The sequence below is a fragment of the Geodermatophilaceae bacterium NBWT11 genome (assembly GCA_014218215.1).
In the GTDB taxonomy this organism is placed as follows: Bacteria; Actinomycetota; Actinomycetes; order Mycobacteriales; family Geodermatophilaceae; genus Klenkia.
On record CP043652.1, the window covers coordinates 170,806 to 401,491 of the forward strand.

Below are 230,686 nucleotides of genomic sequence, written 5' to 3' on the forward strand. Positions count from 1 at the left end.
GCACGCCGACCCCGGTTGGTCCGAGCATCTTGTGCCCGGAGAACACCAGGAAGTCCGCACCCAGCGCGGCCACGTCGACCGGCTGGTGCGGCACGGACTGCGCGCCGTCGACCATCACCAGCGCACCGACCTCGTGGGCGCGGGCGATGATCGGGGCCAGCGGCGGCATCGTGCCCAGGATGTTCGACTGCTGGGTGACCGTGACGAGCTTGGTGCGCTCGTTGACCACGGTGTCCAGGTCCGACAGGTCCAGCCGGCCCTCGTCCGTGATCCCCAGCCAACGCAGGGTCGCCCCGGTGCGCTCGCAGAGCTGCTGCCACGGGATGAGGTTGGCGTGGTGCTCCATCTCGGTCACCACGATCTCGTCGCCCTGACCGACCGCGTACCGGTGGAACTCCGGCTCCTTGGCGGTGACCGCGTTGCTCATCGCGTACGCCACCAGGTTGATCGCCTCGGTGGAGTTGCGGGTGAACACGACCTCGTCGGTCTGCGCGCCGATGAAGGAGGCGATCGTCGCCCGGGCCTGCTCGTAGGCCTCGGTGGCCTCCTCGGCCAGGGCGTGCGCACCCCGGTGCGGGGCGGCGTTGACGTTCTCGTAGAACCAGCGCTCGGCGTCCAGCACCTGGCGTGGCTTCTGCGAGGTGGCACCGGAGTCCAGGTAGACCAGCCGCTTCCCGTCCCGGACCGTGCGGCCCAGGATCGGGAAGTCGGCGCGGACCGCCTCGACGTCCAGCGGGAGCGGTGCGCGCTCCGTCTCGGAGCGCGAGGCGGTCACGGTCATGCCGTGGCCGACCCGCTCAGCGAGGCAGCGGCGTCGGAGGCGACCAGCGCGTCGGCGTCGGCCTTGAGGTAGGAGGCGTAGCCCTCGGCCTCCAGCTTGTCGGCCAGCTCCTTGCCGCCCTCCTCGACGACCCGGCCGGCCACGAAGACGTGCACGAAGTCGGGCTCGATGTAGCGCAGGATCCGGGTGTAGTGCGTGATCAGCAGGACGCCGACGGCGCTGCTGGCCTTGGCCCGGTTGACGCCCTCGGAGACCACGCGCAGGGCGTCGACGTCCAGGCCCGAGTCGGTCTCGTCGAGGATCGCCATCTTCGGCTTGAGCAGGCCCATCTGGAGGATCTCGTGGCGCTTCTTCTCACCACCGGAGAAGCCCTCGTTGACGTTGCGCTCGGCGAAGGCGGCGTCCATCTCGAGCGCCTCCATCTCGGTGCGCACGTCCTTGACCCAGGTGCGCAGCTTGGGCGCCTGGCCGGTGACGGCGGTGGCCGCGGTGCGCAGGAAGTTCGACACCGAGACGCCGGGCACCTCGACCGGGTACTGCATGGCCAGGAACAGGCCGGCCCGGGCGCGCTCGTCGACGGTCATCGCGAGGACGTCCTCGCCGTCGAGGGTGACCGTGCCGCCGGTGATCGTGTACTTCGGGTGCCCGGCGATGGAGTAGGCCAGGGTGGACTTGCCGGAGCCGTTGGGGCCCATGATCGCGTGGGTCTCGCCGCTGCGGATGGTGAGGTCGACGCCGCGGAGGATCTCCTTGGTCTCGTCGCCCTCCCCGACCGTGACGTGCAGGTCGCGGATCTCCAGCACGCTGCCGGTGGTCTCGCTCATGTGATGCCTCTCAGTTCTCGGCCGCGGAGGTGTCGACGAGGACGTCGTCGCCCTCGACGCGGACCGGGTGGGTGGTGACCGGCTGGTTCGCCGGCAGGTTGGTGGGTGCGCCGGTGCGCAGGTCGAAGCACGACCCGTGCCAGGTGCACTCGATGGTGGGGACGCCGTCGATCACCTCGACGTCGCCGTCGCTGAGCGGGTAGTCCTGGTGCGAGCACAGGTCGGTGAGTGCGTAGACCTGTCCGTCGTACCGGGCGAGGACCAGCTCGAGGTCCCCGAGGACGACAGGCGTGGCGCCGTCCTCGGGGACCTCGGAGAGGGCACAGGCCCGCTGGAAGCTCATGCCGGCTGGAGCTCCGTGGCGTGCTCGTCCACGTCCTGGGCCTCGAGGCCCGGCAGGGCACCCAGGCGCTGCTCGATGGTGCCCATCAGCCGGTCGGCCAGCGCGGGGACGGCGATCTTCTGCACGACGTCGGCGAAGAAGCCGCGGACGACGAGCCGGCGGGCGGTCTCGGCGTCGATGCCACGCGAGCAGAGGTAGAACAGCTGCTCGTCGTCGAACCGGCCGGTGGCGCTGGCGTGGCCGGCGCTGACGATCTCACCGGTCTCGATCTCGAGGTTGGGCACCGAGTCGGCGCGGGCGCCGTCGGTGAGCACCAGGTTGCGGTTGAGCTCGTAGGTCTCGGTGCCGGTCGCCGCGGGGCGGATCCGGACGTCCCCGACCCACACGGTGTGCGCGGCCTCGCCCTGCAGCGCGCCCTTGTAGACGACGTTGCTGACGCAGTTGGGCGTGGCGTGGTCGACCCAGAGGCGGTGCTCCTGGTGCTGGGTCTCGTCGGCGAAGTAGACGCCCGACAGCTCGGCGGTGCCGCCGGGGCCGGCGTACTCCACGTTGCTGACCAGCCGGACCATGTCCCCGCCGAGGGTCACCACGACCTGGCGGAAGGTGGCGTCCCGGCCGACGACGGCGTCGTACTGGCCGCCGTGCGCGGTCCCGGGGGCCCACTCCTGCACGCTGATCAGCTCGACGTGCGCGCCGTCGCCGACGAGCACGGTGACCGAGCCGGCGTACTTGGCCGAGCCGGAGTGGTCCAGCACGACGGTCGCCTTGGCGAACCGGCCGACCTCGATCACGGTCTGGCCCCACACGACCTCGTCGGAGCCGGTGCCGCGCAGCGACAGCGTCACCGGGCGGTCCAGCTGTGCCTCGGCGGGCACGCGGACGACGGTCGCGCCACCGGCGTTGACCCGGGTCAGGGCCGCGAGCCGGTCGACCGGCTTGGGCAGGCCCTGCAGGATCGCGTCGTCGGCACCGACGGTGGTCAGCTCGACCCCGTCGGGCAGGTCGGTCTGCAGCTCCAGGCGGGCGTCGGACGCCGCACCCTCGAGCAGCGGGCGGACCCGCTTCATCGGGGTGAAGCGCCAGGACTCCTCGCGACCGGTGACGACGGGAAAGTCCTCGGGGTCGTCGGAGGAGAACCGCTCGGCCGGCGAGCCGGTCGGCGCGGGACCGCCGTGGCTGTGCGCACCCGCCCCGGCACCGGCGGTGCCGGTGTCGGAGGCCGGGGTGGTCGGCGGGCCGGCCTGCGCACCCACGCCGGGGGCGAAGAGCTCGCCGGCGAGGGCCGCGGAGTCGGTCGTGAGGGTCGTCTGTGGGTCGGTCATCAGCCGACGGCACCTTCCATCTGCAGCTCGATCAGGCGGTTCAGCTCGAGGGCGTACTCCATCGGCAGCTCCCGGGCGATCGGCTCGACGAAGCCGCGTACGACCATCGCCATCGCCTCGTCCTCGGAGAGACCACGGCTCATCAGGTAGAAGAGCTGGTCCTCGCTGACCCGGGAGACGGTCGCCTCGTGGCCCATGGACACGTCGTCCTCGCGGACGTCGACGTAGGGGTAGGTGTCCGAGCGGCTGATCGTGTCGACCAGCAGCGCGTCGCACTTCACCGTGGAGCGGGAGCCGTGGGCGCCCTCGTCGATCTGCACCAGGCCCCGGTAGGAGGTCCGGCCGCCACCGCGGGCGACGGACTTGCTGATGATGTTCGAGGAGGTGTGCGGGGCGGCGTGCACCATCTTGGCGCCGGCGTCCTGGTGCTGACCCTCGCCGGCGAAGGCGATCGAGAGCACCTCGCCCTTGGCATGCTCACCGGTCATCCACACGGCCGGGTACTTCATCGTCACCTTGGAGCCGATGTTGCCGTCGACCCACTCCATGGTCGCGCCCTCGTGGGCCACGGCCCGCTTGGTGACCAGGTTGTAGACGTTGTTCGACCAGTTCTGGATGGTCGTGTACCGGCAGCGCGCGTTCTTCTTCACGACGATCTCGACGACCGCGGAGTGCAGCGAGTCCGACTTGTAGATCGGCGCGGTGCAGCCCTCGACGTAGTGCACGTAGGCGCCCTCGTCGATGATCATCAGGGTCCGCTCGAACTGGCCCATGTTCTCGGTGTTGATCCGGAAGTAGGCCTGCAGCGGGATCTCCACGTTGACGCCCGGGGGCACGTAGATGAAGGAGCCACCGGACCACACGGCGGTGTTCAGCGCGGAGAACTTGTTGTCCCCGGACGGGATCACCGAGCCGAAGTACTCGCGGAACAGGTCCTCGTGCTCGCGCAGCGCGGTGTCGGTGTCCAGGAACAGGACGCCCTGCTCCTCGAGGTCCTCGCGGATCGAGTGGTAGACGACCTCGGACTCGTACTGGGCGGCGACCACCGGAGACCAGGCGCTGCTTCTCGGCCTCGGGGATGCCCAGCTTGTCGTAGGTGTTCTTGATGTCGGCCGGGAGGTCGTCCCAGGTCGCGGCCTGCTTCTCCGTCGACCGCACGAAGTACTTGATGTTGTCGAAGTCGATGCCGGAGAGGTCGGAACCCCAGTCGGGCATGGGCTTCTTGCCGAAGATCTTGAGGGCCTTGAGGCGGCGCTCGAGCATCCACTCCGGCTCGTTCTTGCGGCGGGAGATGTCCCGCACGACGTCCTCGTCGATGCCACGACGGGACGAGGCGCCGGCGACGTCGGCGTCCGCCCAGCCGTACTTGTAGCGGCCGAGCTGGTCGATCTGCTCGTCCTGGGTCAGGGGGGTGACCGGCTGCTCTGTGGTGGTCATGCGGGTGTCCTCTCCCGGGCGGTCTGTCGGGTGTGGCTCGGTGCGGGGCGGCGCTGGTCCGCCCGCTCGTTCTGTACAGGGCCGAGCGGGCGGGTTGTGTTCCCGCCCGGACGGCTCCCGGGTATGTGGGTGGTGCAGACCCCGTCGCCGTGGGCGATGGTGGCCAGCCGCTGCACGTGGGTGCCGACCAGCCGGCCGATGACCGCGGTCTCGGCCTCGCACAGCTGGGGGAACTCGGCGGCCACGTGGGCGACCGGACAGTGGTGCTGGCACAGCTGCCCACCACTGGAGATCGCCGAGGCCGAGGCAGCGTAGCCCTCGGCGGTGAGCGCCTCGGCGAGCACCTGGGCGCGGTCGGCGGGCTCCGGGCCGGTGGTCGACGCGGCCCGCTCGACGGCGGTGGAGCAGCGCTCCTCCAGCCCGGCGAGCTGCTGCTCGGCGACGTCGCGGACGGCGTCGGGGCCACCGTGCCGGGCGACGAACCGCAGCGCGGTGAGCGCCAGGTCGTCGTAGGCGTGCGGGAAGCCCGAGCGGCCGGCGTCGGTGAGCGTGAAGTGCCTCGCCGGACGGCCGCGGCCGCGAACCGACCCGGGCAGCGCACGCTCGGCGACCCGGCCCTCGGCCACGAGGGAGTCCAGGTGCCGGCGGACGGCGGCCGGGGAGACCCCCAGCCGGGTGGCCAGCTCGGTCGCGGTCTGGGCGCCGTGCTCGAGCAGGAGCCCGGTCACGCGGTCGCGGGTGCGCCCGTCGTCGGCCGGTGCCGACGTGCGGGCGGACTGCGCCGCGGTGGATTCCACAACACGAGTGTGCGCTATATCCGGAGGCTCGCAAGCAAGGTCGCCCTAACCCGAACGCCCTGCTCCGGGCACGGAACGGGGCCCGGACGACGGGCGTCCGGGCCCCGTGACGGGTCGGGTGGCACTGCGTGCCAGGTCAGACGGCGACCGGCTCCTCGAGCGGCTGCTCGACGACCAGGTCGAGCTCGCCGTCGACGACCCCGACGACCAGGTGTCCACCGGCGGCCAGAGCGCCGGAGAGCACCAGCCGGGAGACGGGGTTGTCCACCGAGCGCTGGATCGTCCGCCGCAGCGGGCGGGCGCCGAACTCGGGCTCGTGGCCCCGTTCGGCCAACCAGCGCACCGCCTCGGGGGCGAACTCGACGCTGATCCCCTGGGCGGTCAGCCGGGCCCGGGTCTCCCCCAGCAGCAGGTCGGTGATCTCGGCCAGCTGGTCGGTCTCGAGCTGGCGGAAGACCACGATCTCGTCGATCCGGTTGAGGAACTCCGGTCGGAAGGAGTCCTTGAGCCGGCGCATCATCGCCGTCCGCAGCCCGTCGTCGGCCGAGCGGGTGCTGCTGCCGAAGCCCAGCGGCTCCCGGTTGCCCACCACCAGCTCCGACCCCAGGTTGCTGGTCATCACCACGACGGTGTTGCGGAAGTCGACGGTGCGGCCCTGCGCGTCGGTCAGCCGTCCGTCGTCCAGCACCTGGAGCAGCGTGTGGAAGACGTCCGGGTGGGCCTTCTCGACCTCGTCGAGCAGCACCACCGAGTACGGACGACGACGCACGGCCTCGGTGAGCTGGCCGGCGTCCTCGTACCCCACGTATCCGGGGGGCGAACCGATCAACCGGGAGACGGTGTGCCGCTCCTGGTACTCGCTCATGTCGATCCGGACCATCGTGTCCTCGTCGCCGAAGAGCGCCTCGGCCAGGGCCTTGGCCAGCTCGGTCTTGCCGACGCCGGTGGGGCCGAGGAACAGGAAGCTGCCGATCGGCCGGTCCGGGTCGCCCAGGCCGACCCTCGAGCGGCGGACCGCCTCGGCGACCACCTCGACCGCGTCGCCCTGACCGACCACCCGCTGGTGCAGGTGGTCCTCCAGGCGGAGCAGCCGCTCGCGGTCGGCCTCGGTGAGCCGGGCGGCGGGGATGCCGGTGGCCCGGCTGAGCACCTCGGCGACGTCGTCCACCCCGACCACCGGCACGTCGTCCCCGGCGCGGTCGAGCCGGGCCTGCGCCTCGGTCACCCGGTCGCGCAGCTCGGAGGCGCGCTCGTACTGCTCGGCGGCAACGGCGGCGTCCTTCTCCACCCCGAGGCGGACGAGCTCCTGCTCGAGCTGGTCACGGTCGGCGGTCGGGGCACCGGCCGTGCGGCGCCGGCGGGCACCGGCCTGGTCGACCAGGTCGATCGCCTTGTCCGGCAGCTGCCGGTCGGTGACGTACCGGTCGGACAGCTCGACGGCCGCGACGAGCGCGTCGTCGGTGAACCGCACGTGGTGGTGGTCCTCGTAGCGCTGCCGCAGCCCGCGCAGGACGAGGACGGCGTCGGCCACCGTGGGCTCGGCGACCCGCACCGGCTGGAACCGGCGCTCCAGGGCCGGGTCGGCCTCGATGCTGCGCCGGTACTCGGTCAGCGTGGTGGCGCCGATGACGTGCAGCTCGCCACGGGCCAGTGCCGGCTTGAGCATGTCGGCGGCCCCCGCGGAGCCCTGGACGGCGCCGGCCCCGACGACGGTGTGCAGCTCGTCGATGAAGAGCACCACCTCGTCGGCGTGCGCCTGCACCTCGGCGATGACGGCAGTCATCCGCTCCTCGAAGTCACCGCGGTGCTTGGTGCCGGCGACCATGCCGGTGAGGTCCAGCTCCACGAGCCGCTTGCCGCGCAGGGAGTCCGGGACGTCCTCGCCCACCATCAGCTGGGCGATGCCCTCGACGACGGCGGTCTTGCCGACACCCGCCTCGCCCAGCAGCACCGGGTTGTTCTTGGTGCGCCGGGCCAGGACGTCGACGGTCTGCTCGATCTCGGACTCCCGCCCGATCACCGGGTCCAGCCGGCCCTCGCGGGCAGCGTCGGTGAGGTCGCGACCGAACCGGTCCAGCGTCGGGGTGCTGCTGGCGGGCTCGGCCGGCTCCTGCGCGGCCTCCTGCAGCGTCTGCGGGGTGACCCCGCGGTCGGCCAGCCGCCGGCCGGCGGCGGACTCGGGGTGCGCGGACAACGCCAGGAGCAGGTGCTCCGGGCCGATCGCCGGGGAGCCGAAGGCACGGGAGAGCTGGTGGGCCTCGCGCAGGGCGCGCTCGGTGCCCGGGCTCACCGGGGGCGCGCTGTCCCGGGCGGTGCCGGTGTCGAGCCGGGCGGCCAGGTCGGCGCGCAGCAGGTCGGGGTCGGCGCCGCTGCGGGTCAGCAGGGTGCGGGTGGGCTCGACCGCGGCCAGCGCCCACAGCAGGTGGTCGGTGTCCAGGGCGGGCGCGCCCCAGCCGGCGGCCTGCCGGGTGGCCTCGGTGACGGCCTCGCGGGCCGGGTCGGTCAGCAGGGCGGTGACGTCGAAGCGACGACGGCGGGCGGCGGAGTCGGTGTCGAACGGAGTGGTCACGCGTGCACCTCTCGGGTGTCTGGGTGGCGCCGTCCCCGGCGCCCACGGACCGGTGTGTCCGCTGCCCTGTCCAGCACCGCGGTCGCCGTCGCGCTTCCTGCCGGCGCTACGCCGTCGGCGAACGACCCGTGACGGGCACCTACGCTGGGCGGGTGCCGGTCTCCTCAGCCGTCGTCAGTCGCGTCGCGCTCGCCAACCTCGTCGCCAACGGCCTCATCGTCGTCACCGGGGGTGCGGTCCGGCTCACCGGATCCGGCCTCGGCTGCCCCACGTGGCCCGAGTGCACCGACGGGTCCATCCGCCCCACCGCCGAGCTCGCCGGCCACGGGCTCATCGAGTTCGGCAACCGGCTGCTGACCTTCGTCGTCGCCGCGGTCGCCATCGCCACCGTCGTCGTGGTCTGGCGCTCGGCCCGCCGCGAGCTGCGCAAGTGGGCCGTCGGCAGCTTCCTGGGCATCCCGGCGCAGGCGCTCCTGGGCGGCGTCACCGTGCTGACCGGACTCAACCCGTGGACGGTCGCCGCGCACTTCCTCGTGTCGATGGTGCTGGTCGCGGTGGCCACGACCCTCTGGCTCCGCTCCCGGGAACCAGGCGTCGGGCAGCTGCTCGTCCGCCGTCCCTTCGCCCTGCTGGTCGCCGGCATCGCGGTCGCCGTCGCCGCCGTCCAGGTGCTGGGCACCGTGGTCACCGGCTCGGGCCCGCACTCCGGTGACCCTGAGGCCGGTCGCACAGGCCTGGACCCCGAGCTGATGAGCCAGCTGCACGCCGACGTCGTCTTCCTGCTCATCGGGCTCACCGTCGCGTTGCTGGTCGCCCTCTACGCCACCGACTCCCCCGGCCGGGTCCGCCGGGCCGCCCGGGACCTCCTCGTCGTCCAGCTCGCCCAGGGCGTCATCGGCTACGTGCAGTACTTCACCGGCCTGCCCGTCGTCCTGGTCCTGCTGCACATGGCCGGCGCGGTGCTCATCACCGCCTACACCGCCCGCCTGGTCTGGTCCGTCCGCGGCCCGGCCTCCGAGGTCCCCGTCGACGCCCCCGCCGACGCCTTCGCCTCCGCCCGCTGACCCCCGCCCCCGACGACAAGCGCCTCTGGATCCCAGAAACCGCGGTTTTTGGGATCCAGTGATGGCCGGGCCTGTGGACAACTCCGGTTCCGGGGCCGCGGCTCGACCATCCTCCCCGGGTGTCCACCCCACTCCGCCTGACCGAGGGCGTCTTCCTGGGCAGCGCCGCTGTCGCCGAGGGACTCGTCCGACCGGATGACCTTCGGCGTCGTCACCAGCGTCTCCTGCAGGGGGTGTATGCCACCCGCGGACTGCCGTTCGACCACGACACGAAGGCCCGCGGTGCGGCGCTCGTCCTGCCTCCCGGCTCCGCGATCGGCGGTCTGTCGGCCCTGGGCTGGTTCGGGGACGCGATGCTCGGCCCGGTCGACCGGGTCACGGTCATCGTCCCCTCCGGCTTGAAGTGGAGGGGCCCCCGCGAGCTGAGGGTGCACGCCAGTGACCTCGACTCCGACGACGTTCTCGTCGACCTGCGTGACGTCCCCGTCACCGATCCCTGGCGCACCGCGTGGGACATCGCCACATTGGAGCCCTTGCCCACCGCCGTCGCCGCCCTGGACATGCTCGCCCGCAGGGGGGCGCTCGACCTGGGGCGGTTCGGCACCTGGGTCGCCGACCGGGCCGGGGTCTGGGGCGTTACGCGGGTGCGTCTGGCCTTGGGGTTCACCGACGCGCGCGCCGAGTCGTTCCCCGAGTCCCGGGTGCGCGTCGCCTGTGTGCGGGACGGGCTGTCACCCGAGGTCCAGTACGTGGTTCGGGACGACGCGGGCGGGGAGATCGCCCGGGTGGACCTTGCCTTCCCGGGGCTCAAGATCGCCGTTGAGTACGACGGCGTCCACCACTTCCAGGACCAGCAGATCCCACTCGACGACGGACGGCTGGCCAGACTGCGCGCCGCCGGGTGGTCGGTGCTCCGGCTGGCCAATGCGGACCTCTACGACATGGCCGGGATCGTCCGGCGGATCCGCCAGCTGCTCGCCGAGCGTGCCCGCTGATCCCGGAAAGCGCGGATCCTGGGGGACCGCACGACCCGCCCGACCCCAGAAACCGCGGTTTTTGGAATCGGGTCAGAGGAGGACGTCGAGGACCAGGGCGACGGACAGCAGGGTCATGTAGGTGATCGACACCGAGAACAGGCGCATGGGGCGGTCGGGGCCCTCGCCCTTGATCCGGGTCAGCCAGGCGTGCGACTCGTAGACGTACCAGGCGCCCAGGGCGACGATCGGGACGGCGGAGAGGGCGCCCAGGCCGGGGGTGACCGGGACCATCAGCAAGGAGACGGCGAGGGTGCCCCAGGCCCACGCGACCGACTGCCGGCCCACGCTGACCGGTCCGGCGACGACGGAGAGCATCGGGACGCCGGCGCGGAAGTAGTCGTGCCGGTAACGGCTGGCCAGCGCCCAGAAGTGCGGCATCTGCCAGCAGAAGACGATCGCGAAGAAGACGACGGCCGGCCAGTCCAGCGAGCCGGTGACCGCAGCCCAGCCGATGAGCACCGGGGCGGCGCCGGGCAGGCCACCGAAGACGGTGTTGTGCCGGGTGCGGCGCTTGAGGACCATCGTGTAGGTGATCGAGTAGGCCAGCATCGCCACGGCGGTGAGGGCGGTGGCCAGCGGCGTGGTGAAGACCCCGAGGACGACGAGGGACACCCAGGCCAGGATCACGCCGAACAGCAGCGCCGACCGCGGGGCGATGACCCCGCTGGGGATGGGCCGGTTGCGGGTGCGGGACATCAGCCGGTCGATGTCGCGGTCGTACCAGCAGTTGATCGTGTTGGCGGCCCCCGCGGCGAGCATGCCGCCGACCAGGGTGGCGATCACCAGGCCGGTGCCGGGCCAGCCGCCGTCGGCCAGCATCATCGCCGGGAGCGTGGTGACCAGCAGCAGCTCGACGAGCTTGGGCTTGGTCAGCGAGACGTAGGCACCGACCAGGGCCAGCGGGGACGTGCGGGCCCGGGTGGTGCGGCGCTCGGCGACGGCGGTCACCGGCAGCTCGGACGGCAGGGCAGCACGGGGTATCCACACCACTTCGTCGAGGGGGCTGACGTTCACCCCATGGTATCCCTGCGGCACGTGGGGAATCCCCCGGTACCACTAGGGTTGATCACGTTGATGCTGCGCACGCAGTGGGTAGGCCCTCCGTCGACGACGACGGCGCGCCGGGCTCCCCGACGAGGGGCTCCCCGGCAGGCGGGAACACCGCTGCCACACGCACCGTCGTCCGTCCGGGTGAGCGGGGCAACCGCCACCGGGACGGGCTCGACGAACGACCGACCCGAGGAGCACCAGCCTGATGGCAGACAACAGCACCGAGTCCGAGGCACCGGCCGAGGCCGCCTCCGACAGCCCCACCGGCTCGCCTGCGCAGCCGAACCCCACGCTGCCCGAGGGCTTCACCGACCTCGACCGACGGGCCATCGACACCGCCCGCGTCCTGGCGATGGACGCGGTGCAGAAGACCGGCAACGGCCACCCCGGCACGGCGATGAGCCTGGCCCCGCTGGCCTACCTGCTGTTCCAGAAGTGGATCCAGCACGACCCGTCGGACCCCAACTGGGTCGCCCGTGACCGCTTCGTGCTCTCCCCCGGGCACACGGCGCTGACGCTCTACACCCAGCTCTACTTCTCCGGCTACGGCCTGGAGCTCGCCGACCTCGAGGCGCTGCGCACCTGGGGCTCGAAGACCCCGGGCCACCCCGAGGTCGGGCACACCACCGGCGTGGAGACCACCACCGGCCCGCTGGGCCAGGGTGTCGGCAACGCCGTGGGCATGGCGATGGCCGCCCGTCGCGAGCGGGGCCTCTACGAGCCCGACTCCGACCCGTCGGGTGAGAGCCTGTTCGACCACACCGTCTGGGCGATCGCCTCCGACGGTGACATGGAGGAGGGCATCTCCGGCGAGGCGTCCTCGCTGGCCGGCACCCAGCAGCTGGGCAACCTCGTGCTGGTCTACGACGACAACAAGATCTCGATCGAGGACGACACCACGATCGCGTTCACCGAGGACGTCGGCAAGCGCTACGAGGCCTACGGCTGGCACGTGCAGCACGTCGCGGACGGCGAGGACCTCGCGGCCTTGGACGCCGCGCTGGCCGCGGCCAAGGCCGAGACGTCGCGCCCGTCGCTGATCGTGCTGCGCACCGTCATCGCCTGGCCCTCCCCCAACAAGCAGAACACCGGTGCCGCGCACGGCTCGGCCCTCGGGGACGACGAGGTGAAGGCGACCAAGGAGGTCCTGGGCTTCGACCCGGAGCAGACCTTCGCCGTCGCCGACGAGGTGATCGCGCACACCCGCAAGGTGGTCGAGCGTGGACAGGCCGCGCACGCCGCCTGGCAGCCCCGCTTCGACGCCTGGCGCGAGAGCAACCCCGAGCAGGCCGCGCTCTACGACCGGATGCGCACCCGCACCCTGCCCGAGGGCTGGGCCGACACCCTGCCCAGCTGGGACGCCGACCCGAAGGGCCTGGCCACCCGCAAGGCCTCCGGTGAGGTGCTCGCCGCGCTCTACCCGGCGATCCCGGAGCTGTGGGGCGGCTCGGCCGACCTGGCCGAGTCCAACAACACCTCGGTCGAGGGGGCGCCGTCGTTCCTGCCGGCCAGCCGCCAGACCAAGATGTGGAGCGGGGGGCCCTACGGCCGCACGCTGCACTTCGGCATCCGCGAGCACGCCATGGGCTCGATCATGAACGGGATCGCCCTCCACGGCGGCACCCGTGTCTACGGCGGGACGTTCCTGACGTTCTCGGACTACATGCGCCCCGCCGTCCGGCTGGCCGCGCTCATGCAGCTGCCGGTCACCTACGTGTGGACGCACGACTCCATCGGCCTCGGCGAGGACGGCCCGACCCACCAGCCGATCGAGCACCTGGCCGCGCTGCGCGCCATCATCGGCCTGGACGTCGTCCGTCCCGCGGACGCCAACGAGACCGCCGTGGCCTGGCGCACGATCCTCGAGCACAACGACCGGCCGGCCGGGATCATCCTGTCCCGCCAGAACCTGCCGATCGTCGACCGCTCGGTCTTCGGCTCGGCCGAGGGCACCGCGAAGGGCGCCTACGTGCTGGCCGAGGCCAGCACCGGCACCCCTGAGGTCATCCTGATGAGCACCGGGTCCGAGGTGCAGATCGCCGTGGCCGCCCGTGAGCAGCTCGAGGCCGCGGGCACCCCGACGCGGGTCGTCTCGATCCCGTGCCAGGAGTGGTTCGCCGAGCAGGACGCGAGCTACCGCGACGAGGTCTTCCCGCCGTCGGTCAAGGCCCGGGTCAGCATCGAGGCCGCCATCGCCATGGGCTGGCGCGACTTCGTCGGCGACGCCGGCCGGATCATCGCGCTGGACCACTACGGCGCCAGCGCCCCGTACACCAAGCTCTACGAGGAGTTCGGCCTCACCGCCGAGGCGGTCGTCGCAGCCGCCCGCGAGAGCATCCAGGCCGTCGCTGCCGGCACCGGTCTCTCGACCGGTTCCGACGTCATCGGTGGCCTGCACACCCGCACCGCCGATCAGTGAAGGACGACGACATGACCCAGAACGAGAACCTGAAGGCACTGTCCGAGGCCGGCGTCAGCGTCTGGCTGGACGACCTGTCCCGCGACCTGATCCACGGCGGTGACCTGCAGCGGCTGGTCGACGAGCGCTCCGTCGTCGGCGTCACCACCAACCCGTCGATCTTCGCCGCGGCCATCAGCGGCTCGGACTCCTACGACGACCAGCTGCACGCCATGGCCGTCCGTGGGGTCACCGTCGAGGAGGCGCTGCGCACCATCACCGGTGCCGACGTCCGCGACGCCTGCGACCTGCTCGCCCCGGTCGCCGAGCGCACCGGCCGCGACGGCCGCGTCTCCCTCGAGGTCGCCCCCGGGCTGGCCCACGAGACCGACGCGACCGCCGCGGAGGCCGCCCACCTGTGGTGGCTGGTCGACCGGCCGAACCTGTTCATCAAGATCCCCGCCACCGTCGAGGGCCTGCCGGCCATCACCGAGACGATCGCCAACGGGATCAGCGTCAACGTCACGCTGATCTTCAGCCTCGACCGCTACAAGGCCGTGATGGAGGCCTACCTGGCCGGCCTGGAGAAGCGTGCCGAGGACCCCGATGCGAGCTTCGCGGGCCTGGAGAGCGTCGCGTCGTTCTTCGTGTCCCGCGTGGACACCGAGATCGACAAGCGCCTGGACGCCGCCGGTGCCGACGCCTCGCTCAAGGGCAAGGCCGGCGTCGCCAACGCCCAGCTGGCCTACCAGGCCTACGAGGAGGTCTTCTCCTCCGACCGCTGGAAGGCCCTCGAGGCCCGCGGTGCGGCCAAGCAGCGTCCGCTGTGGGCCTCCACCGGGGTCAAGAACCCCGACTACAGCGACACGATGTACCTCTCGGAGCTGGCCGCGCCCGACTCGGTGAACACCATGCCGGGCAAGACCATGGAGGCCTTCGCCGACCACGGTCGGGTGGGCAGCCCGGTCTCCGGGACCTACGCCGAGGCCGCCGCGGTGCTGCAGGCCGTGTCCGACGCGGGCATCGACCTGGACGACGTCTTCCGGGTGCTCGAGGACGAGGGCGTGCAGAAGTTCGCCGAGGCCTGGGACGAGCTCACCAGCTCGGTCCAGGAGCAGCTGCAGGACAAGAAGTGAGACCCGGGGGCCGGTGCACCGCCGCACCGGCCCCCAGCGCACCACCCCACACCCACGGCGACAGAGGGACCCATGCCCGCAAACCCGTTGCGTGACCCGAGGGACCGGCGGTTGCCCCGGGTCCCCGAACCCTGTGCGCTCGTCGTCTTCGGCATCACCGGCGACCTGGCCCGCAAGAAGCTCCTCCCCGCGGTCTACGACCTGGCGAACCGCGGCCTGCTCCCCACCAACTTCGCGCTGCTGGGCTTCGCCCGCCGCGACTGGGACGACGTCGACTTCGCCGAGCTGTCGCGGTCCGCCGCGCGGGAGCACGCCCGCACCCCGTGGCGCGAGGAGGTCTGGGAGCGGCTGGCCAACTCGGTCCGCTTCATCCAGGGCTCCTTCGACGACGACGACGCCTTCGACGAGCTGGCCCGCACGCTGGGCGAGCTCGAGGGCACGCACGGCATCGGCGGCAACGCCGCGTTCTACCTCTCCATCCCGCCCAGCCTGTTCCCGGTCGTGCTCAAGCAGATGGAGCGCACCGGGATGGCCGAGAGCACCGACGACCGCTGGCGCCGCGTCGTGGTGGAGAAGCCCTTCGGCCACGACCTGCCCTCCAGCCGCGAGCTCAACCAGCTGGTGGACTCGGTGTTCACCGCCGACGACGTCTTCCGCATCGACCACTACCTGGGCAAGGAGACCGTCCAGAACCTGCTGGCGCTGCGGTTCGCCAACACCCTGTTCGAGCCGGTCTGGAACAGCGCGCACGTCGACAGCGTCCAGATCACGATGGCCGAGGACGTCGGCATCGGCGGCCGGGCCGACTTCTACGAGCGCACGGGTGCCGCCCGCGACGTGCTGCAGAACCACCTGCTCCAGCTGCTGGCGCTCACCGCCATGGAGGAGCCGGTCGAGTTCTCCGCCGAGGAGATCCGCACCGAGAAGCTCAAGGTGCTGCGGGCCATCTCGTTGCCGGCGGACAAGGAGCGCTTCGCGGTCCGCGGGCAGTACGAGCAGGGCTGGCTGGCAGGCCAGCGGGCGACCGGCTACCGCCAGGAGGACGGCGTGGCCGACGACTCGGCCACGGAGACCTACGCCGCCGTCCGGCTGGGCGTGGAGACCCGCCGCTGGGCCGGGGTGCCGTTCTACCTGCGCACGGGCAAGCGGCTCCCCCGCCGGGTCACCGAGATCGCGCTGTCCTTCCGGCGGGCCCCGCACCTGCCCTTCGCCCCCACCGACACCGAGGAGCTGGGACACAACCAGCTCGTCGTCCGGGTGCAGCCCGACGAGGGCGTGACCCTGAAGTTCGGGTCGAAGGTGCCGGGCAGCGTCATGGAGGTCCGCGACGTGTCGATGGACTTCCTCTACGGCGAGCAGTTCACCGAGTCCTCCCCCGAGGCCTACGAGCGCCTGCTCCTCGACGTCCTGCTGGGCGATGCCACCCTGTTCCCGCGCAACGCCGAGGTCGAGGCCTCCTGGGCGGTCATCGACCCGCTGGAGGAGTACTGGGCGACGACGACGCCGTTCTCCTACCGGGCGGGCGAGTGGGGCCCCCGGGCCGCCGACGAGATGCTCGCCTCCGAGGGCCGCGCGTGGCGCCGACCGTGACCGCCGACCTCTCCCGGGAGAACCCCTCATGAGCACCCTGTGGGACACCAACGGCTCGGCCATCGTCAAGGAGCTCGCCGCCCAGCGACGCACCGGCGGGGCCGTGATGAGCGGGGTCGCCCTGACCCTCGTGGTCGTCGCCGACGAGGACCGCGTGCAGGAGGCCGAGGCCGCGGCCGCGGCGGCCGCGGAGGTCCACCCCTGCCGGCTGCTGATCGTCGTCCGACGACAGGTCGAGGCGCCCTCCCCCCGGTTGGACGCCGAGGTGCTCATCGGTGGGCGCCTCGGGCCCGGGGAGGCCGTGGTCATGCGGATGTACGGCCGCCTGGGGCTGCACGCCGAGTCCGTCGTGCTGCCGCTGCTGGCCGCGGACGCCCCGGTCGTCACCTGGTGGTTCGCCGCCCCGCCCGGCCGCATCGAGACCGACGCACTGGGCGTCATCGCCAACCGCCGCATCACCGACAGCTGGATGGCCGAGGACGGCATGGCCGCCCTGCAGCTGCGGGCCGAGGACTTCGCCCCCGGCGACACCGACCTGTCCTGGACCCGCAGCACGCCCTGGCGGGCCACGCTGGCCTCCACCCTGGACGCCGTCGTCGGCCGTCGCGGTGGGCCGGTGGCGGTGCTCGGCGGCCACGTGGTCGGCGACCCGGGCAACCCGACCGCCCAGCTCGTCGCCGGGTGGATCAGCGCCCGCTGCGGCTGCCCCGTCACCGTGGAGGCCGGCCAGCGCACCACCGGCTCCAAGGGCATCGACACCGTCGTGCTGACCCTGGACCAGGACGAGGAGGTCCGCCTCACCGACGACCGCAAGGGCGGCGCGGTGATCAGCCAGCCCTACCGACCCGACTCCACGGTGGCGCTCCCCAAGCGCTCCCTCGGCGAGCTGATCGGCGAGGAGATGAAGCGGCTGGACTCCGACGAGCCCTACCGCGAGGCGCTGGAGGCCGCCACCGGCGTGACCGGGCTGGCCGCCCGGCAGCCCGTGCGCGAGCACCGGTGGTTCGACCCGATGCGGCCGCTGCCGGCCTCGGCACCGACCGCCCCGGACGTGCCCGCCGACTCCGTCGAGGACGACGAGGTCGCCGCGACCGGCACCGACGGGGACGACGACGGTGGGGACGACTCCCCGCAGGAGGAGACGCCGTGACCGACGCCCGACCCACCCCCGACGTGGTCGTCGAGCCCGACGCCGACCGGCTCGCCCGGTCGGTCGCCTCGGCGCTGGTCGCCCGGCTGGCCGCCGCCCAGGCGGTGCACGGCACCGCCTCGGTGGTGCTCACCGGCGGCGGCATCGGGACGGCCGTGCTGGTCGAGGCCGCCCGGCTGGCCGCCGAGCCCGAGGCCGCCGTCGTCGACTGGACGCAGGTCGACGTCTGGTGGGGTGACGAGCGGTGGGTGCCCGGCGACGACCCCGAGCGGAACGAGAAGGGCGCCCGCGACGCGCTGCTGGACGCCGTGGGCGTGCCGGTCGACCGGGTGCACGCCATCCCGGCCTCCGACGCCGGGCACGCCGAGCCCGAGGACGCCGCCGCGGCCTACGCGGCCGAACTGGCCGCAGCCGGCGACGGCGGGGTGCCGCGGATCGACGTGCTGATGCTCGGGGTCGGCCCCGAGGGGCACGTGGCCTCGATCTTCCCGGACTCCCCCGCGATCAGCGACGACCGGACGGTGTTCGCCGTCCGGGACTGCCCGAAGCCGCCGCCGACCCGGGTCAGCCTCGGGTTCGCCACCATCAACGCCGCCGAGGAGGTCTGGCTGTTGGTGTCGGGCGAGGGCAAGGCCGAGGCGGTGGCCCGTGGGCTGTCGGGTACGGAGTCTCCGGTGGACCTGCCGGCGGCCGGGGTGCACGGCACCCGGGCGACCCGCTGGCTGCTGGACGCCGCCGCCGCCTCGCAGCTGCAGCGCTGACGCGACACCGGCCGGCACCCCCGAGGGGTGCCGGCCGGTGTCGCTCACGCGCCTCGGCGGGCCCGCAGGCGGGTCAGCGCCTCCTCGAGGAGGGCGTCCCCGTCGGCGTCGGTGCGGCGTTCCCGCACGTACGCCAGGTGGGTCTTGTACGGCTCGTTGCGCGGCGCGGGCGGCGGGTTCGCCTCGTCCTGACCGGCCGGCAGACCACAGCGCGGGCAGTCCCACGTCTCCGGCACCTCGACGTCGCTGGCGAAGGCGACGTTCGTGGCGTGCTTGTTGGCGCACCAGAACCCCACCCGGGTCCGCGGTGCGGCCTCGCCGCGTTCCCGCTCACCCATCGGACCTGCACCGACCCGGCTGCCCCGGATCGCGTTGCCACCTGCCACGAGCGCCCCCTGCCATCGAAAGACCGGACGCCGGGAGTCTAAGCGTTCTCAGCCCGTTCCCAGGTCACGATGTCGCGACATCCGTGCAGGTCAGACGCGTGGCGCACGACCGGATGGGGTGCTTCAGACCTTGAGGAGGATGCCGATCGCGACGATGCAGACCGTCCACACGGCGCCGGTGAAGACGGTCAGCCGGTTCAGGTTCTTCTCCACGACCGAGGACCCCGACAGCGACGACGACGCGGCGCCACCGAACATCGAGGACAGGCCGCCGCCCTTGCCGCGGTGCAGCAGGATGAGCACGATCAACAGCAGGCTGGTCAGCACCAGCAGCGAGTTGAGGACGATCTCGATCACGGTTGTCTCCTGTCCCGCGCACGGGGGCTCGGCTCGTCCCCTGGTCGGACGGGGCGTCGGGCCACCCGGCGGGCGGGGGCCACTCGACGCACCAGCCTAGACGACGACCCCGGTCAGTCCGTGCCGACTCCGGCCGTGGCGACGTCGTACCCGCCGTAGCCCTGCATGACCACCCCGTTGCGGAGCCGCTGACCGGCCAGCAGCTGCACCCGGTTCTCCGCCAGCGGCACGTAGGCATGGGTGTCCGCGGCGGCCTGGGCGACCTGGGCCCAGGCCGCGGTCTGCGCGGCCGGGTCGGGGGCGGCGCGGGCCGCGTCGACCAGGCCGTTGACCCCGGGGTCGGCCAGCGACGCGTAGTCGGTGTTGCCCGGTGTCCGGATGCTGCGCCCGTCGACGAGCGGCACCAGGAAGGACGCCGGCGTCGGGAAGTCCGCGGTGTAGGTGGCCAGCACCACCCCGTACCCGTTCGCGGCCACCGTCGCCGGGTCCCCGATCTCGGTGGCGTAGAAGCTGGCGGCGTCCAGCGGGCGGACCTCGGCGGCGATGCCGACCTGGGCCAGCTGGGCGGAGACCTCGGTGGCCACGTCCACCGCCATCGGCACGTCGGCGACCGCGAGCACGGTGCTGAACCCGTCGGGCCTCCCGCAGGCGGCCAGCGAGGCGCGCGCAGCGTCCAGGTCGGGAGCGGGGTCGGTGTCCTCGGGTCCCCCGGTCAGCGCGCGCGGCCAGAGCACCGACGTCCGGACGGCGTTGCCCGCCCCGTCGAGCTGGTCCTGGACGGCGCTGCGGTCCACCACGGCCGACACCGCGGCCCGGCAGTTCGCGTCGTCCATCGGCGCCACCGTGGTGGGCAGCGCCAGCATGCGCACCGCACCGGTGGTCACGTCGTCGATCCGGTCCAGCAGGTCCTCGTCGCCGTCCACCCGGTTCGTGGTCGCCACCTGCACCCCGGTGCCGGACAGGTCGAGGTCGGCCGACCCGGCGAGCAGGGCCTGGTCCCGGTCCAGCCCCGACATCCCGGTGCGCACGACGACCTGGTCGGGCAGAGCCGTGCGGACGTCGTCGGTGGCCGGGTCCCAGGCCTCGTTGCGGTCCAGCACGATCCCGGTCTCGTCGTCGACCGAGGTGATCGCGTAGGGCCCGGAGGAGACCGGGTCCAGACCGTAGTCGCCACGGGTGTCGCTCTCGGCGGGCACCGGGCTGGAGGACGGCAGCGCCAGCACGTACGGGAAGTCCGGCGTCGGGGTGGTCAGCGTGAAGGTGATGGTCCGGTCGTCGGGGGTGCTGACGGAGGCCAGCCCACCGCCCTCCTGCGACTCCGCGTCGTAGGGCCCGGCGTAGGGCAGCGCCGGGTCGTCGAGCAGGTCCAGCACGTAGCGGGGGCCACCGACGATGACCTCCGAGGCGAAGGACCGCTCGATGCCGTACCGGACGTCCTGGCTGGTGATCGGCCGGCCGCCCTCGAAGGCCACCCCCTCGCGGAGGGTGAAGGTCCAGGTGCGGCCGCCGTCGGGCGTGGTGCCCAGGTCGGTGGCCAGGTCGGGCACCAGCTGGTCGGTGCGGCCGGGCTCGCTGGAGTAGGTGACCAGCGTGCGCACGTAGAGCCGCATGAGGTTCCAGACCCCGGTCAGGTAGGACCGCTGGGGGTCCAGGCTGTCGATCTGGGAGGTCACCACGCGCAGCGTGCCGCCGGCCTCGGCCGAGGGCGCCCGCACCTCGCTGAGCCCGGCGTCGACGGTCCCGCCCTGCGTGGGCACCGCGGCGTCGGAGGCGTCCCCGCCGCTGCACCCGGCGAGCAGGGCCACCAGGAGCAGCAGGGTGACGGGCATCAGACGCCGACGGGGCGCCGCACGCCGGGTGGTCCGGGTGCGGCGCCCCGTCGGGGTGCTCGTGGTGCTGGGTGTCACGGGAACAGCGGTCCTCCGGGTGGCTGGCCGGCCTCCCGGTGAGGGGTCAGCGGCTCTCGGCGGCGTGGCGGCAGATCGAGGAGAACTCGTCGGCGTCCAGGCTCGCGCCGCCGACCAGTGCCCCGTCCACGTCCGGTCCGGCGAGGATGCCGACGGTGTTGCCCGCCTTCACCGAACCGCCGTAGAGGATACGGACCACGTCGGCGGTCTCCGGCCCGAAACGCTCGGCGAGCCGGGCCCGGATGGCCCCGCACACCTCCTGCGCGTCGTCGGGGGTGGCGACCTCGCCGGTGCCGATCGCCCACACCGGCTCGTAGGCGATCACGATGCCGGCCACCGTGGCGGCGTCGAGGCCCTCGAGGGCCGCGTCGACCTGGGCGGTGGTGTACGGGACGTGCTCGCCGGCCTTGCGGACGTCGAGCCCCTCCCCCGCGCACAGGATCGGGACCAGGCCGTGCCGCAGCGCCGCCTGGACCTTGCTCGCCACGACCTCGTCGGTCTCGGCGTGCATCGCCCGGCGCTCGGAGTGCCCGACCACCACGTAGGTGCAGCCCAGCGCGGCCAGCTGGGAGCCGCTGACCTCACCGGTGTAGGCGCCGGAGTCCTGCGCCGACACGTCCTGCGCGCCGAAGCCGATCTCGATCTTGTCGCCCTGGACCAGGGTCTGGACGCTGCGGATCGCGGTGAACGGCGGGACGACGACGACCTCGGCCGCCTCCAGCTCGGGCTCCTTGAGGGTGAAGGCGATCTTCTGCACCAGGCCGATGGCCTCCAGGTGCGTCAGGTGCATCTTCCAGTTGCCCGCGATGAGCGGACGACGCCCCTCGTAGACCCGGCCGGCCTTGTTCCGGGCCATCAGGCGGCCCCGCCCGCGAGCACGGCCAGACCCGGCAGCTCACGGCCCTCGAGGAACTCCAGGGACGCACCGCCCCCGGTGGAGATGTGGCCGTAGGCGTCCTCGTCCAGCCCGAGCTGCCGCACGGCGGCGGCGGAGTCGCCACCGCCGACGACCGACAGCCCGTCGACGGCGGCCACCGCGGTGGCCACCCCCCGGGTGCCGGCGGTGAACGGGGCGAGCTCGAACACGCCCATCGGGCCGTTCCAGAACACCGTGTGCGCCTCGGCGAGGTGCCCGGCGAACAGCTCGACGGTGCGCGGGCCCACGTCGAGGCCCTTGAGCCCCTCCGGGATGCCCTCGACCAGGGCGACCTTGACCTGCGCGTCGGCGACCAGCGCCTCGGCGCAGACCACGTCGACCGGCAGGACGATCTTGTCCCCGGCGGTCTCGAGCAGGCGGCGGCAGGTGTCCACCTGGTCCTGCTCGAGCAGCGAGTCGCCCACCCCGTGACCCTGGGCGGCGAGGAACGTGAAGCACATGCCGCCGCCGATCAGCAGCCGGTCGACCTTGGGCAGCATCGACTCGATGACGCCCAGCTTGTCGCTGACCTTGGACCCGCCGAGCACGACCACGTAGGGCCGCTGCGGGTCCTCGGTCAGCCGGGTGAGCACCTCCAGCTCGCGGGCGACCAGTCGGCCGGCCGCGTGCGGGAGCCTCGTGGCCAGGTCGTACACCGAGGCGTGCTTGCGGTGCACCGCCCCGAAGGCGTCGTCGACGTAGACGTCGGCCAGCGCGGCGAACCGGTCGGCGAGCGCACCGCGGGCGTCGTCGTCCTTGCTGGTCTCGGCCGCCTCGAAGCGGACGTTCTCCAGCAGCACCACGTCACCGTCACCGAGTGCGGCGACCGCGGCCTGCGCGCCCTCACCGGCGGTGTCCGGGGCCAGCGGCACCGTCACCCCCAGCAGCTCGGACAACCGGGCCGCGACCGGGGCCAGGGAGTACCGCGGGTCCGGGGCACCCTTCGGCCGACCCAGGTGCGCCGCGACGACGACGCGGGCGCCGGCCTCCCGGAGCGCCTGCAGCGTGGGCAGGCTGGCCTGGATCCGGCCGTCGTCGGTGATGATCGCGTCGCCCGTGCTGTCGTCGAGGGGAACGTTCAGGTCGGCGCGCAGGAACACGCGCTTCCCCTGGACGCCCTCGGCGATGAGCTCGTCGACGGTCCGCATGGGAGCCGCCATCAGAGCTTGGAGCCGACCAGCGCGGTCAGATCCACGAGGCGGTTGGAGTAGCCCCACTCGTTGTCGTACCAGCCGACGACCTTGACCTGGTTGCCGAACACCTTGGTCAGGCCCGAGTCGTAGATGCAGGACGCCGGGTCGGTGACGATGTCCGAGGACACGATCGGGGCGTCGGTGTAGACCAAGTACGGGGCCAGCGGACCGTCGGCCGCGGCCTTGTAGGCGGCGTTGACCTCCTCGACGGTGACCTCGCGGGACAGCGTGACGGTGAGGTCGGTGGCCGAGCCGGTCGGGACCGGGACGCGCAGGGCGTAGCCGTCGAGCTTGCCCTTGAGCTCGGGGAGGACCAGGCCGATGGCCTTGGCCGCACCGGTCGAGGTGGGGACGATGTTCAGCGCGGCGGCGCGGGCCCGACGGAGGTCCTTGTGCGGGCCGTCCTGCAGGTTCTGGTCGGCGGTATAGGCGTGGATCGTGGTCATCAGGCCACGCTCGATGCCGAAGGAGTCGTTGAGCACCTTGGCCAGCGGGGCCAGGCAGTTCGTGGTGCAGGAGGCGTTGCTGATGATCGTCTGCGAGCCGTCGTACAGCTCGTGGTTGGCGCCCATGACGATGGTGATGTCGTCGTCGGTGGCGGGCGCGGAGATGATGACCTTCTTGGCGCCGGCCTCGACGTGCTTGCGGGCGTCGGCGGCCTTGGTGAAGAAGCCGGTGGACTCGATGACCACGTCCACGCCCAGGTCGCCCCAGGGCAGGTTGGCCGGGTCGCGCTCGGCCAGCGCGGTGATCGTCTTGTCGCCGACGACGATGCCGTCGGCGGTCGCGTGGACCTCCTCGGGCAGCTTGCCGAGGACCGAGTCGTACTTGAGCAGGTGGGCGAGCACGTCGTTGCTGGTCAGGTCGTTGACCGCCACGATCTCGACGTCCTGGCCGCTGGCGGCGACCGCCCGGTAGAAGTTGCGGCCGATGCGGCCGAAGCCGTTGATGCCGACGCGAACCGTCACTGTGACCTCCGAGGTTGCTGTGGAGCCACTGCCTGGCTCCACGTGGGGCTCTGGCGGGAGGCCGCAGTGGTGGTCGCGACCTCGCTCGCGGTGAGCCTATCGGCCCCCACCGACAGCGCACCCGGCACCGTCCCGGCCCAGGTCAGCGCCCCGGTGGACGTCCGAGACGTCTCGTGGTCGGCGCACTCGTGGCGAGGCTCAGGGCCCGATCATGTCGTCGGTGACCACGGACTCGGTGTCCGGGATGCCGAGGTCCTTGGCCCGCTTGTCCGCCATCGCCAGCAGGCGGCGGATCCGGCCGGCGACGGCGTCCTTGGTCATCGGCGGGTCGGCGCGCTGGCCGAGCTCCTCCAGGGAGGCCTGGCCGTGCTCCAACCGCAGCCGGCCGGCGACCAGCAGGTGCTCGGGGGCGTCGTCGGCCAGGATCTCCAGGGCGCGCTCCACCCGCGCACTGGCCGCGACCGCGGCCCGGGCCGAGCGGCGCAGGTTGGCGTCGTCGAAGTTGGCCAGCCGGTTGGCGGTGGCCCGGACCTCGCGGCGCATCCGGCGGTCCTCCCAGGCGAGCACGGCCTCGTGGGCGCCCATCCGGGTGAGCAGGGCGCTGATCGCGTCGCCGTCGCGGACGACGACCCGGTCGGCACCGCGCACCTCGCGGGCCTTGGCGGCGATGCCCAGCCGGCGGGCCGCACCGACCAGGGCCATCGCGGCCTCCGGACCGGGGCAGGTGATCTCCAGCGAGGAGGACCGGCCCGGCTCGGTGAGCGAACCGTGCGCGAGGAAGGCCCCACGCCAGGCGGCCTCGGCGTCGTTGAGACCGCCGGAGACGACCGCCGGGGGCAGGCCGCGGACCGGCCGGCCCCGCTGGTCGACCAGCCCGGTCTGCCGGGCCAGGCCCTCGCCGTGCTTGGCGATGCGGACCAGGTAGCGGACCCCGCGCCGGATGTTGCCCCCGGCCAGGACGCTGACGCCGCTGGTGTAGCCGTAGACCTCGCTGATGTCGCGGCGCAGGCGGCGGGCCACCGAGCCGGTGTCCAGCTCGGCCTCGATGACCACCCGTCCGCCCACGATGTGCAGGCCGCCGGAGAACCGCAGCAGCGCGGTGACCTCGGCCTTGCGCTCGGAGGTCTTCGTGCACTCCACCCGGGAGAGCTCGTCCTTGACCATCGCCGTCATCGCCATGTGCGACCCCTCTCCCCCTCGACCCCTGACACCCGGTGCTGGTGGCGCACCCGGTGCGAGGTGCCGCACCGTCCCGTCCGATCCTGCCGCACCCCGTGCCCTGACGGACCGACCGGTCTCACCGGGCGGCCGCCCCGGAGGCGAGCACCGAGGTGAACGCCTCCGTCAGGCGCGCCGGGTCGTGCCGGGGCGCGCCGTCCGACGCAGCGACGGAGGTGAGGACCAGATCGGCCCCGCACTCCCGCGCCGCAGACAGCAGACCACGCCGGTCAACAACCGCTTCGGCATCGGCGATGACCGTGTGCAACGGCACGCCGCGCAGATGGGCCTGCAACACCCGCAGGTGCTCCTCCGGGGAGAACCCGTCCGTCTCCCCCACCTGGGCCTCCAGGTTGAGCACGACGACCACCCGGGCCGGTGTGGCGGCCAGCGCGGCCCGCAGCCGCGGCACCAGCAGGTGCGGCAGCACGGAGGTGTACCAGGAGCCGGGGCCGAGACACACGACGTCCGCCCGGGCGATGGCGGCGAGCACGTCGGCGTGCACCGGGGGGTCGGCCGGGCTGACCCGGATGTCACGGACCCGGCCCGGCGTGGTGGCGATGGCCACCTGCCCGCGGATCCGCCGGGTGCGCGCCGGGTCGTCGGGGTCGACGCTCTCCACGGTCGCCACGAGGTCCAGCGGGACGTCGGCCATCGGCAGCACCCGGCCGTGGGCACCGAGCAGCCCGCAGAGGGTGTCCAGGGCCCGCACGGTGTCCCCGCCGTGGATCTCGACCAGTCCGGTGAGCACCAGGTTGCCCACGGGGTGCCCGGCGAGCACGCCCGTGCCGCCGAGTCGGTGCTGCAGCAGCTCGGTCATCTCCCGGGTGCGCTCGCCGTCGCCGGCGAGCGCGGCCAGCGCCATTCGCAGGTCGCCGGGGGGCAGCACCGGCATCTCCCGCCGGATCCGGCCGGAGGAGCCGCCGTCGTCGGCGACGGTGACCACGGCGGTCAGCTCGCCGGCCAGTGGCCGCCAGGCCTCCAGCGTCACCGCCAGCCCGTGTCCGCCCCCCAGCGCCACCACCGACGGTGCGGTGGCCCCCTCGGGTGCTGCGTGGCCGGCCGGACCGTGCCCCGGCGCGGGCTCGGCCGCCCGACCCGGGGCCTCGTGCCGCCCGCTCACCGGCGGCTCACTCGCGGCCCAGGTCGCGGTGCCGGGCACTGGCGGTGACGCCCTCGGCGGACAGCCGTCGGGCGAACTCCTCGGCGATGGCCACCGAGCGGTGCTTGCCGCCGGTGCAGCCCACGGCGAGGGTCAGGTACCGCTTGCCCTCGCGCCGGTAGCCTGGCACCAGCAGCCGCAGCACCTGCAGGTAGCGCTCCAGGAACTCCCCCGCGTCTGCGGAGCCCAGCACGTGGTCGCGGACGGCGGCGTCCCGGCCGGTCTGCTCGCGCAGCTCGGGGATCCAGTGCGGGTTGGGCAGGAACCGGGCGTCGACGACGAGGTCGGCGTCCAGCGGCAGGCCGTACTTGAAGCCGAAGCTGAGCACGGTCGCGGTGAGCTCGGGGGTGGTGCCCTCGCGGACGAACGCCGACTCCAGCGTGGTGCGCAGCTGGTGCACGTTCAGGTCGGAGGTGTCGACCCACAGGTCGGCGTCCCCGGCGATGCCGGTGAGCAGGGCGCGCTCGGCGGCGATGCCGTCGGACAGCCGCCCGGACCCCTGCAGCGGGTGCTCCCGCCGGTTGGACTCGTAGCGGCGGACCAGCACCTCGTCGCGGGCGTGCACGTAGACCACCCGCGGCCGGTGCCCGGCGTCGGTGAGGCTGCGGATCGCCTCGGCGAGGTCGGAGGAGAACGCCCGGCTGCGGACGTCGACGACGGCGGCGAACCGGCGCAGGTCGCCCCGGGCGCCGAGCTCCACCATGGGGGCCAGCAGGGCCGGCGGGAGGTTGTCCACGACGTAGAAGCCCAGGTCCTCCAGGACCCGGCCGGCGCTGTTCTTGCCCGACCCGGAGAGCCCGGTGACCACGACGACCTCGAGCGGCCCCTGGTCGGGGGCCTCGTCGGCGGCGCTGCCGGTCGGGTCGGCAGGGGTGTCGAGCGGGGTGTCGGTCACGAGGCGGCTCCGGCGGGCTCGGCGGTCGTCGGGGACCCATCATCGCCGGGCAGGGGCTCGGCGTCGGCGGTCGGGTCCGCGGTCGGGTCGGTGATGGCCGCCAGCACCGCCTCCGCCGTCCGCTTGCCGATGCCCGGCACCCGGGTGAGCTCCTCGACCGACGCCGCGCGCAGCCGCTTCAGCGAGCCGAACTCCTTCATCAGCGCCTTGCGCCGGGTGTCCCCCAGGCCGGGGACGTCGTCCAGCATCGAGACGAGCATCCCGGCCGAGCGCTTCTGCCGGTGGTAGGTGATCGCGAAGCGGTGCGCCTCGTCGCGGACCCGCTGCAGCAGGTACAGCGCCTCGGAGGTGCGCGGCAGGATGACCGGGTCCGGGTCGTCGGGCAGCCACACCTCCTCCATCCGCTTGGCCAGCCCGCAGACGGCGACGTCGGTGATGCCCAGCTCGGACATGGAGCGGGCGGCCGCCGCGACCTGGGGCTGCCCGCCGTCGACGACGAGCAGGTTGGGCGGGTAGGCGAACCGGCGGGGCCGGCCCTCCTCGGCGGCCACGCCCTGCTCGTCGGCGCGGTCGGCCTCGTCCTTGAGGTGCCGGGCGAACCGGCGGCGCACCACCTCGGCCATGGCCGCGGTGTCGTCGGTGCCCTGGGCGACCTGGAAGCGCCGGTAGTCGGACTTCTTGGCCAGACCGTCCTCGAAGACCACCATGCTGGCCACCACGTTGGTGCCCTGCACGTGGCTGACGTCCATGCACTCGATGCGCAACGGGGCGTCGGGCAGGTCCAGGGCCTCCTGCAGCTCGGACAACGCCATGGACCGGGCGGTGAGGTCGCCGGCGCGCTTGACCCGGTGCCGGGCGAAGGCCTCCTTGGCGTTGCGCTCGACGGTCTCCATCAGCGCGCGCTTGTCCCCGCGCTGGGGCACCCGCAGCGACACCCGGGAGCCGCGCAGCTCGCTGAGCAGCTCGGCGTAGACGTCGGCCTCCTCGGGGAGCTCGGGCACCAGCACCTCGCGCGGCACCTGCTCGCCGGCCTCGCCGAGCCCGGTCTGGTCGTCCACCCCGCCGTAGACCTGCAGCAGGAACTGCTCGACCAGCTCCCCGGTGGACACCTCCTCGACCTTGTCGACGATCCAGCCGCGCTGGCCGCGCACCCGGCCGCCGCGCACGTGGAAGACCTGCACCGCGGCCTCGAGCTCGTCCTGGGCGAAGGCCACCACGTCGGCGTCGGTGCCGTCGGCGAGCACCACGGCCTGCTTCTCCAGCGCCCGGCGCAATGCGCCGAGGTCGTCGCGCAGCCGGGCGGCGCGCTCGTACTCCATGTCCTGGGCCGCCTGCGCCATCTGCTTCTCCAGGCGGCGGGTGATCTGCTCGGTCCGCCCGCCCATGAAGTCGCAGAAGTCGTCGACGATGTCGCGGTGCTCCTCGGCGGACACCTTGCCCACGCACGGGGCCGCGCACTTGCCGATGTAGCCCAGCAGGCAGGGCCGGCCGATCTGGCCGTGCCGCTTGAAGACGCCGGTGGAGCAGGTGCGCGCCGGGAACACCCGCGTCAGGGTGTCCAGCGTCTCGCGGATGGCCCAGGCGTGCGCGTAGGGCCCGAAGTACCGGACGCCCTTGCGCTTGGGGCCGCGCATGACCTGCAGCCGCGGGAACTCCTCGTTCAGCGTGACCGCGAGCGAGGGGTAGCTCTTGTCGTCCCGGTAGCGGACGTTGAACCGCGGGTCGAACTCCTTGATCCAGTTGTACTCGAGCTGGAGGGCCTCGACCTCGGTGCCCACCACGGTCCACTCGACGCTGGCCGCGGTGGTGACCATCTGGCGGGTGCGCGGGTGCAGGCCGCGGACGTCGGCGAAGTAGCTGTTCAGCCGCTGGCGGAGGCTCTTGGCCTTGCCGACGTAGACCACGCGACCGCTCGGGTCGCGGAACTTGTAGACCCCTGGGGACTCCGGGATGCTGCCGACCGCGGGGCGGTAGGAGGAGGGGTCGGGCATGCCTCCACAGTAGGTCGCGGGTCCGACAGTCCTAGGACCACCGCCGGGCCCTCACCCCGTGGTGCGGGCGTCCAGCCAGGTCAGCAGGTCGGCGGTCACGTCGTCCCGGTTCGTCTCGTTGAACACCTCGTGCCGGGCGTCGGGGTAGACGTGCTGCTCGACCGGGAGACCGCGGTCGGTGAGCATCCCGGCCAGAGCCGTGACCTGGGCGGCGTCCACCCCGCCGACCGGGTCGCGGGAGCCCGAGAGCAGCAGCACCGGCAGGTCTGCGGGCAGCTGCGCGACGGCGTCCGGGGTGGCCGCGGAGACGGCGGCGCCGAAGACACCGGCGGCGTAGGCGTAGGTCAGGGGCATCTCGTCCCCGGCCAGCGGGTCGGCGATGTAGGCGTCCACCTCGGCCTCGTCGCGGGACAGCCAGTCGAAAGGGGTGCGGGCCGGCTCGAAGGGCTGGTTGAAGGCCCCCAGGGCGTCCAGGGCGTGGTCGCCGATGCCTGCGGCCACGGCGCCCTCCAGGGCGGTCACCTGCTCGGCGAGCTGGGGTGCGGCCCCGATCGGGCCGGACAGCGCGAGCCCGGCCAGGCCCTCGCCGTCCCGCTCGGCCGACGCGAGCGCGACGATCGAGCCCATCGAGTGGCCCAGCAGCAGCCGGGGGACGTCGGGCTGCTCGTCGCGGGCCAGGAGGTGCAGGGCGACGACGTCGTCCAGCACCGCGGCGAACGACGGTGCCCCGAACCGGCCCACCCCGGTGGCCTCGGCGGTGTGCCCGTGGCCACGCAGGTCCATCGCGTAGACGGCGTAGCCCCGCTCGGCCAGCGCCCGACCGAGCCGGTCGTAGCGCCCGGAGTGCTCCGAGGCCCCGTGCACGACCTGCAGCACCGCCAGGACGTCACCGGCCGGCAGCCAGCGGCGGTAGCGCACCCGGGTGCCGTCGGCGGACGGCAGGTCGTGCAGCTCGCTGGGGACCGGGCCGTCGGCCGTCGTCGTCATGGTGGAGGGATACCGGCGCGGGGACGGGGGGTCAAGCCGTCCCCGCGCGGCGGGTCAGACCGTCCGGCCGGCGGGCACCGGGTCGGTGACGACGTCGGCGGCCGGCGCGGACGCGGCCACCTTCTTGCGCGGCTTCTTCTTCGCCGCGGCCTCCATCCGGGCCGGGTCGAGGATCTCGGCCAGGAACTTGCCGGTGTGGCTCTCCGGGATGCCGGCGATGAGCTCGGGCGTGCCCTCGCCGACGACCGTGCCGCCGCGGAACCCGCCCTCGGGGCCCATGTCGATCAGCCAGTCGGCGCTCTTGATCACGTCCAGGTTGTGCTCGATCACGATGACCGAGTTGCCCTTGTCGACCAGCCCCTGGATGACCAGCAGCAGCTTGCGGATGTCCTCGAAGTGCAGCCCGGTGGTGGGCTCGTCGAGGACGTAGATCGTCCGGCCGTTGGACCGCTTCTGCAGCTCGCTGGCCAGCTTCACCCGTTGCGCCTCACCACCGGACAGCGTGGTCGCCGGCTGGCCGAGCCGGACGTAGCCCAGGCCGACCTCGGTCAGCGTGGTCAGGTACCGGGCGATGCTGTTGATCGGGGCGAAGAACTCCGCGGCCTCCTCGATCGGCATGTCGAGGACCTCGGCCACCGTCTTGTTCTTGTACCGGACCTCGAGGGTCTCCCGGTTGAACCGGGCGCCCTTGCAGACCTCGCAGGGCACGTAGACGTCGGGCAGGAAGTTCATCTCGATCTTCAGCGTCCCGTCGCCGGAGCACGCCTCGCAGCGCCCGCCCTTGACGTTGAAGCTGAACCGGCCCGGCTGGTACCCGCGGACCTTCGCCTCCTCGGTGGACGCGAAGAGCTTGCGGATCGCGTCCCAGACACCGGTGTAGGTGGCCGGGTTGGACCGCGGCGTGCGGCCGATGGGCGACTGGTCGACGCCGACGACCTTGTCCAACTGGTCCAGGCCGGTGATGGTGCGGTGCCGGCCGGGCACCATCCGGGCACGGTTGAGCTGGTTGGCCAGCACCGTGTAGAGGATGTCGTTGACCAGGCTGGACTTGCCCGAGCCGGAGACGCCGGTGACCGCGACCAGCATGCCGAGCGGGAAGGTCACGTCGACCCCGCGCAGGTTGTGCTCACGGGCGCCCTTGACCACCAGCTCCCGCCCCGGGGTGCGGGGGCGGCGCTCGGCGGGGATGACGATCTCCTTGCGCCCGGACAGGTACTGACCGGTCAACGAGCGCTCGCTGGCCAGCAGGTCCTCGTAGGTGCCCGAGACCACGACCTCGCCACCGTGCTCACCGGCACCCGGGCCGATGTCGACGATCCAGTCGGCCTGCTTGATGGTGTCCTCGTCGTGCTCCACGACGATGAGCGTGTTGCCCATGTCGCGCAGCCGGACCAGGGTCTCGATGAGCCGGACGTTGTCCCGCTGGTGCAGCCCGATGGAGGGCTCGTCGAGGACGTAGAGCACCCCGACCAGCCCGGACCCGATCTGGGTGGCCAGCCGGATCCGCTGCGCCTCGCCACCGGCCAGCGTCGCCGCGGGGCGGTCCAGGGACAGGTAGTCCAGGCCGACGGAGACCAGGAAGGACAGCCGAGCCTGGATCTCCTTGAGGACCCGGTCCGCGATGGCCCGCTCGCGCTCGCCCAGGGTGAGCGCGTCCAGCCACTCCGACGCGTCGCCGATCGAGAGCCCGGTGACCTCGGCGATCGAGCGACCGTCGAGCTTGACGGCCAGGATCTCGGGCTTGAGCCGGGTGCCGTGGCAGACCGGGCAGGGCACGTCGCGCATGTAGCCCTCGTACTTGTCCCGCATGAACTCCGAGTCGGTGTCCTCGTGCCGACGCTCCAGGAACGGCAGCACGCCCTCGAAGGCGGCGTAGTAGCTGCGCTCGCGGCCGTAGCGGTTCTTGTAGCGGACGTGCACCTGGTCGGGCGAGCCGTGTAGCACGGCCTTCTGGATCTTGGCCGGCAGCTGCTCCCAGGGCGTCTTCATCGAGAAGCCGATCTGGTTGCCCAGCCCGGTCAGCAGCCGGGTGAAGTACTCGTTGCTCATCGAGCCGGCCCAGGGCGCGATGGCGCCCTCGCCCAGGCTCTTCTCCGGGTCGGGGACGACCAGCTCGGGGTCGACCTCCTTGCGGGTGCCGATGCCGGTGCACTCGGCGCAGGCGCCGAACGGGGAGTTGAAGGAGAACGACCGCGGCTCGAGGGCCTCGAAGCTCAGCCCGTCGTCGATGCAGGCCAGGTGCTCGGAGAAGGTGCGCTCCCGCTCGGGGTCGCCCTCCTCGAGGTCGACGAAGTCGAGCACCACGAGCCCGCCGGCCAGGCCCAGCGCGGTCTCGACCGAGTCGGTGAGCCGCCGCTTGGCGCTCTCCTTGACCGTCAGGCGGTCGACGATCACCTCGATCGTGTGCTTCTCCTGCTTCTTGAGCTTGGGCGGCTCGGTGAGCGAGTGGATGACGCCGTCGACCCGGACCCGGGAGAAGCCCTGGGTCTGCAGGGAGGAGAACAGGTCGACGTACTCGCCCTTGCGGGCCCGCACGACCGGCGCGAGGACCTGGAAGCGGGTGCCCTCGGTCATCTCCAGCACCTGGTCGACGATCTGCTGCGGGGTCTGCCGGGCGATCGGCTTGCCGCAGTTGGGGCAGTGCGGCTGGCCGGCGCGCGCGTAGAGCAGTCGGAGGTAGTCGTAGACCTCGGTGATCGTGCCGACGGTCGACCGCGGGTTGCGGTTGGTCGACTTCTGGTCGATCGACACAGCCGGGGACAGGCCCTCGATGAAGTCGACGTCGGGCTTGTCCATCTGGCCGAGGAACTGCCGGGCGTAGGCCGAGAGCGACTCGACGTAGCGGCGCTGGCCCTCGGCGAAGATGGTGTCGAAGGCCAGGCTGGACTTGCCCGACCCGGAGAGCCCGGTGAACACGATCATCGCGTCCCGCGGGAGGTCGAGGTGCACGTCCTTCAGGTTGTGCTCACGGGCGCCGCGAACGACGAGCCGATCCATCATGGGAGTCCCTGTCGATGAGTGCTGCACGGGTGCGGGAGGCGGCCGGGGCACGAGCCGGGGCTCGCGCGGCCTCAGCCGGTGGTGCTCGGGGTGGTGCCGGCGACGACCGGGTCGGCGCCGTGGGCAGTGGGGTCGAAGACGGGGGCGTACCTGCGCCAAGGGCGCTGGCGTTCGAGCTCCGCAGCCAGCCAGAGTAGTCGGGTCTCGGCCCCTGGGGGCCCGACGAACTGGACCGCGGTGGGCAGTCCGCCGGCCCGGTGGCCGACGGGGAGGACCAACGCCGGGAGGCCCGCGGTGTTCCACGCCGAGGTCCACGGGGCCCACCGGGCGTTGGCCGTCACGTTGGCGAGGAACCCCCGCTCGTGCCAGGGGCGGGCGGCCAGCGGGGGCCCGGTGGTGACCGGGGTGAGCAGCAGGTCGACGCCCGGGTCGGCGGTGGCCGCGGACCCGGCGAACCAGCCGGTCATCCGGGTGCGGAAACCCTCCGCGGTGCCCGGTCGGACCAGCCGGGCCCTGCGGACCAGCCGCCCCAGCCGGGCGTGCGTGCGGCTGCGCGGCTCCATCGCGTGCCGGTCGAGGCCCAGCGCCTCGGCGTCGGCGTCGGCACCGGCGAGCCAGCGGGCGACCGTGCCCAACGCCACACCCAGCGGCACCGGAGGGTCCTTCCGGACCACGGTGTGCCCGAGCTCGCGCAGCCCGGCGACGGTGGCCTCCACCGCGGCGCGTCCCTCGGCGTCCAGCCGCACCCCCGGGAGCGGCGACCGGGTGGACACCGCGATGGTCAGCGGGGTCGAGTCGCCGTCGCGTGGCTCGGCGGGCACCCCGTCGGCCAGCACGGCGTGCGCGACCGCGAGGTCGGCGACCGTGGTGGCCAGCGCACCGTTCTCCGCCATCCCGGACCAGTCGTCGGCGCCCAGGCCGGCGGGCACCACCCCGCGACCCGGCTTGAGCGAGACCAGCCCGCAGGCGGCGGCCGGCAACCGGAGCGACCCCATGCCGTCGTTGCCGTGCGCCAGCGGCACCCCGCCGGAGGCGACCGCCGCGGCGCTGCCGCCGGAGGAACCGGCCGGGGAGCGCGCGGTGTCCCAGGGGTTGCGGCTGACCGTGCCCGGGCCGTCGGTGGCGGCGTAGAGGCAGAGCTCGGGCACCCGGGAGATGCCGACGACCACGGCGCCGGCCGCCCGCAGCCGGGCGACGACCGGGTGGTCGACGGTCTGCGGGAGCGGGCGGTGGGCCCGGGACCCGTCGGTGAGGGTCTCCCCCGCCACCGCCACGTTGTCCTTGACCGCGACCGGGACGCCGGCCAGCGGCAGCCGAGCACGGTCGGGGTGGGCGTCCACGGCGGCCGCCTCGGCCAGCGCGGCCTCGGTGCGGACCACCCGGAAGGCACCCACCCGGGCCTCCACGGCGCCGATGTGGGCCAGGTGGGCGCGGACGACCTCGACGGCGCTCAGCTCGCCCCGCCGGACCCGCGCCGCGAGCTCCGTGGCGGGCAGGCCGACCAGCTGCGCCGAGCCGCCGACCGGGTCCGTGGCTAGGTTGGCGTCCATGCGGGCGAACCTATCCGGGGGGTCCGACACTTCTCAGATCGGAGCGGCTCGATGAGCGCGGACAGCAGCGGGTACACCGGCGACGTCGAGGTGGGCGGGCCCCCCGCGACCCGGGTCCTGCCGGGGCTGACGATCGCCAAGCTGGCGGTCAGCGAGATGGCCAACAACGCCTACCTGCTCACCGACGAGGCGACCGGCGACTCGGTGCTGGTCGACGCGGCCGCCGACCCCGCGGCGCTCCAGGCGTTCATCGGCGACGCGCGGGTCACCGCCGTCGTCACCACGCACGGGCACTGGGACCACCACCGGGCGCTGCCCGAGGTGGTCGCGGCCAGCGGCGCCGTGACGATGGCGCACCCGGCCGACGCCGCCGACCTGCCGGTCCCGGTGACCCACCCGGTCGAGCACGGCGACACCGTCGCCGTGGGCGACCAGGTGCTGGAGGTCGTGCACCTGCGGGGGCACACCCCCGGGTCGGTCGCCCTGGTCTGGCGGGGCGGCGAGGGTGCCGGCACGCACGTGTTCACCGGCGACAGCCTCTTCCCCGGCGGTGTGGGCAACACCCAGCAGGACCCCGAGCGCTTCGCCCAGCTCGTCGACGACGTCGAGGAGCGGCTGTTCGGCACGCTCCCCGACGACACCTGGGTCTACCCGGGGCACGGCTCGGACACCACCATCGGCGCCGAGCGCCCGCACCTCGCGGAGTGGCGCGCCCGCGGCTGGTGAGCCCGCCGCGGGCGCGCGCCATCCTCAGGCCCGGTGCTGCCGGTACCAGCCGATCAGCGCCTTCGTGGAGGAGTCCTGCGCCTGCAGGGCCTCGTCGTCCCCGGTGAGCGCCGGGGCGATCTGCAGCGCGAGCTGCTTGCCCAGCTCCACGCCCCACTGGTCGAAGCTGTCGATCCCCCAGACCGCGCCCTGGGTGAAGGTGACGTGCTCGTAGAGCGCGATGAGCTGGCCCAGCACCGACGGGGTCAGCGCCGCGGCCATGATCGAGGTCGTCGGCCGGTTGCCGGAGAACACCCGGGCCGCGACGACGTCCTCGGCCGTGCCCTCGGCCCGGACCTCCTCGGCGGTCTTGCCGAAGGCCAGCGCCTTGGTCTGGGCGAAGAAGTTGGCCAGGAAGAGGGCGTGCACGTCGGCGTCGCCGTCGACCAGCGGGTGCTCGGGGGTGGCGAAGGCGATGAAGTCGGCCGGGATCAGCCGGGTGCCCTGGTGGATCAGCTGGTAGAACGCGTGCTGGCCGTTGGTGCCGGGCTCGCCCCAGAACACCTCGCCGGTGTCGGTGGTGACCGCCTCGCCGTCCCAGCGCACGGACTTGCCGTTGGACTCCATCGTCAGCTGCTGCAGGTAGGCCGGGAACCGGTGCAGGTACTGGCTGTAGGGCAGCACGGCGTGGGTCTGGGACCCCAGGAAGTTGACGTACCAGACGTTGAGCAGCCCCATGAGCAGGGGCACGTTGCGCTCCAGCGGCGTCGTCCGGACGTGCTCGTCGACGGCGTGGAAGCCGGCCAGGAACTCGGCGAACCGCTCGGGGCCGATCGCGACGACCACCGAGGTGCCGATGGCGGAGTCCACCGAGTACCGGCCGCCGACCCAGTCCCAGAACCCGAACGCGTTGTCGGTGTCGATCCCGAAGTCGGCCACCTTCTCCAGTGCGGTGGAGACCGCGACGAAGTGCTTCGCGACGGCGGACCGGCGCTCGTCGTCGGAGTCCGGGACCGCGAGGCCGTCCCACAGCCACTGGCGCGCCAGCCGGGCGTTGGTGAGGGTCTCCAGGGTGCCGAAGGTCTTGGACGCGACGACGAACAGCGTCGTGGCGGGGTCGAGGTCCTTGGTCGTCTCGGCCAGGTCGGTGGGGTCGATGTTGGAGACGAACCGGCACTCCAGCCCGTCCTGCACGGACGCCTTGAGCGCCTCGTAGACCATCACCGGGCCGAGGTCCGAGCCCCCGATGCCGATGTTCACCACGGTGGCGATCGGCTGCCCCGTGACCCCGGTCCACTCCCCGGAGCGGACCTTGCGGGCGAACGCGTAGACCTTGGCGAGCTCGGCGTGCACGTCGGTGTCGACGTCCTGGCCGTCGACGACCAACGGGGGCTGCATGCCCTCGGGACGGCGCAGCGCGGTGTGCAGCACCGCGCGGTCCTCGGTCACGTTCACGTGCTCACCGGCGAAGGTCGCCTGCAGCCGGTCCAGCACGCCGGTCTGCTCGGCGAGCTCACGGAGGAGGCCCAGGGTCTCGTCGATGACCAGGTTCTTGGAGAGGTCGACGTGCAGGTCGGCGACGTCCAGGGTGAGCCGCTCGGCGCGGCCCGGGTCGTCGGCGAACCAGCCGCGCAGATCGGGGCTCTGCGCGTCCCGGTGGGCCTGCAGGGCCGACCAGGCGGCGGTCGTGGTCGGGTCGTGCGAGGCGGCAGCCACGTGGAGCTCCAGGGAGGTCGGGGATCGTCGTCCCCGACGCTAGGGCAGCCCCGGGTCAGCCGCGCGAGCGGCTGGAGCCGGTGGCCGTCCCGCGGGCGCCGGTGGCCGTGCGGAGGTCGCGCTGGATCTGCCGCAGCAGCCGGAGCTGCTCGTCGACGTCGGCGGCGAGCTCCTCTTGCTCCTCGTGGGTGAAGTCGTCGTGCGTGCGGATCACGACCGCGGCGATCCGGCCGACGATGACGCCGATCCCGATGATCCCGGCGAACATCGTCACCACGGCGATGACCCGGCCCGGCACCGTGGCCGGGGAGAGGTCGCCGTACCCCACCGTCGTGGTGGTGGTGAAGGCCCACCACACCGAGTCCCCGAAGCCCCAGCCCTCCACCCGGCTCACCCCGAGCGCGGAGGCGAGCACCGAGGTCAGGTAGACCCCGATCGCCAGCGGCGTGCGGTTGGCGCAGGCGATCAGCCCGTTCACGAACCTGCTCATCTCGTCACCCTCATCCCTGGTAGCCCTGCCGCATGTCCTCGACGATCCGGGGTCGGTCCAGCGTGCTGGGCTCCAGTCGCTGCGGCGCCCGGTCGGCGGGGAAGACCCCGGCGGCCTCCAGCACGGCGGCGTCGAGGAAGCGGGTCGGCGGGAGCCGGTCCGACAGCGCCAGCTCCGGCGCGACGTCCCCGGCCTGGGCGAGCACGAAGCCCCAGTCGCCGAAGCTGGGGACGTCGACGTGGAACGGGGTGCCGGTCAGCCCGGCGCTGTCCACGGTGCTCACCGTCCGCCAGTAGGCCGTCGGGGTGGAGTACGGGCTGCCGGCCTGCACGGTCACCAGCGCGCCCGGGGCCAGGACGCTGCCGACCAGGCCGTAGAACTCGGTCGAGTACAGCCGCCCGAGCGCCGGGGTGTCGGGGTCGGGCATGTCGACGACGACGGCGTCGAAGGGCTCCCCCGGAGCCTCGCGCAACCAGCTGAAGGCGTCCTCGACCACGACCTGCACCCGCGGGTCGTCCAGCGCGTGGGCGTTGAGGCCGGCCAGCCGGGTGCGGGCCAGCTCCAGGACGGCGGGGTCCAGCTCGACCTGCACGACCTCCTCGACCGAGGGCGCCCGCAGCACCTCACGGGCGGCCAGTCCGTCCCCACCGCCCAGGACCAGCACCCGCCGCGGGTCGCGGGCCAGCACCGGGTGCACCAGGGACTCGGTGTACCGGTGCTCGTCGACGCTGGAGAACTGCAGGTCGCCGTCCAGGTAGAGCCGGACGTCGTCGCCGCGCTGGGTGACCACGACGTCCTGGTACTGGGAGCGCTCGGCGGCGACCACCGGGTCGTCGTACAACCGCTGTCGTGCGCCGACCTCGATGTCCTCGGCCTGCCAGAGGAGCGCGCCGAGCAGGGTGGCCGCCGCGAGCAGGGCCCCGGTCGCCGTCCGGCGGGCCCGGGGGGTGAGCTGGTGGCGCAGGAGCACGGAGGCGACGACGGCGGCCGCGACGAGGTTGACCAGTCCGGTGAGCGCCGCCCCGCGCACCTGTCCGGCCAGCGGCAGCAGCAGGAACGGCCAGGCCAGGCCGCCGAGCAGCGCCCCGGCGTAGTCGGCGGCGTTGAGGTCGGCCAGCAGGCGTCCGCTGCCCTCGGCGTCCACCCCGTCGGCGTCGCGCTGGAGCAGGGTCATCAGCAGCGGCACCTCGGCGCCGACGAGCACGCCGATGACCGCGGTGCCCAGGACGAGCACCGCACCGCTGGCCCCGTAGAAGCTGAACGTCACGTAGAGGGTGACGGCGGACAGCCCGCCGACCACGCCCAGCAGGATCTCCACGGCCACGAAGGTCGCCGCGGCGTGCCCCAGCAACGGCTTGACCAGCAGCGCACCCACCCCGAGCGCGGCCACGAACCCGGCCACGATCAGCGAGGTCTGGGTGATCCCGCCCCCGGCCAGGCTGGCCGACAGGGTGAGCAGGACGAGCTCGTAGACCAGCCCGCAGGCGGCACAGACGGCGACGGCGGCCAGCAGCAGGGGCCGGTACCAGCGCACCGGCCGGACCGTCTCCCGCTCGAGCACCGCCACGGTCAGCTCAGGAGAGCGCGGCGGCGTTGACGACGCCGATGGCGAACAGGCTGGCCGCGACCGCCCAGGCCGCGCCGCTCATCCGCTCCTCGTCGACGATGGCCCGCAGGTGTCCGGGCACGAACGCGTCGAGCACCCGCAGCGCGACGGCCTGCAGCACCACCCCGAGGACGCCGTACACCGCGGAGTCGACCAGGCCCTGGAGCAGCTCGTCGGAGCTCGTCATGATCGAGGTGGTCACGATGACGGCCAGCGCCAGGTGGTTGGCCCCCAGCAGGATCGCCGCGTTGGGCTTGCGGTCGGTGTAGACCTGCTTGCGCAGGTTGCCCGGCGTCAGCAGGTCCAGGGCCAGGAAGCCCAGGCCGAGGACGGCGATGCCGACGACGAAGTAGAGCAGCGTGGCGACGACGCCGTCGCCGAGCTCGCTGCCGTCCAGGGATCCGAAGGTCACGGGGCGCTCCTGCTGTCGGGGGTGCGGTGGGTGGTCACTTGCCGTCTCCGGGGCCGCCGTCGCCGCCGCCGGAGGCCGGCGACCCCGGCCGGAAGCCCGAGCCCAGGAACGCGTAGTAGCCGCTGCTGTACCGGCCGTCGACGTCCTCGACCCGGACGGTGCTGCCGTCCGTGGCGGTGGAGACGATGACGATGTCGTCGTCGTAGCGCAGGTACTCCGCGCCGCCGTCGCTCTGTCGCGCCGCCGGTGGGGCCGCCTCGGCGATGTCGGCGGTGGTGGTGCCCACCGGGTCCGGGGAGGAGAAGCTCTCGCCGTCGGAGTCGCTGCCGGTGGACGTGTAGGTGTCCCGGATGAAGCTCTCCGGGCTGCCGCCGGACCCGCAGCCGGCCAGCACCAGGGCCGCGGTCAGGAGGGCTGCCGGGAGGACGCGTCGGGTGCTCATGCCGGGCTCCAGTCGCTGTGGGTGGTGACGACGTCGCTGGTCCCGGCGCCGGGGTACAGGTGCCAGGTCCGCCAGGTCCAGCCGGTCGCCGTCGCGGCACCGGTGAGGGCGGTGAGCGCGGCCGCGTGGCCGGGGAAGGCCGCGACCAGCCAGTCGGACCGGCCGGCCGCCCGGGTGCGGAGATCGGCCACCCGGTCGGCCAGCTCGGCGGTGGGCACCTGCTCCACGGTCGACGTGAAGCGGTACCCGCGGCGGTCGGCGCGGCCGGGCAGCGGGTCGCCGCCGTCGGCCACCGCGTCGCAGGAGACCTGCTCGGTGCGGGTGGCGCCGTCCCGGCGGGCGGTGACCACGTGCGAGGCGCCCAGCACGGTGAGCACCAGCTCCCCGCCCCGGCCGTCGGACAGCGTGGTCGACGCGAGCCCGGGCGGTGCCGGGGCGTCCAGCAGCAGCCCGAGCGCCGAAGCGGCGACGTCGCGGGTGGGGACGGCGAGGTCCAGCGCCGTCACGAGCCGGGCTGGGCGTGGTAGACGGTCAACTCGGCAGGCGTGACCCGGCGGCCGGTGGAGACCTCCCACGACTGGGTCGGCGCCCAGCGCTCGAAGGCGAGCAGACCGGTCTTGTCGCGGGTGGCGTAGTCGGCGTAGTCGACCGTGCCGGTGGGCGGCGTCCCGGTGGTGCCCTCCGAGCGGAAGGCGGCCTGGCCGCGCTCGACCTGCCGGTGCACGACGTCGTTGACGACCACGTCGCCCCCGGGCACCAGGTCGGTGCCCTCCACGCGCTGCCACAGGGTGAGCTCGAGGTCGCCCTCGTCGTCCTCCACGGTGAGCCAGCGGCGACCGGTGGAGCCGTCGAGCAGGTGCTCGTACCAGCTCACGCCGCCCTCGGTCATGGTGATCGTGCCGCGCACGACGTGGTCGATCCCGGCGTAGGTGATCACGTCGGCCACGCCGATCTTCATCGGGTCCCAGGTGTCGGGCTGGTCGGCCAGCGGGTCGACCCGGCCGGGCGCGGGACGACGGGTCCGCCGGCTGCGCAGCACCAGCACCGCGATGACGGCCACCGCCGCGATCAGCAGCACGACGAGCAGGAACTCGGTCACCGGGAGGTCCTCCAGCAGGTCGACGACGGGCCGACCGAGACCGTAGCGAACCCCAACAGCGGGCTCACAGCGGGTGCCCAGCCCGTCACCGGGTCAGAACTGCACCCCGCGGGTCAGGGCCCCGTCGACGACCAGGTTGGTCCCGGTGGTGAAGCTGGACACCGGGCTGGCCAGGAAGACCACGGCGGCGGCCATCTCCTGCGGGGTGCCCATCCGGCCGGTCGGGTTCAGTGCCAGGGAGCTGGCGTACAGGTCGGGCTGGCCCTCCTGGATCTGCTCCCACACGCCGCCCGGGAACCAGGTGTTGCCCGGCGAGACGGTGTTCGCCCGGATGCCCTCGCCGGCCAGCTGGAAGGCCAGGCCCTGTACGTAGTGCACGATCGCGGCCTTCATCACCCCGTAGGGCCCGGCCGTGAAGTCCACCTCGCGCCCGGAGACGCTGGAGATCGCCACCAGCGCCGCGGACGAGGAGGCCCGCAGGTGCGGCAGCGCCGCCGTGGCCAGCCGGACCGTGCCCATCAGGTCGGTCTGGAACGAGGCCTGCCAGTTCTCCTCGGTGTCGGGGATGGCCAGCGCGCTCACGTTGGCCACCACCACGTCGATGCCGCCCAGCCGGCCCGCGGCGGCCTCGACCCAGGCGGTGAGCGCCGGGCCGTCGGCGACGTCCAGCGGGGTGCCGGTGGCGCCCAGCTCGGCCGCGGTGGCCGCGACGACGGCGGCGTCCCGGGCGCAGAACTCCACCCGGGCCCCCTCGGCCAGGAAGGCCTCGACGACGGCGCGGCCGATGCCGCGGGTGCCGCCGGTGACGAGCACGCGGGAGCCGGTGAGCTGCAGGTCCACGGTGGTTCCTCTCGGGGTGGGGTCAGAGCCGGACCGCGCGGGCGCGCAGGTCGGCGTGCAGTCCGTCGTAGGCGCGGGCGGGCGGCAGCAGCGCCTTGGCCGCCTTGACCACCGAGGAGTAGTTGGCGTCCACGACGTTGGCGATCGGCGCCTCGGAGATCTGGGAGAGCAGCTGGTAGGCGTCCATCACGTCCAGGCCGAACAGCTCGACGAACCAGTGCACGAGCTGGCTCTGCCCGATCCGCCAGGCGTCCTCCAGCGGGCGGGAGGAGCCGATGGTCATCCAGTGCGTGTCGTCCTCGACCCGGGGCCAGGCGGGTCCGCCGGCCGAGGCCGCGCCCTTGACCAGCTCGACGATCACCGTGGTGGTCATCGCCCCCTCGACGGCGGTGCCGCAGGCCTCGCCCTCGCCCTGGCGGTAGTGCCCGTCCCCCAGGCTGAACAGCGCACCCGGCACGTTGACCCGCAGGTAGCAGGTGGCCCCGGCGCGCATCTGGGGCGTGTCGGTGTTGCCGCCGAAGGCGTCGGGCACCAGGGAGCTGCGCACCTCGCCCCCGGCCGGGGCCACCCCGACGGTGCCGAGCATCGTGTTCACCGGCAGCTCCACCCGGAAGTCGCCGCGCTTGGCCACGAAGCCCACCGTCCCGGCCGCCCGGTCCAGCTCGTACACCCAGGTCAGGTCGGGCAGCGGCGCCTGCAGCATGGCGGTGCGCTCGGTGGAGGTGAGCCCGCCGAAGAACGGCATGACGGCGCTGACGCCGAAGTCCCGGGCCGGCTCCATGGACACGAAGTGCAGCGCCAGGGTGTCCCCCGGCTCGGCGCCCTCGACCCAGAACGGACCGGTCTGCGGGTTGACCGCGGACAGGTCGACCTTCTCGCTGGAGACGTCGGTGCCGGCCCGCAGGGCGCCGGAGAACGCGTCGTCGGACCACAGCCGCAGCACCGTGCCCGGGGCGACCCGGGCCAACGGGGCGACCCCGCCGAAGGTGAAGGCGTACTGCTCGAACGACGGGGTGATCTCGACGACGTCCATGCCGGCACCGTAGGGCCGGGGTGTGACACCCGCGTTGCGGTGCCTCAGCGCACCCGGGTGGCCTCGACGGCCAGCGGCTCCCCCGGGTCCCGGGTGCTCCCTGCCGGCAGGGCCGCCGCCGAGGTGTTCTGCGACGTCGGCAGCCAGCGGCCCCACCAGCGCAGCACGTGCTCCAGGCGGGCCCGGCGGTGCGAGGGCCGCCCGCTGCGGGACAGCTCGTGCCCCTCACCGGGGAACAGCAGCAGCTCGGTGGGCACCCCGCGGCGCTTGAGCTCCACGAAGAGCCGGGTGCCCTGCTCGAGCGGGCAGCGCCAGTCCTCCTCGGAGTGCACGACCATCGTCGGGGTGGTGATCCGGTGGGCCCCGGCCATCGGGGACTGCGCCGCGATCCGCTCGGGGTCGGTGCCCACGTACTGGTCGGCGAAGAAGAACCCGATGTCCGACGAGCCGACGAAGCTCACTGGGTCGTTGAACGCCCGTTCGCTGATCGCGGCGGCGAAACGCTGGGTGCGCCCGATGAGCAGCGTGGTCATGAACCCGCCGTAGGAGCCGCCCATGACCCCCACCCGGCCGTCGTCCAGGTCGGGCTCCTGCAGCGCCTCGTCGAGGAAGGCGACCACGTCGTCGGCGTCCAGCTCCCCCATCCGCTCCTTGACCGCCCGGCCGTGCTCCTGGCCGTAGCCGGAGGAGCCGCGGGGGTTGCACTGCAGCACCGCGTAGCCGGCCTCGACGTAGGCCTGCGTCTCGTCGAACAGCGTCCAGCCGTACTGGCTGAACGGCCCGCCGTGCACGGTGAGCAGCACCGGGTGGGGGCCCGGCCCGGCCGGGGTGGTGATCCAGCCGTGCACCGGGTAGCCGTCGGGCGCGGTCGCGGTCTTCTCCCGCATCCGGTGCAGCCGCCCGGTGGCCTGCAGCTGCGCACCGAACCCGGTGAGCAGCCGGCGGCGGCCGGGGGTGATGGCCAGCAGCTCCCCCGCCGAGCGGTCGTGCCCCACGGTGGCGACGACGACGCGACCGCCCACCGCCACCCCGGACACCGTGAAGGGCCCGTCGACCAGCGGCTCGGGGTCACCGCCGGCCAGCGGCACCCGCAGCAGCTCGACCGCACCCTGCTTCTGGACGGCGACGAAGGCGGCCCCGTCGGCGACCACCACGCGGCCGAAGTCGTGGCCGAGGTCGTGCCACTCGGGGTCGAGCAGCGGCTCGGGGAACCCGCCGGCGGCGCTGACCTTGCACAGCGTGGTGTTCCGGCCGACGAAGTCCAGGCCGTCGGGGCCGAGGTCGGGCTGGGCGGCCAGGTAGAGCGTGCGGCCCTCGAGGTCGCCCGGGTCGTAGGTGGGCGCGGAGACCGACGACCGGCTCTCGGTGACCCGGCGCAGGTGGCTGCCGTCGGGGCGGACCGCGTAGACGTCGGTGACCAGGTCCCGGTCGGCGCGGGCGTGCCGGGCGGAGACGAAGACCAGCTCGGTGCCCGCCGGGTGCCAGGCCACGTCGCTGTCGTCGTGGTCGCCCGAGGTCACCTGCACCGGGGGGGCCGGCTCGACCGCGTCGTCGTCACCGTCTTGCGGCAGGTCGAGGACGAAGACGTGCTGGCGGCGGTCGGTGGTGAAACCCAGGTCGTCGGCCCGGTACTTCAACGTGGTGATCAGCCGGGGCGGCTCGGCCGCGGCGTCGACGCCGTCGGCGGTGCCGTAGCGACCCGCGGCGGGCACCCGGCAGGTGTAGGCGATGTGCCGGGAGTCCGGGGACCAGACCGGCGCGCCGGCACCGAGCGGGTGGTCGGTGAGCCGACGGGCCTCGCCGCCGCCGGTGGGCAGCACGTGCAGCTGGGGTCGGCCGCCGCTCTCGGCACCGAGGAAGGCCAGCCACCGGCCGTCCGGGGAGAACCGGGGCGCGGAGTCGCGGTGGCCGTGGGTCAGCGGGCGGGCCGGCGTGCCGCCGTCGGTGGCGACGGCCCACAGCTGACTGCGGTACTCGTCGGCGTCGAGGTCCAGCCGGGTGACGGCGACGACGGCGGTGGCACCGTCCGGGGACACGGTGGCCGTGCCGGGGGTGCGGAGCAGGGCGAGGTCGGACGGCCGCATGGCGCAGACGCTAACCCAGCAGGCAGGTGCTTAGCAGGGGTCAGGGTCCTATGGTCACCCCATGACGCGACGGGTGTTCACCGGTGGACTGGTCCTCGACGGCACGGGCTCCCCCGCCGCCCCCGCGGACGTCGCGGTGCAGGACGGCCGGGTGGTGGAGGTCGGCACCGGCCTGGACGGCGACGAGACCGTGGACTGCACCGGCGCGACCGTGCTGCCGGGCCTGTTCGACTGCCACGTGCACGTGCTGATGAGCGGTGTGGACACCCTGCGCCAGCTGCAGACCCCCTACAGCCAGGTGTACTTCGAGGCGGTCCGCAACCTGCGGCGCACCCTCGCGCTGGGCATCACCTCGGTGCGCGACGCCGCCGGGGCCGACCTCGGGGTGGCCGAGGCCGTCCGCACCGGGCTGGTGCGCGGTCCGCGGATGCAGATCTCGCTGGCCATGATCAGCCAGACCGGCGGGCACGCCGACGACTGGCACGTCTGCGGCGCCGAGACGCCGCTGCTGCCGCCCACCCCCGGCCGGCCGGACGGCGTCTGCGACGGGCCCGAGGAGGTGCGCCGCACGGTGCGGCTGCTGGTCCGTGCCGGGGCCGACGTGCTCAAGGTGGCCACCAGCGGCGGTGTGCTGTCCCCGCGGGACGACCCGCGGCACGCGCACTTCCGCCCGGCCGAGCTCGCCGTGCTGGTCGAGGAGGCCACCGCCGCGGGACTGGCGGTGATGGCGCACGCCCAGGGCGCCGACGGGATCAAGAACGCCGTCCGGGCCGGGATCCGCTCGATCGAGCACGGCATCTTCCTCGACGACGAGGCCATCGAGCTCATGCTCGAGCACGGCACCTGGCTGGTGCCCACGCTGTCGGCACCCCGCGCGGTGCTGGCCGCCGTCGCCGCCGGGGCGGCGCTGCCGCAGGCCGTGATCGACAAGGCCGTCGCGGTGCAGGCCACCCACGACGAGTCGGTGGCGCGTGCCCACGCCGCCGGGGTGCGCATCGCGATGGGCACCGACTCGGGGGTGGGTCAGCACGGGGACAACCTGGGCGAGCTGCAGCTCATGGCCGACCGCGGCATGACCACCGAGGAGGTCTGGCACGCCACCACGCTGTCGGCGGCCCGGCTGATGCGGGTCGACGACGAGCTGGGCTCGCTCGAGCCGGGCAAGCGGGCCGACGTCGTCGTCCTGGACGGCGACGCCGCGGACCTCACCGGCCTGGCCGGCCGGGTGCGTGAGGTGTGGCAGGACGGCGAGCGGGTGGTGCACGGCGGCCGGGTCGCCGACCCGGCCGCCTGAGCCGTTACTGCTGGTCGCGCGCCCGGGCCGCCCGGGACTCGGCCTCGGCGCGGGCGCTGTCCTCGCCGGGCTCACCGGTGGGCTGGCCCTCGGGGTCGACCCCGGTGCCCTCGGCGGGGGGCAGCTGGCCGCGGGTCTTGAGCAGGGAGGCGACGGTGGCGATGACCAGCACGCCGAGGATGACCGCCAGCGACAGCCAGATCGGGATCTCCGGGACCGCCTCGATCGGCTCGCCGCCGTTGATGAACGGCAGCGTGTTCTCGTGCACCGCCTCGAGGACCAGCTTGACCCCGATGAAGGCCAGGATCACCGCGAGGCCGTAGGACAGGTAGACCAGCCGCTTGAGCAGCCCGCCGAGCAGGAAGTACAGCTGCCGCAGGCCCATGAGGGCGAAGACGTTGGCGGTGAAGACGATGAACGCCTCGCGGGTCAACCCGAAGATGGCCGGGATGGAGTCCAGCGCGAAGAGCAGGTCCGTCGTCCCCAGCGCGAGGAAGACCACGATCATCGGGGTGAAGAGCTTCTTGCCGCCCTTCTCCACCCGGATCTTGTTGCCGTGGAAGTCCGCCGTCATCGGCAGGACCTTCTTCAGCCGCCGGATGAGGGCGTTCTCCTCGTAGTCCTCCTCCTCGCCGTGGTTCCGCACCAGGTTGATCGCGGTGTAGACCAGGAACGCGCCGAAGATGTAGAAGACCCAGGTGAACCGCTCGATCACCGCGGCGCCGAGCAGGATGAAGATCCCGCGCAGCACCAGGGCGATGATGATCCCGACCATCAGGACCTCTTGCTGCAGCTTCCTGGGCACCTTGAAGCGGGCCATGATGATCACGAAGACGAAGAGGTTGTCCACCGACAGCGAGTACTCGGTGAGCCAGCCCGCGTAGAACTGGGTCGCGAAGTCCCCGTTGGTGACCACCAGCAGCACCAGGCCGAACAGCAGGGCCAGGGCGATGTAGAACGTCACCCAGATGCTGGCCTCCCGCACCGAGGGTTCGTGCGGACGACGGGCAACGAGGGCGAGGTCGGCCAGCAGCAGGACGGTGAGTCCCACGAACGTGCCGATCTCGAACCAGACCGGGAGCTCCACGTCCGGGCACACTACGGCGCTCGTTGGCCGGTGCACCCGGTCCCCCCGTGACGTCTACGACCAGAAGTGCCCGGGACGCCGACAGGCCCGCCGGACGACGTCCGACGGGCCTGTGCTGGGTGGTGCGGGGGTCAGCGCTGGCTGCCGCCCCCGGTGACGTTCGCTCCGCGGGCGGAGGGCGGACCGTCGGCCGGGGTGGCGTCCGGGCTGCCGTCGCGGTCGCCCGGGCCCTGGACCTGGAGGCCGTCCTTCGTGGCCCCGGGGTCGCCGGCCGTCGTGGCGTGGCCCTTGCCGGCGGCCTCGTCCTTCTTGTTCTTCCGCAGGCTGAGCACCGTGGTGACGATCAGCGTGAGCAGGATGACCAGCAGGGAGAGCCAGGTCGGGATCTCCGGGATCACGGTGATGTGCTCGCCGCCGTTGATGAAGGGCAGCTCGTTGGTGTGCAGCGCGTGGATGACCAGCTTGATGCCGATGAACCCGAGGATGACGGCGAGGCCGTAGGCCAGGTACACGAGGCGGTCGAGCAGGCCGTCGATGAGGAAGAACAGCTGACGCAGGCCGAGCAGGGAGAACGCATTGGCCGCGAAGACCAGGTAGGTCTCCTGGGTCAGACCGAAGATGGCCGGGATCGAGTCGACGGCGAAGATGATGTCCGCGGTGCCGATGGCGATCAGCGCGATGAACAACGGCGTGATGTAGCGCTTGCCGTCGATCTTCGTGGTCATCCGGTCGGAGTGGTACTCCTCGGTCGTCGGCACGGCCTTGCGGACGAGCTTGAGGATCCCGTTCTCCTTGAACTCCTCCTCCTCGTCGTGGCCGCCGCTGCGGGCCTGCACGACGGCGGTGTAGATGAGGATCGCGCCGAAGAGGTAGAAGACCCAGCTGTAGTTCTCGATGGCCGCGGCACCGATGAAGATGAAGACGGTGCGCAGGACCAGCGCGAAGGCGATGCCGAACAGCAGCACCTTCTGCTGCAGTTCCCGTGGCACGCCGAAGCTGGCCATGATCAGCACGAAGACGAACAGGTTGTCGACGCTCAGTGCCTTCTCGGTGACGTACCCGGCGAAGTACTCACCGCCGAAGGTGCCGCCGGCGAAGACCAGGACGCCGAGACCGAACAGGATCGCGATGCCGACGTAGACGGCCGACCAGGTGGCCGACTCCTTGAGCGAGGGGGCGTGCGGGGTGCGTACGTGGCCGACGAAGTCGAAGACGATCATGCCGACGATCGCAGCGACGGTGACAGCCCACACCCAGATGGGGACGTCCAACGGTGGTTCCTCCGGTGAGTCTCAGAAGTGCACCGGAGGTCTCTCCCGCCGACCCGGGGGTCGACCGACAGCGCCGGAGGTCGATGGCGACCTCGTGTTGACGACAGCTGCCGCGGGGGATACTCCCCTCCACGTGAACCCGGGTATCGGCAGCAGGTGGCGCTTGCAAACGCCAACCAGTGCCCGTGCCGGACTCGAAGACGTGAACGACCCGGCCCCGCGCGGAGTTCCGGGTCAGGCGGTGGGCTGGCTCACCGGCAGGCGGAGCCGGAAGTGCGCCCCGGCGGTGGACGGCTCGCAGGTCACGTCCCCACCGTGTGCGCGGGCGTGCCCGCGGGCGATGGGGAGGCCCAGACCCGCTCCCCCGTCCCGGCTGCGCGCGGCGTCCAGCCGGACGAGCCGTTCGAACACCCGCTCGCGGTCGGCCTCGGGCACGCCCGGCCCGTCGTCGGTCACGTCGGCCACCGCGTCGGGACCCTCCCGGTGCACCGCGACCCGGACCCGCCCGTCCGGCCCGGCCGCCCGGACGGCGTTGCGCAGCAGGTTGTCCAGCACCTGGGCCACCCGGTCGGCATCGGCGGACAGCAGCACCGGGTGACCGGTGACCTGCACCGCTCCCCCGACCCGGCCGGCGACCGCCCGGGCCACGGCGGTCAGGTCGACGTCCTGCAGCGCGAGCTCGGGCGCGGCGCCGGCGTCCAGCCGGGCGACGTCGAGCAGGTCACCGACCAGCCGCGCGGACCGGCGCAGCTCCCGCACCGCCCCGGCCAGCAGCTCCTCCCGGCGTTCCCGGGGCGGGTCGCCGCGCAGCACGGTCTCCACCGAGGCCTGGACGGCGGCCAGCGGGGTGCGCAGCTCGTGGGCGGCGTCCCCGAGCAAGTCCCGCATGCCGGCCTCGGCCCGCCGGGCCTGCCGCTCGGCACCCTCCAGCTCGTCGAGCATGTCGTCGAAGGCGGCGGCGGTGCGGCCGAGCTCGGTGTGCGGCCGGTCCGGGCGCAGCCGACGGCCCCGGTCGCCCGAGGTGATCGACCGGGCCAGCCCGGTCATCCGCCCCAGCGGCCGCAGGCCCACCCCCACCGTGCCGCTGACCAGCGCCGCGGCCAGCAGCAGGGTCACAGCGGCGGCCACGGCCAGGACCCAGCGCAGCTGGGTGACCGCGTCGGTGATGGGACTCTGGTCGGCGACCAGGGTGATCCGGGCGCCGTCGGGCAGCTCCTCCTGGAGCACGTAGGCATCGCCGGTGTCCTGCACCTGGCCCGGGTCCGGGCGCGCCGCCGGTCCGCCGGGTCCCGGACCGCCGGCAGGACCGGCCGGCGGGTCGGGGATGCCGCCGACCTCCTCGCCGTCCGCGGTCTGCAGCAGGGCCTGGACGGTGTCCCCGGTGACCGCGGCGACGACCTGCTCGTCGGTGCGCCCCTGCTCGACCAGGGTGGCCGCGATCTCGGCCCGGTCGACCAGCCGGTCCCGCAGGTCGCTGCGCAGCTGGGCACCCAGCGCCAGGTCCACGGTCACCCCGAGGACGACCAGCAGCACCGCGAGCAGGGCCAGCACCAGCAGGCTCACCCGGCGGCGCAGCGACGCCGTCGCCAGTCCGTCCCCGCTCACGTCCGGACCGTGTAGCCCAGGCCGCGGACGGTGTGCACCACCCGCGGGCCGTGCGCCTCGAGCTTGCGGCGCAGGGCGCTCACGTGGACCTCGACCAGGTTGGGGTCGTAGTCCTCGTAGCCCCACACCTGGGTGAGGATCTGGGTCTTGCTCACCGTGCGGCCCCGGGCCCCCACCAGGTAGCCCAGCAACCGCAGCTCGGTGGCGGTCAGCTCGAGCCGGTGCCCGGCGCGGGTCGCCGTCCCGGCGGGCTCGTCGACCACCAGGTCGCCCACCTCGACGGCGCCGGGCCAGGCACCCCGGCGGTTGAGCACCGCGCGCACCCGGGCGACCAGCTCGGCCATCGCGAACGGCTTGACCAGGTAGTCGTCGGCTCCGGCGGCGAAGCCGGCCAGCCGGTCGGGCACCGCGTCCCGGGCGGTGAGGACGACGATGCCGGCGTCCCCCGCCGCCCGGACGTCTCCGGCCAGCGCCAGCCCGTCCCGCCCGGGCAGCATCACGTCGAGCACGACCAGGTCCGGGCGGAACCCGGCCAGGTCGGCGGCCAGCGTCGTCCCGTCGGCCCGCCCCTCGACCAGGCAGCCCTCCTCCGCCAGCGCGGTCACCACTCCCTCCCGGATCGCGGTCTCGTCCTCGACCACGAGCACCCGGGGTCGCGCTCTCTGCTCGGTCTGCACGGCAGCGATGGTGCCCCGCGCTCCCTGAAGGTGCGCTGAAGAACCGGTCCAGGGGCACTCGCTTCAGGGTGGGTTCAGGTCCGGCGCACACGGTGGGGACCAGCGCCGCTCCTCCGAGCGGCCCCCAGCACTGGAGGAACCGTGAACCGCTCCGCTCTCCCCACCACCCGCACCCGCCGCTGGACCGCCGGGGTCGTCGGCGGCGCCGTCGCCGGTGCGGTGCTGCTCGGCGGCGGGGTCGCCCTCGCCGACGGCGGCAGCTCCACCACCGAAGCCCCCACCACCGAAGCCCCCACCACCGAGGCGCCCGCCACCGACGCCCCGGCCGCCGGTGCCCCCGCTCCGGGTGACGGCCCCGTCGGCCCCGGTGCCGACGGCGAGCGACCCACCCCGCCGGCCGACGGCGAGGCCCCGACGCCCCCCGCCGACGGCGAGGCCCCCACACCCCCGGCCGACGGCGAGGCCCCCGCGGGCGGTCCGGCCGCCGGCGGCCCGGGCGCCGAGGGCGACCGGCTGGTCGGGACCGTCACGGCGGTCTCGGACTCCGCACTCACCCTGACCGACGACACCGGCGAGACCCACGAGCTCACCCTGACCGACGACACCCGCATCGGCGGCGGCCCCGGCGAGGAGGGGTCGGTCGCCGACCTCGCCACCGGCGACCGGGTCGAGGTCCGGGCCACCGACGGCACCGCCAGCGAGGTCCGCGAGGCCCTGGCCCACGTGGACGGCGTCGTCGTCTCCGTGGACGGCACCGACCTGACCGTGGTCACCACCCCCGGCCTGCACGTCGACGTGGACGCCGCGGCGCTGTCCGAGGTGCCCGCGGTGGGTGACGACGTGCACCTGAGCGGCACGGTCACCGACGACACCGTGGTCGCCACCGACACCGCCGTCGGGCCGCGATGACCGGCCCGCTCTGGGTCGACCTGGTCCTGCTGGCGCTCCTGGTCGCCGGCGCGGTCGCCGGCTGGCGGCGCGGGGGGCTGCGGCTGGCCGGGTCGGTGGCCGGGCTGGTCGTCGGCCTCGCCGTGGGGCTGGCCGTGGTGCCGGCACTCGCCGCCGACCTGACCGGCAGCACCGCCCGGCTCGTCGAGGTGGTCGGGGTCCTGCTGGTGGGCGCACTGGGCTCGGCACTGGGCCGTGGGCTCGGCGGCCTCCTGGCCACCGTGCTGGCCCGGCTCCACCTGTCGCTGCTGGACCGGGCGGCCGGCGCGGTCAGCGGGCTCGTGCTCGCCGCCGTGCTGGTGGGTGCCGGTCTGGCGCTGCTGTCCACCGGACCCGGCCCCGCCGGGGAGTGGCTGGCCACCGCCCGGGCCTCGCAGCTGGGGTCGGCGGCGACCGCGGTCGCGGACCAGGCGCTGACCCTGGTGCGGACGCAGGCACCGGGCCTCCCGGGCGGTGCCCGGTGACCTGGCGGGACGGCGACACCGCCGAGTTCCCCGCGGTGCCGGCCGGCCGGGAGCCCACCCACGTGGTGGGCCCCTGGGCGCTGGGCACCCGGGGCACCGACGACGACTGGGAGTACTGGCGCGACGCCGGCCCGGACCGGGACCCGGTGCGGGAGCCTGCGGCGCCGTCGGGGCGTCGGCGGCAACTGCTCGTCGGGTCGGCGATCGGCGCGGCCGCGCTGGCCCTGGTGGTGGGGGTCGCCGTCGGCGCCGGGGCCGCGATCAGCCCCGACGTCAGCAGCGCGGACCCCACGGTGAGCGTCTCGACGACCTCCCCCTCGGAGACGGACCCCACCGAGTCGGACCCCACCGAGTCGGACCCCACCGAGACGGACCCCACCGAGACGGACCCGGCTCCCGGGGACCCGGCGGACGACCCCGCCGCCGCGGACGAGGAGCGGCCCGGGCCGGGTGGTCCGGCCGACCCGGCGGACGGCCCTGAGGGTGGACCGCCGGCCGGCGGTCCGGCGGGTGGCCCCGCCGGTCCCGGCGGCTGACCCCGGACGCGACCGAGCCCCGGCCGGCACCCGTGGGTGCCGGCCGGGGCTCGTCCGTCGGGGTGTGCCCCGGCGTCAGGCGTGCGCCTGGTCGAACTGCCGCAGCTCCCGCTTCAGCTCGTTCAGCTCGTCGCGCAGGCGGGCGGCGACCTCGAACTGCAGCTCGCGGGCCGCGGAGAGCATCTGGTCGTTCATTTCGGTGATCATGTCGGCCAGCGCGGCCCGGGGCAGCCCCTCGACGTCGATCGACCCCGCCTTGGCCTTGCCCTTGGACTTCGAGGACAGCCCGGGGACCGGGGCCTTCCCCCGGGACTGCTGGCGACCGGACCCGCCGAACTGCTCGGTGGCGGCCTCGGCCTCCTCGCTGGCCTTGTAGATGCCGTCGAGGATGTCCACGATCTTCTTCCGCAGCGGCTGCGGGTCGACGCCGTGGGCGGTGTTGTAGGCGACCTGCTTCTCCCGGCGCCGCGAGGTCTCGTCGATCGCCTGGGCCATCGACGGGGTGATCTTGTCGGCGTACATGTGCACCTGGCCCGAGACATTGCGGGCGGCGCGGCCGATGGTCTGGATCAGCGAGGTGCCCGAGCGGAGGAAGCCCTCCTTGTCGGCGTCGAGGATCGCGACCAGGGACACCTCCGGGAGGTCGAGGCCCTCGCGGAGCAGGTTGATCCCGACCAGCACGTCGTACTCGCCCTGCCGCAGCTCGCGCAGCAGCTCGACCCGGCGCAGGGTGTCGACCTCCGAGTGCAGGTACCGCACCTTGATGCCCAGCTCGAGCAGGTAGTCGGTGAGGTCCTCGCTCATCTTCTTGGTCAGCGTGGTGACCAGGATCCGCTCGTCCTTCTCGGTGCGGGTGCGGATCTCGTGCACCAGGTCGTCGATCTGGCCCTTGGTCGGCTTGACCACGATCTCGGGGTCGACCAGGCCGGTGGGCCGGATGACCTGCTCGACGAACTCGCCCTGGGTGCGGCCCAGCTCGTACTTGCCCGGGGTGGCCGAGAGGTAGACGGCCTGACCGATGCGGTCGGTGAACTCCTCCCACTTCAGCGGGCGGTTGTCCATCGCCGAGGGCAGCCGGAAGCCGTGGTCGACCAGGGTGCGCTTGCGGCTCATGTCGCCCTCGTACATGCCGCCGATCTGCGGCACGGTCACGTGCGACTCGTCGATGACGAGCAGGAAGTCGTCCGGGAAGTAGTCGATGAGGCACGAGCCGGCGGTGCCGGCGCCACGGCCGTCGATGTGCCGGGAGTAGTTCTCGATCCCGGAGCAGAAGCCGACCTGGCGCATCATCTCGATGTCGTAGGTGGTGCGCATGCGCAGCCGCTGGGACTCCAGGAGCTTGCCCTGCTTGTCCAGCTCGGCCAGCCGCCCCTCGAGCTCGGCCTCGATGCCGCCGATGGCGCGTTCCATGCGCTCGGGGCCGGCGACGTAGTGCGTGGCCGGGAAGACGTAGAGCTCCTGGACCTCGCGGACGACCTCGCCGGTGAGCGGGTGCAGGTAGTACAGCCGCTCGACCTCGTCGCCGAACATCTCGATCCGGACCGCGAGCTCCTCGTAGACCGGGAACACCTCGATGGTGTCGCCGCGGACCCGGAACGTGCCGCGGGTGAAGGCCAGGTCGTTGCGGGTGTACTGCTCGGTGACCAGGGTGCGCAGCAGCTCGTCGCGGTCGCGCTCCTGGCCCAGGGAGATCTTCAGCGCCCGGTCGACGTACTCCTGCGGGGTGCCCAGGCCGTAGATGCAGGACACCGTGGAGACCACCACGACGTCGCGCCGGGTGAGCAGGCTCTGGGTGGCCGAGTGCCGCAACCGCTCCACCTCCTCGTTGATCGAGGAGTCCTTCTCGATGTAGGTGTCGGTCTGCGGGACGTACGCCTCGGGTTGGTAGTAGTCGTAGTAGGAGACGAAGTACTCCACCGCGTTGTTGGGCAGCAGTTCCTTGAACTCGTTGGCCAGCTGCGCGGCGAGGGTCTTGTTCGGCGCCATCACCAGGGTGGGCCGCTGCACCTGCTCGATCAGCCAGGCCGTGGTCGCCGACTTGCCCGTGCCGGTGGCACCCAGCAGCACGGTGTCCTTCTGGCCGGCGTTGACCGCGGTCGCCAGCTCCTTGATCGCCGTCGGCTGGTCACCCGAGGGCACGAACTCGCTGATCACCTCGAAGGTGCCCTGCGTGGGCTTCAGACCGGTCTTCGTCGTCACGCCCCGACGGTACGACGGGGGTACGACAGAAACCCGGCGACGACGTCCGGACCCCTCCCGGCACCCCTGGCCGGCACCCCGACGGGACGTCCCACCGACCCCAGGAGTGACGTGTGGGACGTAATTACACGGTTGTGACACACGGGGTGTGAAGACCCCGTCACAGGGGGTTGTGGGGCCGGGTGCCCAGCCCTAGCGTCGGTGGTGCAGGACGACGGGGACAGCGTCAGCCGCACCGAACGGCCCGGGCACGCACCGGGTACCGCGGGGCGACGACGAGATCCGGTACCACCCGGGACACCGGGCACGGCCGGACCCGCCCCTGCCCGACTCGAGGCCCTCCACGGACACCGTGGGGGGCCTCGTCGCGTCCCACCCGCAGACCGCCCGACCGGGCCGTGCGCGACGGCACGCACCGCACGCCCGGCGGACCGGGCCGGCTCTTGGCAGACTCCTCCCGACGACCGTGACCCGATCGTCGCGGCGGACGCGTGTCCCCCGCCTCGTCCGTGGGCACCGTCCGTGGGCACCGCAGCCCCGACCCGGTCACCGACCAGCCGCCCCCGGCGGCACCCCGCACGACCCGCAGGTCCCCGGACGTCCGGGAACCGCCCACAGCAGGAGGAACGCCACCACATGACCACCCAGGTCTGGCCCGGTACCGCCTACCCCCTCGGGGCGACGTTCGACGGCACCGGCACCAACTTCGCGATCTTCAGCGAGGTGGCCGAGAAGGTCGAGCTGTGCCTGTTCGACGACGACGGCACCGAGACCCGCATCCGCCTCCCCGAGATGGACGCCTTCGTCTGGCACGCCTTCCTGCCCGGCATCCAGGCCGGCCAGCGCTACGGCTACCGGGTGTACGGCCCGTACGACCCCGAGGCCGGGCTGCGCTGCAACCCGAACAAGCTGCTGCTGGACCCCTACGCCAAGGCGATCGACGGCGGCATCGACTGGGACCCCTCGGTCTTCGGCTACGACTTCGAGACCCAGGAGCGCAACGACGACGACTCCGCGGCGCACATGCCCAAGTCCGTCGTGGTCAGCCCCTACTTCGACTGGGGCACCGACCGCGCCCCGCGCACGCCCTACCACAAGAGCGTCATCTACGAGGCCCACGTCAAGGGCCTGACGATGACCCACCCGCGGGTCCCCGAGGAGCTGCGCGGCACCTACGCCGGCATCGCGCACCCGGCGGTCATCGAGCACCTCACCGACCTCGGCGTGACCGCGATCGAGCTCATGCCGGTGCACCAGTTCGTGCAGGACGACACCCTGCAGCAGAAGGGCCTGCGCAACTACTGGGGCTACAACTCCATCGGCTTCTTCGCCCCGCACGACGAGTACGCCAGCAACACCGACAACGGCATGCAGGTGCAGGAGTTCAAGGGGATGGTCCGCACCCTGCACGAGGCGGGGATCGAGGTGATCCTCGACGTGGTCTACAACCACACCGCCGAGGGCAACCACAACGGCCCGACGCTGTCGTTCAAGGGCATCGACAACCAGGCGTACTACCGCCTCGTCGAGGGCGACGAGCAGTTCTACATGGACTACACCGGCACCGGGAACTCCCTCAACGTGCGCCAGCCGCAGTCGCTGCAGCTGATCATGGACTCGCTGCGCTACTGGGTGACCGAGATGCACGTCGACGGCTTCCGCTTCGACCTGGCCTCGACCCTGGCCCGCGAACTGCACGACGTGGACAAGCTGTCGGCGTTCTTCGACCTGGTCCACCAGGACCCGATCGTCAGCCAGGTCAAGCTCATCGCCGAGCCCTGGGACGTCGGCGACGGCGGCTACCAGGTCGGCAACTTCCCCTCGCTGTGGACCGAGTGGAACGGCAAGTACCGCGACACCGTGCGCGACTTCTGGCGCGGCGAGGACGCCACGGTCGGTGAGTTCGCCAGCCGGATCACCGGTTCGGCCGACCTCTACCAGCACTCGGGACGTCGTCCGGTCGCCAGCATCAACTTCGTGACCGCCCACGACGGCTTCACCATCAACGACCTGGTCTCCTACAACGACAAGCACAACGAGGCCAACGGCGAGGGCAACAACGACGGCGAGAGCCACAACCGCAGCTGGAACTGCGGCGTCGAGGGCGAGACCGACGACGCCGAGATCCTCGCCCTGCGCGCCCAGCAGCGCCGCAACTTCATCGCCACCCTGATGCTCTCCCAGGGCGTCCCGATGCTGCTGCACGGCGACGAGCTGGGTCGCAGCCAGGGCGGCAACAACAACGGCTACTGCCAGGACTCCGAGCTGACCTGGATCGACTGGTCCGACGTCGACGAGGGCCTGGTCGAGTTCACCAAGCTGGTCACCCACCTGCGGCACGCGCACCCGACGTTCCGCCGTCGCCGGTTCTTCAACGGCCGTCCGGTCGGTCGCGGCGAGGGCGACCCGGTCCCCGACATCGCGTGGCTGACCCCGTCCGGTGAGCTGATGAGCGAGGAGGACTGGGACGCCCACTACGCCAAGAGCGTCGCGGTCTACCTCAACGGCAACGGCATCCGCTCGACCGACGAGCGCGGCGAGGCCGTGGTGGACGACTGCTTCATCCTGGCGTTCAACGCCTGGCACGAGGACATCGAGTTCACCCTGCCCTCCGACGAGTACGCCCCGACCTGGTCGGTCGTCGTGGACACCGCCGAGTTCGGCCCGGTGGACCCCAACGAGCACTCCGCCGGCGACGTCGTCACGGTCAAGGGCCGGGCCATGGTCGTCCTGCGCAGCGTCTCGTGACCACGGCCACGGGGGCACGGGAGCAGACCCGGGAGCACAGCCGGGGGGTGCCCTCGGGCACCTACCGGCTGCAGTTCCACGCCGACTTCACCCTGGACGCCGGCGCGGCGCTGGCCGGTTACCTGGCCGACCTCGGCGTCAGCCACGCCTACGCCTCGCCGCTGCTGCGCTCGGCCGAGGGGTCCAACCACGGCTACGACACCACCGACCACGCGCACGTCGACGAGGCGCGCGGTGGCCGGGAGGCCCTCGACCGGTTCGTCGCCGCACTGCACGAGCACGGTCTGGGCCTGGTGCTGGACCTGGTGCCCAACCACATGGGCGTGGACGACGCCCACGCCTCCCAGTGGTGGTGGTCGCTGCTCGAGCTGGGCCAGGACAGCCCGCACGCGCACGCCTTCGACGTCGACTGGGAGTTCGGCGGCGGTCGGGTCCGGGTGCCCGTCCTGGGCAGTGCCGACGACGTGGCGCAGCTGAAGGTCGAGGACGGCGAGCTCCGCTACTACGAGCACCGCTTCCCGATCGCTCCCGGCACCGGCGAGGGCACCCCGCAGGAGGTGCACGACCGGCAGCACTACGAGTTGGTCGACTGGCGCCGGGCCGACGGCGACCTCAACTACCGCCGGTTCTTCGCCATCAACACCCTGGCCGGGCTGCGGGTGGAGGACCAGCGGGTCTTCGACGCCACCCACGAGCTGGCGGTGTCGCTGGTGTCCGAGGGCCTGGTCGACGGGCTGCGGATCGACCACCCGGACGGGCTGGCCGACCCGCAGCAGTACCTGGACCGGCTCGCCGAGGCCAGCGGCCGCCGCTGGACCGTGGTGGAGAAGATCCTGGAGCCCGGCGAGCAGCTCCCCGACGACTGGGCCACCGCGGGCACCACCGGGTACGACGCGCTGTCCGAGGTCGACGGCGTGCTCGTCGACCCGGCCGGCGAGGCCGCGTTGACCGCGCTGGACACCGAGCTGGTGGGCCACGAGGTCGACTACGCCGAGCTGGTGCACGGCACCAAGCGCGAGGTCACCGACGGCATCCTCGGCTCCGAGGTCGCCCGGCTGGCCCGGCTGGTCGGCGACCTCCCCGGGGTCCCGGCCGAGCAGGTCGTCGAGGGGCTCGCCGAGCTGCTCGCCTCCTTCCCGGTGTACCGCACCTACCTGCCCGAGGGCCGGTCGCACCTGGACGCCACCGTCGCAGCCGTCCGGGAGCGTCGACCCGACCTCACCGCCGCGGTCGACGGGCTGCACCCGCTGCTGGCCACCCCGCACACCGAGCTGGCCACCCGCTTCGAGCAGACCTCGGGCCCGGTCATGGCCAAGGGCGTGGAGGACAGCGCCTACTACCGGTGGGCCCGGTTCGTGATGCTCAACGAGGTGGGCGGCGACCCCGCGCACTTCGGCATCTCGGTCGCGGACTTCCACGCCGCCCAGGAGCACCGGGCGGCCGAGCGGTCGGTCTCCATGACCACGCTGTCCACCCACGACACCAAGCGCAGCGAGGACGTGCGGGCCCGGCTCGCCGTGCTCGCCGAGCTGCCCGAGGAGTGGGCCGGGCTGGTGCGGGGCTGGCTGGCCCGGCACCCGCTGGCCGACCGTCCGCTGGCGCACCTGGTGTGGCAGAACCTGGTCGGGGCCTGGCCGTTGTCCCGCGAGCGGGCGCAGGCCTACGTGGAGAAGGCCGCCCGCGAGGCCGGCACGTCGACCACGTACACCGCACCCGACGAGGAGTTCGAGGCAGCCCTGCACGCGATGGTCGACGCGGCGTTCGACGACCCGACCACCCGGTCGGAGATCGACGCCTTCGTCGCGCGGATCACCCCGCCCGGCTGGTCGAACTCGCTGACCCAGAAGCTGCTGCAGCTCACCATCGCCGGGGTCCCGGACGTCTACCAGGGCACCGAGCTGTGGGACTTCAGCCTGGTCGACCCGGACAACCGCCGTCCGGTGGACTACCGGGCCCGGCGGGAGCTGCTCGCCGGTCTGGACGACGGCGCCGTCCCGGCCGTGGACGCCTCGGGCGCGGCCAAGCTGCTGGTGGTCTCCCGGGTGCTCCGGCACCGGCGCGACTCCCCCGGGTCGTTCTCCCGCTACGAGCCGGTCGGCGTGACCGGGTCGGCGGCCGACCACGCGGTGGCCTTCGACCGGGGCGGCGTCGTGACCGTCGCGACCCGGCTGCCGGTCGGCCTGGCCGCCACCGGGTGGGGCGACACCGCCCTCGAGCTGTCCCACGGCGGCTGGCGCGACCTGCTCACCGGCACCCGCGTCGTCTCCGACGCGCACGGCGTCTCGGTGGCCGAGCTGCTCACGGCCCTCCCGGTCGCGCTGCTGGTCAAGGACTGACGAAGGACTTCCTCGCCCCCCTACGAGCACGTCGGGGGCGAGGAGGTCCTCGCTCAGAAGCGGATGGCGTCGATGACCTTGACGCGCACCGCCAGCAGCGCGGGGAGCAGGCCGGCCAGCGCTCCGACGCCGGCGGCGGCGACCAGGCCCTCGAGGGCGGCCTGCACCGGGAAGCCCGGTTCGTCGGCGATCGGCACCCCGCCGTTGAACCACTGCTCGATCGGCAGGTTCGCCACCACCACCACGGCGAGTCCCACGGCGGCCAGTCCGGCGAGCAGGGTGGCGACCACCGACTCGAGCATGATCGCGCCGAAGACCCGGGACGACGTCGCCCCGAAGCTGCGCCGGATGCCGATCTCCCGCACCCGCTGGCGGACGGCCATCATCCCGACGTTGAAGACCCCGAGCCCGCCCAGCAGCAGGACGACGGCCCCGGCCCCGCGGATGGCCAACCGCAGCACGTCCAGGCTGTCGGCGACCCCGGGTGAGTCCATCCGGTAGGCGTCGACCTGCAGGCCGGGCAGCACCAGCGACAGGTCGTTGCCCACCGCGGCGACCACTGCGTCGGCCTGCTCCGGCGGCACCCACAGCTCCAGCGTGGTGGGCCCGAACCCGTAGCTGCTGGAGACGGTCGTGTCGGCCACCCCGAGCCCCGAGCGGTCGACGCGGTACACCAGCGGGTACTCCCCGCCGTCGTTCTTCAGCACCCCCACCACGGTCGCGGTGACCGGCCGGGCGCCGCCGAGGACGACGCTGCGGGGCCCGGTGAACTCCCCGCCGCCCATCTGGGCCAGCACGAACTCGTTGACCACGAGCGCCGGGGACAGCGAGTCCCGGTCGGCGTCGACCAGCCACCGCCCGGCGACCGGCTCGATCCGGTGCAGCTCCCCGTAGGACGGCGACACCTCCATCGTCGGCAGCTCCTGGGTGCCGGCCGGCAGCCGGAACAGCGCGCTGCTGCTGCGGAAGGTGGCGAACTCCGACACCCCGTACCGGTCCAGCAGGTCCCCGGTCGCGGCGTCCCACTCCGCGGCGGCCGGCGGCAGGCCGGTCATCGGGTCGTAGCCACTGACGGAGATGGTCGCCGGCCGGCCGCCGTACCGCTCCGCCTGCTCCTGCTGCACCTGGGCCACGATCAGCCCCAGCGCGGTCACCGCGGTCATCGCGAACACGGCGAGGAAGACCCCGACCAGGGAGAGCACCACCCGGGCCTTGTGCACCCGGACCTCGCTCCAGGCCTCCGCGAGCACCCCGAGCAGCCCGGTCACGAGGTCGCCGCCGCGGTCTCGGCGGCCGTCATCGGTGTCAGCCGGCCGGCCTCGAGGCGCAGCTGGCGGTCGGCCAGCGCGGCGACCGCGAGGTCGTGGGTGATCGTCACCAGGGCCGCACCCTGCTCGGCGGCGGCCTCGGCGAGCAGGGCCATCACCGCCCGGCCGGTCTCGACGTCCAGCGCGCCGGTGGGCTCGTCGGCCAGCACCACGCGGGGACGGCGGACCAGCGCCCGGGCGATGGCCACCCGCTGCTGCTCGCCGCCGGACAGCCGCTCGGGCACCTGGTCGGCGCGGTCGCCCAGCCCGACCCGGTCGAGCACCTCCCGGGCGGTCCGGCCGCGGCGGAGGAAGTCCTTCCCGCGGGCGTAGAGCAGCGGGGCGGCGACGTTCTCCGCCGCCGTGCGCCGGGGCAGCAGGTTGAACTGCTGGAACACGAACCCGAAGCACTCCCCGCGCAGCCGGGCCCGCCGCCGGCCACGCAGCCGGGCGGTGTCCTGGCCGTCGAGCAGGTACTCCCCCGCCGTGGGGCTGTCCAGCAGCCCGAGCACGTTGAGCAGGGTCGACTTCCCCGATCCGGAGCGGCCCACGATCGAGACGTGCTCGCCGGCGGCCACGGTGAGGTCGACGCCGGTGAGGATCGGCAGCACGCCGCCGTCGGGCAGCCGGACGTCGCGGCCCACCCCGGTGAGCTGGAGCTGGCTCACCCGCCGTACCCGAAGCCCGTCCCGGCGTCGACCGGGGTGTCGTCGGCGACGGGGACGTACTCCAGCACCAGCTGGCCCTCGGTGACGCCGCCGGTGACCTCGACCAGGAGGCCGTCGGTGAGCCCGAGGGTGACCGGGGTCGACACGGGTTCGCCGTCGGTTCCCACGACCCAGACGTTGCCGGCCTGCACCGAGCCCTGGACGGCGGTGACCGGCAGGGTGAGGACGTCGGCCGCGGTGCCGGCCTGGACCGCCACGGAGGCGGCCATCCCGGCGAACACCGGGGTCCCCGCGGGGACCGCGCACCGGGCGGTGGTCCCGGTGGTGGTGGCCCCGGTGGTCGGGTCGAACCCGCCCGTCGTCCCCGTGCCGTCGCCGGTGGACGCCGGCGGGGCACCCAGGGTCAGCCCGGAACAGGTGAACGGCGCCGGCCCGCCCTGGACGGTGACGTCGGCCGCGGCCGGCGGGGTGAGCAGCCGGAACTGGTCGTCCTGGGTGAGGGGCGCACTGATCGACAGCGTGCCGGGGCTGATCTGCCCCACGACGTCCCCGACGGCCACCACCTGCTCCACCAGGACGTCGAGCGAGGTGACCGTGCCGGCTGCGGTCGCGGTGACCGTGGAGACGGTGACCAGCGGCTCCCGCGGCGTGACCGTCTCGGTGCCCTCGGCGTCGGTCGTGGTCACCGGGTCGCGCTCGGTGGTGACGGTGATCGTGAGCAGACCGTCGCCGGCGGCGACCACCGCGCCCGGGGCGACGAGCAGCCGACGCACCTCCCCGATCGCCGTCGCCTTGACCGGCACCGCGGGGTCGGCGACGACGGTGCCGGTGACGGTCACGGTGTTCTGCACCGTCCCGAGGGAGACGGGCACCTGAGGGCTCTCCAGGTCCACCGCGGGTGGGGTGGTGGCACCGTCCGCGGAGGCCTCGCCGGCGCCGGAGCCCCGGAAGGCCAGCACGACCAGGGCCACCGCGATCACCGCCCACACCAGCAACCTCAGACCGGGGAAGACCAGGGTGCGCAGGACCCTCATGGCGGCTCGTCTCGTACGTCGGTGGGGCTGTGACCAGCAAGGTAGCGGCGCCGAGTCGGTTGCGGATCCTCCCCCGGACCGATCCGGTGCCGTGTCGTGTCACCCCCCGGGAGGACGCCAGACCGCGGCCAGGGCAGCCGGCCACGCCGGGTCCCGGGTGTGGTCGGTGTGCCCGCGCCGGCCGGGCCACGACCGCTCCTGCGGGTCCACCACCGCGGGGTCGGGCAGCCGCCACTCGGTACCGGACACCCGCACGCCGTCGGCACCGACGACGTCGTCGCCGTCGTCCTGGCCGTCGGCGGTCAGCCGGGTCGAGGTCAGCAGGCCCCCGTCGGGGCTGCGGTCCCACGCCAAGACCGGCCCGCCGAACGGGTCGGTCGCCCGGAACAGGCTCGACCACCGCCCGTCCAGCACCCCGAGCGTCCAGCGCAGCAGCGCCACCGGCACCGCCCGCGGGAACACCCGGGCGTAGACCAGCCGGAGCTGGGAGGCGTGGGTGACCAGCGCGACCCGGGGCCGCAGCCCGGGTGGCACCTGCAGCAGGGCGGCCAGGCAGATCAGGCTGCCCTGGCTGTAGCCGACCAGCGTCACCCGGTCGGCCCCGCCCCGGGTCAGCAGCCACCCCACCCGGGTGGCCACGTCGCCGACCGCCCGCCGCGAGTAGGGCGGCGGGACGACGGGGTGCACCTCGCGGGGCCAGAACGCGACGACGTCCCAGAGCACGTTGACCCCTCGGCGGACCGCGGGGTGCAGCACCGCGCCCCGACCCGCCAGCAGCAGCCCGACCGCGAAGCCCACCAGGGCCACCGTGCCGACCCCGACCAGCACCCGGCCGACGGGTCCGGCGTCGGGCAGCGGCACCCCGGCCAGCCCGGCCAGCAGGACCCCGGCCGCCAGCACGGTCAGCGCCGCCAGCCCGACCAGCACGCCGGGCGCCCAGGACCGGAGCCCGGCCAGCCACAGCCCGGTCGCGGCGCTCTCGACCACCCGCCCGTCGGTTCCCGGTGGGTAGGAGGCCGCGGCCCTCGAGCGCCGGCCGGGCGCCGACCGGGCCCGGGCCACCAGCACGGCGACACCGACCGCGGCCAGACCCACGACCGCGACACCCCAGCCGGCCGCGGTGGCCCGGTAGACCCCGGCGACCTCACCGCCCAGCACCCGCCGGGTGGCCCAGACCAGCCCGGCGGTGAACCCCAGGCCCAGGGCGGCGGCGACCACGGCCACCACCCAGGCCGACAGACCCGCCGCGAGCGGGCGGAACGGCGCCGGCACCGGCGCGGCACCGCGCCGGCCGAGGAGCACCGCGCCGAGCAGCACCACCAGGCACGCCGCCCCGGTGACGACGAGCGTGGTCAGCGCACCACCGAGCCCCACGAGCCGGTCGCCCGTGTCACCGACCAGCAGTCGACCACCGACCGTCGCCAGCACCGCGCCCGCGCCGACACCCACGGCGGCGAGGACCGCCACCGGCCGCCGGGCGACCGGGCCGGCCCGACGCCACCACCGGCCCGGCGTCCGTGGGTCGCCCAGCCCGAGCACCACCGCCCCCGTGACCGCCGCCGCCGCGGCAGGCACCCAGGCCAGCCCTGCCGCCGTCCACCCGGGCACGGCCAGGACCAGCAACCCCACCAGCACGTGCAACCGGCGGAGCACCGGCACGTCGGGGTCACCGGCGCCGAAGCCGGGGTCGGCCAGCACCGTGCGCGGCACGTCGGGGGCCACCACGGCCTGCGGACCCGGTGGCGGTGCCGGGACCCGCCCGCGGCCCAGGAGCGCGACGACGGCCAGCACCCCGACCACCACGGCGAGCCCGGTGACGACGGCCCAGGGCCGGCCCCGGCCCGGACCCTGCACCGCGACGAGGTCGACGAGCACGGTCAGCGCGCCCAGCGCGAGCGTCGCGGTCAGCGCGGCACCCAGCAGCCGGAGGGCGGCCAGCGCGACGACGCGCTCCGGGCCAGTCCGCCCGGCCGGGAGGGCGTGCGCGGCCAGGTTCGCCAGCCCCAAGGGCAGCAGCAGGAACCACAGCCCCTGCCGCCAGCTCCCGGAGGTGAACAGCGCCCAGTGGTAGCCCTCCAGCACCGTCCCGTCGGCCCGCGGGGCGACCGGGCGGAAGAACCGGCCCAAGCCGTCGCCGGCGACCTGGGTGACGACCGGCTCGCCGAGCAGGTCCTCCGGGGAGGTGCCGCTGACCCCGTGCACCCGCAGCTCCACGGTGCGACCGGTCACCTCGACACCGGGGCGGGGTTGCGTGGGGTCCACACGGGCATAGTCGTCCCGGCCACCGACAGTCCCACCCCCTTGGAGGATCCACTCCCATGTCGTCCCCGGACCAGCCCGTCGAGTTCACCGTCTGGGCGCCGGTGCCCGAGCGGGTCCGCCTCCAACTGGGGGCCGGCCCCGATGCCGCCGTGCACGACATGACCCGGGACGACGAGGGCTGGTGGCGGGTGACCGTGCCGGCCCCGGCCGAGGCCGACTACGGGTTCCTGCTGGACGACACCACCCCGGCCCGGCCCGACCCGCGCTCGCGCCGTCAGCCCGACGGGGTGCACGGTCTGTCCCGCCGCTTCGACCCGGCCGCGTACCGATGGGTGGACCGCACCTGGACCGGCCGCCCGCTGGCCGGCGGTGTGGTCTACGAGCTCCACGTGGGCACCTTCACCGAGGCCGGCACCTTCGACGCCGCGATCGCCCGGCTGGACCACCTGGTCGAGCTGGGGGTCAGCTTCGTGGAGCTGTTGCCGGTGAACGGGTTCAACGGCACGCACAACTGGGGCTACGACGGCGTCGCCTGGTACGCCGTCCACGAAGGCTACGGCGGGCCGGCGGGCTACCAGCGTTTCGTCGACGCCTGCCACCAGCGCGGGCTGGCCGTCATCCAGGACGTCGTCTACAACCACCTGGGCCCGTCGGGGAACTACCTGCCCGAGTTCTTCCCGGTGTTCAGCGAGGGCGGGGCCAACACCTGGGGCGACTCGGTGAACCTGTCCGGCCCGGACTCCGACGAGGTGCGCCGCTACGTCATCGACAACGCGGTCATGTGGCTGCGCGACATGCACGTCGACGGGCTCCGGCTGGACGCCGTGCACGCCCTGGTCGACGAGCGGGCCACCCACGTGCTGGAGGAGATGGCCGCCGAGGTCGACGCGCTGAGCGTCGCCGAGGGCCGCCCGCTGACCCTGATCGCCGAGAGCGACCTCAACGACCCGCGCATGGTCACCCCCCGGGTCGCCGGCGGGATCGGGCTCACCGCGCAGTGGTCCGACGACTTCCACCACTCCCTGCACGCGGTGCTGACCGGCGAGGGCCAGGGCTACTACCGGGACTTCGCCGAGGCCGGCCTGGGCGGGCTCGCCAAGGTGCTCACCGGGGCGTTCTTCCACGACGGTGCGTGGTCGTCCTTCCGCCGCCGGCACCACGGCCGGCCGGTGGACACCCAGGCGCTGCCGGGCTGGAAGTTCCTGGCCTACCTGCAGGACCACGACCAGATCGGCAACCGCGCCGTCGGTGACCGGGTCTCGGCCGACCTCTCCCCCGCGCTGCTCGCCGTCGGCGCCACCATCACGCTGACCAGCCCGTTCACCCCGATGCTGTTCATGGGCGAGGAGTGGGGCGCCAGCACCCCGTGGCAGTTCTTCACCAGCCACCCGGAGCCCGAGCTGGGCAAGGCCACCGCCGAGGGACGGATCGGGGAGTTCGCCGCGCACGGCTGGGACGCCGCGGTCGTGCCGGACCCGCAGGACGAGGAGACCTTCCTGCGCTCCAAGCTGGACTGGTCGGAGCTGGAGCAGCAGCCGCACGCCGACCTGCTGCGGGTGCACCGCGCGCTGCTCGCGCTGCGGTCCACGCACCCCGACCTGGTCGACCCGCACCTGGCCCAGGTGCAGGTGCAGTGGGACGACGCCGACCGCTGGCTGGTCGTCCACCGCGGGTCGCTCCGGGTGGCGGTGAACCTGGCCGACGAGCCGCGCGAGGTCGACCTGGACGTCGAGGCCACCGGGGTGCTGTTCGCCACCGGGGAGCTCCCCGGGGTCGACGGGCACGCGGTCACCCTGCCGGCGCAGTCCGCGGCCGTGCTGAGCACCCGCTGATGCGGGCCCTGCTGCCACCGGCGGCAGGGCTGCTGGACGCTGCCACGCTCGCCGAGACCTACCGCCCCCCGCCCGGCCGACACGTCCGGGCGGGGTTCGTGGCGGCCCTGGACGGCGCCACGAGCGTCGACGGGCTCAGCAGCGGGCTGGGCTCGGCCGCGGACAAGGCGGTCTTCCGGGTGCTGCGGGCCTGGGCGGACGCCGTCCTGGTCGGCCGGGGCACCGCGGCCGCCGAGGGCTACCGGCCGCTCACCCCCGACTCCCCGGTCGGCCGCATCCGCGCCGAGCTGGGCCGGTCGGCGACGGCCCCCGTGGTCGTGGTGTCGAGGCACGCCTCGCTGCTGCCGACCGACCGGCTGGTGACCGACGCCGTCTCCCCCACCCACCTGGTCACCTGCGCCGCGAGCGACCCCGGCCGACGGGCCGTGCTGACGGCGGCCGGGGTGCAGGTGCTGGTCTGCGGCGACGACGACGTCGACCTGCCCGCCGCCCTGGACGCCCTCGCCGAACGCGGCCTCACCCACGTGCTCTGCGAGGGCGGCCCCACGCTGTTCGGTTCCGCCGTGGCCGCCGGCGTGGTCGACGAGCTGTGCCTGACGATCGCCCCCCTGTTGGTCGGCGGCGCCCCTGGGCTGCTGGGCGGGCACGGGCTGCCCGACCCGGCCCGAGCCCAGCTGATCCACCTCCTGGAGGAGGACGGCGCCGTCTTCGGGCGGTACGTGTTGAACAGCTGAGATGGTCAACGGGCGGCCATACGAGCCCCGGCCGCCCGTTGACGTTCCTCAGACGCTGGTGTCCTGCGTGAGCTCGAAGTCGAAACGAAGCTGGATCGAGTCGCTCTGCACCAGGTTGTTCGTCGCTCCCAGTTCGGGGAGGGTCACGGTGATGACTGAGCAGACCGTCGTTCCCGCTGCGATGGGAGCAAGGCCAGAGCCGGCACTCACCAGCTGCAGGAGGGTCCCCCTGAAGGTGGTGTCGATGGTGGGGGTGTCCTCGTCACACGTCTCGCCGGCCGCGAGGACGCGGTAACCGCTGGTTGCCTGCAGCTGTCCAGCCAGCTCCCCTGCTCCGGTACCCGCGCACGAGGTGTCGGCACCGATCTCCGGCCCGACGCAGCTGTTTTCCTCGTTGCCCTGGAGAACGAGGGTCCCCTTGAGGATGCCGTCGAGATTGCCTGCGTTCTGCACGGGCGTGGCGAACGTGACCGTCTGGGTCGGGACGATCTGGGACACGTCACCATCTGACGACGCGGACTGTCCGGCGGCGTTCAGGTAAAGCGTGCCGGCTGAAGCCTCGGGGAGCACGGACGACTCCTGGTCCGAAAATGCGGCGAACGTGCCGCTGGCGCCGAATGCGACCAGCGCAGCGCCGCCCATGGCGGCCGAGGCGAGAACGATCTTCTTCACGGTGTGTCTCCTGACGTGTTCGTCGCTCCGCGACGCCTTCTCGCCGGCCCCTGCCTGGCGAACACGAGGAGGCTCTCCGAAGGCGGAGGGGCCCCACATCGTCACTTCTGTTGATCTGCGACAGACGTGGCCGCGTGTCGTGACGGAACCGTTCAGTTTCGTGACTCTCAGGTCATGGACTGACACCCGTTCGTGTGATGTCGTCACTGGCGACCACGGGGGGTCACTCGATGCACGTACGTCAGGGGTCGGTCGTCGGCTCCCAGCAGTCCACGCGACACCAGGTCCTCGACCGGTTCGGCCGGGTCCTGTCCAGCCCCGCCACTGGGTTCGTGGCTCTCGGCGTCGTCGTCGTGGTCGTCTCGCCGGGGACCGACCGCCACCAGCTGCTCGAGGTCGCTGCCGCGCTGGCCTTCCTGGCCGCTGGCGCCGGCCACCTCCTTCGCGGTCGGGTCACCGGGAACCTGACCAGCACGCGGCTCGGCCTGGCGCTGGCGACGCTCGGGCTGCAGCTGCCTGCCTCGTTCGCGGTGCTCGTCCTGCTCGACGCACAGGGTGCCGTCCTGGCACGAGGTGTGCACGCTGCCGCCTACGCCACGGCCGCCGTCCTCGCCCTGCGCGCCGCCGTCCCCCACGTCCGGCGCTGGCTGGCCCGGACACTGGTGGGCTCGGTGGTGGCGGCGGGGACCGTCCTCACCGGACTGCTGGCTGCCCCGGACCCGGCCACGGTGCGCGCGGCTCTCGCCCTCGGCTTCCTGGGCGCCTCGGGGCTGTGGGCCGGTGTGGCTGTGGTCGCCGCGAGGGTCGACCCGCTCGGCGACCGGGGCCGCGCGTCATCGAGGGCCATCGCCGCCATGGCCGCCCTCGTCGCTGCGTCCACGACCGGCGCGGCGGTCGCACAGCTCGGGGACGGCGGTGGGGCGGTGCCCGCCGGTCTCGTGGACGGCGCTCTCCTGACTGCCGGCGTCATCGCAGCTGTCGGCGCTGCCCGCCGCATCACCGACTCCCTGGACGGACAGGAGCGGTACGTCGCCGCGCTCATCGAGCAGCTGGCCCACCACGAGCTGCAGCTGCAGCAGACGCGGGGTTGCCTGCACGACGCCCGAGCGGCCCTCGCCGGGATCCAGGCGGGGGCCTCGGCCGCCCACCACCCCAGCGTGCGGGCGGACCCGGTCCGGCGCGAGCAGTTGGAGCGTGCGACGACGGCCGAGATGGCCCGACTGCAACGCCTGCTGCGCATGCCCGAGCGGACGCCGGTCATCGCCGACGTCGATCTCGACGTCCTCTTGGACAGCCTCGTGGCCGTCCACCGGGAACGCGGCCTCCGCATCCGGTGGAGTGGGACCGGCCAGACGCCCGTCCGCGCCGACGGGGACGCGCTCGCCGTCATCGTGGGCAACCTGCTGGGCAACGCCCTCGTCCACGCCGCGGACAGCGTCGTCGACCTCGAGGTCACCGTCGGAAACGAGCTGACCGTCTCGGTCACCGACGACGGCCCCGGGTTGAGCGACCTGCAGCGGCACAGTGTCTTCGAGGCCGGGGCACGCCGGGACGGGAGCCCGGGTGAGGGCATCGGCCTCGCTCTCTCCCGCGACCTGGCCCGGCGACACGGCGGGGACCTCGTCGCCCGACCCGCGGCGGAGGGTGCCCACTTCCGTCTGACCCTGCCGGTCACGCCCGTCGCACCGTGCGACGTCCGGTCTCCCGGCTCCGAGGGCTCCTCACCGCTGCACGGTCTCCGGCTCGCCGGGTGAACGGTGCGGTCCTCGTGGTGGACGACCACGTCCTCTTCGCGCAGGCCGTGGCCCTGGCACTCGAGTCCCGCGGGTCCTCTCCGGTGCTCGTGTCGCCGCGGTCCGCCGCGCAGGTGGTGGACGCCTGCGGTCGAGCAGCCCCGGCCGTCGTCCTGTTGGACCTGCGCTTGGGCACGGGTGAGGACGGCGAGCACCTGGACGGTCTGGACCTGGTCGCAGAGGTGGCGTCCACCGGGTGTCGGGTGATCGTCCTGACCGGTGAGCAGGGGGACCACGTCTGGGGCACGGCCCTCGAACGAGGGGCGGTCGCCGTCCTGCCCAAGGACGTCGACCTCGACGTCCTCGCCGCGACCGTCGAAATGGTTCAGCGGGGCGACGTCGTCACCGACCCCGGTCGACGACACCAGCTCATCGCGGCCGCCCGACGGGTGAGGGGTGATCGGGCCGCTCAGCTGGCCGCGTTCAGCCAGCTGAGCCCGAGGGAGGCCCAGGTGCTCCGGTTGCTCGCCGCCGGCCAGGCCGCCGGCTCGATAGCGAGGACGGCGCACGTCAGCGAGGCGACGGTCCGCACGCAGATCCGGGCAGTGCTCACCAAGCTGGGCGTGCAGTCCCAGTTGCAGGCGGTGGCCGTGGCTCGTCGCGCAGGTTGGCTGGAGGACACGGGTCCCTGACCATCAGCCGCCGGCCGGGAGCGTGGTGGCTCCGGACTCCGTGCTGATCGGCGCGTCCGTGGGGGGTCCGTCGGACGACGGCGCCTCGGCGGGGACCGGTGTCGAGGCCGCCGGGGCCGCGGGCGCCACGGTGGGTGGAGCAGGTGTGCTCGTCGTGGCCGACGGGCTGCTGGCGGTGGGTGAGGCGGTGGCGGGCGCCTCCGCCACAGGCTCCGCAGGCTCCTGGGTCGAGGGGTCCTCGTCCTCCACGACGGACGTGGGCGGCAGCTCGGTCTGCGGCAGCACCACCGGACCCCCGGCCGGAGGCGGGAGGAGTGCCGGGGGGAGCACCCCGACGGGGACGTCCAAGCGGCCGGAGAAGCCCCCGCCCTCCTGGGTCACCACCAGCTGGACCCGGCCCTCCCAGGCGGCTCCGTCAGAGGCTCCGGCCCACCGCACCACGACGGTCGACACCGCCGCGCCGGTGCCCCGCGCGATCGGGGCCTCGGAACCGCACGCCGCCACCGTGCGGGATGCAGCCCCGCTGGCCTCGATGGAGAGGCTGTTCCCGGCCAGGGGCCCGCAGTCGGCATCCGTGTCCCCGACCGGGAGCACCCGGGCAGTCAGCACCCACGACGTCTCGCGTGAGGTCGAGATGCTCACCAGCACCTCGGCACCGGCGTCGGGCCCGACGAGGGCCACCGGGTCCTGCGACTCCCCCGGGGGGAGGACCCTCGTCAACCACAGGGTCCCCGCCCCCGCATCGGCGGTGACGGCCGCACTGTCACTGAGCAGGGCGAACGTACCCAGATGACCGGAACCAGCCCCGGCCCAACCACCACACAGCGCGCACGCCAGGACGGCCACCAGCACGGAGCGACGCCTGGTCATCGGACCTGGTCCTGACGCCGGCGCCGGACCAGGACGAACAAGGCCCAGAACAGGACAGATGCGCCCACGAAGATTGCTCCCAGGGCGAGTGGGGCGTCGAACACCGATCCGGCCGCCGTGGCCCGCACAACACCGTCATCGCCGCCGACAGCCACGTCGACCGTCGCGGTCCCCACGGTGTCCGGCCCCGGGGCCACCAGCGCGGCGGCGTCGGCAGGGCGCGCCGTCGACGAGCCGCGGTCCACCCCCTGGGTGCCGGCTGCCACCGGAGCGGCACCCAGGTCGACCTGCGAGGTGGTCCCGCCGGCCCCGGCTGCCACGTCCGGTCGGTCGCTCTCCGCCGGCAGCGACTCCCCACCCAGCGCGCCACCGGGGCCCGAGGCGACCAGCCCGAGGCTGAGAGCCAACGTGTCCGACTGCGCGAGGTCGTCGTCCTCGCCGTCGGGGAAGGCGAACGTGAGGACGAGACACTCGGGACCGGCGACATCGACGCGCGCGACCCGTCCGCCACCGAGGTCCAGGGCGGCGGGATCGGACAGGGCCCGGCACGAGCCTGCCTCGTACCGCCCCGCCTCCGCGGTGACCTCCACCTGGGCGGCCAGCTCGCCGCCGTCCGCGGTGCACGTGGTGTCGCCGGCGGCCACCTCCGGCGCCAGACAGCCGTTCTCGCCCTGGTCCAGGGCGAGCACGGTCACCCCCAGGCGGTCGGCCTGCCCGGCCCACGACGCGGGCAGTGACACCGTGGTCGACCAGCTGCCCCCGGGTGCGAGCCCGTCCTCGGCATGCGCGACTCCCACCGGGAGACCCGCGACTGCAGCGGCGAGCGCCAGGCCACCCAGGGCACGGCTCACGGGGGGTCGGCGCACCCCGTCATCGTGCGGGCGCCCGAGGGGGCCGGGCATCGTCTGTTCTGATGATGCCGCGGGGGTGACGGCGTCCCCAGGATGGGCGGGTGCCCACTCTCGTGCGCAGGATCCGCCAGTTCACCGCCTGGTCGTTGGGGCTCGTCCTCCTCGGCACCACGGCCGTGGCTCTGACGGTCGCGCTGTTCCCGCGGGTCACCGACGGTCAGGCTCTCGCCGTGTTGAGCGGGAGCATGACCCCGGCCATGCCGGTGGGGGCCATGGTCTTCACCCAGCCGGTCGACACCGATGACGTGTCCGTGGGGGACGTGCTCACGTTCGTACGACCGGGCGGCTCGGGTGAGCTGGTCACCCACCGGGTCATCGCCGTGGACACGTCGGGTCGCGAACCGCTCTTCAGCACGCAGGGCGACGCGAACGACGTCGCCGATCTGGACCCGGTGCCGGCGGCAGCCGTGGTGGGGGAACCACGGTGGGTCGTCCCCGAGTTGGGCCGTTGGGCAGCCGTCCTGCACAGTCCTCGTGGCCTGGGGGCCCTCGTCCTCATGGTCTGCGCCGTCGTGGCGACGGCACCTTCCTCACGAGTGGATGCGCGAGGGCCGGAAGCACGGGGAGACGTGGACCCACCCTCCGGTGTCGAGCCCGTCGAGGCTGATGCGGGCGGATCCCGCACCCTGCGCCCTGTCTGAGCTCCGCCACCTCTGACCACGGCGGTCCTCGTGTCCCACGGGAACCGGGCACCGGTGCTGGCTGGACCTGCGGCGGCCAGCGAGCTGTGCGACCCAACACGGCGCTGCTCGACGGCCTCGCCGTCGGCCGGCCTACCGCCCGACCTGAACCGGACTCATCGCCACGCCCCCGGGGCCGACATCAGGCCCACCGGAGTCCCCACCCCAGCAGGTCGCCGAGCACACCGCGTCAGGGGCCCTCCACCGGGTCGAGGTCCACCGGAGCCGATGTCTCCGCGGGTGGGGGTGTCGTCGGCGGCGTCTCCGTCTCGGTGGGCGGCTCGGACGACGACGGAGGGGACGTCGCCGGGGGCGATGTCGGGGGTCGCGTCGTGGGCGCGGGGCTGGACGGGACGCCGGTCGAGCCCCCGGTCGACGACCCCCCTGCCGTCGGCCCACCGCCGGTCGGAGACGACGGCCGCTGGGTCGAACCGGTCGGGACGGGACCCCCGCCGGACGGGCGCGCCGTCGTCGCCGGGGAGTCCGTGGTTCCGGACGAAGGCGGCCGGGACGTGGTGGTCGTGCGGTCAGCCGACGGTGCGGTCGCGGTCACGGCACTCGAGGGCGGCAGCAGCACGGTCGGGTCCTCCACCACGACGCTCCCCTCGCCGGTCAGCGACATCGCCACGTCCTGCGCCACGGCGCCGGCACCCGCGCCGAGCGTCAGGACCATGCGGCCGGTCCACTGCGCGGGCCCGGTCTGACCCGCGGCCGGGACCGCGCTGAGGGTGAAGGAGGCGACGGGCTCGTCGGGGCTGAGCTCGGCCACCTCCCAGTCGTCGGTCGCCGCGGCGCAGGCCGACGCGCTGCGGGGCACGGCGCCGGCCGAGCCGGTGGTGACGACCAGGTCCACCGCGGGCAGCTCCGCGCAGGGTGCCTCCAGGCCGATGGAGAGCACGCCGGCTGCCTCACCCTCCAGCCGGACGACGAAGGGGGCACCGGTCTGCGCGCTGCCGACCGCTGCCACGCCCGCGCCGCTGAGCGCGGTGGACGTCACGACCAGGCGAGGTGCGTCGGTGGAGTCGGAGGAGGGCGCGGTGACGAGGAAGAGGACACCGACGGCACCGACGACGACGGCCGGGACGATGAGCACGGGGATGGTCCGGCGGAAGCCGAGGCCCCGGATGCCGTCCACGACGCGACCGGGGAGGCTGCGGCTGCGGTCCACCGGTCGGGGTCCGACGAGCGGGCGCCGCGCCGGCTCGGCGGCCGAGGGGTCCCAGGCAGCCCAGTGTTCGTCTGTCATCGTCGTGTCCCCGTCCGCACCGGCTGTTCGTCTGCTACGCCGTACGGGCGTCCCTCCCGAGAGTGACACGCCGCAGCCCTCTGGTGGTGGTCAGGGCTCCTCCCACCTGTGGACGGGCACGCACAGACGGCAGGCCGCCACCCAGGGTGAGATTCCCGGTGACCCCCCGTGCCGACCGGCGCACTGCCAGACTGGGCCGGTGGACCTGCCCGTCGCTCCCCCGGTCAAGCCGATGCTCGCCAAGGCCGCGAAGACCATCCCCACCGGGGAGGGCTGGTTCTACGAGCCCAAGTGGGACGGGTTCCGCTGCATCGTGTTCAAGGACGGCGACGAGGTCGAGCTGGGCAGCCGCAACGAGAAGCCGCTGACCCGGTACTTCCCCGACGTCGTCGAGGCCGCCCGCGCCCAGCTGCCGGACAAGTGCGTGGTGGACGGGGAGATCGTCGTGCCCCGCGGCGACCGGCTGCACTTCGAGTCCCTGCTGCAGCGCATCCACCCCGCCGCGTCCCGGGTGACGAAGCTGGCCGCGGAGACCCCGGCGTCCTTCGTGGCCTTCGACCTGCTCGCCCTGGGCGAGGAGTCGCTGCTGGCCACCCCGTTCGCCGACCGGCAGGCCCGCCTCCGCGAGGCACTGGCCGAGACCCAGGCGCCGGTCTACGTCTCCACGATCACCTCCGACGCCGAGGTCGCCCAGCGTTGGTTCGAGGAGTTCGAGGGCGCCGGCCTCGACGGCGTCGTCGCCAAGCGCGGGGACCAGGCCTACGAACCCGACCAGCGGCTGATGACCAAGGTCAAGCACGTCCGGACGGCGGACTGCGTGGTGGCCGGGTTCCGCTGGCACAAGACGACCACGCCCGAGCACCCGCTGGTCGGCTCGCTGCTGCTGGGGCTGTACGACGGCGACGGCCGGCTGCAGCACATCGGAGTGGCCGCCTCCTTCACCACCAAGCGCCGTGGCGAGCTGGTCGCCGAGCTCGACCCGTACCGCGCCGACGCACTCTCCGGGCACCCCTGGCAGGACTGGGCGAACGCCCAGGTGGAGGCCGACGGCGAGCGCCGGATGCCGGGGGCCACCAGCCGCTGGAACAGCGGGAAGGACCTGTCCTGGGTGCCGCTGCGCCCGGAGCTCGTGGTGGAGATCCGCTACGACCAGCTCGAGGGCAGCCGACTGCGGCACACCGGTCAGTTCCAGCGCTGGCGGCCGGACAAGGACGCCGCCGACTGCACCTACGACCAGCTCGACACCCCGGTCCGGTACGACCTGGGCGAGGTCCTCGGGGGCTGAACCGCAGGCCTCTGGGGCGGGTGTGACGGGCGGGACACAGGTGACCCTCCTACGCTGGACGACCGTGACTGCTCCCGCGCGCCGCCCCGCCGTCCTCCTGGCGGTGCTCGCCGCCGCCCTCATGGTGCTGTCGGCCTGCACCTCCGGCGAGGAGACCGACGCCGCCGCGACCGCCACCAGCACCTCCGCGACACCCACCGAGGCCCCGGTCGAGCCGGTCGCGTGGGAGGACTGCACCAGCCAGATCGCCCCGATCATCGCCGGGCGACCCGGTGCCGACCGGCCGCTGACCTTCTCCTGCGGGCAGATCGCGGTCCCGCTCAGCTACGACGACCCGACCGGCCCGAGCCTGTCGCTGTTCGCCGTCCGCGCGGTGTCGGGCACCCAGGCCGACCGGATCGGCTCGCTGGTGGTCAACCCCGGCGGCCCCGGCCTCTCGGCCACCGACGCCGCCGTCCAGTCGGCGCTGACGCTGCCCGACGCGGTGCTCGGCCGCTTCGACGTCGTCGGCGTGGACCCGCGCGGGGTCGGGCTCTCCCAGCCCGTGGAGTGCATCTCCGACGAGACCAAGGACGAGCTCACCGCGTCCGAACCGCGGCCGACCACCGCGGCCCAGCTCGACGACGCCTTCGCCCTGGCCGACGACGTCGCCGCCGGCTGCGCCGAGGAGTACGGCGAGGGCCTGGGCGCCTTCTCCACCGTGGACTCCGCCCGCGACCTCGACGTCGTCCGGCAGGCCGTCGGCGACGAGCAGCTGACCTACCTGGGCTACAGCTACGGCACCACGCTGGGCTCCACCTACGCCGAGCTGTTCCCCGAGGACGTCCGGGCCATGGTGCTCGACGGCGCGGTCGACCCCGACGCCGACCGCGAGGAGGCCGCCGAGGCCCAGGCCGCCGGCTTCGAGACCGCATTCGACGCCTTCGCCGCCAACTGCGTGGCCCTGGTGAGCGGCTGCCCGGTGGGCGCCGACCCGCGCACGTTCGTCAACGACCTGCTGACCCAGGCCGGTACGACGCCGATCGCGAGCAGCCGGGAGGGCGAGACCCGTCAGGCCACCCCGGGGCTGGTGCTGGCCGCCGTCCGCTCGGCGCTGTACACCCCGGCCGCGTGGCCGCAGCTGGCCCAGTCGCTGGCCGCCGCGCAGGCCGGGGACGCCGCCGGCGTGCTGACCCTGGCCGACACCTTCACCGGTCGCGGCGAGGACGGCACGTACACCAACACCATCGACGCGAACCTCACCGTGAGCTGCTCGGACACCGAGGAGAGCCACGATGCCGACGAGGTGCGGGCCCTGGTCGCGGAGTGGAACACCACCTACCCGCTGTTCGGCGCCGACGCCGCCCTGGGCCTCTACACCTGCACGCCGTGGGAGGCCCCGCGCACCCCGCTGCCCGACCGCACCGCCGAGGGCGCCGCCCCGATCCTGGTGGTCGGCACCCAGGGCGACCCGGTGACCCCGCTGCCCGGCGCCGTCGACATGGCCGAGGACCTCACCTCCGGGGTGCTGCTGACCTGGCAGGGGTCCGGGCACACCGCCTACCCGCAGACCCAGTGCGTGACCGACGCGGTGAACAGCTACCTCGTCGACCTGGTCGCCCCGCTCGACGGGCTGACCTGCCCCGCCTGACCGCCTAGGGTCTCCGGTCGTGGCCAGCAGCAAGGACGCCGTCGTCCTGACCGTCGACGGGCACGAGGTCCGGGTGTCCAGCCCGGGCCGGGTGGTCTACGACGCCACCGACAGCACCCCGGCGGTCACCAAGCTGGCCGTCTGCGAGTACCTGGTCGCCGTCGGCGAGCCGATGCTGCGCGCGCTGGGCGACCGCCCGACGGCCATGGAGCGCTGGCCCGACGGCTGGCACGAGGGCATGCGCCTGGCCACCGGACCCCGGGACCCCGATGCCGACGGCTTCTACCAGAAGCGGCTGCCCAAGGGCGCCCCCGACTGGATCGAGACCGCGCGCATCACCTTCCCCAGCGGCCGGACGGCGGACGAGCTCTGCCCCACCTCGACCGCCCACCTGGTGTGGGCCGCCCAGATGGGCACCCTGACCTTCCACCCGTGGCCGGTGCGCCGGCCCGACGTCGACCACCCCGACGAGCTGCGCATCGACCTGGACCCCCAGCCGGGCTGCACCTTCGCCGACGTCCGCCGGGTCGCCGAGACCACCCGGGAGCTGCTCGCCGAGCTCGGGATGCGCGGGTACGCCAAGACCAGCGGCAACCGGGGCGTGCACGTCTACGTCCGGATCCGCCCCGAGCACCCCTTCGAGGACGTCCGGCACGCCGCCATCGGGCTGGGCCGTGAACTCGAGCGCCGGGACGACGGCGTGACCACCGCGTGGTGGAAGGAGGAGCGCGGCGAGCGGGTGTTCGTGGACTTCAACCAGAACAACCGGGACCGCACCATCGCCGGGGCCTGGAGCCTGCGGGCCCGCCCCGGCGCCCCGGTCAGCACGCCGCTGACCTGGGCCGACCTGGCCGAGCTGTCCGACCCGGCGACGCTGAACCTGACGACGGTGCCCGACCGGCTGGCCGACGGCGACCCCTGGGCCGATGTGGACGAGGTGGCCCACGACCTGGCCCCGCTGCTGGAGCTGTGGGAGACCCTGCCCGGCGGTGAGCTGCCCTTCCCGCCGGACTACCCGAAGATGCCCGGCGAGCCGATGCGGGTGCAGCCCTCGCGGGCCAAGAAGCAGGAGTGACCCGCCGGTTCCTCCCGCTGGCCCTCACGTCGGTCGCCCTGCTGGTCTGGGGCGTGCTGGTGGTGCCGCGGCTGCCCCCGGCGCCGGGCGTGCGGACGACGGCGAACCTGCTGGCCGTCGCCGTGCTGCTCGCGGTGACCCGGCTCTCCCGCACCGAGCTGGGGCTGCGCCGGGAGCGGGCCGGGTCAGGCCTGCGCTGGGGCGGACTCGTGCTGGGCGTGGTCGGTGCGGCCTACGTCGTCGCCCTGCTGGTCCCGCCGCTGCATGAGCTGCTGGACGACGCGGCAGGAACCGAGACCACCGCCGAGCTGCTGCTGCGGGTGCTGGTGTTCATCCCGCTGGGCACCGTGCTGGCCGAGGAGCTCGCCTTCCGCGGCGTGCTGCTGGGCCTGGCGCTGCGGGTGCTCGGCCCGGTGCGCGCCGTCCTGGTCACCTCGGTGGTGTTCGGGCTGTGGCACCTGGCGACCGCCCGGACCCCGGACGCCGCGGTGCAGGACCCCGTGCTGAGCGCGGTGGCCGTGCTGGGCGTGGTCGCTGCGACCGCCGGCGCCGGGGTCGTCTTCGCGTTCCTCCGGCTGCGCAGCGGCAGCCTGCTCGCCCCGGTGGCCGCCCACCTGGCCACCAATGTGCTGGGCCTGCTGGCGGTGGCGATCGCCGTCCGCAGCGGGGGTTGACCGACGCTGGACACCCCGGATCTGGGTGCGGTGCTTTCGGAGTTGGCACGGTGTGGTTAGGGTTGAGGCGTCGGGAAGGCTCTGTAAGTGGCAGGACCCCGACGCACGACCTCAGCTAGGAGCGAGCAATGCCCGAAGGAACAGTGAAGTGGTTCAACGCCGAGAAGGGGTTTGGCTTTGCCACCCCCGATGGCGGCGGCCCGGACGTCTTCGTCCACTACTCGGCGATTCAGACCAGCGGGTACCGCTCGCTCGATGAGGGCCAGCGCATCTCGTTCGACGTCGAGCAGGGCCAGAAGGGCCCGCAGGCTGCGAACGTCAACCCGGTCTGATCTCCCGACCGGGCGGCTGACTCCAGCCACCTGAACCACCGGCAACGCCCCTCGACCTCCGGGTCGGGGGGCGTTGCTGTGTCTGCCCTCAGTGCGCCCGCGGCACGTACCCGCCGATGAGCGCGGACATGAGCAGTGCCCCGGCATCCGGGCCGACTGCGGCGGTGGCGTCGGCCAGCGCCTGCCAGCGGGCCCGCTCGACGTCGGTCGCGGCGTTCGCAGCACGGGCGCCCACCTGCTCGGTGAGCCGCTCCCACTCCGTCTGCGGGGTGGGCCAGAGCCCGGTGAGCCGGCGGGCCTCCCCCGAGATGCCGGTGACCCGGACGACCTCGCCGGCGTGGTTGGTCAGCGCGGCGACGTACCCGGTGTCGACCAGCCCGCGGATCGCGGCGACCACCTGGGGCCGCGGCAACCCGCTCGCCGGGACCACCTGGCCGAGGTAGGGGGCCCCGCCGTGCTCCGGGCTGTCGACCAGCCGGGCCACCGCCCGCAGCACCGGGAGGTCGCGGGTGAACCAGGAGTCGGACAGCGGGTCGGTCATGGGGTCCTCTCGGGCACGGGCTCCCGGCCGGGTGCGGCCGAGCCCGTCCACGGTACGCAGTGCCCGGTGCGGGGCGGTGGTGGTGAGCGGAGGTCATGAGCACGGGGAAAGAGGTAACCCGTTGTTCATCGACACTCGCACAGCGCACTGACAGGATCGACCGGTCCCCCGCACCGGAACGGCCGCCCCCGCGGTCGTGAGGAGAACCGTGTCGACACCCCGCACCGCACGACCCGCCGTCCTCGGCCTGACGGTCGCCGCCGTCGTCGCCGGCGGCCTGGTCACCGCCGCCGCCCCCGCTGCCGCCGTCTCCCCCGACGTCGTCATCGCCGAGGTCTACGGCGGTGGTGGCAACAACGGCGCCACGCTGACCACCGACTTCATCGAGCTCCGCAATGACGCCGGCACGGCCGTCGACCTGACCGGGTGGTCGGTGCAGTACGCCTCGGCCGCCGGCACCACGTGGCAGACCACCCCGCTGACCGGCTCGATCGCCCCCGGCGGCCGCTACCTCGTCGCCGAGGCCAGCGGGTCCGGCGGCACCGTCCCGCTGGCCGGCGTGGACACCACCGGCACCATCGCGATGAGCGGCACCGCGGGCAAGGTGGCGCTGGTCCCCTCGGCCACCGCGCTGACCTGCGGCACCGGCTGCGCCGGCACGCCCGCCGTGCGCGACCTGGTCGGCTGGGGGTCGACCGCGGTCGGCGGAGAGGGCGCCCCGGCCCCGGGCACGTCCAACGCCACCTCGGTCTCCCGCACCGGCCCGGACACCGACGTGAACGCCGCCGACTTCACCGCCGGCGCGCCCACCCCCCAGGGGTCCGGCGCCGCCCCGGAGCCGGAACCCGAGCCGCAGCCCGAGCCCACGCTGCCGACCTGTGCCACCACCGCCGTCCCGATCGGGAGCGTGCAGGGCACCGGGGAGACCTCCCCGGCCGCCGGCACCACCGTCACCGTCCGCGGCACGGTGGTCGGTGACCTGCAGACCGGTGGCTTCGGCGGGTTCCACGTCCAGGACGCCGGGGACGGCGACCCGGCCACCTCCGACGGCGTGTTCGCCTACGCCCCCGGTGGGCCCGAGGTCGCCCTGGGCGACGTCGTCACCGTGACCGGCACGGCCACCGAGTTCAACGGCACCACCCAGCTCAGCGGCGCCCTCTACACCGTCTGCGGCACTGCCGAGCTCCCCGCCGCCACCGCGCTGCCGCTGCCCTCGAGCACCGAGCAGCGCGAGTCCCTCGAGGGCATGCTCGTCGCTCCCCCGGCCGACCTCACGGTCACCGAGGTCTACGGACTGAACACGTTCGGCGAGCTGCTGCTGGCCACCGGTGGGCGCACGCTGTCCCCCACCGAGGCCGCCGAGCCCGGCCCGGCCGCCCAGGCCGTCGCCGCGGACAACGCCGCCCGCTCCATCACCCTGGACGACGGGGTGAGCACGAACCTGGCCACCAGCGGCCAGGCGCCGCCCTTCCTCGCCCCGGGCGACCCGGTGCGGGTGGGTGACACCGCGGTGCTGGACCAGGCGTTCGTGCTCGGCTACGGCTTCGGCGAGTACCGCCTCCAGCCGGCCGACGGCACCGCGGCGGGCTCGACGTTCACCCCGACCAACCCGCGCACCGACGCCCCCGCGCCGGTCGGCGGTGACCTGCGGGTCGCCGACTACAACGTGCTGAACTACTTCGTCACCTTCGGCGGCCAGGCGCGCGGCGCCACCACGCCGGCCGAGCTCGCCCAGCAGCAGGCCAAGATCGTCGCCGGCCTCACCGCGCTGGACGCCGACGTGATCACCCTGCACGAGATCGAGAACTCCTCGGTCACGACCCCGGCCACCCCGTACGCCGCGGTGGAGACCCTGCTCGCCGCGCTCGAGGCCGCCGACGGCAACAGCTGGGCCTACGTCCCGGCCAGCGAGGACAGCGACGTCATCACCAACGCGATCGTCTACCGCACCGACGTCGTCACCGCGGTCGGCGCCCCCCGGGTGCCGGCCGACCTGAGCGCCTTCGACAACGCCCGCACCCCGATCGCCCAGACGTTCGAGCACGACGGCGAGCAGTTCACGGTGGTGTCGAACCACCTCAAGTCCAAGGGCAGCGGCTACGGGGCCGGCAACACCGACACCGGGGACGGGCAGGGCGCCTCCAACGCCGACCGGGTGGCCCAGGCCCAGGCACTGGTGGCCTTCGCTGCCGAGCTCTCGGCCATCGACCCGGACGTGCTGCTGACCGGTGACTTCAACTCCTACCGGTTCGAGGACCCGCTGGACGTGATCCGCGACGCCGGGTTCACCGACATGGGCCCGGTGCTGGCCGAGGGCCAGTACAGCTACGTCTTCGACGGCGGCTCGGGCTCCCTGGACCACGTGTTCGCCTCGCCCTCGATGGTCGGCCAGCTCACCGGGCTGACCGTCTGGGACACCAACGCGACCGAGTCCTACGCCTACCAGTACGACGGCTACGAGCCGCTGTACGCCGCCGACCCCTACCGGGCCAGCGACCACAACCCCACGGTCCTGGGCCTGTCCCTGGGCGAGGCCGACACCGCGGCCACCGCCACGGTCGGCACGGCGCGTCCCTTCCGGGGTGACCGGCTGACCGTCACCGGCACCGACTTCGCCGCCGGTGAGCGGGTCACGGTCACCATCGGCGGCCGCCCGGTCGGTTCCGGGACGGCGGACGACGCCGGCACGGTCACCCTCACCCCGCGGGTGCCGGTCCTGCTGGGCGCCGGCGAGCAGGCCGTCGTCCTCACCGGGTCCTCCGGGGAGACCGCGACCACGTCGATCACGCTGCGCTCGGTCTGGCAGGAGCTGATCGACCGGCTGCGCGGCCTCTTCGGCTGAGCCGACCGCACCACCGACCGGCCCGTCACCGGCGTCCCGACCAAGGGCGCCGGTGGCGGGCCGGTCGTATCGTCGGGTGCATGAGCCAGCACGTCGAGAACACACCCGCGGTGACCAAGACCGACGCCGAGTGGCGCACCCAGCTGTCCCCCGAGGAGTACGCCGTCCTGCGCCAGGCCGGCACCGAGCGGCCCTGGACCGGGGAGTACGTCGACACGAAGACCGTCGGCGTCTACCACTGCCGGGCCTGCGGGGCCGAGCTCTTCCGGTCGGAGACCAAGTTCGACAGCCACTGCGGCTGGCCGTCGTTCTACGAACCGTCCTCCCGGGACAACGTGGTGCTGCTGGAGGACCGCAGCCTGGGCATGCGCCGGGTCGAGGTGCAGTGCGGCACCTGCCACAGCCACCTGGGCCACGTCTTCGAGGACGCGCCGCAGACCCCCACCGGGGACCGCTACTGCATCAACAGCGTGAGCATCGCCCTGGCCCCCGCCGAGGGCTGACCATCGCATCACGGAGGGGCACCCGGGCGACCTGCCCGGGTGCCCCTCCGTCGTGTGTGCGGCAGGGTGGGCGGATGACCGAGGCCCCGACCCGCAGCCCCGTGGCGCGCATCCTGGGCTGGGTGACCGGTGCGGTCGTCGCCCTCCCCGCGCTGGCCGCCGCACCGTGGCTGGTCATCGGCCTCGCCTGGGGGTGGAGCGGCACCGACGGCAGCGGCACGACGACCGGTGAGACCGACTGGGGTCAGGTGCTCGGCTGCGCGGGTCTGCTCCTGGCCTCGGTCGCGGTTCCGGTGCTCGCCGGGATCGGGGTGTTCCGCGGCCTGGACTGGCTGATCCGGCAGTCGAGCACCGACCCGGACTGACCGGTCAGGCCAGCCCGGCCACCAGCTCCGCCGCCGTCCGCCGGCTCCCGGTGTAGAACGGGATCTCCTCGCGCACGTGCCGCCGGGCGCGGCTGGCCCGCAGGTCGCGCATGAGGTCCACGATCCGGAACAGCTCGTCGGCCTCGAAGGCCAGCATCCACTCGTAGTCGCCCAGCCCGAACGAGGCCACCGTGTTGGCCCGCACGTCGGGGTAGGGCCGGGCCTGCATGCCGTGCTCCTTGAGCATGTCCCGGCGCTCCTCGTCGGGGAGCAGGTACCACTCGTAGGAGCGGACGAACGGGTAGACGCAGACCCAGGCCCGCGGCTCCTCGTCGGCCAGGAACGCCGGGATGTGCGAGCGGTTGAACTCGGCCGGGCGGTGCAGGGCCATCTGCGACCAGACCGGCTCCAGCCGCTGCCCCAGCGCTGTCCGACGCAGCCGGGTGTAGGCACCCTGCAGGGCCTCGGCGGTCTCGGCGTGCCACCACACCATCACGTCGGCGTCGGCGCGCAGACCGGCCACGTCGTACAGCCCGCGGACGACGACGTCCTGTCCGGCCAGCTCCTCGACCAGGGCCGCGACCTCCGCCGCGGCCTCGTCTCGGGGCTCGTCGCCGAAGGGGCGGGCGAGCCGGAACACCGACCACATCGTGTAGCGGATCTGGGCGTTGAGCTCGTTGGCCCGCTTGCCGATGCTCTTCTGCTCGGGCTCCTCAGTCATGCCCGCCATTCTCCACCGGCGTCGGTGGGCACCTCAGGTGAGGCTGGCCACCGCCCGGCGGGCGTCCCGGATGCAGGCGGGCACGCCGACGCCGCGGTAGGCGGCGCCCGCCACGGCCAGGCCCGGGACGGCGGCGACCGCGGCGTCCACCGCGGCCACCCGCGCGGGGTGGCCGACCAGGTACTGCGGGAGTCCCCCGCCCCAGCGCACCAGGTGGGTCTCCACCGGCTCGGGACGCTCCAGGGCCAGCAGGTCGGCGACGTCGGCCACGACGGCGGCGGTGAGGTCGTCGTCCGCGCGCTGGAGCTGGTCCTCCTCCAGGTAGCGGCCCACCGAGGAGCGCACCCGCAGCAGACCGTCCTCGGACAGGTGCGGCCACTTCTGCGAGGACACCGTGACCCCCTTGACCAGCCGGCCGCTGACCGGCGGCACCAGCAGACCCGACCCCGAGGCGAGCTGCTGGCCGGGGAAGGCCATCGCGACCACGGCCATCGAGGCGTACGGGATGCCCTGCAGCGGCTCCACGGCGTCCGGGGCGACGTCGGCGAGCAGCCGGGCGGCCTTGCCGGCCGGCACGGTGACGACGACCGAGTCAGCGGTGAGCACCTCGCGGTCGGCGCCGACGGTGAGCTCGAACCCGGCACCGACCCGGCGCAGGCCGTGCGCCGGCGTCTTCAGCCGGAGGACCGCGCCGGAGGCGGCGACCAGCGCGTCGGGCAGCGAGCCGATCCCCTCGGCGACGGTGGCGAAGACGGGGGCGTCGGCGGTGGCGCCCTCGCGGCTGCGTGCACCGGCGTCCCGGGCGGCCGCGGCGGCGGCCAGCACGGTGCCGTGCCGGGGCAGGTGGGCGGCCAGCGCTGGCATCGTGGCGGCCAGGGACAGCCGGTCGGCCTGCCCGGCGTAGACCCCGCCCAGCAGCGGCTCGACCAGCCGGTCGACCACCTCGTCACCCAGCCGGTCGCGCAGCAGGGCACCCACCGGGGCGTCGTCGACGAAGTGCAGTGGCTGTAACGAGGCCTCGGCGCGCACCCGCGCGACGCCCTCGGGTGACAGCAGCGTCCCCAGGCCCTCGGCCGACGTGGGCACCCCGAGCAGGGTGCCGGCGGGCAGCGGGTGGCGGCCGTCGGGCAGCACGACGGCGGCCTGGGTGGTGCTGGGGGCGATCGCGGTCAGGCCCAGCTCCGCGATCAGCTCCAGCGCCTCGGGCACCCGGGCCAGCACCGCCTCGGGACCGGTGTCGTACCAGGCGCCGGCCAGCCGGACCCGGCCCAGCTTGCCCCCGACCCGGTCGCCGGCCTCCAGCACGACCACCTCGTCGTCCGGGCGGGTGCGGGACCAGGCGTACGCCGCGGTGAGCCCGGTGATGCCGGCCCCGACCACCACGACCCGGCCCATCAGCGGGTGGTGAGCTCGTGCACCAGCTCGACGGCGTGGGTGATCGCGCCCGGGTCGGTGTCGGGCAGCACGCCGTGGCCCAGGTTGAACACGTGGCCCCGGGCTGCGCGGCCCTGCTCGACGATCCGGCGCACCTCGCGGTCCAGGGTCTCCCGGTCGGCCAGCAGCACGGCCGGGTCGAGGTTGCCCTGCAGGGAGTACCCGGGACCGACCCGGCGGGCGGCCTCGTCCAGCGGCACCCGCCAGTCGACGCCCACGACGTCGGCGCCGGCGTCCCCGATCAGCGGCAGCAGCTCACCGGTGCCCACCCCGAAGTGGATGCGGGGCACGTCGCGCACCCCGGCGGCCCGGTCGCCCAGGCCGTCGAAGACCGCCCGGGAGTGCGGCAGCACCCGGGTGGCGTAGTCGGACGCCGAGAGCACGCCGGCCCAGGAGTCGAACAGCTGCACGGCCGAGGCCCCGGCGTCGACCTGGGTGCGCAGGAAGACCGATGCGGAGACCGAGAGCTTGGCCAGCAGCCGCTCCCAGGCCTGCGGCTCGGCGTACATGAAGGCCTTGGTGCGAGCGTGCTCCTTGGAGGGCCCGCCCTCGATCAGGTAGGTGGCGAGGGTGAAGGGGGCGCCGGCGAAGCCGATCAGCGGGGTGTGGCCCAGCTCGGCGGTCAGCCGGGACACCGCGGTGGCCAGGAAGCCCAGCGCCTCGGGCTCCAGGTCGGGCAACGCGTCGACGTCGGCGACGCTGCGCACCGGGTTCGCGATGACCGGGCCGACACCGGGCTTGATGTCGATGTCGATGCCGGCGACCACCAGCGGCAGCACGATGTCGGAGAACAGGATCGCGGCGTCCACCCCGTGCCGGCGGACCGGCTGCAGGGTGATCTCGGTGACCAGGTCGGGGTCCTGGCAGGCCGCCAGCATCGCGGTGCCGGCGCGCAGCGCGCGGTACTCCGGCAGCGACCGGCCGGCCTGGCGCATGAACCACACCGGGGTGCGGCGGACCTCCCGACCGAGTGCTGCGCGCACCAGGTCGGAGTCGGCCGGTCCGGTCGTCTCGGTCGGGGTCCCGGGTGTCGCAGCTGTGCCCACGACCGGCCATCCTCCCAGACCCCGGGGCGTCCGGCGTGCGGGCATGATCACCCGGGCGGCGCGTCGGGAGGGGTGGGCCCGTGAGCACCGGCCTACATTGCGGACGTGGAGCAGCAGCGCAGTCCGGACGACGCGGCCGGGACCCCCGCTCCCCCCGCCGACTTCCAGGCGGCCCTGGACTCCCTGGCCACCGTGCGCTCCCGGCCGGAGATCGTGCTCGAGCACATCCCGGCCCCGCAGCGGCTGGCCCCCTGGTCGCACGCGGTGGGCGCCCGGGTCGCCGAGCCCGGCGAGATCGCCGGCGAGGACGAGGTCGAGATCGCCAGCGGCCGCTTCATCGTGCTCTTCGACCCGGCCGGTCACGAGGCCTGGGACGGCACCACCCGCTGCGTCGGCTACGTCTCGGCGGTGACCGATGAGACCATGGTCGACGACCAGATGTTCTCCGAGGTCGCCTGGAGCTGGCTCACCGAGGCCCTGGTCGACCACGACGCCGGGCACCACTCCGTGGGCGGCACCGTCACCCGCACCGCCTCGACCCGGTTCGGCGACATCGCCGGCCCCGAGCACTCCGTCGACGTGGAGATCCGGGCGTCCTGGACCGCCAGCGACACCGACCTCGACCGGCACCTCGACGCCTGGCTCGAGGTGCTGGGCAACGCCGCCGGCCTGCCCCCGCCCGGGGTGCACCTGATCAACCGGGCGACCGGCGGCAGCGGCTCGTAGACTCGCCGCCGTTGCTCCATCCGGAGCAACGGCCGCTGGGCCGAACGACCGCCGCACCGCACGTGGAGACATGCCCGATCACCTGAGGACCCCCCGGGGACCCGCCCGCCCGGACGGTGCGGTGCTGCCCCCGGACGCCACCGCGCTCGTCGTGGACCCCGCGCCGCTGGTGCGCGAGGCCCTGGCGGCCCGGTTGCGTGACCTGGGGGCCCGGGAGGTCGAGGAGGCCGCCTCGCTGGAGGAGGCCCGGGTGCGGGCGCACGTCTCGGGGCCGCGGGCCCTGTGCGTGCTGGACGTCGACCTGCCCGAGGTGGGCCGGGACGCCGGTCCCGAGGGCAACCGCGGTACCGACGGGCCCCGCGACCCCGGCCGCGGCCTGGAGCTGCTGCCCACGCTGCAGGCCGACGGCTGGCCGGTCACGGTCGTGCTCACCGCGGTCACCGACCCCGCTGTCGTCCGGGCGGCCTTCCTGGCCGGCGTGGCCGGGTACCTGCTCAAGTCCTCGCCCCTGACCACCCTCACCGAGGGGCTGCGCTGCGCGCTGTCCGGTGAGGTCTACGCCGACCCCGGCATCGCCAGCAGCCTCGCGCTGGGGCTCACCCGGGCCGGCCCCGACGACGGGACCGGCGAGCTGTCGGTCCGCGAACGCGACATCCTCCGGCTCGTCGCCGAAGGACACACGAACAAGGAGATCGGTGCCCTGGTGGACCTGTCCGCACTCACCGTGAAGAGCCACCTGTCCCGCATCGCCCGCAAGCTGGGCACCGGCGACCGGGCGCACATGGTCGCCCTCGGGATCCGCAGCGGGGTGATCGCGTGAGCGAGGAGACGGTGACCCCCGTCGAGGAGCCCGAGTCCACCGCCGTCCCCCTGCTGGCCCCCCGCGACGGGCTGACCCCGGTGATCGAGACCTCCACCGCGCTGGTCGGCTACGCCGGGGCGCTGGCCGCCGGCAGCGGGCCGGTGGCCGTCGACGCCGAGCGGGCCTCGGGCTACCGGTACGGGCAGAAGGCCTACCTGGTGCAGCTGCGCCGTGCCGGGGCCGGGACGGGGCTGATCGACCCGGTGCCGCTGCCCGACCTGAGCCCGGTGCAGCAGGCCATCGGGGACGCCGAGTGGGTGCTGCACGCCGCCAACCAGGACCTGCCCTGCCTGGCCGAGATCGGCCTGGTGCCCACCCGGCTGTTCGACACCGAGCTCGCCGCCCGGCTCACCGGTCAGCCCCGGGTGGGGCTGGGCGCGGTCGTGGAGTCCCTGCTCGGGTTCAGCCTGCAGAAGGGCCACTCCGCCGCCGACTGGTCGACCCGTCCGCTGCCGGCCGACTGGCTGGTCTACGCCGCCCTCGACGTCGAGGTGCTCGTCGACCTGCGGGACGCCCTCGCCTCCATCCTCGAGGAGCAGGGCAAGACCGAGTGGGCCCGGCAGGAGTTCGCGGCCATCCTCGCCGCCGGACCGGCTGCCCCGCGGGTCGACCCGTGGCGGCGCACCTCGGGCATGCACGGGCTGCGCAGCCGACGGCAGCTCGCCGTCCTCCGGGCCCTGTGGGAGGCCCGTGACCTGCTGGCCCGCCGCCGGGACGTGGCGCCGGGCCGGGTGCTGCCGGACTCGGCGATCGTGGCCGCGGTCGCGGCGGACCCCAAGAGCGACGCCGAGCTGTCGGACCTGCCGGTCTTCCGCGGCCGGGCCAACCGCAAGCTCGCCTCGACCTGGTACGCCGCGCTGCAGAAGGGCCGCGCCGTCCCCGACGGCGACCTGCCGCCGCACAGCCTGCCCGGCGACGGCCCGCCGCCGGTGAACCGCTGGGCCGACCGCGACCCCGCGGCGCACAAGCGGCTGCAGGCCGCCCGCGCCGGGCTGGCCGCGCTCGCCGAGCAGTGGACGGTGCCGGTGGAGAACCTGCTGACCCCGGACCTGGTGCGCCGGCTGATGTGGAGCCCGCCCGCCGAGGTGACCCCGGAGGCGGTCGCTGCGTTCCTGCGCGAGGGCGGCGCCCGACCCTGGCAGGTCGAGCTGACCGTCGACCCCCTGACCGAGGCCGCCGCCACCGCCTGACGAGGAGGGCCGCTCCTCGTCCGGCGGTCAGCGGAACTTGTGGGTCAGGGAGTCCATGGTGCGGGCGACCTGGGCGATCTTGACGTGGCTGATGCCGCCGGTGGCCCCGGCGGCCAGCATCGCCTCGTGTGCGGCTCGCAGGGTGGCCCACACGTCGTCGGCCGGGCCCTCGAGGGTGGTGCCGAGGGCGCCCACCTCGTAGCGCAGCCCGGACGCCTGGACCACCGCGATGGCGGCCTCGACGTGGGCGTGCGGGTCCTCCGGCGTCCCGGGCGGGGACGGCGCGACCTGGATCTCGGCGATCACGGTGTCGCTCACTGCTGCTCCCCCACCGGCACGGAGACGTCGTCGCGGTCGACGATCTTGGACGCCCACTCGACGATCCGCCGGGCGAGGTCCTGCTCGGTGAGGCCGTGCTCGGCGAGCACCTCGCTGCGGCTGCCGTGCTCGAGGAACTGCTGGGGCAGGCCCACGGTGCGCAGCGGGACGTCGCACTCGGCGTCGCGCAGCGCGGTGGCCAGGGTGTCCCCCACGCCGCCGGAGCGTCCGCCGTCCTCGACGGTGACGACCAGCCGGTGCTCGGCGGCCATCGCGACCAGCTCGGGCGAGGCGGGCAGCACCCAGCGCGGGTCGACGACGGTGACGTCGATGCCCTGCCGGGCGGCCCGCTCGGCGGCAGCCAGGCCCATCGGCACCAGCGACCCGCAGGCCACCAGCAGCACCTCCCGGGCCTCGGAGCGGCGCAGCACGTCGACCGGGCCGCGGCGCTCCAGCGAGGGGATGTCCGGCGGGACGGCGCCCTTGGGGAAGCGCAGCACGGTGGGCCCGTCGGCGACCGCGAGGGCCTCGCGCAGTGCCTCGGTGAGGGTGGCCTCGTCGCGCGGCATGGCCATCCGCAACCCGGGGACGACCGCGCAGATCGAGGTGTCCCACATGCCGTTGTGCGAGGCGCCGTCGGTGCCGGTGACCCCGGCCCGGTCGAGCACGACGGTGACCGGCTGGCGGTGCAGCGCGACGTCCATCAGCAGCTGGTCGAAGGCCCGGTTGAGGAACGTCGAGTAGATCGCCACGACCGGGTGCAGGCCGGCCATCGCCAGTCCGGCGGCCGAGGTCAGCGCGTGCTGCTCGGCGATGCCGACGTCGAAGGTCCGCTCGGGGAACCGCTCGGCGAAGGGGGCCAGCCCGGTGGGGTGCAGCATCGCCGCGGTGATCGCGACGACGTCGGAGCGCTCCCCGCCGATCTCCACCAGCTCGTCGGAGAACGCCGAGGTCCAGTCGCGGCCGGCCGCGGCGGAGGAGACCCCGCTGTCGGGGTCGAAGACGCCGGTGGCGTGCCAGGCGTCGATGAGGTCGGTCTCGGCCGGGGCGTACCCGAAGCCCTTGGTGGTCACCGCGTGCACGATCACCGGACCACCGAAGGCCCGCGCCCGGCGCAGCGCGGACTCCATGCCGGCGACGTCGTGGCCGTCGACCGGGCCGACGTACTTCATGCCCAGGTCCTCGAACATGCCCTGCGGGCTCAGGACGTCCTTGAGGCCCTTCTTGATCGCGTGCAGCGCGTCGTAGAGAGTGCTGCCGACGACCGGGGCCTTGGTGAGGGTCTGCCGGACGGCGTCGAGCACCTGCTCGTAGCCCGGCCGCAGCCGCAGGGTGGCCAGCGCGTCGGCCACCCCGCCGATCGTCGGGGAGTAGGAGCGGCCGTTGTCGTTGACCACGATCACCACCGGCCGGTCCTGCGCGGCGGCGATGTTGTTCAGCGCCTCCCAGGCCATGCCACCGGTCAGCGCGCCGTCGCCGATCACGGCCACCACGGGCCGGACGTCGCCCCGGACGGCGAAGGCCTTGGCCAGCCCGTCGGCGTAGGACAGCGAGGTCGAGGCGTGGCTGTTCTCGACCCAGTCGTGCTCGCTCTCGGCCCGGGAGGGGTACCCGGACATGCCACCGCGCTGGCGGAGGCCGGTGAAGCCCTCGAGCCGGCCGGTGAGCAGCTTGTGCACGTAGGCCTGGTGGCCGGTGTCGAAGACCACCGGTTCGCGCGGGGAGTCGAAGACCCGGTGGATGGCGATGGTCAGCTCGACGGTGCCCAGGTTGGGGCCCAGGTGTCCGCCGGTCTTGGCCACGTTGGTCACCAGGGCGTCACGGATCTCGGCGGCGAGCACCGGGAGCTGGTCGGGCGCCAGTGCCCGCACGTCGGCGGGCCCGGTCACGGAACGGAGCAACGACACGGCGGGAACGGGTCCTTCCAGAGGGGGTGGAGCGAGATCGACTGTAGCCGCGGGGGCCGGACCGAGCCGGGTGGTCAGAGGCGGGGCACCCACCGCTCCCCCCGCAGCGCGCCCCCCACCATCTCCACGCCACGGGCCGCCGCGGCCAACCGGGCGCCCTCCCGCTCGTACGCCGAGACGGCCGCCTCCATGGCCTCCGGGGGCAGGTCGTCGGCCAGCTCCACCCGCACCGTGCGCCAGCCGGCGCGGGCCGCCTCGAGCCCGGCGGTCACGTGGTCCCCGGCGAAGCGGGCCAGCAGCACCGGGTAGCGGCGCAGCACCTCGTGGGCGCGGTACTCCGGGGGCACCAGGTCGTACAGCCAGGCGATGGCGGTGCGCTCCCAGTCCGGGGCACCCGGCGGGCGGACCTCCGCGGGCCAGCCGGGCGGGGCGGTGCCGTCCCGGCCCAGCCCCTGGCGGGAGGGCTCGGCGCGGCCGGTCGACGTCACCACCCGAGTGTGCACCGGCGGTCCGACACCGGTCAGGACAGCAGCGCCGTCCGGAGGTCCTCCCCCACCGACCGGGCCGCCGGACCCGACGGGTGCACGCCGTCGTCGCTGTCGCCGGGGGCGTACCCGCCGTCCGGGGCCCGGACGGCGGTCATCGGGTCCACCCACTGCCAGCCCTGCTCCCGGGCGAGGCGCTGCAGCCGGCGGTCCAGCGCGCGCACCTCCGGGCCCCGGCCGTCCTCCGGCGCGACCGCCGAGAGCAGCACCCGCGGCACCCCGGCGGTCCCGGCGATCGCCACCAGGTGGTCGAGCACCTCGTCGGTGGGCACGTCGAGGTCGACGTCGTTGTTCCCGGCCATCAGCACCAGCACGTCGGCGTCCATCGGCTGCACGCCCGCGGCCATGTCCGCCGTGGTGGCCCCCGCGTGCGCCCAGCCGCCGAGCACGTCCACGCCGTCCCCGGTCGCCCACCAGGCCCAGGAGTCCTCGCCGATCTGCCCGGTGTCGAAGTCCGGGCTGTCCGCCTCGGTGATCGAGTCGCCCACGGCCACCACCCGCAGCACCGGGGACGACGCCGGCACCGCCCGCGGCGTCGCGACCGGCGCGGCACACCCGGCGAGCACCAGCACCCCGCCGACCAGGGCCGCCGCCCGCCTCACCGGGCACCGGACCCGGCGTGCTCGCGGACCGGCGCGGAGGCGGCCGGGCGGGCCCGCCGTCCGGCCAGCACGGCGCGGACCAGCCGCACTGCCTGGGCCGGCCCCAGGTACGGCAGGTAGGCCCGGGAGACCGCGCGGGCGATCCGCGGCAGGTCGGCCGGCCCGGGGTAGACCAGCCACAGCGCACGGTGCCGGGGCTGGAACTTGGCCTTGAACGCCAGCAGGGAGCGGAACCCGTAGACCGGCTCCATCCACCGCCCGGTGGTCTCCAGCAGTCGGGCCAGCAGGGCCGCCTCCGGCTCGCCCCCGGGCAGCGCCAGCGGGGCGCCGGACAGGCTGCACCACAGCGCACCCTCGGCCTGGAAGGCCAGCGCCGCGGTGCCGACGAGGAACTCCGTCGTCCCGGGCGGGCAGCCCGGTGCCCGCCGCATCAGGTCCAGCGTCCAGCCGACCGGCACGCCGTCGCGGTGCGCGGGCAGCCAGCTGGTCACCCCGTGCACCCGCCCGTCCGGGGCGAGGGCCAGCAGGCACCGGACGGCGGGGTCGGCGAGCTCGTCCAGCCCGCCCAGGGTGAACCCCATCTCGGGGAGCCCCTTGCCGGCCAGCCACTCCTCCGACGCGCGGGCCACCTGCTCGCGCAGTGCCAGCGGTGCGCTCGCCCAGGTCACCCACCGGGCCTCGACGCCGTCCCGGGCGGCCCGGTTGACCGCCGTCCGCACGTCCTGCCAGCGCTTGCCCACGAAGGCCAGCTCGCCCAGCGGCAGCCAGGTCTCCGACGCCACCTGCACCCGGTGCGCCCCGGGCAGGGAGGTGGTGACGGCGTCGGCGGTGTCGCCGGTCACCGAGTACCAGCACGGCGTCCAGCCCCGGGCGGTGCACCAGGCGGTGAACCCGGCGACCGCCTCGACCCGGGCCGCGGGCGGGCCGACCGGGTCCCCGGTGGTCAGCGCGACCCCGCCGACCACCCGGAACGCGACGGCCGCGGACCCGTCGGGGGTGAACCACCAGCGGTTGCCCACCCAGGTGGTCATGAACGACAACGGGCCGTCGCCGTGCCGGTCGACCAGGGCGCGGGCCCGGGCGGCGTCCCCCCGGGGCACCGCCGGGCGCACGACGGCCCACGCGGTGCCCAGCAGCACCGCCCAGCAGGCCACCCCCGTCCAGTCGGCCAGCACCCGGGCGGGCCCGTGCAGCGGGACCAGCCGGGGTGCCACCTCGCCCAGCCACCCCGGGGGCAGCAGCCGGGCGGGGAGGTCCAGCAGGAGCCGGCCCACCCCGGGCGGGTGCGCCCAGTCCCCCGCCAGCAGCGCCCCGGTGGCCAGGTACCCGGCCACGACCGCGGCGAGCCCGGCACCGGCCAGCACCGACCACCGGCGGGCGGTCCCCGGGGCGGCCGGGACGGCGAACCGCGACCGGGTCGACAGCAGGAGCCCCAGCACCGCGCCGGGCGCGACCACCGGAGCCCACAGCGACACCGCCGGCAGGCTGGAGCGGTCGGCGCCCAGCGCGGTGAGCGCGTCGGCGGGGTGGCCGAGCACCGCGACCACGACGACGACGCCGACCAGCGCGAGGGCGGCGGAGAACAGCACCGCACCGACCCAGGCCGCCCGTCGTCCGCGCCGGAGCCCCTCGGCGAGCACCAGCTGCACCACCACCGGCAGCACCGAGAGCAGGGCGGGCCCGGGGCCCGCCAGGTGCGCCCGGGCCAGCAGCACCCGGCAGGCTGCCCGGTCACCGCCGCCGGCGCAGACCCGGTGCAGCACCTCCGCGGACGGGCGTCCGGAGACGAAGAGGTGGGAGACCACCGCCCACGGGCCCTCCGGGGTCCGCGACAGCGCGGCGAGCAGCGGACCGACCGCCGCGGCCGCCACGATGAGCGCGACCAGGGCCCGGGACTCCCGGCGGCTCACCGGGCCGCGGTCGGGTGACCGGCCCCGCCGCCGGGCCAGCACGACCCCACCGACCAGCCCGAGCGCGGCGCCGGCAGCGCGGTGCACGTCGCCCGCCGTGCCGGAGTAGAGCACCAGCATCGAGAGCACCACCCCCAGGCCCAGGCGCAGCCGGCGGCGGCCCAGCGGCGAGGCCCACGCTGAGGCCGCCGCGACGGCGGCCAGCACCCCGGGCAACGGCCCGGTCACGCCGGCCCCGGCGAGCAGGCCACCCCACCGGTCCCCCGTCCCGGCGAGGGCGGCCACCACCCCGGTGCCCACCAGCCCGGCCCCCACCTGCCCCGCGACGAGGGCGAGGCCGGTGCACCGGGTGCCCCAGCGGTGCTCGACGGGGCCCAGGAGTGCCACCACCACCAGCGCCGTCCCCAGCGCGGTGCGCGGGGTGGCCGCGGTGGGCAGTGCGGTCAGCAGCGTCCACCAGCGACCGGCGGACAACGGGCCGACGCCGGTGGCCCAGGAGGCCGGCGAGCCGAGCACCGCGCCGGCCAGCAGGGTGCCCACCAGCCCGGCGGTGAGCGGCACCCGGCGCAGCACCCCGGTCACGACGGCAGACCGGTGTGCGCCGCCAGCCAGGGGAGGGCCTGCTGGAAGCCCGGGCCCCACACGTCCCAGGAGTGCCCGCCCGGGATCTCCGTGCTGGTGACGTCGACCCCGGCGGCCCGCAGCGCAGCGGTCACCTGACGGGCCTGCGGGCGGTACTCGTCGTCCCCGGCGCCGACGGTGAGGTACGCCGAGAGCTCCGGGTACCGCCGGGCGGCGAGTTCGTGCAGCGGGTCGACGGCGTCGAAGGCCGCGGTGTCGCCGCCGAAGGTGGCGGCCACCGTGGCGGTGGCATCGCCCAGGGTGGGGCCGGCCTGGCCCGAGGCGTCGAAGAAGGTCGGGAACAGGCCGGGGTGGGCAACGGCGAGCTGCAGGGCGCAGGTGCCGCCGTAGGAGAACCCGCCGACCGCCCAGTGCGCACGGTCGGGGTCCACCTGCAGCGTGTGGGTGATCCAGGCCGGCACGTCCTGGCTGAGGTAGGTGTCGGCCTTCCCCAGCGCGGAGTCCAGGCACAGCGGGTTGGTGACCTCCCCGCCCAGGTCGTCGGGCATCACCACCACCGGTGCGAGGCCGTGGTGGGCGTCGGCCCAGGCGTCCAGCCGCTGGGCGATGCCGCCGCCGTCGATCCAGTCCCGGGGGCTGCCCGGCTGGCCGCCGAGCACCACCCACACCGGCAGCAGCGGCCGGTGCGCGGTGAGGTACGCCGGCGGCAGGTAGACCCAGGCGGCCCGGGCCGGGAAGCCCGAGGCGGTCGCCGGGATCGTCACCTGGGACAGCGCCCCGGTCGTCGGCACGTCCCCCGGCGGGGTCCAGTCCGCCGGGGTCACCGGTGCGGCGGTGTCGCCGGTGAGCACCTCCTGGGCGTCCACCTCGTCGTAGGGCGGCAGCTGCAGGGCTGCGGCCACGGTGGGGTACGGCTGGTAGACCCGGTTGACCCCGTTGGCGGCGCCGAGCACCACGGCGAGGACGGCGACCACGGTCAGCGCCCGCCGCCACCAGCGCTGCCCGGGCCAGGACACCACGGCCAGCGCGAGACCGAGCAGGCCCAGGCCGATCCACAGGAAGACCAGCCACGGCAGCCCGTCCGGGAACGGCTTCAGCACCCGGAGCAGCACCCACACCAGACCCAGGCCCAGGCCCGCGACCAGCACCGCGAGCGGCACCCGGCGGGTGAGCCACCGACGGCTGCGGTGCGAGGTGACGAGCACGAGCAGCCCGACCACGACCGCCAGCACCAGCGCGGTCGCCAGCGGACCGGTCACCAGGTGCAGCCCGGTGAACCAGCGCCACGCCCGTCCGGCCACCGGGTCCTCCTCCCGTGCGGGTGGTCCGGTCGACCGCCCGGCAGGAAGGTCGGCCGCGGTGCTGGGGGGTCCCTGCACGCCGGTGGTGAGCTGGCTGCGGGTCGGGGTCCCCAGCGAGGGTGCAGCCGGTCCCCAGCCGCACGCCAGCCCGGCGGCCCACCTTGCGGCCCGTGACCCTCGTTGACGTCCGGCCGCCCGCGCCGGTGCCCGCCCCACCGCGGGCCCGCCGCCGGGCGCGTCCCGACCGGGTGGCGCTGGGCCTGCTGCTGGCCGGGACGACCGCGCTGTACACGGTGGCGCTGCCCCGGTCGGGCTGGGGCAACGCGTTCTACGCCGGGGCAGCCCAGGCCGGGGCGGCGAGCTGGCGCGCCTGGTTCTACGGCGCCTCGGACGCCCCGGGCTCGATCACCGTGGACAAGCCCCCGGCCGCGCTGTGGGTCATGGGCCTGTCGGTGCGGCTGTTCGGGCTCTCGAGCTGGTCGCTGCTGGTGCCCGAGGCGCTGATGGGCGTGGCTGCGGTGGCGGTGCTGGCGGCCACCGTGCGCCGGCTGCTGGGCCCGTGGCCGGGGGTGCTGGCCGGCCTGCTGCTCGCCCTCACCCCGGTGGTCACCCTGGTCTTCCGGTACGACAACCCCGATGCGCTGCTGACCCTGCTGCTCGTGCTGGCCGGGTGGGCCACCAGCCGGGCGCTGGAGGACGGCCGGACCCGCTGGCTGCTGTTGGCCGGGGTGGTCGTCGGGTTCGGGTTCCTGACCAAGTCGCTGCAGGCGTTCCTGGTGCTGCCCGGGCTGGCCGGTGCGTACCTGGTCGCCGGTCCGCCGCGGCTGCGTCGTCGGCTGGGTCAGCTGGTGCTCGCCGGGGTGGCCCTGGTCGTCGCGGCCGGGTGGTGGCTGCTGGTGGTCGCGCTGGTCCCCCGGGCCGACCGGCCGTGGGTGGGCGGCACCGCCGACGACAGCCCGCTCGGCCTGGCCCTCGGCTACAACGGGCTGGGCCGGCTCGACGGCGACGAGTCCGCCGGCGGCGCCGGGCTGCACCACGGGCCCAGCACCCTGGGCCGGTTGTTCGGCAGCGCCGGCGACCAGGCCGGGTGGCTGCTGCCCACCGCGCTGCTGGCCCTCGTCGCCGGGCTCTGGCTGGTCCGCCGGGCCCCGCGCACCGACCGGGTGCGGGCCGCGCTGCTGCTCTGGGGCGGGTGGCTGCTGGTCAGCGCCGTGGTCCTCGGGCTGATGAAGGGCATCGAGCACAGCTACTACGCGGTGGTGCTCGGTCCCGCGGTCGCCGCGCTGGTCGCCGTCACCGGCACCCTCCTGTGGCGCCGACGCGACCGCACCGCCCGGGTGCTGCTGGCCCTCGGCGTGCTGACCGCGGTCGCCTGGGCCGCCACCCTCGTCGTGCTGCGGATCGGTGGGTCGCTCGGGCTGGTCCTCGCGATCGCCGCGACCGGCGGGCCGGCCGTCGTCGGGCTGCTGGGGCGGCGGCGCACGTGGGTGGCCGGACTCGCCGTCCTGGCGGTGTCCCTGGGGCCGCTGGCCTGGTCGGTGGGCACCGCCGCCCGGGCGCACACCGGCAGCAACGTGGTCGCCGAGCCTCCCCCGCGGACGGCAGCCGGCTGGTCGGCCCCCCGCCGGGACGGCGCGGGCATCAGCGAGCGCGCACTGCGGCTGATCGAGCAGGGCGCCGAGGGCTGGACCTGGGCCGCGGCGACCACCGGGCACCACGGCGCCTCGATCCAGCTCGCCGCCGGCGTCCCGGTGATGGACGTCGGCGGCTTCGCCGGCCAGGACCCCTCCCCCACGTTCGACCAGTTCGTCGCCGACGTCACCGCGCACCGGGTGCACTGGTGGGTGGCCGGGCTCTCCGGCGGCCCCGACGCCCTGCGGATCCAGACCTGGGTCGCCGCGCACGCCACCCGGGTCCCGGCCGGGGAGACCACCCTGTACGACCTGTCCGCCCTGGCGACGGGCTGATCGCAGGGGTCAGGGACGGAGCGGCTCCAGCAGCGCCACGCACTCCACGTGCGCGGTCATCGGGAAGGCATCAAAGGCCCGCAGGCCGGTGACCGACCAGCCGGCCTCGGCGAACACGGCCACGTCGCGGGCCAGGGACGCCGGGTCGCAGGCCACGTAGACGACGGCCCGGGCGCCGGAGTCGGCGAGCACGGCGCTGACCTCCCTGCCGGCACCGGCGCGCGGCGGATCGAGGACGACGACGTCGGGCGGGCCGTCGAGCTCGGCCAGCAGCCCGGTCAGCCCCTCGGCGTCCACCGCCCCCTGCCAGACCTCGGCCTGGGGCAGGTCGGACAGGTTGTCCGCAGCCGCGGCGCAGGCCCCGGCGTCGTACTCGACGCAGACCACCTGCCCCCCGACCCCGACACCGGGGGCCAGCGAGCCGCCGAACAGGCCGGCGCCGGCGTAGAGGTCCAGCACCCGCTCGCCCTCGACGACGGCGGCGTACCCGGCGACCGCCCCCATCAGGGCGTCGGCCGCGGCCGGGTGCACCTGCCAGAAGCCGGTGCCCTCGACCTGCCAGTCGCGGTCCCAGGCACGGCGTTCGGCCCGCTGCCCGTCCGCGGCGGCGGCCGCGGGCGGCCGGACCACCTTCGTGGACTGGGCGTGGCCGCGACGGTCCAGCCGGGTGGTGGTGACGCCGCCGACCGAGTCGACGGCGACGTCGACCGCCCCGGCGCCGCCCCAGGTGCGGCCCAGCACCGCCGCGACCGCCGGCTCGACGGTGATCGGACAGTCGCTGAGCACGTGCACGTCCCGTGAGCGGTGCGGCCGCAGGCCGGGGCGCCCCTCGCGGTCGACGGCGAACCGGGCCCGGGAGCGCCAGCGCAGCGCGCCACCGGGCAGCTCCTCGACGTCCAGCGACACGTCCATGCCGGCGAGGCGGGCGAACTGCTCGGCGATCACGTCGCCCTTGAGGCGGCGCTGGGCGACCGGGTCGACGTGCTGCCAGTCGCACCCGCCGCACCGGCCGGGGCCGGACTCCGGGCAGGGTCGCTCGACCCGGTCCGGGGAGGCCTCGAGCACCTCGACGGCGTCGGCGCGGCAGTAACCCGGGTGCCGGTCCTCGGTGACCGCGACGACGACGCGCTCGCCGGGCAGCGCGTGCCGGACGAAGACCACCCGGCCCTCGTGCCGGGCCACGCAGTGTCCGCCGTGCGCGACCGGCCCCACGGTGACCTCGAACCGCTCCCCCAGCCAGGAAGGCCCCTGGTCCCTCACGCGCTGTCCGGGTCGTCCACGATGCCGCGCCGCAGGTCGCCCGGGGCGGGGCCGGCGTTGCGCTGGAGCTCCTCGTCGCGGTCCCGCGACCCCTCCAGCTGCCAGGGCACCGTCGTGATCATCACGCCGGGCTGGAACTGGAGCCGGGAGCGCAGCCGCAGCGCGCTCTGGTTGTGCAGCACGTTCTCCCACCAGTGGCCGACCACGTACTGCGGCACGAAGACGACGACGAGCTCGCGCGGGCTGTCCCGGCGGATGTCCTTGACGAAGTCGACGACCGGGCGGGTGATCTCCCGGTAGGGCGACTCCAGCACCGTCAGCGGGATCGGGATGTCGTAGCGGTCCCAGTCGGCCTGCAGCGACCGGGTGTCGGCGTCGTCCACGTTGACCGTCAGCGCGGTGAGCTGGTCGGGGCGGGTGGCCCGGGCGAACGCCAGCGCCCGCAGCGTCGGCTTGTGCACCTTGTTGACCAGCACGACCGCGTGCACCTTGGAGGGCAGGGTGCGGGAGTCTCCGCTGGGCACGAGCTGGTCGGCGACGTGGGTGTAGTGCCGGTTGATCTGGCGCATGAGCAGGTAGATGAACGGCATCACCAGGATGACCAGCCACGCGCCCCGGGTGAACTTGGTGAGCACGATGATGACCAGCACGACGGTGGTGAGCGACCCGCCGATGGTGTTGATCACCTGGGAGCGGCGCATCTGCTTGCGCTCGGCGCCCTCGGCGGTCTTCATCTCCCGGTTCCAGTGCCGGACCATGCCCCACTGGCCGATGGTGAAGCTGGTGAACACCCCGATGATGTAGAGCTGGATCAGCCGGGTGGAGTCGGCCTGGAAGGCCACGATCAGCAACGCGGCGAACCCGGCCAGCAGCAGGATGCCGTTGCTGTACACCAGCTTGTCGCCGCGGGTGTGCAGCTGCTTGGGCATGTAGCGGTCCTGGGCCAGCACCGAGCCCAGCAGCGGGAAGCCGTTGAACGCGGTGTTCGCGGCCAGGATCAGCACCAGCGCGGTGGCCGCCTGGATGTAGAAGAACCCGATCGAGGTGTCCCCGCCGAAGACGGCGCTGGCGACCTGGGCGATGACCGTGCGCTGCGGCTCGGTCTCGCAGTTCGTGAACCCCTCGAGGTCGCAGGGGAACTCGGCGTACTTGACCCCGGAGAACAGCGCGAGCGCGGTCACGCCGGCGAACATCGTGGCGGCGATCCCGCCCATCAGCGCCAGCGTGGTGGCCGCGTTCTTCGACTTCGGGGGCTTGAAGGCCGGCACCCCGTTGGCGATCGCCTCGACCCCGGTCAGCGCGGTGCAGCCCGAGGCGAAGGCGCGCAGCGCGAAGAACAGCAGGGCGACGCCGGTGAGGTTGTCGAAGCCCGGCTCCGGCGTGATCGTGTACGCCGCGCTCTCGGCGACCAGGGAGGCGTCCCGGAAGAAGTACTCGATGAACCCGGTGACGATCATGACCATGATCCCGGCCACGAACAGGTACGTGGGGACGGCGAAGCTCTTGCCCGACTCCCGCAGGCCCCGCAGGTTCGCCGCGGCCAGGAACCCGACCAGGACGACGGCGATCAGCACGCGGTGCTGGGCCAGCTGCGGGAACGCCGAGATGATGTTGTCGGTGCCGGCGCTGACCGACACGGCCACGGTGAGCACGTAGTCGGTGAGCAGCGCGCTGGCGACCACCAGCGAGGCGAACCGGCCGTGGTTCTTGGCCGCGACCTCGTAGTCCCCGCCGCCGGAGGGGTAGGCGTGCACCACCTGGCGGTAGGACAGCACCACCACGACCAGCAGCAGGACGACGGCGACGGCCAGCCAGGGCGCCAGGAACAGGAACGCCGTCCCCGCGAGGGTCAGCACGATGAGGATCTCCTGGGTGGCGTAGGCCACCGAGGAGAGCGGGTCGCTGGCGAAGATCGGCAGCGCGAGCCGCTTGGGCAGGAGGGACTCGCCGGCCCGGTCGCTGCGGACGGGACGCCCGAGGACCAGGCGCTTGGGGAGTTGCCCGAGGTCGGACAGCGAAGGCACGAGCGGATGGTACGGACGGTGCGTGCGCGGACCCGCCCGACGGACCGCGGTCGTGTCGTGCAGCGGGTGTACGTTCGCGCGCTGTACGCCTCGGCGGTCCACGCCGGGGGGCCGGACCCGCGGGGAGAACCTCAGTGCACGTGGTCGTCATGGGCTGCGGTCGGGTCGGCTCGGCCATCGCCCGCCGTCTCGAGGAGATCGGCCACAGCGTCGCGGTCATCGACCAGAACGCCGAGGCCTTCCGTCGCCTCGGCCCGGAGTTCGAGGGCCGCCAGGTCACCGGCCTGGGCTTCGACCGGCAGACGCTGCTGGACGCCGGCATCGACTCCGCCGGGGCGTTCGCCGCGGTCAGCAGCGGTGACAACTCCAACATCATCGCCGCGCGGGTGGCCCGGGAGACCTTCGGCGTCGAGCACGTCGTCGCCCGGATCTACGACTCCAAGCGGGCCGAGGTCTACGAGCGGATGGGCATCCCCAGCGTCGCCACCGTCCCGTGGACGGTGAACCGGCTGATGCGCGAGCTGCTCAGCGTCAAGGTCACCGAGATCTGGCGCGAGCCCACCGGCAAGGTGCTGCTCATGCGGGTCACGGTCACCGACGGCTGGGTCGGCCGCCCGCTGGCCGACCTCGAGCGCGCCACCGGCGCCCGCGCCGCCTGGCTGGTCCGCTTCGGCGACGCCCAGCTCCCCCGCGCCAGCACCGTGCTGCAGACCGGTGACCACCTCGTGGTCGCCGCCACCGACGACATCGCCGCCCAGGTGCACGACGCGGTCGAGAACGTCCCCGCAGGAGGACAGCACTGATGCGCATCGCCATCGTGGGGGCCGGCGCGGTCGGCCGGTCCATCGCCGGGGAGCTGCTGGGCAACGGGCACACCGTGATGCTCATCGAGAAGAACGGCGCCAAGGTGCGCGCCAAGTCCGTCCCCGGCGCCGAGTGGGTGCAGGCCGACGCCTGCGAGGTCACCGCGCTGGAGGAGGCCAACCTGTCCAGCTGCGACGTGGTCATCGCCGCCACCGGCGACGACAAGGCCAACCTGGTCGTCTCGCTGCTGGCCAAGACCGAGTTCGCGGTCGCCCGGGTCGTCGCCCGGGTCAAGGACCCGCGCAACGAGTGGCTCTACACCGAGGCGTGGGGCGTCGACGTCGCCGTCTCCACCCCGCGGGTGCTCGCCGCCCTCGTCGAGGAGGCGTTCACCGTCGGCGACGTCGTCCGGCTGATGAGCTTCCGCAAGGGCGCGGCCAACCTCTCCGAGATCACCCTCGCCGAGGACACCCCGTGGGTGGGCCGTCCGCTCCGCGACGTGCCGCTGCCCCGGGAGACCGTGCTCACCGCGATCCTGCGCGGCGAGCGGGTCATCACGCCCACCCCCGACGAGCCCCTCGAGGCCGGGGACGAGCTGCTGTTCGTGCTGCACGGCGATGTCGAGGAGGAGCTCCAGCGCCTGCTCTGCCGCGACGGCAACTGTTGAAGGACCCCGGTGCCCCCCACCCCTCGCTGACGCTCGGGGCGGGACCCTGCACCGGGGCCGCGTTCCAGGCGGTTACGTGGCCCCGGCGGCGGGAGGCGTGCGGTGGCGGTGCAGGCGGGCGACGGCCCACAGGGTGACGACGAGCGCCACGGCGGTCACCGGCAGCCCGAGCACCAGGGACGCGGTGCCGAGCAGCTCCACCTGGTCCTGCCAGTACAGGACCCCCTGGACGGCGAAGCGGACCAGGAAGGTCATCGCCCACATCAGCGTCAGCCAGGAGTAGGCCCGGACCATCCGCCGGTCGGTGCGCCAGTGCCGCTCGGCGACGGCGTCGGGCTCCTGGTCGGCCGGCGCGGCACCCGCGGCGGCCTTCTCCTTGAGCCGGCCGGACAACTTCCCGCCGCCCATGCTGTCGCGCAGGCTGTGCGTGGCCATCGACCCGAGGTGGCTGGGGGCCAGGAACTCCGCGGCCACCCCGACCAACGGCCAGCGCACCACGATCGAGCCCAGCAGCACCACGCCGAGCGCGGCGTTGCGGATCAGGCCGGGGACGAAGAAGTCCCGCGCCTCCCCCGACACCCGGGCGATGGCCACCGCGATCGCGACGCCGATCAGCCCGGAGAACGCCTGCTGCACGCTCTCCTTGCGCACCAGCCGCAGCCCGAAGACCAGCACGGCGGCACCGACCGCGGCCCAGATGCCGACGGTCAGCCCGCCGATGGAGTTGGCGACGACGAAGGCGATCGTGGGCAGCGAGACGTCGATCATCCCGCGCCAGCCGCCGAGCTGGTCCAGGACCATCTGACGGTCGACCACCGGGGCCTTGCGGCCGTCGGTGGAGCTCACCCGGCGCTCAGCTCGTACCAGGGGTTGTAGACGACCTGGCGCCCCTCGAAGGAGGCGAACCGGCCGCGGGCGGTGAGCGTGCGGCCGGGCTCGATGCCCGGGATGCGCCGGCGACCCAGCCAGACCAGCGTCACCGAGCCCGAGCCGTCGAACAGCTCGGCCTCCAGGGTCGGCACGGTCTCCCGCGGGGTGTAGACGACGGACTTGAGCCGCCCGGTCACGGTCACCACCTGCCCCTTGCGGCAGGCGCTGACCGGCTCGCACCCGGCCGTGGCGACGTCGGACTGCAGCTCCTGGGCGTCGATGGTCCGGTCGTCGGCCGTCAGCTTGTGCAGCTTGCGGGACAACCAGCTCGGCGCGCGGGTCTCGGTCACGGCCCCAGCGTAGGACGGTGCGGGCCCGCTGTCCGGTGTCGGTCCAGCCACGTCGTGGTGATCTGCCAGGCAGGTCCGGCCACGTCGATGACCACCATGTGGTCGCCGTCGACCAGCGCGACCTCGGCGGCGGGGTCCACCTCGGCGTACCGCCGGCTCTGCTCCGGCGGCACGGTGGTGTCGGCCTCGCCGTGCACGCACAGCACGGGCACCCCGGTGGGGGCCATTCGGGTCGGGGACGCCGCGGCGTACCGGTCCGGGTGCTCGGCGGGCGAGCCGCCCAGGAAGTCCGTGACCGCGCCGTCGCCCATCCGCTGACCGGCCGCGAGCTCGAGGTCGAGCACGCCGGCCTGCAGCACCGCCGCGGTGACCCGGGTGCGCGGGTCCGCGCCGGGGGCTCCGGCGGGGAGCAGGTGCCGGCCGGCGGCCCAGCCGGCCAGGTGGCCACCGGCGGAGTGCCCGACGACGGCGAGCACCGAGAGGTCCAGCCGGTCGGCGTCGGGGAGGTCGGGCAGCAGGTCCAGCGCCGCGGCGACGTCGTCCAGGGTCGTGGGCCACCCGCCGCCGGTGCCGACCCGGCGGTACTCGACGGCGACGGCGGCCCAGCCGCGGGCGGCCAGGTCGGCGGCCAGCGGCCGGGCCAGGTCGACCCCGTAGGCCGCGCGCCAGAACCCGCCGTGCAGGACGACGGCCACCGGCGCCGGGTCCGACCCGGCCGGCAGGGTGAGCTCGAGGAACTGCTGCTCGTCGGCCCCGTAGGCGTGGGTGGTGGTCACGCGGTAGGCGGCTCGGGGAGCGTGGCGGCCGGCCGCGCTCCCGCGGCGGGCGCGCCGGCCTTGGCCGCCGCCTGCTGGCGGGCGACCTGCTCGGCCGCCTGCGGGGGCAGGGTCATCGGCAGCTGCTCGCGCACCGGCATCGGCTCGGACCCCCGGACGACGACGATCCCGCGGAAGGCGTCCTCCAGCGCGGCACCGGCCTCCGGGCTCTCGGCAGCGGCCTCCGGGCTCTCGGCAGCGGCGCCGCTGATCATCCCGCGCAGGAACCAGCGCGGACCGTCGACGCCGATGAAGCGGGTCGCCCGCGCCACGGGCTGGGGCGGCGTCGTCTGGCCCGGCTGCTGCGGCGGGGTGGCCCGCACGTGGCCGGCCAGCTCGGGGCCGAAGGGCCCGTCCTGCTCGGTGAGCGAGCCGCCCTGGCCGCTGGCGCTGGTGGCCAGGTCGGCGCGGACGCCGTCCCAGATGCCGCCGGCGCGCGGCGCGGCGAAGGCCGACACCTGCAGCAGCGAGTCCCCGGCGCGCAGGCTGGCGCCGATCACCTTCTGACTGGCGTTCACGTCGACCCGCAGCTCCATGCCGGGCACCGCGGGCAGCTTCAGCGACCCCAGGTCGACCCGGGTGACGCCGTCCTCGGGGGCGTCGGCGGAGTCCCACGGCCCGGTGGTCTCGTCCTGCTCGCGCTCGCGCACCTGCGGCTCCGGGGGCACGCCCCGCTCCCGCACGCTGCGCTCGATCCGGTTGCGCCGCCGTCCGAACGGCATGTCAGTCCTGCCCCTCTGTCGTGTCCGTGGTGGTGGGTGCTGTGAACCCGCCGGTCGAGCCGTGCCCGCCGGCGCCGCGCTCGCTGTCGGGCAGCTGGGCGACCGGCGTGAAGACCGCGCGGACGACGGGCTGGACGACCAGCTGGGCGATCCGGTCGCCGCGGCGGAGCCGGATCGTCGTGCTCGGGTCGGTGTTGACCAGGTTGACCCGGATCTCCCCGCGGTAGCCGCTGTCCACCGTGCCCGGCGCGTTGACCAGGCTCAGTCCGTGCCGGTGGGCCAGGCCCGAGCGGGGGTGCACGAAGCCCGCGTACCCCTCGGGGATGGCCACCGACACCCCGGTGCCCACCAGCGCCCGCTGGTGCGGCGCGAGCTCCACGTCCTCGGTGGTGACCAGGTCCGCACCGGCGTCCCCGGGCAGGGCGTAGGCCGGCGCGACCGCGCCCGGGGCGAGTGCCACCGGGACGGTCACGGTCGGTTCGTCGGGCACGACGGCGAGGCTAGACCGGGTGGCCCGGCTCACCGGGCAGGGTGGCCCGTGCCCGGGAGCGCCGTCCGCAGGTCGGCCAGCACGGCCTCGGCCAGCTGTGTGGTGGCCTTGCGGTTGCTGCGGGCGGCCAGCCCTGCGCCGATCAGCAGCGGAGCCGCCGAGGACACGTTGCGGGCCAGCCGGCGGGTGACCCGACGACGGAGCGCGTTCACCCCGGCGGAGCCGATCTGGGCGATCAGCCCGCCGGTGCGTGCCCCGCCCTCTACGGCCCGCTGCTGGGTCCAGGCGGTCAGGTAGGCCCCGGCCCGCGAGCGCGCGTCCCCGGTGGCGGGCCGGCCGTAGAGCTCGTGCAGCTCGCCGATGAGCACGACCTCCACAGCGGCCACCAGCACGGTCTCCGCGCCCAGCTCCAGCGGCAGGGCCACCAACGAGGGGGTGGCGAACCACTGGGCGGCCGTGAGCCCCCCGGTGGCCGCGCCCACCCCGGCGGTCAGCCGGGCGGCGCGGGCGACCAGCCGGTCGGCGATCTCGCCGTCGGTGGACCCGGGGTGGGCGGCCCGGATCTTCTCCCGGTCCCGGATCGGCAGCCGCGGGGCCGCCGTGCGGAGCAGGTCGGTCAGCACCGTCCCGGGGTGCCAGCCCGAGCCGGTGGAGTCCTCCGGCGCCCGGGCCGGGCCGTCGTCCGTGCCGGTCCGCGCGCCGCGGACGGCCGAGGCGACCGCTCCGACGACGTCCTTGAGCGTGTCGGTCGGCTTGGCCTTCGCGGTCGAGCCGTCGGCGGCCTCCCGGTCGCCGAGGAGCCCGGCGACGGCGTCGGCGAGGGACCGGGCAGCACCGCCCAGTCCCCCGCCCGCCGTCTCCTCGCCCGCGGGCGCACCGGCGACCGGGCGTGGCCGCGGGACGTCCCGGGCCGGCGCGGTCCGCGGCGTCCCGTCCTGCGTCGGTCCCCCGGTCACCGTCGGGCGGTCAGGCGCAGTCGCGGCAGACGAGCTGGTCGCCCTTGGTGCTGGCCAGCCGGCTGCGGTGGTGCACCAGGAAGCAGCGCGAGCAGGTGAACTCGTCCTCCTGCTTGGGCAGCACGCGGACGGTCAGCTCCTCGTTGCTGAGGTCGGCGCCGGGCAGCTCGAGGGCCTCGTTGTAGTCGGTCTCGTCGACGTCGACCGAGGAGGACTGCGCCTCGGCCCGTCGGGCCTTGAGCTCCTCGAGGCTGTCCTCGCCGGCCTCGTCGGACTCGTTGCGGCGCGGGGCGTCGTAATCGGTGGCCATGGGGTGCCCCTCTTTCCTTCGTGGTCGCGGGCCTCGTGTGCCCGCTCGTCTGGTCGCACCCCGGCCGCCTCGTGAGCGGCCATGGTGTCTGGGTCGTGCACCGCGGTCACGGCGGTCGGCGGGCCCCCCGGGTCCTCCGCGCGCACCGCTGTCCGACTCCGGCAGCCCCCCAACGCGGCGGGCGGGGACTTTGTGCCCGGCAGCGCGGTGCTCACACACCACACCGCCGCGCCGCTCCCCACACCACCGCCGACGGGTCGTCCGGGGGTGGGGCGGCGAAGGCTACCCTGCGCCGATGACCGCCGTCGTGGGTGCTGATCCAGGGGTCGTCGGCCCCTACCTGGCCACCGTCCTGGCCGATGACCGGTGGCGGGAGGTCGACGTCGACCTGATCGCCGCGGGCATGTCCAACCTCACGTACGTGGTGACCCCCCGCGGGGTCCGGAGTCCGACGCGGTGATCCTCCGCCGTCCCCCGACCGGCGCCGTCCTGGCCACCGCGCACGACATGGTCCGCGAGCACAGGGTGATCAGCGCCCTGGGGGACACCGCCGTGCCGGTGCCCCGCACGCTGCACCTGTGCACCGACACCGAGGTCCTCGGGGCGCCGTTCTACGTGATGGAGCGCGTCGTCGGCGTGCACGTGGTGGACGCGCTGCCCGCCGGCTTCGCCGACACCCCCGAGGAGCGCCGGGCGCTGGGCGACGGCCTGGTCGACGTGCTGGCCGACCTGCACGCGGTCGACCCGGCAGCCGTGGGCCTGGGCGACTTCGGTCGGCCCGAGGGCTTCCTGGCCCGTCAGGTGCGCCGCTGGACCACCCAGTGGGAGGCGACCCGGGACACCGACCGCCCCGACCTGGACGCGCTGGCCGCGCGGCTGGCTGCGACCGTGCCCGAGACCCGGCGGACCGGGATCGTGCACGGGGACTACCGGATGGACAACTGCCTGCTCGACCCCGAGGTCCCCGGCCGGGTCCGGGCGGTGCTGGACTGGGAGATGTCCACCCTGGGCGACCCGCTGACCGACCTGGGCATGCTGTTCGTCTACTGGCCCGAGGCCGGTGAGGAGCGGAAGGTGGCGCTCTCCCCGGTGACGACCCTGCCCGGCTTCCCGACCCGGCTCGAGGTCGCCGAGCGCTACGCCGCGCGCAGCGGCACCGACCTCGGTGACCTGTCCTGGTACGTGGGCTTCGCCTACTTCAAGTTCGCCTCGATCCTGGCCGGGATCGTGGCCCGCAACGCCGCCGGCGCCATGGCCGGCAAGGACGCCACGGGGTACGCCGAGAAGATCGGCCCGTGCGTCGAGCTGGGACGCGCCGCGCTCGAGGACGGTGCCGTCTGACCCCGGCCGGGCGCACTACAGTCCGCGGCACCACAGTCCAGCCCCGAGTGGAGCGCAGTTGAGCGAGTCAGGCGACCGGCCTCCCGTCCGCTCCCGCAGCGGCCGTCGTCCCATCCCGCCGTTGATCTTCCTGCTGGTGCTCGCACTGGCCGCCCTCGGCGTGTGGTGGAACGTGCTGCGCGACGCCCAGCAGGCCGAGGCCGCCCAGGCCGCCGCGTGCACCACGGCGGCCGAGGCGCCGCCGGCGCTGGACCCCGCCAGCCTCCAGGTCCGGGTCTTCAACGCCACCGACCAGGCCGGTCTGGCCCAGGCCGTGGCCGCCACCCTGCAGTCGCGCGGCTTCGTCGTCACCGAGGTGGCCAACGACTCCTCCGGCCGTGAGGTCACCGGGGTCGGCGAGCTCCGGCACGGTCCCCGCGGCAACGACGCAGCCCGTTACCTGGCGGTCTTCCTGCCCGGCGTGGGCGACCTGCCCGACACCCGGGCCGACTCCGTCGTCGACCTGGTCGTCGGCCCGGAGTTCGTCGAGCTGGCCACGCCCGAGCAGGTGGCGGCCACCCTCTCCCCCGTCGCGAGCGCCGAAGCCGCCTGTTAGGGGTGCAGCTCCTCGAGCAGCCCCTGCAGGTCGGCGGCGATGCTCGGGGCGGCGGCCACGGCCATCGGCTCGGCGAACGGGGTGTCCCGCAGCCCGCTGAGCACCAGGCCGGCCTCGGCCGCGACCAGGGCGCCGGCCGCGTGGTCCCAGGGCTTGAGGTCCAGCTCGTAGTAGGCGTCCACCCGACCGTCCGCGGCCGCGCAGAGGTCCAGTGAGGCGCAGCCGGCCCGGCGGATGTCCCGGACCCGGGTGACCAGCTCGGCGACGACGGCGCCCTGGGCGCGGCGCTGCTCGACCCGGTAGCCGAACCCGGTGGCCACGAGGGTCTGCTCCAGCGACACCGGGCTGCTCCCCCGCAGCCGCCGCGGCTGCGCGCCGGGCGAGGTCAGCCACGAGCCCCGGCCGCGCACCGCCGTCCACACCTCGCCGGAGGCGGCGTCGTGCACCACCCCGACCCGGGTGACCCCGTCGACCTCCGCGGCGATGGAGACGGCGTAGCCGGCGAAGCCGTACAGGAAGTTGACCGTGCCGTCGATCGGGTCGATCACCCAGCGCACCCCGCTCGTCGACTCCCGCGCGGCGCCCTCCTCGCCCAGCACTCCGTCGTCGGGGCGGGCGGCCAGCAGCCGGTCCACCACGAGCTGCTCGCTGGCCCGGTCCACGGCGGTCACCACGTCCACCGGGCTGCTCTTGGTGTCCACCTGGGCCGACGCGGTCGCCCGCCCCGCGGCGACCAGCTCGGCGGCCTCGGCAGCGGTGCTGCGGGCCAGGGCGAGGAGGTCGTCGAGCAGCTGGTCGTCGGGGGTCTGGACCGGTGTCGTCGTCACGACGGGTGATCCTGCCGGAGTCGGTGCACACCAGCAGCGGTGAGGATCACTAGCCTGTCCGCGTGCAGGGCTTCGGAGTGGACGTCGGTGGCAGTGGCATCAAGGGGTGCCTGGTCGACCTCGAGCGGGGTGAGCTGGTCGGGGAACGGGTGCGCATCCCCACCCCGCAACCCGCGCTCCCCGACCCGGTCTACGACGTGATCGGCGACATCGTGGGCCAGTTCGGGTGGGAGGGACGCATCGGCGTCACGTACCCGGGCGTCATGAAGAGCGGCGTGGCCTACACCGCCGCCAACATGGACCCCACCTGGATCGGCACCGACATGGCCGCCGGTCTGGAGACCCGGATCCCGGGCACGGTGCAGACCCTCAACGACGCCGACGCCGCCGGGCTCGCCGAGATGGCCTACGGGGCCGGCAAGGGCCAGCGCGGCCTGGTCCTCATGCTCACCTTCGGCACCGGCATCGGCAGCGCGCTGTTCATCGACGGCCGGCTGGTCCCCAACACCGAGTTCGGGCACATCGAGGTCGACGGGCACGACGGGGAGAAGGCCGCCTCGGCCGCCGCCCGCGAGCGCGAGGACCTCTCCTACCCCGACTGGGCGAAGCGGGTCGACCGTTACCTGGACACCCTCGAGCGTGGGCTGTGGCCCGACCTCATCGTGGTCGGCGGCGGGGTGAGCAAGAAGGCGCACAAGTGGGTGCCGCTGCTGTCCACCCGCACCCGCGTCGTCCCCGCCCAGCTGCTCAACGACGCCGGCATCGTCGGCGCCGCTCTCGCCGCCGAGGAGCGCATCGGCCAGTAGCCGGTGGTCCTCCCCCGGGGGACACCCGAGGCGGTGCCGTACCGCAACCGGTGGTGGCCTTCGTCACGCTCGTTACACTGACAGCGCCGGCAACCGTCCTCGGTGGTGAGACCTCGGTCTCCCCGTGGCGGCGCCACCCCAGCACGGGAAGGGAAGTCGAGTGCCCGCCGCCAAGTCCGCAGCACCCTCCGTCGCACCCGTCGAGTCCGCTGCCGACGCAGCCGGCTCCACGACCACCCGGACCACGCGCTCCCCCGCCCGGAAGTCCAGCCGCACCAAGCCGACCATCTCGGCCTCCCCCGGCCAGGACCCGCCCGAGGGCACGGTGCTGACCGCCGTCACCACCCCCGAGGGCGCGGCTGCAGCCGTCGTCGCCGGCTCGACCGGGCTGACGCTGGACGCCGCCGCCGTCGTCGGCAAGGACGGCGTCGCCGAGGACAAGGACGACGACGAGACCGACGGCGGCACCGACACCGCCAAGGACGGCGCCCCCTCCACCGAGTTCGTCTGGGAGGACGAGGAGGAGTCCGAGGCGCTGCGCAAGGCGCGCAAGGACGCCGAGCTCACGGCCTCCGCCGACTCGGTCCGCGCCTACCTCAAGCAGATCGGCAAGGTCGCGCTGCTCACCGCCGAGGAGGAGGTCGACCTCGCCAAGCGGATCGAGGCCGGGCTCTACGGCTCCGAGCGGCTCAAGCAGGTCGAGGCCGAGGGCACGAAGCTGACCCCGCAGATGCGCCGGGACCTCAACTGGATCACCCGGGACGGCGAACGGGCCAAGAACCACCTGCTGGAGGCGAACCTCCGTCTGGTGGTCTCGCTGGCCAAGCGGTACACCGGCCGCGGCATGGCCTTCCTGGACCTGATCCAGGAGGGCAACCTCGGGCTCATCCGCGCGGTGGAGAAGTTCGACTACACCAAGGGCTACAAGTTCTCCACGTACGCGACGTGGTGGATCCGCCAGGCGATCACCCGCGCGATGGCCGACCAGGCGCGCACCATCCGCATCCCGGTGCACATGGTCGAGGTCATCAACAAGCTCGGCCGCATCCAGCGCGAGCTCCTGCAGGACCTGGGCCGCGAGCCCACGCCCGAGGAACTGGCCAAGGAGATGGACATCACCCCCGAAAAGGTGCTGGAGATCCAGCAGTACGCCCGGGAGCCGATCAGCCTCGACCAGAACATCGGCGACGAGGGCGACAGCCAGCTCGGTGACTTCATCGAGGACTCCGAGGCCGTCGTCGCCGTCGACGCGGTCAGCTTCACCCTCATGCAGGACCAGCTGACCAACGTGCTGCAGACCCTGTCCGAGCGGGAGGCCGGCGTGGTCAAGCTGCGCTTCGGGCTCACCGACGGCCAGCCGCGGACCCTCGACGAGATCGGCCAGGTCTACGGGGTCACCCGGGAGCGGATCCGCCAGATCGAGTCCAAGACGATGTCCAAGCTGCGCCACCCCAGCCGTTCCCAGGTGCTCCGCGACTACCTGGACTGAGGAAGGACCCCTCCGCCCCCCAGCCGACGCTCCGCGCCGGCCGGGGCCCTGCGGAGGGGCCGTTCCAGTCGCTCCCGACGGGTGAGGGCGGTCCGGGTTGGGACGACGGTGCACGGGTATCGGCGTACCGTGGGAGGGGTCAGCAGAGCAGCGGACCCCGCGTCGACCCCCTGGGTCGGCGGACCACAGATCCATCCCGCACGTGCACCACGAACACCCTGTAGGACCACCAAGTCCAGCGACGTCCCCTGCTCACCCGCTCCAGCACGACGGCCCACCGGGCCCCGACAGACCGCGATCGGCGAGTCGGGATCCAACTGGGTCGGATCGGGAACACCGGGGGCCATCCTGGCGCTGTGCAGGAGGCCGATCCGCAAGCGCGGGTCCGTGCGGTAGAGAGCGAGTGATGACCAGATGACCGAGACCCTGACGACGAGCCCGCCCACCGACGACCTGGTCGTGCCCTTCCACTGTGACCGCTGCGGGGCACTCGCCAAGGTGCGGGTGGTCCTCCCCAGTGGCAGCGACCTCGTCTTCTGCGGGCACCACGCCCGTGAGTACGACGCCAAGCTCCGCGACCTGTCCGCCGACATCATCGACGCAGACAGCGAGCAGCCCGTCTCCAGCTGATCGAGACGCTATCGTCGCCACCAGCGATGGAGCTCTCACCTGACGACGCCGCCGGCGCTCCGATCCCCACCAGGGTCGGGCACCGGCGGCGTCGTCACGCTCAGGGTGTGTCCCTGGACCAGATCGAGGCGGAGAACACCCGATGAGCGACCCGAACCCCCGCGACGGCGACCAGCCGGAGCAGGAGCCGGTGGCCGACGCCCCGTCCGCCCAGGACGAGGACAGCACCCAGCGCCTCGCGGCCGACGGAACCGTGGGCTCCGCCCGACCCGGCACCCCCGAGGCCCCGGCCGCACCCCGGCCTGCCGCTGCCGTCCCCCCGGTGCAGCAGCTCCCGCTGTCGCCCCGACGCCGCTCCCGCGACGAGCCCGCGCCCACGCCGGTCCCGGTCGAGCAGCTGCCCACCAGCGAGCTCCCGTCCGCCCGCCCGGCCGACGCGACCGTCGAGGCCGGCCCGACGGACGTGGCGGAGGAGACCCCCGCCCCGGTCCCGGCGCGGCCCGCCGGCCCGGTGATCCCCGAGCGCGAGGACGACGACGCCCCCACCGCGGTGGTCCCGGCGGCGGTCGTCCCGGCCGGCATCTTCGACGACGGACCGCGCGAGCCCGACGAGGACCCGACGGACGAGGACGACGCGACCACCGTCGTCCCGGCCGCGGCCGACACCCCACCCCCTGCTCCTCCGGTCGAGGACGACGGCACCGCCGACGAGCCGGGCCGACGCTGGTGGAAGCGGCCCGCGGTGCTCGCTCCCGTCGGCCTGCTGGTGGTCCTCGGCGTCGCGTACGGCGCCGACCTGCTGGTGGCCGGTGACGACGTGCCCCGCAACACCGTGGTGGCCGGCGTCGACATCGGCGGGATGTCGCCCGTGGCCGCTGCCGACACCCTCACCGCCGACCTGGCGCCGCGCGTCACCGCCGACCACGTGATCGTCGCCGACGACGTCCAGGGCGTCCTCTCCCCCGCGACCGCCGGCATCACCCTGGACGTCGACGCCACGGTGGACGCTGCGGGCGGTCAGCCGCTGAACCCGTGGACCCGCCTGACCTCGCTGTTCGGCGATCGGCAGGTCACCCCGGTGGTCACCGGGGACGAGACCGCGCTCGACGCCCAGCTCGAGCAGTTCGCCGGCGGGGTCGACCGCGCCCCCAGCGACGCCACCATCGCCGTGGAGGGCACCACCGCCTCCGTCGTCCCCGCCGTGACCGGCCGGATGCTCGACCGGGCCGGCGCCGCCGACGCGGTCACCGAGGCGCTGGCCTCCGGCGGAGACCCGGAGACCCCGATCGAGCTGCCGGTGGAGACCACCGACGTCCTGGTGCACGAGGACGCCGCCCAGCAGGCCCTCGACCAGACCGTGACCCCCGCGCTGTCGGGACCGGTCACCGTGGTCGGCGACGACGGCAGCGCCAGCGCGGAGGTCGGCGTCGAGGCCATCGCCGGCGCGCTGGTCTTCACCGGCCAGGAGGACGGCTCCCTGGCCGTGACCCTGGACCCGGCGGCCCTGCAGGCGTCCCTCGGTGACGAGCTCGGCGAGTTCGGCACCCCGGCCCAGGACGCGGAGTTCCAGGTCACCGGCAACGCCATCGCCGTCGTCCCCTCCGTGGACGGCACCGGCATCGACCCCACCGTGCTGGCCGGGCAGCTGCTGCCCGTGCTCACCCAGCCCGCCCCCCGACAGGTCACGGCGACCCTGGGCCCGGTGCCGGCGGACTTCACCACCGACGAGGCCAACGCACTCGGCATCACCGAGCAGATCAGCACCTTCACCACGAACTTCACCAACTCGGCCAGCGGCACCAACATCCGCGTCGTGGCCGGCGAGGTCGACGGTGCGGTCGTGCTGCCCGGGGACACCTTCAGCCTGAACGGCTACACCGGCCCCCGCGGCGAGGCCGAGGGCTACGTGCCCGCCGGCGTGATCAACAACGGTGAGTTCACCCAGGCGGTCGGCGGGGGCATCAGCCAGTTCGCCACCACGATGTTCAACGCCGTGTTCTTCGCCGGGCTCGAGGACGTCTTCCACAAGCCGCACAGCTACTACATCAGCCGCTACCCGGCCGGCCGCGAGGCCACCGTGTACTACGACTCGATCGACCTGTCCTGGCGCAACGACAGCCCGACCGGGGTCTACGTGCAGGCGGTCTGGCAGCCCGGCGCCCTCACGGTCACGTTCTGGGGCACCCAGCGCTACGAGATCGAGTCGGTCAGCAGCGACCGGTACAACGTGCGCACCCCGGTGGTCCAGGAGAAGCCCGACGACGGCAACTGCTCCCCGCAGGGCGGCGCCAACGGGTTCGACATCACCGTCACCCGGGTGTTCAAGGACCCCGCGACCGGTCAGCAGATCCGCACCGAGGACTTCCAGACGCGGTACGCGGCCGAGCCGGTCATCCGGTGCATCCCGGTCGCGCCCCCCGCTGCACCGGAGTCCACCGCTCCGGCGGCACCGGCCACCCCGGCCGGACGACGTCCGGTGCGCCCCCGCGCGGTCGGGGTCACCAGCTGACCCGTCCGGGTGGGCGTGGCGACACGCCGGACGGTTGGCCCGTGCACACTGGTGCGGTGGCGACCGTCCTCCCTCCCGGGTCCCCGGTGGACGGCGACCTGCCCGAACACCCGGACACGGGGCTGACCGCCACGGCCGGTGGCGCCACCCGGGTCGACGCCCCGCCCACCGTGGCCCGCAGCTGGCACCCCCGTGACCTGGTGGCCATGGTCACCGCACCGGTCCGGGTGCCGCTGCAGGTGCTCGGAAAGACCATCGCCAAGGCCTGGCACGACCGCATCCTGGGGCTGAGCGCCGAGGCGTCGTTCTGGCAGGTGCTGTCGGTCCCGCCGCTGCTCATCGGACTGCTCGGCTCGCTGGGCTACCTCGGGGTGTTCATCGGGGACAGCGCGGTCACCGAGATCGAGGACCGGCTCGTGGACCTCGCCTCGGAGGCACTGACCCCCACGGTCGTGGAGACCCTCGTCCAGCCGACGCTGACCGACATCCTCGGGTCGGGTCGGCTCGACGTGGTCAGCGTCGGGTTCCTGCTGTCGCTCTGGGCCGGGTCGTCGGCGACGGCGACGTTCGTCAACACCATCGTCATCGCCTACGACCAGCGCGACGTCCGCGGCCCGATCCGCACCCGGCTCATGGCCCTGGGGCTGTTCGTCGTGGGCCTGCTGGTCGCCGTGCTGTCCCTGCCCCTGCTGGTGCTGGGTCGCACGGCCCTGGTCGCGCTGCTGCCGGTCGGCTGGCAGGACACCGCGACCGTGCTGGTCAACGCCGTCTACTGGCCGCTGGTCCTGGTGCTGCTGGTGATCGTGCTGACCAGCCTCTACCACGTGGCCCTGCCCCGGCGGCTGCCGTGGCTGCGGCACCTGCTGGGGGCCGTGTTCGCGGTGGCGTTCTTCATCGCCGCGGCGCTGCTGCTGCGCACCTACGTGGCCGACATCCTCACCACCGCGCTCCCCTACGGCGCGCTGGCCGCGCCCATCGCGGCGCTGCTGTTCTGCTTCTTCCTCGGCATGTCGATCCTGCTGGGCGCCGAGCTCAACGCCACCGTCGAGGCCCGCTGGCCGGCCGGCCAGCGCCGGCACGACCGCCGCCGACGCCGCCGCCGCGCCGCCAAGATCCAGCTCGAGGCCCGCAAGATGGGCTTGCGCTAGCTCATTTTTTGAGCTGGGCGTAGACCTCCTTGCAGGGCTCGCACACCGGGCTGCCGGGCTTGGCGCTCTTGGTGACCGGGAAGACCTCGCCGCACAGGGCCTCGACCATGGTGCCCATGACCGCGCTCTCGGCGATCTTGTTCTTCTTGACGTAGTGGAAGACCTCGGGCCCCTGGTCGGTGCTGGAGTCGCGGACGTCGGGCCGCTCGAGGATCTCGGTGCTCACGGTGTGCTCCCTGCGTGGGTGGTGGTGGCCTGCCCGCCCATGATGGCAGCCGGGCCGGGGACGACGGAGGGGCCGCACCCGGTCGGGTGCGGCCCCTCGGCCGTGCGGTGCAGTGGTGCCGGCGGGTGTCTCAGCCGTCGATGACCCGGCCGGCGCTGGGCCGGCTCTCCAGGATCCGGTCGGGCGCGGGGACCTTGTACCGGTTGACGTCGAGCTTCTTCTTCGGCGGCCGGTCGTTGGCCATCACCACCGCGATCCACGGCAGCACCGTGCCCAGCACCGCGAACACGGCCATGAGCCAGACGGTCTGGTAGAAGACGCAGGCGAGCACCAAGCTCACCATGCGGATGAGCATCGTGACGACGTACCGCTTCTTGCGGGCGTCGTGCTGGTCGGCGCGACTCGGCTCGGCCTCGGTGATGAGGACCGGCTCGGACGAGCGGTTCGTGTGCTGCTGGCTCGAGGCCACGGACACCTTCCCTGTCGCTGGCCGGGGTGATCGGGTGGACGCGGGTCGGCGTCGGGCACGTGGTGTGCGGGCGACCGGCCCCGGAGCTCCCCGGCTCCTGTGGCCCATCGTGCCACCGTGTCCCGGGACGTGCAGCCACCCGGGTGCCAACGGCGCTTCCGCTGGCCCTCAGGCCGTGGGGTCCCCTGCCTTGGCGGCCTTCGCCGCGGCCTTCACCTGCTGCTTGAACGCCCGGACCTCCCCCAGCGACACCGGGTCGGTGACGTCGGCCACCGAGCGCCGGGCGCCGTCGTCCCCGTAGTCGCCGGCGGCCTCGCGCCAGCCGGGCGGGGTGACGCCGTACTGCTTGCCCAGCAGCGCCACCAGGATCTTCGCCTTCTGCGCCCCGAAGCCGGGCAGCTCGCCGATCCGCCGGAGCAGGGTGGCGCCGTCCGGGACGTCGCCCCAGAGGCCCTCGGCCCGGCCGTCGTACCGCTCCACGAGCAGCCGGCACACCGCCTGGGTGCGCTCGGCCATCGAGCCGGGGTAGCGGTGCACGGCGGGCGGGCCGGTGAAGACCTCCTTGAGGCGTTCGGGCGCGACCTCCGCCAGGTCCTGCGCCGACAGGGTCGACACCCCCAGCCGCTGGGCGAGCAGCGCCGGCCCGGCGAAGGCCCGCTCCATCGGGAACTGCTGGTCCAGCAGCATCCCCAGCACGAGCGCGAGGGGGTCGCGGCCGAGGAGCTCGTCCGCGGCGGGGTCCTGGGCGATCCGGATGTCGGGCACCCCGTCATCCTGCCGTGTCGCCGTCCCGGCAGGATCGGGTCCGTGCGTGCCGTGGTGACCCGGGTCAGCAGCGCCTCCGTCGAGGTGGACGGCGAGGTCGTGGGCGCGGTCGGGCGAGGCCTGCTGGCCCTGGTCGGGGTCCGCCGGGGCGACGGCGTCGACCAGGCCCGGGAACTGGCCCGCAAGGTCCACGGGCTGCGGGTGTTCCCGGGTGAGGACGGTGAGCGGTCGGCCTCGGACCTCGGTCTGCCGGTGCTGGTGGTCAGCCAGTTCACGCTCTACGGCGACACCCGCAAGGGACGTCGTCCCTCGTGGGTGGAGGCGGCCCCCGGCCCGGAGGCCGAACCGCTGGTGGACGCCGTCGTCGCCGAGCTGCGGGCCCGTGGGGCCGAGGTCGCCACCGGGGTCTTCGGGGCCTCGATGCGGGTGGCGTCGGTCAACGAGGGGCCGATGACCCTGCTGCTGGAGGTCTAGAGCGGGTCGTGTCTGGGCACAGGGTGGCCAGCGACACCCTGGCCGTCAGCTGTGAACGTGGTCGGCCAGGAACACCAGGGGGCGTTCCCGCCGTTGTGCAGGACGTACCACACGGGGTGAGAACCCCGCGGAGGCACCCGCCGGGAGGTGGGCGGACCGGTCCCCCGGTCGACACGCCCGGCAGGACCGCCAGCACCACCGGCGGACATCCGACCCCAGAGGCAAGGACGAAGACACATCGTGACGCTGCTGCAGTCCTCCCCCACCGACACCCTCGAGGTGCGCACTCCGCGCCGTGCGCCGGACACCAGCGGACTGGTGTCGACGGACCTGGTGCGCGTCTACCTCAACACCATCGGCAAGACCCCCCTGCTGACCGCCGTCGAGGAGGTCGAGCTGGCCAAGCGCATCGAGGCCGGCCTCTACGCCGAGCGCCTCCTCGTCGAGAAGCAGCTCAAGCCGGCCGCCAAGCGGGACTACAAGCTGCTCGTCGCCGACGGCAAGGCCGCCAAGCGCCACCTGCTGGAGGCCAACCTCCGCCTCGTGGTGTCGGTCGCCAAGCGGTACACCGGGCACGGCATGACGTTCCTGGACCTCATCCAGGAGGGCAACGTCGGCCTGATCCGGGCCGTGGAGAAGTTCGACTACGCCAAGGGCTTCAAGTTCTCCACCTACGCGACCTGGTGGATCCGTCAGGCGATCACCCGGGCGATGGCCGACAGCGGTCGCACCATCCGGCTGCCCGTCCACCTGGCCGAGCAGGTCAACAAGGTGGTGCGCACCCGGCGCCGGATGCACCAGGAGCTGGAGCGGGAGCCCACCGCCGAGGAGCTCGGCCTCGAGCTGGACATGACCGAGGAGCGGATCATCGAGCTCCTGGAGTACAGCCGCGACCTGGTCTCCCTCGACCAGACCGTCGGTGCCGACGAGGAGTCCCGGCTCGGTGACTTCATCGAGGACGCCGACGCCGCCGTGGCCGAGGACGCCGTGGCCTTCCAGATGATGAAGGGCGACGTGCGCACCGTGCTCGGCACCCTGGAGGACCGCGAGCGTGACGTCGTCATCATGCGGTTCGGCCTGGACGGCGAGCAGCCCCGCACCCTGGAGCAGATCGGCAAGCGCTTCGGGCTGTCCCGCGAGCGGGTCCGCCAGATCGAGCGCGAGACGATGAGCAAGCTGCGCGCCCCGGACCGGGCGGACGCCCTGCGCGACTACCTGGCCTGACGCGAACCCCGGAGCCCCGGTCACCCCTCGTGGGGTGACCGGGGCTCCGTCGTGTCTCAGGACCCGGTGAACATCCGCCGCGGGCCGGGGTCGACCCGCGCCGTGGGCGGACCGACCCGCACGGCGGCCCCGGCCACGACCAGCGAGCGCCCGCCGTGCCACGGGTTCGGCGGGCCCACGATCACCGGCTCCAGGGACAGCGACAGCACCTCGGGCAGGTCGTCGGCGAGCTGGGCGATGCGCAGCAGCAGTTCCTCCAGCGCCGGGACGTCGACCCGCTCGCTGCCCCGGTAGCCGTCCAGCAGCGGCCAGGCCCGAGGTGCCCGCACCAGCTCGGCGGCGTCGGTGTCGGTCAACGGCAGGGTGCGGAACGCCCGGTCGCCGAGCAGGTCCGTCGCCACCCCGCCCAGGCCGAAGCTGACCAGCGCCCCGAAGGACGGGTCGTCGACCACCTCGACCACGGTGGCCACCCCGGGGGCGGCCATCTCCTGCACGATCACCGGGTCGCCCGAGGGGATGGCCTCGAACCCGATCCGGACGTCCTCGGCGTCGCGCAGGTCCAGCCGGACCCCGCCGAGGTCGGAGCGGTGCCGCAGCCACGGGGCGGTGGACTTGAGCACCACCGGGTAGCCGATCTCCTCGGCGGCGGCGACCGCGGCGTCGGCGTCGGTGACCCGCCGGGTGCCCAGCAGCGGCACCCCGTAGGCGGCCAGCAGGGCGATGACCTCCTCGTCGGTGAGGTCCCGACCGCCGCCGTCGGCGAGCGCGCCCACCACCACGGCGCGGGCCGCAGCCTCGTCGATGCCCTCGAGCTCGGGCACCGTGCCGGCGGGGCGACGCCGCCAGCGGGCGTACTCCGCCATCCGGGCCAGGGCGATGACCGCCCGCTCCGGGGTGGAGAACGAGGGCACCGAGCCACGCTCGGGCATCCCGTCCTCCCCGCGCACCACCAGGTCGGCGTGGATGCCGTCGGTGGAGAGGAAGTTGGCGACCAGCGGCTTGGTGGACCCGATCGACACCTCGCGGAGCACCCGGCCGTAGGGCTGCACCCCCCGCACCAGCGGCGGCAGGAACACGGCGATGACCGCGTCCACCGTCTCGTCGTCCAGAGCGGCCTGGAGCGCGGCCCGGAACTCCTCGGGCCCGGCCTGGGTGCCGATGTCGACCGGGCGCTCGTGCGCCAGGGCCAGGCCCTGCTCAAGCACGGCGTCGGCGACCAGCACCCCCACCGCGGTGGAGTTGCCGACCACGGCGACCCGGTCACCGGCCGGCAATGGCTGGTGGGCCAGCAGCGTGCCGACGTCGAACAGCTCGGCCAGGGTCTCCACCCGGATCACCCCGGCGGAGGCGAACAGCGCCGCCACCGACTGCTCGGGGACGGTCACGCTGGTGCCGGCCAGCCCCGCGGTCATGCCCACGTGCCGGCCGCTCTTGACCGCCACGACCGGCTTCGTGCGGCCCACCCGGCGGGCGAGCCGGGCGAACTTGCGCGGGTTGCCGAAGCTCTCCAGGTGCAGCAGCACGACCTCCGTGCCCGGGTCGGTGGCCCAGTACTGGAGCATGTCGTTGCCGCTGACGTCGGCCCGGTTGCCGGCGGAGACGAAGCTGGACAGCCCGATCCCGCGGTCCCGGGCCCGCTCCAGCAGCATCACGCCCAGCGCACCGGACTGGGCGAAGAACCCGACCCGACCGCGGCCGGGCACCTGCGGGGCGAGGCTGGAGTTCAGCCGCACCGCGGGGTCGGTGTTGACCACGCCGAGGCAGTTGGGGCCCACGACGCGCATGCCGCTGGCCCGGGCTGCGGCCACGAACCGGCGCTCGGCGGCGCGGCCCTCGGGGCCGGTCTCGCCGAACCCGCCGGAGATGACGATCAGGCCCTTGACGTGCTTGCGCCGGCAGGCCTCGACGACCCCGGGCACCTCGTCGGCGGGCACGGCCAGGATCGCGAGGTCCACGTCGTCCGGGATGTCCTCGATGGTGGCGTGCGCCGGCACCCCGGCCACGTGCCGGACCGCCGGGTTGACCGGGTAGATCGGCCCGGCGAACCCGTAGTCGAGCAGGTGCCGCAGCACGGCGTGCCCGATCTTGGTGACGTCGTTGCTCGCACCGACGACGGCGACCGACCCCGGGGTGAGCAGCCGACCGATGGACCGGGACTCGCTGCGCTGCTCGCGCTCCCAGGTCACCGCCAGCGCCTGTTCGGTGGGCGCGATCGGGAAGGTCAGGTGGACGACGCCGTCCTCGTAGGAGCGACGGGCCTCGTAGCCGGCGTCCAGGAACACCCGGACCATCCCGGAGTTCTGGCTGAGCACCTCGGCGACGAACCGGGTGATGCCCTTCTCCCGGGCGGCGGCGGCGAGGTGCTCCAGCAGCACCGAGCCCAGACCACGCCGCTGGTGGGCGTCCTCGACGAGGAAGGCGACCTCGGCGTCGTCGGTGTCGGGGTAGCGGTCGTAGCGGCCCACGCCGATGAGCTCGTCGCCCAGCAGCACCACGAAGGCGACCCGGGCGACGTGGTCGACGTGGGTGAACCGGTAGAGGTCCTTGTCCGACAGCCTCTTCATCGGCCCGAAGAACCGGTAGTAGCGGGTCTGGTCGGAGCTGCGCTCCATCAGCCCGACGATGCCGTCGGCGTCCTCGGGGGTGATGGGGCGCAGGTGCACGGTGCCGCCGTCGGCGGCCACCACGTCGGCCTCCCACCCGGGGGGCGGCGTGGAGTGCTCGGGCACCGTCGGGTCCCCGACGATCGGCGGCGGCGCGGGAGCGGTCGGCTCCTCGGGGCTAGTCACGGGGGTCGTCCGGGTCGAGGCCGAACAGCGGGAAGGTGGCCGCGCGCGTGCGGCTGATGGCCCGGTCGACCCGGTTCTCGGTGAAGGGGTCCCAGCGCTGGAAGCCGGTCCACCCGCCCTCGGTCATCGAGGCCGGGGGCTCGGTGCGCAGCCCGCGGGCCAGCACGTCGCGCACCCAGGAGTCCGGCACCGGCGTCGTCGGCGACAGCGGGTCACCGCCCATCTCGGCGAGCAGGTGCGTCCAGGCCCGCGGCACGCAGCGCACCAGTCCGTAACCGCCGCCGCCCAGGGCGACCCACTTGCCGTCGCAGACCTCGTGGACCAGGTCGTGCACCGCCCGGTAGGAGGCGCGCTGGCCGTCCACGGTGAGCCCGAGGTCGGCCATCGGGTCCTCGTGGTGGGCGTCGCAGCCGCACTGGGTGACCACGATCTGCGGCGCGAAGGCCCGGACGACGCTGGGGACGACCGCGTGGAAGGCGCGCAGCCACCCCGAGTCGTCGGTGCCGTTGGGGAGCCCGAGGTTGACCGCCGTCCCCGGTGCCTTCTCCGACCCGGTCTCCTCGGGGAACCCGGTACCCGGCCACAGGGTGAGCGGCGTCTGGTGGATGCTCACCGTCAGCACCCGCGGGTCGTCGTAGAAGGCAGCCTGCACGCCGTCACCGTGGTGCACGTCGAGGTCGACGTAGGCGATCCGCTCGTAGCCCTGGCCCAGCAGCCACGCGATCGCGATCGCGGCGTCGTTGAAGACGCAGAAGCCGGCCGCCCGGTCGCGCATGGCGTGGTGCAGCCCGCCGGCGATGTTGGCCGCGTGCTGCGCCTTGCCCTCGTGCACCAGCCGCGCGGCGGTGACCGACCCGCCGGCGATGAGCGCGGAGGACTCGTACATGCCCTCGAAGACCGGGTTGTCGTCGGTGTCCAGACCGTGCCCGGCGCCCTGCGGGTCCAGCGGGGCCTTCTGCACGGCGTCCAGGTAGCCCTCGTCATGGACCAGGGTGAGCAGGTCCCGTCCGGCGGTCTCGGGCGCCACTACGGTGATGCGGTCGTTGGACAGCACCCCGAGCTGCTCGGCCAGCCGCATCGTGAGGTCCAGCCGGACCGGGTGCATCGGGTGGTCCCCACCCATCGTGTAGCCCAGCAGCGCGTCGTCCCACACCACCGAGACGGCGTCACTCACGGTCGTTCCCAGCGGTCGGCCTCATCGCCTCATCACCGACCGGACGCTACCGGGGTCGGGGGCGTCGCGCGCCGCCTCGCGCGGCTGCCCGGGATGGCGCGGCCCCCGTAGAGTCGGGGCAGACCCCGACGGAGGAGCCTGCTGCTGTGAACGACCTCATCGACACCACCGAGATGTACCTCCGCACCGTCTTCGAGCTCGAGGAGGAGGGGATCACCCCCCTCCGCGCCCGCATCGCCGAGCGCCTGCACCAGAGCGGCCCCACCGTGAGCCAGACGGTGGCCCGGATGGAGCGCGACGGACTGCTCTCCGTCGAGGGCGACCGCCACCTGCAGCTGTCCCCGGAGGGCCGCGCGCTGGCCACCGCGGTGATGCGCAAGCACCGGCTGGCCGAGTGCCTGCTCGTGGACGTGATCGGTCTGGACTACGCCGACGTGCACGAGGAGGCCTGCCGCTGGGAGCACGTGATGAGCGAGGCCGTGGAGCGCAAGCTGCTGACGCTGCTGGGCAACCCGCACGTGTCGCCGTTCGGCAACCCCATCCCCGGCCTGGACGCCCTCGGCGGCGCCGCGACGCCGTCGCAGGACGCGCTGACCCTGCTCTCCACCTCGGCCACCCCCGAGGGCGCCCCGGTGGTGGTGCGCCGGATCTCCGAGCAGCTGCAGGAGGACGCCGACCTGCTCCGCTCCCTGGCCGACCAGGGCGTCCGCCCGGGCAGCACCGTGACGGCCTCGCTGGTCGGCGGCCAGGTGGCCATCGACGGAGAGGTGCTGTCCCCCGGGGTCGCCCAGCACGTGTTCGTCAGCCCCGCCGAGGTGGAGGAGCCGGTCTCCGCCGGCTGAGCCCCGGGCCCGGCCGGGTGCCCCGATTTCGTTCGCCGGGCTCACGACCGGGTCACTAGGCTGGGCGGCATGACCGACCACACGGCTGACCAGCCGGAGCCCGCACCCACCCCCTTCCACCGGCTGTCCGACTTCGTCGCGCTGCCGCGGCTGGGCGGGTTGGCCCTGTCGCCGGACGGCTCCCGGCTGGTCACCTCGATCGCGACGCTGGCCGCGGACCGGAAGACCTGGCAGTCGGCGCTGTGGGAGCTCGACCCGACCGGACGGGCCGACGCCCGGCGGCTGACCCGCAGCAGCCCCGGCGAGTCCGGCCCGGTGTTCGCCCCTGACGGCTCGTTGCTGTTCACCTCGGCTCGCCCCGACCCCGACGCCGGCAAGGACGCCGGGGAGCCCAAGCCCGCGCTGTGGACCCTGCCCGCCGAGGGCGGCGAGGCCCGGTTGGTGCTCGGCCGGAAGAACGGGGTGTCCGGCGTCGACGTGGCCGCCGACACCGGCGCCGTCGTCGTGGTCGCCTCCACGACCCCGGGCACCGCGGACGCCGAGGGCGACGACGCCCGCCGGACCGCCCGGAAGGACGCCGGGGTGTCGGCGATCCTGCACGAGGCCTACCCGGTGCGGTACTGGGACCACGACCTGGGACCGACGGTGCCGCACGTGTTCTTCCTCGACGCCCTGCCGGCCGAGGGGGCCGACGCACCCACCTGGCGTGACCTCACCCCGGACGCCGGGCCCCCGAACGGGGCCGGCAGCGACGTCGCGCTCTCCCCCGACGGCCGCTGGGTGGCCCGCAGCGAGGAGGTGCCCGACGGCGCCGCGTCGTGGCGGAACCGTCTCGTGGTCACCGACACCGCGTCCGGGGAGACCCGCGTGCTGGTCGACGACCCGGCCGCCGACGTGTCCGGGGCGTCCTGGTCGCCGGACTCCACCCGCGTGGTCGCGGTCCGGGAGAGCGTCACCACCCAGGAGCTGCCGCCGGACTACACGCTGCTGCTCGTCGACGTCGCCGCCGGGACCAGCACCGACCTGACGGCGGGCTTCGACCGGTGGCCGTCGGCGCCGCAGTTCGATGCCGCGGGCGAGGCCGTGTACTTCCTCGCCGACGAGGACGGCCGGCACGCGCTGTTCCGCGTGGTCGAGGGCGAGGCCCCGGTGCGGCTGACCCGGGACGGCGCGTACAGCGACCTGCAGGTGGCGCGGGACGGGTCGGCGCTCTACGCGCTGCGCTCGGCCTACGACTCCCCGCCGGTGCCGGTGCGGCTGGACCCCACGGCGACCGACCAGCAGCCCGACCCGCTGCCCAACCCGGGCACGATCGCTGCCTACCCGGGCACCCTGCGTGAGCTGCGGGCCACCGCGGCCGACGGTGCCGAGGTCCAGTCCTGGCTCGTGCTGCCCGAGGGCGCCACCGCCGAGCAGCCCGCCCCGCTGGTGCTGTGGATCCACGGCGGGCCGCTGATGAGCTGGAACGGCTGGTCGTGGCGGTGGACGCCGTGGGTGCTGGCCGCCCGCGGCTATGCGGTGCTGCTGCCCAACCCGGCGCTGTCCCAGGGCTTCGGGCAGGACTTCGTCCGCCGCGGGTGGGGCAACTGGGGGGCCGCGCCGTACACCGACCTGATGACCGCGGTGGACGCCGCGGTGGAGCTGCCCGAGGTCGACGGCACCCGGACGGCGGCGATGGGCGGCTCGTTCGGCGGCTACATGGCCAACTGGGTCGCCACCCAGACCGACCGGTTCGACGCGATCGTCACCCACGCCAGCCTCTGGCACCTGGACGGCTTCATCGGGGCCACCGACGCCGCCTACTACTGGGAGAAGGAGTTCGGCGACCCGCTCACCGAGCCGGCCCGCTACGAGGCGAACTCCCCGCACCGGTACGCCGACGCGATCACCACGCCGATGCTCGTGATCCACGGCGACAAGGACTACCGGGTGCCGATCGGCGAGGGCCTGCGGCTCTGGTACGACTTGCAGAAGCGCGGGGTGCCCTCGAAGTTCCTCTACTTCCCGGACGAGAACCACTGGGTGCTCACCCCCGGCAACGCGGTGGTCTGGTACGAGACGGTGCTGGCGTTCCTGGCCGAGCACGTGCTCGGTGCGGACTGGGAGCGTCCTGCGCTGCTCTGACCCCTCCACGCCCTGATCGCTCACCCGGCCCGGCGCCCCTCGGCGACGGGCCGGTGGTCCGTGGCGTCCAGCCCGGCGAGGAAGCGGCGGAGGTCGTGCGGGGGCAGGGCCGCGGCCAGCGCCGCCCGGAGCGTCAGCGCGAACGGGTGGCCGGGCTGCCCGTCCAGGGCCCGGTCCAGGGCGATCGAGGCGGTGGTGCCGTCACCGCGGCTCCACGCCGTCACCGCGAGCAGGGTGGCCGGGGCGACGTCCAGCGGGGCGGGGACCCGGCGGAGGACCTCGGTCCACAGCGTCTCGGCCGCTGCGGCGTCCTCCCCGAGCCCGAGGGTCAGCGCGCGGCCGCGCAGCTCGGTGTCCCCGACCGCCCACGCGACCCGGGCCAGCGCCTCGTCGTCCGGCTGCGTCCGGCTGCCGGGGCGGCACAGCTCCAGGGCGGTGAGCACCGACGCCCAGGACTCCTCGGCCCACTGCTCCCACCCCACCTGCGACAGCCGGGCCGCGTGACCGGCCCCGACCCGGGCGCAGACCCGGGCCGCCGCCGCGGCGGCCGGCCCGGAGACGCGGGCGGTCCGGGCCACGAGGGCGGCCCGGTCGGGGGCGGTCACCTGCCCGGCGTAGGCGCTCGCCGCGGCCAGGGCGCTGGTCCCGGTGGGCAGCGTCCGTCCGGCGCCGTCCGCGGGGTCGTCGTAGTCCCAGCAGCGTCCCCCGCGCACCAGCAGCGTCTCGGTCACCCGGATGCCGGCGCGCACCAGCGCAGCGGTCACCTCGTGCAGGAGAGCGAGCCGCGGCAGTGTCGACCCCTGCAGGACCGGCCACGGCTCGTCGGGGTCCTCGGTGACCACGAGCACGACCGCCACGGTGGGCCGCCCAGGACGCAGCGCGTCGACCAGCTCGCCCGCCAGCGCCCGTTCGCGACCGGGAGGTGGCAGGTCCACGCGCAGCGTGAGACCCACCCGCCGGTCCCCGCCGAGCGCGACGACGACCAGCGACTCCTCGGGGGCGAACCCCAGGAGCTGTGGCAGTGCGGCGGCGATGCCGGGGCCGGCGCTGACCTGGACGCAGGGACGGTCGGGGGGCGGGAGGTCGTGGTCCATGCCGGCAGCCTGGCCGCGACCGGAGCCGTTGGGCCGTCCGGTGCCGCCCCTGGGGATCGACCCCCCGGATGTGGACGACGACGAGCAGGGCCGCCCCCCGGTGTGCTCCGGGGGACGGCCCTGTCGGGGTGGTGCCGGGGTCAGTCGAGTGCGTCGGCCTGGTACTCGTAGGCCTGCTGCAGGAGCGGGCCGAACGAGGCCTCGTCGACGGTGCCGCCCAGGCTGGTGCTGGTCAGGGTGAGGAGCCGGTCGCCGTCGGCCACGATGCCGACCAGCGCCGGGATGGAGATGGCCGTGCCGTCCGGCCCGGTCACCGTGGTGGTGTAGCTGACCGCGGCCGACCCGTCCCCGAGGTCGGGCACGTCGACGGCGGTGAAGCTGACGGTGGCGGTGCCGATCTCCGGGGAGGTGATGGTGGCCTCGGGGCAGGTCTCGGCGGCGGAGGCGAGGTCACCGACGGGGTCCTCGACCGAGCCGCCCGAGGTGAGCAGCTGCACGACGATCGAGGACGCGGACTGGGCGCTCTGCGCGGCGAAGTCGTCGAAGTCCTCGAGGCCGGGCTGGCTGTCCTGCACGGCGGCGGCGCAGGACTCCGGGGTGATGGTGAGGCCCTCGGTGTCGGCGGCGAGCGCGGCGCCGGCGGCCAGCTCCTCCTCGCTGAGCGGGGCGACGGTGGCGTCGGCCCCGAAGGCGTCGGCGGGGAGCAGCCCCGCCGTGAGGTCCACCGGGGCGGCGGACTCCTCGGACTCCGAGGTCGACGCCGCGGACGAGGAGTCCGACGACGCCGGGGAGGCGGAGCCCTCCTCCGTGCTGCCGCAGCCGGCGAGCACGAGCGCGGTCGACAGACCGGTGGCGAGGACCAGCGGGGTCCGGGACAGACGGGCGCGGTGCAGGATGATCACGCGCGACATCCGATCACGGCCCGTCTCGGACCGCGCTCCCGGGTCAGCCCAGCGTGTCGGCGGCGTGACCCACCGCAGTCGCGAGCAGCTCGTCGAACGCGGCGGCGTCGGTGGTGCCGAGCCCGCCGCGGACCAGGGTCAGCACGCGGTCCCCGTCGGAGACGACGCCGAGCATCGCCGCCGCGGTCATCGGGGTGCCACCGGGCTGGGTGAGGGTGGCCGTCACCGGGACGACGGCTGCGGCGTCGCCGAGGTCGGGGGTGGTGACGGCGCCGTAGGTGACCACGGCATCGCCCATCGGCGTGGTGATCGTGGCCGTGGGGCAGGCGGCGACCGCGTCGGTCAGCGTGCCGACGACCGTGTCGGCCGGCCCGCCGACGGTCAGGAGCTCGGCGGTCGCGGCGAAGCCGGCGCGGGCGACCTGTCCGGCGGCGTCGGTGATGGCGGCGGGGTCCCCGAGGGCGGAGACGGCGGCCTGCACGGCGGTGACGCACGTGTCGGGGGTGACCGTCACCGAGCCGGGGTCGACCCCGGCGGCCTGGCCCTGCGCGGAACCGAGCGCCTCCTGCAGCTGACCGGCGGTCACCGGGGTGACCTCGGCACCGGGGGCGAACTCCTCGGCGGGCAGCAGACCGTCGGCGAGCTCTGCGGCGTCGTCGGTGGCTGCGGCCGGCTGCACCGAGACGGACGCGGCGGAGTCGGCCTGCGACGTCGTCCCGCAGCCGGCCAGCAGCAGGGAGGCGGAGGCGGCAGCGGCGAGCGGGAGGAACAGGGTGCGACGCATCTCCCGACGGTAAGGGTTCGGGGCCGCTGCGCGCACGGAGACCGTCGCACCCGCTCGTTACAGTCCGCCGCATGGGACGGTCGCTGCGCATCGCACTCCTGTCCTACCGCTCCAAGCCGCACAGCGGCGGGCAGGGCGTGTACGTCCGGGCGTTGTCCCGGGAGCTCCGCGAGCTGGGCCACCGGGTCGAGGTCGTCAGCGGGCAGCCCTGGCCCGAGCTGGACGACGGGGTGCCGCTGACGAAGCTGCCGAGCCTGGACCTCTACCGGGAACCCGACCCGTTCCGCACCCCGCACTGGCGGGAGTTCCGCGACTGGGTCGACGTCGCCGAGTACGCCGCGATGTGCACCGCGGCCTTCCCCGAGCCGCTGACCTTCTCGCTGCGCGCGGCCCGGATGCTGCGGGCCCGCCGGCACGAGTTCGACCTCGCGCACGACAACCAGTCGCTGGGGTGGGGGCTCCTGCGCACCGGGCTGCCGACCGTGGCCACCGTGCACCACCCGGTCGCCATCGACCGCCGGCTCGAGCTCGACGCAGCGACGTCGCTGCGCCGCCGGGTCACGCTGCGCCGCTGGTACGCCTTCACCGGCATGCAGGCCAAGGTCGCCCGGCGGCTCGACGGCGTCACGACCGTGTCGACCAACAGCCGCACCGACATCGGCACCCACCTGGGGCTGGCCCCCGAACGGGTGGAGGTCATCCCGGTGGGCATCGACCCCGACGTGTTCACCCCGGTCGACCGGCCGCGGGACGACGCGCACGTCGTGGTCACCACCAGCGCCGACGTCCCGCTCAAGGGCCTCGTACCGCTGCTGGAGGCGGTCGCCAAGCTGCGCACCGAGCGCGAGTTGCGGCTCACCGTGGTCGGCTCGGCGAAGCCGGGCGGGCTGGCCGCGGTGGCGGTCGACCGGCTGGGGCTGGCGGACGCCGTCCGCTTCACCGGGCCGCTCCCCCAGGCCGAGCTGGTCGCGGTGCTGCAGTCGGCCACGGTCGCCGCCGTCCCGTCGCTGTACGAGGGCTTCTCGCTGCCGGCCATCGAGGCGATGGCCTGCGGCACGCCGCTGGTCGCCACCGACGCCGGCGCGCTGCCCGAGGTGGTCGGTGACGCGGCGGTGCAGGTCCCGGCGGGGGACGTCGACGCCCTCGCGGCCGCGCTGGCCCGGGTGCTCGACGACCCTGCGCTCCAGCGGCACCTGGGCACCGCCGGCCGGGCCCGGGTGCTGGAGAACTACACGTGGCGGGCGACCGCCGTGGCCACGGCCGCCTGGTACGAGGAGGTGCTGGCCCGGTGCTGACCGTCGACTACGACCGCCTGGACGTGCGGGCCGGGCACACCGTGCTCGACCTGGGGTGCGGCGAGGGCCGACACGCCTTCGAGGCCTACCGGCGGGGCGCGACGGTGGTGGCACTGGACTGGGGCACGTCCGAGGTGACGACGACGCAGACCTGGCTCGGTGCCATCGACGCGGCCGGCGAGGCGCCGGCCGGGGCCGTGGCCACAGCGGTGCGCGGTGACCTGCTGCACCTGCCGGTGCCCGACGTCAGCGTGGACCGGGTGATGGCCTCGGAGGTGCTCGAGCACATCCCCGACGACGCGGCGGCCTTCGCCGAGATCGCCCGGGTGCTCAAGCCCGGCGGGCGGGTCGCGGTGACCGTGCCCCGGTACGGGCCCGAGCGGGTCTGCTGGGCGCTGAGCGAGGAGTACCACGCCAACGAGGGCGGCCACATCCGGGTCTACCGGGCCGACACCGTGCGGGCCCGGCTGCGGGCGGCCGGGCTGGTGCCCGGTGGCAGCCACCACGCGCACTCCCTGCACGCGCCGTACTGGTGGCTCAAGTGCGCGGTCGGCGTGGAGCGGGACACCGCCGTCGTCCGCGCCTACCACCGCCTCCTGGTGTGGGACCTGACGAAGCGCCCGTGGGCGACCCGGACGGCGGAGCGGCTGCTGGACCCGGTGATCGGCAAGAGCCTGGTCGTCTACGCCGACAAGCCCGCGTGAGCGACCTCCCCGAGGTGCCCGGCGTGCTGGACGCCGGCCAGGTCGCGGAGACGGTGGCGGCGATCGCCGCCGAGCAGTCCGCGGACGGGATGCTGCCCTGGTGGCGGGGCGGTCAGCTGGACGCCTGGGACTCCGTCGAGGCAGCGATGGCGCTGGCCGTGGGCGGTGAGCACGACCGGGCCGCGGCCGCGCTGGACTGGCTGTGCGACCGGCAGGGTCCGACCGGGGGCTTCCCCGCCGAGTGGCGCGACGGCGCGGTCACCGCGCCCGGGGTGGAGAGCAACCACGCCGGCTACCTCGCGGTCGGCGTGCGACACCACGGGCTGGTCACCGGGGACGAGCAGGCCCAGGAGCGCTGGTGGCCGCACGTGCGGCGGGCGCTGGACCTGGTGACGACGATGCAGCTGCCCAGCGGCGGGATCGGCTGGGCCCTGCGCCCCGACGGCACGCCCGACGACACCGCCCTGCTCACCGGCAACGCCAGCCTGCTCCAGGCGCTGCGCTGCGGCATCGCGCTCGCCGACGCGCGCGACGACCCGCAGCCGCACTGGGACCTGGCCGCCGCCGACCTGCAGACCGCGCTCACCGGCCGGCCGGACGCCTTCGCCGACCGGTCGCGGTTCTCGATGGACTGGTACTACCCGGTGCTCGGTGGGGCGCTGACCGGGCCAACCGCCCGGGCCCGGCTGGCCGGGAGCTGGGACGCCTTCGTCGTCCCCGGGCTGGGCGTGCGGTGCGTGGCCGACCGGCCGTGGGTGACCGGGGCGGAGACCTGCGAGCTGGCGATCGCGCTCGCCGCGGCCGGGCAGCGGGACGCCGGGATCGAGCAGCTCGCCGCGATGCAGCACCTGCGGGACGACGACGGCGGTTACTGGACCGGCTACGTCTTCGCCGACGACGCCGTCTGGCCGGTCGAGCGGACGACGTGGACGGCGGCCGCGGTGGTCCTGGCGGCCGACGCGCTGTCCGGGGCGACCCCGGGGGCCCGCCTGTTCACCGACCCCGCGCGCCCGGGTCAGGTCGTCGGGGAGCACCGCTGAGCCGGGTGCGGGGCGCCCTCGACTGGCTGTTCGTCGACCGCACCGACCCGGAGCGCCGCTGGGTTCTGGGCCAGTGGCCCAACGTCATGATCCTGGTGTTCCTGGTGCTCACCGTGATCGCCTCGTTCGTCGCCGACGACGGGGCATGGGGCACCGCGCTGTACGTCGGCACCCGGATCGCGATCCTCTGGTGGGCCGCCGACGAGCTGTTCCGCGGGGTGAACCCGTTCCGCCGGCTCACCGGCGCAGGGGTGCTGGTGTTCGTGCTGGCGGGGGTCGCCCAGCGGCTCTAGGCCGGTGGCACCGGACCGAGGACCGCGAGGCTGGCGATCACGGTCGGCTCGTCGGGGGCGAGGAACACGACGCACGAGGGGTGACCCCCGGCCGCCTCGATGCCGATCAGCCGGAGGGTCCGGTGCTCGGTCGCGGTCAGCTGCTGCGCCGCCTCGTCGAAGCCGAGCGTCGGCAGGCCGATGCGCGCCACGTGCGACGCACGGCGCCGGTAGATCGTCGCCACGTGTGCCGTGGTCGTCGGAGGCCGGTCGGCCCCGTCGACGCGCGTGGTCGCGTCGTCGAGAAGCGCCAGGCACGTCGGGACGGCCGCCCCACCCGCGCGGACGAGTGCTGTCCGGAGCTCCTCGACGGTCACGAGTCGAAGACCGACCAGCAGATCGCGTTGCGGGCCCGCTGGTCCTCCAGCACGAGCTGCAGGACGGCGTCGGGGAGCCGGTCGCGCTGCCAGCGGCACTCCTGCTCCCCTGCCTCCGGGCCCTCGGCCGCCCGCACGGCCTTGATCGCGTACGCGGCGGCACCCAGGTCGTGTTCGGCGACGTGCGCGACCGCGCCGGCCTGACCCGCGGCGTAGGCGGCGTGCCGGGCGGCGCCACGCAGGTCCTGGGCCGCGCCCATCGCGTGCCCGCCGCGTGCCCGGGCCTGCATCATCGGCAGCTCGCCGCGGGTCCAGGCCCGGGCGGCCTCGACCGCGGCCCGCGGTCGGACGTCGTCCGGCCGGACCGCCTCGAACAGCGGCAGCACGTGCTCGGCGCAGTCGGCGGCCCAGAGGGCGAGCAGGTGGTGGTCGGCGTCGGTGAGCGTGCCGCCGCGCCGGACGGTCACCAGCCGCGGGTCGCGGACCTCCGGGAGGATCACGTCCGGCGCTCCGGGCGGGCCTGCCACGCGAGGTCCCGACGCGTCATGCCGGGGAGCGTACGGCGGTCTTGCCCCTGGTCAGGCGTGCTCGATGCAGGTGCGGGCGGCAGGGCGGGCGGCCAGGCGGGCCTCGCCGATGGGCCGGCCGCAGACCTCGCAGCGGCCGTAGCTGCCGGCGGCGACGCGGGCGGTCGCGGCGTCGATCTCGGCCAGGCGCGCGGTGGCCTGGGCGAGGACGGCGCCCAGCTGGGCGCGCTCGAAGCCGATGGTGGCGCCCTCGGGGTCGTGCTCGTCGTCGGCGTTGTCCCCGCGGGAGGCCTCCACGACGGCGGCGTACTCGGCGGTGAGCGCCTCGATCTGGGCCTGGGTGGCGGCCCGGGCCTGGGCGAGCACGTCCTCGGGAGTGGTCACCGGACCATGGTCCTCCGACACGGGGCGCATCCGTCCGAGAACACCGAGACAGGGCCTCTGAGCTGCGGTTTTGGCTGGTCTGGGGCAACATCCTGCGGTAGACTTCGAACACCTGATCGAACGGTCTGGGAGGTGTCGTGAGCGAACTGCGGTCCGCCATCGACGCGCTCTCGGCTGATGACCTGCACGCGCTGGTGGCCGGGCAGCTGCTGGACCGGACGGCGGAGCTGGTGCAGTCGATCAACCGGCTCAACTCCGAGCTGATCCGAACCGTCCGGCACGCCGACGTGGTCGACGCCGCGGAGCACGACGGGCTGAGGACGATGCAGTCGCTGCTGCGCGGACACCACCACTGGTCGGCCGGAGCTGCGTCGGCGGTGGTCAGGGCCGGGCGGGTGCTGGAGCACCTGCCACGGTTGGAAGCCGCCTTCGCTGAGGGGGCGGTCACCGCCGCCCAGGTCGGGGTCGTGGCCCACGCGCTGCGCCCGTGTGACATCGCGGCGGCCGCGGAGCAGGACATCGACCTGGACGCCTTCGACGAGGCCTGGACCGAGGTCGCTCGCACGCTGCCGCACGCGAAGCTCGCGACCGCGGTCAACGCGTTCCGCCACGCCCTGGACCCCGACGGGCCCGAGCCCGACCCCACCGAGGAGCGCCGGTTCACCAAGACCCGGCACGCCAACGGGTCAGGGTCTGGTCGCTTCGACCTCGACGCCGTGGGGTTCGAGAAGGTCCAGGCGGTGATCGAGTCGATGGTGCAGGCCGACCGGCCCCTGGGGGACGTGCGGAACCGCTCGCAGCAGCAGGCCGACGCGTTGGTGCAGTGGGCCGACAACACCCTCGCCGCGGGTGACCTGCCGTTCTTACGCACGGTCAAGCCGCAGGTGATGGTCACCATCGACCTCGACGACCTCATGGAACCGACCACGGGACCCGACACCGCGACCACGGGCTTCGGTGCCACCATCTCCGCCGCCCGGGCTCGGTGGATCGCCTGCGACTCCGCGGTCACCCGGATCGTGATGGGCCCCGACGGGCTCCCCCTCGACGTCGGGCGCACCAAGCGCGTCGTGCCACCGCACATCCGCAAGGCCGTCGAGGCCAGGGACGGACACTGCGTCTTCGCCGGCTGCTTCAACCCGACCCACTGGTGCGATGTGCACCACCTGGCCGAATGGCTCCGCGACGACGGCGACACCTCGCTGGACAACTCAGCGCTGCTCTGCGAACGGCACCACACCAAGGTCCACCACGGGTTCCGCGTCGAACGCGACGACGGAGCACCACGGGGGAAGCGATGGCGCACGTTCCGACCCGACGGCACCGAGATCGTCGTGGACCGCCTGCTCAGCTGATGCCGTCAGCCCACGTCAGCGCCCCGTCACCGCGACGTCAGCGGCGGGGCCGACGGTGGGCACCATGACGCACACCATCGAGGCCGAGGGCCTCACCCTCAGCTACGGCAGCACGAAGGCCCTGGACGGGGTCGACCTCACCGTCCCGGCCGGCACGGTGCTCGGCGTGCTGGGCCCCAACGGCGCGGGCAAGACCACCGCCGTCCGGGTGCTCTCCACCCTCCTGCGGGCCGACGCCGGCAGCGCCCGGGTCGCGGGCTTCGACGTCCGCACCCAGCCGCAGGAGGTCCGCCGCCGGATCGGGCTCACCGGGCAGTACGCCTCGGTCGACGAGGACCTCACCGGCGCCCAGAACGTCGCCATGATCGGTCGGCTGCTCGGCATGTCCCGCCCGGCTGCCAAGGCCCGCGCGGCCGAGCTGCTCGCCGGCTTCAGCCTCTCCGACGCCGCCGACCGCTCCGCCAAGACCTACTCCGGCGGCATGCGCCGACGCCTGGACCTCGCCGCCAGCCTCGTCGGCCGCCCGCAGGTGCTCTTCCTCGACGAGCCCACCACCGGCCTGGACCCGCGCAGCCGCACCGAGGTGTGGGACGTCGTCCGCCGCCTGGTCACCGACGGCACGTCGGTGCTGCTGACCACCCAGTACCTCGAGGAGGCCGACGAACTCGCCGACGACATCGTCGTCTTCGACACCGGCCGGGCCGTCGCCCACGGCACCAGCGACGAGCTCAAGCACCGCACCGGCGCGCAGACCCTCACCGTGCGACCCCGCGACCGGGCCGACACCCCGACCGTGCTGGCCGTCCTCGAGCAGGTCACCGGCGCCACCCCGGCCCTCGACGGACACGGCACCGCCTCGGTCCCGGTCCGCAACGAGGCCCTGCTGGGCACCGTGCTCGACCTGCTCACCACCCAGGGCGTCGGGCTCTCCGAGCTCGCCGTCCGCCTCCCCAGCCTCGACGAGGTCTTCCTCGCCCTCACCGGGCACGCCACCCCGTCCGACACCCCCGAGAAGGAGGCCGTGGCATGACCACCGCCACCCGACCCGCCCCCCGCTTCGACGTCCCCGAGATCGCTTCCGCCCCCCGGCTGCCCGCCGTGCAGCAGGCGCTCACCCTCGCCTGGCGCAACGTGGTGAAGATCCGCCACCAGCCCGAGGCGCTGATGGACGTCAGCCTCCAGCCGATCATCTTCACGGTGCTGTTCGTCTTCGTCTTCGGCGGCGCGATCGCCGGCGACTGGCGGGACTACCTCACCTACCTGGTGCCCGGCATCCTCGTGCAGACCCTGATGTTCGCCACCGGCGGCATCGGCGTCGCGCTGAACAACGACATCACCAAGGGCGTCTTCGACCGCTTCCGCAGCCTGCCGATCGCCCGGTCGGCGCCGCTGGTCGGCGCGGTGCTGGCCGACGTCGTCCGGTTCGTCACCGCGATCACCGTGCTGCTGGCGTTCACCGCCCTGCTGGGCTTCCGGACGACGCAGGGCCTGCCCGCGGCCGCCCTGGCCGTGGTGGTCGCGATCGGCTTCGCGATGTGCCTGTCCTGGGTGTTCGTCTGGATCGGGCTCACCGTCCGCTCCGCCGGCGCGGTGCAGGGCGTGGGCTTCCTGGCCACCTTCCCGCTCACCTTCGGCAGCACCGCGCTGGTCTCGGCCGACACGCTGCCCGGCTGGCTGGCCGCCTTCACCCGCAACAACCCGGTCACCCACGTCATCGACACCGTCCGTGGGCTGCTGCTGGGCGGCCCGGTCGCCGAGCCGCTGGCCTGGACCGCCGGCTGGTCGGCCCTGCTGCTGGTGGTCTTCGTGCCGCTGGCCATGCGCGCCTACCGCCGGCGCGTCTGAGCCCGAGGACGACATGGACCCGCTGACCACCACCCTCGCCCTCGCCGTCCTCGCGGTGCTCGTCGTCGTGGCCGCCTCGGCCCTCGGCGAGCGCCTCGGGGTCGCCGCCCCGCTGCTGCTGGTGGGGGCCGGGGTGGTGGCCAGCCTGGTCCCGGGGTTCCCGGCGGTCGAGGTCGAGCCCGAGTGGGTGCTCGCCGGCCTGCTCCCCCCGCTGCTCTACTCCGCCGCCGTCTCGGTCCCGGCCATGGACCTGCGCCGCGAGCTGTCCGCCGTCAGCGGCCTGTCGATCGTCCTGGTCGTGTTGAGCTCGTTAGCCCTCGGCGGCTTCTTCGCCCTGGTCGTCCCCGGGCTCGGGCTCGCCTGGGGTGTGGCGCTGGGTGCGGTGGTCAGCCCCACCGACGCCGTCGCCACCTCCATCGCCCGCCGGCTCGGCGTCCCCGCCCGCGCCGTGACGATCCTGGACGGCGAGGGACTGCTCAACGACGCCACCGCCCTCGTCGTGCTGCGGGCCGCGATCGCCGCGGCGGCCACCGGGGTCTCGCTGTGGGGCGTGGCCGGCCGGTTCGTCTGGGCCGTCGCCGGCGCCGCGCTGATCGGCGTGCTGGTCGGCCGGATCGGGCTCTGGGTGCGCTCCCGGCTGCACGAGGTCCCGGCCACCACGGCACTGTCCTTCGCCGTCCCGTTCGTCGCCGCCATCCCGGCCGAGCTGGCCGGGGCGTCCGGGCTGGTGGCCGCCGTCCTGGCCGGGCTGACCACCGGCTGGCGCGCCCCGCGGGTGCTCTCCCCCGGCGCCCGGCTGTCCGACGCGCAGAACTGGGGATGCGTCGAGATGCTGCTCGAGGGGGCGGTCTTCCTGCTCATGGGCCTGCAGCTGGTCGGGATCGTCCGCGACGTGCAGGCCGACCACGCCGGCGTCGGGACCGCGCTGGGCATCGCCGCCGGCGCCCTGCTGCTCACCGTCGTCGTCCGGGCGGTCTACGTGAGCCTGCTGTTCCTCGGCCAACGCACCCGGACCGGCCGCGCCGAGCAGCGCAGGGACGTGTTCGCCCGGTTGCACGCCGGGGAGGAGGTGGGCCACCGCAAGCCCCGGCGCACCCCCACCGAGCGGCAGGTCGCGCAGTTCCGCTCGCGGGTCGCCCGCGCCCTCGCCGACCTCGACCACCTGCTCGCGCACCCCCTGGACGCCCGGCAGGGCGCCGTCGTGGTGTGGGCGGGGATGCGCGGTGCGATCACCCTGGCCGCCGCCCAGACGCTGCCCGCGGAGACCCCCGCCCGTCCGCTGCTGCTGCTGGTGGCCGTCGCGGTCGCGGTGGGGTCGTTGCTGCTGCAGGGCGCGACCCTGCCGTGGGTGGTCCGGCGGCTGCTGCCCGGCCACACCACCGTCGCCGATCCCGCCCAGTGGGACGTCGTCCGTGCCCGGCTGGACGACGCGGCCGCCGGCACGACCGACCCGGTGGCCGTCCTGGACGCCCAGCGGGCCGCCCTGCTCGACGAGCGCGACCTGGGCCGGCTGGAGTCCGCCGTGCTGACCGCGGCGCTGGCCGAGCTGGACGCCGACCAGATCGCGCTGGAGGTCAGAGCCCGCGCGGGCTGACCAGCACCGCCCCGACCTCGTCCAGCGCGGCCGCCCGGCCCACGGCCACCCCGGCAGCCTCCGCCGCCTCCGCGGTGGCCGCGCCCAGCGCCGTGGCGAGCCGGACCCGCAGCGCCGCGGCGGCCGGGTCGCCGCGGTCGGCCCGGCCGCGCACCGCCTCGGCCAGTCCGAGCAGCCGGGCCGAGGCCGCCGGCTCCCCGGCGGCCTCGGCCACCACCGCGCGGCCGACCAGCACGGTCGCCAGCACCGGGATGTCTCCCGCGCTCTGCGCCGCCCCCTGCTGCGCCTGCGCCAGGAGCTCCTCGGCCTCGGCCACGGCGCCCCGGCCGGCCAGCACCTGGGCCCGCACGGTCCGCACGAGCGCACCGATCTGGTCCAGGCCCGCGCCCGCTGCCTCGGCGAGCCGGCCCACCGCCGCGCGGCTGGTCCGGTCGGCCTGCTCGAGGTCGTCGGCCAGCAGCGCCACCTGCGCCCGGGCCGCCTCGCCGTAGGCGAGCCCGGTGCCCCCGGTCCGTGCCAGGGGCACGAGGACCTCGTCCAGGTCCGCCTCGGCGCCGGCCAGCTCACCGGCCGCGGCGCGCAGCAGGGCCAGCCGGACCCGGAGCATGGGCGAGTCGTCGGAGGTGCCCAGCTCGTCGGAGCAGCGCAACGCCTCCGTCACCAGCTCCGTCGCCCGGGCCAGGTCGCCGTCCTGGGCGGCGATCTGGCCCAGCGCGGCCGCGGTGACCGACATCCCCCAGCGGTCGCCCAGCTCGCGGAAGGCCGCCCGGGCGGTCTGCAGGTCCTCGGACAGGGTCTCGTAGCGCCCGTCGTTCTCCGCGGCCATGCCGACCGCGGCGCGGACGACGGCCCGCACCCACGGGTCGGGGTGCGCGGCCGGACGGTCCAGCCCCTCCGGCCGACCGAGGAACACCGAGGCCAGGGCCCAGCTGACCGCGGCGACCGGTTCGTCCGCGGCCGCACCGAGCTGGTCGGGGAAGGCGACGACCTCGGTCAGCGCGCCCCGCGCACCGTCCCAGCCGAGCTCGTCGGCGGCGGCCAGCGCCGCGAAGGTCAGGCAGACCGTGCGCAGCGGGGTGGGTGACGACGGCAGCCGGGCCACCTCCGCCAGCTGCCGGGCGGCGGCGACCTGCTGCCCGGACAGCAGCCAGAACCAGGCCAGCCGGCCGGCCAGGTGCACGGCCTCGTCCCCGCGGCCCGCGGAGACCTCGCGCTGCAGTGCGGCCAGCAGCCCGTCGCGCTCGGCACGCAGCTCGCGCAGGGCGTCGAGCTGCCCCGGGCCGCGCAGCAGCGGGTCCAGCCGGTCCAGCAGGGCCCGGCACCAGGCGGAGTGCGCGGCCTCGGTCGCCGCGCGCTCGCCCGCGGCGTCCAGCTGTTCGGCGCCGTAGGCCCGCACCGTCTCCAGCATCCGGTACCGGACGCCGTCCCCCTCGGGCACCGCGGTCAGCAGCGACTTCTCCACCAGCCCGGCGATCGCGTCGAGCACGTCGGGGTCGCCGCAGACGGCCTCCGCGGCCTCGAGCGTCACCCCGTCCGCGGGCACCGACAGCCGCCGGCCGACGGCCTGCTCGGCCGGGCGCAGGGCCTCCCAGCTCCACTCCACCACCGCCCGCAGGGTCTGCTGGCGGGGCAGCGCCACCCGGCTGCCCCCGGTCAGCAGCGCGAAGCGGTCGTCGAGCCGGGCGGCGATCTGGGCCAGGCCCAGCGTGCGCAGCCGGGCCGCGGCCAGCTCCAGGGCCAGCGGCATGCCGTCCAGCCGCCGGCACACCTCGAGCACGAGCGGCAGGGTGCCCGCGGTCACCGCGAACGCGGGGCTGGCGGCGACCGCCCGGTCGGTGAACAGCCGGACGACGTCGGAGTCGGCGGCCCGCGGGTCGTCGGCCGCCGGCACCGACAGGGGGCCCACCGGCACCAGCGCCTCCCCCGGGATGCCGAGGGCCTCCCGGCTCGTGGTGAGCACGACGAGGCCGGGGCAGGAGCCCAGCAGCTCGTCGGTGAGCCGGGCCACGGCGTCGACGAGGTGCTCGCAGTTGTCCAGCACCAGCAGCCCCCGCCGGGTGGCGAGCACCTCCCGGAGCCGCACCCCGGTCTCGACCACGGTGGGCACCCGCTCCAGCGTGGTGGAGCCCCGCTGCCCCACGGCGGTGAGGACGGCGGCGGGCAGCTGGCGCGGCTCCCCGAGCGGGGCCAGCTCGACCCACCAGACCCCGTCCTGGGTCGTGGACTCCCGCTGCCGGGCGACCTCCTGGGCCAGCCGGGTCTTGCCCGCACCGCCGGGGCCCAGCAGGGTGACCAGGCGCCCGCGGTCGAGCCGGTCGGCGACCAGGTCCAGCTCTGTGGCCCGGCCGCGGAAGCTCGTGAGCGCCGTGCGCAGGACGGGGCGCTCCGGGGTCTCGTCCCGGAGCACGGCCAGCTGGGCGGCCTGCAGCGCCGGTCCGGGGTCGGTCCCGAGCTCGTCGGCCAGCCGCCGCCGGGCCTGCTCGTACGCGGCCAGGGCGTCCGCCGTCCGGCCGGCCCGGTGCAGGGCCCGGACCCGTAGGGCGACCAGTGCCTCGCGGAGGGGGTGCTCGGTGACGAGCCGGTCGAGCTCGGGCAGCTCCGCGGCTCCCGCGCCGGAGAGCCGGCCCTCGGCACCGACCAGCCGCAGCTCGGCCCAGCGGGCGGCCGGGGCGGCGGTGAAGGCCAGGTCACGCAGGTCGGCCAGCGGCTCGCCCCGCCACAGCGCCTCGGCGGCGCCGGGGTCGGTGGCGACCAGGTCCTCGAACCGGCAGGCGTCGACGGCGTCCCGGGGCAGGTCGAGCAGGTAGCCCGGCGGCTGGGCCCGCAGCGGCACCCCGGGCACCGCCCGACGCACCCGGGACACCACGGCCTGCAGGGCGTTGGCCGGGGCGGCCGGCGGGGCGCCGTCCCAGAGCGCCTCGACCAGCGCGTCGATCGAGACCACCCGGCCGGGGTCCAGCGCCAGCCGGGCCAGCAGCGCCCGCGCCCGGACCCCGAGCTCGGTGGGGACGCCGTCGACCCGGACGACGACCGGCCCGAGCAGCTCGACGGCGAGGGTCACGCGTCCCGGCGCAGCAGCCGCAGCGAACCGGTGCCGGGCAGCTCGGTGAACTCCCCCGAGGCCAGCACCCGGGTGTAGACGCCGAAGGGCGCCTGGCCGCCGTCGGCGGGGTCGGGGAAGACGTCGTGCACCGCGAGCGTGCCGCCCACGGCGAGCTTCTCGACCCAGGCGTCCTGGTCGCGGCGGGCGGACTCCTCGGTGTGGCTGCCGTCCAGGAACAGCAGCGCCAGGGGGGCCGCCCACAGCGGGGCGAGGGTCTCCGAGCGGGCGACGACGGCGACCACCAGGTCCTCGGCCGGGTGCACGGTGCGGCGGAAGGAGGGCAGCGTGTCCAGCTCGTTGACGGCCGGGTCGACCAGCTCGGGCTGGTGGTACTCCCAGCCGGGCTGGTGCTCCTCCGAGCCGCGGTGGTGGTCCACGGTGACGACGACCCGCCCGGTCTCGTCGGCCGCGGCGGCCAGGTAGAGCGCGGACTTGCCCATCCAGCTGCCGATCTCCAGCAGTGGCCCGGGCACCGCGACCGAGCGGGCCGCCGCGTACAGCGCCCGCCCCTCGTCCTCGGGCATAAACCCCGGTGCCGCGACCGCCAGGGCCAGCAGCTCGTCGGTGCGGGTCACCGGGCGAACCGGGTGAGCAGCGTCGGCGCGGGCCGGTTGCCCGCGGCCTTGGCGAAGAACGCGCCGACCGCCGTCGTCACCGGGACGGCGAGGACCAGCGCGATGGCGCCGACCAGCGTCCGGATGACCTCCTCGCCCACCTCGGTGCCGGTGACGACGTCCCACAGCGGCCGGTCGTAGATCTCGAAGAGCAGCAGCAGCGGGAGCGCGGCCCCGGCGTAGGCGAAGACGATCGTGTAGATCGTGGAGGCGATGTGGTCGCGGCCCACGCTCATCCCTCGGGCGAACAGCTGCGCCCAGGTGAGCGTCGGGTCGACCTCGTGCAGCTGCCAGATCGCCGAGGCCTGGGTGATGGTGACGTCGTTGAGCACGCCGAGCCCGGCCACGGTGATGCCGGCCAGCACCAGCCCGGAGAAGTCCAGCGTCGGGTCGAAGGTGGACAGCTGCACCGTCTCCTCGCTCGACAGCCCGGTCAGCTTGGCCGCCGACACCGCCAGCGCCCCCATGACCGCGACCAGCGTCAACCCGAACAGGGTGCCGATCAGCGCCGTCGTCGTCCGGGCGCTGAAGCCGTGCGCCAGGTAGAGGACGACGAACATGATCGCCGAACTGCCCACCAGCGTGACCAGCGTCGGGGAGCTCTCACCGAGGATCCCGGGCAGCACGAACTTCAGCAGCACGAAGAACGAGAACGCCAGCCCGACGAGGGCGGCGATGCCGCGCAGCCGGGCGACCGCGGCCACCACCAGCACGAACCCCAGCGCCAGGGTGATGATCGGCGCGCCCCGGGCGAAGTCGTTGAAGGTGTAGCTGGCCTGGCCGTCGCCCGTGTCGGCGGACCGGGCGACCACGATCGTCTCGCCCTCCTCGATGCCGTAGGCGACCACGTCGGCGGACAGCTCGATCGAGACGTACTCCCCGGTGCCCGCGCCCTCCACGACCTCCACCACCGCGGTGGCGCAGGTGAGCGTCTGGCCCTCGACCGCCCCGGTGGAGCAGTCGTAGGTCTGCAGCGACACCACCCGCGCGTCGGCCAGCGTGGTGCTCCCGCTGGGCAGGTACTGCTGGGCGGTCTGCCCGGCCCGGGTCTCACCGCCCGAGGGCCACAGCGCGATCAGCCCGACGACGGTGGCCAGGGCGACCGGCACGAGCACCAGCAGCATCAGCCAGGTCGCCCGCCGGCGGCGGGCGAGCACCTGCTCGGTCGGCGGGGCGTCGTCCGTGGGTCCGTGGGAGTGGGAGTGGGCCGGCACCGGGTCAGGCTAGGCGGCGACCGGCACGCGGGGGCTCGACCGGGCCGAGCCGGCCCGCCCCGGCCAGGTACCCGGCCAGCAGCGCCTCGGCGACCCGGGCGACGGCGTCCTCCCCAGGCAGGAAGCGCGGCGAGTGCAGGCCCGGACGGCGGCCGGCGGCGTCCGGCGCACCGCCGTCGACCCCCAGGAAGAGCATCAGGCCGCGGGCGTCGGCGCAGTAGTGGCTGAAGTCGTCGGCGCCGAAGGACCGCCAGGAGTCGTCCACCTCGACCCCGGCGCGGGCCAGCCAGGGCAGCGTGGCCCGGGCGAGGTCGGGGTCGTTGGCGAGCACCGGCTCGTTGCTCTCGCTGTGCACGACGGCGGTGCACCCGTACGCGGCGGCGGTGTGCTCGGCGACGTCGCCGAGCGCCTGCAGCAGCATCGTGCGGTCGCTCTCCCGCATCACCCGCAGGCCACCGCGGGCCCGGGCGGTGTCGGGGACGACGTTGAAGCTGCTGCCCGCGTCCAGCTGGGTGACCGCCAGGACGGCGCCCACGGTGGGGTCGACCCGGCGGCTCACCAGCTGCTGCAGCGCGACCACGACGGCGGCCAGGGCGAGCACCGGGTCGGCGGTGGTGTGCGGGTAGCCACCGTGCCCGCCGTGCCCGGTGACGGTGACCGTGAACTCGTCGGTGGCCGCGTTGACCGGGCCGGGGGTCGCGTTGACCACGCCGTCGGCGAGCTGGGGCTGCACGTGCGCGGCGACGACGGCGACCACCTGCTCCTCGGCCAGCAGCCCGGACGCCACGACGTCCCGGGCCCCCGAGGGCGCGCCCTCCTCCCGCGGCTGCAGCAGGGCCAGCAGCGGGGCCGGTCCACCGACGCGGGCGACCGCGCGGCAGACGGCGACCAGCCCGGCCAGGTGCGCGTCGTGCCCGCAGGCGTGCATGACCGGCCCGGTGGCCGCCCACTCCACCCCGGTGGTCTCGGTGACGACCAGCCCGTCGAGCTCGGCACGCAGCGCGACGGTGGGCCCGGTGGTGGTGCCGATCCGGACCAGTCGGCCCGTCCCGGCGACCTGCCGCCCCTCCCCCGCACCCAGCGCGGCGACCACGGCGGACGTGGTGTCGGCCTCGTCGCCGGAGCGGCGCGGGTCGGCGTGCAGGGCGTGCCGCAGCGCGACCGCGGCCGGCAGCTCCTCGGCGACGGCGGCGCGCAGCAGGTCGTGCCAGGCGGCCAGGGCGGGATCGGGGTCGCCGACGGGGGTGCTCACCCGCCCATGGTGCCGGGCAGGCGTTGCCGGGACGTCACGGGCAGACTCGGCCCGTGACGGACCAGGCAGACCCCGGCTGGGTCCGCAGCGGGTGGGGCCACCGGGTGGACTCCCAGGACGAGGCGTTCCGGGCGATCACCCGGATCGTGTCGCTGTCGGCGAACCGGCGGTACGTGTGGCGGGGCTGCACGAACAGCGCGTTCCGACTGCGCTCCTCCCTGCTGCGGGAGCTGATCGTCGCGGAGGGCGAGCCGCTGCCGAACGAACAGCTGGTGCGCCAGCACGAGGTCGCGATGCTGCGGGAGGCCCGGGAGTGGGGGCTGGCCGTGGAGATGGGCCCTCTTGCGTCGGACCTCTACCTCCTGGCCCACCTCCAGCACCACGGGCTCCCCACCCGGTTGCTCGACGTCACGTACAACCCGATGACCGCGTTGTGGTTCGCCTGCGAGGGCGGGGAGGACCAGGCGGGGGTCGTCTTCGCGTTCGACGTCACGGCCCTACCGACCCACGACACCATCGATCCGCACCAGAGGCAGACCTACGGCCTGCAGTCCGACCCGCACGCCTGGACGCTGCGCCGGGCGCTCCGGCAATCTGCATTGCGTTCTGAACCGTTCCTCGTGCGACCGACCGTGCCGAACCCCCGCATGCAGGCACAGGAGGGCCTGTTCCTGTCCGGCGCCGTGCCCACGACCGTCATGGCCGGAGGCATCGACGGGCTCCCTCTGCGACTGGGATCCCCGCCGGGCAGGGACAAGCTCGGTGCCCTGTTCAGCGAGGGCAACCGCCGAGCGGGGCGACCAGCGAGGCTGCCTTTCGTCGCCCTGGTGATCCCGGCGCGTCTGAAGGGCACCATCCGGAACCACCTGACAGCCCTCAACCGCACCCGCGCCGTCCTCTACCCCGACGTCGACGGGTTCCGGGACGCCTACCGCGGCGAGCACGTACAGCTCCACCCGCTGCCCGACGTCGTCCCCGCCCAGGACGACGCCGAGGCGGGGCCTCAGAGCCGGTAGGCCCGCCGGGCGTTCTCCGAACCGATCATCGCGGCGACCCGGCCGGCGTCGTCCGCCGTCCACGCGCCGTCCGCGACGCCGTCCCCCAGGTAGGACCCCAGGTTGCGGCGGAAGAGCAGCGTGCCCAGCACGTACAGCTCGGCGAGGCCGAAGGCGTCGGAGGAGAACAGCACCTTCCCGAACGGGGCCAGCTCCAGCAGCTCGGCCTGCAGCGCCGCCGAGCGCGCGCCCAGGTTGTGCGTGGCCAGCCCGACGTCGACGAAGACGTGGCCGAACACCTGGGCCAGGAAGCCGGCGTTGCGGTGGAACGGGTAGTTGTGCAGCAGCAGCACCGGCACCCCGGCCGGCTCGGTGGCCCGCAGCAGGTCGGTGAGCAGCAGCGGGTCGCAGCGGTGCAGGTCGACGTCGGCGTCGCCGTAGCCGACGTGGAACTGCACCGGCAGCCCCGCGTCGATGCCCGACCACACCAGGAAGCGGTGCAGCACCGGGTCGGCGATCCGCAGCGGGCCCCGGCCGTGCAGCAGGTGGTCCGCGGCCTGGGACACCTCGAGGTCGGTGGGCCGGGCGCCGTCCAGGGCCAGGCCGACCCGGTAGGCCGCGATCGACTTGCACCCGACGGCCGAGCGGGCCCGCTCGGCCAGCTTCTCGCGGAACGCCGCGGCGAACCCGCCCGCCCCGCAGTCGGCGGCCAGGCACTCCTCGGCCAGCGCCTCGAGCCGGACGATCTCGTGCCCGGTGCCGCCGGTGAGCGCAGCGAGCTCGGCGGGGCTGGTGATCGGCTCGGGCAGGTAGCCGGTGTCGACCAGGAAGGTCTGCGTGCCGACCGCGGCCATCAGCCGGCGGTTGACCTCGTCTGCCCCGAGCTCGGCCCGGCGGGCGAGGTAGGTGTCGGTGTCGGTGTGCGGCTCGAGGTCCAGCAGTGGCGGGCACCAGCGGCGCAGCGCGAACCCGATCTGGGAGTCCATCAGCGACCCACCCAGCGCGCTCGGCGCGCTGGCCTCGGTGAGCATCGCCTCGAACGCGGGGCGGTCGAGGTCACGGCGCACCAGGCCGTGGCAGTGGTGGTCGATCAGCTCGAGCCCGGTGAGGTCCACCCGCGCAGTCTCTACCGTGGACGGCATGAGCACCCCGTGGACGACCGCCGACATCCCCGACCAGGCCGGCCGCACGGTCGTCGTCACCGGGGCCAACTCCGGGCTCGGCCTGGCCACCTCCCGGGCACTGGCCGCCGCCGGCGCGCGGGTGGTCATGGCCGTTCGGGACACCGAGCGCGGCGGGGCGGCCGCCCGGTCGATCACCGGGGACGTCGAGGTGCGCCGGCTCGACCTGGCCGACCTGTCCTCGGTGCGGGAGTTCGCCGCCGCGTGGAGTGGGGATCTCGACGTCCTGGTGAACAACGCCGGGATCATGATGGTGCCGCAGGGGCGCACCGCCGACGGCTTCGAGCTGCAGTTCGGCACCAACCACCTGGGTCACTTCGCGCTGACGAACCTGCTGCTGCCGCACGTCACCGACCGGGTGGTCACCGTGTCCTCCGGGCTGCACCGAAGCGGGCGGATCGTGCTCGACGACCTCAACTGGGAGAACCGGCCCTACTCCGACACGGGCGCCTACGGGGCCTCGAAGCTGGCGAACCTGCTGTTCACCCTCGAGCTGCAGCGCCGGCTCACCGCCGCGGGTTCCCCGGTGCGCTCGACGGCCGCACACCCCGGGTACGCCGCGACCAACCTGCAGTCGCACACCGGCAGCCGGCTCAAGGACCTCGGGATGAAGCTGGGCAACCGGTTCATCGCCCAGTCCGACACCGACGGCGCGCTGCCCACCCTCTTCGCCGCCACCGCCGACCTGCCCGGCGGCAGCTACGCCGGCCCGTCCGGGTTCCAGGAGGGCCGCGGCGCCCCGACGCTGGTCGGCCGGTCGCAGTCGGCCTCCGACGTGGACCTGGCAAAGGCGCTGTGGACGGCGTCCGAGCAGCTCACCGGGATCAACTGACCTCGGCGATGTGGCCGTCGGGTCGGACCAGCAGGCCTGGGCCGCCGTCGGTGCGCTCCTGGGCTCCGATCCGCACGAAGCCGGCCGTCCGCTGCCGCTCGGCCAGCCGGGCCCCGCGCAGGGGGACATCGCCGGCGCGGGTGCCCACCAGCCCCGGGCCGGGGTACCGGATGCCGACCCCGGAGAACAGCCCGGCGCCGCGGCGGGCGACCGCTGGCAGCCGGAGCAGACCGCGCAGCACCACCGCCCGGGCCACCCGGCCCCGGACGCCGCCCAGGGTCATCAGCCGGATCGTCGCCCCCGAGGAGCGCAGCACCGTGGCACCGACCGGACGCCGCTCGCGCTCGTAGCCGTCGGGGTCGCCGGCGGCCAGCCGCCAGCCCAGCGCGAACGCGTCCTGGATGCCGGTGTTCATGCCCTGCCCGCCCGCGGGTGAGTGCACGTGCGCGGCGTCGCCGGCCAGCAGCACCCGGCCCGCCCGGTAGGTCGGCACCTGGCGTTCGTCGCTGGCGAACCGGGACGACCAGCGCACCTCGCCCATCGGCAGCCCGAACACCCGGTGCAGCAGCCCGGCGACCTCGGCGTCCTCCACGGGTGCGTCGGTGCCGACCTGGCGGCGGCGGTCCCACCCGATGAGCCGGAACCAGCCGTCGCCGAACGGGGCGAGGAACCCGAAGCCGTGCGCGTCGACGTCCACCCGCAGCTCGGTCGCGGCCAGCCCGGGCAGCCGGACGTCGGCCAGCACCACCGAGCGCAGCACCGTCCGGCCCGGGAACGGCAGCCCGACCAGCTGCCGGACGGCGCTGTGCACCCCGTCGGCGCCCACCACCCAGCGGGCCCGCCACTCCCGCTCCCCCGCCCGGACGACGACGCCGTCGCCGTCCTGGTCGAGACCGGTGACGGTCACCCCGCGCTCGACCCGGGCACCCGCGTCGAGGGCGTAGCGCTCCAGCAACCGGTCGACGTGCACCTGTGGGGTCATGAGCACGAACGGGAAGCGGCTGGGCAGCCCGCTCAGGTCGAGCCCGGCGTCCCCGACCAGCTGCAACCGGTCGACCGGGGTGCCGGTGGCGACCAGCTCGTCGGCCAGGCCGCGGCTGTCCAGCAGCTCCAGGGTGCGGGCGTGCACCCCGAACGCCCTGCTCAGCGGGCTGGGCGCGGCGTGCTTCTCCAGCACGGTCACCGAACCACCGGCCCGGGCCACCTCCCCGGCCACCGCACACCCGGTGGGTCCCGCCCCCACGACCACGACGTCGTCCATGCCGGCCTCCTCGTGTCATCACTCGATGACATGACGGTAGGCCTGGTGTCAACGCCTGATGACTTAGGCTCCGGCCATGCGCCCCCGCGATGCCGCCGCCACCGAGCAGGCCCTGCTCGACGCGGCCCGGGCCCGGTTCGCCACCGACGGCTTCGACCGCACGACGATCCGCGCGGTGGCCGCCGACGTCGGCGTCGACGCCGCACTCGTCATCCGGTACTTCGGCAGCAAGCAGGGGTTGTTCACCCGAGCTGCCGACCTCGACCTGGGGCTCCCCGACCTCACCGGCGTGCGGGCCGGGGACCTGGCGCGGGTGCTGGTCGACCGGTTCTTCGCCGTCTGGGAGGACGACCCCACGTTCCTGGCCCTGCTGCGCGCGGCGACCACCAGCGAGGTGGCCGCCGCTGCGATGCGGGAGGTGTTCACCGCCCAGGTGGCCCCGGCGCTGGCCGCGGTGACCGACGACCGACCCGCCGAGCGCGCCGCCCTGGTGGGCGCCACCGTGCTCGGCTTCGCTCTGGCCCGGTACGTGCTGCGCGTCCCCCCGCTGGTCGCGATGTCCCGGGAGGACGCCCAGACCTGGCTCGGCCCGACCCTGCGGCACTACCTCCTGGACTGACCCTCGCCGAGTGACAGCTCAGCGGGCTCGCACAGGCCCGGGAACCCCGCTCAGCTGTCACTCGGTGGCGGGGCGTCAGCGGACGACCCGCTCCACGAACGTCCTGATGTCCTCGACCAGGAGCTCGGGGACCTCGATGCCCGGGAAGTGGCCACCCCGGGGCAGCTCGGTCCAGTGCACCAGGGTGGTGGCCGCCTCCACCGCCGACCGCGAGGGCAGGTGGATGTCGTGCGGCAGCACGCACACCCCGGTGGGCACCGTGGCCGACCACTCGTCGCCGGGGTGCTCGCGGCGCTCCCAGTACAGCTGGGACGACGACCCCGCCGTCCCGGTGAACCAGTAGACGGCGACGTTCGCCAGCACCTGGCCCAGCGTCTGCGGCCCGAGGACGTCGGAGGCCGGGTCGGTCCAGTCACGGAACCGCTCGGCGATCCAGGCCAGCTGCCCGGCCGGGGAGTCGGTCAGCGCCGGGGCCAGCGACAGGGGCTTGGTGGCCTGCGTCTTGTTGTAGCCCGACAGCTCCTTCGCGTAGGTCGTCGCCCGGTCGGCGGCCCGCTGGTCGGACCCGTCTGTCAGCCCCATCGTCATCGTCACGTGGATGCCGGCCACGTGCGCCGCGTCGACCACCGCGAGGTCGCGGGCCACCCGGGAGCCCCAGTCGCCACCGTGCGCGACGTAGGACCCGTACCCCAGCCGGGCCATCAGCTCGGCGATCGCGGCGGCCATCCGCTGCGACGTCCAGCCACCGGTCGGGGTGGGCCCGGAGAAGCCGTACCCGGGCAGCGACGGGACGACGACGTGCATCGTCTCGGCCAACGGCCCGATCACCTGCTGGAACTCCACCACCGACCCCGGCCAGCCGTGCAGCAGCACGACGACCGGCGCGTCCGGGTCTACCGCCCGCACGTGCAGGGCGTGCACCGTGGTGCCGTCGATCGTCGTCCGCACTTGATCGTGGGCGTTGAGCGCGGCCTCGTGCTCGCGCCAGTCCCACTCCCCGGCCATGTGCGCGGCCAGCCGCTTCGTCAGCTCCAGCGGGATGCCGCGCTCGCCCTCGAGCTGCTGGTCGGCCGGCCAGCGGGTGCGGGCCAGCCGCTCCCGCAGGTCCTCGAGCTCGGCCTGCGGGATGTCGACGGTGAACGGGTGGACGTCGGTGTCAGCCACGGCCCCATGTAACCCACCTCAGCTGCCCACCGCCTCCCGACTGCCCAGCTCGGCGGCCATCAGCGCCGCCCCGGCCCGGCGGGCGATGGCCGGCTTGGCGAGCACCGCGACCAGCCCGACGAGCAGCCACCCGCCGGCCACGACGGGGAACCAGAACGCGGCACCGTCGGCGTAGGCCGGGTAGGGGAAGACGTTGCGGATGATCGTGTAGCCGAGCACGACCAGCGCCGCGGCCGGGATGACCACCTGCCACATCGGCACCCCGGGCAGCTTCTTCTGCACGAACACCAGCCGGATCGCCCCGACCGTGGTGAGCACGTAGGCCACCAGCAGGATCAGCGTGCCGATGGTGCCCGACCAGAAGAACGTGTCCTCGGCCTGGGCGCCGAAGAACAGCGCGCTGACGGCCACGATCAGCGCCATCACCAGGGTCGAGGCCAGCGCGGCCCGGGCGGGCACGCCCTCGCCGTTCACCGCGGCCAGCCCGCTGGTCTCCCTGCCCTCGGACGCGGTGTCCCGGGAGAAGGCGAACACCAACCGGGACGCCCCGACGACGCAGGCCAGGCAGCAGCCGAAGGCGCTGATCGCGGCACCGAGGGTGATGACGTCGCCGATCCAGGAGCCGATGTAGCTCGTGCCGATGTCGCCGAGCAGCGACGGGGAGGCGGTGAAGGCGGCCACCCCGGCGTCGTCGGTGCCGAAGGCCATCATCTCCACCGCGGTGACGACGACGAAGTACACGCCGCCGAACAGCGCCGTCCCCAGGATCGCGCGGGGGATGTCCCGCCGCGGGTTCTTCGCCTCCTCCCCCAGGGTCGCCGCGGCCTCGAAGCCGGCGAAGGAGAGGAACCCGAAGACGACGCCGAGGAACACCGCGGAGACGTCGGTGCCCGGGGAGACGCTGAAGACGTCGAGGGTGAAGCCGCGGTCGGCGAAGGTGCCCTCGTCGGGGGTGCTGCCCCCGACCAGGCGGACCAGCACGACGGCGACGATCACCAGGATCAGCGCGACGGTGACGCCCTCGACGCTGAGCAGCACGCTGGTGCCGCGCTTGGCCGGGACGACGGTGAGCAGGTAGGCCGCGACGAGGGCGACGGCGACGATCACGAACGGCCCCCACGACGGCGGGTTCGGCCAGATGCCGACCTGGGTGAGGAACGCCGTCCCGAAGATGCCGGTCGCGCTCGCGGTCACCACGCCGTAGAAGCAGTAGGTGCCCAGCAGGCCGAACCCGGAGAACAGCCCTGTGCGCGGGCCGAGCGTGGCCCCGACGAAGGCGTAGACGCTCCCCGCGTGCTGGAAGTACTGGCACAGCCGGACGAACCCGTAGGCCACCAGCAGCACCCCGACCGCGGCCAGCAGGAACGCCAGCGGCACGGCCCGCCCGACGGTGGACGCCGTCCCCTGCGGGTTGATGTTGGCCGCCATCGACGGCGCCATCAGCGCGACCGAGAGCCCGATCGCCTGCCACACCGACAGCGAGCGGCGCAGGCCGCCCTTCGTGGACCGTTCCTGGTCGGCGACCGCCATGACGACTCCTCACGCACAGCCGTTGCACAGCGCAACGGGGGTTGGTGCGGGGAGTGTGCGCCCCCGTGGGCCAGATCGGCGCGGACGTCACACGGTGTTCACGCGTCGTGTCCTGCGCCGGGCTCTCACCGGGGTCTCATCACCCGCCGTTACCGTCCCGGCGTGCCCCCGACCGAGATCCGCACCGGCCACCGCCTGGCCCGGGTGCTGGCGGTGGTGGCCGTCGCGGTCGTCGCGGTCAGCCTCCTCAGCCGCTGGCTGGCCTACCGCCGCGAGATCGCCACCCCCGGCATCGTGCCGCCCTGGTGGCTGCAGTACTTCGACGTCAACACCGAGATGAACCTGCCGACCTGGTTCGCCGGCGGTCTGCTGGTGGTCACCGGCGTGGTGACCCTCGCGGTCGCGGGGCTGCACCGGCCGACGCACCCGCGGGTGGCCCGCTTCCTCGGCCTGCTCGGTGTCGGCCTGCTGGCACTGTCGCTGGACGAGCTGACCGGGCTGCACGAGCGGCTCGGCGGGGTGGTCGACTCCGGGCTGCACTTCACCTGGGTGCTGCCCGGTCTGGCCCTGGCCGTTGTCGCGCTGGTGCTGCTGGTGCGCGGGCTGCGGGCGGTGTCCCCGGCCGACCGGCGCCCGTTCCTGCTGGCCGCGGTGCTGTTCTTCACCGGCGCGCTGGTGCTGGAGACCGTCAGCGGACAGGTGCTGCTGGCCCACGGCGACCGGGCGGGCTACCTCCTGGTCACCGCGGCCGAGGAGCTGCTGGAGATGCTCGGCGTCGTCGTCGCGCTGTACGCGGTGCTCCGGCTGGTGCACAGCAGCCGGGACGACGCCGGGTGGCGGCTCTCCCCCGCCTGAGCCTCAGCCCTTGGTGGCGGTGGCGAGCCGCGCCAGGGCGTCGATCAGCGGCGGGGTGTCATCGGCGTCCAGGTGGGCCTGCACGAACACCAGGTGCGTGGTGTCGGCGAAGGCGTCGGCCAGGGCGGCGGACAGCTCGCCGGCCGTGCGCACCGACACCGCCCGGCCGCGGTCCCCGGTGAGCGCCGGGACCAGCGCGCACCAGTCCCAGGCGGCGACGTCGTTGTAGGAGGCCCGCGGGCTCTGCAGGGCGCGCTCGATCGTGTAGCCGCGGTTGTCCAGCAGCAGCACGACCGGGGCGAGGCCGGCCGCGGCGATGGTGGACAGCTCCTGCACCGTCATCTGCGCGGCGCCGTCGCCGATCACCAGCACCGGACGACGGGCGCGGTCGGCCAGGCCCTGACCGAGGACGGCGGGCAGCGCGTAGCCGATCGAGCTCCACACCGGCTGGCCGCCGAACACGGTGTCGGCGGGCAGCGGCATGCCGGCGGCACCCCAGTAGGCGGTGCCGGTGTCGGCGAGCAGCGCGGTGTGCTCGGGCAGGGCGGCGGCGAGCAGGTCCCAGGTGGCGGCCTGGGTGAGCGGTGCGTCCGGAGCGTGCACCGGGGTCGAGGCCACGGGTCGGTCGGCGCGGGCGAACCGCGGGCCGCGGCGGCCGGCCAGTGCCCGGTCGAGCGCGGCCAGTGCGTCGGGGAGGAGCACCCGGCCGGTGGCGGTGGCCCCGAAGCCGGCCTCGGTGGCGGCCAGGAACGGGGTGTCGACGCCCGGACGGCGGTGCGAGCCGAAGCCGGTGAGCTCGGACGTCAGCAGCGTCCCGACGTGCACCACGACGTCGGCGGCGGCGACCAGCTCGGCGGTGCCGTTGTCCAGCATCGTCCCGGCGTGGTCGCCGGCGAACGAGGGGTGCTCGGGGTCGAGGACGCCGCGCGCGGACAACTGGGTGACCACGGCGACGCCGGCCCGGGCGGCGAGGTCGGCGAGGTCGGCGCCCAGCCCGAAGCGCGGCACCAGCTGGCCGACGACGAGCACCGGGCGCTGGGCGTCGACCAGCAGCTCGGTCACCCGGGTCTCGAAGGCGTGCAGCGCAGCCGGGTCGGACGCCGCGGTGAGCCGGTGCTCCAGCGGGCCGGCGTCGATCCGGGCCAGCGCGAGGTCCTGCGGCACGGACAGGTAGGCGGGCCGGCGGTGCGTGGTGGCGGCCAGGACGACGGTGTCGATCTGCTCGGCGGCCCGCTCCAGCGTCAGCGTCTCGGTGACCACGGTGAGCTCGGCGGCGGCCCGGGAGAAGTGCCCGAACTCGCCGTCGGCCAGCGTGTGGTGCACCAGGGCGCCGGCCTCCACGGCGGCCCGGCGGGGCGAGCCGACGACGTGCAGCAGCGGGGCGTCCTCCGCGGCCGCCCCGGCGAGGGCGTTGATCGCCGACAGCTCCCCCACGCCGTAGGTGGTGATCAGCACGGCGAGCCCGCGCACGCGGGCGTAGGCGTCGGCGGCGTAGCCCGCGCCCAGCTCGTTGGGCGACCCGACCCAGGCCAGCCCCTCGACGGTGGCCAGCCCGTCGAGCAGGTCCAGGTTGAAGTCCCCGGGCACACCGAACAGGTCGGTGACACCGGCCTGCAGCAGCCGGGCCCCGAGGTACTCCGCGACGCTCACGGTGGTGGTCGTCGGGCGGGACGCGGGGCGCTCGTCGAGTGCGGTCACGAGCGCCAGGGTGGCGGCGCACTGCGAGAGTGCGCAACCATGTGCCGACACGCTGCGCAGAGTGCGCAACTAGGAGCCCGACCGACCTGCTGGAGCTGCGCAGCATGCCCACCCTCGACGCCACCGACGCCCGCATCCTGCTGGCCCTGGACGACGACCCGCAGGCCTCCACGATGGCGCTGTCCACCCGGCTCGGCCTGGCCCGCAACACCGTGCACGCCCGGCTGCGCCGGCTGGAGGCCGAGGGGGCGCTGGGCGCACCGAGCCGACGGGTGGAGGCCGCTGCCCTCGACCGCGGGCTGCTGGCGTTCATGACGCTGTCGCTGAGCCAGCGCGGCGGCGGGGAGGGCGCGGCCGCCGCCCTGGCCGCGATCCCCGAGGTCGTCGAGGTGCTGGCCACCACCGGGGAGGGCGACCTGCTGGCGCGGGTGGTCGCCCGGGACACCGCCGACCTCTACCGGATCACCGAGCTGGTGCTGACCGCGCCGGGCGTCGAGCGGGCGAGCACCGTGATCGCGCTGGTGGAGGTCGTGCCGATGCGGCTCGCGCCGCTGCTGGCGCAGCGGGCCCGCTCGTAGGGTGTGGCCGTGACCGCCCCCGCGCCCCAGTCGCAGACCCTGGACCGGGGCCTGCGCATCCTGGAGCACCTGGCCGAGGCCGGCTCACCCCGGCCGGTCATGGAGATCGCCACCGCCGTCGACCTGCACCGCTCGATCACCTATCGGCTGCTGCGCACGCTGGAGGACCGCGGCTTCGTCGAGCGCGACCCGGCCGGCCGGTTCGGGCTCGGGCTCACCGTGTCGGTGCTGGCCCGCGGGGTGCGGACCAGCCTGCAGTCCGCGGCCACCACGCGGCTGACCCCGCTGGTCGAGCGGCTGGGCTGCACCGGGTTCCTCGTCGTCCGGGCCGGCGCCGACGCGGTCACCCTCACCAGCGTCGAGCCGCGCGACGTGCCCAGCCACGTCACCCGCCGCCCGGGCACGCGGCACCCGGTCGGGCTCGGCGCGCCGGGGCTCGCCCTGCTGATGCCCGACCCGCCCGCGGACGACGACCGGCCCGAGCTCGTCACCGCGCGGGCCACCGGCTGGGCGGTCAGCGAGGGCGAGGTCATCCCCGGCGTGCGCTCGGTGTCCGCCCCCGTGCTGGCCCCCGACGGCACCGCCCGGGCGGCGGCCGCGGTGGTCTACACCGGCAACCGGGACGACGTGGCCGACATCGGCCGGGCCGTCGTCGCCACCGCGTCGGCGATCGCAGCCGACCTGCCGTGACCCCAGAGCCCCGCACCCCGGGGTTCGCGCTGTTCTGGACCGCCTCGACCGTCTCCACGTTCGGCTCCTACGTCACCACCGTCGCCGTCGGCGTGCTGGTCTCGGTGACCCTGGGCGGCTCGTCGCTGGACCAGGGGTGGGTCAACGCCGCCCGATGGGCTCCCTACCTGCTGGTCGGGCTGCTGGCCGGGGTGGTCGCCGACCGGGTGCGCCGCCGGCCGCTGCTGGTGGGCACCGGGCTGGGCCGCGGCGTCGTCCTCGCCCTGGTGCCGGTGCTCTGGGCGACCGGCGGGCTGACCGTGGCCTCGCTGGCCGCGGTGCTGTTCGGGTTCGGGCTGCTCGCGGTGTTCGGGGACGCCGCCCAGCAGTCGCTGCTCCCCCGGCTGGTGCCCACCGCCGGGCTGGCCCGGGCGAACACCGCACTGCACCAGTCGGAGGCGGTCGCCCAGGGCGGCGGGCCGCTGCTGGGCGGTGCGCTGGCCGGGGTCATCGGCGCACCGCTCACCCTGGCGGTGGACGCGGTCGGTCAGGTGGTCGCCGCGGTGCTCGTCTGGCGCACGCCGCTGGCCGACCCCCGCCCGCCGCGGGCACCCCGCCGGGCGGTGCTCGGCGAGCTGCGCGAGGGCCTGTCCTGGCTGTACCGGCATCCGACGCTGTGCCCGCTCGCGCTGGCCACCCACGTCTGGTTCGTCGGCAACGCCGCGGTCGGCACCGTGGCGGTGGCCTACAGCCTGGACGTGCTCGACCTGGGTGCCTTCGGCTTCGGGGTGACGACGGCGGGGGCCGGTGTCGGGGCGCTGCTCGGCACGTCGGTGGCCGGTGCGGTGGGTCGGCGCACCGGCGGCCCGGGCACCGTCGTCCTGGGGCGGGCGCTCGAGACCCTCGGCGTGCTCACGCTGGCCGGGCTGCCGCTCCTGGTCGGCCCCGCGCTGCCTGCCGCCGTCCTCGGGCAGGTGCTGTTCGGGTTCGGCATGGGCCTGGAGGGGCCGTTCGAGATGACCCACCGGCAGACCGTCACCCCCGACCGGCTGCAGGGGCGCACCAACGCCACGATGCGCTCGCTGAACCGGGCCGCCGTGGTGGTCGGCGCCCCGCTCGGGGGTGCGCTGGCCGTCGCCACCTCACCCCGGGTCGCGCTGGTCGCCGGAGCCGTGCTGATCGCGGCCACCGCGGTCGGCCTCACGATCTCGGGGTTCCGGCGGGCCGACGAGGTGCCGGCGGCCTGAGCCGGTGTGGTGGGCCGGCCCGGGCGGCGGCAGACTCCGCGCATGGACCAGCTCGATCAGCACACCCGCGACGAACGCCGCGCCGCCGCCGAGGCCCTGCTCCCCGAGCTGGAGGACGCCGGCGTGGTCGGCGTCGCCCTGCCGTGGGTGGACACCTCGGGGATCACCCGGGTGAAGACCGTGCCGCTGGCGAAGCTGCCCTCGGCGGCGGCCTGGGGCGTGGGCATGAGCCCGGTGTTCGACGGCTTCCTGCTCGACGACTCGATCGTGGCCGGCCGGTTCGCCGGCTCAGCGATCGGCGACCTGCGGCTGCACCCCGACCTGTCCCGGCTCACCCTGCTCGCCGGTCAGCCGGGCTGGGCGTGGGCGCCGGTCGACCGCTACACCCAGGCCGGGACGCCGCACGTGCAGTGCTCCCGCTCGCTGCTGCGGCGGCTGGTCGCCGAGCTCGCCGACGAGGGCCTGAGCGTGCGGGGCGCGTTCGAGATCGAGTGGGTCGTCGCCGACCCCGACGGGCTGCCCGAGGACAGCGACGCGTTCGTGCCGGCGCTGTCCGGCCCGGCCTACGGGATGACCCGGCTGGCCGAGGTCAGCGACTACGCCCGCGACCTGCTCGACGCCCTGGCCGCCGAGGGCGTGACCGTCGACCAGTTCCACCCGGAGTACGCCGGCGGGCAGCTCGAGGTCTCCGTCGGCGCCGAGGACCCGGTGGGCGCGGCCGACACCGCGCTGCTGGTGCGGAACACGATCACCGCCGTGTCGGCCCAGCACGGGCTGCGGGTGTCCTTCTCCCCCAAGGTCACCGCCGACGGCGTCGGCAACGGCGGGCACGTGCACCTGTCGCTGTGGCGCGACGGGGAGAACCTGATGTCCGGCGGGGCCGGCACCTTCGGGCTGACCGCCGAGGGTGAGGCCTTCACCGCCGGTCTGCTCGCGCACCTGCCCGGGCTGCTCGCCGTCGGTGCACCCTCGGTGGCCTCCTACCTGCGCCTGGTGCCCTCGCACTGGGCCGGCGCGTTCGCCGCCTGGGGCCTGGAGAACCGGGAGGCCGCGATCCGCTTCGTCACCGGCCCCGACGGCAACCGGCAGGCCTCGGCCAACGTCGAGGTCAAGAGCTTCGACCTGGCCGCCAACCCCTACCTGCTGATGGCCGCCTGCCTGGCCGCCGGCCGCGCGGGGCTGCGGGCGGGCGGCACGCTGCCCGACCCGGTCGGGGTCGACCCGGCCTCGCTCAGCGAGGAGGGCCGCCGGGAGGCCGGCATCCGGGCCCTGCCGGCCACCCTGGAGGAGGCCGTCCGCGCGTTCGAGGCCGACACCGCGCTGGCGGAGGCGTTCGGCGAGGAGCTGCACGCCACCGTCGTCGACGTCCGCCGCGGGGAGATCGCGCTGTTCGAGAACACCTCCCCCGAGGGCGTCTGCCGGGCCACCCGCTGGAAGCACTGACCCCCGCCGGCGTCAGCCGGGCAGCAGCGCCGGGAGGACGAGCAGCACGGTGGGGACGGCGAGGAGCGCGAGTGCCCCGGCCAACGCGGCCGGGCGCACCCAGCCCGGCAGCGGGGCCGGCGGTTCCAGCAGCCGGGTGACCCGGACGGCCAGCGGGCCGCCGTTGACGGCCAGCGCGCCCTGCGGGGCGCCTCCCGCGGCGGCGGCCACGATCGCCTGGGCCAGGGTGCGGCGCGGCGCGGGCCCGCTGAGCTCGGCCAGCGCCACGTCGTCCGCGCGCATCTCGACCAGGTCCCGCACGGCGTCGTGCGCCCGGTCGGCGGCCGGGAGCACCGGCAGCGCGGCCCGCCAGGCGACGAAGGGCAGCAGGAGCAGGTGGTGCCGCTCGCGCAGGTGGGCCCGCTCGTGCGCGACGACGGCGGCCAGCTGACCGGCGTCCAGCTCCTCGATCATCCCGGAGGACAGCACCAGCATCGGCCGGGCGCCGGGGATGCAGAAGGCCGCGGGCACCGGCGACTCCAGCACCCGGGCGTCGACGTCGGGGGCCGGGCTGACCAGCAGCTCGAGCAGGTCACGGTGCCGGGCCCGAGTACGGGCGGTGCGCACCAGGCTCAGGGCCAGCACGCCCAGCAGCTCCAGGGCGAGGACGGCGGCGAGGGTCTGGGCCACCCAGTGGTCCCCGCGCACCGGGGCCTCGGCCGGGGTGCCGGTGACCCAGTGCCACCAGGCCTCGGGCAGCGAGTGGCCCCACGGGGACAGCCCGTGCACCAGCAGCGCCCCGATGATCGACAGGCCCCCAGCCAGCCCCACGGCCTGCCAGCAGACCAGCGCGGCCAACGGGTCGCGCCGGGTCCAGCCGGCCCGGGCCAGCGCCGCCGGCACCGGCCAGGCCAGGAGCGCGGCGAGCACCCCGAGCAGGACGGCGGACAGCGGGAGCACGGGGTCGGTCAGTCGGTGCCGGCGAGCAGGGCCCGGAGCATCTCGGCCTCGCCGGGGCTGGCCGAGCCGATGAAGCGGGCCAGCACGGCCTGCCGGTCACCGGCCTGACCGAGCACCTCGTGCATGAGGTCCGCGGCGTGGTCCTCGCGGGTGGAGCGGGCGGCGAACCGGCGTGGGCGGGCGTCGTCGTGCACCACGAAGCCCTTGGACTCCAGCCGGGTCAGCACCGTGTGCACGGTGGTCAGCGCGATGGAGCGCTCCCCCGAGGCGGCCAGCTCCTCCCGCAGCACGGTGGCGGCCACCGGCCCCTCGGCGGCCCACAACCGCTCCATCACGGCCCGCTCGAGCTCCCCCAGCGATGCCATCGGTCCTCCTGTCACACGGCTCACACAGCGGTTCTCTACGCGCCGTAGAAATACAGTTCTACTCGGCGTAGAAAGAAGTGGACCGATCGTACGACAGGCGAAGGGGCCACCCGGTGGACGTGCTCGAGATCGCACGCTGGCAGTTCGGCATCACGACCGTCTACCACTTCCTGATGGTCCCGCTGACCATCGGCCTGGGGCTCCTGGTCGCCGTCATGCACACCATGTGGGTGCGCACCGGCCGGGCCGAGTGGCTGCGGATGACCCGGTTCTGGGGCCGCATCTACCTGATCAACTTCGTGCTCGGCGTGGCCACCGGACTGGTCCAGGAGTTCCAGTTCGGGCTCGCCTGGAGCGCCTACTCCCGCTTCGTCGGCGACGTGTTCGGCTCGGTGCTGGCCCTGGAGGCGCTGCTGGCGTTCTTCCTGGAGTCCACGTTCCTGGGGCTGTGGATCTTCGGCTGGGGCCGGATCCCGAAGAAGCTGCACCTGGCCACGCTGTGGGCCGCCGTCATCGGCTCGATCATCAGCGCGTACTTCATCATCGCGGCCAACTCCTGGATGCAGCACCCGGTGGGCGTCGTGCTGGACACCTCCAGCGGTGAGCCCCGGGCCCGCCAGGTCGACTTCTTCGCGGTGATGACCAACAACACCGCTCTCGCCGCCTTCAGCCACGCGATCGTCGCCTCGCTGATGGTCGCCGGCGGCCTGCTGGTCGGCGTCGGCCTGTGGCACCTGCGCAAGCGGGCACTGGCCGACCGGCCGCGCGACGAGGTCGACCACCAGGTGTGGCGCCGGTCGGTGCGCGTCGGCGGCTACGTCTCGCTGGCCGCGTTCGCGCTCGTCGCCCTCACCGGTGACTGGCAGGGCAAGCTCATGTACCAGCAGCAGCCGCTGAAGATGAGCTCGGCCGAGGCGCTGTGCGAGACCGAGGCGCCGGCGTCGTTCTCGCTGTTCGCCTTCTCCAAGCTGGGCAGCAACGAGTGCGACGACGTGCACTCGATCACGATCCCCTACATCCTCTCGTTCCTGGCCCACAGCGACTTCTCCTCGCCGGTGCCCGGGGTCAACGAGCTGCAGGAGCAGTACGCCGACACCTACGGCGCGACCTACCCCGACGACCCGAGCTACGGCGACAAGGCCGGCGAGCCGATCGACTACACGCCGGTCCTGGCCGTCACCTACTGGGGCTTCCGGTTGATGATCGGGATGGGCGCGGTGTCCGCGGGCGTCGCTGCCTACGCGCTGTGGGCGACCCGGCGCGGCCGGGTGCCGACGTCCCGGATCGGGGTCTACGGCTCCCTCGCCGCGGTCGGTGCCCCGTTCGTGGGCAACGCCGCGGGCTGGATCTTCACCGAGATGGGCCGCCAGCCCTTCGTCGTCTACCCGAACCCCGACGTCCCGGTGTCCGAGCAGGTCTACTTCTTCACCGCCCAGGCGGTCTCCCCCGGCATCTCCGCGGCCGAGGTCTGGACGTCGCTCATCACCCTCGGCGTGCTCTACGGGGCGCTCGCGGTGATCGAGCTGGGGCTGATCACCCGTTTCGTCCGCAAGGGCGTGACGGACGGCGACACCACCCCCACCCCCGGCGTCGGCACCGGTGCAGCGCCGGACGACGCACCCCGCGCTGACGACGACGCCAGCGACGACGTCCTCCAGTTCGCCCACTGATCGGGAGTCCCGTCATGGACCTGCAGACCCTCTGGTTCGTCGCCGTCGCGGTGCTCTGGACCGGCTTCCTCCTCCTGGAGGGCTTCGACTTCGGCGTCGCGGCCCTGCTCCCGGTGCTCGGCCGCAAGCCCGCGGACCGGAACCTCATGCTGCGCACCATCGGCCCGCTCTGGGACGGCAACGAGGTGTGGCTGGTGACCGCGGTCGGGGCGGTGTTCGCCGCCTTCCCCGGCTGGTACGCCACCTGGCTGCCGGCGATGTACCTGCCGTTCGTCCTGGTGCTGGTCGGGCTGATCGTGCGGGCGGTGGCCTTCGAGTGGCGGCACTCCTCGCACGACCCGCGCTGGGAAGCCGCCTGGACCCGGGTGATCGTCGGCGGCTCGCTCGTCGCAGCCGGCGGGATCGGCGCCGCGCTGGGCGCGACCACGCTGGGGCTGCCGGTCGGCGAGGGCGGGATCCGGGTGGGCGGGCCGTTCGCCGGCTGGTCGTGGCCGGCGCTGCTGGGCGCGGTCGCGGTGCTGTCGTTCTCCCTCGTGCACGGGGCGCTGTTCCTGTCGCTGAAGACCGACGGCGAGCTGCGGGTGCGGGCCCGGGCGCTGGCGCTGCGGCTGGCCCCGGTGGGTGCGCTGCCGCTGCTGGCCTGGGCCGGGCTGGTGCAGCTGCGCTCGGGCTCGTTCGTCACCGGCCTGCTGTGGGTGGTCGCGGCGCTGGCCGTGGTCGTCACCTGGGCGCGGCTGAAGGTGGGCCGGGAGGGTCAGGCGTTCGCCGGCTGGGCGGTGCTGCTGCTGGCCTCGTCGGCCACGGTGTTCGCCGGGATGTTCCCGGTGGTGCTGCCCTCGACGATCGACCCGGCCTTCGACGTGCTGGTCACCGATGCCTCGGTCAGCGACTACACGCTGACGGTGATGACCTGGGTCGCCGGGTTCGGGCTGCCGGTGGTGCTGGGCTACCAGGCCTGGACCTACTGGGTGTTCCGCAAGCGGCTGACGGCCGAGCCCGAGCACGAGACGGCCGCCGCGTGAGCCGGGGCCCGCTCGGCCCGCTGGAGGGCGTGCCGGGGGTGCGCGCGGCGCTGGTCCGGGCCGCGGTGGTGGCGGTGCTGCAGACCGGCGGGCTGGTGCTGCTGGCCGCGGGCCTGGCGCACGCGCTGGGCCGCATCGTCGCCGGGGACTCCCCACTGTCGATGCTGGCGCTGGCCGCCGTCGGTGCGCTGGTGCGGGCCGCGGCGGGTGCGTTGGGCGAGGTGCTGGCCGCCCGGGACGCCCGGCGCAGCGAGGACGCGCTCCGCTCCGCGTTGCTGGAGCGGTTGGCCTCCTCCCCGGCGGCGGTCGAGGCCGCCGGGGGGACCGGGCCGGCCGCGGTGCTGGCCACCACCCGGCTGCACGACCTCGGCCCGGCGCTGGCGACGTACCTGCCCGCGCTCGCGCAGACCCTCGTCGTCCCGCCCGTGCTGCTGCTCGTGCTGGCCGGCACCGACCTGCTCTCGGCGGTGCTGGTGGCGGTGACGCTGCCGCTGGTGCCGGTGTTCATGGTGCTGGTCGGGAAGTACACCGCCGACCAGACCTCGGCCGCCGCGCGGGCACTGGACCGGATCGCCGGGCACGTCGCCGAGCTGGTCCGCGGTCTGCCGGTGCTCACCGGCCTGGGCCGGGCTGCCGACCAGGCTGCCGCGCTGCAGGAGCTGGGTGCCCGGCACCGGGCGACGACGACGGCGACGCTGCGGCTGGCGTTCCTGTCGGCGCTCGTGCTCGAGCTGATCGCCACCCTGTCCGTCGCGCTGGTCGCGGTGACCGTGGGCATCCGGCTGGTCGAGGGCGACGTCGGGCTGGCCGTCGGGCTCACCGCGCTGCTGCTGGCCCCGGAGGCGTTCGCCCCGCTGCGGGCGCTGGGCCAGGCCTTCCACGCCAACGCCGACGCGGGGCAGGCCGCCGGGGAGGCCCGCGCCGTGCTCGCCGCTCCGGCTCCCGCTCCCCGGCCGGCCGCCGCGGCCGACGACCCCCGCGGTGCTGCCGTGACCGTCACCGACCTGACCGTCACGCACCCCGGCCGCGCGGTCCCAGCCCTCCCCGCGACGTCGCTGACCGTGGCGCCGGGCGAGCTGGTCGCGCTGGCCGGGCCGTCGGGATCGGGCAAGTCGACCCTGGTGGCCGCGCTGGCGGAGTCGCTGGCCCCGTCGGCAGCGGTCGCCGGCTCGCTGGCCGGAGTGCCGGCATCGGTGGCGGTGGTCCCGCAGCACCCACGGACCGTGGGCGAGACGGTGGCCGACGAGCTGCGGCTGCACGCGCTGGTGTCCCGGGAGGATGCGCTGGACGCCGTGGTCGCCGAGGCCTTCGTGGTCGAGGCGCTGGCCCGGGTCGGCGGCACCGACCTGGCCGGCCGTCGCTGCACGACGCTGTCGCCCGGAGAGCTGCAGCGGGTGGCGGTCGCCCGTGCGCTGGTGCGGGTGCGCCGCGGGGCGTCGCTGCTGCTGCTCGACGAGCCGACCGCGCACCTGGACGAGGCGGCCACCGCCCGGGTCGCCGGCGTGCTCGCCGGACTGCGCGGCACGGTGACCACCGTCCTGGTCACCCACGACCCGGTGCTGGCGTCGCTGGCCGACCGGACGGTGCGGCTGGCCGGGACCGGGACCGCTGCCCGTCCCGCCGCTGCCCCGGCATCGTCCCCGGCGCCCGTCACCGCCCTGCCGCAGGCCTCCCCCACGACCACCGCCCCCGGCGGCGCCATGGCCGGCTCGCTGTCCTGGCCCCGCGCCGCGCTGACCCGGGCTGTCGCGGCCGGCACCCTGACCGCACTGGCCGGGGTCGCCCTGACCGGGTTGTCGGGCTGGCTGATCCTCCGGGCGGCCGAGATGCCGCCGATCCTGACGCTGCTGGTCGCGACCGCCGGGGTGCGCGGCTTCGGGCTGGCCCGGGCGCTGCTGCGCTGGTGGGAGAGGCTGACCGCGCACGACGCCGCGCTCCGGCTGGCCGAGACCACCCGGGTGCGGGTCTGGGCCGCGCTGGCCCGGCAGGGCATCGCCGCCGAGCGGACCCCCGGCAGCGCGCTGGGCCGGGTGGTCGGCGACGTCGGTCTGCTGCAGGACCTGTCGGTGCGGGTGCTGACCCCGCCGGCGGTGGCCGGCGCCGCCGTGCTGGTGACCACCGGGGCGCTCGCCCTGGTCGAGCCGACCGCCGCGGCCGGGGTGCTGGCGGTCCTGGCCGTCGGGGTCGCCGTGGTGTGGGCGCTACACCGCCGGGTAGATGCCGGCATCGCGCGGACCGAGGCCGAGCTGCGGGTGGCCGCGTTGCGGGAGACCGCGACCCTGCTCGACGGTGCCGCCGATCTGCGGGTGCACGGCGCGCAGGGGGCCGTGGTGGCCGAGGTCGAGGCGCTGGCCGGCCGGCAGGCCGCGGCCGCCCGGGTCGGGGTGCGGGCCGGTGCGCTGTCGGGCGGGGTGGTGTCCCTGGCGAGCGGCCTGGCCGCCGTCGTGGGAGCCGGTCTGGGCTGGGCAGCGGGGTTGACCGGCCCCGCGGTGGCGGTGCTCGCGCTGGCGCCGCTGGCCCTGGCCGAGCCGCTGGCCGGGCTGGTCGGTGCGCTGCAGCGCCGGGGCGCCTGGGCCGACGCCCGGGCCCGCGTCGAGTCGGTGCTGACCGCACCGGTCGCCGCCGACCCGGTGCACCCCGCCCCTGCGCCGACCCCGGTGACCGAGCTGGGCACCTCGGACCTGACCGTCGGTTGGCCCGGTGGACCCGACGTGCTGCGGGAGGTGTCGCTGCTGGCCGACCGGGAGGGCTGGCTGGTCGTGCGGGGTCCGTCGGGGGCGGGCAAGTCGACGCTGCTGGCCGCGCTGCTGGCAGCCCTGCGCCCCCGGTCGGGCCGGTACGACCTGGTCGGCGTGGACACCGCGACGCTGACCGGCGACGACATCCGTGCCGCGATGGCGTGGCTGCCCCAAGAAGCGCACGTGTTCGCCTCCTCGATCCGGGCGAACCTGGCGCTGGCCGGCCCACGGGGCACGGTGACCGAGCCGCAGATGCGGGCCGCCCTGGCCGCGGCCGGTCTCGGGCCGCTGGTCGACGGCCTCCCTGCCGGCCTCGACGCCCCCGTCGGTGCCGGTGGGACGGCACTGTCCGGAGGCGAGCGCCGGCGCCTGGCCGCGGCCCGGGTGCTGCTGGCCGACCGGGACGTGGTGCTCCTCGACGAGCCGACCGCCCACCTCGACCCGCCCACGGCGGCCGCCCTGGTCCGAGACCTGCGCACCGCGCTGGCCGGTCGGGTGGTCGTCTGCGTGACCCACGACCACTCGATCGCCGCCACCGGCGACCGCGAGCTGCGGCTGGACCGGCAGCTGGCGCCGGTCTGAGGCCTGCTCCCCACCGGGTCAGAACGGTGGCGAGTCATGGTCGCCTCCCAAGGGTGGGCCAGCGTGCGGCCAGGGCGGTGGTCCCGTCGTGGTCCGCAGACCCGTCGGTGTCGTGACGCTGAGCCGCCCGTCCGGGTGCAGCTGGTGGTGCCACCCCGGCGCCTGGTGCTTGCCGCGGTGGTGGCCGGTGCAGTAGCCGATCAGGTTGTCGTGCGCCGTCGGCCCCTCCGGCCAGCGGCGGTCGTGGTCGAGCTCCCCTCCGCGGGGGACCCGGCGACGGCAGCCCGGGAACCGGCATCGGCGGTCGCGGGCCCGGACGAACCGGTCGAGCGCACGTCCCGGCCGGTACCCGTCGGTGGCGCCCGGTGGCGTGAGGCCGGGCCGGTCGACCAGGTCGTGCGGGCAGCGCTCCGGGCGACGGACACAGCGCGGGCGGCCGCACGAGGACACCCGACGCAGCTCGCGGGCGTCGGTGAGCGCGAGCAGGGTCCCGCTCAGGGCGTCCACCACGGCAGCCCGCGGCCGGTCGGCGAGCCCACCCCCTCCGGTCCGGCGGAGCAGGTCACCCAGCTTGTCCTGCAGGCCGGCCCGCGCACCGGTCATCGCCTGCACGCTGGTCCGGGCCCGGCCCACCGCACCTGCGGGCGACGCCCGGTGCTGCTCCTCGGTCCGACGGGCAGCGCGTTCGGCTGCCACCACCGCGGCTCGGGCTCGGGACACCTGCCCCCGGGCGCGCTCGACCGCCTCCCCCGCCCGCTGCACCGCAGCGTCAGCCGCTGCCCAGCCCGGAGGCCCATCGCCCTCGGAGGGGGCGCTCGTCCTGAGCGGCGCCTGGTCCGGCGGCGACTCCGTGCCTGCGACCACGCCGGCACACTGCTCGTCGTCGACCGCGCGCTCCGCGGCCACGTGAGGCGCCTCCTCGAGCAGCCCCAGGGCGCGGGCCAGGTGCCGCACCATCTCGGCCGGCACCACCTGCCCGTCGACCTCGCCTGACTCGTCGCCGCCGGCCAGGGTCTCCACAGACGCGACGACCGTGAGCTGCGCGGTCACCACCGGGAGGCCGGTCTCACCGGGCCGCAGGATCAGGTCGACCAGGCAGTCGGCCATCTTCTGCGACCGGGTGCGCGACTCTGGGTCGTCGTCGATCGAGTCGGCGTACCGCCCCAGCGCATCCAGGCAGGCCCGTGCCTCCGGGGTGGTCAGCACGGCGTTCAGCTGTTCCAGGCCGTCCTCCCGGCCGGCCGAGCAGAACACACCCCGCCGACGGACCGCCGCCGCCAACCGCTGCGCCGCCCCCACGGCGTCGTGCCGCAGCACGAGCACCCGAGCCCGCTCGGTCAGCTGCGACGGTGTGGTCACCCGACCCGTCATCCAGGTGAGCAGCTCGCGCTCGACCCGGGCGCGCACACCGGGGTCCTCGATCGCGCCGACCCGCTCGGTGAACGCCCACAGGTGGCCCGGGTGGATCACCCCGCCCTCCAGGGCCTCCAGCGTGGCGGGCAGCCGGTGCACCAGGGTCAGCGACCGGACCAGCAGGGCCTGCGCAGCGTGGTGGGTGATCTGCAGGGCGACCACCAGCTCCTGCGCCGCCCATTCACTGACCTCCGCGATCACCCGCGGTCGAGCTGCCCGCGTCTCCGCCGAGGCACAGCCCGGCTCTCCCGGCTGCCGATCGACGGACGCCGGCCGCAGCTCCGCGAACTCGGCGACCGCCCGTGCCTGAGCTGCGGTCGCCCGACCGATGGCCGCAGCCTCCCCCTGCACCTCGCCCAGCGGCCCGCCCGAGGTGACGACAGTCGGGAACCAGGCCAGTTCGCGCACCGGGCTCTCCGTCGTCGTCATGCGTTCGATCATACGTTCGAGTCCGGACAGTTCCTGCTGCTCAGCGCCCACCTGTGGACAGACCACCGCTGTCCACAGGCGGCGCCCGGAACTGTCGGAGGCCCCTGCCAGAGTGCGGTCATGACCTTCACCGGACACGTCTTCCTCGGCATGAGCGTCGACGGCTTCATCGCCCGCGAGGACGACTCGCTCGACTTCCTCAGCGGCAGCGGAGAGGGCGCCGGCGACGCGGGGTTCACGCCCTTCGTCGACAGCATCGACGCCCTGCTGATGGGCCGCGGCACCTACGACGTCATCGCCGGCGAGCAGGAGTGGCCCTACCAGGGCAAGCCCCTGCACCTGCTGAGCACGACCGTCGCCGACGACGCCGACCCCCGGCTGGCCGCCGTGCACCGCACCGCCGACGACGCGATCGCCGCCCTGGACGACACCGGGTACCGCCGGGTCTACGTCGACGGCGGGCGCACGGTGCGCGAGCTCCTGGCCCGCGGGCGGATCCAGACCTTGACACTGTCGCGGGTGCCGGTGCTCATCGGGTCCGGTGCGTCGCTGTTCGGTCCGTTGCCGCGCGACGTGGAGCTCGAGCACGTCTCGACCGAGGTGCTGGGCGGCGGGATGGTGCAGACGACCTACCGCGTCCGGGAATCGTTGCAGGCCGAGAGCGATTGACCCGGCCATGGACGTCTTCCTCACCGGTGGAACCGGTCTCGTCGGATCTCACGTGCTCACCGCGCTCCTCGCCGACGGGCACACCGTCCGGGCGCTGGCCCGCAGTGCCGCCTCCGCCGCCGCGGTCGAGGCCGCCGGCGCCACCGCTGTGCGCGGCGAGCTCACCGACACCGACCTCGTCGCCCGCGAGGCCGTCGACGCCGACGGCGTCATCCACACCGCCTCCCCCGGCGACGAGACCAGTGCTGACGTGGACCAGGCGTTCCTGGACGCAGTGCTCGGCGCGATCGCCAACAGCGGCAAGCCCTACCTGCACACCGGCGGTTGCTGGGTGCACGGCTCGGGCCAGATCGACGAGGACACCCCGCGGGCCGCACCGCAGCTCACCGCCTGGCGGCAGCCGCTCGACGAGCGGGTCACCTCCGCCCGCGACGGCGTGCGCTCCGTGCTGATCGAGCCCGGCATCGTCTACGCCACCCAGGACGGGCAGGTCGCCGGGATCACCGGCGTGGTGCTCGGCGGTCCGACCGATGACGACGGGGCGACCCAGCTGCCCGGCAGCGGGGACCAGCACTGGACCACCGTGCACGCTGCCGACCTGGGCCGGCTCTACTCCCTCGCGCTCACCCACGCCCCGGCCGGCAGCACCTACCTCGGGGTGAGCGGCCAGAACCCGACGGTCCGCGAGATCGGCGAGGCCGCCGGCCTGCGCGTGGTCGGCACCTCCGACGAGGCCACCAACGAGCGGTTGGGCCTGTTCGGCGAGGCGCTCCTGCTCGACCAGCAGGCCACCGGCGAGAAGGCCCGCACCGAGCTGGGCTGGACCCCCACCGAAGCCCCCCTGCTGGAGACCGTCGCACGCTGACCGCGAGCCCGGGGGTCAGCCGGTCGGTACGTCGACCGTGACCTCCGGGCCCAGCGTGGCGTCGACCAGCTCGAGCCGGTCGCCGGACCAGAAGCTGCCCGGGTCGTAGGAGTTCAGCGGCTGGTCGCCGGGGAGCAGGCCCATCGCGGTGTAGGTGGCGGCGACCAGCTCGGCGCAGAACACCGTCTCGGCCGAGGTGTGCTTCTGCACCAGCCCCGACGCCCAGCCCCGGGCCAGCCGGAACGTGGTCGGGAACGGTCGGCCGTCGAGCCGGGCGATGGTCTGCAGCACCGCGTCCTCCATGGCCGGGGTGACCCCGCCGTCGTCGGCCGGGCCGACCAGCTGCCGCAGCCACGCCCGCTGGCCGTACTTCTGCCGCCACACGGTCACCGCGTCCCGCAGGTCGTGCAGCTGCACCCCGCGCTGGTGGGTGCCGGTCCACACGTCGGGCAGCGACTTGCCCAGCTCGGCGTGCCACAGCAGCGGCGGCAGGTCGTCGAGCACCACGGCCATGCCGACGTGGTTGACCGGCGCGTTGGTGAGCGTCTGGATCGCGCGGTCGGCGACGGAGACCCCGCGGAACAGCCACACGTCGCCGGTGCGGGTCAGGTCGACCGCCGCGTCCAGCGTCAGCGGGGTGGGTCGGTTCGGGCGGCTCACCAGCGGGGACACGCGGCCACGCTAGGGGACGCCGTTACCGTGCCGGGCATGCGCCGCGACACCCTGGGAAAGCTCATCGGACTGGCCGGCATCGCCGGGGTCGCCGCCACCGGGGTCGTGATCGCCCGCGACGAGCGGGAGCGCCGCGCCTACTCCGCCGACGACGTCCGATCCCGGTTGCACGAGCGCGCCGCGGCCGCGGCGGAGACCCCGGTGCCCGTGCCGGGACCCGAGCCGCGGGAGAACCCGATCCAGGCCCTGCGCCGACGTCTCCGCCGCTGATCAGTCGGGGACCACGGCCCGGTAGTCCACGAGCAGGTGGCCGGTCGGGCTGGTGACGCTCCGGACGGTCTCCCACCGCAGGGCCGGGACGCCGTCGAACAGCCGCCGCCCACGGCCGGCGACGGTCGGGACGATCACGAGGGACAGCGTGTCCACCAGCCCGGCAGCGAGCAGCGTCCGCAGCACCGAGAGGCTGGCGTGCACGCCGATGTCGCCCCCGGGTTGCTCACGCAGCTCCCGCACCGCGGCGACCAGATCGCCCTCGATCACCGAGCTGCCGGACCACTCCCGGTCCAGCGGGGTGCTCGTGGCGACGTGCTTGGGCACCCCGTTGACGAAGGACGCGAACGGCTCGATGTCGCTGTCGGGCCAGTAGGGCGCCCACTCATCCCAGCTGCGCCGGCCGAGCACCACGGCGTCCTGGGTGCCGATGACCCGGGCGAGGTTGGCGTCCATGACGTCGTCCCAGGTCGAGATGAACTCGTCCGGCGCCTCGGCGACGCCGTCCAAGGACACCAGCTCGTACGCGACGAGTCGGCGCATCAGCCCGCACCCGCGGGCAACGCGACCCCCTCGTCCTTGAGCACGACGCCCGAGGCACCGAGCTCGCGGGAGGCCTGGAGCAGCGCGACCAGGGTGTCCGCCGCCTGCGCGTAGCCGAGCCCGTGCGGGGGTCGGACGTTGGAGATGCAGTTCCGTTCGCTGTCCGCGCGGCCGGTACGGGGTCCGAAGGTCAGGTAGAGGCCGAGACTGTCCGCCGAGGAGAGTCCAGGCCGCTCCCCCACCAGGACGACGACGATCCGGGCTCCCAGCGCCTGGCCGATCGGGTCACCGAGGGCCACCCGGGCCTGGGTGGCGACCACCAGCGGGGCGATCGACCAGCCCGGGAGTCGTTCGAGTACCGCGGCGACGGTCCCCGCCGCGTGCTCGGAGACCGCCAGCGGGGACAGACCGTCGGCGATCACCAGCGCCAGGTCGTACTCCCCCGTGGGCAACGACGCCGAGGAGGAGAGCTGGCGGCCGAGGTCGGGTCGCTGTAGGTAGGTCGCCCGGTCCGGCGCGGCCGACGCGACCTCGAGCACCTCGAGCCCGGTGTCCGCCAGCGCTGCGACCAGGGCAGGCACGTCCAGCGGGGAGTGCACGGCGTCCCGGGCAGCGGCGTGTGCGGCCCGGAACTCCAGCAGCCGCGCCGTCGGCAGCCCGTCGCCGGCCCGGCCGAGGGCGACCCGGGCGCGGGTCGCCGAGCGCAGCAGGTCGAAGGCGTCCGAGCTCATCGGGCCGCCGCCAGCAGCGCCCGGGCGGCCGGTGCGTCCGCGGTCAGCTCGCGCACCCGGCCGTCCGGGCCGAGCAGGTCCATCCGGCCCAGCCACGCCTCGAACTCCGGCGCGGGCCGCAGGTCCAGCACTTGGCGGGCGGTGAGCACGTCCTGGAACGACAGCGACTGGTAGTGCAGCATCACGTCGTCCGACCCCGGGACGGCGATGACGAACGAGCAGCCCGCCGCCCCCAGCAGCACGGTGAGGGTGTCGGTGTCGTCGGGGTCGACGTCGGTGTGGTTCGTGTAGCAGACGTCGACGCCCATCGGCAGGCCCAGCAGCTTGCCGCAGAAGTGGTCCTCCAGGCCGGCCCGGATCACCTGCTTGGCGTCGTAGAGGTACTCCGGGCCGATGAACCCGACGACGGTGTTCACCAGCAGCGGGTCGTAGTGCCGGGCCACCCCGTAGGCCCGGCACTCCAGGGTCTGCTGGTCCACCGGCGCCCCGCCGACCCCGAGGTGCGCACCGGCCGACAGCGCCGACCCCTGCCCGGTCTCGAAGTACGTCACGTTCGACCCGACGGTCCCGCGCTTGAGCTCCAGCGCCGCGGCACGGGCCTCCGACAGCAGGTCCAGCGTCACGCCGAACCCCTCGTTCCCACCCTGCGTCCCGGCCACCGACTGGAACACCAGGTCGACCGGGGCGCCCTTCTCCAGCGCCCGCAGCGTCGTCGTCACGTGGGCGAGCACGCAGGACTGCGTCGGGATCTCGTACCGGGTGATGACCGCGTCGATGAGCTCCAGCAGCGCGATCGTCTGGGCCGGGGAGTCCGTCGCCGGGTTGATCCCGATGACTGCGTCGCCCGACCCGTGCAGCAACCCGTCCAGCAGGGACGCCGTGACGCCGACCGCGTCGTCCGTCGGGTGGTTGGGCTGCAGCCGGGACGCCAGCCGGCCCGGCAACCCGATGGTCGACCGCAGCCCGGTGACCACCCGGGCCCGCCGGCCGACGGCGATCAGGTCGGCGTTGCGCATCAGCTTGGAGACGGCGGCAGCCATCTCCGGGGTCAGCCCGCGGGCCAGCCCGGAGATCGCGGCCTCGTCGGCCTCGGCGGCGCGGGCGAGCAACCACTCCCGGAAACCGCCGACGGTGAGCGACCGGACCGGGTCCAGGGCACCGGCGTCCAGGGTGTCGAGCACCAGCCGGGTGACGTCGTCGTCCTCGTAGGAGACCACCTGCTCGTCCAGGAACGTGGTGAGCGGCAGGTCGGCGAGCACCGTCTGGGCGGCGACCCGCTCGGCCTCCGACCCCGCCGCGCAGCCGGCCAGCACGTCCCCGGACCGGTGCGGCGTGGCCTTGGCCATCACCTCGACCAGCGAGGGGAACTCGTAGGTGTGCCCGCCCAGCGTCGCCCGCCGGGCCGTCATCGGACGTCGTCCGCAGCGGCGGCCAGTGCCGCGAACTCCTCCTCCGGGGCCGAGGCGACCAGGTGGTGCCGGCTGTAGAAGGCGAAGTAGGCGATGAACAGCGCGAAGGCGACCAGGGTGAGGCCGGCGGCGAGCGGGTCGACCAGGAAGGTGGCCAGCACCGCGAGGACGGCCAGGACCAGGGCGATCGAGGTCGTCGTCGTCCCGCCCGGGGTGCGGTAGGGACGCTCGAGGTCGGGCTCGCGGCGGCGCAGCACGATGTGGCTGACCATCATCAGCACGTAGGAGACGGCCGCGCCGAACACCGCCATGTTGAGCAGCGTCGCGCCCTGGCCGGTGAGGGTGAGCAGGAAGCCGACGACGCCGGGCACGACCAGCGCGAGCACCGGGGCCTTGCGGCTGTTGGTCACCGACAGCGCGCGGGGCAGGTAGCCGGCCCGGGAGAGGGCGAAGGTCTGCCGGCTGTAGGCGTAGACGATGGAGAAGAAGCTGGCGACCAGGCCGACGAGGCCCATGTAGTTCACGACGGTCTGCAGGGTCCCCGGCTGGAGGGCGTCGACCGGCGGGTTCGCGGACTCGGAGATGACCTGCGCACCGCCGGCGCCGGTGGTGAACACCAGCATCAGGATCGCCAGCGTGGCCAGCACGGCCATCGCGGCGAGGATGCCCTTGGGCATCGCGCGGGCCGGGTCCTTGGCCTCCTCCGAGGCCAGCGGCACGCACTCGACGGCGAGGAAGAACCAGATGCCGAAGGGGAACGCCGCCCAGATGCCGAGCAGGCCGAAGGGCAGCCAGTCCGAGGCGCCGGCGGCGTCGGTGGGCACGATGTCGGTGAGGTTGGCGGCGTCGAAGTCCGGGATGGCGCCGATGAGGAACAGCACGAGGCCGACGACGGCGACCGCGGCGATCGCCAGCATCACCTTGAGCGCCTCGCCGACGCCCATCAGGTGGACGCCGATGAACAGGGCGTAGACGGCGAGGTAGACCCACCAGCCGTCGGTGATGCCGAACAGCCCGAGGGACTCGACGTAGCCGCCGATGAAGGTGGCGATGGCGGCCGGCGCGATCGCGTACTCCAGCAGGACGGCGACCCCGGTGGCGTAGCCGCCCCAGGGGCCCAGCGCGCGGCGGGCGAAGGTGTAGCCACCGCCGGCGGTCGGCAGCGCCGAGCCCAGCTCGGCCAGGCCGAACACCATGGCCGTGTACATGATCCCCATCAGCACGGTGGCGATCAGCAGACCGCCGAACCCGCCCTCGGCCAGGCCGAAGTTCCAGCCGGCGTAGTCCCCGGAGATGACGGCGGCGACGCCGAGACCGGCGAGCAGGGTCCAGCCGGCGGTGCCGGTGCGCAGCTGTCGTTTCGCGAGGTACTCGCTGGTCCCTGGTGCGGTGCTGGGCGGGGCGGTGGGTTCAGCGGTCACGACGGGCCTCCGGCTCTGCCGGCCCCACGGGCCGGATGCAGCACACCTTGGCCCCGGTCGGTTACGGGGGCAATGCCCTCAGGTCACGGATCAGGGAGCGGTGCCGCCGACGGCCAGCAGGTCGCGGACGACGGCGCCGGGGTCGCCGGTGCGGGCCAGCACGTCGCGCTGCCGGACGGCGGAGGTGCCCCGCGCCAGCAGCTGCTCGGCGAGCCCCGTGACCTCGGCCAGCTCGCCGCGGGACTCCAGGTCCGGGCCCAGCTCGCGGAGCAGCCCGGCGACCGCGGAGGCGGCGTCGACCAGCTCGCCGGTGACCGGATCGAGCAGCAGGCCGGACAGTCCGGTGCGGGCGGCCCGCCAGCGCGCGGCCCGCAGCACCTCGGGGCGGACGACGGGTGCCGGGTCGCCGTCCCCGGCGCGGGCGGCGAGCACCGTGACCAGGGAGCGGCAGAGGGCGGCGTGCAGGACGACGTCGTCCAGGTCGGTGCACACGTCGCCCATCCGGAACTCGACGGTGGGCACGTGGGTGGAGGGCCGCAGGTCCCAGTAGAGCTGGGAGCCGTCGGGCACCATCCCGCTGCCCACCAGGGCGGCGACGACGGCGCGGTAGCGGGCGGCGTCCCCCAGTGCCTCGGGCGGGCCTGAGACCGGCCAGCGCGACCACCAGACGGTGCGCCAGGAGTCTTAGCCGGTGGTGACGCCGTCGTGGAACGGGGAGCTGCCGGTCATCGCCAGCAGCAGCGGGAGGTAGGGGCGGGCGCGGTCCATGACGGCGACGGCGGTGTCGAGGTCGGGGACGCCGACGTGCACGTGGGTGCCGCAGATGTCCTGCCCGGTGGCCAGGCCCGCCCACCGCTCGACCATGGACCGGTAGCGCGGGGCGTCGGTGAGCACCAGGTCGTGCGGGGACGCGGTGGGGTGGGTGGAGGCGGCGAGGACGGTGAGCCCGTCGGTCTGGGCGGCGGCGACGGCCTCGGCGCGGGTCTGCACGAGCTCGGCGCGGACCTGGTCCAGGGTGGTGCAGACGCCGGTCGCCGTCTCCAGCTGGGTCGTGGAGATCTCGGGCTGCACGTGCGGGCCGGCCTCACCGCGGACGGCGGCGTCGGCGACGAGGGAACTGGCGGCCAGCGCGCCGGTGGCGGGGTCGACGAGGTGGAACTCCTCCTCGACGCCCAGGGTCGAACCGGTCATGCCGTACTCCAGGTGATCACGCAGGGTGCGGCGGCGAACGGTACGGGGTGCGCGAGGATGGAGACGTGGACCTCACCCTCGGCGACGACCTCCGTTCCTTCGTCGACGCCTCCCCCTCGCCCGGGCACGCCGCCGCCGAGATCGCCCGCCGCCTGGTCGAGGGCGGGTTCCGCGAGCTGGCCGAGACCGACCTGTGGGAGCTGTCCCCCGGCGACGCGGTGTTCACCGTGCGCGGGGCCAGCGTGGTCGCGGTTCGGGTGGGCACCGAACCCGCGCACGAGGCGGGGCTGCGGATCATCGGCGCGCACACCGACTCCCCCACCTTCCGGGTGCGCCCGCGGCACGACGTGCGGCAGGCCGGCTACCGGCTGGTCGGCGTGGAGCCCTACGGCGGCGGGCTGTGGCACACCTGGCTCGACCGCGAGCTCACCGTGGCCGGCCGCCTAGCGCTCCGTGGGGGGACGACGACCCTGGTCACGCTCCCCGGTGCGCCGCTCCGGCTCCCGTCGCTGGCGATCCACCTGGACCGCTCGGTGCGCGAGGGCCTGACCCTGGACCCGCAGCGCCACCTGCAGCCGGTCTGGGGCTCGGACCTCGACACCGAGCCCGGCCTGCTGGAGGCCCTGGCCGCCACCGCCGGCGTAGCGGCCGGCGACATCGTGGGTCACGACCTGGTGCTCGCCGACACCCAGCCGGCCGCGCGCGCCGGGGCGGATGGTTCGTGGATCGCCGCGCCCCGGCTGGACGACCTGGCCTGCTGCCACTCGGGGCTGTTGGCCCTGCTGGGTGTTTCCGCGGAAACACGGCACACGCAGGTGCTGGTCTGCAACGACCACGAGGAGGTCGGCTCGGGGTCGGCGTCGGGTGCTCGCGGCTCGTTCCTGGAGGACGTGATCAGCCGCCTGGCCGGGCCCTCTCCCCAGGCGTTCGCCCGCACCATCGCAGCCTCGAAGCTGGTCAGCGCCGACATGGCGCACGCCGTGCACCCCACCCGCTCCGAGCGCCACGAGCCGTCGCACCAGCCGGTGCTGGGGGGTGGGCCGGTGCTGAAGCTGAACGCCAACCAGGCCTACGCGACGGATGCGGTCTCGGGTGGGTGGTTCACCGAGCGGTGTGAGGCGGCTGGGGTGCCGGTGCAGCACTTCGTGTCGCGGGCGGATCTGCCGTGTGGATCGACGATCGGGCCGCTGACGGCGACGCGGCTGGGGTTGTCGACGGTCGATGTGGGCGCACCCCAGTTGGCGATGCACTCGGTCCGCGAGCTGGCATCGGCTAAGGACGTGCCGCTAATGGTCAGCGCGTTTCGAAGCTGTCTACGTTTCTGAGGCGAGAAACCATCGTTCCCAGGAGGCAGGGCCGATTTGCCAGGCTGCGCGCATCCCCAGGTTTACCAGCAGACTCTAGGATTACCGCGACCGAAGCCCCGCTTGGCTCATGCGTGCTCGGTGTCCGCCTCATCGCCACCCGCCACATTCATGACCGAGCATAATGGACACGGGGGGCGCCGAAGCGCCCCCCGTGGGCCAGTTAGCTAAACAGCTGAACAGCAAGGTTCGCTGAAGCGACGACCAAATGTGCAACCCGGACATACAATGTCCGTTTCGCAATGCGATCTGGAGCCTCTCGATGCTTGGCCAAGCTCACCACCTCCCCTCCTATAGACGCCTCGCTAAGCGAGCACGTGACCCAGCGTCGCTGGGCTTATGCCCTGCACTGCGCACGTCCACCTAGGGGGCTGTCAGAGAAGAGGTTCCGGGTAAAGAGTAGAGGCACCACACGCGTTCGACAAGGTGGCACGTCAAACAGGATGTGGTCCACTACCCAACAGGAAGGCCAAGCTGGTCGAAGAATGAGCGATTGCGCTGATGCGCCATATTCAGCAGCCGATCGAACGAGATAACTTCAATGTAGGCCTTGTAGTTATCGTTGTAGCCGAAGAAGCCGAGCCCATCCTGCGTAGGTCGAAGATTTGCCGCTTTACATCGCTCTCTAACGCTAGGCGTCAAATCGGCTATCACATAGCAGAAACCTGGCACATGATCGGAATTGGGAATTGGGCGACCCGAGGCGGTCTTCACAGTCCCCTCGCGAACTCGCTCGAGGTAACGCAATGCTTGCGCGAGTGGGTCCTTCTCCGTGTCGCCAGATGCATCGTTCCGCATTGGTCTTTTAATCTCAATAACAGTCACCGAGGCTAGGGGGACACTGCGACCTTCACCTTCTGCCACCAGAACAGGACCGTCGTTAACCTTGAGAGCGATTATGTCCGGCTCGGTCCTTGAGCCAGTATCGCTGATTGGCATAGTCTTGAGGGGCTTGTCAGATGCCAGGTAATTATGAAAAGCGAGACCCTCGTCGATCACCCACAGGTTTGACACACTCGGATGCACCTCGTCGGAGGTGGTTCTCATTGGCATAATGAGGCTATGTATGACGTCTTCTCGAGCATACTTGTTGTCTTCGCCCACACGAATGGCCTGCTCTAGGAGATCGAGGATTACACGTCGCCTAGAGACGTATGCCGCCAAGTCGGACTTCTTGATGTCATCGACTCTCTCCAGATAGACTTGCAGGCGTTCATCGTAACCTTCAGGCAAGGAACTCGATGCATTAAGAATTTCCTGCCCTTCGACCAGCAACTGGCCTTCTAGATCAGCCAAGGATCTATGGAGCTGCAGCTCTAGTTCCCTGTCACTGACTCCGGGATCGACGATCATTTTCGACTCATCAATATGTCTTAATATTGGTCTGTAACGAGGCGCCTTATTGTCTACGAAGCTCCGAACCCTCTCTCGCGAGGCGCTAACAGTCTTGATTAAGCTGGCCTTCAGATAGGCTTCCGAGGACGCCAGGACGGCGGTCCGGATTTTAGCCAGCGAGAGTTCCTCTTCGTCGAAGGTTCCTTCGGTTGACTCTTGAATATCAAAATGAGTGCGCTCCGCCCTCACATTTGCGTCCAAGAATGATGAGGTGAGAAAGCATGCATACATAAACTCAGAGTCCGCATCCCTCAGCTTGCCGTAGAGGCCCGGGATTTTTCCAGCTATGCCCTCTGCAACCACGACGCGGTTCGATGCGCACCAGTTCAATTGAGGGGCAGCTTTCGAATTGGCCTTCAGGCGTAGGTGTACCAATTCGAAACCAACACCCTGGATTATAATATCCTCTGCCTGCGACGACGCAAGCATGTAATCAGTGAACGCGTCATGAAGATCTACCGCTTCAAGTTCGTCGCGCACGACAATATTTGGAGCACCGCCCGGGCGCACAAAATACCAAAGACAGTGCTCCAACACGCTTCGAGCGATTGCCGCCAGGGTTTTCGGCGCGCTCTCGCGGTACTCTTCTTTGAACGATGAGAGCTGGACCGATGCACCGGAATGCGAAGCCTCGGACGGGCTTTGCACCTGACGCGAGACGCCCTCTTCGGCCGTGAAGCGGAAGGTCCGATGGCCGAGATGCCCAGACGAATCGATGTAGTCGCTTTCAATGGCGACTTTTTCGAACGCCTTCAACCACATCAAGCGGCCAACGCCGCGACCGCCGGCGACTGCCTTATATTCGCTATCCAACGTCTCGAAGGACTTCATATTGCCATCGTGGAAGCCCTCACCATTGTCACTAACGACAAAACTTTGGATCGGATCCAGTGGGGTCGGACCAAAGCTTGCACTACCGACCGGGATAGTCAGTTGAGGCGACCTGACTACTTGCACGTCAATCTCGCTCAACCCCATGTCGGCGTTAGCGGCGTCGACAGACTGGATGGCATTCACCACCGCTTCATATAGCGGAAGAAGTGCGTGGCTCTTAGGTAAGGTCGTGTTACGCAACCGACCCGTCAGCGAAGCGTTAATAGCCACAAACCACACCTTCCTCGTCATTCGCTAGTGGCTTGCTCCAGCGTGCTCCGCCGCTCCTAGAACGACGGCGATCATCTCACGGTCCCGACGTTGGCGGGGGTGGGGAGAACTTGGGTAATCGAACGTTATGCGACGACCTGTGACTGAGATGATCGCAAACGACGACAACGGCGGTGGTCTGAGTCCGCCAAGCGCGATCTGAGCGCTGCGCCAGCCAGGGAAAACGTCGCCTCACTTCTCAGCCTCACTGGCCGACTGCCACTGTGATTAGGGTTGCACAGATACTGCCCCGACGGCCGGCCTGCGACACCCGAGTCGAGCACGAGTCGATCGATCCGTTTGGGCGGCGGACCGCATCTTGCCAGAATGAAGCACCACGATTGGCATAAGGTGAGACCGCCCCCTGGTGAGTTGCCCACGCCGTTAATCTGGTCGGCCCCTCAACCCGAAGTTCACCCAGGTCGGCGGGCATCCCATTACTGGTTTTGGCAGGATTTGCGTTTTTGAAGCGCCTCATCCCAGCCAGCGCTGCCAGCGGGAGAGCTCAGGGCCAGACCCCGGATCCCCACCCAGCGCGCGGGCAGCTTCGGCGACATCGTCCGCGGTCAACGTCGTCACGTCGTCCCGGTCCAACGACTCCATGTCCCGGCTGTCGTCCCGGGCCAGCCGCAACGCCTGCCGGTTCAACGCCTGCTCAAACAAGGTCCTGGCGAACCGCGCGTTGCCGGTGTCCTCACCGGCACGCAAAGCCGCAAGGGTACGGCGGAGGGTGTCGAGGGCGCCGGGCTCGAGGACGTACTCGTGCTGGGCCACGATGCTGACGAAGATCGCCTCCAGCTCGGCCGTCGAGTAGTCCGGGAACCGGACCTCACGGGCGAAGCGAGAGCGCAGGCCGGGGTTGGACAGCAGGAACGACTCCATCAGCCGCGGGTAGCCGGCGACGATCACCACCAGGCGGTGGCGGTGGTCCTCCATCCGCTTGAGCAGCACCTCGATCGCCTCGGGCCCGAAGTCCTGCCGGCCGTCGCCCTCGGGGGCCATTGAGTAGGCCTCGTCGATGAACAGCACGCCGTCGAGGGCCGACTTGACCACCCGGTCGGTCTTGATCGCGGTCGAGCCGACGTGCTGGCCGACCAGCGCGGCCCGGTCCACCTCCACCAGGTGGCCCTTCTGCAGCAGGCCGACCGCCCGGTACATCTCGGCGAGCAGCCGGGCCACCGTGGTCTTGCCGGTGCCCGGGTTGCCCATGAACACCAGGTGCTGGGACGTCGCCGCCTCCGGCAGACCGTGCGCCTTCCGGCGCGCCTGCACCTGCAGGAACGCCACGAGCGCCTGCACCTGCTCCTTCACCTCGGCCAGACCGACGAGCGCGTCGAGGTCGGCCTGGATCACCGCGAGGGGACGGGCCGGCGCCGGCTTGGCGCCGAACAGGTCGCTCACCAGGTCGTCGACGCCCCGCCCGCCGGGCCGCGGGAGCTGCTCGCCCAGGCGGACCACGGTCTCGCGGAGTTCATCGAGGGGCTTGCGACCGGAGGGCATCAGCCGAATGTAGGCGCGCGGGGGGCGAGGAACCGGGCGGTGACGCTGCCCGAGGCGGCCACCTGCTCGGGCGTTCCGGCAGCCACCACCTGCCCGCCGGCGTCACCTCCACCAGGCCCCAGGTCGAGCACCCAGTCGGCGTCGGCGACGACGTCCATGTCGTGCTCCACCAGCACCACCGTGTTGCCCGCGTCCACCAGTGACTGCAGCTGGCGCATCAAGACCTCGACGTCCGCCGGGTGCAGCCCGCTGGTCGGCTCGTCCAGCAGGTAGACCGTGTGCCCGCGCCGGGCCCGCTGCAGCTCGCTGGCCAGCTTGACTCGCTGAGCCTCACCGCCCGACAGCTCGGTCGCCGGCTGCCCCAGGCGCAGGTAGCCGAGGCCGACCTCCTGCAGCGCGCGCAGGCTGCGGGCGGCGGCGGGCACGGCGGCGAAGAACTCCTGCGCGGCCTCGACGGTCAGGTCGAGGACCTCGGCGATGGTCTTGCCGTCGACGGTCACCTCGAGGGTCTCGGCGTTGTACCGGGCCCCGTGGCAGGTCGGGCACGGCGCGTACGTGCCGGGCAGGAACAGCAGCTCGACGGTCACCGCGCCCTCCCCCTGGCACGTCGGGCAGCGGCCCTCGGCGACGTTGAAGGAGAACCGGCCCGCCGTCCACCCCCTCGAACGGGCCTCGTCGGTGGCGGCGAACAGCGTCCGGACGGCGTCGAACAGGCCGGTGTAGGTGGCCAGGTTCGACCGCGGCGTCCGGCCGATCGGCTTCTGGTCCACCCGCACCAGGCGGTCGACGGCGTCGACGCCCTCGGCCCGGACGTCGGACTCCCCCGACAGGACCTCGGCCAGCACCTGGCTCACCAGCGTCGACTTCCCCGACCCGGACACCCCGGTGACCGCCGTCAGCACCCCCAGCGGGAACCGCACCTCGACGTCCCGCAGGTTGTGCCGGGTGACGCCGGACAGGGTCAGCCACCGGGCCGGCTCTCGCCGCGGCCGAGCGACGGGCGCGCGGGGAGCCAGGAAGAGACGCGTCACCGACTCCTCGACGTCCGCCAGCCCGGCCACCGGACCGCTGTACAGCACCCGGCCGCCGTGCACGCCGGCGTGCGGGCCGACGTCGACGATCCAGTCCGCCCGCCGGGCCAGCGCCATGTCGTGCTCGATCACGAACAGCGAGTTGCCCGCGGCGGTGAGCTGGTCGAGCACGGTGAGCAGCTGCTCGGTGTCCGCCGGGTGCAGCCCGGCCGAGGGCTCGTCGAGCACGTAGACGACGCCGAACAACCCCGAGCGCAGCTGGGTGGCGATCCGCAGCCGCTGCAACTCCCCCGGCGACAGCGTCGGCGTCGTCCGGTTCAGCCCCAGGTAGCCCAGGCCGAGGTCGACGAGCACCTGGATGCGGTCGACCAGGTCGGCGACGATGCCCGCACCCACCTCGGGGAGTGAGACCGACAGCAGCACCGGGACCAGGTCGGTCATCGGGAGCGCGGTCAGCTCGGCGATGCTCCGCCCGGCGACCGTGACGGCGAGGGACTCCGGGCGCAGCCGGCTGCCACCGCACACCGGGCACGGGTTGGTCTGCACGTACTGCAGCACCCGGCGGCGCAGCGTCGGGCTCTTGGTGTTCGCCAGCGTGTGCATGACGTAGGCCCGGGCGCCCTGGAAGCGGCCGGTGTAGTCGCGCTGGATCTGCCCGGGTCCGCGCACCGGGTGCACGGTGACCTCGGGCGTCTCGTCGGTGAACAGGATCCAGTCCCGCTCGTCGGCCGGCAGCTCCCGCCAGGGCCGGTCGATGTCGTGGCCGAGCTCGGTGAGGATGTCGCGCAGGTTCTTGCCGTGCCAGGCACCGGGCCACGCCGCGACCGCGCCGTCCCGGATGCTCAGCGACGGGTCGGGCACCAGGGTCTGCTCGGTGACCTCGTAGACCGTGCCCAGCCCCGAGCACTCCGGGCAGGCGCCGGCGGCGGTGTTCGGCGAGAACGCGTCGGAGTCCAGCCGCCCCGCACCCGATGGGTACTCACCGGCACGGGAGAACAGCATCCGCAGCGAGTTCGACAGCGTCGTCACCGTGCCGACGGTCGACCGGCTGCTCGGCGTCCCCCGGCTCTGCTGCAGCGCCACCGCCGGCGGCAGCCCGGTGATCTCCTCGACCGTCGGGGCGCCCACCTGCTGGATCAGCCGTCGGGCGTACGGGGCCACCGACTCGAAGTACCGGCGCTGCGCCTCGGCGTAGATCGTGCCGAACGCCAGCGACGACTTCCCCGACCCCGACACCCCGGTGAACACCACGAGGGAGTCCCGCGGGACGGCGACGTCCACGTTCTGCAGGTTGTGCTCCCGGGCTCCCCGGACGCGGACGTACGGGTCGTCGGTCATCGGGCCAGCGTCCCCTGCGGCGGGAAACCGAGGCCGGGCGGGCTCAGCTGACCGCGAGCAGCCGCAGGTCGCGGGCGTACACGCCGGCGCCGCGGCGCACCGGGACGACGACCGGCAGGACGTCGGTCCACGCCGGACGACGCAGCGCCGGCATCCGCACCGTCGCGCCGTCCAGCGTCAGGGTCAGCACGGCGGCCACCACCGCGAGCAGCGCCACCGTGCCCAGTGCGACGGGCAGCCCGGCGGTCGAGGCCAGGAAGCCGATCGCCGGCGGCCCGCCCAGCAGGCCGGTGTAGCCCACCGTCGTGGCCAGCGCGATGCCCGAGGCGCCACCGAGCGCACCAGCGCGGGCGATGGCCAGCGGGAACACGTTGGCCAGGCCCAGCCCGACCAGGCCGAAGCCGGCCAGGGCCACCGGCACCGACGACGGCACGACCACCAGCAGCGCACCCACCGCGGCCAGCAGCGAGCCACCGACCAGCAGCCGGCGCTCCCCGAACCGGGTCACCAGCTGCCCGCCGGCCAGCCGCCCGCAGGCCATGGTGAGCGCGAAGCCGGCGTACCCGGCGGCGCCCAGCAGGGAGGAGGCGCCGAGGTCCTCGCGCAGGTGCAGGGCACCCCAGTCGGTCAACGCGCCCTCGCCGTAGGCGGTCGCCCCGGCGATCGCGCCGAGCACCACGAGCGCTGCGGTGGGCCGGGCCGCGGACGATGAGGAACGACGGACCACGGGCTCCCGGGCGACGGCCGGGTCGCCGTCCGCACCGACCAGCACCGGCACCACCCAGGCGGTGACCAGCAGGCCCAGTCCGGCGACGACGACGAAGTGCGGCAGCACGTCCAGGTGGGCCGCGGCGAGGCCGCCGACCAGGGCGCCGCCGAGGCCGCCGAAGCTGAACGCGGCATGCATGCCGGACAGCAGCGGGCGCCGGGCCCGGCCCTCGACCTGCACGCCGACGGAGTTGGCGGCCACGTTGACCATGCCGGTCACCGCGCCGAACGCCAGCAGTGCCGCGCACAGCTGGGGCACCGAGGTGGCCAGGCCGGGCAGCACCGCGCCGACGCACAGCGCGACGGCGGCCAGTGAGGCGACGAGGCCGGCGCCGAGCCGGGCGGCCAGTGCGCCGGTCACGGCCATCACGGCCAGCGCGCCGAGGGACAGGCAGAGCAGGGCCAGGCCGAGCGTGCTGTGGTCGGCGCCGACCTGCGCGCTGACCCCGGGCACCCGGGCGGCCCAGGAGCCGAAGACGAAGCCGTCGAGGGCGAACAGTGCGCAGACGGCGGTGCGCAGCCGGCCCAGGGAGGGCAGCGGCGCGCGGCTGGCAGCGGTGCGGACGAGACCGGCGACCGGCTCGCGGGCACGCAGGAAGAAGGGTGCAGACACGGGGGACCTCGCTGGAGAGTGGGGGCGCGGGTGGCGGAAGGTGGGCACACGACCTCGGGCGCAGATCCCCACGGTGCCAGCCGAGACCGGCGAAAGCTCCTGAAACGCCCAGGTGGGAGCCGTGATGGTCCGCACGTGAGCCGGGCCACCGGTTGCCGCCCCCACCCGGGGGCCGCAGGGTCAGGCCATGACCGGGTCCTTCTCACGGGGGTTGGCCGCTGGCGCGGCCGGCACCACCGTCCTCAATGCCGTCACCTACCTCGACATGGCCGTCCGCGGCCGCGATGCCAGCTCCACGCCCGACAAGACCGTCGACGCGATCGCCGACGCCGCCGGGACGAAGGTCCCCGGCAGGCGGGGCGAGCGGGACAACCGCCGCACCGCCCTCGGCGCCCTCAGCGGCATCGGCAACGGCGTCGCCGTGGGCGTGCTCGCCAGCCTGGCCCGAGCCGCGGGCGTCCGGCTGCCCAGCGCCGTCGGCGCCGTGGCCACCGGGGCCGCCGCGATGGCGCTCACCGACGGCGCCACCGCCGCCCTCGGCGTCGACGACCCCCGCCAGTGGTCCTCCCGCGACTGGGTCTCCGACGCCCTCCCCCACCTGGCCTACGGCGCTGCCGTGCAGGCCGTGGTCGAGGCGATCCCGACCCCGAAGGAGTTCCCGAAGAAGGCGGCCGGTGCCGGGCTCACCGTCCGGTCGGCGCTGCTCGGCGTCGCCACCGGCTGCCGCAGCTCGCTCGGGCTGTCGGCCCCTGCGCTGACCAATCCCGAGGGCGGCGCGCTGCGCAAGGTCGGCGCGCTGGGCGCGATCGGCGCCGAGGTCTACGCCGACAAGCTCGAGGGCACCCCGGCGCGCACCAGCGCCCAGGGCCTGCCCCTGCGCTTCGCCTCGGCGGCCGGTGGCGCCGGTGCGCTGGCCGCCCGCGAGGACGCCAACGCCGCACTGCCGATCCTGGCCGGCATGGCCGGGGCGGCCGCCGGTTCCTGGGGTGGGCTGGGCTGGCGCACCTGGGCCTCGAAGCGGGTGCCGGACTGGCAGGCCGCGGTGATCGAGGACGGCGTCGCCCTCGTCCTGGCCCTCGTCGCGACCCTGCCCAACCGCAAGCCCGCCCCGCAGCGGATCACGCTCACCGCGGTCTAGTCCGGCAGCTCCCCGAGCAGCCAGCCGGGCCCGGCCACCCGCACCCCCGCGGGCAGCCGGGCCCGGAGACCGCGATCGGCGGTCACCACCAGCACGTCGTCACCGAGCTCACCGCACGCGGACACCAGGGCGTCGTCCCCGCTGCCGGGTGCGCGCACCAGCCGCGCCCCGTCGACCTCGGGCACGTCCCGGGCCGCGCCCTCGACCACCGCCACCACCGTGCACGGCAGGGCGGCCAGCCGGGTCAGCAGCCGCGACGTCGCACCGGCACGGTCCCGCCACCAGCCGTCCGGCCGGGAGCCGACGACGTTGGCGACGTCGACCAGCAGGACGGTCAGCCGCGGGACCCCTCGCGCCAGTAGCCCATGAACGCCACCGCCTCGCGGGGGACGTTGAGGTCGCGGACCAGGTGCCGGCGCAGCTTCTTGACCACCCCGGCCTCACCGGCCAGCCAGGCGTAACAGCGGGTGTGGGCGCCGGCCTCGGGCACCTCCCAGAGGATGCCGTCGGTCAGGTCGACGTCGTCGGGGTCGACCCCGGGCGTCGAGCGGGCGATGCCCAGCTCGCAGAGCGCGGTGTGCACCGCGATGCCGAGCTGCTCGCCGCGCGGGCGGGAACCCCGGGCCAGCCAGCGCACGTCGGCCCCCGCCGGCAGGTGCAGCGGCAGGAAGTCCCCCGCCTCGGGCACCTCGAGCACGGCGACGACCCGCGGCCCGGGCTCCAGCGACTCCAGGATGCCGGCGATGGCAGGCACCGCGGTCTCGTCGCCGGCCAGGAAGAGGGTGTCGGCCTCGATCGGCGGGGTCCACTCCACACCCCAGCCGCGGCCGGTGCCCGGGCGGTCGGGGCCCAACAGCACGATCTCCGAGCCGGGGATGGCGCTCGCGGCCCAGGTGGCGGCCGGGCCGGCGTGCGCGTCGGGGGTGCCGTCCTCGGCGATGCCGTGCAGGACGACGTCGACGTCGAGCTCGGCGACCTCGGGCCGGAACGCCCGCGCGGTGTAGGTGCGCAGGTGCGGCCGGGTCTCCTCGGGCATCGCGCAGTACCGGACGTACCAGTCGGGCCCGGCGGCAGCGAGCAGGTCGCCGACCGACTCCCCGCCGTTGGGCAGGATCAGCTTGAAGCGCTGGTCGTCGCCGGCGAAGCCGAAGTCGGCCATCTCCGGACCGGTCAGGGTGACCCGCAGGAAGCTCGGGGACAGCCGTTCGGTGCGCGCCACGGAGGCGGTGAAGAAGCGGTAGACCGGCTGCAGGGTCTCGACGGTGCTGGTCACGCGGGCTCCCGGGGTCGATGTGCCTGTCCGTTCCAAAGTGAGGTTAGCCTAACCAGCCATCGCGGGGAACCACCCCGTCCCACCTCGGGAGCGCACGTGCGCAGCACCCCTCGCCGCCTGCTCGGCGGCATCCTGGCCACCGGCCTCACCCTCGCGGTCGCCGGCTGCGGCAGCAGTGACGACGGCGCGCCCGCGGCCGCGGCCGACGCGGGCTGGGAGTTCACCGACGACCGGGGCGTCACCGTCACCCTCGACGAGGCCCCCGACCGGGTCGCCGGCATCAACGACGTCGTGAGTTCGCTGTGGAACTACGGCATCGCGCCGGTCGCCACCTTCGGCCAGACCTCGGCCGCCGACGACGTCTCCTTCGCCGACCGGGACCTGTCCGACGTGGAGATCGCCGGCACCACCTACGGCGAGATCGACCTCGAGGCCCTGGCCGCCGCCGACCCCGACGTCATCGTCACCTCGGTCTACCCGACCGACACCGAGGGCACCCTGGACCTCGAGCAGCCGCTGTACGGCATCGCCTCGATGGAGCAGCAGGAGCAGCTCGAGGCCATCGCCCCGATCGTGGCCATCGCCTGGTCCGGCTCGGCCGCCGACGTCATCGAGCGCACTGCCGACCTCGCCGTCTCCCTCGGCGCCGACGAGGGCGAGATCGCCGACCTGCGCGCCGACTACGACGACGCTGCCGCGGCGCTCACCGAGGCCGCGGCCGGCGGGGTCACCGTCCTCCCGGTCGCCGCCTACGCGGGCGAGGGCTTCTACATGGCCAAGGCCGCCGACGACCCCTCGCTGCGGCTCTACTCCGACCTGGGCGTGCAGTTCGTCGACCCGGGCGGCTCCGAGTACTACTGGCAGACCGCCGGCTGGGAGTCCATCACCGACTACCCGAGTGACGTGCTGCTCTACAGCCTGCGCGGGGCGATGACCCCGGAGGAGATGGCCACCCAGCCGACCTACGGGCTGCTGCCCGCGGTGCAGGCCGACCAGGTGCACCCGTGGGAGTACCAGGGCATGGACTACCCGGCCCAGGCCGGTTACATGGAGCGCCTCGCCGGCTGGCTGACCGACAGCCAGAAGGTCACCTGACCCGCGGGGGTGAGGCACGCCGGTCGAGCACGCGGGACCATCGCGGCATGGACGACGGCCTCACCCCCGACCAGGTCGCCACCTTCGAACGCGACGGAGCCGTGCTGGTGGAGGGCGCCTTCCCGGCCGTCCTCGCCGAGCGCGGACGACGGCTGCTGTGGCGCGACCTGCAGGCCCGCCACCCCGGCCTGGACCCCACCGACCGCAGCACCTGGACCGACCCGGTGCTGCGGCTGGACTGGTCCGCCGAGCCGCCCTTCGTCGCCGCGGGCAACACCACCCGGCTGCACACCGCCTTCGACCAGCTCGCCGGCGAGGGCCGCTGGAGCGCGCCGTTCGGCCTGGGCTCCTGGCCGGTGCGCTTCCCGCAGCCCGACCGCGACCGCGACCCCGGTGACGCCGGCTGGCACATCGAGGGCGGCTTCGCCCCGGACGACCCGGCCCGGGCCGCCGAGGGCTGGTGGACCAACCTGGCCTGCCGCGGCCGGGCGCTGCTGATGCTCTTCCTGTTCTCCGACGTCGGGCCGGACGACGCCCCCACCCGGGTGCGGTTGGGCTCGCACCGCGACGTGCCGCCCCTGCTGGTCGACGCCGGGGACGACGGCCGCTCGGTGATGGACGTGTCGCCGGACGCCGAGGCCGCCAGCCGACACCGGGAGGTGGCCCTGGCGACCGGTCGCGCCGGCGACGTGTGGCTCGTCCACCCGTTCCTGGTGCACGCCGCCCAGCCGCACCGCGGCGGACCCGACGCCCCGGCCCGGTTCATGGCCCAACCACCGCTGTCGGCCACCGGGCTGCTCGACCTCTCCCCCGCCGCCGGCCGGGCCACCCCGCCCACGCCGGTCGAGCGACCGGTGCTGGAGGCCCTTGGCCGCGGGTGAACCGATCCGGCGCCCGGGCCCGAACCCCGGGCAGCCGTGGGCCTGGCTCACGGTGGGACCTCTGTGGGGGGTCCGACGTCGGCGGCCGGGAGGTCTCTCCCCCGGCCGTCGACGTCCCACCGCTCAGCTGCGGTGGATCAGCCGTTCCCGTGCCGGGCCAGTGCCGCCCGGCGACCGGCCGTCTCGGCCCGGCCGCGCGCCGACTGCGGGCGACGGTCGGAGCGGTCGCGCTCGGACCGGGCGTGCCGGCCCTCGTACGCCTCGGCGGCGAGCTGGCGCGCGGCGACGACCGAGGCCGGCTCGTCCCGGCCCACCACCCGTCCGCTCACGTGCCACCCCCACCCGTCCGGTTCCACCCGCTGCAGTTCCGTGACGTCACGGTATCGCCTGATCACCTCTGGTCACCAGTCCCCGTCCGAGTGCACGACACACGGCGTCGGCCACCTCGTCGGGGTTCTGGTGCTCCCAGAACCGCAGCACCCGCCAGCCGGCGTTCTGCTTCGGCAGGTGCCCGCAGGTCGGACAGCCGTGCCAGAAGCAGCCGTCGACGAACACCACCAGCCGCCGCCCCTTCCACACCAGGTCGCCGCGGGCCCGGGTGCCCCGGCCCGGCCGGACGTCGACCCGGAAGCGCACGCCGCGGGCGTGCAGCCGGCGCCGCAGCGCGAGCTCGGGTGCGGTGTCCCGCCGTCCCTGCCGGCGGAAACGGTCGCGCACGGCGGCCGAGCTGGCCGCCGGGGCGCGGGCCAGGTCGACCGGTGCGGGTTCCACGGGCGGACGATAGGACGGGGGTCCGACAGTCCCGACCCCCTTACGGCGTACGGCCGGGAGTTTGGGAGTCCACCGGGGCCGGTAAGCACCGGGAGTGCCCGTGACCCTCGCTGCCGTGGCTGCCCGGGCCGGGGTCAGCACCAGCACCGCCAGCCGCGCCCTGTCCGGGCACCCCTCGGTGCTGCCGGTCACTCGGGAGCGGGTCGCCGCCGCTGCCTCGGACCTGCGCTACCAGCCCGACCGGATGGCCAGTGCGCTGCGCACCCGGCGCACCCGGCTGATCGGGCTCGTGGTCAACAACCTGCGCAACGCCACCTTCCACGTCATCGCCGAGACGCTGCAGGCCTGGGGTGCCGAGCACGACCACCAGGTGCTCATCTGCACGACGGGGGGCGACGCTGCCCGGGAGGCGGCCTTCCTGGAGACCGTGCGGGCGCACCGGCTCGACGGCGTCGTCGTCGCCGGGTCCGGGGCCAACGGCGACCTGGTGAACGCCCTGGTCGACGAGGGCCGCGCGGTCGTGACGATGAACCGGCAGGTGCCCGGTGCCCGGGCACCCTCGGTCATGAGCGACTACGAGACCGCCGCCCGGATGGCCACCGAGCACCTGCTGTCCCTGGGCCACACCCGGATCGCCGCGATCGAGGGCCCGCCGGACGTCACCTCCGGCCGTCTGCACCACGCGGGGTTCGTCTCGGCGATGGCCGCCGCGGGCGTGCCGGTCGACGAGGAGCTGGTCCACCGGGGCGCCTTCGACGCCCGCTTCGGCATCGACGCCACCGGCGTCCTGCTGGCCCGGGACGAGCCCCCGACGGCGCTGCTGGTCACCAACCACGAGGCGTCCTTCGGCGTGCTGCCGGTGCTCGGCCGCAGCGCTGTCGACGTCCCCGGCGACCTGTCGGTCATCTGCACCGAGGACGAGCCGTTCTGGGACTTCTGGTCCCCGCCGCTGACCATCGTGGACAACCAGGCCGAGCTGCTGGCCACCCGGGCCGCCGAGCTGCTGCTCGCCCAGCTCACCGGGGACGACGGCCCGCCCGAGCCCACGGAGGAGCGCACCGCGCCCCGGCTGGTGGAACGCGGGTCGACCGCTCCCCCGCGGGCCTGAGGCTCAGACCCCGGTGAGGCAGAGGACGGTGCCGCGCTCGCCGGTGCTGCCCTCGAAGTAGGAGGCGGTGCTCTCCGGCACGGCGCGCAGGCAGGCGTCCTGGGCCTCGGTGGAGAGGTAGCCCTCGAGCACGCTGGCGACCCGGTAGTCGGCGTCCGCGGAGTCGCAGGAGACCGTCTCGATGCCGTCGTCGGCGCCGCGGGCCACGCAGTCCCCGACCTCGGTCGAGGAGCCCTGGCTGATCAGGAACAGCCCGACGACGCTCAGCGCCGCCACGACCAGCGCGATCGGGATCAGCAGCCTGGCGAACCCGGACTGCGGGGGCCGCGGGGCGCCCTGCGGACCGACCGGCCCCTGACCGCGGGCGACCTGCCCGGCCCACGGCGGCGGGCCCTGCGGCGGTCCCTGCTGTGGGTTCTGAGGGCCCTGCGGGTCCCGGGGATCCCACGGTCCCTGCGGCGGCTGGCCTCCGGTCGGCGTGCTCACGTGTGTCCTCCGTCGTCCCCCGGTGCCCGGACGGGCCCTGCTGGGGACGGCGCCGAGGGTAGTGGCCCCGTGTGGGGGACCACGTGGGTCCGTCGGTGTGAGCCCACCCCCCGGGGGGAAGGAAGGACAGGACCGTTCAGCCACCAGCGGCCAGCCCCAGTCAGACCACCGCTCCGGAGGCTCGCCCCGTGTCCGACCAGTACACCTTCACCAACCCCGTCGACCAGTACCGCACCGACGGGTACCCCGAGAAGGGCATCGACGCCCCCGGTCTGGAGACCGAGCTCGACGTCCGCGCCGACCACGGCGACAGCACCTACCGCGGGTCCGGTCGGCTCGAGGGCCGCAAGGCGCTCATCACCGGCGCCGACTCCGGTATCGGCCGGGCCGCCGCGATCGCCTACGCCCGCGAGGGTGCCGATGTCGTCCTGAACTACCTGCCCACAGAGCAGTCCGATGCCGAGGACGTGGCGAAGCTCGTCGAGGAGGCCGGCCGGAAGGCCGTGCTCGCCCCCGCCGACCTGTCGGTCGAGTCCGAGGCCCGCGCTCTCGTGGCCACCGCCGTCGAGGCGCTCGGCGGCCTGGACGCCCTCGTGCTCGTCGCCGGCAAGCAGACCTGGGTCGACGACCTGGCCGACCTGACCAGCGAGCAGTTCGACCAGACCTTCAAGACCAACGTCTACTCGGTCTTCTGGGTCGTGCAGGAGGCCGTGCCGCACCTGCCGGCCGGTTCCACGATCATCACCACCAGCTCGATCCAGGCCTACTCCCCCGCCCCCGGCCTGGTCGACTACGCCACCACCAAGGCCGCGATCAACACGATCAGCAAGGCGCTGGCCCAGCAGCTGGCCCCGAAGGGCATCCGGGTCAACATCGTGGCGCCCGGCCCGTTCTGGACCCCGCTGCAGGCCTCCGGCGGCCAGCCCCCGGAGAACCTGCCGGAGTTCGGCAAGGAGACCCCGCTGGGGCGCGCCGGGCAGCCGGCCGAGCTCGCCGGTGCCTACGTGTACCTGGCCTCGGCCGAGTCCGGCTACGTCATCGGGGAGACCCTGAACGTCAACGGCGGGATGCCCACTCCGTGACACCTGCTCCCTCCGCTGCCCCCACCGCCCTGCGGTGGGGGCACGCGGGCCCCGCCCCGGTCACCGAACGCGACACCCAGGGCTACGCCGACCTGCGCACGTACGGCGCCATCGGTGACGGCCGCACCATCGCCCTCGTCGCCCGGGACGGCTCGATCGACTGGCTGCCGCTGCCCTCCTTCGACTCCCCGCCGGTCTTCGCCGCGGTCCTGGACGCCGAGCACGGCGGGTGCATCGAGCTGCGCCCCACCACCGAGTTCACCGTCGAGCGCAGCTACGTCCCGCGCACCAACGTGCTGACCACGACGTTCCACACCGCCACCGGCAGCGCCCGGGTCACCGACGCGATGAACACCGGGGTGGCCGGCCGGCTGCCCTGGGCCGAGCTCGCCCGCCGCGTGGAGGGCCTGACCGGTGAGGTCACGCTGCACGCCGCCGTCCGGCCCGGCACCGCGCTGAACACCGTCTCCCCCTGGGTGCACGACACCCAGCACGGCGCCGTCCTGCGCGTCGACGGCCTGACCATGGCCGTGCGCACCTCCGGCTCCACCCTCGTCGAGGTCGGCGAGCAGCGGATCGACGTGGACTACACGACCTCCCCGGGGTCGCGGCACCTGCTCGGGCTCGTGGCCACCGAACGCGAACCGCTGTTCCTGGCCCGCCCCGAGGACGTCGACGCCGGCATCGACCGGACGATCGCCAACTGGGAGGCCTGGAGCGAGGCGTTCCGCTGGGAGGGCCGCTACGACCAGGAGGTCCGGCGCGGCGCGCTGGCGCTCAAGCTGCTCATCCACTCCCCCAGCGGCTCCATGGTCGCGGCCGGGACGACGTCCCTGCCCGAGGACCTGACCGGCGGGAAGAACTGGGACTACCGCTTCGCCTGGGTGCGCGACTCCGCCTACGCCCTCACCGCGCTGTTCAGGTTCGGTCTGCGCGAGGAGACCCACGGCGCGATGAGCTGGCTGCTGGACACCATCCGCCGGCACGGTCCCGAGCCCCGGGTCTGCTACACCCTCGACGGCGAGCTGCCCACCGGCGTCACCGAGCCCGACGTGCCCGGCTGGCGCGGCGTCACCCCGGTCCAGGTCGGCAACGCCGCGGCCGACCAGCTGCAGCTCGGCGTCTACGGCGACCTGTTCTCCATCGTCGGGCTGTACGTGGAGAACGGGAACGTGCTCGACGCCGAGACCGGCCGGATGCTCGCCGAGGTCGCCGACACCGCCTGCGACCGGTGGCAGCAGAAGGACGCCGGCATGTGGGAGCTGCACGACCCGCAGCACTACACGACCTCGAAACTGGGCTGCTGGCAGGCGCTGACCAAGGCCGTCGAGCTCGCCGAGGCCGGGCAGATCCCCGGCGACCCGGCCCGCTGGAAGGCCGAGGCCCGGCGCATCCGCGACTGGGTCGACGAGCACGCCTGGGACGACGACCGGCGGGCCTACCGGATGCACCCGGAGACCGACGCGCTGGACTGCTCGATCCTGCTCCACGCGATCAGCGGCTTCGACCGCGGCGAGCGGATGAGCGACACCCTCGACGCGCTCCGGGCCGAGCTCGGCGCCGGCCCGCACCTGTACCGGTACACCGGGATGGCCGCGGAGGAGGGCGTGTTCCTGGCCTGCTCCTACTGGATGGTCTCGGCGCTGCAGCTGTGCGACCGCGGCGAGGAGGCCCGGGCGCTGATGGACGAGCTGTCCGACACCGCCAACGACGTCGGGGTGCTGGCCGAGATGCTCGACCCGGCCGACGGCGCCTTCCTGGGGAACCTCCCGCAGGCGTTGAGCCACCTGGCGCTGGTCAACGCGGCGATCACCCTGGAGGAGCACACGCCCGACGCGTGAGACGTACGGTCGGGGCTGCTGGCGCGGCCGACCCACGGAGGACCACATGGCAGTCGACACCGACCTCGGGACGGTGGTGGAGGCGCTCCGTGCTGCCCTCCCCGCCGAGCGGTTGATCACCGACCCCGACGTGCTCGTCACCTACGCCTCCGACGAGGCGGAGTGGGCGCCCTGGGAACTGCCGCTGGCCGCCGTCCGGCCGCGTACGGCCGAGGAGGTGCAGGCCGTCGTCCGGGCCTGCATCGCCCACCGGGTGCCGGTCGTCCCCCGGGGCGCGGGCACCGGGCTGTCCGGGGGCGCGAACGCGACGGCCGGCTCGGTCGTCGTCTCGCTCGAGGCGATGGACGCCGTCCTGGAGGTCGACGCGCTGGAGCGGTTCGCCGTCGTCCAGCCCGGCGTGGTGAACGACGACCTGCGCGCCCACGTCGCCGGGCACGGCCTCTGGTACCCGCCGGACCCGGCCAGCTCCCCCTGGTCGACGATCGGCGGCAACGTCGCCACCAACGCCGGCGGGCTGTGCTGCGTCAAGTACGGCGTGACCCGCGACTACGTGATCGGCCTGCAGGTGGTCACCGGCACCGGTGAGCTCGTCCGGCTGGGCCGGCGCACCGCCAAGGGCGTCGCCGGCTACGACCTGACCGGGCTCATGGTCGGCAGCGAGGGCACTCTCGGGATCGTCACCGAGGTCACCGTGAAGCTGCGGCCGCTGCGCGACCCCGAGCGCACCGTGGCCGGCTACTTCGACTCCGTGGTCGCCGCCGGCGAGGCGGTCACCGCCGTCGCCGCCGCCGGGCTCACCCCGTCGGCGCTCGAGCTGGTCGACCGGCACTGCCTGGCCGCCGTCGACGCCTGGAAGAACATGGGCCTCACCGCCGACGCCGAGGTCGTGCTGCTGGGCCGGGTGGACACCCCTGGTGCCGCCGGCGACGTCGAGGCCGAGCAGATGCTGGCCGCCTTCTCCTCCGCCGGTGCGTCCTGGGCCGCGGTGTCCACCGACGCCGAGGAGGCCGACGCGCTGTTCAGCGCCCGCCGGCTGGCCTACCCCGCGCTGGAGCGGCTGGGCCCGCTGCTCACCGAGGACGTCTGCGTGCCCAAGGCCGCCGTCCCGGCGATGCTCGGCCGGATCGAGGCCATCGGGAAGGCCCACGACGTGCTCATCGCCAACATCGCGCACGCCGGAGACGGCAACCTGCACCCGCTGTTGAGCACCCCGCCCGGCGACGACGCCGCCCGCGACCGCGCGCAGCTGGCCTTCCACGAGATCATCGCCGCCGCGCTGGAGATGGGCGGCACCGTCACCGGGGAGCACGGCGTCGGCCTGCTCAAGCGCGACGGGCTCGCCGCCGAGGTGTCCCCCGCCGTGCTGGACATGCACCGCGCGGTGAAGGCCGCGCTCGACCCGCACGGGATCCTCAACCCGGGCAAGGTGTTCTGAGCCCTCCGGCGGGGCACGACCCGGTGGTGCAACGTGACTACGACTACCTGGTGATCGGCGCCGGCATGGCCGCCGACAGCGCCGCCCGCGGCATCCGCGAGCTCGACCCCGACGGCAGCATCGGCATCGTCGGCGAGGAGGTCGACCCCCCGGTCGCCCGCCCGTCGCTGTCCAAGAAGCTGTGGACCGACCCCGAGTTCACCCTCGAGCAGTCCTGGCTGGGCACCGAGGAGACCGGGGCGGCCCTCCACACGGCCACCCGGATCCGCTCGGTCGACCGCGCCGCCCGCACCGCCACCACCGAGGACGGCGACGTCTTCGGCTACCGGCGGCTGCTGCTGGCCACCGGCGGACACCCCAAGCAGCTCGACCTACCCGACGACAGCCGGATCGTGCACTTCCGCACGATGGAGGACTTCCGCCGGCTGCAGGGCCTGGCCGGGGAGCAGCGGCACGTCGCCGTCGTCGGCGGTGGCTACATCGGCACCGAGCTCGCCGCGGCGCTGGTGCAGAACGACACCCGGGTCACCTTCGTCTTCCCGCAGGAGTTCGTCGGCGGCGCCTCCTACCCGCACGCGCTGGCCGAGCAGCTCAGCAAGACCTACGCCGCCCGCGGCGTGCAGCTGCGCCCGGGCACCCGGGTCACCGGCGGCACCGCGGACGCGCACGGCGTGCACCTGACCCTGGACGACGGCAGCACCCTGGACGTCGACGGCGTCGCGGTGGGCCTGGGCATCTCCCCGGCCACCACCCTGGCCGAGGACGCCGGGCTGACCGTGACCGACGGGGTCGAGGTCGACGCCTTCGGCCGCACCGAGGACCCCGACGTCTACGCCGCCGGCGACGTGGCCAACTGGCCCGACCCGATCCTGGGCCGCACCCGGGTGGAGCACGTGGAGAACGCCACCGACATGGGCACCGCGGTCGGGAAGGTGATGGCCGCCGACACCCTGGGCCGCGACGCCGAGCCCTACACGCACACGCCGTCCTTCTACTCCGACCTGTTCGACGCCGGGTACGAGGCGGTGGGCACGCTGGACGCCTCGCTGGACCTGGTCACCGACTGGGCCACCCCGCCCGGCACCGGCGAGGAGGCGGCCGGCGTCGTCTACTACCTCGAGGGCGACCGGCTGCGCGGCGTGCTCCTGTGGAACGTGTGGGACAGCACCGACGCCGCCCGCGAGCTGCTGGCCGCCGAGCGCGGGTACACCGCCGACGACCTGGTCGGGGCCATCCCCACCTCCTGACCCCAGGACGACGACAGCCCCCGCGGACCGTGGTCCGCGGGGGCTGTTGTCATGTCGCCGAGTCGACTCGGCGACACGGGGGTGCCGGGGTCAGATGGCCTCGGCGCAGTAGACGCTGCCGTCCTCGTCGGGGTCGCTGCCCGACCACAGCGCGACACCGGAGGCGGCGTCGGACTCCGCGGCCACCGCGGCACAAGTGTCCGGGTCGTCGTAGAACTCGGCCTGGGTCATGTCCTCGTCGGTGCCGATCACCCGGTACTGGGCCTCGGCGTCGTCGCAGTCCACGGTCTCGTAGCTGGAGCCGTCCTGGGTGATGCAGTCACCGATCTCGGGCTCGCCGCCGCCACCGAGGGCGTTGCGGCCGAACGCGACGGCCAGGGCGACGACCACGGCGCCGATGACCAGCGGCAGGCGCTTCTTCCAGCTCGGCTTCTCCGGCTGCACCGGGCCCTGGCCGGAGGCACCGGCGCCGGCCCAGGGCTGACCCTGCTGGTCCTGGCCGAAGCCGCCCTGCTGGCCCGGCTGACCGAACTGGCCGGGCTGACCCTGCTGGGGCCCCTGCTGGCCGAACTGGCCGGGCTGGCCCTGCTGACCGAACTGCGGCGGGCCCTGCTGGCCGAACTGCTGGGGGGCCTGGCCGGGCTGCGGCGGGCCGGACGGCGGGGGCTGCTGACCCCAGCCCTGGCCGGACTGGCCGGCGTTCGGGTCCTGGGGACCGGAGCCGGTCGGGTCGTTCGGGCCGGGCGTCGTCATCAGGTGGAGCCTTCCAGTCGGACCGGTGAGTCCGGGACATCATGCCGGTCACCTGACACAGCGACGACACGACGTGCGCACAGAGTCACCCTCCCGGGGCGGAACTCCCGCGCCACGCCGGACGTGAGCCCTGCATGGACGGTCTGCGGCTCGTGCTCAACCTGGTGTGGCTGGTCCTCCAGGGGTGGGTGCTCGCGCTCGCCTACCTGCTGGCCGGGGTCATCGCGTGCCTGTTCATCGTGACCATCCCGTTCGGCATCGCCTCGTTCCGGCTGGCCTTCTTCGTGGTCTTCCCGTTCGGGCGCACCACGGTCCGCGACCCGCGCGCCGGGTTGGCCTCCGCCGTGGGCAACGTGGTCTGGTTCGTCGTCGCCGGCTGGTGGCTCGCGCTCATCCACGTCATCTCGGGCATCGGCTTCTGCCTGACGGTCATCGGCATCCCGTTCGGCATCGCCTCGTTCAAGCTCGCCGCGGTGGGCCTGGCCCCGCTGGGCAAGCGGGTGGTGGAGACCGCCGCCCCGCAGAGCTGGTTCGGCGCCGGCCAGGCCGTCACCGCCGCCCGTTAGGGCAGCGTCAGGATCCGGGGCCCGTCCTCGGTGATCGCCACGGTGTGCTCGGCGTGCGCCCCGGGACTGCCGTCCACGCTGCGCAGCGTCCAGCCGTCGTCGTCCACGGTGTAGCCGTCGACCCCGCCGGCGGTGAACCACGGCTCGATCGCGATCACCAGCCCGGCCCGCAGCCGCAGGCCGCGGCCGCCCCGCCCCTCGTTGGGCACCGACGGGGCCTCGTGCATGGTGCGGCCCACCCCGTGCCCACCGAAGTCGGTGTCGATGCCCACGCCGGCCGCCCGGCCCACCGCACCGATCGCGGCCGACACGTCGCCGAGCCGCCCGCCGGGCACCGCGGCGGCGATGCCCGCGGCCAGTGCCCGCTCGGTGGTCGCGATCAGCGCCAGGTCGGCCGGGTCGGCGCTCGGCCCGACCACGAAGGAGACGGCGGCGTCGCCGGTCCACCCGTCCAGCGTCGCCCCGCAGTCCACCGACAGCAGGTCGCCGTCGGCCAGCCGCTGGTCGGTCGGGATGCCGTGCAGCACCGCGTCCCCGACCGACAGGCAGAGCACGCCGGGGAACGGCGGGGTCTCCGGGAAGGGCGCGTAGCCCAGGAACGGCGAGGTGGCCCCGGCCTCGGCCAGCACCGTGCGGGCCAGCTCGTCCAGGTCGCGCAGCGTGCTGCCGACCGCGGCGTGCTCCCGGACGGCGGCCAGCGCGCGGCCGACCACCCGACCGGCCTCCCGCATCGCGTCGACCTCTCCGGGGGTGCGCAGCTCGATCATCGGGTCTCCTCCGTGCGGGACAACTATCCCGGTATTACTATCACGGCCATGGTCCGTCCCCCGCTCACCCCCGACGAACGAGCCCGCGGCCACCGCCTCGGTGCCCACCTGCGGGCCGCCCGCGGCGAGCGGTCGCTGCCCGAGGTCGCCGCGGCCTCCGGCATCGGCGTGGAGACCCTGCGCAAGATCGAGAGCGGCCGGGTGCCGACCCCGGCGTTCTTCACCGTCGCCGCCCTCGCCCGGGCCCTCGACCTGGACCTCGACCAGCTCGCCGCCGCGCTCGACCCGGCCCCCGTCGGGGCGCTCTCCGCGTGAGTGACGTCGTGCTGTGCTCGGCCAAGGGGTGCCGCGCACCCGCCGTCTGGTCGCTGGTCTGGAACAACCCGAAGGTGCACACCCCCGACCGGGAGAAGGTCTGGACCGCCTGCGACGAGCACCGCGAGTCGTTGTCCCACCACCTCGCGATCCGCTCGTTCCTGCGCCGCATCGACCCGCTCGACGGCGCCCCCGCGGGTCACGATCCGACCCCGGGGACTGCCCCGGACGCGTGAAGACGGCTAGCGTCGACCCCGACACCTGGAGGTTCACCATCGCCGTACGTCTCGGACGCTGCGCTGACGACCATCTCGGCTGCCCCTGCAAGGGCGACGAGACCATCCACCGAGCACGCACCGCCGAGGTGCGCCACGCCCAGGAGACGAACTCCGAGGCGGCCGCCTGCCCCGAGTGCGGGGTGCAGACCTCCCCCGTTGCGCTGGTGACCTGGGGGCACTGCCGAGCCTGCCGGACGGCGGACTCCCGGGCCATGCGCCCGCTGCGCTGGTAGCTCTCAGCCCGACGCGCGGCGGGACGTCACCAGCAACGGGCCGTCGGGCGTGAGCCCGGCGAGCTCGGCGTCGGTGGGCACGTCGTCGACGTCGGCGACGGGGCCCTCCCACGGGGAGGGCTGATCGAGCAGCACCTGCGCGTGCTGGGCCGGCGCCAGGCTGGGGGCGGCGTCGGCGAGCAGGGCGAGGTCGGTCTGCAACCGGCGGTGCACGGCGCCGATCCGGCGCAGGGCGGCCCGGCAGGACGCCCGGTCACCGGTGGTGTCGAAGACCAACTGGTCGACCAGCGACCGCTGCTCGGCGGCCGCAGCGGTCGGGTCGGCCCCGGCGGCGATCCGCTGGAGCAGGTCGAGGTGGGCGTGGTGCCGGAAGGCCGGGGGCTCCCGGCCCGGGTCGCGCGCGGTGCCCACCCAGGCCCGGTGCGCGAGCAGGCCGTGCTGGGCGAACCGGCGCTCGGCCCGGCCGGCGAAGCGGTGGTCGCGCAGCTCCCAGGTGGCATGGCTGTCGTCGATCCGGAAGAACAGCAGTGCCAGGCCGCGCTGGGAGAGCTCGCGCATCCGGGCGAAGGGCAGCGGGACGACGTCGGCGCCCCCGATGCTGCAGTACAGCGACCGGTCGGTGAGCACGGCGGTCCGGACGGTTGCCTCCACCGGCTCCTCGGCCAGGTCGCCCAGCGGAACGCAGTCGGAGACGGCGACGACGGTCTCCCCGTCGGCCAGCACGGCAGCCAGCCGCCCCGGCGCTCGTCTCGTCACCCAGCTCACGTTCCCGTCATCGACCGGGCAGCGCGATCCTGAACCCGGGGTCCTCCGCACGGGTGACGCAGCGCGTACCCAGAGCCACCTCGCCCGGGGTGTCGCGTCCTCGAACGGTTGAACTCTGGAGCACGACGAGCGACGTCCGGCGTGTCTGGGGACTCTGGAGCAGGTGACCATCACCCCCGACGTGCTCGACGGCGAGCTCTCCCTGAGCGCCGCGGCCAACCGGTTGTCCTACCTCACGCGCAAGGACAGCGAGAACTCCGCCCGGGCGACCGCCCCGGCGCCGGCGAACACCGCCTCCGAGGTCTGGCAGGAGTTCCACGCCACCTCCACCGCACTGGACACCGAGGAGGCCCTGGAGCTCCTGGCCCTCGGTGAGGTCATCTCCCGCAAGGCCCACGAGAGCGACACCGCAGCCGTCACCGCCGCCCGCCTCGCCGGCGCCGACTGGGCCGACATCGGCGCCGCCGTCGGCCTCACCGGCGCCCAGGCCTGGGACGCCCACCGTGACGACCTCGCCCCCGACCTCCTCGGCGAGCGCCCCACCTCCTGACCCCGGATCACCACGAGCGCCCTTCTCGTCCTCGACGAGAAGGGCGCTTCTCGTCGTCGGGGGCGGAAAAGCAGGGGCGCCGGGGGCGGACGACGGGTTCACTCACTCCTCGGCCGGCCGGCTGCCCATCTGCTCGACGACGAGGAAGGACCATGGAGACGATCAACGGACGCCTGCTGAACTGGGCGTCGATCCTGGAGGAGAACACCCGGGAGCAGGCCGAGCGCACCGCGTCCATGCCGTTCGTGTTCCCGCACGTGGCACTGATGCCCGACGCCCACCTGGGCCGGGGCGCGACCGTGGGCTCGGTGCTGCCCACCGACGGCGCGATCATCCCGGCAGCGGTCGGGGTGGACATCGGCTGCGGGATGGCCGCCGTCCGGACGCAGTTCACCGCTGCCGACCTGACCGGGCGGGACCTCGCGGTCCTGCACGAGCAGATCAGCCGCTCGGTGCCGCTGTCGGCCGGCCGGCAGAACAAGACGGTGCGGGAGACCGCGGCGCCGCGGGTCGACGAGCTGCGCACGATGGCCGGGGTCGACCAGGCCGACGCGGTGGCCCGGCACTGGCCGCTGCAGCTGGGCTCGCTCGGCTCGGGGAACCACTTCATCGAGGTGTCCCTGGACGAGCAGGACCGGGTGTGGGCGTTCCTGCACTCGGGCTCCCGCGGGGTGGGCAACAAGCTGGCCGCCCGGCACATCGCGGTCGCCCAGGAGCAGTGCCGCCGGCGGTTCATCGACCTGCCCGACCGTGACCTCGCCTACCTGGTGGAGGGCGAGCCGGAGTTCGACGCCTACCTGGAGGCGCTGTTCTGGGCACAGCGGTTCGCGTTCCTCAACCGGGACGAGATGATGGACCGGGTGCTCGACCAGCTGGGTCGCTTCCTGGGTGTCGACGTCGTCCGGGAGGAGTCGGTCGGCTGCCACCACAACTACACCGCCCGCGAACGGCACTTCGGCCGGGAGGTGTGGCTGTCCCGCAAGGGAGCCATCTCCGCGCGGGAGGGTGAGCTCGGGCTGATCCCCGGGTCGATGGGGGCGGCGTCCTACGTCGTCACCGGCCTGGGGAACGTGCGGGCGCTGCACTCCTCGCCGCACGGCGCGGGCCGCAGCCACTCGCGGTCGGCGGCCCGGAAGCTGTTCGACCGGGCCGACCTGGACCAGCGGATGGCCGGGGTGGCGTGGGGGCACTCGGACGCGTTCCTCGACGAGCACCCCGACGCCTACAAGCCGATCGACCAGGTGATGGCCGACGCGGCGGACCTGGTCGAGGTGCGCCACACCCTGCGCCAGGTGGTGAACGTCAAGGGCGACTGACGCAGGAGCGCCCTCCTCGTCGATGACGAGAAGGGCGCTCCGTGTCGGCGCTGAGGGGTCAGCTGATGCCGACGGCCTGCTTCGCCAGGGCGGCGAGGGTCGTCTGCGCGGCGCTGACGACCGAGGCGCGGTCCTTGTGGGTCTCCTCGTAGCGGATGACGGCCTCGAGGTCACCGGCGTCGGTCAGGCCCTTCACGGCCTCGACGGTCTTGCTGACGCTAAGGGTGTCGTAGTCCTTCACGGGCAGCTCGGCCGCGTCGAGGGCACCGAGCTCGGTGCGCACCTCGTGGATCGCCTCGGCGGTCTCGGGGGCGTCCTCGCGGACGGCCTGGCCCTCGGCCTCCTTGAGGGAGGCGTTGCGGCCCACGGCCAGGGACTCGCGGACGGCGCCGGCGAACGTGGTCGCGCGGGCGGCGGCGGCGTTGACCTTCTCCTGCGCGGCGTCGGAGGCCTGGGTGGTGGTGTCGATGACCTTGTTGACCGAGTCGGCGACGTAGCGGGCCGGGAAGGCGGCCAGGCGGGTGGCACCACCGGCGACACGCTGCAGCGGGGTGGCCTTCAGCGCAGCCGGGCCACCGAGGGCGGTCTCGGCGACGACGACGGTCAGCCACTCCACGGTGGCGGTGTGGGCGGTGATCAGCCGCTCGGCCAGCCGGACGACCTTGGGCAGCTCGGCGGTCTGGGCGAGCACCTTGAGGTAGGTGGCGCGGTCCAGCAGCTGGTGCTCCAGGGAGAGGTCGGACAGCAGGGCCTCGTCGAGCGGGCCGGCCTGCTCGACGGTGGCCTTGAGCACGGCGCCGAGGCGGCCGAGGGCGGGGGTGACGACGTCGGGCACGCCACCGAGGGAGCGCAGCTGGGCGGCGATGGCCTCGGTGCGCTGGGCGGCGTTGTCGGCGTTCTGGAGGAGCTCGCGGCGGACGGCCTCGGTACGGGCCTGGGCGACGCGGGTGCGGGCGACCTGCTCCTCGGTCTGCGTGAGCAGCAGGAGGGCGCGCAGCTGGGCGGTCAGGATCGTGGTGTCGGCCATGGGGACTCCAAGGGTCGGTGGGTGGGACGGTTTTGTTGTCCCCACTGTGCACCAGTGCTAACCACAGCAAGCACCCTGCTAGCGGTGTGATGGCTCACGTGACTCGGCCCACCCCTGAGGCGGGTGGGGCTGCTGGGGCGGGACACGCCCCGACCTCCGCCGCCGACCGCGTCCTGCGGAGCAGGCTGCCGGGCATGGGTTTCCGCTACCGGACGGCGCGCGCCGAGATGATGGTCGGCTCGCTCGTCGGCGGCGGCACCCGGCCCACGCTGATCGGCCCGGCGCACGCCACGATCGGCAGTGCCGCCGGGGGACGACGCAACGCCCTGTGCGGCGCCTACGTCACCCACGACGACGACGCCGCGTGGCCGCCGGACCCGGCGCAGATCGGACACCTCTGCCCGACCTGCGCCGAACTGGCGACCTGGTGAGACCGCTCAGGCGCTGACGGTCTCCATCGCCTCGGCCAGCAGGGTGGTCGAGCGCAGCCGGCCCTCCAGCGTGGAGGAGGCGTGCCCGACGATGACCTCGTCGGCGTCGGCGAACCGGCGGAACTCGGTGAGCTGCTCGCGCACCTCCGACGGCGTGCCGACCGCGGAGTGGGTGAGCATCGAGTCGATCTGCCGGCCGGCACCGGAGTCCAGCAGCAGCTGCGCCTCCTCGTCGGTGAAGGTCTTGCCGCGACCGAACAGCGAGGTGGCCCGGATCCGGCGCATGCCCTCGAACTCGGCGCGGGCGGCCTCGGTGGTGTCGGCGGCGACCACGTTGGCCCCGGCGATCACGTGCGGGGCCTGCAGCTGCAGCGAGGGCTGGAAGTCCCGGCGGTAGATCTCCACGGCCGCCCGCAGCGCCTGCGGGGCGAAGTGCGAGGCGTGCGCGTAGGGCAGGCCCAGGGCCGCGGCGAGCTGGGCGCCGAAGGTCGAGGAGCCCAGGATGTACAGCGGGACGTGCGAGCCGCGGCCGGGGATGGCGTCGACCCCGGGCACCCGGGTGTCACCGGCGAAGTAGGCCTGCAGCTCCAGCACGTCCTGCGGGAAGCGGTCCGAGGAGCGCGGGTCGGTGCGCATCGCGTACATCGTGTTCTGGTCCGAGCCGGGCGCGCGGCCCAGGCCCAGGTCGATGCGGCCGGGGTACATCGCGTCGAGGGTGCCGAACTGCTCGGCGATCACCAGCGGCGAGTGGTTGGGCAGCATGACCCCGCCCGCGCCCAGGCGGATCGTCCTCGTGTGCGCCCCGACGTGGGAGATCAGCACGCTGGTGGCCGAGGAGGCGATGCTCGGCATGTTGTGGTGCTCGGCATACCAGACCCGGGTGTAGCCCTGCTCCTCCGCGCGCTGAGCGAGAGCGACGCTGGCGGCGATGCTGTCGGTGACCGTCTGGCCGGGGGCGACGGGCGCCAGATCGAGGACGGAGAGCGGGAACGACATGGGGGTGGGGCCTTCCTGGTCGGAGCGGAGGACCTCGCGGCCCTCCTCCGGTCGAACACCTCTCCCCCGGTGGCATTCCCGGGCGGCGCGGCCTAGAGCCAGGCGGGCAGGACCGGGAGGGGCCCGTCGGCGGTGAGGTCGGCGCCGTCGGAGCGGCCGGTCGCCCAGGCCAGGACGGCGGGCAGCTCGCCGGAGACGGCCAGCGCTCCGGTGCCCCAGGTGCGGTCCCCGGCGAACAGGACGACGTCGGGCACCTCGTCGCGGCGGTCCCACATCCGGAACACGTCGTCCACCAGTGCGGCGGCGAGCTCCTCGGGCACCTCGTCGAAGCCGACGCCGGTGTCGAGGTCGACCGCGTGCACCCACACCTCGCGGCAGCGCATCCACGGCACCTCGGTCGCCGGCACGGCTCGGCCCTGGGCGGTGCGCACCTGCGCGGACCAGGCGTCGTCCGGGAGGGCGTCGACGGCGGCGGCCAGCCGGACCACCGAACCGAGCACCTCGCTGCGCAGGTCGACCGGGGACAGGGCGGCGGCGCTGTCGATGCCGGCCGCCCGGGCGTCGGCGGAGGCGTACATCGGGGTCTCCACCCCGGTGCGGGCCCAGGTCAGCAGGTTGACCAGGGCGTCGGCGTTGCGGGCCACGTGGGCCAGCAGCCGGTGCCGGGTCCAGCCGGGCAGCAGCGACGGGGTGTCCAGCTCCTCGTCGGTGAGCCGGCCCAGCCCGGTGGCTAGGTGCTCCTCCCCCGCCGCCCACCAGGCCAGCACCTCGGTCGGGGCGCCCGGGGCGGTCACGGGCGGGGCCCGGCCAGCGTGCGCGCGGTGGCGGCCGCGCCGTCGTCCAGGCCACCGGTGCCCGAGCGCAGGTGCAGCGCGGTCTGGTCGGCGATCCAGCGCTGGTGGGCGTCCCAGGCCTGCCCGGCGTCGCCGTCCAGCGCAGTGGCCACGTCGGCCCAGGTGGCGCCCTCACGGAGTGCCGCGTGCATGCCCAGGTGCCGGCTGTCGTGCGCCTTGCGGAACACGACCTCGCCCAGGGCCAGCAGCTCCAGGGCCTCGTGCCGGTCCAACGTGGTGCCGGTGTTGCGCAGGTCGGCCAGGAAGTCGTCGGCGTCGGCCGGGGCGGTGCTCTCCACGACGCCGGCGTCCCGTCGGGACAGGAAGTCGATGCGGTTGGCTGCGGTCACCAGGGTGACCTCGGACTCGAGTTCGCGGGGGGTGACGGTCATGCCCCCACCCTCCCGCACACGGCCGACGGCCGCCGCCCCCGGGAGGGGACGACGGCCGTCGGTCACGCGCGTCGGGTCAGACCCGGCCGCCGCCCTTGTTCCGGCGGTCGGCCACGAACTTCTTGACCTTGGCCTGGTTCTCCGGCTTCTGCGCCATCTGGATGGCCTTCTGGGCCGCCTTGCCCTTGAGCAGTCCGCTGAACAGCCCCATGAGGACCTCCTCGATCGATGTCTGAACCGCTGGTCCCTGCCCGCGGTGGCGCAGGTGCACACACCAACGACCTGCGGGCTCGTAGCGTCGGTGTCATGGCCCCCCGTTCCGTCTCCGGCACCGCCGTCGTCCCCGCTCCCCCGTCGGTGGTCTTCGACCTGCTGGCCGACCCGCGCCGGCACGCCGAGATCGACGGCTCGGGCACCGTGCAGGAGGTGACGTCGGGGCCCGACCGGCTGTCGCTGGGCGCCCGCTTCGGGATGGGCATGCGGATGGGTGCGGGCTACCGGGTGACCAACCGGGTGGTCGAGTTCGAGGCGGACCGGCTGATCGCCTGGCGGCACGTCGGTCTGCACCGCTGGCGCTACGAGCTGGCGCCGGTCGAGGGCGGCACCCGGGTCACCGAGACCTGGGACGCGACCCGCTACCCGGCGCCGGTGTTCTGGGTGCTCGACCGGCTGGGCTTCCCGGCACGGAGCCTGGAGGGCATCGCCGGCACCCTGCCGAAGCTGGCCGCGGCGGTCAGCTCCTGACGTAGGGGATGGTCTGCGGACCCTCGGGCAGCACGCACACCGTCGCCGGCCGGCCCAACCGCGCCGACTCCTCGGCGATCGCCGCGGCGATGTCCGGGGCGTGGCCCAGGTGGGCCTCGGCGAGGTCGGCCGCGGTCAGCCCGTCGGTGTGCACCGCGACCCGGTGCGCGGCCTGGATCCGGGCCTGCACCTGCACCTGCCACTGGTCGGGCACCGTCTCCGGCCGGGCCGCGATCAGCGCCAGCAGCTCCTCGGGACTGCCCGCCGAGGTGAGGACCTCGCGGTAGGACCCGTGGTCGGGGAAGCCGTCCTCGCAGGCGGCCGCGCAGACGATCAGCCCGCCGGGCCGGCACACCTGCGCGGCGGCGGACATGCCCTTGACGGCCTGGTAGAGGTTCTGGTCCAGCGGGAAACCCGACCCGGTGGTGACGACGACGTCGAACGGCGCGTCCACCGGGGCCATCGCCACCTCGCGGGCCCGCTCGACGGCCGCGGCGTGCATCGCCAGCAGGTCACCGCCGAAGGCCGCGATCACCTGCTGGCCGGCATTGAGGATGACGTCGAGGCCGAACGTCGTGCCGGTGGCCGCGGCGATCGCCCGGACGTCGTCGTGCACCGGGTTGCCCTCGACCACCCCCCAGGTGGCCCGGTCGCTGCCGATCCGGGCCGCGTCGTGCAGCACGAGCACGGTGTCCAGGCCGGCGAGTCCGGGGGCGACCATCTTGGGGCCGCCGGAGAAGCCGGCGAAGAAGTGCGGCTCGACGAACCCGGTGGTGATCCGCACGTCGGCGTCCACCCACAGCGAGTTCAGCGTCACCGGGACGCCGTCCCCGTGGGTGCCGACGTCGGTGTGCGTGCCGGTGGCCCGGGCGTCGTGGTCGACCACCCGCACCCGGTCGAGCACGGCACGGCCGAACATCGCCTCCAGCTCGGCCGGGGTGGAGGCGCGGTGGGTGCCGGTGGCGACCAGCACGACCACGTCGGCGTCGTCCACGATGCCGGCGAGCTCGTCGAGCACCGCCGGGACCATCAGGTGCCGGGGCTGGGCCCGGGTGACGTCGCAGGCCGAGATCGCCACCGTCTGCCCCGGACGGACGCGCTCGCGCAACGGCGGCCCGGCGACCGGCTCGCGCAGCGCCCGCCGCAGCTCGGCGGGCACGTCGGGGGCGGCGTCGTGGTGCACCGGGGTGACCACGACGGCGTCGTCGGGGACCTCCACGGCCAGTCCGGTCCGGCCGTAGGCGAGTCGCACGGTGCGGGTCACGCTGCGAGCATGCACCGGTGCGCCCCCGTCTCGCTGCCCTGGTCTGCCTGCTCACCCTGACCGCCTGCGGTGGGGGCGGGGACGACGCTGCCGCGTCCGGGCCTCCTCCCGCGGACGCCCTGCTGACCCTGGCCGACTCCACCGACCTGGGGTTCGCCGAGACCGGTGGCACCCTCGCCGTCCAGCTCGCCGCGGTGGACAGCACCGGGACGCCGGTGCTGGTGGGCCGGGAGATCGGCTCGCCGTCGGCCTTCTCCCGCGGTCCGGACCTGGCCGGGGCGGCCCCGCTGGTCTCCCTCGGGAGTACGGCACCGCCTCCGCGCTGGCGGTGGCCCCCGACGACACCGCGGTGCTGCTCGCGCTGGCCGCACCGGGGTCGGACAACCCGGTGCCCTCGGTCGTCCGGGTGGCTCCGGACGGCACCGAGCAGGTGCTGCCGATCACCGGGCCGGCACCGACCGACGGCCTGTCGTCCTCCGACGTCGGCTTCAGCGCGGACGCGAGCCGGGCCGCGTTGGCGCTCGCGCCGCGGGACAGCAGCCAGGGCTTCCCGCAGTCCACCGGCGCCCTGCAGCTCACCCTACTCGACACCACCACCGGTGGGCAGCTCGCGTCGGTGGCGGTCCCGCTGACCGAGCCGGCGGCGATCGTGCCGGGGCAGCCCGACCCGGTGCGGGTGGACGACGTCGCGATCGCCCCCGACGGCGGGGTGCTGGTCGCGGTGACCGTCGCCGGGGCCTCCCAGTTGCTGCGGTACGACGCCGCGCTGGCTCCCGTCGGTGCACCGGTCGAGCTGCCCCGGTTGGAGGAGTTCGGCGGCTTCCTCGGCATCGGCCCCGACGGCACCGCCTACGTCACCACCACCGGGTCGGCGGTCGGGCTGGTGCGGGTGCCGGCCGGGGCGACCGCGGCCGAGACCGTGGCCACCGTCATCGAGGGTCCCGGCGGGGTGACCGGCATGGTCGTCGGTCCGACCGGTGACTACGCCTACCTGGCCGGGGTCACCGACACCGACCTCGGGGTGACGGTGCGGGCGGTCGACCTGGCCACCGGGGAGACGACACCGGCCACCCAGCTCTGCCCCGAGGGCATCACCGGCCAGCCCGTCCTGGACCCGACCGGCACGACCCTGCTGGTGTCGGGCACCTGCAACGAGCCGACCACGCTCGAGGCGTTCGTCTGGACGCTCACCGCCGCGTGACGGCACGGTCGAACGCCGCGCACATCAGGTCGTACGCCGTCCGGGTCGACTGCGACTCCGGCGCGATCCCGTCGAAGGCGTGCGGGATCCCCGGCAGCAGGTGCAGCTCGACCGGCACGTCGGCGGCCACCAGCCGCCGGGCGTAGGCCAGTGCCTCGTCGCGCAGCGGGTCGTTGCCGGCCACGACCAGGAACGCCGGGGCGAGCCCGGTGAGGTCCGCCGTCCGGTTCGGGAAGACGTACGCGGGGGTGTCCTCCCGGCCCTGCCGGACGTTGGCGACCACCTGGGCGACCTGCTGGCCGTCGATGACCGGGAACGCCGGGGACAGCCGCGAGGGGTGCACCCGGTCGTCGGTGTTGGGGTAGAACGCCAGCTGCAGCGCCGGGGGCACCGCGCCGCGGTCCCGGGCGATCTGGGCCATGGACAGCGCGAGCGCCCCGCCCGCGCTGCTGCCGGTGACCACCACCAGGGTCGCGTCGACGTCGTCCCGCTCGGCGGTCCAGCGCACCGCCGCCCAGCAGTCGGCCAGCATCGTCTCGGCCGGCACGTCCGGTGCCATCCGGAAGTCCACGCTCACCCCGACCGCGCCGCAGCGGCGGGTCAGCTCCACGCAGCGCGGGTGCTCGGTGTCCAGCGACCCGAACGACCAGCCGCCGCCGTGGAACAGCACGTAGGCCGGGCGGCCGGGGGCCGGCGTCGTGGGCCGGTAGACCCGCACCGGGACGGCGTGCCCATCCTCCCCGGGCAGCGTCGTCTCGGTGATCTCCACGCCCTCGACCGACTCCGGCACCGGCCCGCGGGCCCGGGCGGCGGCGATGAACTCCGGGTCGGTCATGTCCACCGCGGCCCGGCCCAGGAACGGGCTGGCGTCCATCACCGCGCGGACGTCGGGCTGCCAGGTCTCTGAGGCGCGCATCACACCCCCGACCCTAAGGTCGGCCCCATGACGCTCACGACCCTGCTCACCGGTGGTTCGTTCTTCGAGGGCCCGCGCTGGCACCAGGGGCACTGGTGGGTGTCGGACTTCTACCGCGGCCAGGTCCTCCAGGTGTCCACCGCCGGGGAGGAGACCGTCGTCCTCGAGGTGCCCACCCAGCCCTCGGGCTCGGGCCGGCTGCCCGACGGGTCGCTGGTGCTGGTGTCGATGACCGACCAACGGCTGCTGCGCTGGGACGGCAGCGAGCTCGCCACCTACGCCGCGCTCGCGCCGTACTGCGGAGGGCTGCTCAACGACCTGGTCGCCGATGCCGCCGGGCACGTGTTCGTCGGCGACTTCGGCTTCGACCTGATGGCCGGCGGCGCCCCCGGCCCGGCCAGCCTCAAGCGGGTCGACCCCGACGGCACCATCACCGTCGTCGCCGAGGACCTGCTCTTCCCCAACGGCATGGTGATCACCGCCGACGGCGGCACGCTGCTCGTCGGGGAGACCCTCGGCAACCGGTACACCGCCTTCGACCTGGCCCCCGACGGCACCCTGTCGAACCGCCGGGTGTGGGCGCAGTTCGGGCCCGAGCCAACCGGCACGACGACCGAGGAGGTGCTCGGTCAGCTGGTGATCGCCCCCGACGGCTGCACCGGGGACGCCGAGGGCCACGTGTGGGCCGCCGACGCGGTGGGCGGTCGCGCCGTCCGGATCGCCCCGGGCGGGGAGGTCGTGGACGAGGTGCGGGCCCCCGAGGGCCTCGGCGTCTTCGCCTGCGCCCTCGGCGGGGACGACGGCCGCACCCTGCTGCTGTGCTGCGCGCCGGACTTCCTGGAGCACGCCCGCCGCCCGGTCCGCGAGGCCGTGCTGCTGACCACCACCCTCGCCGTCCCCCACGCCGGCCGCCCCTGACCCCGTCCCCGACGAGAAGGGCGCTTCTCGTCGGGGTGGGGGTGTCGATGGACGGGGGCGCCGTTCGTGTGGAGGGTGTCGGCAGCACGGCCGACCACGTCCCCGGAGGTCCGCATGGCCCAGTACCTGCTCAGCGTCGTCACCCCCAGCGCCGGCACCGACGAGCGCCAGGTGCCCACCCCCGAGCAGCTCGCGCCGATCATGGCCCGGGTCGCCGCGCTGCAGACCGAGATGCGGGAGGCCGGCGCCTGGGTGTTCGCCGGCGGGCTGGAGGCGCCGTCGACGGCGACCGTGCTGCGCCCGGACGGGGACGACGTCCTGCTGGTGGACGGGCCGTTCGCCGAGGGCAAGGAGTACCTCGGCGGGTTCACCGTGATCGAGGCACCCGACCTGGACGCCGCGCTGGACTGGGGACGACGCACGGTGGCCGCGATCGGGCTGCCGATCGAGGTCCGCCCCTTCGTCGGGTGAGCCCGCTGGAGGAGGTCTTCCGCGCCGAGCACGGACGGGCGGTCGCCGTGCTCACCCGGCAGCTGGGCTCCCTGGACCTCGCGGAGGAGGCGGTGGCCGAGGCGTTCGCGGTGGCCGCGGCGACCTGGCCCACCCGGGGCGTGCCGCCGTCCCCGGCCGGGTGGGTGGTCACCACGGCCCGGAACAAGGCTGTCGACCGGCTCCGCCGGGAGGCCGTGGGGACGGCGAAGACCGCCCAGCTGGCCCTGCTGCAGGCGCAACCGGAGGTGGTGGAGGTGGGCGCGGTGCGCGACGACCAGCTCCGGCTGCTCTTCACCTGCTGCCACCCGGCGCTGGCCCCGGAGGCACGGGTGGCACTGACCCTGCGGATGGTCGGCGGGCTGTCGACCGCGGCGATCGCCCGGGCGTTCCTGGTGCCCGAGGCGACGATGGCGGCCCGGATCACCCGGGCGAAGAAGAAGATCGCCGCCGCCCGGATCCCGTACCGGGTGCCCGAGGCCGTCGACCTGCCCGCCCGGCTGGGGTCGGTGCTGGCGGTCGTCGCCCTCGTCGGCACCGAGGCGCACTCCCCCGCCGGCGGTGACGAGCCGACCCGGGACGACCTGCTGGACGAGGCCGTCCGGCTCGCCCGGCTGCTGGTCGAGCTGCTGCCCGACGAGCCGGAGACGCTGGGCCTGCTGGCGCTGCTGCTGCTGACCGCGTCGCGCCGTCCGGCCCGGGTGGTGGGCGGCGTGCTGGTGCCGCTGGACGCCCAGGACCGCACCCGCTGGTCGCGGGTGCACCTCGAGGAGGGCCAGGAGCTGGTGCGGACGTGCCTGCGGACCGGCCGGCCGGGGCCGTTCCAGGTGCAGGCGGCGATCGCGGCGGTGCACGCCGATGCACCGACCTGGGCCGACACCGATTGGGCGCAGGTGGTCGCGCTGTACGACCAGCTGCCGGCGACGCCGGTCGTGGCGCTGAACCGGGCGGTCGCCGTCGCCGAGCTGGACGGGCCGTCGGTCGGCCTGGCGCTGGTGGACCGGACCGGGCTGGACCGCTCCCCGGTCTTCCACGCCGTCCGCGCGGACCTGCTGCACCGGCTGGACCGCCCGGCCGAGGCGGCAGCCGCCTACGCAGCCGCGCTGGACCGGACGTCGAACGCCGCCGAGCGCGCCGACCTCGAGCGGCGGAGGGCCGGGCTCAGCGGGTGACCGCGTCGTGCGCGGCCTGCCAGAACTCCTCGGGGCCGTCGTGCGGCCCGGTCATCATCCGCTGGGTGAGCAGCACGGCGACCAAGTCGAGGGTGGGGTCGCCGTAGCCGGTGGTGCCGGTGCCGCCGGTCCAGCCGAACCGGCCCGGCGTGGTCCAGGGGTCGCTGACCTCCAGCGTCAGCTCCAGGTTGCCGGCGGCCCAGGTGCGGCCCGGGCCGAGGAAGGCCTGCGCGGAAGCGCGCTGGCGGTCGGTGAGCGGGTCGCGGAGCACGTCGGCGGCGGCCACCCCGGGCAGGGCGTCGTCGGCGATCGCACCCAGCAGGCCGGCGACGTCGGCGGCGGTGCTGAGCAGCCCGCCGCCGAGGGACTCGAAGACGGGCGGGCGGGACCAGACGCCGTCGGGTGGGTCGAGCACCTCGAGCCCGTCCTCTCCGGGGGCGTAGGCGGTGGGGAGCGGATCCGCCGTCCAGAAGCGGGTGTGGGTGAGGCCCAGGGGCCCGGTGACCCGCTCGGCCAACAGTCCCGCGACGCTGCGGCCGGTCACCCGGGCGAGCAGCACGCCCAGGACGTCGCTGCCGGAGTGGTACTGCCACCCCTCCCCCGGCTGGTCGGCCAGCGGCAGCGCGCCCAGCCGGGTCAGCCAGGTGTCCGGGTCCAGCGCCGGCGGCAGCGGGCCGGGGGCGACCTGCTGCTCCCACATCCCGTGCGCCAGCGGGGAGGCGTCCATCCGCAGGCCGAACCCGGCGGTCATCTGCAGCAGGTCGGCGACCGTGACCGGGCCGCGGGCCGGCACCCGGACGTCGAGCCCCGCGGTGGGGTGCACCAGCACGTGCAGGTCGGCGAGCTCGGGCAGCCAGCGGGTCACGTCGGCGGCCGGGTCGAGGGTGCCGTCGGCGATCAGCGACTGCGCCAGCACCCCGCCGAACGGCTTGGTCAGCGAGGCGATCCGGAACGGGGTCTCCGGCGTCATCGGCGCTGACGACCCCACGTGCTGCACCCCGGCGGCGTGCACGTGGGTCGTCCCGGCGTGCCGGACGGCGGCGACCGCACCGGGGAACCGGCCCTCCGCGACGTGGGTGTCGACGAGGGCGAACAGCTCGGTGAACGTCATGTCCCACCGACTCGCCCCGGGCGCCGGACTCATCGGCCCAGCAGCTCGGTGAGCCGGTCGAGGAAGGGCAGCTGCCCCTTGACGAGCTTGATCGCGGCGGTGTCGAGGTCCAGCCAGGCGGTGCGGTCGATCTCGGGGAACTCCTGCATGCGGCCCGACCGGGGCGGCCACTCCAGGGCGAACGTGTTGCTCACCGTGGCCTCGGCGTCCAGGTCGCCCTCGGCGGCCCAGACGGTGAGCGTCTTGCCGCCCCGCACCACCCCGAGCGGGACGACGGCCTCCGGCGCGGGTGAGCCGATCTCCTCGGCGAACTCCCGGCGCGCAGCGGCCAGCGGGTCCTCCTCCTCGGTGTGCTCGCCCTTGGGGATCGACCAGGCGTGCTCGTCCTTCCGCGCCCAGAACGGCCCGCCCATGTGGCCCAGCAGCACCTGGAGCTCGGGGGTGCGGCGGTAGAGCAGGATCCCGGCGCTGCGACGTGGAGGCACCGGTCGATCCTCCCCCGATGGGTCCGGCCCGGTGCGGCAGTCTCCCCGGGCATGACGCAGACCCTGGACGCCCCCGGCGCGACGCTCTCCTACGAGGTGCTGGGCTCGGGCCCCGTGCTGGTGCTGATCGGGCACCCGATGACCGGCGACGGGTTCCGCGCGCTGGCCGCGCAGTTCCCCGACCGCACCGTCGTCCTGCACGACCCGCGCGGCACCGGCGCCAGCCCGATGACCGACCCGACCGAGCCGCCGGACGCCGACGTGCTGGCCGATGACCTCTCCCGGGTGGTCGCCGCCGTCGGCGACGGCCCGGTGGACGTGTTCGGGTCCAGCGGCGGCGCGATCACCGCGATGGCCCTGGCCGCAGCCCACCCCGACCAGGTGCGCACCGTGGTCGCCCACGAGCCGCCGCTGACGGAGTACCTGCCCGACGCGGCGCACGTGCGGGAGCAGCTGGCCGGGGTGGCCGCGATCCACCGGGAGCAGGGTCTCTTCCCGGCGATGGGCGCGTTCGGCGTCGTCGCCGGCTTCTCCATGCCCGAGCCCCCGGCCGACGCGCCCCCGCCGCCGATGCCGTCGGAGGACGACCAGCGCTCGATGACCCGGATGGTGCTCGGCATCCAGAGCATCTGCACCTACCGGGTGCCGCCGCTGCCGGCCGGCCGGGTGCGCATCGGGGTCGGCGCGTGGTCCGGGGACGCAGAGCTCACCGGCCGGACCTCGCGCGCGGTCGCCGCCGCGCTCGGGCTGCCGCTGGACGTCTTCCCCGGCGGGCACGGTGGCTTCGCGCCCGAGCAGGGCGGGGACGTCGAGGCGTTCGCCGCCGTCCTCCGGACACTGCTGGGCTGACCCTCAGGCCGCGGGCGACCAGCCCAGCGCCGGGCCGAGCTCCTGGGCCGTGTCGGTGAGGATCTGCACGTAGTCCTCGTGGTCGAAGCTGAACGGGAGCGCGAAGGCGACCTCGGTGACCTGCTGGAACCCGGCGTGTGCGTACAGCTGCTCGGCGATCTGCTCGGACGTCCCGACGACGTCCGGGGCGAAGAGCAGCTTGCCCGGCCCCTGCGGCTCGCGGGTGCGGGGCAGCCGGGCTGCGGCGTAGGCCTCGTACTTCTCCCGCTGCGCGGGGGTGGCCGAGTCGGTGGGGATGACGACGAGGCCCTGGGAGACCCGGCCCTCGGGGAACGCCTCCCGGTAGGCGGCGATCTGGGCGCCCTGGGTGCCGGCGAAGTCGCCGTCGGTGGCGCCGGTGAGCACGCTGGAGGTGAGCAGGTTCAGCCGCTGGGACGCCGCCCACGCCGCCGAGCGGTGGCTGCCCGCGCCGTACCAGACCCGGTCGCGCAGGCCCGGGGAGTGCGGCTGGATCCTGTCGGAGTACACCTCGATGCCCTGCGTGGTCGCGGTGGTCACCGGCTCCCCGCCGACCATGGCCAGGAACCGGCTGACCCGCTCGTAGCTGAAGTCCTCGACGTCCTGGGTGTCGGGGTAGAGCGCGTCCTTGACGTCGTCCCAGCGCATCGGCTGGCTGGTGCTCACCCCGGGGTTGATCCGCCCGCCGGACAGCAGGTCGACCGTGGCCAGGTCCTCGGCCAGCCGCAGCGGGTTCTCCCACGCCAGCGGGGTCACCGCCGTCCCCAGCTCGATCCGCGAGGTGCGCTGCGAGGCAGCGGCCATGATCGCGACCGGGCTCGAGACGCCGAACTGCAGGTGCCGGTGCCGCAGCCACGCCGAGTCGAAGCCGAGCTCCTCGCCCAGCTGGATCTGCGTCAGCAGCGCCTCCATCCCCGGGCGGGGGTCGGCGCCGTCGAAGACGCCGATGGTGAGGAAGCCGAGCTTCTGCAGGGGCACGTCGGGCGTGGGCACGACCCGGGCAACCCCTGCGGGCCCCGACTGCTTCCCAGAAACCGCGGTTTCTGGGGTCAGGGCCAGATGTCGCGGAGGGCGCGCAGGACGTTGCCGCCCAGGACGGCGCGGACGTCGGCGTCGGCGAACCCGCGGTCGAGCAGGAACGCCGCGACGTTGGGGAAGCACTCGGCGGGGTTCTCCAGGCCGTCGACCCACGGGACCCGGACGGGCTCGGGGGCGCCGGGGCGGGGCTCGGTCTGCAGCAGCCCGGCGAGGGCGGTGTGCAGCCCGACGTGGTCGCCGAACAGGGTGTCCGGGCCCAGCCCGACGTGCTCGATGCCCACCAGGTCGATGCAGTACAGGAGGTGGTCCATCACGGAGGCCAGGCTGTGCGCGGGGTGCGCGTGCGACACGGTGGTGTGCGGGGCGGCCGAGATGCCGATGACCCCGCCGGTGTCGGCCACGGCCCGGATGAGGTCGTCGCCCTTGAGCCGTGGGACGTCCCAGACCGCCCGGGCGCCGGCGTGCGTGCAGAACACCGGCGCGTCCGAGACCGAACACGCGTCGATGCCGGTCCGGTCGGAGGAGTGCGAGACGTCGACGGCCAGGCCGAGCTGGTTCATCCGCCGGACGGCGCGGCGCCCCAGCGCGGTGAGCCCGCCGTCGACCGGTTCGTTGCAGCCCGAGCCGAGCGCGTTGGCGTCGGAGTAGGCGATCCCGCACTGCCGGATGCCCAGCCCGAACAGCACGTCCAGCTTGTCCAGGTCGTTGCCGATCGGGGTGGCGGCCTCCAGCCCGAACACCAACCCGACGGTGCCGGCGGCGTGCGCGGCCTCGATGTCGGCCACGGTGCGGACGACGACCACGGCGGACTGGTGCGCCAGGTCGGCCAGCCGCATCCCGAGGTCGAGCACGACGTCGTCCCACTGCCAGGGCGCGTTGCCGGTGACGCAGGCGGTGCCGTCCATCATGTTGTCGAACACCACGGTCAGCCCGGACGCCGCGAGCCCGGCGAACGCGGTGTGCTGCCGGCCGGTGCGGTTGTACCGCGGGGTGTCGGCCATGTCGGCCGGGAAGAGCACCGGGTGGTCGTGCAGGCTGATCGTCAGCGACCCGTCGACCAGCCGGCGCGCCCGGGCGACGACGTCGGGTGCCGGGGGCGTCGACCACGGCGCGACCCGCGGGCCGTCCGGGGCGAGCGGGACGACGGGCAGGCCCAGGTCGCCGGCCAGGTGGTCGTAGGAGGAGTAGGTCACGACGCCGCCAACCGGTCCCAGAGCCCGGCCCAGGCCCGCATCCCGGCCTCGATCCGGGCGACCCGGAAGAACTCGTCCGGGGCGTGGTGCTGCTCGTCGGCGGTGGCGAAGGAGAAGAACAGCGTCTTGACCCCCAGCACGTCCTCGAACAGCGCGGTGCACGGCAGGGTGCCGGCGATGACGGCCAGCAGCACCTCCTCGCCGGGGTGCACCTCGGCGAGCGCGGCCCGGCCGGCGACGACCGCGGGGTGGTCGGGCTCGATCCGGTAGGCCGGCACCCGCACGCCGTCGTCGTGCACCTCGACCCGCACACCGGGCAGCCGCTGGCCGAGCACGTGCGCGGTCACCGCGGCCACCACCGCGTCCGGGTCCTGCTCCCCCACCAGCCGGCAGGTCACATGGGCGGTCGCGGTGTGCGGGACGACCGAGTACTTCCCGCCGCCGGTGACCCCGTTGACCTCCAGCGTGGGCCGCTCCCAGAGCCGGGTCAGCGTGTCGAACCCGGGTTCCCCGGCGAGCTCGGACACCCCGAGGGACTCCCGGTAGGCGTCCTCGTCGAAGGCGATCGCGGCGAGCTCCGCTCGCCGATCCTCGGTCAGCGCCGGCACGCCGTCGTAGAAGCCGGGGACGGCGATCGTGCCGTCGTCGTCGTGCAGCGAGGAGAGCAGCCGGGCCAGGGCGTGCACCGGGTTGGCCACCGTGCCGCCGTACCGCCCGGAGTGCAGGTCGGTCGAGGCCCCGGTGACGACCACGTCGAGGGAGACCAGGCCCTTGGAGGCGATCGAGATCGAGGGCTCGGTGGGCCGCCACATCGCGCCGTCGGCGGAGACGACGAGGTCGCAGACCAGGTCGGCGGCGTGCGCACGCACGTAGTCGCCCAGGTGCGGGCTGCCGATCTCCTCCTCGCCCTCGATCAGGAACCGCAGGTTGACCGGGAGGGTGCCGCGCTCGGCGAGCAGCCGGCGGGCCAGGTGCAGCACCAGCAGCACCGGGCCCTTGTCGTCGGTGGCACCCCGGCCGCGGACGACGTCCGCACCGCGCACCGTGGTGCGCGTCAGCTCGTAGGGCGGGGTGGTCCACTCGGCGAGGTCACCGGTGGGCTGCACGTCGTAGTGCCCGTAGACCAGCACGGTGGGCGCGCCCGGTGCGCCGAGCCACTCGCCGCGGACGACGGGGTGGCCGGCGGTCTCCTCGACCCGGCCGCCGGCGAACGCCAGCTGCCCGGTGAGCCACTCGGCGGCGGCCCGCATCGTCTCCGGGGTGGCGCTGCGGCTGTCGCTGGGGATCGCCACGTACTCCGCGAGGTCGGCCAGCACCTGTTCGGTGGCGCTCACCGGGTGCCCGCCAGCGCCAGCGTCCGGGCCATCTCGTTGCCCACGACCATCAACCCCTCGTCCAGTCCCATCCCCGGTTTGGCCAGCACCTGCGACGCCCCGCAGGCCATCGCCACGTGCGCGGTGACCTGCGCCGACCGTTCGGTCTCGGCGCACGTGCCGCCGCAGAACGCCTCGACCCCGGCCGCCCGGACGGCGAGCAGCGCCTCGACGGTGTGCGTCAGCGAGCCCAGGTCCGGGGTCTTGACCTGCACCACGTCGGCGGCGTCCGCGGCGAGGAAGACCCGGACGTCGTCGGCGGTGTTGCACCACTCGTCGACCACCACCCGCACCGGGCTGCCGAGCCGGGTGAGCTCGGTGCGCAGCGCGGCCGACACCGCGATCTGGCCGGCCCGGTCCCCGCCGTCCACCGGGTGCTCGACGGCCAGCTCGAACGGCGCGCACGCCTCCCCGAGCGCGGCCAGGTACGCAGCGACCGCGCCGACGTCCCCGCCGAAGGCCAGCCCGAGGGTGCCGTAGACGTCCACGTGCAGCCGGGGCCGGTGCCCGGGGGCCAGTTCGCCGGCCCGGGCCACCAGCCAGCGCAGGTAGTCGGCCAGCCGCTCCCCCTGCGCCCCGATCAGCGCGAGGGAGTTGAACAGCCCGTGCGGCAGCACGTCGACCCGGTGCAGCAGCATCTTCTCCGCGCCGGTGTACCGGTCGTCGCCGGTCTGCCCGTACAGCGGCACGGCGGCCAGCTCGACGCCGGTGGCGTACTCGTCGCGGACCACCTCGGCCATCGTGCGGCGCTGGTGCCGGGCGGCGACGGCGAGCAGCGCCTGGCTCACCCCGTAGCCGATCGCGGTGTGCACCGGCAGCTGTGCGAGCTCCTCGGCGACCGGCCGGAACCCCGACACGTCCCGGCCCCGGAGGAGCGGGGCGACCTGATGCAGCACCACGTCCCGGGCCGCGACCGCGTCGAACACCGGGTCCCGCCCGCCGACCCCGCTGTACTGCACCGCGGCGCAGTCGCCGTGCTCGACCGAGCCGTCCTCGAGCACCAGCAGCACGCTCAGCGCCTGGGCGGGCTGCCGGATCGCGGTGAAGCCGGGGGTGACCGGGGCCCCGGCGTAGCCGAACCCGTCGTGCTCGGCCCCGGCCAGGATCGCGGCCTGGTCGTCGGTGAAGAACCCGCCCCGCACCGGGACGGCGAGGACGTCGGCGATCCTCACCCGGCCAGCACGGTCTTGATCGAGCGGCGCTCGTCCATCGCGGCGTAGCCCTCGGCCACCCGCTCCAGCGGCAGGGTCAGGTCGAACACCGGGCCGGGGTCCAGCGTGCCGGCCAGCACCCGGTCGACCAGGTCGGGCAGGTAGCGGCGCACCGGGGCGATGCCGGCGGACACGGTCAGGTGCTGGCGGACGATCGGGAACAGCGCGATCTCCGGCGAGGTGTGCGGCACCCCCACCGCGCCGATCCGGCCACCCACCCGGGCCATGCCCAGGGCCATCTCCCAGGACTGCGGGGTGCCCACGGCCTCCACGACGTGCGGCGCCCCGCGGCCGGTGAGCTCGCGGACGGTGGCGATGCCCTCCTCGCCGCGCTCGGCGATCACGTCGGTGGCCCCGAAGGAGCGGCCGACGGCGGCCCGGTCGGCGTGCCGGCTCATCAGCACGACCCGCTCGGCACCCAGCACCGCCCGGGCCCCGAGGACGGCGCAGAGCCCGACGGCGCCGTCCCCGATCACGACCACGGTGGAGCCCTCGCCGACCCCGGCGAGCACCGCGCCGTGCAGGCCGGTGGCCATCACGTCCGACAGCGCCAGCAGCGCGGGCAGCTGGGCGTCGTCGATGCCGGCCCGTCCACCGGGCACGGCGACCAGGGTGCCGTCGGCCTGGGGCACCCGGACGGCCTCGCCCTGACCGCCGTCCGAGCCGGGGGCGCCGAAGCCGCCGCCGGCGTCGCAGCGGGTGTGCACGCCGTCCAGGCAGGCCGGGCAGGTGTTGTCCGACCAGGTGAACGGGGAGACCACGAGGTCCCCCGGGCGGACGGTGGACACCGCAGCGCCCACGTCGGTGACCTCGCCGAGGAACTCGTGCCCGCAGCGCGAGCCGGCCGCACGCTGGGTGATCCCGCGGTACGACCACAGGTCCGAGCCGCAGATGCACGAGCGCAGCACCCGGACGACGGCGTCGGTGGGCTCGACCAGCGCGGCGTCCGGCACGTCCTCGACGGTGACGACGCCGGCGGCCTGGTGCACGGCGGCCCTCATGCCGGGCGCCCGGCCACGAACGCGGCCAGCTCGTCGAGGTTGGCCACGCAGTTGACGCGCGTCCCGTCCTCGATGTCGTGGATGATCCGGCCGATCTCGGCGAAGACCGGCCCGTCCAGGTCGCGCAGCATGCTGTCGATCTCCGTCTTCCGCTTGCGCACCGCGAGGTCGCGGTAGATGCCGCTGTGGGTCTTGGCGCTGCGCCGGTTGAACGCGGCGAGCCGGTCGAGGGACCCCTCGAGGTCGTCGGGCACGAACCCGTCGAAGCTCTCCACCGGCACCGGTGCCTGGGTGAGCACCTCGCGGGCCACGGCGAGCATGAGCGGCCGGTACTCCGGGCGCTCGAGGGTCTCGGCGATCGACAGGTCGCTGACCGCACCGGCCCAGAGCATCGCGCCGTAGGCCTCCTTGCCCCACAGGTAGCCCAGCACGTTGTCGGTGGCCTGGGCGTAGGGCAGCACGGCCACGAAGGCGCGCACCCGGTCGGTGATCTCCCCGCCGTCCAGCTCGCCGACGTGGAAGGCGGCGACGTTGCCCTGCACGACCCGGCCCGGGCCCATCACGTCGGCGCCGATGTTGACGAAGGAGGACAGCACCCGCTCCTTCCCGACGGCGGCGACCAGCACGTCGGCGGTGAGCCCGTTCTGCACGGTGAGCACGACGCCGTCCGGGGCCAGCCGGGTGCGCAGCAGCTCGGCGGCGGCCGGGGTGTGGTGGCTCTTGACCGCGACGATCGCCCGGTCGATCCGGTCGGGCAGCTCCTCGGGGGTCACGATCGGCACCCGCACGGTGAACTCGTCGACCGGCCCCTCGATGCGGAACCCGTGCTCCCGGACGGCGGCGACGTGCTCGACGTCGGCGTCGCAGAGCAGCACGTCGACCCCGTCGCGGGCCATCCGGGCACCGAGCGTGCCGCCGATGGCCCCGGCGCCGATGACGACGACCGGCCCGGTCACGCCGGCACGACCCGGTCCAGGAAGCCGCGCAGCGTCGACTGGAACAGCTCGCGCTCCTCGTTCTGCGGCGAGTGCCCGGACTCCTCGAACACCACGAGCTCGGCGTTGGGCAGCAACGAGGCGATGGTCTCCGAGGAGCTGACCGGGGTGACCCAGTCGTGCCGGCCGACGGTCACCAGGGTGGGCGCGGTGACCGCGGGCAGGTCGGCCGTGAGGTCGTAGGAGCCCCAGTTGTGCTGGAAGCACCAGTTGTGCGCCTCGTGCCGGTAGATCCCGGCCTCCACCGCGGCCGCCGACTTCTCCGGGTCGTAGTGCTTGTCGTAGAGCGGGATGAGCTCGCTCCAGAGCTGCTTGAGGTCGGCGTCCGACGTGGTCTCGCCGTGCCAGTAGCGGTTGAACCGCTCCCAGTCGATCTCCACCCGGTCCTGGGTGCGGGCGTTCTCGAACGCCAGCTCCAGGTTCGACCCGTCGGCGGAGGTGTCGCGCAGGACGATCGCCTGCACCCGGCCGGGGTACCGGACGGCGTACTCCAGGGCGATGAACCCGCCGTAGGAGCCACCGGCGACGACGACCTGCTCGGCACCGGTCCACTCGCGCAGGCCCTCGACGTCGGCGGCCCACTGCTCGTGGCTGTAGGGCGGTACGCCCTCGGAGAGCCCGCAGCCGCGGGCGTCGAAGACGACGACCCGGAACCGGTCGGCGAGCGGGCCGAAGGTGGCCTTGGGCTCGGCGAGGGAGCCGATGCCGCCGCCGCCGTGGTGGGCGATGAGCACCGGCCCGTCCTCGGGGCCGTGGACCTCGACGTTCAGCCGGGCGCCGTTGATGGTCAGGTCCACGCGGGGGTCTCCTCTGCAGGGGTGGTTCCGAGGACGCCCGCGGTCCAGCGGGCGACGGTCTCGTCGAGCACGGCCAGCGGCAGCGCGCCCTGGCCCAGCACCGTGCCGTGGAAGGCGCGGAGGTCGAAGCGGGCGCCGAGCTCGGTCTCCGCACGGGTGCGCAGCCGGCCGATCTCCCGTCGTCCGACGGTGTAGGCCAGCGCCTGGCCGGGCCAGCACACGTACCGGTCGACCTCGCTGGTGACGTGCTCGCGGGTGGTCGCGGTGTGGTCGAGCATGAAGTCGATCGCCTGTGCCCGGGACCAGCCCAGCGCGTGCATCCCGGTGTCCACGACCAGCCGGCAGGCCCGCAGCGCGGCGAACGAGAGCATCCCGAACAGCGCGGTGTCGCCGGAGTACAGCCCCATCTCCTCGGCGAGGGCCTCGGAGTACAGCCCCCAGCCCTCGTTGAAGCTGCACGCCTCGACGTCGAGGTGCCGGCGGTAGCGGGGCAGGTCGAGGGTCTGGGCACTGGCCAGCTGCAGGTGGTGCCCGGGCACCGACTCGTGGAAGGCCAGCGCCTCGTACTCGAAGCGGAACCGCTCGGTGGGGTGGGTGGTGAGCAGGCAGTGCGCCCCCGGCCGCGAACCGTCAGCGGCCGGGGGGCGGTAGTAGGCCATCGCCGCGCCCTCGGCGTCGACCGGGTTGATCTCCTCCAGCACGCAGGGGGCGATGTCGTAGTGCGGGAACCAGTCGTCCTGGGCGGCCTGGGCGCGCTCCAGCGCAGCCTGGGCGACGGCGACGATCTGGTCGCTGGTCTGGAACCGCAGCGCCGGGTCGGTGCGCAGCCGCGACACGATCGCCGGGAAGTCGGACTCCCCCAGGACCCGCTGCCCGACCTCGCTCCAGCGCGGGGCGAGCTCGGCCAGGGTGTCCAGGCCGATCTGGTGCACCTGCGCCGGGGTCAGGTCCGTGGTGGTGTGCCGGGCGACGGCGTCGACGTAGGCCTCCTCGCCCCCAGGCACGTTCGCGATGCCGACCCGGTCGTCGGGCCGGGCGACCGGCAGCAGCCCGCGCAGGGTGTCGGCGAGCGCGGCCATCGCCGGGCGGATCCGGTCGGCGACGACGTCCCGGTGGCCCTCGGTGCGCCCGCGCACCGGGGTGAGCAGCACGTCGTCGTCCAGGGCGGCGCGCAGGTGGCCCTCGAGCTGGCCGATCGCGTGCCGCACCCCGAGCTCGGTGGGCACCCGCCCGCGGGCGGCCTCGAGCTCGTAGCGCTCCCCCAGTGCGGTGAGGAAGCCACCGATGCCGGCCAGCCGCGAGGCGTACCGGTCGGTCGAGTCGGCGTCGGTGACGGTCATCGCCGGGACGGCCTGGAACACCAGCCCCTGCCGGCTGACGTAGCCCTTGGCCGAGGCGTTGGCCGCCCAGAGCGCGTGGTGGGCGTCCCGGCTCGCGCCGTGCGCGAGGACGGTCAGCACCCCGTGGTCGACCTGCTCGTCGGTCGTCGTGGGCACCACGTCGGCGAGCTCGGTGCCGATCGCGGCGAGGTCCGCGGCAGCGGCGTCGCTGGCCTCGACCGACGGGTCGCCGACCAGGCCGTCGAACTCGGCGATGCCGAGCAGGGTGGCGTTGTAGGGGTCGTAGGTGTGCTGGACGCGGAAGTACCGCTCGCCCAGCTCGTCGAGCCTGGTCATGGGACTCCTCAGAAGAGCGAGTGGCCGCCGTCGATGGACAGCGTCTGACCGCTGACCCACCCGGCGGCCGGGGAGGCGAAGAAGAGGACGCCGCGGGCGATGTCGGCCGGCGTCCCGGTGGCACGGACGGCGATCCTGTCCAGCAGCGCCGCCTGCCCGGCCTCGCCGTAGGACTCCCACTGCGCCTGGGTGGTGGGGTTGGAGAGCACGAAGCCGGGTGCTACGCCGTTGACGGTGATGCCGTGCGGGCCGAGCTCGTGGGCGAGCTGGCGGGTGAGGCCGATCTGGGCGGCCTTGGCCGAGGCGTAGGCCTGGATGCCGGTGAGGCTCACGCTGCGCCCGGCGCCGGAGGAGATGACCACGACCCGGCCGAACCGACGTTCCTTCATCCCGCCGACGACGGCCCGGGTGCAGTTCAGCGTCGTCCGCAGGTTGGCGTCGTAGACGGCGTCCCACGCCTCGTCGGTGAGCTCCTCCAGCGGGGTGTGGGTCTGCCCGACGACGCCACCGGCGTTGTTGACCAGCACGTCGACCCGGCCGATCCCGGCGACGAACGCCTCCACCTCGGCGCGCACCGACAGGTCGACGGTGTCCCGGTCGACCCCGTGCACGGTGGCCCCGGCGTCGCCCAACGCGGCGGCGATCGCCGACCCGATGCCCTGCCCGGTCCCGGTGACGACGGCGGTCAGGCCGTCGAGCTCGGTCACTCGGACTCCACCGGCGGGGGCCCGGCCCGGAAGGCGCGGTGGATCTGCACCGACTCCTCCCAGGCGCGCATCCGGGCGAGCCCGGCCTCCCCGACCCGCTGGAAGACGCCCTCGACGAGGGCCTCCACCAGCACGACGAGCGCGGTGAAGGAGTCGAACGGGACGCCGTCGACAGCGATCGGCAGCACCACGTCGGCGTCGTCGGCGGCAGGCGACAGCCCCTCGTCGGTGATCACCAGCACCGCGGCGCCGCGTTCCCTCGCCAGGGCGGCGACCTGCTTGGCGGGCAGCTCGTAGCGGCGCAGGTCGAACACCACGGCGACGGAGTCCTTGCCCATCCCGAGGTAGAGGCCGATGTCGCGGCCCAGCGGCTCGGTGGCCAGCACGACGCCGTCCACCAGCTGGTCCAGCTGCATGACCAGGATCTGCCCGACGTAGCGGGAGAAGTAGCCGCCGTTGACCACGATGGAGCCCGCGGCGGTGGCGAGCAGCTCGACGGCGGCCTCGAACTCGCTCGGCGGCACGGTGGCCGACAGCCGGTCGACCAGACCCAGCCGCTGGCCCACCGAGCGGGAGAACAGCGTGCCGTCGCCCTCGCCGGTGAGCCGGTCGGCGGCCCGGCTGACCGGGGAGTTGAGCTGCTGGCTGACCTCCTCGCGCAGCCGCTGCTGGAACTCCGGGTAGGAGCCGATGTCCAGCCGGCTGACCAGCCGCAGCACCGTGGGGGTGCTGGTGCCGGCGCTCTTGGCCAGCTGGGCGGCGCTGGCCAGCCCGGCGCTGGGGTAGTCGGCCAGCAGCGAGCGGGCCACCTTTTTCTCCGCCGGGGACAGCTCGTCCATCCGGGCGAAGACCTCGTCGCGCAACGGGGTCACGTGTGCGTCACCAGCCGGGTGCCGTTGGAGTAGGCGGCGAACATCGCCGGGCTGTTGTGGCCCACGACGATCCGGCCGTCGGCGCCGACCGCGATCAGCCCGCCGATCGCGCCCCGGGTGTCCAGCTCGGCGGCGACGGTGTCGACCAGCGCCTGGTCCAGCGGGGTGCCCAGGTAGCGCACCCGGGCGGCGACGTCGTGGGCCACCACGCCCTGGATGAAGGCCTCGCCGTGCCCGGTGCAGGAGATCGCGCCGACGCCGTCCCGGGCGTAGGTGCCGGCCCCGACGATCGGGGTGTCCCCGACCCGGCCCTCGCTCTGGTCCACCATGCCGCCGGTGGAGGTGGCGGCCGCGACCCGGCCGGCGGTGTCCCGGGCGACGGCGCCGACGGTGCCGTGCCGGGAACCGGCCAGCACCTTGTCCTGCACGTTGCGCAGCTGCTGCACCCGGGCCGGGGTGAGGAAGTAGTCGCGCTCGACGGTGGTGAGCGCCCAGTCCTCCAGCAGCTGCCGGGGCGGGTCGACCAGCAGCACCGCGGCGCTGTCCTCGAGCACGCGGCGGGCGGCGTGCACCGGGTTGCGGGCGTGCAGGCAGGCCGCGACCGCACCGGCCCGGCCGTCACCGGTCATCACGCAGGCGTCGAGCTCGGCGGTGCCGGCCGAGGTCAGCGCGGCACCGCGGCCGGCGTTGAACAGCGGGTCGTCCTCCAGCGCCTCGACGGTGGCGCAGACGGCGTCCAACGCGCTGCCGCCGGCGGCCAGCACCGCCTCACCGGCCCGGTAGGCGGTGGTGAGCCCGGCGCTGTAGTCCGCGGCGACCTCCAGGGAGAGCTCCTCCACCCGGCCGCCGGCGCCGCCGTGCAGCACCAGCGACCAGCCCTGGGGCGAGGGCGGGGCGGTGAACAGCTGGGTGGTCACCGGCCACCGGCCTGACGGGTGATGTAGTTCGTGGCCACGAAGGCGGTGAAGACGCCGAGCAGGTCGTCCCCGGTGATCGCGATGGTCCGCTCCGCCGTCCGCTCGACGCCGCGCGCCCAGGTGGCGACCTCGGCCATGTCGCCGGTCTGCACGTCCAGCTCCAGGGTGGCCGGGCGGCTGATGCCCGGGGTCTGCACGGTGCCCGCGGCGACCCGGCGCATGGCCTCCTCGGCGCCGGCCCGGATCAGCCGGCACGACTCGTCGGGGTGCAGCGCGTCGGCGGAGAACCGGGTGAGCGAGGTCTTGGTGACCACGTTGACCCCGCCCTCGGCGTAGGGCGCGGTCTCCTCCCAGGTGACGGCGTCGCCGGAGACGAACGCGATCGGCACGCCGTAGTGCTCGGCCACGAGGGCGTTGATCCCGCTCTCCCCGACCAGCCGGCCGTTGACCCGGGCGGCGGCGAAGACCTCGGGGTTGTAGGTGTGGCTCAGCGTGGAGGGCGCCCCGGAGATGGAGCCGTGGTACCCGACGAAGAAGACGGCGTCGAAGGTCTCGTCGAGGCCCTGCATCATGTAGCGCGGCTTGTGCCGGCCGCCGATGTAGCGGGCGTTGCCGGCTACCGCGCGCGGGTCGAGGTTGGCCATCGTGCCGTGGCTGTCGTTGAGCACGACCTCGGTCGCACCCCCGGCGATGGCGCCCTCGATGGCGGCGTTGACCTCGGCGAGCATCAGCTGGCAGCCGAGCTCGTAGCGGGCCCCGCCGCTGGGACGGCACTGGTCCCAGTCGACGATGCCGGCCACGCCCTCCATGTCGAAGGAGATCCAGGTCTTCATCGCGGCAGCTCCGTTGCAATCGTGTCGGGTAGCGGGATGGTGGCCAGCTCGTCGGCCTTGAGGCAGGCCGACAGCCGGGCGGGGCCGATGGTCAGCAGGGCCGGGTCGGTGGCCCGGCAGCCGTCGTCGGCCAGGGGGCAGCGGGGGTGGAACCGGCACCCGCTGGGGACGTCGTAGGGCGAGGGCGGTTCGCCGTCCAGCTCGAACTCGTCGTTCACGCTGCCGGCGGTCATCCGCGGGATGGAGTCGATCAGCGCCCGGGTGTAGGGGTGCCGGGGCGAGGAGAACAGCTCCGCGGTGGGGGCCACCTCCACGATCCGGCCCAGGTACATGACCGCGACCCGGTCGGCCAGGTGCTGGACGACGGCGAGGTTGTGCGCGATGAACAGCACCGAGAGGCCGAGCTCGGCACGCAGCCGGGCGAACAGCTCGAGGATGGTGGCCTGCACCGAGACGTCGAGGGCGGACACCGGCTCGTCGGCGATGAGCACGTCGGGCCGCACCGCCAGCGCCCGGGCGATCGCCAGCCGCTGCCGCTGCCCGCCGGAGAACTGGCTGGGGTAGGCGTCGAGCACGTCGGCCTCCATGCCGACCAGGCCCAGCAGCCGGATGCTCTCCGTACGCACCTCCGACCGCGGGACGACGTCGTGCAGCCGCAGCAGCTCGGCGAGCACGGCGCCGACCGTGAGCCGGGGGTTCAGCGAGGAGTAGGGGTCCTGGAAGACCATCTGCACCCGC

211 protein-coding genes and 3 pseudogenes (2 of these 214 running past the window's edge) are annotated in these 230,686 nt (G+C 74.2%); 87 read left to right on the forward strand and 127 right to left on the reverse strand.

The window, feature by feature from the left end; translation table 11 throughout:
* From F1C76_00840 to F1C76_00870, 7 genes and pseudogenes are all read right to left on the reverse strand, one after another.
* On the reverse strand, window positions 1-781 hold the 5' portion of the coding sequence (locus F1C76_00840; GenBank protein QNG35344.1) for a cysteine desulfurase. The gene continues 542 nt to the left of window position 1, outside the view; 781 of the gene's 1,323 nt are visible here — the first part of the coding sequence; the start codon lies at window positions 779-781; its stop codon lies beyond the left edge, outside the window.
* On the reverse strand, window positions 778-1,605 hold the full coding sequence (sufC, locus tag F1C76_00845) for a Fe-S cluster assembly ATPase SufC (GenBank protein ID QNG35345.1): 828 nt from the start codon (window positions 1,603-1,605) through the stop codon (window positions 778-780). Before sufC ends, F1C76_00840 begins: the two co-directional genes overlap by 4 nt.
* A gap of 10 nt (window positions 1,606-1,615) precedes the next feature.
* Entirely contained in the window at window positions 1,616-1,948 is a 333-nt protein-coding gene (locus F1C76_00850; GenBank protein QNG35346.1) for a non-heme iron oxygenase ferredoxin subunit, read from the reverse strand.
* Entirely contained in the window at window positions 1,945-3,201 is a 1,257-nt protein-coding gene (gene sufD / locus F1C76_00855; protein ID QNG38911.1) for a Fe-S cluster assembly protein SufD, read from the reverse strand. The genes F1C76_00850 and sufD overlap by 4 nt, the downstream gene beginning before the upstream one ends.
* 68 nt (window positions 3,202-3,269) lie before the next feature.
* Window positions 3,270-4,707, reverse strand: a pseudogene (gene sufB, locus F1C76_00860) (Fe-S cluster assembly protein SufB).
* The gene (locus tag F1C76_00865; protein QNG35347.1) at window positions 4,704-5,504 is read right to left on the reverse strand and encodes a transcriptional regulator; all 801 of its coding nucleotides are present in this window, start codon (window positions 5,502-5,504) and stop codon (window positions 4,704-4,706) included. The pseudogene sufB and the gene F1C76_00865 overlap by 4 nt, the downstream one beginning before the upstream one ends.
* Window positions 5,505-5,640: 136 nt before the next feature.
* Complete coding sequence (locus F1C76_00870; GenBank protein ID QNG35348.1) at window positions 5,641-8,073, reverse strand: ATP-dependent Clp protease ATP-binding subunit; 2,433 nt, start codon at window positions 8,071-8,073, stop codon at window positions 5,641-5,643.
* A 152-nt stretch (window positions 8,074-8,225) separates the two neighbouring features.
* Between F1C76_00870 and F1C76_00875 the strand changes: the two genes are divergently transcribed.
* Together F1C76_00875 and F1C76_00880 are read left to right on the forward strand one after the other, a co-directional pair.
* The gene (locus F1C76_00875) at window positions 8,226-9,137 is read left to right on the forward strand and encodes a heme A synthase (protein ID QNG35349.1); all 912 of its coding nucleotides are present in this window, start codon (window positions 8,226-8,228) and stop codon (window positions 9,135-9,137) included.
* A gap of 119 nt (window positions 9,138-9,256) precedes the next feature.
* Window positions 9,257-10,132: a DUF559 domain-containing protein gene (locus F1C76_00880; protein QNG35350.1), complete on the forward strand. Its 876-nt coding sequence runs from the start codon at window positions 9,257-9,259 to the stop codon at window positions 10,130-10,132.
* A 72-nt stretch (window positions 10,133-10,204) separates the two neighbouring features.
* Here the strand turns inward: F1C76_00880 and F1C76_00885 are convergent, their stop codons facing one another.
* The gene (locus F1C76_00885; GenBank protein ID QNG38912.1) at window positions 10,205-11,122 is read right to left on the reverse strand and encodes a protoheme IX farnesyltransferase; all 918 of its coding nucleotides are present in this window, start codon (window positions 11,120-11,122) and stop codon (window positions 10,205-10,207) included.
* Between the two features lie 307 nt (window positions 11,123-11,429).
* On the opposite strand from F1C76_00885, the gene F1C76_00890 reads away from it, so the two are divergent.
* The 5 genes from F1C76_00890 to pgl all read left to right on the forward strand — a co-directional run bounded on the left by F1C76_00890 (window position 11,430) and on the right by pgl (window position 18,259).
* Window positions 11,430-13,643, forward strand: a complete 2,214-nt coding sequence (locus F1C76_00890; GenBank protein ID QNG35351.1) for a transketolase — start codon at window positions 11,430-11,432, stop codon at window positions 13,641-13,643.
* Window positions 13,644-13,654: 11 nt separating this feature from the next.
* Window positions 13,655-14,758, forward strand: a complete 1,104-nt coding sequence (gene tal / locus F1C76_00895; GenBank protein QNG35352.1) for a transaldolase — start codon at window positions 13,655-13,657, stop codon at window positions 14,756-14,758.
* Between the two features lie 72 nt (window positions 14,759-14,830).
* Window positions 14,831-16,348 (forward strand): glucose-6-phosphate dehydrogenase, encoded by a 1,518-nt coding sequence (locus tag F1C76_00900; protein QNG35353.1) that lies wholly within the window; start codon window positions 14,831-14,833, stop codon window positions 16,346-16,348.
* Window positions 16,349-16,376: 28 nt separating this feature from the next.
* Window positions 16,377-17,498, forward strand: coding sequence for a glucose-6-phosphate dehydrogenase assembly protein OpcA (locus F1C76_00905; protein ID QNG35354.1), 1,122 nt, complete (start codon window positions 16,377-16,379; stop codon window positions 17,496-17,498).
* Entirely contained in the window at window positions 17,495-18,259 is a 765-nt protein-coding gene (gene pgl, locus F1C76_00910; protein ID QNG35355.1) for a 6-phosphogluconolactonase, read from the forward strand. Before F1C76_00905 ends, pgl begins: the two co-directional genes overlap by 4 nt.
* 44 nt (window positions 18,260-18,303) lie before the next feature.
* Here pgl and F1C76_00915 read toward each other — a convergent pair whose 3' ends face one another.
* The 13 genes from F1C76_00915 to F1C76_00975 form a co-directional block, all read right to left on the reverse strand.
* Entirely contained in the window at window positions 18,304-18,645 is a 342-nt protein-coding gene (locus F1C76_00915) for an RNA polymerase-binding protein RbpA (GenBank protein ID QNG35356.1), read from the reverse strand.
* Between the two features lie 123 nt (window positions 18,646-18,768).
* A complete protein-coding gene (gene secG / locus F1C76_00920) occupies window positions 18,769-18,999 on the reverse strand; it encodes a preprotein translocase subunit SecG (GenBank protein ID QNG38913.1) in 231 nt (76 codons plus the stop codon).
* 116 nt (window positions 19,000-19,115) lie between these two features.
* Window positions 19,116-20,831 carry an ABC transporter substrate-binding protein gene (locus tag F1C76_00925; GenBank protein QNG35357.1) on the reverse strand — a complete coding sequence of 572 codons (1,716 nt, stop codon included), beginning with the start codon at window positions 20,829-20,831 and terminating at the stop codon, window positions 19,116-19,118.
* A 124-nt stretch (window positions 20,832-20,955) separates the two neighbouring features.
* Complete coding sequence (locus tag F1C76_00930; GenBank protein QNG35358.1) at window positions 20,956-21,765, reverse strand: triose-phosphate isomerase; 810 nt, start codon at window positions 21,763-21,765, stop codon at window positions 20,956-20,958.
* A complete protein-coding gene (locus tag F1C76_00935) occupies window positions 21,765-22,973 on the reverse strand; it encodes a phosphoglycerate kinase (GenBank protein QNG35359.1) in 1,209 nt (402 codons plus the stop codon). Before F1C76_00935 ends, F1C76_00930 begins: the two co-directional genes overlap by 1 nt.
* An 11-nt stretch (window positions 22,974-22,984) precedes the next feature.
* Window positions 22,985-23,986, reverse strand: coding sequence for a type I glyceraldehyde-3-phosphate dehydrogenase (gene gap / locus F1C76_00940; GenBank protein QNG35360.1), 1,002 nt, complete (start codon window positions 23,984-23,986; stop codon window positions 22,985-22,987).
* A 198-nt stretch (window positions 23,987-24,184) separates the two neighbouring features.
* Window positions 24,185-25,165, reverse strand: coding sequence for a DNA-binding protein WhiA (gene whiA, locus F1C76_00945; GenBank protein QNG35361.1), 981 nt, complete (start codon window positions 25,163-25,165; stop codon window positions 24,185-24,187).
* A gap of 118 nt (window positions 25,166-25,283) precedes the next feature.
* Complete coding sequence (gene yvcK, locus F1C76_00950; protein QNG35362.1) at window positions 25,284-26,327, reverse strand: uridine diphosphate-N-acetylglucosamine-binding protein YvcK; 1,044 nt, start codon at window positions 26,325-26,327, stop codon at window positions 25,284-25,286.
* A 7-nt stretch (window positions 26,328-26,334) separates the two neighbouring features.
* Window positions 26,335-27,261: an RNase adapter RapZ gene (gene rapZ / locus F1C76_00955; GenBank protein ID QNG35363.1), complete on the reverse strand. Its 927-nt coding sequence runs from the start codon at window positions 27,259-27,261 to the stop codon at window positions 26,335-26,337.
* A complete protein-coding gene (uvrC, locus tag F1C76_00960; protein QNG35364.1) occupies window positions 27,258-29,252 on the reverse strand; it encodes an excinuclease ABC subunit UvrC in 1,995 nt (664 codons plus the stop codon). The genes rapZ and uvrC overlap by 4 nt, the downstream gene beginning before the upstream one ends.
* 51 nt (window positions 29,253-29,303) lie before the next feature.
* Entirely contained in the window at window positions 29,304-30,239 is a 936-nt protein-coding gene (locus F1C76_00965; protein ID QNG35365.1) for an alpha/beta hydrolase, read from the reverse strand.
* A gap of 54 nt (window positions 30,240-30,293) precedes the next feature.
* Window positions 30,294-33,236: an excinuclease ABC subunit UvrA gene (gene uvrA, locus F1C76_00970; protein QNG38914.1), complete on the reverse strand. Its 2,943-nt coding sequence runs from the start codon at window positions 33,234-33,236 to the stop codon at window positions 30,294-30,296.
* 74 nt (window positions 33,237-33,310) lie between these two features.
* The gene (locus F1C76_00975; protein ID QNG35366.1) at window positions 33,311-34,789 is read right to left on the reverse strand and encodes an amidase; all 1,479 of its coding nucleotides are present in this window, start codon (window positions 34,787-34,789) and stop codon (window positions 33,311-33,313) included.
* Between the two features lie 51 nt (window positions 34,790-34,840).
* On the opposite strand from F1C76_00975, the gene F1C76_00980 reads away from it, so the two are divergent.
* Complete coding sequence (locus tag F1C76_00980) at window positions 34,841-35,515, forward strand: MBL fold metallo-hydrolase (GenBank protein ID QNG35367.1); 675 nt, start codon at window positions 34,841-34,843, stop codon at window positions 35,513-35,515.
* Window positions 35,516-35,539: 24 nt separating this feature from the next.
* On the opposite strand, the gene F1C76_00985 is transcribed toward F1C76_00980, so the two are convergent.
* From F1C76_00985 to F1C76_01030, 10 genes are all read right to left on the reverse strand, one after another.
* Window positions 35,540-37,210 (reverse strand): glucose-6-phosphate isomerase, encoded by a 1,671-nt coding sequence (locus tag F1C76_00985; protein QNG35368.1) that lies wholly within the window; start codon window positions 37,208-37,210, stop codon window positions 35,540-35,542.
* Window positions 37,211-37,265: 55 nt separating this feature from the next.
* Window positions 37,266-37,700: a two pore domain potassium channel family protein gene (locus F1C76_00990; protein ID QNG35369.1), complete on the reverse strand. Its 435-nt coding sequence runs from the start codon at window positions 37,698-37,700 to the stop codon at window positions 37,266-37,268.
* A 10-nt stretch (window positions 37,701-37,710) separates the two neighbouring features.
* Window positions 37,711-39,273, reverse strand: a complete 1,563-nt coding sequence (locus F1C76_00995; GenBank protein ID QNG35370.1) for a polyamine aminopropyltransferase — start codon at window positions 39,271-39,273, stop codon at window positions 37,711-37,713.
* Window position 39,274: 1 nt separating this feature from the next.
* Entirely contained in the window at window positions 39,275-39,718 is a 444-nt protein-coding gene (locus tag F1C76_01000) for a DUF350 domain-containing protein (GenBank protein QNG35371.1), read from the reverse strand.
* A 34-nt stretch (window positions 39,719-39,752) separates the two neighbouring features.
* The gene (locus tag F1C76_01005) at window positions 39,753-40,160 is read right to left on the reverse strand and encodes a DUF4247 domain-containing protein (protein QNG35372.1); all 408 of its coding nucleotides are present in this window, start codon (window positions 40,158-40,160) and stop codon (window positions 39,753-39,755) included.
* Window positions 40,157-40,666, reverse strand: a complete 510-nt coding sequence (locus F1C76_01010; protein ID QNG35373.1) for a DUF2617 family protein — start codon at window positions 40,664-40,666, stop codon at window positions 40,157-40,159. The genes F1C76_01005 and F1C76_01010 overlap by 4 nt, the downstream gene beginning before the upstream one ends.
* Complete coding sequence (locus F1C76_01015) at window positions 40,663-41,259, reverse strand: DUF4178 domain-containing protein (GenBank protein QNG35374.1); 597 nt, start codon at window positions 41,257-41,259, stop codon at window positions 40,663-40,665. Before F1C76_01015 ends, F1C76_01010 begins: the two co-directional genes overlap by 4 nt.
* Window positions 41,260-41,352: 93 nt before the next feature.
* On the reverse strand, window positions 41,353-42,099 hold the full coding sequence (locus F1C76_01020) for an SDR family oxidoreductase (GenBank protein QNG35375.1): 747 nt from the start codon (window positions 42,097-42,099) through the stop codon (window positions 41,353-41,355).
* Window positions 42,100-42,121: 22 nt separating this feature from the next.
* Window positions 42,122-43,132 (reverse strand): acetamidase, encoded by a 1,011-nt coding sequence (locus F1C76_01025; GenBank protein ID QNG35376.1) that lies wholly within the window; start codon window positions 43,130-43,132, stop codon window positions 42,122-42,124.
* Between the two features lie 44 nt (window positions 43,133-43,176).
* Window positions 43,177-45,216 carry a S9 family peptidase gene (locus F1C76_01030; GenBank protein QNG35377.1) on the reverse strand — a complete coding sequence of 680 codons (2,040 nt, stop codon included), beginning with the start codon at window positions 45,214-45,216 and terminating at the stop codon, window positions 43,177-43,179.
* A 61-nt stretch (window positions 45,217-45,277) separates the two neighbouring features.
* Between F1C76_01030 and F1C76_01035 the strand changes: the two genes are divergently transcribed.
* Complete coding sequence (locus F1C76_01035) at window positions 45,278-46,510, forward strand: amidohydrolase family protein (GenBank protein QNG35378.1); 1,233 nt, start codon at window positions 45,278-45,280, stop codon at window positions 46,508-46,510.
* Window positions 46,511-46,514: 4 nt separating this feature from the next.
* Here F1C76_01035 and F1C76_01040 read toward each other — a convergent pair whose 3' ends face one another.
* The 4 genes from F1C76_01040 to F1C76_01055 form a co-directional block, all read right to left on the reverse strand.
* Window positions 46,515-47,597 (reverse strand): TerC family protein, encoded by a 1,083-nt coding sequence (locus F1C76_01040; GenBank protein QNG35379.1) that lies wholly within the window; start codon window positions 47,595-47,597, stop codon window positions 46,515-46,517.
* Window positions 47,598-47,728: 131 nt separating this feature from the next.
* Window positions 47,729-48,868, reverse strand: coding sequence for a TerC family protein (locus F1C76_01045; GenBank protein ID QNG35380.1), 1,140 nt, complete (start codon window positions 48,866-48,868; stop codon window positions 47,729-47,731).
* Window positions 48,869-49,102: 234 nt separating this feature from the next.
* Window positions 49,103-50,473 carry a HAMP domain-containing histidine kinase gene (locus F1C76_01050; protein ID QNG35381.1) on the reverse strand — a complete coding sequence of 457 codons (1,371 nt, stop codon included), beginning with the start codon at window positions 50,471-50,473 and terminating at the stop codon, window positions 49,103-49,105.
* Entirely contained in the window at window positions 50,470-51,159 is a 690-nt protein-coding gene (locus F1C76_01055) for a response regulator transcription factor (protein QNG35382.1), read from the reverse strand. The genes F1C76_01050 and F1C76_01055 overlap by 4 nt, the downstream gene beginning before the upstream one ends.
* 132 nt (window positions 51,160-51,291) lie before the next feature.
* Here F1C76_01055 and F1C76_01060 point away from each other — a divergent pair, with 132 nt between their 5' ends.
* From F1C76_01060 to F1C76_01070, 3 genes are read left to right on the forward strand one after another with little or no spacing between them, the layout of a single operon-like run.
* A complete protein-coding gene (locus tag F1C76_01060; GenBank protein ID QNG35383.1) occupies window positions 51,292-52,059 on the forward strand; it encodes a hypothetical protein in 768 nt (255 codons plus the stop codon).
* Window positions 52,056-52,562, forward strand: a complete 507-nt coding sequence (locus F1C76_01065; protein ID QNG35384.1) for a hypothetical protein — start codon at window positions 52,056-52,058, stop codon at window positions 52,560-52,562. Before F1C76_01060 ends, F1C76_01065 begins: the two co-directional genes overlap by 4 nt.
* Complete coding sequence (locus F1C76_01070) at window positions 52,559-53,098, forward strand: hypothetical protein (GenBank protein QNG35385.1); 540 nt, start codon at window positions 52,559-52,561, stop codon at window positions 53,096-53,098. Before F1C76_01065 ends, F1C76_01070 begins: the two co-directional genes overlap by 4 nt.
* 75 nt (window positions 53,099-53,173) lie before the next feature.
* Here F1C76_01070 and uvrB read toward each other — a convergent pair whose 3' ends face one another.
* On the reverse strand, window positions 53,174-55,297 hold the full coding sequence (gene uvrB / locus F1C76_01075) for an excinuclease ABC subunit UvrB (protein ID QNG35386.1): 2,124 nt from the start codon (window positions 55,295-55,297) through the stop codon (window positions 53,174-53,176).
* Between the two features lie 636 nt (window positions 55,298-55,933).
* Here uvrB and glgX point away from each other — a divergent pair.
* Window positions 55,934-58,045 (forward strand): glycogen debranching protein GlgX, encoded by a 2,112-nt coding sequence (glgX, locus tag F1C76_01080; GenBank protein ID QNG35387.1) that lies wholly within the window; start codon window positions 55,934-55,936, stop codon window positions 58,043-58,045.
* Window positions 58,046-58,092: 47 nt separating this feature from the next.
* Window positions 58,093-60,381, forward strand: coding sequence for a malto-oligosyltrehalose synthase (treY, locus tag F1C76_01085; protein ID QNG38915.1), 2,289 nt, complete (start codon window positions 58,093-58,095; stop codon window positions 60,379-60,381).
* A 53-nt stretch (window positions 60,382-60,434) separates the two neighbouring features.
* Here the strand turns inward: treY and F1C76_01090 are convergent, their stop codons facing one another.
* From F1C76_01090 to F1C76_01105, 4 genes are all read right to left on the reverse strand, one after another.
* The gene (locus F1C76_01090) at window positions 60,435-61,649 is read right to left on the reverse strand and encodes an ABC transporter permease (GenBank protein QNG35388.1); all 1,215 of its coding nucleotides are present in this window, start codon (window positions 61,647-61,649) and stop codon (window positions 60,435-60,437) included.
* On the reverse strand, window positions 61,646-62,356 hold the full coding sequence (locus F1C76_01095; protein QNG35389.1) for an ABC transporter ATP-binding protein: 711 nt from the start codon (window positions 62,354-62,356) through the stop codon (window positions 61,646-61,648). The genes F1C76_01090 and F1C76_01095 overlap by 4 nt, the downstream gene beginning before the upstream one ends.
* Window positions 62,353-63,390, reverse strand: coding sequence for a secretion protein HlyD (locus tag F1C76_01100; GenBank protein ID QNG35390.1), 1,038 nt, complete (start codon window positions 63,388-63,390; stop codon window positions 62,353-62,355). The genes F1C76_01095 and F1C76_01100 overlap by 4 nt, the downstream gene beginning before the upstream one ends.
* A 99-nt stretch (window positions 63,391-63,489) precedes the next feature.
* On the reverse strand, window positions 63,490-65,619 hold the full coding sequence (locus F1C76_01105; GenBank protein ID QNG35391.1) for an alpha/beta hydrolase: 2,130 nt from the start codon (window positions 65,617-65,619) through the stop codon (window positions 63,490-63,492).
* Between the two features lie 89 nt (window positions 65,620-65,708).
* Here F1C76_01105 and treZ point away from each other — a divergent pair, with 89 nt between their 5' ends.
* Together treZ and F1C76_01115 are read left to right on the forward strand one after the other, a co-directional pair.
* Window positions 65,709-67,484: a malto-oligosyltrehalose trehalohydrolase gene (gene treZ / locus F1C76_01110; GenBank protein QNG35392.1), complete on the forward strand. Its 1,776-nt coding sequence runs from the start codon at window positions 65,709-65,711 to the stop codon at window positions 67,482-67,484.
* Window positions 67,484-68,218 (forward strand): deaminase, encoded by a 735-nt coding sequence (locus F1C76_01115; GenBank protein QNG35393.1) that lies wholly within the window; start codon window positions 67,484-67,486, stop codon window positions 68,216-68,218. The genes treZ and F1C76_01115 overlap by 1 nt, the downstream gene beginning before the upstream one ends.
* 48 nt (window positions 68,219-68,266) lie before the next feature.
* On the opposite strand, the gene F1C76_01120 is transcribed toward F1C76_01115, so the two are convergent.
* On the reverse strand, window positions 68,267-68,989 hold the full coding sequence (locus tag F1C76_01120; protein QNG35394.1) for a hypothetical protein: 723 nt from the start codon (window positions 68,987-68,989) through the stop codon (window positions 68,267-68,269).
* 131 nt (window positions 68,990-69,120) lie between these two features.
* Between F1C76_01120 and F1C76_01125 the strand changes: the two genes are divergently transcribed.
* Both F1C76_01125 and F1C76_01130 read left to right on the forward strand, forming a co-directional pair.
* Complete coding sequence (locus F1C76_01125) at window positions 69,121-70,644, forward strand: HAMP domain-containing histidine kinase (GenBank protein QNG35395.1); 1,524 nt, start codon at window positions 69,121-69,123, stop codon at window positions 70,642-70,644.
* Window positions 70,578-71,315, forward strand: coding sequence for a response regulator transcription factor (locus tag F1C76_01130; protein QNG35396.1), 738 nt, complete (start codon window positions 70,578-70,580; stop codon window positions 71,313-71,315). The genes F1C76_01125 and F1C76_01130 overlap by 67 nt, the downstream gene beginning before the upstream one ends.
* A 3-nt stretch (window positions 71,316-71,318) precedes the next feature.
* Here F1C76_01130 and F1C76_01135 read toward each other — a convergent pair whose 3' ends face one another.
* Together F1C76_01135 and F1C76_01140 are read right to left on the reverse strand one after the other, a co-directional pair.
* The gene (locus F1C76_01135) at window positions 71,319-72,035 is read right to left on the reverse strand and encodes a hypothetical protein (protein QNG35397.1); all 717 of its coding nucleotides are present in this window, start codon (window positions 72,033-72,035) and stop codon (window positions 71,319-71,321) included.
* 146 nt (window positions 72,036-72,181) lie between these two features.
* On the reverse strand, window positions 72,182-73,036 hold the full coding sequence (locus F1C76_01140) for a hypothetical protein (GenBank protein ID QNG35398.1): 855 nt from the start codon (window positions 73,034-73,036) through the stop codon (window positions 72,182-72,184).
* A 101-nt stretch (window positions 73,037-73,137) separates the two neighbouring features.
* Here F1C76_01140 and F1C76_01145 point away from each other — a divergent pair, with 101 nt between their 5' ends.
* Window positions 73,138-73,737, forward strand: coding sequence for a signal peptidase I (locus F1C76_01145; GenBank protein ID QNG35399.1), 600 nt, complete (start codon window positions 73,138-73,140; stop codon window positions 73,735-73,737).
* Window positions 73,738-73,966: 229 nt separating this feature from the next.
* Here F1C76_01145 and F1C76_01150 read toward each other — a convergent pair whose 3' ends face one another.
* A complete protein-coding gene (locus tag F1C76_01150) occupies window positions 73,967-75,022 on the reverse strand; it encodes a hypothetical protein (GenBank protein ID QNG35400.1) in 1,056 nt (351 codons plus the stop codon).
* A 199-nt stretch (window positions 75,023-75,221) separates the two neighbouring features.
* Here F1C76_01150 and F1C76_01155 point away from each other — a divergent pair, with 199 nt between their 5' ends.
* The 5 genes from F1C76_01155 (at window position 75,222) to F1C76_01175 (ending at window position 80,018) form a co-directional block, all read left to right on the forward strand.
* Window positions 75,222-76,307, forward strand: coding sequence for an ATP-dependent DNA ligase (locus F1C76_01155; protein ID QNG35401.1), 1,086 nt, complete (start codon window positions 75,222-75,224; stop codon window positions 76,305-76,307).
* Window positions 76,308-76,428: 121 nt separating this feature from the next.
* Window positions 76,429-77,937: an alpha/beta hydrolase gene (locus F1C76_01160; protein QNG38916.1), complete on the forward strand. Its 1,509-nt coding sequence runs from the start codon at window positions 76,429-76,431 to the stop codon at window positions 77,935-77,937.
* 19 nt (window positions 77,938-77,956) lie between these two features.
* On the forward strand, window positions 77,957-79,012 hold the full coding sequence (locus F1C76_01165; GenBank protein ID QNG35402.1) for a DNA polymerase domain-containing protein: 1,056 nt from the start codon (window positions 77,957-77,959) through the stop codon (window positions 79,010-79,012).
* Window positions 79,009-79,686, forward strand: coding sequence for a CPBP family intramembrane metalloprotease (locus F1C76_01170; protein ID QNG35403.1), 678 nt, complete (start codon window positions 79,009-79,011; stop codon window positions 79,684-79,686). Before F1C76_01165 ends, F1C76_01170 begins: the two co-directional genes overlap by 4 nt.
* Before the next feature lie 128 nt (window positions 79,687-79,814).
* Window positions 79,815-80,018 carry a cold-shock protein gene (locus F1C76_01175; protein ID QNG35404.1) on the forward strand — a complete coding sequence of 68 codons (204 nt, stop codon included), beginning with the start codon at window positions 79,815-79,817 and terminating at the stop codon, window positions 80,016-80,018.
* An 88-nt stretch (window positions 80,019-80,106) separates the two neighbouring features.
* On the opposite strand, the gene F1C76_01180 is transcribed toward F1C76_01175, so the two are convergent.
* Window positions 80,107-80,559, reverse strand: a complete 453-nt coding sequence (locus F1C76_01180; protein ID QNG35405.1) for a hypothetical protein — start codon at window positions 80,557-80,559, stop codon at window positions 80,107-80,109.
* A 196-nt stretch (window positions 80,560-80,755) separates the two neighbouring features.
* Between F1C76_01180 and F1C76_01185 the strand changes: the two genes are divergently transcribed.
* The 3 genes from F1C76_01185 to F1C76_01195 all read left to right on the forward strand — a co-directional run bounded on the left by F1C76_01185 (window position 80,756) and on the right by F1C76_01195 (window position 84,269).
* On the forward strand, window positions 80,756-83,401 hold the full coding sequence (locus F1C76_01185) for an ExeM/NucH family extracellular endonuclease (protein ID QNG35406.1): 2,646 nt from the start codon (window positions 80,756-80,758) through the stop codon (window positions 83,399-83,401).
* 80 nt (window positions 83,402-83,481) lie between these two features.
* Entirely contained in the window at window positions 83,482-83,904 is a 423-nt protein-coding gene (gene msrB / locus F1C76_01190) for a peptide-methionine (R)-S-oxide reductase MsrB (protein ID QNG35407.1), read from the forward strand.
* Window positions 83,905-83,978: 74 nt separating this feature from the next.
* Window positions 83,979-84,269, forward strand: a complete 291-nt coding sequence (locus F1C76_01195; protein ID QNG35408.1) for a hypothetical protein — start codon at window positions 83,979-83,981, stop codon at window positions 84,267-84,269.
* Between the two features lie 4 nt (window positions 84,270-84,273).
* Here the strand turns inward: F1C76_01195 and F1C76_01200 are convergent, their stop codons facing one another.
* From F1C76_01200 to hemE, 3 genes are read right to left on the reverse strand one after another with little or no spacing between them, the layout of a single operon-like run.
* Window positions 84,274-84,990, reverse strand: a complete 717-nt coding sequence (locus F1C76_01200) for a chlorite dismutase family protein (protein QNG35409.1) — start codon at window positions 84,988-84,990, stop codon at window positions 84,274-84,276.
* A gap of 33 nt (window positions 84,991-85,023) precedes the next feature.
* A complete protein-coding gene (gene hemG / locus F1C76_01205; protein QNG35410.1) occupies window positions 85,024-86,385 on the reverse strand; it encodes a protoporphyrinogen oxidase in 1,362 nt (453 codons plus the stop codon).
* Window positions 86,385-87,515, reverse strand: a complete 1,131-nt coding sequence (gene hemE, locus F1C76_01210; GenBank protein QNG35411.1) for a uroporphyrinogen decarboxylase — start codon at window positions 87,513-87,515, stop codon at window positions 86,385-86,387. The genes hemG and hemE overlap by 1 nt, the downstream gene beginning before the upstream one ends.
* Window positions 87,516-87,575: 60 nt before the next feature.
* Here hemE and F1C76_01215 point away from each other — a divergent pair, with 60 nt between their 5' ends.
* The 3 genes from F1C76_01215 to F1C76_01225 all read left to right on the forward strand — a co-directional run bounded on the left by F1C76_01215 (window position 87,576) and on the right by F1C76_01225 (window position 90,248).
* Entirely contained in the window at window positions 87,576-88,196 is a 621-nt protein-coding gene (locus F1C76_01215) for a DUF3000 domain-containing protein (GenBank protein QNG35412.1), read from the forward strand.
* Window positions 88,197-88,266: 70 nt separating this feature from the next.
* The gene (locus tag F1C76_01220; protein ID QNG35413.1) at window positions 88,267-89,016 is read left to right on the forward strand and encodes a response regulator transcription factor; all 750 of its coding nucleotides are present in this window, start codon (window positions 88,267-88,269) and stop codon (window positions 89,014-89,016) included.
* Window positions 89,013-90,248, forward strand: a complete 1,236-nt coding sequence (locus F1C76_01225) for a ribonuclease D (protein ID QNG35414.1) — start codon at window positions 89,013-89,015, stop codon at window positions 90,246-90,248. Before F1C76_01220 ends, F1C76_01225 begins: the two co-directional genes overlap by 4 nt.
* Before the next feature lie 27 nt (window positions 90,249-90,275).
* Here the strand turns inward: F1C76_01225 and F1C76_01230 are convergent, their stop codons facing one another.
* The 6 genes from F1C76_01230 to F1C76_01255 all read right to left on the reverse strand — a co-directional run bounded on the left by F1C76_01230 (window position 90,276) and on the right by F1C76_01255 (window position 97,380).
* Window positions 90,276-90,554 carry a thiamine-binding protein gene (locus tag F1C76_01230; GenBank protein ID QNG38917.1) on the reverse strand — a complete coding sequence of 93 codons (279 nt, stop codon included), beginning with the start codon at window positions 90,552-90,554 and terminating at the stop codon, window positions 90,276-90,278.
* 8 nt (window positions 90,555-90,562) lie between these two features.
* On the reverse strand, window positions 90,563-92,473 hold the full coding sequence (gene dxs / locus F1C76_01235) for a 1-deoxy-D-xylulose-5-phosphate synthase (protein ID QNG35415.1): 1,911 nt from the start codon (window positions 92,471-92,473) through the stop codon (window positions 90,563-90,565).
* Window positions 92,474-92,547: 74 nt separating this feature from the next.
* The gene (locus tag F1C76_01240) at window positions 92,548-92,922 is read right to left on the reverse strand and encodes a hypothetical protein (GenBank protein QNG38918.1); all 375 of its coding nucleotides are present in this window, start codon (window positions 92,920-92,922) and stop codon (window positions 92,548-92,550) included.
* Window positions 92,923-92,993: 71 nt separating this feature from the next.
* Complete coding sequence (locus F1C76_01245; GenBank protein QNG35416.1) at window positions 92,994-93,875, reverse strand: hypothetical protein; 882 nt, start codon at window positions 93,873-93,875, stop codon at window positions 92,994-92,996.
* Entirely contained in the window at window positions 93,617-96,112 is a 2,496-nt protein-coding gene (locus F1C76_01250; GenBank protein ID QNG35417.1) for a DUF2156 domain-containing protein, read from the reverse strand. Before F1C76_01250 ends, F1C76_01245 begins: the two co-directional genes overlap by 259 nt.
* Window positions 96,109-97,380, reverse strand: coding sequence for an esterase family protein (locus F1C76_01255; GenBank protein QNG38919.1), 1,272 nt, complete (start codon window positions 97,378-97,380; stop codon window positions 96,109-96,111). Before F1C76_01255 ends, F1C76_01250 begins: the two co-directional genes overlap by 4 nt.
* A gap of 287 nt (window positions 97,381-97,667) precedes the next feature.
* Between F1C76_01255 and F1C76_01260 the strand changes: the two genes are divergently transcribed.
* A complete protein-coding gene (locus tag F1C76_01260) occupies window positions 97,668-99,380 on the forward strand; it encodes a DUF2029 domain-containing protein (protein QNG38920.1) in 1,713 nt (570 codons plus the stop codon).
* Between the two features lie 9 nt (window positions 99,381-99,389).
* On the opposite strand, the gene F1C76_01265 is transcribed toward F1C76_01260, so the two are convergent.
* Window positions 99,390-102,815 (reverse strand): class I SAM-dependent RNA methyltransferase, encoded by a 3,426-nt coding sequence (locus tag F1C76_01265; protein QNG38921.1) that lies wholly within the window; start codon window positions 102,813-102,815, stop codon window positions 99,390-99,392.
* On the opposite strand from F1C76_01265, the gene F1C76_01270 reads away from it, so the two are divergent.
* Together F1C76_01270 and F1C76_01275 are read left to right on the forward strand one after the other, a co-directional pair.
* Entirely contained in the window at window positions 102,799-103,467 is a 669-nt protein-coding gene (locus F1C76_01270) for a TrkA family potassium uptake protein (protein ID QNG35418.1), read from the forward strand. The two genes, F1C76_01265 and F1C76_01270, sit on opposite strands and share 17 nt — an antisense overlap.
* Complete coding sequence (locus F1C76_01275) at window positions 103,467-104,135, forward strand: TrkA family potassium uptake protein (GenBank protein QNG35419.1); 669 nt, start codon at window positions 103,467-103,469, stop codon at window positions 104,133-104,135. Before F1C76_01270 ends, F1C76_01275 begins: the two co-directional genes overlap by 1 nt.
* 72 nt (window positions 104,136-104,207) lie before the next feature.
* Here the strand turns inward: F1C76_01275 and F1C76_01280 are convergent, their stop codons facing one another.
* Genes F1C76_01280 through F1C76_01310 form a run of 7 tightly spaced genes read right to left on the reverse strand, consistent with a single transcriptional unit; the run spans window position 104,208 to window position 108,648 of the window.
* Complete coding sequence (locus tag F1C76_01280; protein QNG38922.1) at window positions 104,208-104,936, reverse strand: DUF3159 domain-containing protein; 729 nt, start codon at window positions 104,934-104,936, stop codon at window positions 104,208-104,210.
* 41 nt (window positions 104,937-104,977) lie between these two features.
* Window positions 104,978-105,355, reverse strand: coding sequence for an OB-fold nucleic acid binding domain-containing protein (locus F1C76_01285; protein ID QNG35420.1), 378 nt, complete (start codon window positions 105,353-105,355; stop codon window positions 104,978-104,980).
* Entirely contained in the window at window positions 105,352-106,131 is a 780-nt protein-coding gene (locus tag F1C76_01290) for a prolyl oligopeptidase family serine peptidase (protein QNG35421.1), read from the reverse strand. Before F1C76_01290 ends, F1C76_01285 begins: the two co-directional genes overlap by 4 nt.
* Window positions 106,128-106,892 carry a DUF3710 domain-containing protein gene (locus F1C76_01295; GenBank protein QNG35422.1) on the reverse strand — a complete coding sequence of 255 codons (765 nt, stop codon included), beginning with the start codon at window positions 106,890-106,892 and terminating at the stop codon, window positions 106,128-106,130. Before F1C76_01295 ends, F1C76_01290 begins: the two co-directional genes overlap by 4 nt.
* 1 nt (window position 106,893) lies before the next feature.
* A complete protein-coding gene (locus F1C76_01300) occupies window positions 106,894-107,382 on the reverse strand; it encodes a dUTP diphosphatase (GenBank protein ID QNG35423.1) in 489 nt (162 codons plus the stop codon).
* Between the two features lie 29 nt (window positions 107,383-107,411).
* Complete coding sequence (locus tag F1C76_01305; GenBank protein QNG35424.1) at window positions 107,412-108,338, reverse strand: hypothetical protein; 927 nt, start codon at window positions 108,336-108,338, stop codon at window positions 107,412-107,414.
* Window positions 108,339-108,348: 10 nt separating this feature from the next.
* Window positions 108,349-108,648: a DUF4193 domain-containing protein gene (locus F1C76_01310; protein QNG35425.1), complete on the reverse strand. Its 300-nt coding sequence runs from the start codon at window positions 108,646-108,648 to the stop codon at window positions 108,349-108,351.
* Window positions 108,649-108,943: 295 nt separating this feature from the next.
* On the opposite strand from F1C76_01310, the pseudogene F1C76_01315 reads away from it, so the two are divergent.
* Together F1C76_01315 and F1C76_01320 are read left to right on the forward strand one after the other, a co-directional pair.
* A pseudogene (locus F1C76_01315) lies at window positions 108,944-109,989 on the forward strand (phosphotransferase family protein).
* Between the two features lie 58 nt (window positions 109,990-110,047).
* Entirely contained in the window at window positions 110,048-110,584 is a 537-nt protein-coding gene (locus tag F1C76_01320) for a LytR family transcriptional regulator (protein QNG35426.1), read from the forward strand.
* Here F1C76_01320 and F1C76_01325 read toward each other — a convergent pair.
* A complete protein-coding gene (locus tag F1C76_01325) occupies window positions 110,581-111,411 on the reverse strand; it encodes an inositol monophosphatase (protein QNG35427.1) in 831 nt (276 codons plus the stop codon). The two genes, F1C76_01320 and F1C76_01325, sit on opposite strands and share 4 nt — an antisense overlap.
* A gap of 62 nt (window positions 111,412-111,473) precedes the next feature.
* Here F1C76_01325 and F1C76_01330 point away from each other — a divergent pair, with 62 nt between their 5' ends.
* The 5 genes from F1C76_01330 (at window position 111,474) to F1C76_01350 (ending at window position 117,993) form a co-directional block, all read left to right on the forward strand.
* Window positions 111,474-112,217, forward strand: coding sequence for an ROK family protein (locus F1C76_01330; protein ID QNG35428.1), 744 nt, complete (start codon window positions 111,474-111,476; stop codon window positions 112,215-112,217).
* Window positions 112,218-112,377: 160 nt separating this feature from the next.
* Window positions 112,378-113,706, forward strand: coding sequence for an RNA polymerase sigma factor (locus tag F1C76_01335; protein QNG35429.1), 1,329 nt, complete (start codon window positions 112,378-112,380; stop codon window positions 113,704-113,706).
* A gap of 414 nt (window positions 113,707-114,120) precedes the next feature.
* Window positions 114,121-114,336, forward strand: coding sequence for a hypothetical protein (locus F1C76_01340; GenBank protein QNG35430.1), 216 nt, complete (start codon window positions 114,121-114,123; stop codon window positions 114,334-114,336).
* A 142-nt stretch (window positions 114,337-114,478) separates the two neighbouring features.
* Window positions 114,479-116,845: a vanomycin resistance protein VanB gene (locus F1C76_01345; GenBank protein QNG35431.1), complete on the forward strand. Its 2,367-nt coding sequence runs from the start codon at window positions 114,479-114,481 to the stop codon at window positions 116,843-116,845.
* A gap of 206 nt (window positions 116,846-117,051) precedes the next feature.
* Window positions 117,052-117,993: a YihY/virulence factor BrkB family protein gene (locus F1C76_01350; protein ID QNG38923.1), complete on the forward strand. Its 942-nt coding sequence runs from the start codon at window positions 117,052-117,054 to the stop codon at window positions 117,991-117,993.
* A 1-nt stretch (window position 117,994) separates the two neighbouring features.
* On the opposite strand, the gene F1C76_01355 is transcribed toward F1C76_01350, so the two are convergent.
* From F1C76_01355 to F1C76_01365, 3 genes are all read right to left on the reverse strand, one after another.
* On the reverse strand, window positions 117,995-118,219 hold the full coding sequence (locus F1C76_01355; GenBank protein ID QNG35432.1) for a DUF3039 domain-containing protein: 225 nt from the start codon (window positions 118,217-118,219) through the stop codon (window positions 117,995-117,997).
* Window positions 118,220-118,349: 130 nt separating this feature from the next.
* A complete protein-coding gene (locus tag F1C76_01360; GenBank protein ID QNG35433.1) occupies window positions 118,350-118,796 on the reverse strand; it encodes a DUF3099 domain-containing protein in 447 nt (148 codons plus the stop codon).
* Window positions 118,797-118,856: 60 nt separating this feature from the next.
* Complete coding sequence (locus tag F1C76_01365) at window positions 118,857-119,453, reverse strand: Fe-S cluster assembly protein HesB (protein ID QNG35434.1); 597 nt, start codon at window positions 119,451-119,453, stop codon at window positions 118,857-118,859.
* 42 nt (window positions 119,454-119,495) lie between these two features.
* Here F1C76_01365 and F1C76_01370 point away from each other — a divergent pair, with 42 nt between their 5' ends.
* Window positions 119,496-119,927 (forward strand): D-tyrosyl-tRNA(Tyr) deacylase, encoded by a 432-nt coding sequence (locus F1C76_01370; protein QNG35435.1) that lies wholly within the window; start codon window positions 119,496-119,498, stop codon window positions 119,925-119,927.
* A 240-nt stretch (window positions 119,928-120,167) separates the two neighbouring features.
* Window positions 120,168-121,151: a sigma-70 family RNA polymerase sigma factor gene (locus F1C76_01375; protein ID QNG35436.1), complete on the forward strand. Its 984-nt coding sequence runs from the start codon at window positions 120,168-120,170 to the stop codon at window positions 121,149-121,151.
* A 56-nt stretch (window positions 121,152-121,207) separates the two neighbouring features.
* On the opposite strand, the gene F1C76_01380 is transcribed toward F1C76_01375, so the two are convergent.
* Window positions 121,208-123,898, reverse strand: a complete 2,691-nt coding sequence (locus F1C76_01380) for a GNAT family N-acetyltransferase (protein ID QNG38924.1) — start codon at window positions 123,896-123,898, stop codon at window positions 121,208-121,210.
* Window positions 123,899-123,932: 34 nt separating this feature from the next.
* The gene (locus F1C76_01385) at window positions 123,933-125,114 is read right to left on the reverse strand and encodes an acetoin utilization protein AcuC (GenBank protein ID QNG35437.1); all 1,182 of its coding nucleotides are present in this window, start codon (window positions 125,112-125,114) and stop codon (window positions 123,933-123,935) included.
* 146 nt (window positions 125,115-125,260) lie between these two features.
* On the opposite strand from F1C76_01385, the gene F1C76_01390 reads away from it, so the two are divergent.
* Window positions 125,261-125,956: a metal-dependent transcriptional regulator gene (locus F1C76_01390; protein QNG35438.1), complete on the forward strand. Its 696-nt coding sequence runs from the start codon at window positions 125,261-125,263 to the stop codon at window positions 125,954-125,956.
* Between the two features lie 69 nt (window positions 125,957-126,025).
* The gene (locus tag F1C76_01395) at window positions 126,026-128,080 is read left to right on the forward strand and encodes a S9 family peptidase (GenBank protein QNG35439.1); all 2,055 of its coding nucleotides are present in this window, start codon (window positions 126,026-126,028) and stop codon (window positions 128,078-128,080) included.
* A 20-nt stretch (window positions 128,081-128,100) separates the two neighbouring features.
* Here F1C76_01395 and F1C76_01400 read toward each other — a convergent pair whose 3' ends face one another.
* From F1C76_01400 to F1C76_01410, 3 genes are all read right to left on the reverse strand, one after another.
* Window positions 128,101-129,174 carry a DUF4192 domain-containing protein gene (locus tag F1C76_01400; protein ID QNG35440.1) on the reverse strand — a complete coding sequence of 358 codons (1,074 nt, stop codon included), beginning with the start codon at window positions 129,172-129,174 and terminating at the stop codon, window positions 128,101-128,103.
* Between the two features lie 140 nt (window positions 129,175-129,314).
* Window positions 129,315-130,076, reverse strand: coding sequence for a hypothetical protein (locus F1C76_01405; protein ID QNG35441.1), 762 nt, complete (start codon window positions 130,074-130,076; stop codon window positions 129,315-129,317).
* Window positions 130,077-130,119: 43 nt separating this feature from the next.
* The gene (locus F1C76_01410; protein ID QNG35442.1) at window positions 130,120-130,860 is read right to left on the reverse strand and encodes a hypothetical protein; all 741 of its coding nucleotides are present in this window, start codon (window positions 130,858-130,860) and stop codon (window positions 130,120-130,122) included.
* An 83-nt stretch (window positions 130,861-130,943) separates the two neighbouring features.
* Between F1C76_01410 and F1C76_01415 the strand changes: the two genes are divergently transcribed.
* From F1C76_01415 to F1C76_01430, 4 genes are read left to right on the forward strand one after another with little or no spacing between them, the layout of a single operon-like run.
* Complete coding sequence (locus F1C76_01415; GenBank protein QNG38925.1) at window positions 130,944-132,155, forward strand: glycosyltransferase family 4 protein; 1,212 nt, start codon at window positions 130,944-130,946, stop codon at window positions 132,153-132,155.
* Window positions 132,149-132,859, forward strand: a complete 711-nt coding sequence (locus tag F1C76_01420) for a class I SAM-dependent methyltransferase (GenBank protein QNG35443.1) — start codon at window positions 132,149-132,151, stop codon at window positions 132,857-132,859. Before F1C76_01415 ends, F1C76_01420 begins: the two co-directional genes overlap by 7 nt.
* Window positions 132,856-133,899 carry a prenyltransferase gene (locus F1C76_01425; protein ID QNG35444.1) on the forward strand — a complete coding sequence of 348 codons (1,044 nt, stop codon included), beginning with the start codon at window positions 132,856-132,858 and terminating at the stop codon, window positions 133,897-133,899. The genes F1C76_01420 and F1C76_01425 overlap by 4 nt, the downstream gene beginning before the upstream one ends.
* Window positions 133,900-133,904: 5 nt before the next feature.
* Window positions 133,905-134,192 carry a hypothetical protein gene (locus tag F1C76_01430; protein ID QNG35445.1) on the forward strand — a complete coding sequence of 96 codons (288 nt, stop codon included), beginning with the start codon at window positions 133,905-133,907 and terminating at the stop codon, window positions 134,190-134,192.
* Here the strand turns inward: F1C76_01430 and F1C76_01435 are convergent.
* The 3 genes from F1C76_01435 to F1C76_01445 all read right to left on the reverse strand — a co-directional run bounded on the left by F1C76_01435 (window position 134,189) and on the right by F1C76_01445 (window position 135,489).
* Complete coding sequence (locus F1C76_01435; protein QNG35446.1) at window positions 134,189-134,416, reverse strand: hypothetical protein; 228 nt, start codon at window positions 134,414-134,416, stop codon at window positions 134,189-134,191. The genes F1C76_01430 and F1C76_01435 overlap by 4 nt on opposite strands.
* Window positions 134,417-134,544: 128 nt before the next feature.
* Complete coding sequence (locus F1C76_01440) at window positions 134,545-135,048, reverse strand: hypothetical protein (GenBank protein ID QNG35447.1); 504 nt, start codon at window positions 135,046-135,048, stop codon at window positions 134,545-134,547.
* A 78-nt stretch (window positions 135,049-135,126) separates the two neighbouring features.
* A complete protein-coding gene (locus tag F1C76_01445; GenBank protein QNG35448.1) occupies window positions 135,127-135,489 on the reverse strand; it encodes a TraR/DksA family transcriptional regulator in 363 nt (120 codons plus the stop codon).
* A 107-nt stretch (window positions 135,490-135,596) separates the two neighbouring features.
* Here F1C76_01445 and F1C76_01450 point away from each other — a divergent pair, with 107 nt between their 5' ends.
* The 4 genes from F1C76_01450 (at window position 135,597) to F1C76_01465 (ending at window position 140,253) form a co-directional block, all read left to right on the forward strand.
* Window positions 135,597-136,814: a DUF222 domain-containing protein gene (locus F1C76_01450; protein QNG35449.1), complete on the forward strand. Its 1,218-nt coding sequence runs from the start codon at window positions 135,597-135,599 to the stop codon at window positions 136,812-136,814.
* Between the two features lie 64 nt (window positions 136,815-136,878).
* Window positions 136,879-137,844 carry an ATP-binding cassette domain-containing protein gene (locus F1C76_01455; protein ID QNG35450.1) on the forward strand — a complete coding sequence of 322 codons (966 nt, stop codon included), beginning with the start codon at window positions 136,879-136,881 and terminating at the stop codon, window positions 137,842-137,844.
* Window positions 137,841-138,659 (forward strand): ABC transporter permease, encoded by an 819-nt coding sequence (locus F1C76_01460; protein QNG35451.1) that lies wholly within the window; start codon window positions 137,841-137,843, stop codon window positions 138,657-138,659. The genes F1C76_01455 and F1C76_01460 overlap by 4 nt, the downstream gene beginning before the upstream one ends.
* A 13-nt stretch (window positions 138,660-138,672) precedes the next feature.
* Complete coding sequence (locus tag F1C76_01465) at window positions 138,673-140,253, forward strand: sodium:proton antiporter (GenBank protein QNG35452.1); 1,581 nt, start codon at window positions 138,673-138,675, stop codon at window positions 140,251-140,253.
* On the opposite strand, the gene F1C76_01470 is transcribed toward F1C76_01465, so the two are convergent.
* From F1C76_01470 to F1C76_01485, 4 genes are all read right to left on the reverse strand, one after another.
* The gene (locus tag F1C76_01470; protein ID QNG35453.1) at window positions 140,234-143,314 is read right to left on the reverse strand and encodes an AfsR/SARP family transcriptional regulator; all 3,081 of its coding nucleotides are present in this window, start codon (window positions 143,312-143,314) and stop codon (window positions 140,234-140,236) included. The genes F1C76_01465 and F1C76_01470 overlap by 20 nt on opposite strands.
* A complete protein-coding gene (locus F1C76_01475) occupies window positions 143,311-143,880 on the reverse strand; it encodes a class I SAM-dependent methyltransferase (GenBank protein ID QNG38926.1) in 570 nt (189 codons plus the stop codon). Before F1C76_01475 ends, F1C76_01470 begins: the two co-directional genes overlap by 4 nt.
* Window positions 143,881-143,927: 47 nt before the next feature.
* Complete coding sequence (locus F1C76_01480) at window positions 143,928-145,094, reverse strand: YibE/F family protein (GenBank protein QNG38927.1); 1,167 nt, start codon at window positions 145,092-145,094, stop codon at window positions 143,928-143,930.
* Window positions 145,095-145,188: 94 nt separating this feature from the next.
* Window positions 145,189-146,436, reverse strand: coding sequence for an amidohydrolase (locus F1C76_01485; GenBank protein ID QNG35454.1), 1,248 nt, complete (start codon window positions 146,434-146,436; stop codon window positions 145,189-145,191).
* Window positions 146,437-146,459: 23 nt separating this feature from the next.
* On the opposite strand from F1C76_01485, the gene F1C76_01490 reads away from it, so the two are divergent.
* Window positions 146,460-147,452, forward strand: a complete 993-nt coding sequence (locus F1C76_01490; protein QNG35455.1) for an FRG domain-containing protein — start codon at window positions 146,460-146,462, stop codon at window positions 147,450-147,452.
* Here the strand turns inward: F1C76_01490 and F1C76_01495 are convergent.
* Window positions 147,440-148,573 (reverse strand): amidohydrolase, encoded by a 1,134-nt coding sequence (locus tag F1C76_01495; GenBank protein QNG35456.1) that lies wholly within the window; start codon window positions 148,571-148,573, stop codon window positions 147,440-147,442. The genes F1C76_01490 and F1C76_01495 overlap by 13 nt on opposite strands.
* Between F1C76_01495 and F1C76_01500 the strand changes: the two genes are divergently transcribed.
* On the forward strand, window positions 148,572-149,444 hold the full coding sequence (locus F1C76_01500; GenBank protein QNG35457.1) for an SDR family NAD(P)-dependent oxidoreductase: 873 nt from the start codon (window positions 148,572-148,574) through the stop codon (window positions 149,442-149,444). The two genes, F1C76_01495 and F1C76_01500, sit on opposite strands and share 2 nt — an antisense overlap.
* Here the strand turns inward: F1C76_01500 and F1C76_01505 are convergent.
* A complete protein-coding gene (locus tag F1C76_01505; protein QNG35458.1) occupies window positions 149,437-150,705 on the reverse strand; it encodes an FAD-dependent oxidoreductase in 1,269 nt (422 codons plus the stop codon). The two genes, F1C76_01500 and F1C76_01505, sit on opposite strands and share 8 nt — an antisense overlap.
* 76 nt (window positions 150,706-150,781) lie before the next feature.
* Between F1C76_01505 and F1C76_01510 the strand changes: the two genes are divergently transcribed.
* On the forward strand, window positions 150,782-151,324 hold the full coding sequence (locus F1C76_01510) for a TetR/AcrR family transcriptional regulator (GenBank protein QNG35459.1): 543 nt from the start codon (window positions 150,782-150,784) through the stop codon (window positions 151,322-151,324).
* Between the two features lie 75 nt (window positions 151,325-151,399).
* Here F1C76_01510 and F1C76_01515 read toward each other — a convergent pair whose 3' ends face one another.
* Window positions 151,400-152,488, reverse strand: a complete 1,089-nt coding sequence (locus tag F1C76_01515) for an epoxide hydrolase (protein QNG35460.1) — start codon at window positions 152,486-152,488, stop codon at window positions 151,400-151,402.
* An 18-nt stretch (window positions 152,489-152,506) separates the two neighbouring features.
* Window positions 152,507-154,018, reverse strand: coding sequence for an APC family permease (locus F1C76_01520; GenBank protein QNG35461.1), 1,512 nt, complete (start codon window positions 154,016-154,018; stop codon window positions 152,507-152,509).
* Between the two features lie 162 nt (window positions 154,019-154,180).
* On the opposite strand from F1C76_01520, the gene F1C76_01525 reads away from it, so the two are divergent.
* Window positions 154,181-154,873 (forward strand): hypothetical protein, encoded by a 693-nt coding sequence (locus F1C76_01525; GenBank protein ID QNG35462.1) that lies wholly within the window; start codon window positions 154,181-154,183, stop codon window positions 154,871-154,873.
* A gap of 3 nt (window positions 154,874-154,876) precedes the next feature.
* On the opposite strand, the gene F1C76_01530 is transcribed toward F1C76_01525, so the two are convergent.
* On the reverse strand, window positions 154,877-156,640 hold the full coding sequence (locus F1C76_01530; GenBank protein QNG35463.1) for an alpha-keto acid decarboxylase family protein: 1,764 nt from the start codon (window positions 156,638-156,640) through the stop codon (window positions 154,877-154,879).
* Window positions 156,641-156,675: 35 nt separating this feature from the next.
* Between F1C76_01530 and F1C76_01535 the strand changes: the two genes are divergently transcribed.
* The 4 genes and pseudogenes from F1C76_01535 to F1C76_01550 all read left to right on the forward strand — a co-directional run bounded on the left by F1C76_01535 (window position 156,676) and on the right by F1C76_01550 (window position 160,508).
* Entirely contained in the window at window positions 156,676-157,149 is a 474-nt protein-coding gene (locus F1C76_01535; GenBank protein QNG35464.1) for an Lrp/AsnC family transcriptional regulator, read from the forward strand.
* A 15-nt stretch (window positions 157,150-157,164) separates the two neighbouring features.
* A pseudogene (locus F1C76_01540) lies at window positions 157,165-157,839 on the forward strand (helix-turn-helix domain-containing protein).
* The gene (locus F1C76_01545; protein ID QNG35465.1) at window positions 157,836-159,065 is read left to right on the forward strand and encodes an MFS transporter; all 1,230 of its coding nucleotides are present in this window, start codon (window positions 157,836-157,838) and stop codon (window positions 159,063-159,065) included. Before F1C76_01540 ends, F1C76_01545 begins: the two are co-directional and overlap by 4 nt.
* 42 nt (window positions 159,066-159,107) lie before the next feature.
* Window positions 159,108-160,508, forward strand: coding sequence for a glutamine synthetase (locus tag F1C76_01550; protein ID QNG35466.1), 1,401 nt, complete (start codon window positions 159,108-159,110; stop codon window positions 160,506-160,508).
* 12 nt (window positions 160,509-160,520) lie between these two features.
* Here F1C76_01550 and F1C76_01555 read toward each other — a convergent pair whose 3' ends face one another.
* On the reverse strand, window positions 160,521-161,447 hold the full coding sequence (locus tag F1C76_01555; GenBank protein QNG35467.1) for a M56 family metallopeptidase: 927 nt from the start codon (window positions 161,445-161,447) through the stop codon (window positions 160,521-160,523).
* A gap of 8 nt (window positions 161,448-161,455) precedes the next feature.
* Window positions 161,456-161,812: a BlaI/MecI/CopY family transcriptional regulator gene (locus tag F1C76_01560; GenBank protein ID QNG35468.1), complete on the reverse strand. Its 357-nt coding sequence runs from the start codon at window positions 161,810-161,812 to the stop codon at window positions 161,456-161,458.
* Between the two features lie 113 nt (window positions 161,813-161,925).
* Here F1C76_01560 and F1C76_01565 point away from each other — a divergent pair, with 113 nt between their 5' ends.
* The 3 genes from F1C76_01565 to cydC are packed head-to-tail and all read left to right on the forward strand — an operon-like array spanning window position 161,926 to window position 167,824.
* Window positions 161,926-163,482, forward strand: coding sequence for a cytochrome ubiquinol oxidase subunit I (locus F1C76_01565; protein ID QNG35469.1), 1,557 nt, complete (start codon window positions 161,926-161,928; stop codon window positions 163,480-163,482).
* Window positions 163,483-163,496: 14 nt separating this feature from the next.
* Window positions 163,497-164,504 (forward strand): cytochrome d ubiquinol oxidase subunit II, encoded by a 1,008-nt coding sequence (gene cydB, locus F1C76_01570; GenBank protein ID QNG35470.1) that lies wholly within the window; start codon window positions 163,497-163,499, stop codon window positions 164,502-164,504.
* Window positions 164,501-167,824 (forward strand): thiol reductant ABC exporter subunit CydC, encoded by a 3,324-nt coding sequence (gene cydC / locus F1C76_01575; GenBank protein ID QNG35471.1) that lies wholly within the window; start codon window positions 164,501-164,503, stop codon window positions 167,822-167,824. Before cydB ends, cydC begins: the two co-directional genes overlap by 4 nt.
* A gap of 18 nt (window positions 167,825-167,842) precedes the next feature.
* Here the strand turns inward: cydC and F1C76_01580 are convergent, their stop codons facing one another.
* Window positions 167,843-169,666 (reverse strand): HNH endonuclease, encoded by a 1,824-nt coding sequence (locus tag F1C76_01580; GenBank protein ID QNG38928.1) that lies wholly within the window; start codon window positions 169,664-169,666, stop codon window positions 167,843-167,845.
* A 120-nt stretch (window positions 169,667-169,786) separates the two neighbouring features.
* Between F1C76_01580 and F1C76_01585 the strand changes: the two genes are divergently transcribed.
* Both F1C76_01585 and F1C76_01590 read left to right on the forward strand, forming a co-directional pair.
* Window positions 169,787-170,335, forward strand: a complete 549-nt coding sequence (locus tag F1C76_01585) for a dihydrofolate reductase (GenBank protein QNG35472.1) — start codon at window positions 169,787-169,789, stop codon at window positions 170,333-170,335.
* 7 nt (window positions 170,336-170,342) lie between these two features.
* Window positions 170,343-171,200 carry an NAD(P)H-binding protein gene (locus F1C76_01590; protein QNG35473.1) on the forward strand — a complete coding sequence of 286 codons (858 nt, stop codon included), beginning with the start codon at window positions 170,343-170,345 and terminating at the stop codon, window positions 171,198-171,200.
* A gap of 15 nt (window positions 171,201-171,215) precedes the next feature.
* Here the strand turns inward: F1C76_01590 and F1C76_01595 are convergent, their stop codons facing one another.
* Window positions 171,216-171,833, reverse strand: a complete 618-nt coding sequence (locus tag F1C76_01595; GenBank protein QNG38929.1) for a hypothetical protein — start codon at window positions 171,831-171,833, stop codon at window positions 171,216-171,218.
* 75 nt (window positions 171,834-171,908) lie between these two features.
* On the opposite strand from F1C76_01595, the gene F1C76_01600 reads away from it, so the two are divergent.
* A complete protein-coding gene (locus tag F1C76_01600) occupies window positions 171,909-172,142 on the forward strand; it encodes a hypothetical protein (protein ID QNG35474.1) in 234 nt (77 codons plus the stop codon).
* Here F1C76_01600 and F1C76_01605 read toward each other — a convergent pair whose 3' ends face one another.
* The 6 genes from F1C76_01605 to F1C76_01630 all read right to left on the reverse strand — a co-directional run bounded on the left by F1C76_01605 (window position 172,143) and on the right by F1C76_01630 (window position 177,437).
* Window positions 172,143-172,685, reverse strand: coding sequence for a deaminase (locus F1C76_01605; GenBank protein ID QNG35475.1), 543 nt, complete (start codon window positions 172,683-172,685; stop codon window positions 172,143-172,145).
* On the reverse strand, window positions 172,685-173,416 hold the full coding sequence (locus tag F1C76_01610) for an ethanolamine ammonia-lyase subunit EutC (protein ID QNG35476.1): 732 nt from the start codon (window positions 173,414-173,416) through the stop codon (window positions 172,685-172,687). The genes F1C76_01605 and F1C76_01610 overlap by 1 nt, the downstream gene beginning before the upstream one ends.
* Entirely contained in the window at window positions 173,413-174,825 is a 1,413-nt protein-coding gene (locus F1C76_01615; protein ID QNG35477.1) for an ethanolamine ammonia-lyase subunit EutB, read from the reverse strand. Before F1C76_01615 ends, F1C76_01610 begins: the two co-directional genes overlap by 4 nt.
* Window positions 174,822-176,246, reverse strand: coding sequence for an ethanolamine permease (gene eat / locus F1C76_01620; GenBank protein ID QNG35478.1), 1,425 nt, complete (start codon window positions 176,244-176,246; stop codon window positions 174,822-174,824). Before eat ends, F1C76_01615 begins: the two co-directional genes overlap by 4 nt.
* A gap of 90 nt (window positions 176,247-176,336) precedes the next feature.
* Window positions 176,337-176,831, reverse strand: a complete 495-nt coding sequence (locus F1C76_01625; protein ID QNG35479.1) for a hypothetical protein — start codon at window positions 176,829-176,831, stop codon at window positions 176,337-176,339.
* 99 nt (window positions 176,832-176,930) lie between these two features.
* Complete coding sequence (locus F1C76_01630; protein QNG35480.1) at window positions 176,931-177,437, reverse strand: hypothetical protein; 507 nt, start codon at window positions 177,435-177,437, stop codon at window positions 176,931-176,933.
* Window positions 177,438-177,484: 47 nt separating this feature from the next.
* Between F1C76_01630 and F1C76_01635 the strand changes: the two genes are divergently transcribed.
* Complete coding sequence (locus tag F1C76_01635; GenBank protein QNG35481.1) at window positions 177,485-178,762, forward strand: M18 family aminopeptidase; 1,278 nt, start codon at window positions 177,485-177,487, stop codon at window positions 178,760-178,762.
* Window positions 178,763-179,254: 492 nt separating this feature from the next.
* Here the strand turns inward: F1C76_01635 and F1C76_01640 are convergent, their stop codons facing one another.
* From F1C76_01640 to F1C76_01655, 4 genes are all read right to left on the reverse strand, one after another.
* The gene (locus F1C76_01640) at window positions 179,255-181,300 is read right to left on the reverse strand and encodes an ATP-binding protein (protein QNG38930.1); all 2,046 of its coding nucleotides are present in this window, start codon (window positions 181,298-181,300) and stop codon (window positions 179,255-179,257) included.
* Between the two features lie 513 nt (window positions 181,301-181,813).
* Entirely contained in the window at window positions 181,814-182,839 is a 1,026-nt protein-coding gene (locus F1C76_01645) for an AAA family ATPase (protein QNG35482.1), read from the reverse strand.
* Complete coding sequence (gene uvrA, locus F1C76_01650) at window positions 182,839-185,208, reverse strand: excinuclease ABC subunit A (GenBank protein QNG35483.1); 2,370 nt, start codon at window positions 185,206-185,208, stop codon at window positions 182,839-182,841. Before uvrA (F1C76_01650) ends, F1C76_01645 begins: the two co-directional genes overlap by 1 nt.
* Window positions 185,209-185,251: 43 nt before the next feature.
* Window positions 185,252-186,496: an MFS transporter gene (locus F1C76_01655; protein ID QNG38931.1), complete on the reverse strand. Its 1,245-nt coding sequence runs from the start codon at window positions 186,494-186,496 to the stop codon at window positions 185,252-185,254.
* Window positions 186,497-186,776: 280 nt separating this feature from the next.
* Here F1C76_01655 and F1C76_01660 point away from each other — a divergent pair, with 280 nt between their 5' ends.
* The gene (locus tag F1C76_01660; protein ID QNG35484.1) at window positions 186,777-187,727 is read left to right on the forward strand and encodes a hypothetical protein; all 951 of its coding nucleotides are present in this window, start codon (window positions 186,777-186,779) and stop codon (window positions 187,725-187,727) included.
* Here the strand turns inward: F1C76_01660 and F1C76_01665 are convergent.
* Both F1C76_01665 and F1C76_01670 read right to left on the reverse strand, forming a co-directional pair.
* Window positions 187,724-188,065 (reverse strand): hypothetical protein, encoded by a 342-nt coding sequence (locus F1C76_01665; GenBank protein ID QNG35485.1) that lies wholly within the window; start codon window positions 188,063-188,065, stop codon window positions 187,724-187,726. The genes F1C76_01660 and F1C76_01665 overlap by 4 nt on opposite strands.
* Window positions 188,062-189,000: a siderophore-interacting protein gene (locus tag F1C76_01670; protein QNG35486.1), complete on the reverse strand. Its 939-nt coding sequence runs from the start codon at window positions 188,998-189,000 to the stop codon at window positions 188,062-188,064. Before F1C76_01670 ends, F1C76_01665 begins: the two co-directional genes overlap by 4 nt.
* Before the next feature lie 96 nt (window positions 189,001-189,096).
* Between F1C76_01670 and F1C76_01675 the strand changes: the two genes are divergently transcribed.
* Both F1C76_01675 and F1C76_01680 read left to right on the forward strand, forming a co-directional pair.
* The gene (locus F1C76_01675; GenBank protein ID QNG35487.1) at window positions 189,097-190,095 is read left to right on the forward strand and encodes an ABC transporter substrate-binding protein; all 999 of its coding nucleotides are present in this window, start codon (window positions 189,097-189,099) and stop codon (window positions 190,093-190,095) included.
* Between the two features lie 47 nt (window positions 190,096-190,142).
* On the forward strand, window positions 190,143-190,976 hold the full coding sequence (locus tag F1C76_01680) for a phytanoyl-CoA dioxygenase family protein (protein QNG35488.1): 834 nt from the start codon (window positions 190,143-190,145) through the stop codon (window positions 190,974-190,976).
* Between the two features lie 137 nt (window positions 190,977-191,113).
* On the opposite strand, the gene F1C76_01685 is transcribed toward F1C76_01680, so the two are convergent.
* Window positions 191,114-191,305 carry a hypothetical protein gene (locus F1C76_01685; GenBank protein ID QNG35489.1) on the reverse strand — a complete coding sequence of 64 codons (192 nt, stop codon included), beginning with the start codon at window positions 191,303-191,305 and terminating at the stop codon, window positions 191,114-191,116.
* Window positions 191,306-191,351: 46 nt separating this feature from the next.
* Window positions 191,352-191,693, reverse strand: a complete 342-nt coding sequence (locus F1C76_01690) for a very short patch repair endonuclease (protein QNG38932.1) — start codon at window positions 191,691-191,693, stop codon at window positions 191,352-191,354.
* A gap of 148 nt (window positions 191,694-191,841) precedes the next feature.
* Between F1C76_01690 and F1C76_01695 the strand changes: the two genes are divergently transcribed.
* Window positions 191,842-192,855, forward strand: coding sequence for a LacI family transcriptional regulator (locus tag F1C76_01695; GenBank protein ID QNG35490.1), 1,014 nt, complete (start codon window positions 191,842-191,844; stop codon window positions 192,853-192,855).
* Window positions 192,856-192,858: 3 nt separating this feature from the next.
* Here F1C76_01695 and F1C76_01700 read toward each other — a convergent pair whose 3' ends face one another.
* Window positions 192,859-193,341: a hypothetical protein gene (locus F1C76_01700; protein QNG35491.1), complete on the reverse strand. Its 483-nt coding sequence runs from the start codon at window positions 193,339-193,341 to the stop codon at window positions 192,859-192,861.
* A gap of 188 nt (window positions 193,342-193,529) precedes the next feature.
* On the opposite strand from F1C76_01700, the gene F1C76_01705 reads away from it, so the two are divergent.
* From F1C76_01705 to F1C76_01720, 4 genes are read left to right on the forward strand one after another with little or no spacing between them, the layout of a single operon-like run.
* Complete coding sequence (locus tag F1C76_01705; protein ID QNG35492.1) at window positions 193,530-194,423, forward strand: SDR family oxidoreductase; 894 nt, start codon at window positions 193,530-193,532, stop codon at window positions 194,421-194,423.
* A 29-nt stretch (window positions 194,424-194,452) separates the two neighbouring features.
* Entirely contained in the window at window positions 194,453-196,264 is a 1,812-nt protein-coding gene (locus tag F1C76_01710) for a glycoside hydrolase family 15 protein (protein ID QNG38933.1), read from the forward strand.
* Between the two features lie 46 nt (window positions 196,265-196,310).
* The gene (locus F1C76_01715) at window positions 196,311-197,699 is read left to right on the forward strand and encodes an FAD-binding protein (GenBank protein ID QNG35493.1); all 1,389 of its coding nucleotides are present in this window, start codon (window positions 196,311-196,313) and stop codon (window positions 197,697-197,699) included.
* A gap of 26 nt (window positions 197,700-197,725) precedes the next feature.
* A complete protein-coding gene (locus F1C76_01720; GenBank protein ID QNG38934.1) occupies window positions 197,726-198,946 on the forward strand; it encodes an NAD(P)/FAD-dependent oxidoreductase in 1,221 nt (406 codons plus the stop codon).
* Window positions 198,947-199,036: 90 nt separating this feature from the next.
* Here the strand turns inward: F1C76_01720 and F1C76_01725 are convergent, their stop codons facing one another.
* Window positions 199,037-199,699, reverse strand: coding sequence for a hypothetical protein (locus F1C76_01725; protein QNG35494.1), 663 nt, complete (start codon window positions 199,697-199,699; stop codon window positions 199,037-199,039).
* A 134-nt stretch (window positions 199,700-199,833) separates the two neighbouring features.
* Between F1C76_01725 and F1C76_01730 the strand changes: the two genes are divergently transcribed.
* A complete protein-coding gene (locus tag F1C76_01730) occupies window positions 199,834-200,265 on the forward strand; it encodes a YccF domain-containing protein (GenBank protein QNG35495.1) in 432 nt (143 codons plus the stop codon).
* On the opposite strand, the gene map is transcribed toward F1C76_01730, so the two are convergent.
* Entirely contained in the window at window positions 200,262-201,032 is a 771-nt protein-coding gene (gene map / locus F1C76_01735) for a type I methionyl aminopeptidase (protein ID QNG35496.1), read from the reverse strand. The genes F1C76_01730 and map overlap by 4 nt on opposite strands.
* A gap of 48 nt (window positions 201,033-201,080) precedes the next feature.
* Between map and F1C76_01740 the strand changes: the two genes are divergently transcribed.
* Window positions 201,081-201,347 (forward strand): helix-turn-helix transcriptional regulator, encoded by a 267-nt coding sequence (locus F1C76_01740; GenBank protein ID QNG35497.1) that lies wholly within the window; start codon window positions 201,081-201,083, stop codon window positions 201,345-201,347.
* A complete protein-coding gene (locus F1C76_01745; protein QNG35498.1) occupies window positions 201,344-201,583 on the forward strand; it encodes a hypothetical protein in 240 nt (79 codons plus the stop codon). The genes F1C76_01740 and F1C76_01745 overlap by 4 nt, the downstream gene beginning before the upstream one ends.
* Window positions 201,584-201,861: 278 nt before the next feature.
* Here F1C76_01745 and F1C76_01750 read toward each other — a convergent pair whose 3' ends face one another.
* The gene (locus tag F1C76_01750; protein ID QNG35499.1) at window positions 201,862-202,614 is read right to left on the reverse strand and encodes a hypothetical protein; all 753 of its coding nucleotides are present in this window, start codon (window positions 202,612-202,614) and stop codon (window positions 201,862-201,864) included.
* 172 nt (window positions 202,615-202,786) lie between these two features.
* On the opposite strand from F1C76_01750, the gene F1C76_01755 reads away from it, so the two are divergent.
* A complete protein-coding gene (locus F1C76_01755) occupies window positions 202,787-203,173 on the forward strand; it encodes a hypothetical protein (protein ID QNG35500.1) in 387 nt (128 codons plus the stop codon).
* A gap of 152 nt (window positions 203,174-203,325) precedes the next feature.
* Window positions 203,326-204,489 (forward strand): RtcB family protein, encoded by a 1,164-nt coding sequence (locus F1C76_01760; protein QNG35501.1) that lies wholly within the window; start codon window positions 203,326-203,328, stop codon window positions 204,487-204,489.
* 58 nt (window positions 204,490-204,547) lie between these two features.
* On the opposite strand, the gene F1C76_01765 is transcribed toward F1C76_01760, so the two are convergent.
* Complete coding sequence (locus F1C76_01765) at window positions 204,548-205,516, reverse strand: ferritin-like domain-containing protein (GenBank protein QNG35502.1); 969 nt, start codon at window positions 205,514-205,516, stop codon at window positions 204,548-204,550.
* Window positions 205,517-205,710: 194 nt separating this feature from the next.
* On the opposite strand from F1C76_01765, the gene F1C76_01770 reads away from it, so the two are divergent.
* Window positions 205,711-205,947, forward strand: coding sequence for a hypothetical protein (locus F1C76_01770; GenBank protein QNG35503.1), 237 nt, complete (start codon window positions 205,711-205,713; stop codon window positions 205,945-205,947).
* A gap of 6 nt (window positions 205,948-205,953) precedes the next feature.
* Here the strand turns inward: F1C76_01770 and F1C76_01775 are convergent, their stop codons facing one another.
* The 4 genes from F1C76_01775 to F1C76_01790 form a co-directional block, all read right to left on the reverse strand.
* Window positions 205,954-206,943 carry an LLM class flavin-dependent oxidoreductase gene (locus F1C76_01775; protein QNG35504.1) on the reverse strand — a complete coding sequence of 330 codons (990 nt, stop codon included), beginning with the start codon at window positions 206,941-206,943 and terminating at the stop codon, window positions 205,954-205,956.
* Between the two features lie 92 nt (window positions 206,944-207,035).
* Entirely contained in the window at window positions 207,036-207,854 is an 819-nt protein-coding gene (locus tag F1C76_01780) for a maleylpyruvate isomerase family mycothiol-dependent enzyme (protein QNG35505.1), read from the reverse strand.
* On the reverse strand, window positions 207,734-208,168 hold the full coding sequence (locus tag F1C76_01785; protein ID QNG35506.1) for a hypothetical protein: 435 nt from the start codon (window positions 208,166-208,168) through the stop codon (window positions 207,734-207,736). The genes F1C76_01780 and F1C76_01785 overlap by 121 nt, the downstream gene beginning before the upstream one ends.
* 76 nt (window positions 208,169-208,244) lie before the next feature.
* The gene (locus F1C76_01790) at window positions 208,245-208,379 is read right to left on the reverse strand and encodes a citrate/2-methylcitrate synthase (protein QNG35507.1); all 135 of its coding nucleotides are present in this window, start codon (window positions 208,377-208,379) and stop codon (window positions 208,245-208,247) included.
* A 95-nt stretch (window positions 208,380-208,474) separates the two neighbouring features.
* Between F1C76_01790 and F1C76_01795 the strand changes: the two genes are divergently transcribed.
* On the forward strand, window positions 208,475-208,912 hold the full coding sequence (locus F1C76_01795) for a dimethyladenosine transferase (GenBank protein ID QNG35508.1): 438 nt from the start codon (window positions 208,475-208,477) through the stop codon (window positions 208,910-208,912).
* On the opposite strand, the gene larA is transcribed toward F1C76_01795, so the two are convergent.
* Window positions 208,902-210,164: a nickel-dependent lactate racemase gene (larA, locus tag F1C76_01800; protein ID QNG38935.1), complete on the reverse strand. Its 1,263-nt coding sequence runs from the start codon at window positions 210,162-210,164 to the stop codon at window positions 208,902-208,904. The two genes, F1C76_01795 and larA, sit on opposite strands and share 11 nt — an antisense overlap.
* Before the next feature lie 340 nt (window positions 210,165-210,504).
* On the opposite strand from larA, the gene F1C76_01805 reads away from it, so the two are divergent.
* On the forward strand, window positions 210,505-211,377 hold the full coding sequence (locus F1C76_01805) for a hypothetical protein (GenBank protein QNG35509.1): 873 nt from the start codon (window positions 210,505-210,507) through the stop codon (window positions 211,375-211,377).
* On the opposite strand, the gene F1C76_01810 is transcribed toward F1C76_01805, so the two are convergent.
* On the reverse strand, window positions 211,364-212,293 hold the full coding sequence (locus F1C76_01810) for an alpha/beta hydrolase (GenBank protein ID QNG35510.1): 930 nt from the start codon (window positions 212,291-212,293) through the stop codon (window positions 211,364-211,366). The genes F1C76_01805 and F1C76_01810 overlap by 14 nt on opposite strands.
* Before the next feature lie 27 nt (window positions 212,294-212,320).
* Here F1C76_01810 and F1C76_01815 point away from each other — a divergent pair, with 27 nt between their 5' ends.
* From F1C76_01815 to F1C76_01825, 3 genes are all read left to right on the forward strand, one after another.
* On the forward strand, window positions 212,321-213,211 hold the full coding sequence (locus tag F1C76_01815) for an SMP-30/gluconolactonase/LRE family protein (protein QNG35511.1): 891 nt from the start codon (window positions 212,321-212,323) through the stop codon (window positions 213,209-213,211).
* Window positions 213,212-213,325: 114 nt separating this feature from the next.
* Window positions 213,326-213,682: a hypothetical protein gene (locus tag F1C76_01820; GenBank protein QNG38936.1), complete on the forward strand. Its 357-nt coding sequence runs from the start codon at window positions 213,326-213,328 to the stop codon at window positions 213,680-213,682.
* Window positions 213,619-214,872 (forward strand): RNA polymerase sigma factor, encoded by a 1,254-nt coding sequence (locus F1C76_01825; protein QNG38937.1) that lies wholly within the window; start codon window positions 213,619-213,621, stop codon window positions 214,870-214,872. The genes F1C76_01820 and F1C76_01825 overlap by 64 nt, the downstream gene beginning before the upstream one ends.
* On the opposite strand, the gene F1C76_01830 is transcribed toward F1C76_01825, so the two are convergent.
* Window positions 214,862-216,016 carry a beta-lactamase family protein gene (locus tag F1C76_01830; protein ID QNG35512.1) on the reverse strand — a complete coding sequence of 385 codons (1,155 nt, stop codon included), beginning with the start codon at window positions 216,014-216,016 and terminating at the stop codon, window positions 214,862-214,864. The two genes, F1C76_01825 and F1C76_01830, sit on opposite strands and share 11 nt — an antisense overlap.
* Complete coding sequence (locus tag F1C76_01835) at window positions 216,013-216,468, reverse strand: NUDIX domain-containing protein (protein QNG35513.1); 456 nt, start codon at window positions 216,466-216,468, stop codon at window positions 216,013-216,015. The genes F1C76_01830 and F1C76_01835 overlap by 4 nt, the downstream gene beginning before the upstream one ends.
* A gap of 51 nt (window positions 216,469-216,519) precedes the next feature.
* Between F1C76_01835 and F1C76_01840 the strand changes: the two genes are divergently transcribed.
* On the forward strand, window positions 216,520-217,317 hold the full coding sequence (locus tag F1C76_01840) for an alpha/beta hydrolase (protein ID QNG35514.1): 798 nt from the start codon (window positions 216,520-216,522) through the stop codon (window positions 217,315-217,317).
* A gap of 3 nt (window positions 217,318-217,320) precedes the next feature.
* Here F1C76_01840 and F1C76_01845 read toward each other — a convergent pair whose 3' ends face one another.
* The 13 genes in view from F1C76_01845 to F1C76_01905 are tightly spaced (at most 56 nt apart) and all read right to left on the reverse strand, a layout consistent with a single transcriptional unit that may run on beyond the window.
* Complete coding sequence (locus F1C76_01845) at window positions 217,321-218,328, reverse strand: LLM class flavin-dependent oxidoreductase (GenBank protein ID QNG35515.1); 1,008 nt, start codon at window positions 218,326-218,328, stop codon at window positions 217,321-217,323.
* A 56-nt stretch (window positions 218,329-218,384) separates the two neighbouring features.
* Entirely contained in the window at window positions 218,385-219,566 is a 1,182-nt protein-coding gene (locus F1C76_01850) for a diguanylate cyclase (GenBank protein QNG35516.1), read from the reverse strand.
* A complete protein-coding gene (locus F1C76_01855) occupies window positions 219,563-220,900 on the reverse strand; it encodes a M20 family dipeptidase (protein QNG35517.1) in 1,338 nt (445 codons plus the stop codon). Before F1C76_01855 ends, F1C76_01850 begins: the two co-directional genes overlap by 4 nt.
* A complete protein-coding gene (locus tag F1C76_01860) occupies window positions 220,897-222,111 on the reverse strand; it encodes a methylaspartate ammonia-lyase (GenBank protein ID QNG35518.1) in 1,215 nt (404 codons plus the stop codon). Before F1C76_01860 ends, F1C76_01855 begins: the two co-directional genes overlap by 4 nt.
* A complete protein-coding gene (locus F1C76_01865) occupies window positions 222,108-223,151 on the reverse strand; it encodes an alcohol dehydrogenase catalytic domain-containing protein (protein ID QNG35519.1) in 1,044 nt (347 codons plus the stop codon). The genes F1C76_01860 and F1C76_01865 overlap by 4 nt, the downstream gene beginning before the upstream one ends.
* Window positions 223,148-224,107, reverse strand: coding sequence for a ketopantoate reductase family protein (locus F1C76_01870; protein ID QNG35520.1), 960 nt, complete (start codon window positions 224,105-224,107; stop codon window positions 223,148-223,150). Before F1C76_01870 ends, F1C76_01865 begins: the two co-directional genes overlap by 4 nt.
* Complete coding sequence (locus F1C76_01875; GenBank protein QNG35521.1) at window positions 224,104-224,943, reverse strand: alpha/beta hydrolase; 840 nt, start codon at window positions 224,941-224,943, stop codon at window positions 224,104-224,106. Before F1C76_01875 ends, F1C76_01870 begins: the two co-directional genes overlap by 4 nt.
* A complete protein-coding gene (locus tag F1C76_01880; protein ID QNG35522.1) occupies window positions 224,934-226,619 on the reverse strand; it encodes a DUF885 domain-containing protein in 1,686 nt (561 codons plus the stop codon). Before F1C76_01880 ends, F1C76_01875 begins: the two co-directional genes overlap by 10 nt.
* Before the next feature lie 8 nt (window positions 226,620-226,627).
* Window positions 226,628-227,308: an SDR family oxidoreductase gene (locus F1C76_01885; GenBank protein QNG38938.1), complete on the reverse strand. Its 681-nt coding sequence runs from the start codon at window positions 227,306-227,308 to the stop codon at window positions 226,628-226,630.
* A gap of 14 nt (window positions 227,309-227,322) precedes the next feature.
* On the reverse strand, window positions 227,323-228,198 hold the full coding sequence (locus F1C76_01890; protein QNG35523.1) for a MurR/RpiR family transcriptional regulator: 876 nt from the start codon (window positions 228,196-228,198) through the stop codon (window positions 227,323-227,325).
* Window positions 228,195-229,103: an isoaspartyl peptidase/L-asparaginase gene (locus tag F1C76_01895; protein ID QNG38939.1), complete on the reverse strand. Its 909-nt coding sequence runs from the start codon at window positions 229,101-229,103 to the stop codon at window positions 228,195-228,197. Before F1C76_01895 ends, F1C76_01890 begins: the two co-directional genes overlap by 4 nt.
* 8 nt (window positions 229,104-229,111) lie before the next feature.
* On the reverse strand, window positions 229,112-229,948 hold the full coding sequence (locus F1C76_01900) for a M55 family metallopeptidase (protein ID QNG35524.1): 837 nt from the start codon (window positions 229,946-229,948) through the stop codon (window positions 229,112-229,114).
* On the reverse strand, window positions 229,945-230,686 hold the 3' portion of the coding sequence (locus tag F1C76_01905; GenBank protein QNG35525.1) for an ATP-binding cassette domain-containing protein. 290 nt of this gene lie beyond the right edge of the window; only the last 742 of its 1,032 coding nucleotides appear in the window; its start codon lies beyond the right edge, outside the window — the gene reads right to left on this strand; it ends in the stop codon at window positions 229,945-229,947. The genes F1C76_01900 and F1C76_01905 overlap by 4 nt, the downstream gene beginning before the upstream one ends.

What these genes read in the sequence shown, in the direction of transcription:
- F1C76_01115 (QNG35393.1), top strand. Translation starts at nt 67,484, where the DNA reads ATGCGGGCCCTGCTGCCACCGGCGGCAGGGCTGCTGGACGCTGCCACG.
- F1C76_01480 (QNG38927.1), bottom strand. Translation starts at nt 145,094, where the DNA reads ATGCTGCTGGTGCTCGTGCCGGTCGCCCTGGCCACCGTCGTCGGGCTG.
- F1C76_01580 (QNG38928.1), bottom strand. Translation starts at nt 169,666, where the DNA reads ATGACGACGACGGAGAGCCCGGTGCGCGAACTGGCCTGGTTCCCGACT.
- F1C76_01310 (QNG35425.1), bottom strand. Translation starts at nt 108,648, where the DNA reads ATGGCCACCGATTACGACGCCCCGCGCCGCAACGAGTCCGACGAGGCC.
- F1C76_01830 (QNG35512.1), bottom strand. Translation starts at nt 216,016, where the DNA reads ATGAGTCCGGCGCCCGGGGCGAGTCGGTGGGACATGACGTTCACCGAG.
- F1C76_01660 (QNG35484.1), top strand. Translation starts at nt 186,777, where the DNA reads ATGACCGGGTCCTTCTCACGGGGGTTGGCCGCTGGCGCGGCCGGCACC.
- F1C76_00965 (QNG35365.1), bottom strand. Translation starts at nt 30,239, where the DNA reads ATGACGACGACGGCCGACGGCCCGGTCCCCAGCGAGCTGCACGACCTG.
- F1C76_01350 (QNG38923.1), top strand. Translation starts at nt 117,052, where the DNA reads ATGGTCACCGCACCGGTCCGGGTGCCGCTGCAGGTGCTCGGAAAGACC.
- F1C76_01880 (QNG35522.1), bottom strand. Translation starts at nt 226,619, where the DNA reads ATGACCAGGCTCGACGAGCTGGGCGAGCGGTACTTCCGCGTCCAGCAC.
- F1C76_01220 (QNG35413.1), top strand. Translation starts at nt 88,267, where the DNA reads ATGCCCGATCACCTGAGGACCCCCCGGGGACCCGCCCGCCCGGACGGT.
- F1C76_01465 (QNG35452.1), top strand. Translation starts at nt 138,673, where the DNA reads ATGGACCCGCTGACCACCACCCTCGCCCTCGCCGTCCTCGCGGTGCTC.
- F1C76_00925 (QNG35357.1), bottom strand. Translation starts at nt 20,831, where the DNA reads ATGCCCGTCACCCTGCTGCTCCTGGTGGCCCTGCTCGCCGGGTGCAGC.
- F1C76_01495 (QNG35456.1), bottom strand. Translation starts at nt 148,573, where the DNA reads ATGCCGTCCACGGTAGAGACTGCGCGGGTGGACCTCACCGGGCTCGAG.
- F1C76_01035 (QNG35378.1), top strand. Translation starts at nt 45,278, where the DNA reads ATGACGCGACGGGTGTTCACCGGTGGACTGGTCCTCGACGGCACGGGC.
- F1C76_01475 (QNG38926.1), bottom strand. Translation starts at nt 143,880, where the DNA reads ATGCCCGAGGACGAGGGGCGGGCGCTGTACGCGGCGGCCCGCTCGGTC.
- F1C76_01740 (QNG35497.1), top strand. Translation starts at nt 201,081, where the DNA reads ATGGTCCGTCCCCCGCTCACCCCCGACGAACGAGCCCGCGGCCACCGC.
- F1C76_01100 (QNG35390.1), bottom strand. Translation starts at nt 63,390, where the DNA reads ATGAGGGTCCTGCGCACCCTGGTCTTCCCCGGTCTGAGGTTGCTGGTG.
- F1C76_01120 (QNG35394.1), bottom strand. Translation starts at nt 68,989, where the DNA reads ATGTGGGGCCCCTCCGCCTTCGGAGAGCCTCCTCGTGTTCGCCAGGCA.
- F1C76_01900 (QNG35524.1), bottom strand. Translation starts at nt 229,948, where the DNA reads ATGAAGACCTGGATCTCCTTCGACATGGAGGGCGTGGCCGGCATCGTC.
- F1C76_01785 (QNG35506.1), bottom strand. Translation starts at nt 208,168, where the DNA reads ATGACCGTCACCCCCCGCGAACTCGAGTCCGAGGTCACCCTGGTGACC.
- F1C76_01455 (QNG35450.1), top strand. Translation starts at nt 136,879, where the DNA reads ATGACGCACACCATCGAGGCCGAGGGCCTCACCCTCAGCTACGGCAGC.
- msrB (QNG35407.1), top strand. Translation starts at nt 83,482, where the DNA reads ATGAGCCAGCACGTCGAGAACACACCCGCGGTGACCAAGACCGACGCC.
- uvrA (QNG35483.1), bottom strand. Translation starts at nt 185,208, where the DNA reads ATGACCGACGACCCGTACGTCCGCGTCCGGGGAGCCCGGGAGCACAAC.
- tal (QNG35352.1), top strand. Translation starts at nt 13,655, where the DNA reads ATGACCCAGAACGAGAACCTGAAGGCACTGTCCGAGGCCGGCGTCAGC.
- F1C76_00990 (QNG35369.1), bottom strand. Translation starts at nt 37,700, where the DNA reads ATGAGCAGGTTCGTGAACGGGCTGATCGCCTGCGCCAACCGCACGCCG.
- F1C76_01795 (QNG35508.1), top strand. Translation starts at nt 208,475, where the DNA reads ATGGCCCCCCGTTCCGTCTCCGGCACCGCCGTCGTCCCCGCTCCCCCG.
- F1C76_01820 (QNG38936.1), top strand. Translation starts at nt 213,326, where the DNA reads ATGGCCCAGTACCTGCTCAGCGTCGTCACCCCCAGCGCCGGCACCGAC.
- F1C76_01765 (QNG35502.1), bottom strand. Translation starts at nt 205,516, where the DNA reads ATGGCCGACACCACGATCCTGACCGCCCAGCTGCGCGCCCTCCTGCTG.
- F1C76_01550 (QNG35466.1), top strand. Translation starts at nt 159,108, where the DNA reads ATGGACCAGCTCGATCAGCACACCCGCGACGAACGCCGCGCCGCCGCC.
- uvrA (QNG38914.1), bottom strand. Translation starts at nt 33,236, where the DNA reads ATGGATCGGCTCGTCGTTCGCGGCGCCCGTGAGCACAACCTGAAGGAC.
- F1C76_01005 (QNG35372.1), bottom strand. Translation starts at nt 40,160, where the DNA reads ATGAGCACCCGACGCGTCCTCCCGGCAGCCCTCCTGACCGCGGCCCTG.
- map (QNG35496.1), bottom strand. Translation starts at nt 201,032, where the DNA reads ATGATCGAGCTGCGCACCCCCGGAGAGGTCGACGCGATGCGGGAGGCC.
- F1C76_00975 (QNG35366.1), bottom strand. Translation starts at nt 34,789, where the DNA reads ATGGACGCCAACCTAGCCACGGACCCGGTCGGCGGCTCGGCGCAGCTG.
- F1C76_01275 (QNG35419.1), top strand. Translation starts at nt 103,467, where the DNA reads ATGCGCATCGCCATCGTGGGGGCCGGCGCGGTCGGCCGGTCCATCGCC.
- F1C76_01535 (QNG35464.1), top strand. Translation starts at nt 156,676, where the DNA reads ATGCCCACCCTCGACGCCACCGACGCCCGCATCCTGCTGGCCCTGGAC.
- F1C76_01775 (QNG35504.1), bottom strand. Translation starts at nt 206,943, where the DNA reads ATGTCGTTCCCGCTCTCCGTCCTCGATCTGGCGCCCGTCGCCCCCGGC.
- F1C76_01360 (QNG35433.1), bottom strand. Translation starts at nt 118,796, where the DNA reads ATGGGCCACAGGAGCCGGGGAGCTCCGGGGCCGGTCGCCCGCACACCA.
- F1C76_01500 (QNG35457.1), top strand. Translation starts at nt 148,572, where the DNA reads ATGAGCACCCCGTGGACGACCGCCGACATCCCCGACCAGGCCGGCCGC.
- cydB (QNG35470.1), top strand. Translation starts at nt 163,497, where the DNA reads ATGGACCTGCAGACCCTCTGGTTCGTCGCCGTCGCGGTGCTCTGGACC.
- F1C76_00900 (QNG35353.1), top strand. Translation starts at nt 14,831, where the DNA reads ATGCCCGCAAACCCGTTGCGTGACCCGAGGGACCGGCGGTTGCCCCGG.
- whiA (QNG35361.1), bottom strand. Translation starts at nt 25,165, where the DNA reads ATGGCGATGACGGCGATGGTCAAGGACGAGCTCTCCCGGGTGGAGTGC.
- F1C76_01815 (QNG35511.1), top strand. Translation starts at nt 212,321, where the DNA reads ATGACGCTCACGACCCTGCTCACCGGTGGTTCGTTCTTCGAGGGCCCG.
- F1C76_01180 (QNG35405.1), bottom strand. Translation starts at nt 80,559, where the DNA reads ATGACCGACCCGCTGTCCGACTCCTGGTTCACCCGCGACCTCCCGGTG.
- F1C76_01195 (QNG35408.1), top strand. Translation starts at nt 83,979, where the DNA reads ATGACCGAGGCCCCGACCCGCAGCCCCGTGGCGCGCATCCTGGGCTGG.
- F1C76_00850 (QNG35346.1), bottom strand. Translation starts at nt 1,948, where the DNA reads ATGAGCTTCCAGCGGGCCTGTGCCCTCTCCGAGGTCCCCGAGGACGGC.
- F1C76_01160 (QNG38916.1), top strand. Translation starts at nt 76,429, where the DNA reads ATGGTGCTGTCGGCCTGCACCTCCGGCGAGGAGACCGACGCCGCCGCG.
- treZ (QNG35392.1), top strand. Translation starts at nt 65,709, where the DNA reads ATGTCGTCCCCGGACCAGCCCGTCGAGTTCACCGTCTGGGCGCCGGTG.
- F1C76_01715 (QNG35493.1), top strand. Translation starts at nt 196,311, where the DNA reads ATGGCAGTCGACACCGACCTCGGGACGGTGGTGGAGGCGCTCCGTGCT.
- F1C76_01395 (QNG35439.1), top strand. Translation starts at nt 126,026, where the DNA reads ATGACCGACCACACGGCTGACCAGCCGGAGCCCGCACCCACCCCCTTC.
- F1C76_01025 (QNG35376.1), bottom strand. Translation starts at nt 43,132, where the DNA reads ATGGACGTCGTCGAGATCACCCCGTCGTTCGAGCAGTACGCCTTCACC.
- F1C76_01410 (QNG35442.1), bottom strand. Translation starts at nt 130,860, where the DNA reads ATGCGTCGCACCCTGTTCCTCCCGCTCGCCGCTGCCGCCTCCGCCTCC.
- F1C76_00980 (QNG35367.1), top strand. Translation starts at nt 34,841, where the DNA reads ATGAGCGCGGACAGCAGCGGGTACACCGGCGACGTCGAGGTGGGCGGG.
- glgX (QNG35387.1), top strand. Translation starts at nt 55,934, where the DNA reads ATGACCACCCAGGTCTGGCCCGGTACCGCCTACCCCCTCGGGGCGACG.
- F1C76_00935 (QNG35359.1), bottom strand. Translation starts at nt 22,973, where the DNA reads ATGCGGACCGTCGACGAGCTCATCGCCGAGGGCGTCCAGGGGAAGCGC.
- F1C76_01680 (QNG35488.1), top strand. Translation starts at nt 190,143, where the DNA reads ATGGACGACGGCCTCACCCCCGACCAGGTCGCCACCTTCGAACGCGAC.
- hemE (QNG35411.1), bottom strand. Translation starts at nt 87,515, where the DNA reads ATGCCCGCACGCCGGACGCCCCGGGGTCTGGGAGGATGGCCGGTCGTG.
- F1C76_01125 (QNG35395.1), top strand. Translation starts at nt 69,121, where the DNA reads ATGCACGTACGTCAGGGGTCGGTCGTCGGCTCCCAGCAGTCCACGCGA.
- F1C76_01445 (QNG35448.1), bottom strand. Translation starts at nt 135,489, where the DNA reads ATGCGCCCCGTGTCGGAGGACCATGGTCCGGTGACCACTCCCGAGGAC.
- F1C76_01770 (QNG35503.1), top strand. Translation starts at nt 205,711, where the DNA reads ATGGGTTTCCGCTACCGGACGGCGCGCGCCGAGATGATGGTCGGCTCG.
- F1C76_01645 (QNG35482.1), bottom strand. Translation starts at nt 182,839, where the DNA reads ATGCCCTCCGGTCGCAAGCCCCTCGATGAACTCCGCGAGACCGTGGTC.
- sufC (QNG35345.1), bottom strand. Translation starts at nt 1,605, where the DNA reads ATGAGCGAGACCACCGGCAGCGTGCTGGAGATCCGCGACCTGCACGTC.
- F1C76_01460 (QNG35451.1), top strand. Translation starts at nt 137,841, where the DNA reads ATGACCACCGCCACCCGACCCGCCCCCCGCTTCGACGTCCCCGAGATC.
- F1C76_01865 (QNG35519.1), bottom strand. Translation starts at nt 223,151, where the DNA reads ATGAGGGCCGCCGTGCACCAGGCCGCCGGCGTCGTCACCGTCGAGGAC.
- F1C76_01295 (QNG35422.1), bottom strand. Translation starts at nt 106,892, where the DNA reads ATGCCGTTCGGACGGCGGCGCAACCGGATCGAGCGCAGCGTGCGGGAG.
- F1C76_01630 (QNG35480.1), bottom strand. Translation starts at nt 177,437, where the DNA reads ATGACCGGTTCGACCCTGGGCGTCGAGGAGGAGTTCCACCTCGTCGAC.
- F1C76_00890 (QNG35351.1), top strand. Translation starts at nt 11,430, where the DNA reads ATGGCAGACAACAGCACCGAGTCCGAGGCACCGGCCGAGGCCGCCTCC.
- F1C76_01030 (QNG35377.1), bottom strand. Translation starts at nt 45,216, where the DNA reads ATGCGGCCGTCCGACCTCGCCCTGCTCCGCACCCCCGGCACGGCCACC.
- F1C76_00905 (QNG35354.1), top strand. Translation starts at nt 16,377, where the DNA reads ATGAGCACCCTGTGGGACACCAACGGCTCGGCCATCGTCAAGGAGCTC.
- F1C76_01610 (QNG35476.1), bottom strand. Translation starts at nt 173,416, where the DNA reads ATGAGCTCGGACGCCTTCGACCTGCTGCGCTCGGCGACCCGCGCCCGG.
- F1C76_01790 (QNG35507.1), bottom strand. Translation starts at nt 208,379, where the DNA reads ATGGGGCTGTTCAGCGGACTGCTCAAGGGCAAGGCGGCCCAGAAGGCC.
- uvrC (QNG35364.1), bottom strand. Translation starts at nt 29,252, where the DNA reads ATGCCCGACCCCTCCTCCTACCGCCCCGCGGTCGGCAGCATCCCGGAG.
- F1C76_01520 (QNG35461.1), bottom strand. Translation starts at nt 154,018, where the DNA reads ATGGCGGTCGCCGACCAGGAACGGTCCACGAAGGGCGGCCTGCGCCGC.
- F1C76_01150 (QNG35400.1), bottom strand. Translation starts at nt 75,022, where the DNA reads ATGACAGACGAACACTGGGCTGCCTGGGACCCCTCGGCCGCCGAGCCG.
- F1C76_01400 (QNG35440.1), bottom strand. Translation starts at nt 129,174, where the DNA reads ATGGACCACGACCTCCCGCCCCCCGACCGTCCCTGCGTCCAGGTCAGC.
- F1C76_01615 (QNG35477.1), bottom strand. Translation starts at nt 174,825, where the DNA reads ATGACGGCCCGGCGGGCGACGCTGGGCGGGCACACCTACGAGTTCCCC.
- F1C76_01840 (QNG35514.1), top strand. Translation starts at nt 216,520, where the DNA reads ATGACGCAGACCCTGGACGCCCCCGGCGCGACGCTCTCCTACGAGGTG.
- F1C76_01760 (QNG35501.1), top strand. Translation starts at nt 203,326, where the DNA reads ATGGAGACGATCAACGGACGCCTGCTGAACTGGGCGTCGATCCTGGAG.
- F1C76_01725 (QNG35494.1), bottom strand. Translation starts at nt 199,699, where the DNA reads ATGACGACGCCCGGCCCGAACGACCCGACCGGCTCCGGTCCCCAGGAC.
- F1C76_01505 (QNG35458.1), bottom strand. Translation starts at nt 150,705, where the DNA reads ATGGACGACGTCGTGGTCGTGGGGGCGGGACCCACCGGGTGTGCGGTG.
- F1C76_01200 (QNG35409.1), bottom strand. Translation starts at nt 84,990, where the DNA reads ATGACTGAGGAGCCCGAGCAGAAGAGCATCGGCAAGCGGGCCAACGAG.
- F1C76_01280 (QNG38922.1), bottom strand. Translation starts at nt 104,936, where the DNA reads ATGGTCCTGGACCAGCTCGGCGGCTGGCGCGGGATGATCGACGTCTCG.
- F1C76_01510 (QNG35459.1), top strand. Translation starts at nt 150,782, where the DNA reads ATGCGCCCCCGCGATGCCGCCGCCACCGAGCAGGCCCTGCTCGACGCG.
- F1C76_01065 (QNG35384.1), top strand. Translation starts at nt 52,056, where the DNA reads ATGACCGGCCCGCTCTGGGTCGACCTGGTCCTGCTGGCGCTCCTGGTC.
- F1C76_00930 (QNG35358.1), bottom strand. Translation starts at nt 21,765, where the DNA reads ATGGCCCGGAACAAGGCCGGCCGGGTCTACGAGGGGCGTCGTCCGCTC.
- F1C76_01605 (QNG35475.1), bottom strand. Translation starts at nt 172,685, where the DNA reads ATGCGCCGACTCGTCGCGTACGAGCTGGTGTCCTTGGACGGCGTCGCC.
- F1C76_01590 (QNG35473.1), top strand. Translation starts at nt 170,343, where the DNA reads ATGGACGTCTTCCTCACCGGTGGAACCGGTCTCGTCGGATCTCACGTG.
- F1C76_01560 (QNG35468.1), bottom strand. Translation starts at nt 161,812, where the DNA reads ATGGCATCGCTGGGGGAGCTCGAGCGGGCCGTGATGGAGCGGTTGTGG.
- F1C76_01810 (QNG35510.1), bottom strand. Translation starts at nt 212,293, where the DNA reads ATGCGCGCCTCAGAGACCTGGCAGCCCGACGTCCGCGCGGTGATGGAC.
- F1C76_01340 (QNG35430.1), top strand. Translation starts at nt 114,121, where the DNA reads ATGACCGAGACCCTGACGACGAGCCCGCCCACCGACGACCTGGTCGTG.
- hemG (QNG35410.1), bottom strand. Translation starts at nt 86,385, where the DNA reads ATGGGCCGGGTCGTGGTGGTCGGGGCCGGCATCACCGGGCTCACCGCG.
- F1C76_01730 (QNG35495.1), top strand. Translation starts at nt 199,834, where the DNA reads ATGGACGGTCTGCGGCTCGTGCTCAACCTGGTGTGGCTGGTCCTCCAG.
- F1C76_01265 (QNG38921.1), bottom strand. Translation starts at nt 102,815, where the DNA reads ATGACGACCACGTGCACTGAGGTTCTCCCCGCGGGTCCGGCCCCCCGG.
- F1C76_01175 (QNG35404.1), top strand. Translation starts at nt 79,815, where the DNA reads ATGCCCGAAGGAACAGTGAAGTGGTTCAACGCCGAGAAGGGGTTTGGC.
- F1C76_01585 (QNG35472.1), top strand. Translation starts at nt 169,787, where the DNA reads ATGACCTTCACCGGACACGTCTTCCTCGGCATGAGCGTCGACGGCTTC.
- F1C76_01345 (QNG35431.1), top strand. Translation starts at nt 114,479, where the DNA reads ATGAGCGACCCGAACCCCCGCGACGGCGACCAGCCGGAGCAGGAGCCG.
- F1C76_01600 (QNG35474.1), top strand. Translation starts at nt 171,909, where the DNA reads ATGCGCCGCGACACCCTGGGAAAGCTCATCGGACTGGCCGGCATCGCC.